The following is a 176124-nucleotide window of genomic DNA, read 5'->3' as shown; positions in this document are numbered from 1 at the left end:
ACTTACGGCACCCTGGTACTCAACGCCAACGGCACTTACACCTACACCCTGAACACCAGCGATGCCGACTTCAAGGCGTTGCACGGCGGTGGCAGCAGCACCGAATCCTTCACCTACACCATCACCGATTCGGACGGCGACAGCCGCACTGCCAACCTGGTGCTGAACGTCTACAACAACGACGATACGGTGACCCTCAACGGCCTCGACGTGTATGGCGGTGAGCTGACGGTTTACGAAACAAATCTGAGCGACGGCAGCAGCCCCAACACGTCGGCCCTGACGCAGAGCGGCACGTTCACCGTCACCGCCCTTGACGGTGTGACGACCCTGACCGTCGGCGACATTGCCGTAGTCACCGGAGGCGTGGCCGCCGGCTTCCCGCAATCGATCACCACGCCGCTGGGCAGCACCCTGACCATCACCGGGTTCAACGTAGCGACCGGGGTGATCAGCTACAGCTACACCCTCAACGATAACGAAGTACATCCAACCGGCAACAACGCCAACACCCTGCCTGAGCAGTTCGCCGTGACCGTGGTTGACGACAACGGCACCACCGCGACCGGTTCACTGGACGTCAACATCGTCGACGACCTGCCAAAAGGCATGGACGACAGCAACGCTTCAACGGCCTCGGAAACCCTGCTGACCCTCAACGGCAACGTGYTGAGCAACGACGTGCAAGGCGCCGACCRSGTGACGGTGGGCGAAAACACCGGACCGATCACCCCAGGCACTTTCACCGGGACTTACGGCACCCTGGTACTCAACGCCAACGGCACTTACACCTACACSCTGAACCCCAGCGATGYCGACTTCAAAGCCCTGCACGGCGGTGGCGACGGCAGCGAAACCTTCACCTACACCATCACCGATTCGGACGGCGACAGCCGCACTGCCAACCTGGTGCTGAACGTCTACAACAACGACAATACGGTGACCCTCAACGACCTCGACGTGTATGGCGGCGAGCTGACGGTTTACGAAAAAAACCTGAGCGACGGCAGCAGCCCCGACACGTCGGCCCTGACCCAGAACGGCACGTTCACCGTGACCGCGCTCGATGGCCTGCAGACCCTGACCGTCGGCGGCATCACGGTCGTCAGCGGTGGTGTGGTCGCTGGCTTCCCGCAAACCGCCGTCACGCCACTGGGCAGCACCCTGACCATCACCGGGTACGTCGCCGCCACCGGGGTGATCAGCTACAGCTACACGCTGAACGATAACGAAGCCCATCCAACGGCCAACGGCACCAACAGCCTCACCGAGAACTTCAACGTCGTGGCCACCGATACGGACGGCGACAGCGAGACCGGGCAGATCAACGTCAACATCGTCGATGACCTGCCGAGCGCCAAACCTGACTCGTCGTCGGTGACGGAGGGCGGCACCGTCAACATCAGTGTGCTGGGCAACGACATCAGCGGCGCCGATGGTCCGGCGACGGTGGTCGGCGTGCGCGCCGGTAGCAATACCTCAACGTCGGCCATCGGCGGGCTGGGCAACCAGATCAACGGTACCTATGGCTACCTGACCCTCGATGCCAACGGCAACGCGGTGTATCACAGCAACCAGAACTCGGTCGGCGATGCGGGGGCCACTGATACGTTCACCTATACCGTGCGCGATTCCGATGGCGATGAAAGCACCACCACCATCACCATCGACGTGGCCAACAGCATCATCAAGGCCAACCCCGATAGCGACGTGACGGTCTACGAAAAAGCCCTCGACCTGAGCATGGACGGCCAGGACCTGGTCGCCGGTACAGTCACCGGCAGCGACCCGGGCAACACTGGCGAAACCGCGTCCGGGACCCTGGTCGGTTCGGTCTCGGGTGGCAGCGGCGCGCTCACCTACACCCTGGTCGGCAGCGCCACCGGCACCTACGGGCAGATCCTGCTCAACCCAGACGGCAGCTACACCTACACCCTCACCTCGGCTCCGAAAACCTCTCCGAATGCCAACGACGGGCCGAACAGTCTGAGTGAAAGCTTTACCTATAAAGCCACCGATGCGCTGGGCAACAGCAGCACCAGTACCATCGTGGTCAACATTGTCGATGACGTGCCCAAGGTGGTGGCAACGGATCGCTCGGTGGCGGCGGTGGAGATCGATTCCAACCTGCTGATCGTACTCGACGTTTCCGGCAGCATGGACGACCCTTCCGGCGTGTCGGGCCTGTCGCGCCTGGATCTGGCCAAGCAGGCCATCAGTGCCTTGCTGGATAAATACGACGACCTCGGCGATGTGAAAGTCCAGCTCGTCACCTTCAGCAGCAGCGCCACCGACATGACCTCGGTGTGGGTCGATGTCGCGACCGCCAAGACACTGCTGGCCGGCCTCATCGCGAACGGCGGCACCAACTACGACGCGGCCGTGGTGACCATGCAGACCGCGTTCAACACCTCGGGCAAACTCACCGGGGCGCAAAACGTCGGCTACTTCTTCTCCGACGGCAAGCCCACCACCGGCCAGGAAATCGGCACCGCCGACGAGACCGCGCTGAAAGCCTTCCTCGATGCCAACGACATCAAGAACTACGCGATCGGCCTGGGCAGCGGCGTCAGCAACGCCAACCTCAATCCACTGGCCTATGACGGCAGCAGCCACACCGACACCGATGCAGTGGTGGTGACCGACCTCAACCAGCTCAACTCGGTGCTGTCCGGCACCGTGATCGGCGCACCGGTCACCGGTTCGCTGTTGGGCGAGGGCGGCACATTCGGCGCCGATGGCGGCTTCATCAAAACCATCACGGTGGACGGCACCACGTACACCTACGATCCGAGCGGCAACAGCAATCAGGGCTCGCTGAACTTCAGCGGCGGGCTCAACCACGGCACGTTCAACACCGCAGACAACACGTTGAGCATTGCCACCAACAACAGCGGTACCTTGCAGATCAATCTCGACAGCGGTGAATACGCCTACATTTCGCAGAAAACCACATCGGTGTTGATCACCGAAAACATCGCATTCACCGCCAGCGACAACGACGGCGACCTGGCCAGCGCCACCCTGACGGTCAAGGTCATACCGAACGCACCGCCAGTGGCCGTCGATGATAACGTCATCACCAACGTGCTCTCGGGCACCGTCGTGGTGCCGGGCGAACTGTTGCTGGCCAACGACACCGACCCCAATGGCGATCAACTCTCGGCGACACCGACCTCCTTCAACACCGGCTGGATAGCCAAGGGCGCGGACTTCACCGGCACCGGCGCGATCAGCTTCACCGGCACCAACAACAACCCTGCCAACCAGAGTCTGGCAGACGTGCGCAATGCCTTTGCGGCCAACACGGCGACCATGACGGCGCTGCTGGTGATCAGTGGCTATCTCGACAAAGCGAACAGCTCCAATGGCAACAATGAAGACCTCATCACGGTCAAGCTGAAACAAGGTGAGACGCTCAACCTCGATCACAACCTGGACCCCGGGCACGTCACGATGGAGTATTCGCTCAACGGTGGGGCGTTCGTCAGCATCGCCGATGGCGGCACCATCACCGCAAGCGCGGATGGCACTTACCAGATCCACATGACCAACATCACCGACCCCGGTAACGGCAATACGAATGCGGCGGAAGACTATCAGCTGACCATGACCGTCAACTACGCCGGGGCACACGACATCACCGCGGACTACCACGGCACCTACACCGCCAACGACAACCATGGCGGCAGCGACTCGGCCAACCTGACCATCAGCTATCAGGATGGCCACACCCTCACCGGCACCAGCGGGGATGACGTACTGGTAGCGGGCACGGGCAACAACATCATCAATGCCGGTGACGGCAACGATGTGCTCACTGCCGGCTCCGGCAACAACGAGATGCACGGCGGCGCCGGCAATGATTTGCTCTTCAGCGGCCCAGGCAATGACATCCTCGATGGCGGCACGGGCATCGACACGGCCAGTTACGCGCACGCCACGGCGGGCGTTACGGTCAATCTTGGCCTGCTCGGTGGGCAAAACACCCTGGGCGCGGGCACGGACACCCTGACCGGCATCGAAAATCTCACCGGGTCGAACTTCAACGACACCCTGACCGGTGACAACAACAGCAACGTGATCAACGGCGGCCTGGGCAACGACATCCTCAACGGTGGGGGCGGCGATGACTGGCTGATCGGCGGTCTGGGCAACAACACCCTGACCGGCGGGGCTGGGGCCGACACCTTCCAGTGGCTCAAGGGCAACAGTGGTCATGATTTGATCACCGACTTCACGCCTGGCACCGACAAGCTCGACCTGTCGCAACTGCTGCAAGGGGAAAAYGGCACCACGGCTTCGCTGGATGACTACCTGCATTTCACCGTCACCGGCAGCGGGCCGTCGACGGTGACCAGCATCGACGTCAGCGCCATGGCCGGCGCCGCGCCGAACCAGACCATCGACCTGGCAGGCGTCAACCTTGCCAGCCATTACGGTGTAACGCCGGGGGCGGGTGGGGTGATCGCGGGCGGGCATGACACGGCGACCATCATCAACGGCATGCTCAATGATCATTCGTTGAAGGTGGATACTGTGTGACCTGAAAGCCCACTAAAAAAACCGCCATCCCTGTGAAGGGGGGGCGGGTTTTTTGTTGCCGGGGTCAAAGGCCGATGTCCGATCAGCGGTTACAGAACCTCGATGTACCCATCATCACATCGGCTCTGGCGCCCCGATCAACCGCCCCATGGCCCCGAATACACCTAACTCCCTGATCACCTCCAGTTCCCCATGTGTCTCGACCATCTCGGCAATCAGCGGTAAGTCGATGCTATTGGTCGCGCGAAAGATCGCGTCGATGAACAGCCGTTTGTCAGGCTGCTCGTCGATGTTGCGAATGTAGGCACCATCGATTTTCAGGTACGCCAAGCCCAATTGGGTCAGGTTGCCGATCTGGCTGAAGCGCCCGCCAAAGTGTTGCAGGCCGATTCGACAACCGGTCTTGAGCAATGTACTGCTCAGGTTCTGCAGTACTTCGGGAGACGGTAGTTGGCGCTCGTCGATTTCCAGGGTCAGCAGCGGCGCCAGTTCCGGAAGGGAGTCGAGCAGGTCGAGGATTGTTCGCCATTGCACCGGGTCGCGGGGGGTGCTCCCGGACAGGCTCAGTGCCAGGGGCCTGCGGTTGAGCACCAGATCGTCCAGCGTGGCTTCGAGCATCGCCAGGTCGAACCGTGCCGACCAGCCAAGGCGCTCGATCCACGGCAGGAAATGCCCGGCGGCAATCGCCTCGCCCTGCGGGTCGAGCAGGCGTGCGAGCACTTTGTGATGCAGCATCTGGCGGGTATCGGCGCATTGCACAACGGGCTGAAAGTACAGCTGCATTTTGCCTTGAGTCAGGGCGTCGTCGATCCAGGTGCGCCAATCGTGTTGGGAGTGATTCGGCGCCGTGTCGCGGTGACTCAAGTGCACCCAGGGGCGCACGGGATGCTGTCGCGATTCAGTCAGCGCCTGATCTAGGCGCAAGAGTACGTTGCTGATCGGCTCACCGGGGCGGTAGGCGACAACGCCCAGATGGGCGACCGGCATGCAATCGCTGGCGCCGGTCAGGCGCAGGTTCTCCAGGCTGACGCTGACATCGGCGGCAAGACGCGCGGCACTTTGAGTGTCCAGACCCGGCGTCAACAGACTGAATTCGCCACCACGATTGCGTGCCGCCAGCCAGGTACGACGCTCCGGCAACTGAGTCAGGCGCTTGAGCAATTCGCCGACGGCAGTGATCAGCGCGTCAGTCCGTTGGCCGCCCAGTCGTTGGTTGAGCCCGTTCAGGTCGTTGATCCGCAACATCAGCAAATGACCATCGCGACTCTGTTCGCACACGCGTAAATGGTCGGCCAGTTGCTCGTCGAGCAGGCGCCGGTTGGCCAGGCCGGTGAGGCTGTCCAAGTAGGATTCGGCCCGCAGTTTTTCGCTGCGTGCAGCTTCTTCGGCGAACAGCGCCTTGAGCTTCTCGACCATCTGGTTCATCGCCAGCACCACCCGTTTCAGTTCCGGCGTGCGCGGCAGTTTCGGCAGGCTGAGAAACTCGCGTTTGCTGATGGCTTCAGCCTGTCGGACCATGCTGTCGAGTGGACGGAATTGCCGACGCAGCATCCATCCTCCAATCACCGCACTGAACAGCCCGCACAACAGCAACCAGATCAGGCTCCCGAGGGTGCTGTCCCAAAGCTTGGCCAGGGCGAATTGCGGATTGCTCAGCACTTCGACCCTTGCCAGTTGTTCCCAGCCGCGCATGATCAAGGCGTCGCCACCTTCCGGGCGCAGGTCCACCAGGTTGACGAACCAGTCAGGCACACCGTCGATTTTCGTCGGTGCGCCGCGTTCCACCAGGGTTTGCTGATCCTTGAGCCTGATGACGCGGATGCTGCTGAAATAGCCGCTGTCGAAAATCGCGCTGACCATCAGCTCCATCATGGCCGGGTCATCCACCTGTGCCGTCAGCGACAGCCCTAGCGCGGTGGCTGCGTCCTGGGCGTGGGCGCGCAGTTGACTGAGCGTTTGCTCGCGGGAGCTTTCCAGGCTGGCAAAAAAACTGCCGCTGAACGCCACCAACAGGAACAGGCAGATGGCCAGGAACAGCTGTTTACGCAGTGTCATACATCGCTCCTTGCCATGGTGGTTAGCCGTCGCCGATGTCGAACCCTTCGGCCTGCATTTTTTTCAACACGTCCTGCCAGCGCGACAGCTTTTTCGAGTCGCTGCTGCGCTGGCCGCCGTTCTTGCCCGGCAGGTACAGGCCTTCGGCGTTGAAGGCGTACACCGGTAGCAGGTCTTTGCGTTGGGACGCGGGGCGGATATCGCCGATCAGGTTGTCCAGTACCAGCGGGTCGGTCGAGGGGGTGCTGTAGAACGTCAGCACCATATGCGCCTGGTTCTGGCTCAGGGCCTTGACGTAGGTGATGCGCAGTTTTTCGCTGGGAATGCCGAGTCGGCGCAGGCTGAAGTATTTCGCCAGAGCGTAGTCCTCGCAATCGGCGGCGCCCTTGATCAAGGCTTCGACGGGCGTGGCCCAGTAATCGGTCTGCTGCCAGATGCGCGTGTCGTCCTGGAAGTTCAGCTGCTGATTGAAGAAGCGGTTCACCGCGTTGAGCTGCTCGCGTTCGGGCGCGCCGCGTGCGCTTTGCAGCATTTGACTCCACGCCTCGATCCGACCTCGCGCCGGTCCAAGCGGGCCGTAGCGTTTTTCGGCGGTTTGCAGAATCTGCGCAAAATCCCAGTCGGCCCGGACCCCGTTGAATACGGTCAGTAGCAAACCAGCCAGCAGCAACCAGCCGCCGAGCCGAAGTCGGAGCGCTGGCCATCCTGGACTACGCAGACTGCGGGCCATGTCTGGCTGCTCGAGTGTAGATGGGTGAAGTCTAGGTGGAGTTTTTGCCGGGGTAGGGCAGGTCGTCGGCCTGCAAAGTAAAAGATCGCAGCCGCGACCACTTGAATTTCAAGTCTTGCGTAGGGTTTTTTGTCTGAGGATGTAGATTGTCACCAGCATCGCACTGGTCAGCATGAAGCCCCGTGCCCAGGGTAGCGGCACCAGGTAGCAGGAGAACAGGATGCTCGCCCACATCAGGCCGATGGCGTAGACCTTGCCCTTGAGCGGAATACCGTTGCCATCGAGGTAATCGCGAATCCACGGGCCGAGCCGTGGATGTTCCACCAGCCATTGATAAAAGCGCGGCGAACTTCGGGCGAAGCAGGCGGCCGCCAGTAGCAGGAAAGGGGTGGTGGGCAATACCGGCAGGAAAATTCCGATCACCCCCAGCGCCACGCTCAGCCAGCCGATGGCCAGCAGCCCGTAGCGCAACATCAGGGGGCGGTTGCCTATGGGGTGGTCCATAGGCCGGATCTTAGTGGTGACGGGGCTTGAGAATCGCCGGTTTTTCGTCTGGCGCGTTGCACAGCAGGTACAGCGCGGTCAGGGCTTCCGGGATCTGCACGATCATGTCGTCCATCAGGTTGGCGTCGGCGGCAATGTCGGAGAACTCCGGTTGCTCGTCGAACAGGCCCGAACCGACCATGATCGGCAGCAGCATTTCGCTGACTTCGTCTTCGGCGGTTTCGAACCAGGCTTCTTCGCGCAGGAACACGCCCTCCATGAAACCGATGCACCAGCCGCGCAGTTCGGAATCGTCCGGGTCGTCGCCCAGGTCGAGGTCGCACGGCAGCTCGAACTCTTCGTCGGAGGCCAGTTGGCGGGCGATGTGGGCCTTGAGGCCGATCAGCGTGGCTTCGATCTCTTCACGCTGGGCTTCGCCACTGTAATGCGGCTCTTCGGCGAAGAGGGCGTCGATCCACTCACGGTCAGGAACGGTTTCGGAACAGATCGACAGCGCAGTGAGGTAGCCGTGGGCGGCCACGTAGTCCAGCGCCTCGTCATGCAGTTCATCAGCGTCGAGGAAGACTTGCAGGCGGGTTAGTTGCTCAGCGAAGGACATTAAAGGACTACCTTGGGGAATGTTCGATGCGGGAATTCTAGGCCTTCTTGAGCACTTGGGCCAGCCGCACGGCATATTTGCGCATCGATGTGTCTTATCGGCGGCACCCTTTGCCGGACGGGGCTCGGGTATACTCGCGCGTTTTGTGATGCCCTGCTGGCGTCACGGCTGAAATGTGAAGCGTCATGCAATGCGCACTTACGATTTGTCAGTGCAGCGTTGCGGGTTCTGAACCAGCCTTGCAGGGATGTTTCGGTGATTTTTGGAGTTTCTATGCTCGAACAGGCTCAACGCGTCCTCAAGGACATCTTCGGCTACGACAGTTTCCGTGGCCGCCAGGGTGCAATCATTGAGCGCGTGGCCAGCGGCGGCGATGCCCTGGTCCTGATGCCTACCGGTGGCGGCAAATCCCTGTGCTTCCAGGTCCCGGCACTGTTGCGCGAAGGCCTGGCGGTGGTGGTCTCGCCGCTGATCGCACTGATGGACGATCAGGTCGCTACCCTTGAAGAGCTGGGCGTGGCGGCCGCCGCATTGAACTCTACCCTCAGCGCCGAGCAGCAGCGCGACCTCGCTGCCCGCATCCGCCGCGGTGAAGTGAAAATGCTCTATCTGGCGCCGGAACGTCTGGTCCAGCCGCGCATGCTGTCATTTCTGCAGGGGCTGAACATCGCCCTGTTCGCCATCGACGAAGCACACTGCGTGTCGCAATGGGGGCATGACTTCCGCCCGGAATACCTGCAACTGGGCCAGTTGGCGGAAATGTTCCCCGACGTGCCGCGCATCGCCCTGACTGCCACGGCCGACAAGCGCACCCGGGAAGAAATCGTCACCCGTTTGCACCTGCAAGACGCCGAGCGCTTCCTGTCGAGCTTCGACCGGCCGAATATCTTTTATCGCATCGTGCCCAAGGAGCAGCCGCGCAAGCAGTTGCTGGCGTTCCTTGCCGAGCGCCGTAGCGATGCCGGCATCGTGTATTGCCTGTCGCGCAAGAAAGTCGAGGAAGTCGCCGCGTTTCTCAGCGAGCAAGGCTTCCCGGCGCTGCCGTACCACGCCGGCCTGCCCAACGATTTGCGCGCCTACCATCAGAAACGCTTCCTCAATGAGGAAGGCCTGATCATGGTCGCCACGGTGGCGTTCGGCATGGGCATCGACAAGCCCAACGTGCGTTTTGTCGCGCACCTCGATCTACCGAAATCCCTTGAAGCCTACTATCAGGAAACCGGTCGTGGCGGCCGTGACGGCCTGCCGGCGGATGCCTGGATGGCCTATGGCCTGCAAGACGTGGTGATGCTCAAGCAGATGCTGCAGAACTCCGAAGGCGACGAGCGTCACAAGCGCCTGGAGCAACACAAGCTTGACGCCATGCTCTCGCTCTGTGAAGAAACCCGCTGCCGCCGGCAAACGCTGCTGGCCTACTTCGACGAAGACATGCCCGAGCCTTGCGGTCATTGCGACAACTGCGTCGACGGCGTGCAGACCTGGGATGCCACCGAGCCTGCGCGTCAGGCGCTTTCGGCGATCTACCGCACCGGTCAGCGCTACGGCGTCGGACACCTGGTGGATGTGTTGCTGGGCAAGGACAACGAAAAGGTTCGCAGCTTCGGCCATCAGCACCTGTCGGTGTTCGGGGTCGGCAAGGCGAGGGCCGAAGGCGAGTGGCGCTCCCTGTTCCGCCAACTGGTGGCTCGTGGTCTGGCCGATGTTGACCATGAGGGCTATGGCGGTCTGCGTCTGAGTGACACGTGCCGGCCGCTGCTCAAGGGTGAAGTGACCCTGGAGCTGCGCCGCGATCTCAAGGCGCAAACCGTGGCGAAAAGCAGCAAGAGCCAGGCGAGCCAACTGGTCCGCGGCGAGGAGCGCGAACAGTGGGAAGCCTTGCGCGCCTTGCGGCGCAAGCTCGCCGAAGAACATGGCGTACCGCCGTACGTCATCTTTCCCGACTCGACCTTGCTGGAAATGCTGCGCAGCCAACCGACTTCGCTGGCGGAAATGGCCCGGGTCAGCGGCGTCGGTGCGCGCAAGCTGGAGCGGTATGGCGAGGCCTTCCTCGAGGTGCTCGGCGGCCAGGTCGAGGCGCCGAAAGTGGTGGCCGACGTACGTCACGAACTGATCACTCTGGCGCGGGCCGGGATGACGCCGGTACAGATCGCCGGTCAGTTGCAGTGCTCGGAAAAGAACGTCTACACCATGCTGGCCGAAGCGATCGGCAAGCAGCAGTTGTCGTTGGAGCAGGCGCTGGATCTGCCTGAGGATCTGATGGGGGAAGTCCAGGATGCCTTCCTCGACGGCGAAGGTGAGTTGCCGCCGGTTTCCGAGATCGCTGCGCTGTTCGCGGGCCGGGTACCGGAAGGGGTCTTGTACTGCGTTCGGGCTGCCTTGCAGTCGGAGTTCGAGATTTGAGACATCCGTAGTGCTGATTTAACGATTCACTACAGATCAAGCCTTGCCTCAAGACGAGGCTCATGCTTAGCTGACTAATAATTAGTTTTTATTTATTTCAGTCTAATCTTGAGTGTTTTATGCCGTTAACCGATCAACACCGCTTTGGCATGCAATTGGCCCAGATGTCCCGCGGCTGGCGTGCCGAACTGGACCGCCGGCTGGCGGGCATGGGCTTGTCCCAGGCGCGCTGGCTGGTGCTGTTGCACCTGGCGCGTTTCGATGAAGCTCCGACCCAGCGTGAGCTGGCACAAAGCGTCGGCGTCGAAGGCCCGACCCTGGCCCGTTTGCTCGACAGCCTGGAAAGCCAGGGCCTGGTGCAACGCCAAGCGGTGCTGGAAGACCGTCGGGCGAAGAAAATCGTGCTTTGCGCGCCGGCGCGTCCCCTGATCGAACAAATTGAAACCATTGCCACGCAGCTGCGTCACGAACTGTTCGAAGGCGTCGATGAGGCGGACTTGAAGGTGTGCATGCGGGTTCACGGGCATATCCTGGGCAACCTTGAAAAATCTTGAGGCATAACCGAACGCCAGGTTTTTGAGATAGCGCATTGGGCAAACTATAAGAACTACTCGGCAATATCGTGTTCGTAACGGATGTACGAACGCGTACGGGTAGTTTCTGTAGATCTCAAGGATGCTCATGCTCAAGTGTTGGCGATTGGTTTTACGCGGTTGTTTCCAGTGGTTGCTGGCCGGGGCCGCTGTCACTTATTCGACTTGGGCGCCAGCGCTGGGCCTGGGTGACATCACCCTGCATTCGGCGCTGAATCAGCCGCTGCGTGCCGATATCGCCCTGGTGGATGCGGCTGGCCTGGAGGAGAGTGAGCTGTCGGTCAGCCTGGCAGCGGCAGACGAATTCAGCCGTGCCGGGGTCGACCGGGTATTTTTCCTCAACAACCTGAAGTTCACCCCGGTCCTGCGCGGTAATCGCAGCGTGATCCAGGTGACGTCCAGCAAACCGGTCAGTGAACCCTTCCTGAATTTCCTCGTGCAGCTCAATCAGCCCAACGGTCGGTTACTGCGCGAATACACAGTACTGATCGATCCGCCGGGTACGCCAGGTGTTGTTCCCGCCGATGAGCCGGTATCCAGTTCCCCGGCGTCCGCATTCCCCAGTGTTCGACCGGTCGTGCCGTCACCCGTGGCAAAGACAAAGCCAGAATCTGACGTCCCCGTGGTTGATCCTGCTGTCGAACAACTGGCCGCCAGCGCCCTGCAAAACCACAGGTTGCAAACCACTGTCGATGAGCTCAACGCGAAGCTTCAAGGCCAGGATGAGCTGATCGCCGGCCAGAAAAAACAGCTGGCCGAGCTGCAAACCCAACTGGCGGAGCTAAAGAAGGTAAAGGCGCAACCCATAGTTTCTGACGCAGTGACGCCAGCCCCCGTCATTGCTGAAAACCCCGGGACTGGCTGGCTGCCGATTGCCGGCGTGTCGGCGCTGATGGCGTTGCTGGTGCTGGGCTGGTTTGTTCGCCACCGACGCCAGCAGCATCAGGCCACAGCTTCAGAGATGCTGTCGTCGCAGCATGAACCGTTGGTGGAGCTTTTTACCGAGCCTGTGACGTGGCCCTCCGTCAGGCAACCAGTCGCGGTGCCAGCCAACGATGAGCTTGAGCGGGTCGATAGCCATCGCTCCATCGCGGGCGCAGCTGCCGTGGCGATGGTTCCGGGTTTGGCGATATCCGGCGAGTCCGCCGCTGACGATGAGTACCGGCTCAACCTGGAGGAGCTGTCCATGGCGTCGAGTTGGGACGTGATCAGCCCAAACGAGAACAAGCAGTCGGCTGCTCTGGCCATGATCGAGCCTGCGTTCGAGTTAGAGGCGCAACCCGCTCCGCCGTCTCGGCAACCACCGGTGGGGCTATCATAGCGGCGTCGTCAAACTCTGGAGTTACGTCCCATCATGACCGTCAGCAAACCGGAAATCGTCATCACCTATTGCACGCAATGCCAATGGCTGTTGCGTGCGGCCTGGCTGGCCCAGGAACTGCTCAGCACCTTTGGTGATGACCTGGGCAAAGTCTCCCTGGTGCCGGGCACCGGCGGGGTCTTTCATATTTACTGTGACGCCGTGCAGATCTGGGAGCGCAAGGCGGACGGTGGCTTCCCTGAGGCCAAAGTGCTCAAGCAGCGGATCCGCGACCAGATCGACCCGGACCGCGACCTGGGGCACAACGACCGCACTCAGTGAGACGCGGCCTCGGCTGCAACGGCTTTCTTGCTTGTGCCACTTGAGAGCCGGCTGGACACCACAATCGCCACAATGATCAGCGCGCCCCCCAGCAACATGCGCACGGTCGGGTTTTCGTTGAACAGCAGCCAGGCGACGGTGATGCCGTAGACCGGCTCCAGGGCGAACACCACGGCGGCAGTGCGTGCCTTGATCACCGCGAGGCTGGCGACGAACAGGCTGTGGGCGACACCGGTACAGAGCACACCAAGCAGGCCGATCCACAGCCAGTCGATGGCGCGCACTTCGCTCAATTGAGGCGCCGCCACCGGCAGCAGGCACAGGGCAACCACCACGTTCTGGCATAGCGCCGCTTGTACCGGCGGGACGCGCCCGGAGCTGGCACGGTTGGTCAGTGACAGCAGGGCGAACAACAACCCGGAACCCACGGCCCACAGCAGACCGGTGGTGGCGCCGCTGGCCAAGTCAAAATCAGGCGTGACCAGCACCAGGCCGACACTCACCAGCAGCACCAGCACGATTTCATTGGCGCGAATGCGCTCGCGGAAGATCAGCCCTTCGAGGATCACGGTAAAGGCCGGGAAACTGGCGAAACCGAGTGTCGCAATCGCCACGCCAGCGACTTTCACCGCAATGAAGAAGCTCACCCAGTGCCCGGCCAGCAACAAGCCGCTGAGCAGCAGCCGACGCCAGTCCACGGCCTCGAGTTTCTGCCAGCGTGTCTGGCTGGCGAACCGTGCAAAAAATGCCAGCGCGAGTACGGCAAAGGCGGCGCGGCCGAATACGATGATCGCCGGTGACGCGGCAGCCAGTTTGCCGAACACACCGGTCAGGCCGAACATCAATGCGCCGATATGCAAGGCGCCAAGGGCGGTACGGGGAGTCATTGCAATCCTTAACGACAAACGAACAGAGGCATCATTGAAGCGCGTAATCGCCCATCAAGTCTGTCGGCAGACTATCGTCCTTTGTCGCCAGCCTCGCGCCGCAGTTTCCCGGGCGATGCCCCGAACTCGCGCAACACCGCTGCCGCAAAGGCACTCTGGGAGCTGTAGCCGACGCGGCTGGCAATCTCACCGATGGGCAGCGCCGAGTTGCGCAGCAAGCCCACCGCGATGTGCAGGCGTCGGCTGCGGATGTAGTCCATCGGCGTCTGCCCGCATTCGGCGATGAATCGAGCATGCAAACGGGCACTGGAGAGGCCGGCCACATGGGCCAGGTCTGCCACCTGCAGCGGGTACGCCGCGTACTGATCGATGTGTGCATTCAGCGCGGCATAGGGCAGGCGCCGACCGCCGACGGCGTCGGGCCTGGCGTTGTTGAGACTGGCCAGCAACAGCACCGCGCCTTGTTGTGCGATCAGCGGATCATCGACCGGACTGTTCGCCAGCCAACTGACCAATTGGCTTTGCCCGGCGTCCAGTGACAGACGGCCGGCGTTGTCGAGCAAACGTCGGCTGGACTCGGCGTGATCGCCCAACGACTGGGAGACCCATTGTTCGCTGGGCACATCCAGCACCAGGCAGCGGCTGCCATTGGGGCTGCCACACGCATGATGAGCGCCCGACGGTATCACCACGAAGCTCTGCTGCACCACCTGGCTGCCACGGCCGTCGACCTCGAAATCCAGCGCGCCCGAGAGCCCGAACACCAGTTGCGCGTGGTCGTGGCTGTGGACGATCAGGTCGTGGCTGTATTGGCGAAGCGTGAGGATCGGTCTCATCGCGGGTCTCCCGGTTCAGGGCGTCAGTCTACACCGAGCGGGCCTGCCAGCGCTGTCACAGGACTGACTTGACGCTGTCATGGACCATTAACCGGGCCGGGGCAGACTTGGCAAAACTTGCCTGAGGGTTGCCCATGACCAGCGCCGAGCTCGCCAAACCCACCCGTAAGCAACGCGTACGGACTTTATGGATTTCCGACGTGCATTTGGGCACCCGGGATTGCCAGGCTGAACACCTGTCGCAGTTTCTCAAGAGCTACCACTCGGACAGAATCTACCTGGTCGGCGACATCATCGATGGCTGGAAACTGCGCGGTGGCATGTACTGGCCGCAAGCGCACACCAACGTGATCCGCCGTCTGTTGACCATGAGCAAGCGTGGCACCGAGGTGATCTACGTCACCGGCAACCACGACGAATTCCTGCGCCGCTATTCGAAGCTGATTCTGGGCAATATCCAGTTGGTGGACGAAGCCGTGCACGTCACCGCCGACGGCCGGCATCTGCTGGTGATTCACGGCGACCAGTTCGATGTGATCACCCGTTACCATCGCTGGCTGGCGTTTCTCGGTGACTCGGCCTACGAATTCACCCTGACCCTCAACCGCTGGCTCAATCATTGGCGCGCGCGATATGGCTACGGCTACTGGTCGCTGTCGGCCTACCTCAAGCACAAGGTGAAAACCGCGGTCAGCTTCATCAGCGACTTCGAAGAAGCCATCGCCCATGAATGCGTCAAACGCGAGTTGCACGGCGTGGTGTGCGGGCATATTCACCATGCCGAGATTCGCAAGGTCGGCGAGGTGGACTACCTCAATTGCGGCGACTGGGTGGAATCGTGCACGGCGCTGATCGAGCATTGGGATGGTTCGATCGAGTTGTACCGGTTGGCGGATGCCCAGGCGCGTGAGGCGCAGTTGAAGGCGGCCAGGGTGGCGGAGTTGGCCCAATAATTACTATGCCCGTGCGGACCTCATCGCGAGCAGGCTCGCTCCTACAGTAGACTTGTAGTGAACACAGAATCTGTGGACGCCGCAAAACCTGTAGGAGCGAGCCTGCTCGCGATGGACCGCGAAGCGGTCCCGCTGGATCTGTCAGGCTGGCGATTGCTCTTCCATCGCCGCCTTGTAAATCGAGTTCCTGGGGTGCGCAAACAACCGCTCCATCATCGGCTCGAAAAAGCTCAGCGGCAGCGTGTGATACGCCGGGTCAAACGCCGCCGCATCGTATTTGGCGCAGAATTCGACGGTCGTCTGGTACTGCGGATGGTCCTGGAATTGTTCACGCAGATGCCGATCCATGCCCAGGTGATGGAAGAAGTAGTAGCCCTGGAAAATCCCGTGCTTTTCCACCATCCACAAGTTTTCGGCGCTGACGAACGGCTTGAGGATCGCCGCCGCGATGTCCGGGTGGTTGTAGGAGCCCAGGGTGTCGCCGATATCGTGGAGCAGGGCGCAGACCACGTACTCTTCGTCGCGGCCATCGCGCCAGGCGCGGGTGGCGGTTTGCAGGGAGTGGGTCAGGCGATCCACCGGGAACCCGCCAAAATCCCCCTCCAGCAACTTCAGGTGCGCCACAATCCGTGCAGGCAATTGTCGCGCGTAGGCACTGAAGTCCGCGGCGATGATCGCCCAGTCTTCCTGCGTACCGTCCTTCATGTGGGTGAAACGGGCATTGGCATTCATAGGCAACTCTCTTGTGACGGATGTCAGCTAGAACGGAACGCGCCCCAGAACCATGTCCCGGTACATGACAAAATCGCCGAGCAGGCTATAGAAAGGGTGTTGGAACGTTGCCGGGCGGTTCTTCTCGAAGAAGAAATGCCCGACCCAGGCAAAGCTGTAACCTGCCAGTGGCAGGGCCCACAACAGCATCCATGCTCCGCGACCAATGGTCAGCGTCAGAATCAAGATAACCAGCGTTGTGCCGATAAAGTGTAAACGGCGGCAGGTACTGTTGCTGTGCTCACTGAGGTAGTAAGGATAGAACTCAGCGAAGCTGTTGAACCGTTTGACGTTTTCCACGACAGCGATCTCTGTGGTTATTGTTCTTGCTGCAAGTTGTTCTGCGGGTAGCTTAATTGAGTCTAGAGTGATCAATGGCATCAGCCACTGACAATAGGCGCCACTTTAGTATCCTTCGGTCAATAGCCGTAGCATGCGGCCACCATGTAAGAAAACGTTATGAGCGAACGAACGACTTCTGCAAGCTGGGCGATGGGGATTGTCAAAGCGCTGGAGATGGACGGCCTGGATTGCCGGGCTCTGTTCAAGCAACTGGGGCTCGACTACGCGGCACTGGATGATCCGGACGCACGCTTCCCGCAAGATTCCATGACACGGCTGTGGCAGCGCGCGGTCGAGCTGTCCGGCAACCCGGCCATCGGCCTGAACATGGGCAAAGTGGTGCGACCGGCGCAGTTTCATGTGACGGGTTACGCCTTGATGTCCAGTCAGACCCTGGCCGAAGGCTTTCAGCGTCTGGTGCGCTATCAGCGGATCATCGCCGAAAGTGCCGACCTGAGTTTCAAGCTGCTGGAAGAAGGCTACGCGTTGATTCTGACGGTACATGGCGACCATCTGCCGCCGACCCGGCAAAGCGCCGAAGCTTCACTTGCCTGTGCCTTGGCGCTGTGCGGGTGGTTGACCGGGCGTACGTTGCAGCCACGCAAAGTGTTGTTGCAAGGCGCCGAGCCGGTCAACCTTGAACCCTATAAACAAGCCTTCCATGCACCGCTGCTGTTCAACGCGCCTTACGATGCGCTGATTTTCGAGCGTTCGGACATGGAAGCGCCACTGCCGACGGCCAACGAGGCGATGGCGTTGCTGCATGACCGCTTTGCCGGCGAGTACCTGGCGCGCTTTTCCGAAAGCCGGGTGACCCACCAGGCGCGGCAGGTGTTGTGTCGCCTGTTGCCCCAGGGCGAGCCCAAGCGCGACACCGTGGCGCAGACGCTGCATTTGTCCCAGCGCACCTTGCAACGGCGTTTGCAAGAAGAGGGCACGAGTTTTCAAGTGCTGCTGGACGATACCCGGCGTGAACTGGCCGAGCAGTACCTGGCGCAACCAACCATGACCTTGCTTGAGATCGCCTACTTGCTGGGTTTTGCCGATCCGAGCAACTTCTTCCGTGCTTTCCGCCGCTGGTTCGACGCCACACCCGGCGAGTACCGGATGCAGCTGATGCAATCATCTGAAGCGGTCAATGACGCCAAAATGCCGGAATACACAGCACAAACACCGTAATGATCTCCAGTCGGCCCAGCAGCATGCCGAACGACAGAATCCACTTGGCGGCATCCGGCAGGGTGGCGAAATTGCCCGCCGGGCCGATGGTTTCGCCGAGCCCCGGGCCGACACCGGACACGGTACTGGCCGCGCCGGTGAGGGCGGTCATCCAGTCCACGCCGAGCAGCGACAGCAGCAGCGCAATCACGCAGATGGTGATCGCAAAGAAGAACGAAAAGGTCAGGATCGAGCGCACGATTTCTTCGTCGAGGCGGTGACCGTTGTACTTCTGCTTGATCACCGCGCGCGGGTGAATCAGTTGATTAAGGTTGGCCTTGAGCAGGATGTAAGCCACCTGGAAGCGGAAAATCTTGATGCCGCCCGCGGTCGAGCCGGAGCAACCGCCGACAAACCCCAGATAGAAGAACAGCATCAGCGAGAAATTGCCCCACAAGCTGTAGTCCCCCAGTGCGAAACCGGTCGTCGTCACCACCGACGTCACGTTCAGTGCCACATGTCGCAGTGCCTCCAGCCAATGCAGCTGGGTAGTCCACCAATACCAGGTGCCGAGCACCAGCCAGGTTACCAGCAGCATGCCGAGCAGGCCTTGAACCTGTTCATCCTTGATCAGCGCCCGACGGTTACCACGCAACGTGGCGACATACAGGGTGAACGGCAGGGCACCGAGAATCATGATGACGATCGCGACCCAATGCACCGCTGGCTCCGGCCACTTGGCCAAAGACTGGTCGGAGGTGGAGAAGCCGCCGGTGGAAATCGCCGACATCGCGTGGTTGACTGCATCGAACGGGCTCATTCCGGCCCACCAGAACGCCAGGCTGCCGACAATGGTAATGCCGACGTAGGCCGCCACGATCAGCCGCGCCACCATGTGCGAGCGGGGCATGACTTTTTCCGAGCGGTCCGACGACTCGGTCTGGAACAGCCGCATGCCACCGATGCGCAGCAGCGGCAGAATCGCCACCGCCATGCCGATGAAACCGATGCCACCGAGCCAGTGCAGCAGGGAACGCCACATCAGGATGCCGGGGGACATGGTGTCCAGGCCGCTGAGTACGGTTGCGCCAGTGGCGGTGATGCCGGACATGCTTTCGAAGAAAGAGTCGGTGTAGCTGATGTGCTGGGTCAGCAGGAACGGCAGCGCGGCGAAGATGCACACCACCAGCCAACTGCTGACGGTCAGCAGGTACATGTCCCGGGGGCGCAGGTGAATGTGTTCGGGGCGCCCCGGAATCACCAGTGCCAGACCGGCGACAAAGGTGATCATGCTGGCCCAGAGGAACGACGGCAGATCGCTGGTGCGGTCGAAAATGACCAGCGTGGCCATGGGCACGACCATGGAGATAGCCAGCGTGATCAGGAAGATGCCGATGATGAAACCAATGATCCGTAAGGTCGGCAACGCCATGAGGTCCGCTCGGCTGATAGTGGAAAGGGCGCCATTCTACCCGCGAGGCAGGGCATGTAAACCGGCACTGCTGCGGCAGTTACCGCTAGAATAGCCGCACAAATTTTTCAGGAGGTGGCCGATGCAGGCTCTCGACGCTTTGCTCAACCGTGTTTCCGTTCCACGACTGATTGACCCTGCACCCACTGCGGAGCAGCGCGAGGTGCTGTTTGGCGCCGCCATGCGCGCCCCGGATCACGGTCACTTGCAGCCTTGGCGTTTCCTGACGGTGGAAGGCGCGGCGCGCGAGCAAATGGGCGAGTTGCTGGCCGAAGCGGCGAAGCTTTCGGACAGCGAAGTCAGCGAAGCGGCCATTGACAAGGCGCGCAATGGTCCACTGCGGGCACCGCTGGTGGTTGTAGTGATTGCTCGCGTGCAGGATCACGTCAAATATCCGAAGTCCGAGCAGTTGCTGGCGGCGGGCTGTGCGGCCCACGGGATTTTGCTGGCAGCGTATGCGCAGGGCATTGGTGCGGTGTGGCGTACCGGTGACCTGGCTTACTCACCGCATGTGGCCAAGGGTTTGGGCTTGACGGAAGGGGAAGAGGTGATTGCCTTTCTGTATCTGGGCACACCGCAGAAAGAACCGCGGGTGGCGGAGAAAGTCGATCTCGCCGAATTCGTCAGCGCCTGGCCGGGTAAAGCCTGACACTTCAAAACCTGTGGGAGCGAGCTTGCTCGCGAAGGCGGACTTTCTGCCCCATTGATGTTGGATGTGCCTACGCCATCGCGAGCAAGCTCGCTCCCACAGTAGATCTGTGTCATTCAGATAATTGGGGGATAACCTCAGGGTTGTACGACAGCCCCCGGCACTAACGGCAATTCCAGGCTGGCGATGAACCCGCCTTCCGGGTGATTGGCCAATACCAGGTTGCCGCCATGTCGCTCCGCTGCTCGCCGGGCAATGGCCAGGCCCAGGCCATGTCCGGCCGCAGTCTGCCCCGGCGCCCGATAGAACGGCTCACCGAGCTGGCTCAGGTATTCGGCACTGACTCCCGGCCCGTGATCGCGCACGCTCACGACGATCCGCTCACCCTGACGCAGCGCCTGCATTTCGATCGGCAGGCCGCCCACCGGATTGAAGCGCTGGGCATTGCGCAGCAAGTTGTCAACGGCCCGTTCGATCATGGTCGGCCAGCCCTTCAGATTCAGTTGCGCCTCGGCTTCGAGGTGGACGAGCTGCTCGGGTGAACCGAGTTGCGCGTCCTTTTGCAGTGTATTGAGCAAGGCGTTCAAATCCACCTCTTCGGCACTGGCGTTATCGGAGTCGACCCGCGCAAGTACCAGGATTTCGCTGATCAGCGCCTCAAGTCGGTCGCACTCACGGGTCAGGCGCGGCCAGAGCTGTTCCCGTTCTTGCGGGGTGGCCCGTTCGGCAAGCGCCAGTGCGATACGCAGGCGGGCGAGGGGCGAGCGCAGTTCGTGGGACACATCCCGCAGCAGTTGCCGCTGACTGCCAATCAGGCTTTGCAGGCGTGCGCCCATGCGGTTGAAGTCGTTGGCCAGCACGCCGAACTCATCGCGGCGGTTGGCCAGTTTCACCAGGCTGTTTTGTTGATAGGTGGTTTGGCCAAGGTCATGCACCGCGCCACGCAGACGACTGAGCGGGCGAGTGATGGAAAAGGTCACCAGCAGGCTGAACAGGGTCAGCACCACCAGGGCGATCCCCAGCGCACTCAGCGGCCAGAGCAGACTCTCGCGGTGCCAGGCGTCCAGTTCCGGGTGCGGAATGCGGTAGATGAACAGGTAGGTGTCACCGGTTTTTTCGCTGGTGAACTCATCGGTCAGACGCCGCCATGGCAGGCGCCGGTCCTCATTGTTCTGTCGCGCCTCAAAGGCCGCGGCACGTTTGGGAAAGGTGCCGCGCACCACCGGATCGCCGCTTTCGTTAAGCACCTGAACGTCGATGTGATATTGGCGTTTGCGTTGCTGGAGAATGTCCTGGGCGGCGTCTTCGCCCTGACTTTCGTAGGTTTGCGTCCACTGTTCGGCCAGCGTGTTGAGGCCCGGGTGACGGCTGAGAATCCAGGCGTCCTGGTTGAGCATGTGCCCGAGCAGGATGGAAAGCCCTGCAACCAGAGCGATGGCCAGCCAGAAGCTGGCCAGGATGCGCCAGAACAATGAACGCACAGGAAATCCTCAAGCAAACGCAACTAATGTGGGAGCGAGCTTGCTCGCGATTGCGTCGGCACATTCAACATCAATGTGTCTGAAAGAACGCCATCGCGAGCAAGCTCGCTCCCACAGTGATTGGTGTGGTGTCAGACACCAACGGTGTTTAGCCGTCGGGTCCCGGGTTAGCGCATTATTGCGCTTTTTGCGGTTGTTGCGCTTTCCAGGCTTTGAACTCGGCCCACTCGGCGCGACGTTCAGCCTGTTTTTTCTGGATCTCGTCGAATTTCTTCTGTTGATCCGGTTTCAGCAAGGCGCGCACGTCCGCTTCAGCTTTCTTGTGGTTAGCGGCCATCTCGTCCTTCATGGCTTTCTGGTCGGCTGGCGAGAGTTTCTCCAGGTACTTCTCGACCAGTTGCTTACGCTCGTGCATCTGCTCGCCCATGATCTTGCGGATCTGCTCGCGCTGTTCGCGGCTCAGGTCCAGTTCACTGTACGGGCCTTTGCCGTGCATGCCGTGCATCTGACCGCCGTGGCGCGAACCGTCCATCGGCCCATCCATGGGGCCGGTGCCTTCAGGCATGGCCATGGCAACGGTCGGCAGGGCAGCAGCGAACATCAGAGCGATAAGAGTCTTGCGCATGGTGTATCTCCTTGTCTCGTTCCCGGTACGTTCCGGATGAGTACAGATTACGCAGATCAAGGTCAGCGGCGGTCAGCGGAGGGTAAAGCTTTGGTAAACATGATTTTCGGCTGACCTGACAAACCCTACGGGGTTCAGAGGCTGTAGTAGTAACCGCGGCTGCGCAGGGCAACGATGCGCGGTCGGCCATCGGGGTGTGGGCCGATCTTCTTGCGCAGGTTGCTGACGTGCATGTCCAGGCTGCGGTCGTACAGGGTCAGCTTGCGGCCGAGGGCGATCTGCGCCAGTTCCTGTTTGTCGAGGGGCTCGCCGGGTTGCTTGAGCAGGGCTTCCAGCAGACGGCTTTCGGAGACGGTGAGGGTGAATTCCTGTTCGTCGATGCTGACCACCCCGCGCACCGGGCTGAAACACAGGTCGCCCAGTTCCATCTGGCTGGATACCGCTGCCGGGTGGCTACGACGCAAGACCGCGCGCAGGCGGGCGGTCAGTTCCCGTGGATCGCAGGGTTTGGCCAGGTAATCGTCGGCCCCGAGTTCCAGGCCGAGGATACGGTCCAGGGGCTCGCCCCGGGCCGAGAGCATCAGCACCGGCAGATCCGGGTGATCGCTGCGCAACTGCTTGAGCAGTTCCAGGCCGCTGCCATCGGGCAACATCACATCCAGCACCACGGCCGCCGGGGCGGTTTCGGCCAGCGCACGGCGTGCGCTCTGGCCGTCGTGACAGGCGCGTACCTGAAACCCTTCCTGGCTCAGCCAACTGCTCAGGAGCTCACACAGCTCCTGGTCATCATCAATAAGTAACAGCTCGCTCATGACTCACTCAATTTAGCCATTGTCGACGTTTTCGACTTGCTCCACTGGCGAAGATACCGCAGAGCAGAGCCAATAGCGCTACCCCGGCGCCAATGACAAACCATTGTTGCTGGTCGGTCAGCAGGCGCGGCAGCGGACTGCTGGCCTGGGCTTCCTTGAGTTGCAGCTTCAAGCGCTGGTTCTCCTGGCGCAACCGGGCCAGCAGCGGGCTTTCGCGTTCGCCATCGGCAGTTTGCAATTGTTTGTTCAGTTCTTCCCGTTGCCGCTCGCTTTCTTTCAAACGCTGCTGCAAATCGGTGATCTGGCTGCCGGCGCTCAAGGACAGAGGCGTCGAATTACCGCCCTCGACACTTTCCTCACCGTGGGCGGGCGCCCCGATCGACAACGTGACCAACATCAGACACAACGGACCCTTGCGCATCACGACTCCTGATTCCAATACGAGTATTGGGCAGTTTGTCGGCCGGCAAACGAGAACAATGAGCGATTGAGAACGCGATGAACCGATATGGTTCACCGCGTGGGGACAAGTTATGGCAGGACTTGCTTGAACGGCTTGACCAGAACGTTGGCGTAGACGCCTGCGGCAATGTACGGATCGGCGTCGGCCCAGGCCTGGGCGGCGCTCAGGGAGTCGAATTCGGCGACGATCAGGCTGCCGGTGAAGCCCGCCGCGCCCGGATCATTGCTGTCGACCGCCGGATTTGGGCCGGCCAGAACGATGCGGCCTTCGCCCTTGAGCACTTGCAGGCGCTCGAGGTGCGCAGGCCGTGCGGCCAGGCGGGCTTCCAGGGAATTGGCGACGTCTGTGGCAATGATTGCGTAAAGCATGTCAGTCCTCGGTTTTTGGCGTAGTGGTATCGGCATCGTGCAGATGGCGGGACAGGTAGATGCCCTGGCCGACCAGGAACAGCAAAGTCATGCCCAGGCTGCCGAAGACCTTGAAGTCGACCCAGTAGCTCTGGAAGGTGAACGCGACAAACAGGTTGGCGGCACCGCAAAACAGGAAGAAGGCGATCCAGGCAATGTTCAGGCGCGTCCAGACCGGTTCCGGCAAGGTCAGCGCGTGGCCCATGATGCGCTTGATCAGCAGGCTGTCACCGACGAAGTGGCTGCCAATGAACGCGAGGGCGAACAGCCAGTTGACCACCGGGGCTTTCCACTTCAGGAACGTCTCGCTGTGGAACGCCAGGGTCAGGCTGCCGAAGACCAGGCAGGCGATCAGGGTCAGCCACTGGCTCTTCTCCAGCTTGCGCTGCTTGATGAACAGTGTGCCGTAGACCACCAGGGAACTGACGATCAGCATCGCGGTGGCGCTGTAAATACCGCCTACAGTGATCTCATGACCGTCGATGTCGACGACCCGTGGATCGATTTTGAAGACGATGAAAAACAGCAGGAGCGGGATGAAATCGATGAATTGTTTCACAGTGGCAGCCAGAAGCAGGATGTGGCGGCATAATAACAAACATATGGGCGCGCGATAGCGCCAGCTGATTTGAGGTTACAAAGCCCTGTGAATGTTGATTTGCACTGCCATAGCACGGCCTCCGATGGCGCCCTGGCGCCTGCGGTTCTGGTGGCGCGGGCGTTCGAGAAAGGCGTGCGAGTCCTGGCCTTGACCGATCACGACACCCTCGAGGGCCTCGACGAGGCCCGGCACGCGGCTACCGCGCTGGGGATGCAACTGGTCAACGGCGTCGAATTGTCCTGCACCTGGGGCGGCGCGACCATTCATGTCCTGGGCTACGGATTTGACGTGAATGCCGCGCCGTTGGTCGAGGCCATCGCCAGATTGCATGATGGCCGCTGGCTACGCTCCGAGGAAATCAGCCGCAAACTGGCGCTCAAAGGCATGCCGGGGGCGCTGGATGGCGCTCGGGAGATCCAGCAGGAGCTGGGCGACAGCGGTAACGCGCCGGCCCGCCCGCATTTCGCCGACTGGATGGTGCGTGAAGGTTTCGTCAAGGACCGCGCCGAGGCGTTCCGCAAATGGCTGGGCGCCGGCAAGCTGGGCGACGTCAAGCAACACTGGCCGACCCTGGAAGAAACCGTCGAAACCCTGCGCGCAGCCAAGGCCTGGGTCAGCCTGGCACATCCCTGGCACTACGAATTCACCCGAAGCAAGCGTCGTCGGCTGATTGCCGACTATATTCATGCAGGGGGCCACGCCATCGAAGTGGTCAATGGTTACCAGCCTGCCGAGCAAGTGGGCAGTCTGGCCATTCTCGCTCGCGAATTCGGTCTGCTGGTCAGTGCCGGCAGTGATTTTCATGGCCCTGGAGGCTGGTCGGAGATCGGTGAATACCGGCCACTCCCGGAGGATCTGCCGCCGCTATGGTGTCGATTCAAACATGACCCAGTTATTGCCGCCGTCTGAACAGGTAGAGAATGTGAGTCAATTTTTCCAGATTCATCCGGAAAACCCGCAAGCGCGCCTGATCAAACAGGCAGTCGAAATCATCCGCAAGGGCGGGGTGGTGATTTATCCCACAGACTCTTCCTACGCCATTGGTTGCCAGATCGGCGACAAAGTGGCTGTGGAGCGCGTGCGACGTTTGCGCGGGCTGGATGAAAAGCACAATTTCGCGCTGATTTGCTGCGACCTGTCGCAACTGGGGCTGTTTGCCAAGATCGACACCGGCACTTTCCGCTTGCTCAAGGCCCACTTGCCGGGGCCGTACACCTTCATTCTCAACGCCACCCGCGAAGTGCCGCGACTGTTGCTGCACCCGAAAAAACGCACCATCGGTCTGCGGGTGCCAAGCCATCCGATTGCCCTGGCACTGTTGGAGCAGCTTGGCGAGCCATTGATGAGCGTGAGTCTGATCATGCCCGGTGAAACCGACCCGATGTATGACCCCTATGAAATGCGCCAACTGCTCGAACACCAGGTCGATCTGATCATCGACGGTGGTTTCGGCGGGATCAAGGCGTCCACCGTGATCAACCTCGCCGACGGCGAGCCGGAAGTCATTCGCGTTGGTTGCGGCGACCCTGCGCCGTTCATGGTCGAGGCCTAGATGTCCGCAGTAGAGCCCGTCGACAGTCAGGCCGGAGCCCAGCAGGAACTGCCCTTCGCCATGGTCTATGGCCAGGCGGTCATGGAAATGCCGCTGGACCTGTACATCCCGCCGGACGCCCTTGAAGTCTTCCTCGAAGCCTTCGAAGGGCCCCTCGACCTGCTGCTGTACCTGATCCGCAAACAGAACATCAACATCCTCGACATCCCCGTAGCGGAGATCACTCGCCAGTACATGGGCTACGTCGAGTTGATGCAGTCGGTGCGCCTGGAGCTGGCCGCCGAGTACCTGGTGATGGCCGCGATGCTGGCCGAGATCAAGTCGCGGATGCTGCTGCCACGGGCTGAAACCGTCGAAGACGAAGAGGAAGACCCGCGCGCCGAACTGATCCGCCGTTTGCAGGAGTACGAGCGTTTCAAGGCCGCCGCCGAAGGCATCGATGGCCTGAGCCGTGTCGGTCGCGACGTGGTGGTGCCCAAGCTCGACGCCCCCGAGGCCCGGGCACGCAAGCTGTTGCCGGATGTGCGCTTGTCAGAGCTGCTGTTGTCCATGGCCGAGGTGTTACGCCGTGGCGACATGTTCGAAAGCCATCAGGTCAGCCGCGAGGCGCTGTCGACCCGCGAGCGCATGAGCGATGTGCTGGAACGGCTCAAGGGCGGCGGTTTCGTGCCGTTTGTCGAGCTGTTCACCGCTGAAGAAGGGCGCCTGGGGGTGGTGGTGACCTTCATGGCGATCCTTGAATTGGTCAAGGAATCCCTGGTCGAGCTGGTGCAGAATGAGCCATTTGCCGCGATCCACGTGCGAGCCCGAGCCGAATAACGAGTCGAAACATGAACCTGACTGAACCCCGTGATCTGGCACCCTTGCTTGAAGCCTTTCTGTTGGCCTCGGGAAAACCGCAATCCCTGGAAAGCCTGTTCGAACTCTTCGAGGAAGGCGAGCGCCCGGAACCGCCGGTCTTCAAGAAGGCCCTGACGATTCTCGCGAAGTCCTGCGATGGCCGTGCGTTTGAACTCAAGGAAGTGGCCTCGGGGTATCGCCTGCAAATTCGCGAGAAATTTGCGCCGTGGGTTGGGCGTCTGTGGGAAGAGCGCCCGCAGCGTTACTCCCGGGCCATGTTGGAAACCATGGCGCTGATTGCCTATCGCCAGCCGATCACCCGCGGCGAAATCGAAGACGTGCGGGGCGTGGCGGTCAACAGCAATATCGTCAAGACCTTGATGGAGCGCGAGTGGATCCGCATCGTCGGTTACCGCGACGTGCCCGGTAAACCGGCGATGTTCGCCACCACCAAGGCGTTCCTCGATCACTTCAACCTGAAAAACCTCGACGACCTCCCGCCGCTGGCGGAACTGCGCGAGCTGGAACCGGATCCGGTGCTCGACTTCGACGACGCCCCCGTCCCCGCCGGGTTGCAAGAGCAGGCCGATGCCAGCGCCGAGCCGGAAGAGCCGAAAGAAGAAACCAGTTTTCACACGCTGCTGCTGGAACTGGACAGCATGGAGGAGGGGCTCAAGACCGACTTCGACGACTTGTTGCGTGATGGTGCGTCGCCTGAGTTCGATTCGGAACAGTCGGTTATCGAGCCAGAAGTTGAAGCGGCACAGCCCGAGCCTGAACCGGAAGGCGAGCCTGAGCCGGAAATTGAACCGGAGCAGGACGACGACATCCTCGGCGTTGCCGAAGCCCGGGAAAAACTTTTGGCTGCTGTAGCTGCGCTCGAACAGACGAAACCCGAGCCCGAACTGTCGGACGAAGAAGCCGAAGCCCAGGCCCTGGCCGAAGCCATCGAAGCGGAACGCCGCGAACTTGAAGATTGACACGTACCCTGTGGGAGCGAGCTTGCTCGCGATGACGGCAGTACATTCAATATCAAGGTGACTTATCCATCGCTATCGCGAGCAAGCTCGCTCCCACAGGGTTTTGTGCTCGCCGGAAGACTGCGGACCACCGGTCGGCGGAAAAACAAATAACCTTGCTTTGATCAGCTAGTCTCTGATGCGCAAACGCCCTCATGCGCGTATGATTCGCGACCCTTCGGCGATCCCTTCGCCCAAGTACCCAGTTTTCAGACCACACCGGGAGGTGCCCAGATGAGTATCAAAGACCAGCAAGACGACCAGCCAATCGGCCCAGCAGGCGAAAAACTGCAAAAAGTCCTCGCCCGTATCGGCGTCGGCTCGCGCCGTGACGTGGAAGCCTGGATCAGCCACGGCCGCATCAAGGTCAACGGCAAAGACGCCACCCTTGGCCAGCGCGTCGACATGCACGACGCCATCACCATCGATGGCAAGGTGATCAAGCGTGAAGAGGCCGCCGAGTCGGTGCGCCGCGTGATCATGTACAACAAGCCGGACGGCGAGATCTGCACCCGTGTCGACCCGGAAGGTCGCCCAACGGTGTTCGACAAGATGCCGCGCCCTAAAGAGGGACGCTGGATCAACATCGGTCGTCTGGACATCAACACCACCGGTCTGCTGATGTTCACCACCGACGGTGAGCTGGCCAACCGCCTGATGCACCCTTCCTACGAAATGGACCGTGAATACGCGGTGCGTGTGCGTGGCGAAGTCGATGACGAGATGATCGAGCGTCTGAAGGCTGGCGTTGTCCTTGAAGATGGCCCGGCCAAGTTCACCGACATCAAGCAGGCGCCAGGTGGCGAAGGTTTCAACCACTGGTACCACTGCGTGGTGATGGAAGGTCGTAACCGCGAAGTACGTCGTCTGTGGGAATCCCAGGGTCTGGTGGTCAGCCGTCTGAAGCGCGTGCGTTTCGGTCCGGTGTTCCTCAATTCCGACCTGCCGATGGGTCGCTGGCGCGAAATGAGCCAGTACGAAGTCGACATTCTGAGTGCCGAGGTCGGCCTGACGCCGGTCGCGATGCCGCAGATGAATGCCAAGAGTAAAGACAAGCTTGACCGGATGCAGCGCAAGTCTTCGCGTCCGATGGCCAAGACCGAGCGCGTGCGTACCCTGCGTCCGGCCACTGGCGCAGCCGCCGCACCTGCCGCACCTCGTGCCAGCCGCGAGCCGCAGATCGAAGGCGAGCGTCCAGGGCGCAAGCCTGCTGCCCGTCAGGACGGCGAGCGCGGTCCGCGCACACCTCGTCCGGCCAACGGCCGTACTGAGCGTGGCGAAGGTCGTGGTACGCCGGTAGCCGATCGCCCGGCCGATACCAAGCGCCCGGCCAAGCCTGCACCGAAGCGTCCGGGGATCAAACTGGTCGACGGCGATACGCCATCGGGCAAGCGCCGTGGTGCACCGGCCGGTTCCGGCCAGCGTCCGGGCTTTGGTCGTCGTAAGCCGGAGTAAGGCAGCGGTAAGTTTCGAGCTGCAAGTAAAAACGTCAGCCTTCGGGTTGGCGTTTTTTTTGGTCTGGCTTTAATTCTATGTTGTTTTTGAGGCCGCCATCGCGAGCAAGCTCGCTCCCACATTTTGATCGCGATTCTCCGAGCAAACTCATCTCCCTGTGGGAGCGAGCTTGCTCGCGATGGCGTCAGTCGCCGCACCGAGAGCTTCCATGTGGAAACACTGATTTACGACATGTAAAGAAAACCTGACAAAATCCACCGATTAACCCCGTGGATTCGCCACTTCCTGGATGCCGTAAGAAAACGCTTACGCATCAGCGCCTTCCTTCCTCATTCAAACCCTCTAGCCCGCTTGTTTCAACACTCCATGCAGGGTGTTATGCGCGCCATGCCTGTCGTGCAGGTGCATAACAAAAAGGAGGCGCAATGAACGCCGTATTCCATCTCCATCTCTCTGCGAGAGGCGGTTTTCCTGCCTTTCCCGTCGATGATCCGCAAGGATCTGACCCAATTTTTGCAGCCGCCCGAGCCTCTCGGGGCGGACACAGGCAATCCCGGCCATAGACACGCTTGTCCAGCGGGTCTGGCAGCAGGGGGTTACGGGTGTACAATGCGCCGCGTTTTACCTGTGACCTCCTGCGCATCTGCGCAAACCTCAAGGCTATCCGCCTTGTTCACTCCGTCGCGTCACGAGCGTGTCGGGTTCGATTTCGTCACAGATAAAAACAAACAGGTGACGCATGACCGTTGTAATTACGCTGAACTCCTGGTGCCTGCGCTGGGGTTTGATCGGTGCCGCTTAACGCCTTTCTTGAGCAGCAACGTCTACTGAACATCATCAAACCTTGCGTGAGACCCTTTTCATGAGTGGACAAAACCCGCAATCAGGCGAGCTGAAACGCGGCCTGAAAAATCGCCACATTCAACTGATCGCCCTCGGTGGCGCGATCGGAACCGGCTTGTTCCTCGGCTCGGCCGGGGTACTGAAATCCGCCGGCCCGTCAATGATCCTCGGCTACGCCATCTGCGGCTTCATCGCCTTCATGATCATGCGCCAACTGGGCGAAATGATTGTCGAAGATCCGGTGGCCGGCTCCTTCAGCCATTTTGCGCACAAGTACTGGGGCGGCTTTGCCGGCTTCCTGTCGGGCTGGAACTGCTGGATTCTGTACATTCTGGTGGGCATGTCGGAGCTGACCGCAGTCGGCAAATACATCCACTACTGGGCACCGGACATCCCGACCTGGGTCTCCGCAGCTGCCTTCTTCGTGCTGATCAACGCCATCAACCTGGCCAACGTCAAAGTGTTCGGCGAGGCCGAGTTCTGGTTCGCGATCATCAAGGTCGTGGCGATCGTCGGCATGATTGCTCTGGGTAGCTACCTGCTGGTCAGCGGCAATGGCGGCCCGCAAGCAGCGGTCAGCAACCTGTGGTCCCACGGTGGCTTCTTCCCGAACGGCGTCAGCGGCCTGGTGATGGCCATGGCTTTCATCATGTTTTCCTTCGGTGGTCTGGAAATGCTCGGTTTCACCGCTGCCGAAGCCGACAAACCGAAAACCGTGATCCCGAAAGCTATCAACCAGGTGATCTACCGGATCCTGATTTTCTACATCGGCGCCCTGGTCATCCTGCTGTCGTTGACCCCATGGGACAGCTTGCTGACCACCCTGAACGCCTCCGGTGATTCCTACAGCGGCAGCCCGTTCGTGCAAGTGTTCTCGATGCTGGGCAGCAACACCGCTGCGCACATCCTCAACTTCGTGGTCCTGACCGCGGCGTTGTCGGTGTACAACAGCGGCACCTACTGCAACAGCCGCATGCTGCTGGGCATGGCCGAGCAGGGTGACGCGCCGAAGGGTCTGGCGAAAATCGACAAGCGCGGCGTGCCAGTGCGTTCGATCCTGGCCTCGGCCGCCGTGACCCTGATCGCGGTGTTGCTGAACTACCTGATCCCGCAAAACGCGCTGGAACTGCTGATGTCGCTGGTGGTAGCCACCCTGGTGATCAACTGGGCGATGATCAGCTACTCGCACTTCAAGTTCCGCCAGCACATGAACAAGACCAAGCAGACGCCGCTGTTCAAGGCCCTGTGGTACCCGTACGGCAACTACATCTGCCTGGCGTTCGTGGTGTTCGTCCTGGGTGTGATGCTGTTGATTCCGGGGATTCAGACATCGGTGTATGCGATTCCGGTGTGGCTGGTGTTCATGTGGGTCTGCTACGGCATCAAGAACAAGCGCAGTGCGCAACATGCACTGCAGGTTGCCGGCTCTGCGGCGAAGTAAACGCAGAGCGCAGAAACAACAAACCCGGCCATGTGCCGGGTTTGTTGTTTTAGGGCATACACATTTCCCTGTGGGAGCGAGCTTGCTCGCGATGAGGCCGTGTCAGTCGCCATCATCGCTGCCTGACACACTGCTATCGCGAGCAAGCTCGCTCCCACATTTTTTCCTCGCATGCCTTATCCTGCACGTACTGAATACGGACGCTTTTCCATGCTGGTGATTTCCAACAATGTGCATCTGCCGGATGCCGAGATCGAGTTGACGGCCATTCGCGCCCAGGGCGCCGGTGGGCAGAACGTCAACAAGGTCTCCAGTGCCGTGCACCTGCGCTTCGACATTCCGGCGTCGTCCTTGCCCGAGTTCTACAAGGAACGGCTGCTGGCGCTGCGCGACAGCCGAATCACCGCCGACGGTGTGTTGATCATCAAGGCCCAGCAATACCGCACGCAGGAGCAGAACCGCGCCGATGCGCTGTTGCGGCTGACCGAGTTGATCCTCAGCGCCACCAAGGTCGAAAAGAAGCGCCGTCCGACCAAGCCGACCCTCGGCTCGAAGACCCGTCGCCTCGAGTCCAAGAGCAAGCGCGGCAACATCAAGGCCGGGCGCGGCAAGGTCGACTTCTAGCGGGCGTCCCGCGCCTCGCGTTGCTTCGGTGCCTGTCGGTACAAGTACAGGCTCAGTATCAATCCGCTCAAGGCGGCGAAGGCGGCGAACAGGAAGATCGAAGCGAACCCGAACCCGGCTGCAATTGCGCCGGCCAACGGCCCGGTGATCCCCAGCGACAAGTCGATGAACAGCGAATAGGCGCCGACGGCTGCGCCACGGCTGGACGCCGGTACCAGGTTGACCGCCTCCACTCCCAGTGCCGGAAACACCAGCGAAAAGCCAAAGCCGCTCAGCGCCGCCCCCGCCAGAGCCCAATGCGCATCCGGTGCCAGCCACAGCAACAGCAATCCCAGGGTTTCCACTGACAGGCAGGCAATGGCCACGCGAAAGCCGCCGAGGCGGTTGATCAGGTTGCCGAACAGCAAGCGCGCGCCAATGAAGCTGGCGCCGAACAGGCTCAGGCACAGCACCGCGTTGTCCCAGTGTTGGGTGGCGTAATACAGGGTGATGAAGGTGGCGATGGTGCCGAAACCGATGGAGCCCAGGGCCAGGCCGCAGCCGTGGGGGAAGACCCGCCCGAGCACGTGTATGAACGGCAGGCGCTCACCGGCAACGATCGGCGCGGCAGTTTTCGGCCAGGCCAGCAGCAGGCCGAGCACGGCCAGCAACACAATGCTCACACCCATGCTCCACAAGCCCAGTTGATGGACGAGCAACACGCCCAAGGGCGCGCCGACGGCCAATGCGCCGTAGCTGGCGATACCGTTCCACGAGATGACCTTGGCGGTGTTCGCCGCACCGACCCGGCCGATGCCCCAGCCAATCGAGCCCGAACCCACCAGGCTTTCCGCGCTGCCGAGCACCAGTCGGCCGATCAACAGGCTGATCAGGCTCAAGGCCGGCAGGCTCTGGGTCCAGGCTGAGATCAACATGAACACACCGCTCAAGCCGCAACCGGCCAGGCCATACATCACAGCCAGCTTGCTGCCCTTGTTGTCGATGATTTTCCCGGCATAGGGGCGGCTGAGCAGGGTGGCCAGGTATTGCACGCTGATCACCAGGCCCGCGATCACCGCGCCGAAGCCCAGGTCGCTGTGGACGTAACCGGGCAATACGGCCAGGGGGATGCCGATGTTCAGGTAGCCGATGAAGGTGAAAAGGACGATGGAAACAACTTGCAGCGTGACCGCCAGGGGGCGCTGGTTTTCAGGCATGGGTAAAGGTCCACGGTAAAGCAGGATAGATAGGCTGCTTATGATAGCGGTGTGGACGGTCGCAGGTTGTGAAAAAGTAAAACTATTTGCCGGGTGCTGTCATTCAGGTTTGACGGGAGCGACCAGCTGCGTGGTGACCAGGGCGGCCAGCGCATTTTCCTGGGTGCCGAAGCGGGCGAGCAACGAGGCTTGCTTCTCGGGGGAGAGGCGATTCCAGATTCCGATCATTTTCTCGGCGGTACCGATCAGGACGCTGGCCTGGGCTTCGCTGAATTCATCGGTCATGGGTAAAGGCTCTTTCAGGCAGTGTGGAAAGCGCATGTTAGCGCTTTCCACACGGTCTGTACGGCGGGTGTTTCAGTCTTCGCTGTCAGCCTGGCGGCTGCCAGTGGCTTCTTTCGGCTCGGGTTGTTGGGCTCCGGCTTGCTGCGTGGTCGTCTGCTCAGGTTCGTGCAGGCTTGGGAAGGGGAGATTAGGAATCTCGTGCATAGTCGCGCTCCTCGCTAAGTCTGTTGATAGATCTGGTAGATCCGCGCTTTTAAAAAGCCTGGGCAGGATACAGCACTGAAAATGACAAACGGACTTTTATATCCATTTGTTTCGACGGATGGGATTGTCTAGACATGACTGGAGGAGCGACACAAAACAAATGTGGGAGCGAGCTTGCTCGCGATGGCGGAGTGTCATTCAACGGTGATGTTGACTGATAGACCGCTATCGCGAGCAGGCTCGCTCCCACAGGGGGCTTGCAGTGCCTGATGGTTATTTGCAGACGCTGGCAATCGCCGCGGCCAGCAAATCCAAACGCGTAGCATCAATGCCGGCGACGTTGGCCCGACCCGAACTGACCATGTACACGCTGTGGTTGTCCCGCAGGTTCTTCACTTGCTCAGGCGACAGGCCGGTATAGGAGAACATCCCGCGTTGCACGCCAATGTGCGCAAAACGCTCGCGCAAACCGTGCGGCTCCAGCGCCTCCACCAGACCGCTGCGCAGTTGGGCGATACGCAGGCGCATGCCTTCCACTTCGTCAGCCCAGAGGTTTTTCAGCTCCGGATCGCCGAGGATGGTCGCGACCACCGCCGCACCGTGATCCGGTGGCGTTGACCACAGGTTGCGGGCGATGTTGGCCAGCTGACTGCGGATGTCGGTGAGCTTGTCAGCGGTTTTCGCGCAGACAATCAGCGCGCCAGTGCGGTCGCGGTACAGGCCGAAGTTCTTCGAGCAGGAACTGGTGATCAACAGTTCCGGCAACTCGGCGGCGAACAACCGGGTCGACCAGGCATCCTGTTCCAGGCCATCGCCGAATCCTTGATACGCGAAGTCGATCAGTGGCAGGAGTTCGCGCTTGCGTACTACCTCCAGCACCCTCTGCCAGTCATCCTGGGACAGGTCGAAACCGGTCGGGTTGTGGCAACAGGCGTGCAGCAAGACCACGTCACCCTTGGGCGCTTCATTGAGCGCCGCCAGCATGCCGTCGACATCCAGTCGGTTGTCACTGCCCACGTACGGGTAGTGGCTGACCTTGACCTTGGCTGTCGCAAAAATCGTTTCGTGGATCGGCCAGGTCGGGTTGCTCAACCACACGCCGCGCCCCGGCAGGCATTGGGCGATAAAGTCAGCGCTCAGACGCAAAGCCCCGGTGCCGCCCGGAGTCTGGGTGGCGCCGGCGCGTTGTGCGCTGATCAGCTTCGAGTCGGCACCCAACACCAGTTCATTGATCGCCTTGCCGAACGCCGGTTCGCCGTGACCACCGATGTAGGTCTTGGTGGACTGATGCTCCACCAGGCGTTGCTCGGCAAGTTTCACCGACTCGAGAATCGGCGTCAGGCCCTTGGCGTCTTTGTAGACACCCACGCCCAGATCGAACTTGCGCGGGTTCGGGTCCTGCGCGTAGGCCTCCATCAGGCCGAGGATCGGGTCGCCAGGCACTCGACCGATGGCGTCGAAATGCATTACTTGCGCCCCTCAGCGTCCTGCGCCACTTCGTCAGTGCGCGCGGCCATGATGAAGTCGTTGCGGTGCAGGCCCTTGATCGAGTGGCTCCACCAGGTCACGGTCACTTTGCCCCACTCGGTCAGCAGGCCCGGGTGGTGGCCTTCGGCCTCGGAGATTTCACCGACGGCGTTGGTGAACGCCAGGGCGTGCTTGAAGTTCTTGAACAGGAAGACCTTTTCCAGCTGCATGATGCTGTCACGTACTTCGATGTTCCAGTCCGGGATCTGCTTGATCAGGATCGGCAGTTCTTCGTCGCTGACTTGTGGGGCGTCGGCGCGGCAGGCTTCGCAATGGGCTTGAGTTAATGCGGTCATGATGTGTTCCTGAAATCGAATGTTGGGAAATCGGCCCTCAGTGCTACCACGCTAATCCAAAGCGATGGTTTCTGACAGGCTCACTTGATTCTAAAAGCGGCGGATCACGCGGCTTTTGGTTTTGGCGGAAATTTCGGTGCGTGCAGACCCATCTGCATCGCTTGCTTGACCATGCCCATGATGTCTTCGTGAGCGAGGTCGAACAGACGCTTGAGATTTGGCAACGCGAAGTACAGTGGCTGCAAGATGTCGATGCGGTAGGGCGTGCGCATGCATTCCAGCGGATCGAACGCCTGATGCTCAGGCTCGTCCGACAGGCAATACACGGTCTCTTTCGGAGAAGACAGAATGCCGCCGCCGTAGATGCGCTGGCCTTGCGGGGTGTCGACCAGGCCGAATTCGATGGTCATCCAGTACAGGCGCGCCAGGTACACGCGTTCTTCCTTGGAAGCCTTGAGGCCGAGTTTGCCGTAGGTGTGGGTGAATTCGGCAAACCACGGGTTGGTCAGCAGCGGGCAGTGACCGAAGATCTCGTGGAAAATGTCCGGCTCTTGCAGGTAATCCAGCTCTTCGCGGGTACGAATGAAGGTAGCCACTGGAAACTGCTTGCTGGCCAGCAATTCGAAAAAGGTCTGGAAAGGGATCAGCGCCGGTACGCGGGCTACCTGCCAGCCGGTGGTTTCACCGAGGACCTTGTTGATTTCGCCGAGTTGAGGAATGCGGTCGTGGGGCAGACCGAGTTTTTCGATACCGTCCAGGTACTCCTGGCACGCACGCCCTTCGATCACTTTCAGTTGACGAGTGATCAGCGTGTTCCACACCGCGTGTTCTTCGGCGGGGTAGTCGATAAAACCTTGCGCATCGGGCTCGCGAGCCACGTATTGCGTCTGCTTCATGCTGCTCTCCTGCTAGGGATTTCGTTCTTGTTATGTACTGCTATAGACCTAGAAATACCCCATGGATTGCACCGTTGCAGCAGGTGCTCGGCGTCAAGCGCAGAAAAATCCCTCGATAATCGTAAAGTTTTCGTTACGAGTGGCCGCTTGTTGCGTACTGGCTGAGATTTTCGGGTTTGAAAAGCGCCTTTCCTGTCACATAATCTTGACGACTATCTGAGCGCCCACGCAGAAAAATCCCTGCCATTGGCCTCGTCCTTCACTGTTTGGGCCTTTTTTATGCGTATCAAAGTCCACTGCCAGAACCGCATCGGCATCCTGCGCGACATTCTCAACCTGTTGGTGGAGTACGGGATCAACGTGGCCCGTGGTGAGGTGGGCGGTGAGCATGGCAACGCCATCTACCTGCATTGCCCGAACCTGATCAACATTCAGTTCCAGGCCTTGCGTCCGAAATTCGAAGCGATTGCCGGGGTTTTCGGCGTCAAGCGTGTAGGGCTGATGCCGAGCGAGCGTCGGCATATGGAGCTCAACGCACTGCTCGGTGCGCTGGAGTTTCCGGTGCTGTCGATCGACATGGGCGGTTCCATTGTCGCGGCCAACCGGGCAGCGGCGCAGTTGCTCGGGGTGCGGGTCGACGAGGTGCCGGGTATTCCCCTTTCGCGGTACGCCGAAGATTTCGATTTGCCGGAACTGGTGCGCGCCAACAAGTCGCGGATCAACGGGCTGCGGGTCAAGGTCAAGGGGGATGTGTTCCTGGCCGACATCGCGCCATTGCAGTCCGAGCACGACGACAGCGAGGCCATGGCCGGTGCGGTGTTGACATTGCATCGCGCCGACCGGGTGGGCGAGCGCATCTACAACGTGCGCAAGCAGGAACTGCGCGGGTTCGACAGCATCTTTCAGAGCTCGAAAGTGATGGCCGCGGTAGTGCGCGAGGCACGGCGTATGGCGCCACTGGATGCACCGCTATTGATAGAGGGCGAGACCGGTACCGGCAAAGAATTGTTGGCACGGGCCTGCCATCTGGCCAGTCCTCGTGGGCAGTCACCGTTAATGGCGCTCAATTGCGCCGGTTTGCCGGAGTCCATGGCCGAGACGGAATTGTTCGGTTATGGCCCCGGTGCCTTCGAAGGGGCGCGGGCCGAGGGCAAGCTCGGGCTGCTGGAGCTGACGGCGGGCGGTACGCTGTTTCTCGATGGCGTCGGCGAAATGAGCCCGCGCTTGCAGGTGAAATTGCTGCGCTTCCTGCAGGACGGTTGCTTCCGTCGTGTGGGCAGTGATGAAGAGGTCTACCTCGACGTGCGGGTGATCTGCGCGACCCAGGTCGACCTTTCCGAATTGTGCGCTCGCGGTGAGTTCCGCCAGGACCTCTATCACCGCTTGAATGTGTTGTCGCTGCACATCCCGCCGCTACGCGAATGCCTCGATGGTTTGACGCCGCTGGTGGAGCACTTCCTCGATCAGGCCAGCCGGCAGATCGGTTGCCCGTTGCCAAAACTGGCTCCGGCGGCCATGGAGCGGCTCAGTCATTACCATTGGCCGGGCAACGTGCGGCAACTGGAGAACGTGCTGTTCCAGGCGGTTTCCCTGTGCGACGGCGGCACGGTCAAGGCCGAGCACATTCGTTTGCCGGATTATGGCGTGCGTCAGCCCCTTGGCGATTTTTCGCTGGAGGGTGGGTTGGACGAGATCGTCGGGCGTTTCGAGAAGGCGGTGTTGGAGCGGCTGTACTCCGAGCATCCGAGCAGTCGGCAGTTGGGCAAGCGCCTGGGGGTTTCGCATACCACCATTGCCAACAAGTTCTCCTACGTCGAACCCTGTAGGAGCTGCCGAAGGCTGCGATCTTTTGATCCGTTGCCGCGAAGCGGCATGACACCGCCGGTTTTTCGTCTCTGATACAAATCCCCCATCCCCTCTGAATCCTCAAAGTCCCCTGTTTACCGGCCCCCGCGCCGCCAAAAACAAGTTGGTCTGCAAATTGCTTATGGCTCAGCAGTACAGCAGTGGACGGCAAACGTCCGGCAGGCAGAGGAACAATTGTGGACAAGTACCTTTATGTGGCAATGACCGGCGCCAGCCAGAATGCACTGGCGCAAAAGGCGCATGCCAACAACCTCGCGAACATCTCCACCAACGGCTTCCAGAAAGACCTGGAGCAGGCTCGTTCGATGCCGGTGTTCGGTGACAGCTTTCCGGCGCGTGCGTTTGCCATGTCCGAACGCCCGGCCACCGATTTCTCCCCGGGCTCACTGGTGGAAACCGGTCGCGACCTCGACGTTGCCGTGCAAGGTAACGGCTGGATTGCCGTACAGACTCCGGATGGCGGTGAAAGCTACGTGCGCACCGGCAGCCTGAACGTTGACGCCCTGGGCGTGCTGCGTGCCGGCAACGGCATGCCGGTCATGGGCAATGGCGGGCCGATTGCCGTGCCGCCGGAACAGCAGATCGAAGTCGGCGAGGACGGCACCATCAGCATCCGCGCAATGGGCGAAGGTCCCCGGGTGATGGCGGAAGTCGACCGCATCAAGCTGGTCAACCCGGACCTCAAGAACATGACCAAGGGCCTGGATGGTTCGATCCACACCAAGGATGGCCAGCCGGCGCAGGCCGATGCCAACGTCAAGCTGGTGTCCGGGTTCCTCGAGTCGAGCAACGTCAATGCCGTGGAAGAGATGACCTCGGTGCTGGCCTTGTCCAAGCAGTTCGAGCTGCACATCAAGATGATGAACACCGCCAAAGACGATGACCAGGCCATGGCTCGGGTCTTGCAGATCAGCTAATTACCAGAACGTCGCGCCGTAAAACAGGCGCACGAGGAGAATCGAATGCTTCCGGCTCTATGGGTTGCCAAGACAGGTCTGTCCGCCCAGGACACCAACCTGACCACCATTTCCAACAACCTGGCCAACGTGTCGACCACGGGTTTCAAACGTGACCGCGCCGAGTTCCAGGACCTGCTCTACCAGATCAAGCGTCAGCCAGGCGCCCAGTCGACCCAGGACAGCGAACTGCCATCGGGTCTGCAACTGGGTACCGGTGTGCGCATCGTCGGCACCCAGAAAAACTTCACCGCCGGCAGCCTGCAAACCACCGAGCAGCCACTGGACATGGCCATCGACGGTCGCGGTTTCTTCCAGATCCTGCAACCGGACGGCACCACGTCCTACACCCGTGACGGTACGTTCCACCTGGACTCCAACGGCCAGATCGTCAACGCCAGCGGCTTTGCCCTGGAGCCGGCCATTGTCATTCCGAACGACGCGCAGACCTTCACGGTCGGCCGCGACGGCACCGTGTCCATCACCGTTGCCGGCAACCCGGCTGCCCAGGTGATCGGCAACCTGCAAACCGCTGACTTCATCAACCCGGCGGGTCTGCAGGCGGTGGGCAACAACCTGTTCCTGGAAACCGCCGCCAGTGGCGCGCCGCAAGTCGGTACACCAGGCCTGAACGGTTTCGGCACCACGCTGCAGAACACCCTGGAAACGTCCAACGTCAGCACCGTTGAGGAGATGGTCAACATGATCACCACCCAGCGCGCCTACGAGATGAACTCCAAGGTGATCTCCACCGCCGACCAGATGCTCTCGTTCGTAACGCAGAATCTGTAATCAAGTCTATGTGGCGGCCATGAGGCTGCCTGCAACACCGTGAGGTAGGGTCATGAATCGCTTTGTATCTGTTCTGGCACTGAGTGGGATCACCGCGCTCGCAGGTTGCGTTCCTGCGACGCCCAAGCCTAATGATCCCTACTACGCTCCGGTGTTGCCGCGCACGCCGTTGCCGGCGGCCGCGAACAACGGCTCGATCTACCAGGCCGGTTTCGAACAGAACCTCTACAGCGACCGCAAGGCGTTCCGGATCGGTGACATCATCACCATCACCCTGAACGAAAGGACCCAGGCCAGCAAAAACGCCAATTCGCAAATTGGCAAGAACAGCAAGGCCAACATCGGCTTGACTTCGCTGTTCGGCAGCAGTGCCACCACCAACAACCCGTTCGGTGATGGCGACCTGAGCCTGAGCGCCAGCTACGAAGGCGACCGCGCGACCAAGGGCGACAGCAAGGCGGCCCAGGGCAACACCCTGACCGGCTCGATCACCGTGACCGTCGCCGATGTGTTGCCCAACGGCATTATCGCGGTGCGCGGCGAGAAGTGGATGACCCTCAACACCGGCGACGAGCTGGTGCGGATTGCCGGCCTGGTTCGCGCCGATGACATCTCTACCGACAACACCGTGTCGTCGACTCGTGTCGCCGATGCGCGCATCACCTACTCGGGCACCGGTTCGTTTGCCGATGCGAGTCAGCCAGGCTGGTTCGACCGTTTCTTCCTCAGCCCGCTGTTCCCTTTCTAGGTGGTCAGTTTGAATCTTAAACACCTCATGGTGGTCGCGTTGATGCTGTCCGCCGCGTTCAACGCGCAGGCCGAGCGCCTGAAGGACATCGCCAGCATTTCCGGTGTGCGTTCCAACCAATTGATCGGTTACGGCCTGGTGGTCGGGCTTAACGGCACCGGCGACCAGACGACGCAGACCCCGTTCACCCTGCAGACTTTCAACAACATGCTCTCGCAGTTCGGCATCAAGGTGCCGCCGGGCTCGGGCAACGTGCAGTTGAAGAACGTCGCGGCAGTGTCGATCAGTGCCGATTTGCCAGCGTTCGCCAAGCCGGGTCAGCAGGTCGACATCACCGTTTCCTCTATCGGCAACTCCAAGAGCTTGCGCGGCGGCACCTTGCTGCTGACACCGCTCAAGGGTATCGACGGTAATGTCTATGCAGTGGCCCAGGGCAACCTGGTGGTCGGTGGTTTCGATGCGGAAGGGCGAGACGGCTCGAAGATCACCGTCAACGTTCCGTCGGCCGGTCGCATCCCCGGTGGTGCGTCGGTGGAGCGTGCGGTACCGAGCGGTTTCAACCAGGGCAACAGCCTGACGCTGAACCTCAACCGTTCCGACTTCACCACGGCCAAGCGCATTGTCGACAAGATCAACGACATGCTTGGCCCAGGCGTGGCTCAGGCTATCGACGGTGGTTCGGTACGTGTCACGGCGCCGCTCGATCCGAGCCAGCGTGTCGACTATCTGTCGATCCTGGAAAACCTCGAAATCGATCCGGGTCAGGCGGTGGCGAAAGTCATCATCAACTCCCGTACCGGCACCATCGTGATCGGCCAGAACGTCAAGGTTTCCCCAGCCGCCGTTACCCACGGCAGCCTGACCGTGACCATCACTGAAGACCCGATCGTCAGCCAGCCCGGCCCTCTGTCCAATGGCACGACGGCGGTGGTACCGCGTTCGAAAGTCAACGCCCAGCAGGAAGCCAAGCCGATGTTCAAATTCGGCCCTGGCACCACCCTCGACGAGATCGTACGGGCGGTGAACCAGGTCGGCGCGGCACCGGGTGACTTGATGGCCATCCTCGAAGCGCTGAAGCAGGCCGGCGCCCTGCAAGCCGATCTGATCGTGATCTGAGGACGGCCATCGTGGATATGCGCAAGAGCGGTCTGGTCAGCAGCAGCGATTCGGGCTCCTATTCGGACCTCAATCGTCTGAATCAGCTCAAGGTCGGCGACAAGAACAGCGACGGCAACATGCGCAAGGTGGCGCAGGAGTTCGAATCGCTGTTCCTCGGTGAGATGCTCAAGTCCATGCGCTCGGCCACTGAAGCGCTGGGCCAGGACAATCCGATGAACACGCCGGCGGCCAAGCAATACCAGGAAATGTACGACCAGCAACTGGCGGTTTCCATGTCCCGCGAGGGCGGTGGTATCGGTCTGGCGGACGTGCTGATGCGCCAGATGTCGAAGAGCAAGCCCATGGCGCCGGGCGAGGCAGCGGCTGCGTCGCTGGCCAAGCAAGAGGCTGCCAAGGCGGTCGTGCAAACGCCGGTGGCGGCAGGCACGGTGGCAATCAATGGCCCGCTGTCGCGGGTCAATGGTCAGCGTCCGTTGTGGGCTTCGCGATCGGTCCATACACCGCAAGAAGCGGGTGAGGGTGGTCATCGCAATGACATGGCGTTGATCAATCAGCGACGTCTGGCATTGCCGCCGAAGCTGGCTGATCGTCTGTTGGCCGGGCTGGTGCCTTCTGCGACGACCGCTGCCACGACGATCAACAAGACACCATTACCTGAGCGCACGACGAACACGGGTTCGGGACCGCTGTACAACGGCGACTGGCTGGCGAACGCGCAACAATCCTCCACTGGCGGCATGCAGATCTACGGTCGCGCCATGGCGCAGATTCCTCTGGCACCGGCGAAGAAAGCCTTCAGTTCCGCCGACCAGTTCGTCAACACCATGTTGCCGATGGCCAAGGAAGCCGCCGCCCGCATTGGTGTCGATCCACGTTACCTGGTGGCCCAGGCGGCCCTGGAAACCGGTTGGGGCAAATCGGTCATGCGCCAGCAGGACGGCAGCAGCAGCCACAACCTCTTCGGCATCAAGGCCGGCAATAGTTGGCAGGGCAATTCGGCGCGGGCGATCACCAGCGAATTCAGAAACGGGCAGATGGTCAAGGAGACGGCCGAGTTCCGTTCCTACGACTCCTACAAGGACAGTTTCCATGACCTTGTGACTTTGCTGAAGACCAATAATCGCTATCAAGATGTCGTGAAGTCGGCCGATAACCCGGAACAGTTTGTACGCGAGTTGCAGAAGGCCGGTTACGCAACCGACCCGGACTACGCAAGCAAGATTTCGCAGATAGCCAGGCAGATGACGAGTTACCAGAACTACGCTGCGGCGGGCGTTTCCACCACGCCTTTATAGGCACAAGGTAAAAGGTTTGAACCATGAGTTTGCTCAATATCGGGATGTCGGGGCTGAACGCCAGTCAAGTGTCGTTGGCGACTGTCGGCAACAACATTGCCAACGCCAACACGGCCGGCTACTCACGTCAGCAAACCATTCAGGGCAGTAATTCCTCGCACCTGAGCGGTGGCGTGTTTATCGGTAGCGGTACGACCCTGGCCGATGTGCGTCGGGTCTATAACGCTTATCTCGATAACCAACTGCAAACCAGCACGTCGCTGAACAACGATGCCAATGCTTACCTTGATCAGGTGAACCCGCTCGACAAGCTCTTCTCCGACAAGATCACGGGTATTTCTGCGGTGTTGAGCAGCTTTTTCTCGTCGGTTCAGACGTCTGCCGGTACGCCGAGTGACACCGCTGCACGGCAGTTGTTGCTGACCAATGCGCAAACGCTGAGTAACCGGTTCAATGCTCTGGCCTCGCAGATGCAGCAACAGAATGAGGGAATCAATAGTCAGTTGACGACACTGACCGACAAGGTCAATCAACTGACGTCTTCGATTGCCTCGTTGAACCAGCAGATTTCCCAGGCCAGCACCTCGACAGGTAGCGGCCCGAGCAACTTGCTCGATGCGCGAAATGAAGCGGTTCGCTCACTCAATGAACTGGTCGGCGTCACGGTCCAGGAGCAAAACGGCAGTTACAACGTGTCCTTGGGCAACGGTCAGTCGTTGGTATTGGGCAGCACGACGAACACCCTCTCGACTGCACGAACCGGGATCGACAAAAGCCAGCTGACGATTGTGGTCAACTCGCCTTCTTCCGTCAGTGACGTGACCTCGGTTATCAGCGGCGGCAAGATCGGTGGTCTGCTGCGTTATCGCGACGACGTGCTGTTGCCGTCGATGAATGACCTGGGGCGCACAGCCCTGGTGGTTGCCGACAAAATCAATAGCCAGTTGGGTCAGGGGCTCGATGCCAATGGCGAGTTTGGTGCGTCGCTGTTCTCCAATATCAACAGTGCAACCGCGATCAGCCAGCGCAGCCTGGCATCGTCGAACAACAGCACCGGTTCGGGCAATCTTGACGTTACCATCACCAATTCCAGTGCGTTGACCACCTTCGATTATGCGGTGACGTTTACCGCGGCTGACAAGTACACGGTCAAGCGTTCCGACGGCAAGGATATGGGAACTTTCGACCTGGCCCCGCCGGCAGAAATCGATGGCTTCAAGCTTGATCTCAATGGTGGCGCTCTCCAGGCCGGTGACTCGTTCAAAGTGATCCCGACGCGCGGCGCGGCGAGCTCCATCACCACCCAAATGACCGACTCGAACAAGCTCGCCTTTGCCGGTCCACTGGTCGCGACCAGCAGTACCAGCAATGGCGGAACCGGTGCGTTGACTCCTCCGACGCTGTCCATTCCGATGGATATCTATGGCGGTGCGAATCTGGCCGACCTGCAAGCGGGCATCAAAAACTCCATGCCGGTGACCTTGGCCTTCTCGGACGCGGTGGGGGGGAGTCAATCCTACGAAGTGTTCAACTCGAAAGGGCAGAGCATCGGTACAGGCACCATCGTTCCTGGCCAAGGCAATGATCTGACTCTCAACGTACCGATGCTCGACGCATCTGGTGCGCCGATTGCCGGCCAGTCGTTTTCGTTCAACACCACGGTCAGTGGTTCGCCATCGAAGAATGACAAGTACGAAATTGCGTTCAACGTGGATGGCAAGAAAGACAATCGCAATGCCAACGAGCTGTTGGGGCTGCAAACCAAGGCAACGGTGGGCGTTTCGGGTGGCAATGCCGGCATGAGCATGACCACCGCCTACAGTCGCCTGGTCGAGCAGGTAGGCGCCAAAGCCAGTCAGGCCTTGGGCGACAGCACCGCCAGCGGGGCGATTCTGTCCCGGGCAAAATCCGAGGTCGCCTCGGTCTCCCAGGTCAACCTGGACGATGAGGCAGCCGACCTGGTCAAGTTCCAGCAGTACTACACCGCGTCGTCGCAGATCATCAAGGCCGCGCAAGAAACGTTCAGCACGCTGATCAACAGTCTTTAAGGGAGTCTTCGACGATGCGAATTTCTACAGCCCAGTACTTTGAGACAAGTGCGGCCAAGTACCAGAACAACTTCTCCTCGATTGTGAAGACTCAGGAGCAGATCACTTCCGGCGTGCGGATTCAGAGCGCGGGTGATGATCCGGTCGGGGCTGCGCAGTTGCTGATGTTGCAGCAGCAGAAAGCGATGTTGGGGCAGTACAGCGACAACATGGGCAGTATCAAGAATTCGCTGATGAACGAAGAGAGCGTGCTCGATAGCGTCAACACGGCGTTGCAGCGCGCCCGCGAGTTGGCCCTTAGCGCCGGTGATGGCAGCAAGAGCGACGCTGACCGCAAGTCCATTGCTGAAGAGCTGGGCGAGATTGAAGCCAACGTATTGAGCCTGCTCAACAGCAAGGACTCGGCTGGCAACTACATGTTTTCCGGTTCGAAGACCTCGACTCCGGCCTATGTGCGCAACAACGACGGAACCTACAGCTATCAGGGCGACGACACGCAGTTGAGCTTGCAAGTGTCGGAAACCTTGTCCATCGCCACCAATGACACCGGCAAAAGTGTTCTTGAAGCGGCGACCAACTCGGGACGCACCCAGGCTGTTCAAGATCCGTCGAAAGCGGTTGATGGTACTGTTTCCGTGTCCGCCGGATTGTTGAAGTCGAGCGCTGCTTACACGAAGAACTTCGCAGCGGGCGAGCCGTACGAACTGAAGTTTGTCGACAGTACGCACTACACCATTGCGGACAAGGACGGCAACGATATCACCGCAGAGGTGAGTGGCAACGGCACCTTCGATGCGAAGAAAGAAGGGGGGGCGACCATCAACCTGCGTGGCGTGGAATTCGATATCACCTTGCGCCTCAAGGCGCCGGTTGATCCGGTGACCAACCTGCCCATGACCCCTGACGAAGAGGTCAAGGACCACCTCTTCACCCTGGGCACCAAGCCCGACAGTTTCAATGCCTCGCGAACGCCGAGCAATGCCTCGACGGCGCAGATTACCGGCTCTGGTGTAACGGACCAGGCTGCATATGTGAGTGGATTCCCCAACAGTGGCGTGGTCATCAAATTTACCGATGCTAACAATTACAAAGTCTACGCCCAGCCAATGAGTGCAGACAGCAAGTCGATTGCTAGTGGTCTATATGCAGGCGGTTCGATTACGGTAGCGGGCGTGAAGCTTGATTTCACCGGTGCTCCCGGGCCGGACGATCAATTCGTCGTGGGTGCCAGCAGCCATCAGACTCAGAGTGCTCTGGACACGTTGAGCCAGTTGCGTCAAACACTGGAAACGCCGTCAGATGGTAATGACCTGGCGCAGATCAAGCTCAAGGATGCGTTGAACTCGGCCGTAAGCAATCTGGCCAATGCCAGCGAGCAAGTGTTGACGGTGCGCGGAGCTATCGGTGCGCGTCTGAACTCGGTTGATATTCAGACGTCTGAAAACATCAGTCTTGACCTGTCGAACAACAGCACCCAAGCGGCTATCGGTAACACCGATGTGGCAACTGCCTCGATCGATTTGGCGTTCCAGCAATCTCTGTTGCAAGCCTCGCAACTGGCATTCGTGAAAATTGCTCAGTTGAGCCTGTTCAACAAGCTCTGATCCCTCCTCGATTGCCGGCATCCGCGATGCCGGCAATGTCTCGTTTGTCTATTGCTCCAGTTTTTGACTTGCTCAATCGACGTTTTTCCGTCTACCAATGAGCGGTGGATCGCAGGTTTGTGGCTGGATGTTTGCCATAAGCCACGCATAATGCGTGACCTGTGAGTCAAAAAGCGCATCTTCACTGTATTGTGTCAAAAAGGATGGGCAGGGGGGTGACCCTTGTCGGGCGTGTTTTCAGGGTTTCTGGAGCGTCTGTGCCGTATTTTTTTCGCTCGGTGAAATCCAGTATTGTCGTACCTCTCGGTCTTGCGAGCGGTGATCTCCAGCTATTTAGTATTGGGAAGCCACAATGATTGGCATAAAAAGCATTGCCAGCTACGTGCCAGCGAGCGGGCTGGATAACTATGCTCAGGGCGCGAAGTTCGAGAAGGATGAAGAGTTCATCCTCGGGAAAATCGGTTCGGCGTTCCTGCCGCGCAAGGATGCTACTCAGGAAACCTCGGATCTGTGTGTAGAAGCGGCCAATGCGCTGTTCGCCAACAACCCTCAGCTCGACCGTCAATCCATCGACGTGTTGATCGTCGTCACCCAGAACGGCGACGAAGAGGGCTTGCCGCACACCTCGGCCATCGTCCAGGACAAGCTCGGCCTGTCGACCAACGTCGCCGCTTTTGACATCTCCCTGGGTTGTTCCGGTTACGTTTACGGTATTTATGCGATCAAAGGCTTCATGGAGGCGACAGGGCTAAAAAATGGCCTGCTGATCACCGCAGACCCCTATTCGAAAATAGTCGACCCGGAAGACCGCAATACCACCATGTTGTTCGGTGATGCCGCCACGGCTACCTGGATGGGTGAGGACGCTGTCTGGCAACTGGGCAAGGCCAAATTCGGCACTGACGGTTCTGGCGCGCCGCACTTGAAGGTGACCGATGGTGTGTTTTTCATGAACGGGCGCCAGGTGTTCAACTTTGCCTTGCTCAAAGTACCAGCCCATTTGCACGAATTGCTCGATGAGTCCGGCCTCAAGTCCGAGGATATCGATGCCTTCTGCATCCACCAGGGCAGCGCGGCTATCGTCGATGCCGTGGCACGACGTTTCGAAGGCGAACCGGAGAAGTTCATCAAGGACATGGTCGAGACCGGTAACACCGTGTCGTCGAGCATTCCGTTGCTGCTGGAAAAACACATGTTCGACTCCAGCTGGAAGCGTGTGGCAATCAGTGGATTCGGTGTGGGCCTGTCCTGGGGCTCGGCACTGATCCATCGTCCCTGACGCGCCAGTTTAATAACGCCAAAAAAACGCCCATGACCGCAAGGTCATGGGCGTTTTTGCATTCTGGGGTGGTGAACTAAAACCTTGAAATTCAAGGGGTGGCACGGTGCTAGTAAAAAAAAACAAAAAAGTGCTCAAGCAACCTGCTTTCACGACGATAACCATTACGAAGGTTCTCTAGGCCATACCCGGCGGTTGCCAGGGCCGGAAGCCGCAGCACCCAACCAACGAGGAATTCGTCATGGCTTTATCTGTTAATACCAACATCACCTCCCTGGGCGTTCAGAAAAACCTGAACAAGGCTTCCGATGCCCTGAGCAACTCGATGAACCGTCTGTCTTCCGGCCTGAAAATCAACAGCGCCAAAGACGACGCTGCTGGCATGCAGATCGCCAACCGTCTGGGCAACCAGGTTAAAGGCTTGAACGTTGCAATCGCCAACGCCAACAACGGTGTATCGATCGCGCAGACCGCTGAAGGCGCGATGCAAGAATCCACCAACCTGCTGCAACGTCTGCGTGAACTCGCCCTGCAGTCTGCGAACGGTGATAAAAGCGACGCTGACCGTACTTCCCTGCAGCAGGAATTCACCGCCAAGGTGGGTGAGCTGACCCGTATCTCCAACACCACCACTTTCGGTGGTCGTAACCTGCTGGACGGTTCGTTCAGCAACGTAGGCTTCCAGATCGGTGCCAGCGCCAACGAAACCATTTCGTTCGGCATGACCGACATCAGCGCCACTGGCCTGAAAGGTAACTTCAGCGAAGCAACCGTTAACAGCACTGCGCTGAAGGGCTTGGCTGCTACTGCAACCGGTTCGGTTTTGACTGACAAGGCAACTGTAGTCGGTACTGCAGCGGCCACTGCGACCTTGGCTACCGATGCGTTCACTATTAACGGCACAGAAATCACGCTTTCTGCTGTTGCTGGTGCGGGTGTTCCGGCTGCTACTTCTGCAGTTGCTGCGATCAACGCCAAATCGGATGTTACCGGCGTTACTGCAAGTGCTGACGCTGCCGGCGTAGTGAGCTTGTCGTCGAAGAGCGATATCGTTCTTGCCGCCTCCGCTACTGGTGGTGCCACTCCTGGTCTGGCTAGCCTTGGTCTGACGGCTGCGACGACTAACCCATCGAGTAACTTGGGTGCTGCCGGTTCCATCTCTGTAAATGGTAACGCTGTGACTTGGGCAGCAGATGACACCATGGCGAGCGTACTCGCCCAGCTCACCACCGCTGCGGGCGGCGCGGCCGCTGGCGCATCGGCCACCTTCACTGACGGTCGCGTCAAGGTGACCTCGGGTGACGGCGCAGACATCAAGCTGGCCAACACTTCCAGCGGTTCGCTGTCGCAGTTGGGCCTGTCGGCTGGTACTTCCCAGGCCAAATTGACTGCTGATACCTCCATCGACGTGAACGGCGTTGAAGTCAAGTTCAAGAAGGGCGATACCACTGACGCGATCGTTGCCTCGATCAACAGCGCCAGCACCGGTGTAAACGCCAGCAAAAACACTGACGGCACTCTGAGCCTGTTCGCTGACAAAGACATCACCGTCAAGGACGGCAGTGCAGGTACTGGTCTGGCCGCGTTGGGTCTGACCGCTGTTGCCGCTGCCGGTACCAAGACCGCAGTTACCATGGAAACCACCGTTTCCGACCTGAGCATCCTGTCCGCAGCAACCTCGCAGCAAGCAGTTCAGGCTCTCGACGGTGCCCTGCAGCAGATCGACAGCCAGCGTTCGCAGCTGGGTGCTGTACAAAACCGTTTCGCCAGCACCGTGGCCAACCTGCAGAGCATTTCGCAGAACTCCACTGCTGCTAAAGGCCGTGTAGAAGACGCCGACTTCGCTTCCGAAGCCGCTGAACTGACCAAGCAACAAACCCTGCAACAGGCCTCCACCGCGATCCTGTCCCAGGCTAACCAACTGCCATCCGCTGTTCTGAAGCTGCTTCAGTAATCTCGGTATCGGTTGATTAACGGAAGGGCGCGTTTACGTGCCCTTTCGTTTTTTTCAGTTTGGAGGTGATGACATGGATATGAGCATTAAGCTGAACGCGCATTACCCTGCTGGCACAACCCAGGCCGGCAACTCTTCTACACCTCAGGCGCAGCCCCCGGTCGAGCAAGAACCGGCTGTGGCTGACGAGTCCCAACGAGTAGCGCTGGAAAAGGCGGTAACCGATATTCGCGAGTTCGTTCAATCGACTCAACGCAACCTCGATTTTTCCATCGATGACTCGACCGGCAGGGTGGTGGTCAAGGTGGTTGCCACGGAAAGTGGCGAAGTGATTCGACAGATTCCATCAGAGACGGCGCTCAAGCTTGCGCAAAACCTGAGTGATGCCAGCAGCCTGTTGTTCGATTCCAAGGCCTGAGCTGGCATGAAATGTGTTTCTGACTGCAGCCAAGGCAATACTCGCCAATAAAACGGCAGCCACAGGACAAGGAGAATACCCATGGCGAGTTCAACGATTTCCGGTCCGGGTTCGGGCTACGACACCCAAGCCATCGTCAAGGCATTGGTAGGGGCTGAAAAGGCGCCTAAACAAGCCCAGATCACCAGTCAGCAAAAAGACACGACCATCCAGTTGTCGGGCGTCGGTTCGGTGAAAAGTGCGCTGGAAACCTACCGGGCGGCAATCGCGAAATTGAACAACGTGGCCTCGTTCAACGGTCTGGCCGCTACCTCCTCCGAAGAAAAGAACGTCAAGGTCACCCTGGGCGATGGCGCCTCCAGCGGCAAGTACGTGGTGGTGGTCAACGAGCTGGCGACGTCGTCGAAAGTTACCAGCAAGGTGTTCGAGGGCGGGGCTTCGGGGTCGGCCAACTCCAGCGATGAAGCCCAGACCTTGACCATCACCCAGTCGGGCAAGAGCTACGACGTACTGGTGCCTGGCGGCGCGACCCTGCAGGAAGTGCGTGAGTCGATCAATACCCAGCTGTCGGCCCAGGGCATCAGCGCCAACGTCTTGAGCGATGCGAACGGTGCGCGTCTGGTGGTCGGCTCAAATACCACGGGCGTGGATACTGATATCACCCTCAGTGGTGACTCGGAACTGGCCCAGGGTTATGACAAGGGGACGCCAGCACAAAATGCCAAATACACCATCGACGGTATCGCGATGGAGTCCACCAGCAACAAGGTCACTTCCGCCATCAGTGGCGTGTCGCTGGAGCTGTTGGCCAAGGACAAGGACAAGCCGGTCACCGTCAATGTGGCGAGCAACACCGACACGCTGAAAACGTCAGTCCAGTCCTTCGTCACGGCCTACAACGCGTTGATGACCAGTATCAATACCCAGACCAAGGTTACCGCCACCGGCGACTCCTCGACCACCACGGCGGGCGCTTTGACCGGTGACGCATCGATGCGTCAGCTGGTCAACAATCTGCGTAGCGAGTTGGTCAACAGTTCAGGGTCAAGCGCAATGAGCAGCCTGGCACAGATGGGCATTACCACCGACCAGAAAACCGGCCTGCTGAGTCTTGATGACAAACAGTGGGACAAGGCTGTAGTCAAGGGTGCGGCTGATATCGCCAAGTTGTTTACCGGCGACACTGGCCTGGTGACGCGCATGACCAAGGCGACTGCCTCCTATGTTGGCACCACTGGATCGCTGGCTAGCCGGGTAACAGACCTCAACACCAAGTTGACCGACCTCACCACCCAGCAGGCAGAGCTGGATCGGCGCATGGAGAGCCTGCAGACGTCCTTGACCGCCAAGTACACGGCCATGGATACCCTGATCGCCCAGCTCAACGCCAGCAGCTCCAGCATCATGACCACCCTCAACTCGCTGAATAATCCGAAATCGGATTGATGGCATCGCCCCGTATCGGGTGGTGACATGTTTTGGGCCTGCGGGCACGGATTAAAGTTTTACGTGACGCAGTCGACAAACTTGATAGAGAGAAATGTCCGACTGCGGCCAGTAACGAGGTAGTAACATGAATCCAATGAAAGCCCTTCGTGCGTACCAGAAGGTCAATTCCCACGCTCAGATCTCCGAAGCCAGTCCTCACCGTCTGATCCAGATGCTGTTCGAGGGTGGCCTCGATCGCCTGGCACAAGCCAAAGGTGCATTGTCTCGTGGCGATATCGCGCAAAAGTGCCTGTTCATCACCAAGTCCATCGACATCATCACTGGACTGCGTCAGGGTTTGAATGAGGAGAAGGCGGAAGACCCTGCTACCATCCAGCAGCTGGACAGCCTGTATGAGTATATGAACTCGCAGTTGCTTAAGGCCAACGTCAACAACGATCCGGAAATCATCGACGAAGTCGCCCGCCTGCTGACTACTTTGAAAAGTGGCTGGGATGCGATTGCGGCGCAAGAGATCGCGCAATAAGCCCACCAGCCTGAGGATGACGCCATGAGTCAAGCCCTGCAGCGGATTGAACAAACCCGTGAAGCACTTATCGATGCGCTGGCTGAGCGTAACTGGGATGCGATCGGTGAGCTCGATGTGGCTTGTCGTTCGTGTGTCGACGATTTGCTCAGTGAGGCACCAATCGACGAAGAGGCGCTGCGTACCAATCTGGAGAGCTTGCTGGAGGTGTACAAGGAATTACTGACAGCAACGATGGGCGAGCGCCAGGCGATAGTCGAAGAGATGTCGCAGATCAATCAAGCGAAGAGTGCCGCAAAGGTTTACCATCTGTTTGGTTAATTGACGCCAGTTAATCCAGACATAGTGCGCCATAAATTTGACTGTGCACGGTTTTTTGACTTAACTAGTGGCTGGTTCCAGATTTCAGTCGTCTTCAGGCATAACCTGCCTGCAAGCGTTTAGCTTGCCCCAGCATTTTGGGCATTGAGTTGACTAGGGAAGTTGCTATTGCATGTGGCGTGAAACCAAAATTCTGCTGATTGATGACGATAGCGTCCGCCGCCGCGATCTGGCGGTGATTTTAAATTTTCTCGGCGAAGAAAATTTACCCTGTGGTAGCCATGACTGGCAGCAAGCTGTCGGCTCTTTGTCGTCAAGTCGTGAAGTAATCTGTGTCCTCATCGGGACGGTCAATGCTCCTGGTGCACTTCTGGGCTTGTTAAAGACACTCTCGACCTGGGATGAGTTCCTTCCGGTTTTGTTAATGGGCGATAATTCTTCCATTGACCTGCCGGAAGACCAGCGTCGTCGAGTGCTTTCGACCCTCGAAATGCCACCCAGCTACAGCAAATTGCTCGATTCGCTGCACCGTGCCCAGGTCTATCGCGAGATGTACGACCAGGCCCGCGAACGCGGTCGTCATCGCGAACCCAATCTTTTCCGCAGTCTTGTCGGCACCAGCCGGGCGATTCAACACGTCCGTCAGATGATGCAGCAAGTTGCCGATACCGATGCCAGCGTGCTGATCCTCGGTGAGTCCGGCACCGGCAAGGAAGTGGTTGCGCGCAACCTGCATTACCATTCCAAGCGCCGCGAAGCGCCGTTCGTGCCGGTCAACTGCGGGGCGATCCCGGCCGAGTTGCTGGAAAGCGAATTGTTCGGTCATGAGAAGGGTGCCTTCACCGGGGCGATCACCAGCCGCGCCGGTCGATTCGAACTGGCCAACGGCGGCACCCTGTTCCTCGATGAAATCGGCGACATGCCGCTGCCGATGCAGGTCAAGCTGCTGCGCGTGTTGCAGGAGCGCACCTTCGAACGCGTGGGCAGCAACAAGACCCAGAGCGTCGACGTGCGCATCATTGCGGCGACCCACAAGAATCTCGAAAGCATGATCGAGATCGGCACCTTCCGCGAAGACTTGTACTACCGCCTGAATGTGTTCCCGATCGAGATGGCGCCGCTGCGTGAGCGCGTCGAAGACATTCCGCTGCTGATGAACGAGTTGATCTCGCGCATGGAGCACGAGAAGCGCGGTTCGATCCGATTCAACTCGGCAGCGATCATGTCGCTGTGCCGGCATGGCTGGCCGGGCAACGTCCGCGAGCTGGCCAACCTGGTGGAGCGCATGGCGATCATGCATCCATACGGCGTGATCGGTGTGGTCGAACTGCCGAAGAAATTCCGCTACGTCGACGATGAAGACGAGCAGATGGTCGACAGCCTGCGCAGTGATCTGGAGGAGCGCGTGGCCATCAACGGTCATACGCCGGACTTCACGGCCAACGCCATGTTGCCGCCGGAGGGCCTGGATCTGAAGGACTACCTCGGTGGTCTGGAGCAAGGCTTGATTCAGCAGGCGCTGGATGACGCCAATGGCATTGTGGCGCGCGCGGCTGAGCGGCTGCGTATTCGTCGTACCACGCTGGTGGAAAAAATGCGCAAGTACGGCATGAGCCGTCGTGATGGAGATGAACAGGCGGATGATTGACGCCTGTTTTTCAAATCATTCATTTATAAGAAGTTTTTTTTAGGCACGGGTATTGCTACGTCCCTCGCAACGTTCCGTTTCACTGACGGTCAGCCAAGCGAGAGAGCACAATGCCCCAAGCCGCCCAGATGTCTTCTGTCCCTGATGCATCGGGACAATCATCGTCCGTAGAGCAGGCGAGTCGGCTTGGCCTTGAGCAGGCATTCGCGCTGTTCAATCAGATGTCCAGTCAGTTGACCAATTCCTACAGCATGCTTGAAGCCCGGGTCACCGAGCTCAAGGGTGAGCTGGCGGTGGTCAGCGCCCAGCGCATGCAAGAGCTGGCGGAAAAAGAACGCCTGGCCAACCGCCTGCAAAACCTCCTTGATCTGTTACCCGGCGGTGTCATCGTCATTGACGCCCAGGGCATCGTGCGCGAAGCCAATCCGGCGGCGTGCGAGTTGCTGGGTCTGCCGCTGGAAGGTGAACTGTGGCGCCACGTCATTGCTCGCTGTTTTGCGCCGCGCGAAGACGATGGTCATGAAGTCTCCCTCAAGGATGGCCGGCGTCTGTCGATCGCCACGCGCTCGCTGGATGCCGAGCCTGGCCAGTTGGTGTTGCTCAACGACCTGACTGAAACCCGCCATCTGCAGGATCAACTGGCCCGTCATGAGCGTCTGTCGTCGCTGGGGCGCATGGTCGCTTCGTTGGCTCATCAGATACGTACGCCGTTGTCCGCCGCGCTGCTGTATGCCAGTCATTTGGCCGAGCAAGAATTGCCGGTCGCTACCCAGCAGCGCTTTGCCGGGCGTCTCAAGGAGCGCCTGCACGAGCTGGAGCATCAGGTGCGCGACATGCTGGTGTTCGCCCGAGGCGAGTTGCCGCTGACCGACCGCGTGACGCCCGGCCAATTGATGCAGGCGCTGCAAGCGGCTGCGCTGACCCACGTGCAGGATCTGCCGATCCGCTGGCAGTGCGACAGTCACTTGGGGGAGTTGCTGTGCAATCGCGACACCCTGGTCGGCGCGATCCTCAATCTGATCGAGAACGCCATTCAGGCCAGTGCCGGTCAATTGCGCCTCAAGATTCACCTCTACACCCGCGGCAACAACCTGCGCCTGTGCGTCAGTGACAGTGGCAGCGGTATCGATGCCGCCGTACTGGCGCGATTGGGCGAGCCCTTTTTTACCACCAAGACCACAGGCACGGGGCTTGGCCTGACCGTGGTCAAGGCAGTGGTGCGTGCTCATCAGGGACAATTGCAGTTGCGTTCGCGGCTCGGTCGCGGCACCTGCGCGCAGGTGATCCTGCCGTTGTTCAGCAGCGCTCAAAGAACGGAGTGACACAGATGGGTATCAAGGTTCTGCTGGTCGAGGACGACCGCGCGTTGCGCGAGGCGCTGGCCGATACGCTATTGCTCGCGGGGCACGATTTCAAGGCGGTGGGTTCGGCAGAGGAGGCGTTGCTTGCTGTCGGCGGCGAGGCCTTCAGCCTGGTGATCAGCGACGTCAACATGCCGGGCATGGACGGCCATCAGTTGCTTGGCATGCTGCGAGCGCGGCAGCCGCAGTTGCCGGTGTTATTGATGACGGCTCACGGTGCGGTCGAGCGTGCGGTCGATGCGATGCGCCAAGGGGCGGCGGACTATCTGGTCAAGCCATTCGAGCCCAAGGCGTTGCTCGATCTGGTGGCGCGTCATGCCCTGGGCAGTCTCGGCCTGACCGAAGGCGAAGGGCCGGTAGCGTTCGAGCCGGCGAGCGCGCAGTTACTCGAGTTGGCGGCGCGGGTCGCACGCAGCGATTCCACGGTGTTGATCTCGGGCGAGTCGGGCACGGGCAAGGAAGTGCTGGCGCGTTACATCCATCAGCATTCTCTTCGCGCCAGCCAGCCGTTCATTGCGATCAACTGCGCGGCGATCCCGGACAACATGCTCGAAGCGACCTTGTTCGGTCACGAGAAGGGCTCCTTCACCGGCGCCATTGCCGCGCAAGCCGGCAAGTTCGAACAGGCCGACGGCGGCACCATTTTGCTCGACGAAATTTCCGAAATGCCTCTGGGGCTCCAGGCCAAATTGCTGCGAGTGCTGCAGGAGCGCGAGGTCGAAAGGGTAGGCGCGCGCAAACCGATCACGCTGGATATTCGTGTGGTTGCGACCACCAATCGCGACCTGGCGGGTGAAGTGGTGGCGGGGCGCTTTCGCGAGGATCTTTATTATCGCCTGTCGGTGTTTCCCTTGGCCTGGCGTCCGTTGCGCGAGCGCACCGCCGACATCCTGCCGCTGGCCGAGCGTCTGCTGGCCAGGCACGTCAATAAAATGAAGCATTCGGCTGCCCGATTGTCGCCCGAGGCCCAGGCGTGTCTGATCGGTTATCCATGGCCGGGCAACGTGCGTGAACTGGACAACGCGATTCAGCGTGCGCTGATTCTGCAGCAGGGTGGCTTGATCCAGCCGCAGGATTTCTGCCTGGCCGGGTCGGTGACGTGTGCTCCATTGCCGGCATTGACTCCGGCGCCGATGCGTCCTGTGGAAGTCGAATTCGAGTCGGCCGGTGCGCTGGGTGATGACCTGCGTCGTCGTGAATTCCAGATGATCATCGATACCTTGCGCGCCGAGCGCGGTCGTCGCAAAGAGGCGGCCGAGCGCCTGGGCATCAGCCCGCGAACCCTGCGCTACAAGCTGGCGCAGATGCGCGATGCCGGAATGGATGTGGAAGCCTTTTTGTTTGCCACCTGACCCTGTACCTGTAGGAGCGAGCTTGCTCACGATGGTCGTTAACGATAACGCGGGAATTCAGAATAAATACGTTGTTCTTGGGTTCATCGTCGGAACGCCGCCCGGAGCAAGCTCGCTCCTACAGATGAGGCGCCGGGAAAGCTGGCACCCTTGTTGCTAACACCTCATTACCCGCCGAGTGAGTGTCAAAAAAATGCGGGTCGCCAAAGAGAGAAACCATGAGCCAAGGTATTGAATTCAATCGGTTGATGCTGGACATGCGCGCCATGCAAATGGACGCCATGTCTGTGCCGAAATCGACTGCCGTCCCTGAATTGTCGGGCAGCAGCTTTTCCGACATGTTCGGTCAGGCTATCAATAAAGTGAACGACACCCAGCAGGCTTCCACTCAGTTGGCCAGCGCTTTCGAAATCGGCAAAAGCGGCGTCGACCTGACCGATGTGATGATTTCTTCGCAGAAGGCCAGCGTGTCATTCCAGGCGTTGACCCAAGTGCGCAACAAAGTAGTTCAGGCCTACCAAGACATCATGCAGATGCCGGTTTAAAGGACGAGATTGAGTCATGGCAGAAGCAGTCGCCAATAACGTTCCGGCCAAGGCCACTCCAATAGACGGCAAGCCGCCGCTGTTCGGGTTGTCCTTCCTGGAAAACCTCTCCGAGATGACCATGTTGCGTCAGGTGGGCCTGTTGGTTGGCCTGGCTGCGAGCGTGGCGATTGGCTTTGCCGTGGTGTTGTGGTCCCAGCAACCGGACTACCGGCCTCTGTACGGCAGCCTTGCCGGCATGGACGCCAAGCAGGTCATGGATACCCTGGCCTCCGCCGATATTCCCTACACCGTCGAACCCAACTCCGGTGCCTTGCTGGTCAAGGCCGATGACCTGTCCCGTGCGCGGCTCAAACTCGCGGCCGCTGGTGTCACTCCCAGCGACGGCAACATCGGTTTTGAAATCCTCGACAAGGATCAGGGGCTCGGTACCAGCCAGTTCATGGAAGCGACCCGCTATCGTCGTGGCCTCGAAGGCGAACTGGCCCGCACCATTTCCAGCCTGAACAACGTCAAGGGTGCCCGCGTGCACCTGGCGATTCCGAAAAGCTCGGTGTTCGTGCGCGACGAACGCAAGCCTAGCGCTTCGGTTCTGGTTGAACTCTATTCCGGTCGCTCACTCGAACCCGGCCAGGTCGTGGCCATCATCAACCTGGTGGCGACCAGCGTTCCCGAACTCAGCAAGTCGCAGATCACTGTCGTCGACCAGAAGGGCACCCTGCTCTCGGATCAGGCGGAAAACTCCGAACTGACCATGGCCGGCAAGCAATTCGACTACAGCCGTCGCATGGAAAGCATGCTCACCCAGCGTGTGCACAACATCCTGCAACCGGTGCTGGGCAATGACCGTTACAAGGCCGAAGTCTCGGCCGACGTGGATTTCAGTGCGGTCGAGTCGACCTCCGAGCAGTTCAATCCGGACCAGCCTGCACTGCGCAGCGAACAGTCAGTCAACGAACAACGTACTGCCAGCAACGGCCCGCAAGGTGTGCCGGGTGCCTTGAGCAACCAGCCGCCGTCGCCGGCCTCCGCGCCGCAAACCACCGGTGGCGCCACCGCTTCGGCCGGCATGGTGCAGCCAGGCCAGCCGCTGATTGACGCCAACGGCCAGCAAATCATGGACCCGGCCACCGGTCAGCCGATGCTCGCGCCGTATCCGGCGGACAAGCGTCAACAATCGACCAAGAACTTCGAACTCGACCGTTCCATCAGCCATACCAAGCAGCAGCAGGGCCGATTGAATCGCCTGTCGGTGTCGGTTGTCGTTGATGATCAGGTCAAAATCAACCCGGCCAATGGCGAAACCACTCGTGCGCCATGGAGCGCCGACGAATTGGCACGCTTCACTCGCCTGGTTCAGGACGCGGTCGGTTTCGATGCCAGCCGTGGTGACAGCGTCAGTGTGATCAACATGCCGTTCTCCGCCGAGCGCGGTGAAGTGATTGCCGATATTCCGTTCTACTCCCAGCCGTGGTTCTGGGACATCGTCAAGCAAATGCTGGGTGTGCTGTTCATTCTGGTGCTGGTGTTCGGTGTGCTGCGTCCGGTGCTCAACAACATCACCGGTGGTGGCACAGGCAAGCAGTTGGCTGGTATCGGCAGCGACGTCGAGTTGGGTGGCATGGGTGGTCTGGATGGCGAGTTGGCCAACGACCGCATCAGTCTTGGCGGCCCGCAAAGCATTCTGCTGCCGAGCCCGAGCGAAGGCTATGACGCTCAGTTGAACGCAATCAAGAGTCTGGTGGCAGAAGATCCGGGTCGGGTGGCCCAGGTCGTGAAAGAGTGGATTAACGCAGATGAGTGATAACCGAGCCATTGCCGCCAAACTGTCCAAGGTCGACAAGGCCGCCATCCTGTTGCTGTCCCTGGGCTCCACCGACGCTGCCCAGGTGCTGCGCCACATGGGCCCCAAAGAGGTTCAGCGCGTGGGTGTGGCCATGGCCCAGATGGGTAATGTGCACCGCGAGCAGGTCGAGCAGGTGATGAGCGAGTTCATCGACATCGTCGGCGACCAGACCGGCCTGGGCGTCGGCTCCGACGACTATGTGCGCAAAATGCTCACCCAGGCCCTGGGCGAAGACAAGGCCAACGGCCTGATCGACCGCATCCTGCTCGGTGGCAACACCAGCGGCCTCGACAGCCTGAAGTGGATGGAGCCGCGCGCCGTCGCCGACGTGATTCGCTACGAACACCCGCAGATCCAGGCGATCGTGGTGGCATACCTCGACCCGGACCAGGCCGGTGAAGTGCTCGGCAACTTCGACCACAAGGTGCGACTGGACATCATCCTGCGGGTGTCCTCGCTGAACACCGTACAGCCAGCGGCCCTGAAAGAACTCAACCAGATTCTCGAGAAGCAGTTCTCCGGCAACTCGAATGCCTCGCGCACGAACCTGGGTGGCATCAAGCGCGCGGCGGACATCATGAACTTCCTCGACAGCTCGATCGAAGGCCAGTTGATGGACTCGATCCGCGAAGTCGACGAAGACCTGTCCGGTCAGATCGAAGACCTCATGTTCGTCTTCAACAACCTGGCCGATGTCGATGACCGCGGGATCCAGGCGCTGCTCCGCGAGGTGTCCTCCGATGTGCTGGTGCTGGCCCTCAAGGGGTCGGACGAAGGCGTCAAGGAGAAGATCTTCAAGAACATGTCCAAGCGTGCGGCGGAACTGTTGCGCGACGACCTGGAAGCCAAGGGCCCGGTGCGCGTCAGCGACGTGGAAACCGCGCAGAAGGAAATCCTCACCATCGCCCGCCGTATGGCCGAAGCCGGAGAAATCGTTCTCGGCGGCAAGGGCGGCGAGGAAATGATCTAACACCATGGTCAAGAATGATGATGCACCCACTGACCTGATCCGGGCCAGGGATGTCAGTGGCTTCGAGTCCTGGGCTCTGCCCAGCTTCGACCCGCCGGAGCCCGAACCTGAACCGGAACCTGAGCCCGAACCGCCGGAAATGGAGGAAGTGCCGCTGGAGGAAGTCCAGCCACTGACCCTCGAAGAGCTCGAAAGCATTCGCCAGGAAGCCTACAACGAAGGTTTCGCGGTGGGTGAGAAGGAAGGTTTCCACAGCGCCACGCTCAAGGTCCGCCAGGAAGCCGAAGTGGCCCTGACCGCCAAGATTGCGGCGCTGGGACAATTGATGACCCATCTGTTCGAGCCCATCGCCGAGCAGGACACCCAGATTGAACAGTCCCTGGTCGACCTCGTGCAACACATCACCAAACAGGTGATCCAGCGAGAACTGGCCATCGACTCGACACAAATCGAACACGTCATGCGCGACGCCCTCAAGCTGTTGCCGTTGGGCGTGGGCAATGTGCGGCTGTACATCAATCCGCAGGATTTCGAACAGGTCAAAGCCCTGCGCGAACGCCATGAAGAAACCTGGCGCATCGTCGAGGACGAATCATTGTTGCCCGGCGGTTGCCGGGTCGAAACGGAGCACAGCCGCATCGACGCCACGGTCGAGACCCGCATCGCGCGGGTAATGGACAAGCTGTTCGATCAGTTGCACGAACAATCCTTGCACCCGGCTGCGCCGGACTTGAGCCTGGAACTGCCGGTCGACAGCAAGCCTGTGACCGCGCTAAAAGGGGATGTGCCTGGTGCGCCTTGAACGCACCAGCTTCGCCAGGCGCCTGGGCAGTTACGCCGAGGCGACTACGCTTGCCGGTGCGCCGATCCTTGAGGGCCGCTTGCTGCGCATGGTCGGCCTGACCCTCGAAGCCGAAGGCCTGCGCGCCGCCATGGGTAGCCGCTGCATGGTGATCAACGACGACAGCTATCACCCGGTGCAGGTTGAAGCCGAAGTGATGGGTTTCTCCGGCAGTAAAGTCTTTCTGATGCCGGTCGGCAGCGTCGCCGGTATTGCGCCCGGCGCCCGTGTCGTTCCTCTGTCAGATAGCGGGCGTTTGCCAATGGGCATGAGTATGCTCGGGCGGGTGCTGGATGGCGCTGGTCGTGCATTGGACGGCAAGGGCGGGATGAGGGCCGAAGACTGGGTGCCAATGGACGGCCCGACCATCAACCCGCTCAAGCGCGAACCGATCAGCGAACCGCTGGACGTGGGTATCCGTTGCATCAACGGCATGTTGACGGTTGGTCGCGGCCAGCGGCTCGGCCTGTTTGCCGGCACCGGTGTCGGTAAATCGGTATTGTTGGGGATGATGACGCGCTTTACCGAGGCCGACATTATCGTCGTCGGGCTGATCGGTGAGCGAGGTCGTGAAGTTAAAGAATTCATCGAGCACATCCTCGGTGAAGAAGGGCTCAAGCGTTCAGTGGTGGTGGCGTCCCCGGCGGACGATGCGCCGCTGATGCGCCTGCGCGCCGCCATGTATTGCACGCGCATCGCCGAGTATTTCCGCGACAAGGGCAAGAACGTCCTGTTGCTGATGGATTCCCTGACCCGTTTTGCCCAGGCCCAGCGGGAAATCGCCCTGGCTATTGGCGAGCCGCCGGCGACCAAGGGCTATCCGCCATCGGTATTCGCCAAGCTGCCGAAGCTGGTGGAGCGGGCCGGCAACGCGGAGAAGGGCGGAGGTTCAATCACCGCGTTCTACACCGTGCTGTCCGAAGGCGACGACCAGCAGGACCCGATTGCCGACTCGGCGCGGGGCGTGCTCGACGGGCACATCGTGCTGTCCCGGCGACTGGCCGAGGAAGGGCATTACCCGGCCATCGATATCGAGGCGTCCATCAGCCGGGTGATGCCGGCGGTGGTGTCGCCGGAACACATGACCCGTGCGCAGTATTTCAAGCAGTTGTGGTCGCGTTATCAGCAGAGCCGGGACCTGATTAGCGTCGGTGCCTACGTCGCCGGCGGTGACCGTGAGACCGATCTGGCGATTTCCCTGCAGCCGCAATTGGTCAAATACTTGCGTCAGGGCCTCAACGACAGCATTAGCCTGGGCGAAAGCGAAGCGTATCTCGCCTCGATCTTCGCGCCCGCGGCAGGCGGTTAAGCGGTTATGGCCCAGAGTCGGGCAGGAAGGCTGGCGCCGGTGGTGGAAATGGCCGAAAAGGCCGAGAAAACCGCGGTCCAGCGTCTGGGGCACTTTCAAGGGCAGGTTCGCCTGGCGGAAAGTAAACTCGCCGACCTCGAAGCCTTCCGTCTCGACTATCAGGAACAATGGATCGTACGCGGCAGCGGCGGCGTCTCGGGTCAATGGTTGCTGGGCTATCAGGGCTTTCTCGCGCAACTGGGCACGGCCATCGACCAGCAGCGGCAAAGCCTGGCCTGGCATCAAAACAATCTGAACAAGGCCCGGGAAACCTGGCAGCAGGCGTTTGCCCGGGTCGAAGGTTTGCGCAAGCTGGTTCAGCGCTATGCCGATGAGGCGCGGGCGCTTGAAGACCGGCGCGAACAGAAACTGCTGGATGAATTGTCCCAGCGCTTGCCGCGCGAAAACCCGTATTGAGCGCGCTTTCGAAAAACAGGCTGGCTTGCCCCCATCCACAGCTGGTGCTAAACCTTCTAAACGTTCTCCAACGACAAGGAAGCCATTGAATGTCAGTCGTTACCGAAGTGTCCCCTGATGGGCAAAAGTTGACGATATCGGTCAAAGGACGATTCGATTTCGCCAAGCATCAGGAATTTCGTCAGTCCTACGAAGATAAACAGCTATCGGCGGTTGTGGTCGACCTGAAAGACGCCACTTACCTCGACAGCTCGGCCCTGGGCATGCTGCTTTTGCTGCGCGATCACGCCGGTGGCGACGACTCCGATGTGCGCGTCGTCAACAGCAGTACCGACGTGCGCAAAATCCTCGCCATCTCCAACTTCGACAAGCTGTTCGACATCAGTTGATTGCCATGCAACCACTGGAGCCGCTGACGATCCTGATAGCCGAGGACAGCGCCGCCGATCGCCTGCTGTTGTCGAGCATCCTGCGCCGCCAGGGGCACGCAGTGCTGACGGCGGCCAACGGTGCCGAAGCGGTTGACGCGTTTCGCCAGCAACACCCGCACCTGGTGTTGATGGACGCGATGATGCCGGTGATGGACGGCTTCGAGGCAGCCCGGCAAATCAAGGCCCTGGCCGGGGAAACCCTGGTGCCGATCATCTTCCTCACATCGTTGTCCGAAAGCGAAGCCCTGGCCCGTTGCCTGGAAGTCGGCGGTGACGACTTTCTGGCGAAACCCTATAACCAGGTGATTCTCGCTGCCAAGATCAAGGCGATGGATCGCTTGCGGCGCTTGCAGGACACCGTGCTGCACCAACGTGACCAGATCGCCCGGCACCACGACTACCTGCTCAATGAGCAGCGCGTGGCCAAGGCGGTTTTCGACAAGGTGGCGCACTCCGGCTGCCTGAATGCCGCTCCGAATATCCGTTATCTGCAATCGCCCTATGCGCTGTTCAACGGCGACCTGTTGCTGGCCGCGTTCACCCCGGCCGGAGACATGCATGTGCTGTTGGGCGACTTCACCGGCCACGGTCTGCCAGCGGCAGTGGGCGCCATGCCCCTGGCCGAAGTCTTTTACGGGATGACCGCCAAGGGCTATAGCCTGGCGGAAACCCTGCGCGAGATGAATGCCAAGCTCAAGCGCATCCTGCCGGTGGACATGTTCTGCTGCGCCACGTTGCTGTGCCTGAGTTTTCAGCGTCGTTCGGTGGAAGTCTGGAACGGCGGAATGCCGGACGGTTACCTGCATTGCATTGCCAGTGGCGAGCGAACGCCTCTGCCAGCGCGACACCTGCCTTTGGGTGTGCTGAGCCCGGAATCCTTCGATGAGCGTACCGAGGTGTTCCCCATGGCGCTCGGGGATCGGGTGTTTCTCTTGTCCGATGGCGTGATTGACACCTGTGACGCCAATGACCAGTTGTTTGGCGTGCAGCGATTGCAGCAGGTGTTTGCCGCCAATCGGCAGCCGGAAGAGCTGTTCGAAGAGATCGAGCAGGCGCTGCGACAGTTTGGCGGAGAAGCGCGCGACGATGTCAGCATGGTCGAAATCAGCCTGCTGGAGCCGGCGCAGATCACGCCGCCGGCATTGGTCTACTCCGACAGCGGCCAGTCCTGCCCGCTGGACTGGTCGGTGAGTTTCGAGTTTCGCGCCGCCACGCTCAAGCGCTTCAATCCGTTACCCTATCTGTTGCAGTTGCTGCTTGAGGTCCATGGCCTTCGGGCTCAGAGCGGTGCGCTCTACAGTGTTTTGGCGGAGCTCTATTCCAATGCGCTGGAGCATGGCGTGCTGGGGCTGGATTCGAGCCTCAAGCGCGATGCCTCGGGGTTTGCTCGGTATTATCAAGAGCGCAATACCCGGCTGGACGGGCTGCAGGAAGGCTATGTACGGTTACATTTGCAGGTGGCGCCAACAGACGATGGCGGCTGCCTGACCATTCACATCGAAGACAGCGGCAAGGGTTTCGATGTCGAGCGGGTGATGGCAAGACCTGTGGATGACATCCGCCTGTCGGGACGTGGGGTCAGTCTGATCCGCCAGTTGGGGCGTAATGCCCACTGGACCGACAATGGTCGAAGTGCACGCGTGGAGTTTATCTGGGAGCCTCTGGCATAATCCGCGCATTCTTGATCAAGGAGTGAGCAAGTGGACGACACACATGTGGATCGTGGCGTACTGAGTGCATTGCAGGAAGTGATGGAGGAGGGCTATCCGGACTTGCTGGATATCTTTCTTGCGGACTCCGAAGAGCGCCTGAACGTCTTGAGAACGGCCGACAGTACCGCAGTGCTCGTTGAGACCGCCCATAGTTTCAAAGGCAGCAGCAGCAATATGGGCGCGCTCAGGCTGACCGAGCTGTGCCATCAACTTGAGCAGCAGGCCAGAAGTTTGCCATGCGCCGCCGTTCAGGAACTGGTCGGCGAAATCGACCGCGAGTTCGCCGGTATCCGGCCTCTTTACGAAGCTGAACGACAGCGTTGCCCGGCGAAAATCTGAGCATGCGCTGCATTTGGTCTCCTTCGAGTGAAACTGGCTCGACCTTTGCAGTTACTTATCCAACTGTACTTACGAGCCCCGTGCAGCGGAGACCGTTTCATGCCCGTTACCCCCAATATTCTGCTTCAGGCCTCCAGGCAGGCCAAGACTCAGGCCGCCTCCGCCAATCCTCCGGCGCTGACCGCTGAGCCCGGGGACAAGGCCGCAAGCTTCGCTCACGTCTACGCCAATCAGGCCCAGAACAAGCCCAATGCGTTGGCGGATGCCTCGGTCAAGTCGAGTCGCGACAAAGCCTGCGATGTCGCCGGAAAAAAAGACGCTGGCGACGACAAGTCTGCCGCCGGGGAACCGGTGGTTGCCGATGGCGGCAAATCCTTGCCTGCCGACACGCCGGTGCAGGCTGACGACAAGACCGCCAGCGATGATGCGTCAGATGCCGACCAGGCTCCGGTCGTCAATGCCGCACCGCTCGATCCGGCGCTTGATCCTTCATTGCAACCCGTCGTACCGGCACCGGTAGCCCCCGCCGTGGTCGACACCGTGCAATCTGGCGCTGAAGCGCCGGTAGCTGCCGCGGCTACAGATGCAATCGCTCCAGCGCTGGCCGCTGCCGGCGGTGTTTTCGATCCCTCGACCGATCCGCTCGACGCATTGCCGGCGGTGCGCCTGGCGATGGAACAGAGCGGTCACGTATCGGCTTCCAGCCAGGCGCAGCCCAAGGCTGCACCGACACAGGCGCAAGCCCAGGCTGACGGAGAGCTGACGTCGGCGCAAAACTTTGCCGCCGGCATGGCGACCATGCTCGATGTTCAGGGCGACAAGAGCAGCACCAGCCAAGGCGACGACAAGGCTTTCAGTGGCTTGATCGATGATGGTCTGAAGGATCTCAAGTCCGCCAGCAGCGACACCCGTGTCGATGATTTCGCCAGCCGTCTGGCAGCGCTGACCCAGGCGGCCACACCGAAGACAACCAATGCCTTGCCGGTGAACCAGCCGATCGCCATGCACCAGAGCGGTTGGACCGAAGAGGTGGTGAACCGGGTCATGTACCTGTCCAGCGCCAACCTCAAGGCGGCGGACATTCAGTTGCAGCCCGCGGAGCTCGGGCGTCTGGACATTCGGGTGAACATGGTTCCCGATCAACAGACCCAGGTCACGTTCATGAGTGCGCATCCGGGGGTGCGTGAGGCGCTGGATGGCCAGGTCCATCGCTTGCGCGACATGTTCGCGCAGCAGGGCATGGGGCAGGTCGATGTCAACGTTTCGGACCAGTCCCGTGGTTCGCAGCAAGGGCAGGAACAAGCCCGGCAAAGCCAGGCCGGGCGGACCAGCGCCAGCGGCGGTCGCCTCGATTCGATGGATGACGACGTGGCCCCGGGCATTGCTGAAATGGCTGCCAATACCACCAGCGTGATCGGCTCCAGCGCGGTCGATTACTACGCCTGACCAAACCAACACCTGACCCTGTGGTTTTGCAGTGTTGCTCGGATTGCTGGCAGTCCGTCGCTCCATCTCCCACCACACTTCTGGCATAACACTTGCTCTTGCCTTGCCGTGCGACTGTGAAAACCCGATTAGTGACGGATTATTGGCATGGCGAAGAGCGACGCAGCAGTAAAAGACCCCACAACCAAAGGCAAACTCAAGCTGATTATCTTGATCGTGGTGGCCCTGCTGCTGGCGATCGGTGTGTCCGTGGGGGCGACCTGGTACTTCATGCACAGCGCTCAGAGCAAGCCTGCCGCGGTCGAGGCGCAGACCGCTCCTGTCGGCAAGCAGCCAGCGATTTTCGAGTCGATGGCACCGGCTTTCGTGGCCAACTTCAACCAGAACGGTCGCCAGCGCTACATGCAAGTGAGCATCACCATGCTCGCGCGCAACCAGGCGGATCTGGATGCGCTCAAGGTTCACATGCCGGTGATCCGCAATAACCTGGTCATGCTGTTCTCCGGGCAGGACTTCGCGACCCTCGCCTCGCCGGTCGGCCAGGAAATGCTGCGGCAGAAAGCCACCGCCAGCGTGCAGGAAGTGGCGCAGAAAGAGCTCGGCAAAGTGGTGATCGAACAGTTGCTTTTCACTAATTTCGTACTGCAGTAGGAACACGACATGGCCGTGCAGGACCTGCTGTCCCAGGATGAGATCGACGCGCTGTTGCATGGCGTCGACGATGGTCTGGTACAGACCGATAACGCTGCCGACCCCGGCACTGTCAAAAGCTATGACCTGACCAGCCAGGATCGTATCGTCCGTGGACGCATGCCGACCCTGGAAATGATCAACGAGCGTTTCGCCCGCTATACCCGCATCAGCATGTTCAACATGCTGCGTCGCTCGGCAGACGTTGCGGTCGGCGGCGTGCAGGTGATGAAGTTCGGCGAATACGTGCACTCGCTGTACGTGCCGACCAGTCTCAATCTGGTCAAGATCAAACCTCTGCGCGGCACCGCGCTATTCATCCTCGACGCCAAGCTGGTGTTCAAGCTGGTGGACAACTTCTTCGGCGGCGACGGCCGGCACGCCAAGATCGAAGGGCGTGAATTCACGCCGACCGAACTGCGTGTGGTGCGCATGGTGCTGGAGCAGGCGTTTGTCGATCTGAAGGAAGCCTGGCAGGCGATCATGGAAGTCAACTTCGAGTACATCAACTCCGAAGTGAACCCGGCCATGGCCAACATCGTAGGCCCGAGCGAAGCCATTGTGGTGTCGACCTTCCACATCGAACTCGATGGCGGTGGTGGCGACCTGCACGTGACCATGCCGTACTCGATGATCGAGCCAGTGCGCGAAATGCTCGATGCCGGCTTCCAGTCGGACCTCGACGACCAGGACGAACGCTGGGTCAACGCCTTGCGCCAGGACGTGCTGGACGTCGACGTGCCGATCGGTGCGACGGTGGCTCGTCGTCAGTTGCGCCTGCGCGACATCCTGCACATGCAGCCGGGGGATGTGATCCCGGTCGACATGCCGGAAGAAATGATCATGCGCGCCAACGGCGTGCCGGCCTTCAAGGTCAAGATGGGCTCGCACAAGGGCAACCTGGCGTTGCAAGTGATCGAGCCGATCGTGCGCCGTTGACCGGCGCTCCTGCTCATTCGCGATTAACCGAATTCTGAATTTTTGCTCGCCGAGGACACTGACAATATGAACATACAGGACGACCAGGCTCTGGCCGATGAGTGGGCGGCAGCCCTGGAAGAAACCGGTGATGCCGGGCAGGCTGACATCGACGCCTTGCTGGCAGCCGATTCCGGCAATTCCGCGTCCAACCGCCTGCCAATGGAAGAGTTCGGCAGCGTGCCGAAAAACAACGATCCGGTCAGCCTCGAAGGGCCGAACCTGGACGTGATCCTCGATATCCCGGTGTCGATTTCCATGGAAGTGGGCAGCACCGAGATCAACATCCGCAACCTGCTGCAACTGAACCAGGGGTCGGTGATCGAGCTTGATCGCCTGGCCGGCGAGCCGCTGGATGTACTGGTCAATGGCACGCTCATCGCCCACGGCGAAGTGGTGGTGGTCAACGAGAAGTTCGGCATCCGCCTGACGGACGTGATCAGCCCAAGCGAACGCATCAAGAAGCTGCGCTGAGTGAAAAAGGTTCTGGGGTTTGTGCTGGCGATGCCGTTCAGCGTGCTGGCGGCCGAACCGGTCGCAACGGCGACCACGGCTGCTGCACCGGCGGTGAGCAGCGGTGTGGCTGGCCAGCTGACACAACTGGTGTTCGGCTTGCTGCTGGTGCTGGGGCTGATCTTTCTTCTCGCCTGGTTGCTGCGTCGGGTCCAGCAGGCCGGTCCGGCCGGCAAGGGGCAGGTGATCGAGATTGTCGGCTCCCGCGCGCTGGGTCCTCGCGACCGCCTGATGCTGGTGCAGGTCGGCAACGAGCAGATTCTGTTGGGCCTGAGCCCGGGAAGCATCACTGCGCTGCACGTCCTCAAGGAGCCGGTGCAAGTGCCGAGTACCGAAAAGCCGACGCCGGAATTTGCCCAGCGCCTGCTGGAGATGCTGGGTAAAGATCAGAAGGATAAGAAGTAATGGGTGCGCTACGCATCGTCTTGACGCTGACCCTGATGCTGGTCGCGCCGCTGGCTTTCGCCGCCGACCCGCTGTCGATTCCGGCAATCACCCTGGGCACCAACGCGCAGGGTGCGCAGGAATACTCGGTCAGCCTGCAAATCCTGCTGATCATGACCGCGCTGAGTTTTATCCCGGCGTTTGTCATGCTGATGACCAGTTTCACCCGGATCATCATTGTCTTCTCGATCCTGCGCCAGGCCCTGGGCCTGCAACAGACACCGTCGAACCAGATCCTCACCGGCATGGCGCTGTTCCTGACCCTGTTCATCATGGCGCCGGTGTTCGACCGCGTGAACCAGGACGCCTTGCAGCCGTATCTGGCGGAAAAACTGACGGCCCAGGACGCGGTCGCCAAGGCGCAGGTACCGATCAAGGATTTCATGCTCGCCCAGACCCGCACCAGTGATCTGGAGCTGTTCATGCGTCTGTCCAAGCGCACTGACATCGCGACGCCGGATCAGGCGCCGTTGACCATCCTGGTGCCGGCCTTCGTGACCTCCGAGCTGAAAACGGCGTTCCAGATCGGCTTCATGATCTTCATTCCGTTCCTGATCATCGACCTGGTCGTGGCCAGCGTGCTGATGGCCATGGGTATGATGATGCTCTCGCCGCTAATCATTTCCCTGCCGTTCAAGATCATGTTGTTCGTGCTGGTGGATGGCTGGGCGCTGATCATCGGCACGCTGGCCAGCAGCTTCGGCGGTGTCTCGCCATGACGCCGGAAGTAGCGGTCGACATCTTTCGCGAAGCGCTGTGGCTGACCACCATGATGGTGGCGGTGCTGGTGATTCCGAGCCTGCTGGTCGGCCTGCTGGTGGCGATGTTCCAGGCCGCCACCCAGATCAACGAACAGACCCTGAGCTTTCTGCCGCGTCTGCTGGTGATGCTGGTGACCCTGATCGTGGCCGGTCCGTGGCTGGTGCAGACCTTCATGGAATACATCCTGCAGTTGTACGGCAGTATTCCGCAGGTCATCGGCTAAGCCATGTCGTCGCTACTGCAACTGACCGATACCCAGATCAGCACCTGGGTGGCGACGTTCATGTTGCCGCTGTTTCGCGTCGGCGCCTTGCTGATGGTTATGCCGGTATTCGGCACCTCACTGGTGCCTAAACGTATCCGCCTGTATTTCGCCCTCGCCATCACCGTGGTCATCGCCCCCAACCTGCCACCGATGCCGCCAGTGAATGCGCTGGATTTAAGCGGCCTGCTGCTGATTGCCGAACAGATCCTCGTCGGCGCAATCCTCGGTTTCTCTTTGCAGTTGTTCTTTCAGGCGTTCGTGGTGGCGGGGCAGATTGTCGCGATCCAGATGGGCATGGGTTTCGCCTCGATGGTCGACCCCACCAACGGCGTGTCGGTGGCGGTGATCGGGCAGTTCTTCACCATGCTGGTGACGCTGATGTTCCTGGCGATGAACGGCCATCTGGTGGTGTTCGAGGTGCTGACCGAGAGCTTCACCACGCTGCCGGTCGGCAGCGGCCTGATGGTCAATCATTACTGGGAGCTGGCCGGCAAGCTCGGCTGGGTGCTTGGCGCGGCGCTGCTGTTGGTGCTGCCGGCGATCACCGCGCTGCTGGTGGTCAACATCGCGTTTGGCGTGATGACCCGGGCGGCGCCGCAACTGAACATTTTCTCCATCGGCTTCCCGCTGACCCTGGTACTCGGCCTGTTTATCGTCTGGGTCGGGCTGGCGGACATTCTCAATCAGTATCAACCGCTGGCCACCGAGGCCTTGCAGTTTTTACGCGAACTGGCACAGGCGCGCTGAGTCATGGCTGAGAGCGAAAGCGGTCAGGACAAAACAGAAGACCCCACGGAGAAAAAGAAAAAGGACGCCCGTGAGAAGGGTGAGATTGCCCGTTCCAAGGAACTCAATACCCTGGCAATCATGCTCGCCGGAGCTGGCGCATTGCTGGTGTTCGGTGGGGCGCTGGCCCAGGAAATGATGGACCTGATGCGCCTGAACTTTTCCCTGTCGCGGGACGTGGTGCTGGACCAGCGCTCGATGGGCACCTACTTGCTGCACTCGGGACAGATTGCTTTGCTGGCGATTCAACCGGTGATGATCACCTTGCTGCTGGCCGCGTTGATCGGCCCGATTTCCCTTGGCGGCTGGCTGTTTTCTGCCGGCACCATGGCGCCCAAGTTCAGCCGGATGAACCCCGGCGCCGGGCTCAAGCGCATGTTCTCGGCCAAAGCCGTGGCCGAACTGCTCAAGGCTCTGGCGAAGTTTTTCATCGTGCTGTTCGTGGCCCTGCTGGTGTTGTCGGCGGACATCGACGACCTGTTGCGCATCGCCCACGAGCCGCTGGACCGGGCGATCACTCACAGCCTGCAAGTGGTCGGCTGGAGCACGTTATGGATGGCTTGCGGATTGATCATCATCGCTGCCGTGGACGTGCCGATCCAGCTCTGGGAAAGCATCAAGAAACTGAAAATGACCAAGCAGGAAGTGCGTGACGAGCACAAGGACCAGGAAGGCCGACCTGAGGTCAAACAACGCATTCGCCAGTTGCAGCGCGAAATGTCCCAGCGGCGGATGATGGCGGCGATCCCCGACGCCGACGTGGTCATCACCAACCCGACGCACTACGCCGTGGCCCTCAAGTACGACCCGGACAAGAGCGGCGCGCCGATGCTGATCGCCAAGGGCAGCGACTTCCTGGCCTTGAAGATCCGTGAAATCGCGGCGGCCAACGAGATTCTGCTGCTGGAATCGCCGGCGTTGGCGCGGTCGATCTATTACTCCACGGAGCTGGAGCAGGAAATCCCTGGCGGCCTGTACCTCGCCGTCGCCCAGGTACTGGCCTACGTCTACCAGATTCGCCAGTACCGCGCAGGCAAGGGCAAGCGGCCGGATCCGCTAAAAGATGACCTGCCGATCCCGCCGGACCTGCGCCGCGATTCCTGAGCCGGGCGCAGTTCCTTTGTGGGAGCGAGCTTGCTCGCGATAGCGCCTGCACAGGCACAATGTGTGTCGACTGACACACCGCCATCGCGAGCAAGCTCGCTCCCACAGAATCCTTCAAAACCCCTCTATTTCTTGCCTATGCAAAAGTTGGAAAGCTTCTTGCAGTAGCCGCCCCGAGCCTGCTTCAGGCGTCAAAAGTTTGCTTTAAAGGAACGGGGAAAACCGGTGGATCGCTCTCAGTTAATCAACAGTGCCCGCAGCAACATTGCCGACCTCAGTCGAGGCAATCTGGGCGTGCCGCTGTTGCTGCTGGTCATGCTGGCGATGATGATGTTGCCGGTGCCGCCGTTCCTGCTGGACGTGTTCTTCACCTTCAACATTGCGCTGTCCATCGTCGTGCTGCTGGTGTGCGTTTACGCCTTGCGGCCGCTGGATTTCGCGGTGTTCCCGACCATTTTGCTGGTGGCGACGCTATTGCGCCTGGCGTTGAACGTGGCCTCCACCCGGGTGGTGATGCTCCACGGTCAGGATGGCCATGCCGCCGCCGGCAAGGTGATCCAGGCCTTCGGTGAGGTGGTGATCGGCGGTAACTACGTGGTCGGTATCGTGGTCTTCGCGATCTTGATGATCATCAACTTCGTCGTGGTGACCAAGGGTGCGGGGCGGATTTCCGAGGTGAGCGCACGTTTCACCCTCGATGCGATGCCCGGCAAACAAATGGCGATCGACGCCGACCTCAACGCCGGCCTGATCGATCAGGCCCAGGCCAAGGCCCGTCGTTCGGAGGTTGCGCAGGAAGCCGAGTTCTACGGCTCCATGGACGGTGCCAGCAAGTTCGTCCGTGGTGATGCCATTGCCGGCCTGTTGATCCTGTTCATCAACCTGATCGGCGGCATGGCGGTCGGTATCTTCCAGCACGGCATGACCTTCGGCGACGCCGGCAAGGTGTATGCGCTGCTGACCATCGGTGACGGTTTGGTGGCGCAATTGCCATCACTGTTGTTATCGACAGCCGCGGCGATCATGGTGACCCGTGCTTCCGGTTCGGAGGACATGGGTAAGCAAATCAATCGCCAGATGTTCGCCTCGCCCAAGGCGCTGGCGGTAGCAGCCGGTTTGATGGCGGTCATGGGCCTGGTGCCCGGCATGCCGCACTTCTCGTTCCTGAGCATGGCGGCCCTGGCGGCCGGTGGCGCTTACCTGTTCTGGAAAAAGCAGAACGTCGCCAAAGTGCAGGCCCTGCAAGAGGTCAAGCGCCAGCAGGAGCTGCTGCCGTCGCCAGCCCGCGCCCAGGAAACCAAGGAACTTGGCTGGGATGACGTGACGCCAATCGACATGATCGGTCTGGAAGTGGGTTATCGCCTGATTCCGTTGGTGGACCGCAACCAGGGCGGCCAGTTGCTGGCGCGGATCAAGGGGGTGCGCAAGAAGCTGTCCCAGGATCTGGGCTTCTTGATGCCGACCGTGCATATCCGCGACAACCTCGACCTGGCGCCAAGCGCCTATCGTCTGACCCTCATGGGGGTGATCCTGGCCGAGGCGGAGATCTACCCGGATCGCGAGCTGGCGATCAATCCGGGGCAGGTCTACGGCACGCTCAACGGCATTACCGCCAAAGATCCGGCTTTCGGCCTGGAGGCGGTCTGGATCGAAGTCAGCCAGCGCGCCCAAGCGCAATCCCTCGGTTATACGGTGGTCGATGCCAGTACAGTAGTGGCTACCCACTTGAACCAGATACTCTACAAGCATTCCAGTGAACTGATCGGTCACGAAGAAGTGCAGCAACTCATGCAATTGCTGGCCAGAAGCTCGCCGAAACTGGCCGAGGAGCTGGTGCCGGGCGTGGTTTCGCTGTCGCAATTGCTCAAGGTGCTGCAAGCGCTGTTGGCCGAACAGGTGCCTGTGCGCGATATCCGCAGCATTGCCGAGGCGATCGCCAACAATGCCGCCAAGAGTCAAGATACCGCCGCGCTGGTGGCTGCCGTGCGGGTTGGCGTATCCCGTGCAATCGTCCAAAGCATTGTAGGCACTGAGTCGGAGCTGCCAGTTATCACGCTGGAGCCAAGGTTGGAACAGATATTGCTCAATAGTCTGCAAAAGGCAGGACAAGGCTCGGAAGAGGGCGTTCTGCTGGAGCCAAGCATGGCTGAGAAGCTGCAACGTTCGTTGATTGACGCGGCGCAGCGTCAGGAGATGCAAGGTCAGCCGGTGATTCTGCTGGTGGCCGGTCCGGTTCGCGCGATGCTCTCGCGATTTGGCCGGCTCGCAGTCCCGGGTTTGCATGTGTTGGCTTACCAGGAAATCCCTGACAACAAGCAAGTGACCATCGTTGCGACAGTAGGGCCCAACGGCTGAGGTAGTGGTTTATGCAAGTTAAGCGTTTTTTCGCCGCCGATATGCGTCAGGCCATGAAGCTGGTTCGCGATGAGCTGGGCGCTGATGCCGCCATTATTGGCAACCGCCGGATCGCCGGGGGGGTCGAACTGACGGCTGCGCTGGACTACAAGTTGTCGGCGCTGGCGCCACGGGTTCCGAACATGGAACTCGAAGACGAGCTGCGCAAGACTCAGTCGCGGATCGTCACTGCCCAGGCCGAATTGAGCCTGCGTAGCGATGGCGAGAGCGATGAGAGCACCAACCGTCAGTTGTTCGCCGGCTTGCCGTTGACCGCCGCCGAGCCGCTGATCGAGCCGACGTACGCCGAGCCCCTTCGCCCCGCACCGGCCGCTGCGCCAGCCTCCGGTGGTGTGGACCCGCGGGCGTTCGACTCGATGCGTTCCGAACTCAACAGCCTGCGCGAACTCATGGAAGTTCAACTCGGCTCCCTGGCCTGGAATCAGCTGCAAGGCAGCCGTCCGGACCAGGCCAACCTCTGGCGCCGCCTGCAACGCATCGGCCTGTCTGGCCCGCTGTCGCGCGACCTGCTGGCGCTGACTACCGAAATCGAAGAACCTCGTCAGGCCTGGCGCATGTTGCTGGCGCACCTGGCGCGCATGATCGTTACCCCGCAAGTCGAGCCGCTGGAAGAGGGCGGTGTGATCGCCATGGTCGGCCCTGCCGGCATGGGCAAGACCACCACCCTGGCCAAGCTGGCGGCCCGTTACGTGCTCAAGTACGGCGCGCAGAACATTGCGCTGGTGAGCATGGACAGCTTCCGCATCGGTGCCCAGGAGCAGCTCAAGACCCTGGGGCGCATTCTCAATGTGTCGGTGACCCACGTCGATCCGGGCCAGTCCCTGGTGCAAGCCCTGGAGCCATTGCTGCGCAAGCGTGTGGTGCTGATCGATACCGCCGGCCTGCAGGCCAGCGATCCGGCCCTGCGCATGCAGCTCGAAAGTCTGGCCGGTCGTGGCATTCGCTCGAAAAATTATCTGGTCCTGGCAACCACCAGCCAGAAACAGGTTCTAACCGCTGCTTATCACAGTTACAAGCGTTGTGGGCTCGCTGGCTGCATCCTGACTAAACTGGATGAAACGGCAAGTCTGGGCGAGGTGTTGAGCCTTGCCATCAGTCATGAACTGCCGGTGGCTTACCTGACCGATGGCCCGCGGATTCCGGATGATTTGCATCTGCCGCGTCGTCATCAGTTGGTCAGTCGCGCCGTGAGCGTGCAAATGCAGGAAGAACCCAGCGAAGAAGCCATGGCTGACATGTTCGCTGACATCTACCACAGCCCGACCAAGCAGGTTGGCTGAGGTAATAATGAACAGTTTTTGTACCTACATCGATGGTCTGCCATGCATTGTTCCGTTTGTGAACGCGCAGCCAGTAATGTGGCCTCCGTCTATGCAAGACAAGGTAAAGAAATAACATGGGCAGCATGCATCCCGTACAGGTGATCGCGGTGACCGGCGGCAAAGGTGGCGTCGGGAAAACTAATGTGTCAGTGAACTTGTCCCTGGCTCTGGCTGAGCTTGGCCGGCGCGTCATGCTGTTGGACGCCGACCTGGGACTGGCGAACGTCGACGTTCTGCTGGGCCTGACACCCAAACGAACCCTGGCCGACGTGATCGAAGGCCGCTGCGAACTGCGCGATGTACTGCTGCAGGGACCCGGCGGCATCCGTATCGTTCCGGCCGCATCCGGCACTCAGAGCATGGTGCATCTGAGTCCCGCGCAACACGCCGGCCTGATCCAGGCCTTCAGTGATATCGGCGACAACCTCGACGTATTGGTGATCGACACCGCTGCGGGCATTGGTGACTCGGTCGTCAGTTTCGTTCGCGCAGCCCAGGAAGTGCTGCTGGTGGTGTGCGACGAACCGACCTCGATTACCGACGCCTACGCGTTGATCAAGTTGCTCAATCGCGACTATGGCATGAACCGCTTCCGCGTCCTGGCCAACATGGCCCAGAGCCCGCAGGAAGGGCGCAATCTGTTCGCCAAGTTGACCAAGGTCACGGATCGCTTCCTCGACGTCGCCTTACAATACGTCGGCGCGGTGCCCTACGACGAAAGCGTGCGCAAGGCCGTGCAGAAACAGCGCGCCGTCTACGAGGCCTTCCCGCGTTCCAAGTGCTCGCTGGCGTTCAAGGCCATCGCACAAAAGGTTGATACCTGGCCGCTGCCTGCCAATCCGCGCGGGCACCTGGAGTTTTTCGTCGAGCGCCTCGTGCAACAAACAGCGGGACCTGTTCTATGACAGCCAGCGGCTACAACCTCTACAAGATATCGGCACGCGATGCGCAGTACGAGCTGATCGAGCGTTACGCGCCGCTGGTTAAACGCATTGCTTACCACTTGCTGGCGCGCTTGCCGGCCAGTGTCCAGGTCGAAGACCTGATCCAGGCCGGGATGATCGGCCTGCTTGAAGTGTCGACCAAATATGACGCCAGCAAAGGCGCCAGTTTCGAGACGTACGCGGGCATACGAATCCGCGGCGCCATGCTCGATGWAGTGCGCAAGGGGGACTGGGCGCCACGTTCGGTTCACCGCAATACGCGCATGGTCAGCGACGCCATTCGCTCGATTGAAGCGAAAACCGGTCGTGACGCTAAAGATCACGAAGTTGCGGCCGAACTCCAATTGAGTCTCGACGATTACTACGGAATTTTGAACGACACCCTGGGTAGCCGGTTATTCAGTTTCGACGATCTGTTGCAGGACGGCGAACACGAAGGGCTGCACGAGGATGGCGCGAGCGCTCATCTCGAGCCGTCACGCGATCTGGAAGATGAACGCTTCCAGGCTGCGCTGGCGGATGCGATTGCCAATTTGCCGGAGCGTGAGCGACTGGTGTTGGCGCTGTACTACGACGAAGAGTTGAACCTCAAGGAAATCGGTGAGGTCCTGGGGGTCAGCGAATCGCGGGTCAGCCAGTTACACAGCCAGTGCGCGGCCCGTTTGCGGGGGCGTTTGGGGGAGTGGCGAGCGCGCTGAAGGCAGTGTGGGGACACTGCGAACGAGGCCGGTGTGGTGTTGAACTGCGCCGGTCTCGATCTGTTGTGCTCCAGACAGTCATTGAGAGCTTTGCCGGATTGATTGAAATGGCGCGTCCAGGTGCTGGGCGCGTTTAAGACTGCTTGGAGGTCGAATTGGACAAGAACATGAAAATCCTCATCGTTGATGACTTCTCAACGATGCGGCGGATCATCAAGAACCTGCTGCGTGACCTTGGGTTCACCAACACCGTCGAGGCTGATGATGGCACTACCGCCATTCCGGTGCTCAACAGCGGAAGCATCGACTTTCTGGTAACGGACTGGAACATGCCTGGCATGACCGGTATCGATCTGCTGCGCCACGTGCGTGCCAATGAAAAGCTCAAGCACCTGCCGGTGCTGATGGTGACCGCTGAAGCCAAGCGTGAGCAGATCATCGAAGCGGCCCAGGCCGGCGTTAACGGCTATGTGGTCAAACCCTTCACGGCCCAGGCGTTGAAAGAAAAAATCGAGAAGATTTTCGAACGCATCGGTTGATGAGTGCGCCACGGGGGAGCTATGGGCAGTAACGAAACTTCATTGGGCGATTTTGAATCGACCCTGAAAAAACACGCCGTCGAATTGGTCGCGAGCCTTGAAAAAGGCAAGTTCGGCGATGCAGTGCAATTGATCCATGAGCTCAACCAGACCCGTGACCGCGGCCTGTATCAGGAAGTGGGCAAGCTCACTCGCGAACTGCATAGCGCGATCGTCAATTTCCATATTGACCCGCACATGCCGCAAGCCAAGGAAGTGTCCCAGATCACCGACGCCACCGAGCGTCTGGGGTATGTGGTCAAGCTGACCGAGGCCGCGGCCAACCGCACCATGGATCTGGTGGAAAGTGCCACGCCGCTGGTCAATAGCCTGGCGGATGAAGCCCAGGCCTTGAGCGCGGACTGGGGGCGCTTCATGCGTCGCGAAGTCGGCGCGCAAGAGTTTCGTGAGCTGGCCCGGCGGGTCGACGGGTTCCTGGCGCGCAGCGGCACGGACAATCGCGCGGTGTCGGGCAACCTCAACGACATCCTGCTCGCCCAGGATTACCAGGACCTCACGGGGCAAGTGATCAAGCGCGTGACCCAACTGGTCACCGAAGTAGAAAGCAACCTGCTCAAGCTCGTGCTCATGGCCAGTCAGGTGGACCGCTTTGCGGGCATCGAACATGACCGTGAAGCAATGCTTGCCGAAAAAGATCCACAAAAACATCTCTCTCAGGGTGAAGGTCCGCAGATTCATGCCGATAAAAGAGAAGACGTTGTGTCCGGTCAGGACGATGTGGACGATTTGTTATCCAGCCTGGGATTTTAGAGTTTTAGAATTTTAGGTTTTTTGGGTTTTTAGACCTGTAGGAGCACCCCCTTAATGAGCTTCGGCGCCGATGAAGAGATCCTTCAGGATTTCCTGGTTGAGGCCGGCGAGATTCTGGAGCAACTGTCCGAGCAACTGGTCGAGCTGGAAAGCCGTCCGGATGATGCGGATTTGCTCAATGCAATTTTTCGCGGTTTTCACACTGTAAAAGGGGGCGCCGGCTTCCTCCAGCTCAACGAACTGGTGGAGTGCTGCCACATCGCCGAGAACGTGTTCGACATCCTGCGCAAGGGTGAGCGGCGCGTCGACTCGGAACTGATGGACGTGGTTCTCGAAGCCCTGGACGCGGTGAACAGCATGTTCAGCGAAGTCCGCGAACGCAGCCCGATCACGGCCGCGACACCGGAACTGCTCGCGGCGCTGGCCCGTCTGGCCGAGCCGCAATCGGCTGACGAGGTGGCTGCTGCACCTGTCGCCGCCGTGGTCGAAGCGCCTGTGGCTGAAAGCGAGTCGGGCGATATCACCGACAACGAATTCGAACAACTGCTGGACTCGCTGAACGCCGTCAAGGCCCAGGCCGAGGCTCCGGCGGCTGCTCCAGCGCCCGCCAGCGATGCTACCGGCAGCGATGAAATCACCGATGCCGAGTTCGAGTCGTTGCTCGATCAGTTGCACGGCAAGGGCAAGTTCGCTGTTGACGCGGTGGTCTCGGCACCGGCTGTGCCAGAAGCACCGAAAGCTGCCGGCGACAGTTCCGATATTACTGATGACGAATTCGAAGCACTGCTCGACCAACTGCACGGCAAGGGTAACTTTGCTGTCGAGGCACTGGAGTCGGCCATCGCTTCGGTGCCTGCACCCGCGGCACCAATCGCAGCGGCGGCCGGCAGCGATCTGATTTCCGATCACGAGTTCGAAGCGCTGCTCGACGAATTGCACGGTAAAGGCAAGTTCAGTGACGTCGGCACCGCGACGGTGGCCAACGGTTCGAATGCTTCCGTTGCGGCACCGGCAGCCAAGGCTGCAGCGCCGAAACCTGTGGCCAAGGCCCCCGAGCCGAAAGCCGAAACACCGGCGCCTGCCGCCGCTGCACCGGCTGCGGCCCGTGCTCCGGCCGCGCCACCGGCGGAAAAACCGGCGAGCGAAGCCGAGACCACCGTGCGTGTCGATACCGCGCGTCTCGACGAGATCATGAACATGGTCGGCGAGTTGGTGCTGGTGCGTAACCGCCTGGTCCGCCTGGGCCTCAACAGCGGCGACGAAGCCATGTCCAAGGCCGTGTCGAACCTCGACGTGGTCACCGCCGACCTGCAAACCGCGGTCATGAAGACCCGGATGCAACCGATCAAGAAAGTCTTCGGACGCTTCCCGCGCCTGGTTCGCGACCTGGCTCGCCAGCTCAAGAAAGAGATCAACCTGGAACTGGTCGGCGAAGAAACCGACCTCGACAAGAACCTCGTCGAGGCCCTGGCCGACCCGCTGGTCCACTTGGTGCGCAATGCGGTCGACCACGGCATCGAGTCGCCGGAAGAACGCGAAGCCTCGGGCAAGGCCCGGGGCGGCAAGGTGATTCTTGCGGCCGAGCAGGAGGGCGATCACATCCTGCTGTCGATCTCCGATGACGGTAAAGGCATGGACCCGAATGTCCTGCGCTCCATCGCGGTTAAACGCGGCGTGATGGACAAGGATGCCGCCGATCGTCTGAGCGACACCGAATGCTACAACCTGATCTTTGCCCCGGGTTTCTCGACCAAGACCGAGATCTCCGACGTATCGGGTCGCGGCGTGGGCATGGACGTGGTGAAAACCAAGATTTCCCAGCTCAACGGTTCGATCAACATCTACTCGGCCAAGGGCCAGGGTTCGAAGATCGTCATCAAGGTGCCGCTGACCCTGGCGATCATGCCGACCCTGATGGTCATGCTCGGCAACCAGGCGTTTGCGTTCCCGCTGGTGAACGTCAACGAGATCTTCCACCTCGACCTGTCGACCACCAACGTCGTGGACGGCCAGGAAGTGGTGATCGTGCGGGACAAGGCGCTGCCATTGTTCTATCTCAAACGCTGGCTGGTCAGCTCCGCCGCTCACGAAGAGCAGCGCGAGGGCCATGTGGTGATCCTTTCGGTAGGCACGCAGCGGATCGGTTTTGTCGTCGATCAGCTGGTGGGCCAGGAAGAAGTGGTCATCAAGCCATTGGGCAAAATGCTCCAGGGAACACCGGGCATGTCCGGCGCCACCATCACTGGTGACGGCCGCATCGCGCTGATTCTCGATGTTCCGAGCATGCTCAAGCGTTACGCCACACGGCGTATTTGATTCTGGTGGAGCGGGGCGCCTGGCCTTGCTCCATCTAATGGAGTGTTTATGGCAGTCAAAGTCCTGGTGGTGGACGATTCGGGGTTTTTCCGCCGCCGCGTCTCGGAAATTCTTTCAGCGGATCCGAATATCCAGGTCGTCGGCACGGCGACCAACGGCAAAGAGGCGATTGATCAGGCGCTGGCCCTCAAGCCCGACGTGATCACCATGGACTACGAGATGCCGATGATGGACGGCATCACCGCCGTGCGGCACATCATGCAACGCTGCCCGACCCCGGTGTTGATGTTCTCCTCGCTGACCCACGAAGGCGCCCGGGTCACCCTCGATGCGCTGGATGCCGGCGCGGTGGACTTCCTGCCGAAGAATTTCGAAGACATCTCGCGCAACCCCGAGAAGGTCAAGCAACTGCTGTGCGAGAAGATCCTGAGCATTTCGCGTAGCAATCGTCGCGTCAGCACTTACAGCACTTACAGCACTTACAGCGCTCCGGCCCCTGTGGCCGCACCCGCTCCAACACCTGCGCCTTCGAGCGTCAGCGGTTACGGCAGCAGCGCGCCCGCGCGTCCGGCACCGGCACCGATCCCTGCGCGTACGCATGCGGCCACTGCGTCGTCGCCCGCGCCGAAACGCAAAGTCTACAAACTGGTGGCCATCGGTACGTCCACCGGCGGCCCGGTCGCCCTGCAGCGGGTCTTGACCCAATTGCCGGCCAACTTCCCGGCCCCGATCGTGCTGGTTCAACACATGCCGGCCGCCTTCACCAAGGCCTTCGCCGAGCGTCTGGACAAGCTCTGCCGCATCAGTGTCAAGGAAGCCGAGGATGGCGACATCCTGCGTCCGGGCCTGGCGCTGCTGGCACCGGGTGGCAAGCAGATGATGATCGACGGTCGCGGCGCGGTGAAAATCCTCCCGGGTGACGAGCGTTTGAATTACAAGCCGTGCGTGGACATCACGTTCGGTTCGGCAGCCAAGTCCTACGGCGACAAAGTGCTGGCGGTGGTCCTGACCGGCATGGGCGCCGACGGTCGTGAAGGCGCGCGCCTGCTCAAGCAGGGCGGCAGTTCGATCTGGGCACAGGACGAAGCCAGTTGCGTGATCTACGGCATGCCGATGGCCATCGTCAAAGCCGAGCTCGCCGACGCGGTGTACAGCCTCGACGACATTGGCAAGCACCTGGTCGAGGCCTGCATCTGATGGATGTTCTAAGCCTGATTGGCCTCATCATGGCCTTCGTCGCCATCATCGGCGGCAACTACCTCGAAGGCGGTCACCTCGGTGCATTGGCCAATGGTCCGGCGGCGTTGATCGTACTCGGCGGGACCATTGGTGCGGCGTTGCTGCAATCGCCGATGAGCGCCTTCAAGCGCGCCATGCAGATCCTCGCCTGGATCCTGTTCCCGCCTCGCGTCGACCTGGCCGGAGGCATCGACCGCGTGGTGAACTGGAGCCTGACCGCCCGCAAGGAAGGCCTGCTCGGCCTGGAAGGTATCGCCGACGCCGAGCCCGACAACTACGCGCGCAAAGGCCTGCAACTGTTGGTTGACGGCGCCGAGCCGGAAGCGATTCGCAGCATTCTGGAAGTGGATTTCTACACCCAGGAAAGCCGCGATGTCGAAGCTGCCAAGGTCTTCGAAAGCATGGGCGGTTACGCGCCGACCATCGGCATCATCGGTGCGGTCATGGGCCTGATTCATGTCATGGGCAACCTCGGTGATCCGTCGCAACTGGGTAACGGCATTGCTGTGGCCTTCGTCGCCACCATCTACGGCGTGGCCAGTGCCAACCTGGTGCTGCTGCCGATTGCCGCCAAACTCAAATCCATCGCGTTGCGCCAGTCGCGGTATCGCGAAATGCTGTTGGAAGGGCTGCTGTCGATTGCCGAAGGTGAAAACCCTCGTTCCATTGAGTTGAAGCTTCAGGGCTTCATGGATTGATGGGAGACATGGATCATGGCACGTCGTCGCCAGCATGAAGAACACGTCAACCACGAACGCTGGCTGGTGTCCTACGCGGACTTCATTACCTTGCTGTTTGCCTTTTTTGTGGTGATGTACTCGATTTCGTCGATCAACGAAGGCAAGTACAAGGTCATTTCCGAAGCGCTGATCGGCGTCTTTACCGATTCCGATCGTTCGCTCAAGCCGATCCCCATCGGTGACGAGCGGCCGAAGACCGTGACCCCGGCCAAGCCGCTGGTCAAGGACAGCGACCAGGTCGATGCCGGTGTCGCCGGCGCCAGCGATCCACTGAAAAGCATCGCCGACGACATCAGTGCGGCGTTCGGTGACCTGATCAGCTCCAACCAGATGACCGTGCGCGGCAACGAGTTGTGGGTCGAGATCGAGCTCAATTCCAGTCTGTTGTTCGGCAGCGGCGACGCCATGCCCAGCGACATCGCGTTCAACATCATCGACAAGGTTGCGGCGATCCTGAAGCCGTTCGACAACCCGATTCACGTCGAAGGCTTCACCGACGATCAACCGATCCGCACCGCGCAGTACCCGACCAACTGGGAGCTGTCCTCGGCCCGCTCGGCCAGCATCGTGCGCATGCTGGCGATGCAAGGGGTGAACCCTGGTCGCCTGGCGTCGGTGGGCTATGGAGAGTTTCAGCCGGTGGCCAACAACGCCACCGCCGAAGGCCGTGCACGCAATCGTCGCGTGGTGCTGGTGGTGTCACGCAACCTCGATGTGCGCCGCAGCCTGACCGGCACCGGAACCGCCCATGCGCAACCGGATGCCGCATTGAAGCGTGCTGGCACACAAACTGCACCGACCCCGGTCAAGTCGCCGGTACGAGAGAGCGCCGTCAATTCTCCGTCACCCGCATTAACACGTTGAGCTATTTCTCGGTCGATCCATTCGGCCGGGAGGAACAATCCGAATGAGAGTCTGGGCAGTCGCCAATCAAAAGGGTGGTGTCGGTAAAACCACTTCCTCCATCGCTTTAGCCGGTTTACTGGCGGAGGCGGGTAAGCGCGTGGTCGTGGTCGATCTCGACCCCCACGGCTCCATGACCAGCTACTTCGGCTACGATCCCGACGCCCTGGAGCACAGCAGCTACGACCTGTTCCTGCACAAGGGCAACGTGCCGCAAGGCCTGCCGGGTCAACTGCTGCTGTCGACCAGCGACGAACGCATTTCCCTGTTGCCCTCCAGCACCGCGCTGGCCACCCTTGAGCGCCAGTCGCCGGGACAGATTGGTTTGGGCCTGGTGATTGCCAAGAGCCTGGCGCAACTGTGGCAGGACTTCGATTACGCGGTGATCGACAGCCCGCCATTGCTCGGCGTGCTGATGGTCAATGCCTTGGCGGCGAGCCAGCAACTGGTGATCCCGGTGCAGACCGAACACCTGGCGGTCAAGGGCCTTGAGCGCATGGTCAACACCCTGGCGATGATCAACCGCTCGCGCAAGCAGGCGTTGCCGTTCACCATCGTGCCGACCCTGTTTGACCGACGGACCCAGGCGTCCCTCGGCACGTTGCGCGTGCTACGCGACAAATTCCCCGACGAAATCTGGCAGGGCTACATCCCGGTGGACACGCGCCTGCGCGATGCCAGCCGCGCCGGTCTGACACCTTCGCAATTCGACGGCAAGAGCCGAGGCGTTCTCGCTTACCGCGCGTTGCTCAAGCATCTGCTGGCGGCGCAACTTGTTGCGCAGGTGGCGTGACATGAGCCCAATTCCTACTGGGGGATGCCGATGAATCGGCCATTGAAGCTCACTTCGCGCCCGCAACTGGCGTTGCAGTCGTATCTGGACAGCCTGCTGCAAGACGCAACCGAGGACATGGCGCCGGAGATCGAGGTGCTGGCCGAAGTGGTCGAAGCGGTGAAAGTCATCGAAGAGCAAGCCGTGCTGGACGAGTTCCAGGCCGCGGTGCTCGAAGAACAGGCCCGGGATGCACAGAAAAGCGCGCCTTTGGTTGCGCCAGTAGCGCCGGTGGCCAAGTCTCCGGTTGCCGAGGTCGAAGCCCCTGAACCCGTACTGGCGCCGGTTTCGACCCTCGCGCCGCTGTTGCAAACCCTGGTGGGTCCGATTGAAGAGGCCGAAGCGCTGGAGACTCCCGTTATCGAGGAGCCTCAGGCGCTGGTGCCGCCAATCGTCGAAGTGCATCTGCCACCGAGTAACACGCCGCCACCGGTGGAAACCGACGGTCGTCCGTCCTGGGCTGCCGAGCCATTCGAGTGCCTGCTGTTCGATGTCGCCGGTTTGACCCTGGCAGTGCCGCTGGTGTGCCTGGGGTCGATTTATTCCCTGGCCGGTCACGAGCTGACGCCGTTGTTCGGCCAGCCGGAATGGTTCCTGGGGATCCTGCCGAGCCAGGCCGGCAACCTCAAGGTGCTCGATACCGCGCGTTGGGTTATGCCCGACCGTTACCGCGAGGATTTCAAGCAGGGCCTGCAATACGTGATTTCGGTCCAGGGCTACGAGTGGGGGCTGGCGGTGCATCAGGTCAGCCGCTCGTTGCGTCTGGACCCGAATGAAATCAAATGGAGAAGTCATCGAGGTCAGCGGCCATGGCTCGCCGGCACGGTGATTGAACACATGTGCGCCTTGCTCGACGTCGCCTCGTTGGCCGAGCTGATCGCCAGTGGCGGGGCAAAGCACATGTCCGGCAGCAAGCCGGGCCACAAACCGACATCAGTCAAATAAACAAAACAGGCGACGTCACTCTGATGATGTTGCACAGAACACACACCGCCAGGGCGGTTTCTTGAGGGGGCAGGGTATGAATGACAAGGCAACGGCGGCAAAGGGTTCCGAAGATCCGATCCTGCAATGGGTCACCTTCAAGCTGGATAACGAGACCTACGGCATCAACGTGATGCGCGTTCAGGAAGTCCTGCGTTACACCGAAATCGCCCCGGTCCCGGGTGCCCCGAGCTATGTGCTGGGCATCATCAACCTGCGCGGCAACGTCGTCACCGTGATCGACACTCGCCAGCGCTTCGGCCTGATGAATGCCGAAATCAGCGACAACACCCGTATCGTCATCATCGAAGCCGACAAGCAAGTGGTCGGGATCATGGTCGACAGCGTGGCCGAAGTGGTTTACCTGCGTCAGTCGGAAATCGAAACCGCGCCGAACGTGGGTAACGAAGAGTCCGCCAAGTTCATTCAAGGCGTGTGCAACAAGAACAACGAATTGCTCATCCTGGTCGAGCTCGACAAGATGATGAGCGAAGAAGAATGGTCGGAACTGGAGAGTATCTGATTGATTCTCGAGGTTGCGGTCATTGTCCTGTTCCTGTTTTGGGCAGGCACGCTGGCGATGTTCCTGGCGTACATTCGCGGTCAAAAGCAGATCGCCGCACAACAGGCCAAGGGTGATGCGCTGCGTGATCAGCGCATCAAGGACCTGGCCAAGCGCGTCGACGACTACCAGAACGGCAACGTGCGCATGGGCGAAGACCTGTATGAACTGCGGGCGATCGTTGCGCCGTTGCCGGACAAACTCGCCCAGCTGGAACAACGCGACCCCTCAAGCCTGTCGTTCGCCCAAGCGGCGCGGCTGGTCGGGATGGGCGCCAGCGTCAACGAACTGACCCAGTCCTGCGGCTTGACCCAGGCTGAGGCGGAGTTGATGAGCAAGCTGCACAAGAACTGACAGCTGTAGGAGCAGCCGGTCGACGCTCGATTGCTCGCGATGGACGTCAACGATGACGCGGGCCTCCTGAAGAAACGCGGCGCTCATACCTCCATCGCGAGCAGGCTCGCTCCTACAATGGTTCTATGTCGGACACAGAACATGTGTTCACCGCAGATCACCTGTGGGAGCGAGCTTGCTCGCGATGGCGTCCTCGAATGCGCAGCAATCTTCCCCGCGATCCGACGCATTCCTCTCTATCCTCAGACCGGGATTACGCTGCCGTAGTCTCCTGCCTATAGCGCTCTCAGATTCCACCGTCTTGTGATTGCAACCAGCGATCAGTAGTTTGATCTGCTCAAACGTACACAGTGCCAGGAAGGCTTATGATCGACATTCTGCGTGGTACACCGCTGTGGGTTTATGCGGTGTTTTTTATTCTGAGTTACTACGGTGTCATCGCCTGTTTCAGGAGCCATGTATCGAAGAGGTCATTGCAGATATCCCCCGTGATATTCGTGGCTTTGTCCCTCGCATCGCTCAATCCCTCCCAGGAAATTGCAATCCAGCTTTCTGCCTATACGCTGGGATTACTGGCCGGGTGGTTGCTGGCACTGCGTTTTTTCTCGTACAACAATGTGCAGTGCGAGGGGCAACATCTGGTTCTACCCGGCACGATCAAGGTACTGATTGTGTATTGGGGCTTTTTTGCCTGGCGTTATTACGAAGGTTACCAGGCGGCCATGTATCCGGAACTGGCCAATGAAATGTCGGCAGTTGCAGGGGCGGCGCTGGGAGCAGGGTTCATCAATGGTTTGATTGTCTGTCGCAGTTTCAAGCTATTGCGTTTTTTCAAGTTTGAACACGTGACGCCCCGGAGTTGATGAGCAAGTTGCGCAAGAACTGAGTTTTACAGTTCCTTGAGATTGCTATCGCGAGCAAGCTCGCTCCCACAGTAGTTGTATCTCGTACACAAAATACGTGTTCGCTGAAGATCAAATGTGGGAGCGAGCTTGCTCGCGATGGCGGCCTTAAAAACTCAGTAGTCTACCCCGCGCTCGGTCACATCCTTCTCCACCATCAGCCCATCCGGATCCTGCCCCGCCGGAAACTTCCCCTTCAAACTCCACGCAAACGCAATGATCTCGGCAATCGTCAGATAGAGCTCCTGCGGAATGCTGTCTCCCAGTTCCATCCGCGCCAGCAGTCTCACCAGTTCGGCGTTTTCGTAGATCGGCACTTCGCAGTCGCGGGCAATCCGCAGGATTTCTTCCGCCAGCGCTTCGTCGCCCTTGGCGGTGAGGGTGGGGGCGTGGGTGCCGTCGTATTTGAGGGCGATGGCCTGGCGTGGGGCGTTGGGGTTTTTCATGCGGTTTCGTCGACCCAGCGTTGTTCGAGGCGGGTTTGCGGGCCTTGGGGCGGTGTGCCGAGGTGGCAGTCCAGGTCGCCGACGTTCAGGCCGGCGGACAGTAAGCGCTCACGCAGCCCGGCCAGATTGCTTTCGATCAGGCTGGCGGTGTAAGGCCGTTCGGCCCAGAGCTGGCTGGAGAGGCTGCCCTTGATCAGTTGCGCCTGAATTTGCAGCGGCCCCAAAGGCTCCATGGCGAAGGCCAGCTCCACACGCCACAGCTGTTGTTTGGGTTCGCGTTCTTCGCGACGTTCCTTTGGCTGTTCTTTTTCGGGCGCATCCTCACGCTGGAACTTGAGCTGCAATGGCACGATGTCTTGCAGATTGCGCATCGGGATTTCCAGCTGCCAGGTGCTCATCAGCCGCCCGTCGGCGGTTACGCCGGTTTGTTCCAGACTCGACAGTTGATGGCTTTGCAGGCGCGAAACCGCGGCGGCGGCCAGGCGAAGCAGGTGTTCGAGGTCGTTTTCACCGTCTGCGCTTTGCTGCAGGCGCTCGGGCAGCGGGAAACCGCTCGGCGACGGTTTGGCGCTGACCTGACCGAGCATGCCCAGGGCATTGCGGACAAAGTTCGGCATGGCCTGGACCAGGGTGTTGGCGGCGATGATCGCGCCGAGGCTGGTGTTGGCCGGCAAGCCCTGACTCAATTGCGCAACCAGTTTGAGCAGGTCGCCCTTCATGTCCGGCGCGAGCGTCGGGTTTTGCCCGGTCAGCAGTTTGCTTTCGAGAAACACACCGCTGCTGGCCAAGGCCTGGGCCAGGCCCTTGGGGGTGCTCAACTGTTGAACGTCCGGCAGGCCGGCGAGCAACCGGGTAGCGGTGCTGCGCAATTCAACGGATGTCTGGTCCGAGGGCGCAAGGTTTTGCAGGAGTTTGAGCAAGCCATCCAGCGATCCCTGACGGCTTTGCTGGTCGACCAGTTGCCGGGTCACCGCCAGTTGTTCCTGACGGCTGCTCAGTGGCACGAATTTCACGGTCTGGGCGTCCTGCACCTGCGCGCTCAACAAGGTGCCGATGCGCAAGGGCTGCGGACTGTCGATGCTCAGGGTGCTGCCGCTCAGTGCGGTATTGAGCAGGCCCACCATCGAGCGAAACACCATGGGCTGGCCAGGCACCTGGGGCAGTACTTGCGAGGTCAGTACTTTGCCCTGCAGCAGGGTACCAACGGGCAGTTGTGCGGTGTCGAGGCGGGTGAGGGTGGCGACGCTGGATGCAATCGCCTGTTGCACCGTCACGGCCAGATTGCCGGCCGAGGGTTGGCTGACGAGCAGCGTGGTGCCCTGGGCCAGCGGTTGATTACTGGTGGTCTGGACCGTGGTCTGGCGGCCGCTGTCGAGGGTGACCTTGAGCAGCATCTGGAAAGTCTGATCCGCCTGCTTGAGCGACAACACTTCGGCCTGGACGGTTTGACCGACGCTGATCAGCCCCTCCACTGGCGTCAGCAACTTGAGCAACTCACCGCTGACCACCTGCGCACGCGAAGTCGCCAGGAGGGTTTGCGGTAGCGGGAGGATGTTCATTTCGCCTGTCATACGCGGTCACAACCTGAGGAAAATGCACTCTTTAGAGTAAGGCCTGGCATGTATAATGCCGCGCCGTTGTATCCAAAAATGGCGAAAACTTTGCAATTGTTTGACGCAGCTCTCTAGAACAAGACGTCATTGCATCTATGCTGCATCTCTTTAACGGCCGCGCCAGTGCCGACTTGAACCGAATAAGGCCCGTGAACCCTTGACCAGTCCTGTCCTGCAAACCGTTGCCCTTGCCTGTGAGCGAGACCTTCGGCTGCTCTTCGAAAATCTCGATTTGAGACTGGCCAGTGGCGAAATGATGCAAATCAGTGGCCCCAACGGCAGCGGCAAGACCAGCCTGTTGCGTCTGCTCTCGGGGCTGATGCAGCCGACCGCCGGTCAGGTGCTGCTCAACGGCCAGCCACTGAACGAGCAACGCGGTGAGCTGGCGCGCAACCTGCTGTGGATCGGCCACGCGGCCGGGATCAAGGATTTGCTGACGCCGGAAGAGAACCTGAGCTGGCTGTGTGCCTTGCATCATCCGGCGACCCATGAGGCGATCTGGCAGGCGCTGGCCGCGGTCGGGCTGCGTGGTTTCGAGGATGTTCCCTGTCATACGTTGTCCGCTGGTCAGCAGCGTCGCGTCGCCTTGGCGCGCCTGTATCTGGACAGTCCGCCGCTGTGGATCCTCGATGAACCCTTTACCGCACTCGACAAGCAGGGCGTGGCACAACTCGAGGAACACCTGGCTGGCCACTGCGAACGCGGCGGCATGGTGGTGTTGACCACTCACCACACGCTGAGCCGGATGCCGGCCGGTTATCGCGACATCGATCTGGGGAGCTGGGCCGTATGAGTGTTTTCGGCCTGCTGGTCGCCCGTGAGGCTCGTCTGCTGTTTCGCCGTCCGGCGGAACTGGCCAATCCGCTGGTGTTCTTCGCGATCGTCGTGTCCCTGTTCCCGTTGGCGGTCGGTCCTGAGTCTCAATTGTTGCAAACCTTGTCTCCGGGGCTGGTCTGGGTGGCAGCGCTTTTATCGGTCCTGCTCTCGCTGGACGGGCTTTTCCGCAGTGATTTCGAAGACGGATCCCTCGAACAGTGGGTCCTTTCGCCGCACCCCCTGGCTCTTCTGGTTTTGGCCAAGGTGCTGGCACACTGGGCTTTTTCCGGCCTGGCACTGGTTTTGCTCGCGCCCTTGCTGGCGCTGATGCTCGGTTTGCCTGCCGCCTGTCTGCCAGTGTTGCTGCTTTCGTTGCTGCTCGGTACACCGGTACTGAGCCTGCTCGGTGCGGTGGGCGCGGCGCTGACGGTCGGTTTGAAGCGCGGTGGCCTGTTGCTGGCACTGCTGATTCTGCCGTTGTACATCCCGGTGTTGATCCTTGGCAGTGGCGCCTTGCAGGCCGCCTTGCAGGGGATGCCGGCGACCGGTTATCTGTTGTGGCTTGGTAGCCTGACCGCCCTGGCGATAACCCTGACACCTTTTGCAATAGCTGCTGGCCTGAAGATCAGCGTCGGCGAATAATAATGAGGTCTGGTTAAAAATTAACCACTCTTTTTGAAAGAAAAGCAGACCCTGGCTCTTCACAGTAAAGAGCAACCGTGATGGAAACAGTATGAACTGGACGTGGTTTCACAAGCTCGGCTCGCCCAAATGGTTTTACGGCATCAGCGGCAAAATGCTGCCCTGGCTGAGCGTCGCGGCGTTGCTGCTGATCAGCGTTGGCGTGGTCTGGGGCCTGGCCTTCGCGCCGCCGGACTATCAGCAGGGCAACAGCTTTCGCATCATCTATATCCACGTCCCGGCCGCCATGCTGGCGCAGTCCATCTACGTGATGCTGGCCGTGTGCGGCATCGTCGGCCTCGTGTGGAAGATGAAACTGGCCGATGTCGCCCTGCAATGCGCGGCGCCTATCGGCGCGTGGATGACCGCGGTGGCGCTGGTCACCGGGGCGATCTGGGGCAAGCCGACCTGGGGCTCGTGGTGGGTCTGGGATGCACGCCTAACGTCCATGTTGATTCTGCTGTTCCTGTACTTCGGTCTCATTGCATTGGGCAACGCGATCAGCAATCGTGACAGCGCGGCCAAGGCCTGCGCGGTGCTGGCGATCGTCGGCGTGATCAACATCCCGATCATCAAATACTCGGTGGAGTGGTGGAACACCCTGCACCAGGGCGCGACCTTCACCCTCACCGAAAAACCGGCGATGCCCGCCGAAATGTGGCTGCCACTGCTGCTGACGGCGTTGGGTTTCTACTGTTTCTTCGGCGCGGTGCTGTTGCTGCGCATGCGTCTTGAAGTGCTCAAGCGTGAAGCCCGGGCCAGTTGGGTCAAAGTCGAAGTGGAAAACAGCCTGGAGGTCGCTCGATGAGTTTTGCTTCATTCGGCGACTTCATCGCCATGGGTCATCATGGCCTGTATGTCTGGTCAGCCTATGGCATCTGCCTGGCGGTATTGGCCCTCAACGTGGCGGCGCCGATCCTGGCCCGCAAGCGGTATCTGCAACAAGAGGCGCGTCGTTTGCGCCGGGAGAACGGCAAGTGAATCCGCTGCGCAAAAAGCGTCTTATCATCATTTTCGCGATCCTGGTCGGGGTCGGTGCTGCCGTCGGCCTGGCCCTGAGCGCCCTGCAGCAGAACATCAACCTGTTTTACACACCGACCCAAATCGCCAACGGCGAAGCCCCACAAGGCACGCGCATTCGCGCTGGCGGCATGGTCGAGAAGGGCTCGCTGGAGCGTTCCAGTGATTCCCTGGACGTGAAGTTCGTCGTCACCGACTTTAATAAATCCGTGACCATCACCTATCGCGGCATCCTTCCGGACCTGTTCCGTGAAGGGCAGGGCATCGTCGCCCTGGGCAAACTCAATGCCGATGGCGTGGTGGTGGCCGATGAAGTGCTGGCCAAGCACGACGAGAAGTACATGCCGCCGGAAGTGACCAAGGCGTTGAAAGACAGCGGTCAATCGGCTCCAACGCCCGCGAAGGAGGGTTGATTCCATGACGTCCGGCATCTTTATTCCCGAGTTGGGTCATTTGGCGATGATCCTCGCCCTGTGCTTCGCCCTGGCCCAGGCCGTGGTGCCGCTGTTCGGTGCCTGGCGCGGTGACCGCCTGTGGATGAGCCTGGCCCAGCCGGCCGCCTGGGGGCAATTCACCTTTCTGGTGTTCGCCTTCGGTTGCCTGACCTACGCCTTCATGGTCGATGATTTCTCCGTGGCCTACGTGGCCAACAACTCCAACAGCGCCTTGCCGTGGTACTACAAGTTCAGCGCCGTGTGGGGTGCCCACGAAGGTTCCCTGCTGTTGTGGGCCTTGATCCTCGGCGGCTGGACCTTCGCGGTGTCGGTATTCTCCCGGCAGTTGCCGCAGGTCATGCTGGCCCGCGTGCTGGCAGTGATGGGCATGATCAGTACCGGTTTCCTGCTGTTCCTGATCATGACCTCTAACCCGTTCAAGCGCATCCTGCCGCAAGTGCCCAGCGACGGTGCCGACCTCAACCCCTTGCTGCAAGACATCGGCCTGATCGTTCACCCGCCGATGCTGTACATGGGCTACGTCGGTTTCTCGGTGGCCTTCGCCTTCGCGATCGCGGCGCTGATGGGCGGTCGCCTGGATGCTGCGTGGGCGCGCTGGTCGCGTCCGTGGACCATCGTGGCCTGGGCCTTCCTCGGTATCGGTATCACCCTCGGTTCGTGGTGGGCTTACTACGAACTCGGCTGGGGCGGCTGGTGGTTCTGGGACCCGGTGGAAAACGCCTCGTTCATGCCATGGCTGGTGGGCACTGCACTGATTCACTCGTTGGCGGTCACGGAAAAACGTGGCGTGTTCAAGAGCTGGACCGTATTGCTGGCCATCGCCGCATTCTCCTTGAGCCTGCTGGGCACCTTCCTCGTGCGTTCCGGCGTGCTGACCTCGGTGCACGCCTTTGCGTCCGATCCGGAGCGCGGGGTGTTCATCCTGATTTTCCTGCTGTTCGTGGTTGGTGGTTCGCTGACGCTGTTCGCCCTGCGCGCACCGGTGGTCAAGAGCCAGGTGGGCTTCAACCTCTGGTCCCGGGAAACGTTGTTGCTGGGCAACAACCTGGTGCTGGTGGTGGCCGCGTCGATGATCCTGCTCGGTACCTTGTACCCGCTGATTCTGGACGCCATGACCGGCGCCAAGCTGTCGGTCGGCCCGCCGTACTTCAACGCGCTGTTCATTCCGTTGATGGCGTTGCTGATGATGGTGATGGCGGTCGGCGTGATCGTGCGCTGGAAAGACACCCCGGTGAAATGGCTGGTGAGCATGCTGACTCCGATTTTGCTGGGCAGTGCCGCCATGGCCGTGGTGGCCGGCGTCGCGTACGGCGATTTCAACTGGGCAGTGCTCGCGACCTTCATGCTCGCCGCCTGGGTGTTGCTGGCCGGTGTGCGTGACATCTTCGACAAGACCCGCCACAAAGGCTTGATCAAAGGCCTGCCAACCCTGACCCGCAGCTACTGGGGCATGCAGGTCGCGCACCTGGGCATCGCCGTGTGTGCGCTGGGTGTCGTGCTGTCGAGCCAGAACAGTGCCGAGCGTGACCTGCGCCTGGCACCGGGCGAATCCATGGACCTGGCCGGTTACCACTTCATCTTCGAAGGCGCCAAACACTTCGAAGGCCCGAACTTCACGTCCGACAAGGGCACCGTGCGGGTGATCCGTGACGGTAAGGAAGTCAGCGTGCTGCACCCGGAAAAACGCCTGTACACCGTGCAGAACTCGGTGATGACCGAAGCCGGTATCGACGCCGGATTCACCCGCGATATCTACGTTGCCCTCGGCGAACCGTTGGGTAACGGCGCCTGGGCTGTGCGCGTGCACGTCAAACCGTTCGTGCGCTGGATCTGGTTCGGCGGCTTGTTGACCGGCTTCGGCGGGTTACTGGCGGCGCTGGATCGGCGTTATCGGGTCAAGGTCAAAAGCCGCGTGCGCGAAGCACTGGGCATGTCGGGAGCCACTGCATGAAGCGTTGGTTGATGTTGTTGCCACTGGCGATTTTTCTGGTGGTCGCTGTATTCCTTTACCGTGGGCTGTACCTGGATCCGGCCGAGCTGCCTTCGGCCATGATCAACAAGCCATTCCCGGAGTTTTCCCTGCCGGCGGTGCAGGGCGACAAGACCCTGACCAAGGCTGACATTCTCGGCAAACCGGCGCTGGTCAACGTCTGGGGCACCTGGTGCATCTCCTGCCGGGTCGAGCACCCGGTGTTGAACAAGCTGGCCCAGCAGGGCGTGGTGATCTACGGCATCAACTACAAGGACACCAACGCCGATGCCTTGAAGTGGCTGACGGACTTCCACAATCCGTATGTGCTGGATATCCGTGACGACGAAGGCTCGCTGGGCCTGAACCTCGGCGTGTACGGCGCGCCGGAAACCTTCTTCATCGACGCCAGGGGCATCATCCGTGACAAATTCGTCGGGGTGATCGACGAGCAGGTCTGGCGCGAAAAACTGGCGGCCAAGTACCAGGCTCTGGTTGACGAGGCCAAGCCATGAAGCGCTGGATCGCTGCCGTTGTCCTGGGCTTGAGCCTGGCGGGCGTAGCCCACGCGGCCATCGACACCTACGAGTTCGCCAAGGAAGAAGATCGCGAGCGTTTCCGCGAACTGACCAAGGAGCTGCGTTGCCCCAAGTGCCAGAATCAGGACATCGCCGATTCCAACGCACCGATTGCCGCCGACCTGCGCAAAGAGATTTTTCGCATGCTCGGCGAGGGCAAGGACAACCAGCAGATCATCGACTTCATGGTCGACCGCTACGGTGATTTTGTCCGCTACAAGCCTGCGCTGAACGCCAAGACCGCCTTGCTCTGGTTCGGCCCCGCCGGCCTGCTGCTGGGCGGTGTGGTGATCATCGCAGTGATCGTCCGCCGTCGTCGCGTGCAACGCGCCGGCACCCCGGGCTCGCTTTCTGCCGAGGAGCGCTCGCGCCTCGACCACCTGTTGGATAAAACCAAGAATGATTGATTTCTGGCTCGCTGCAGGTCTGCTGCTTCTGGTGGCCCTGAGTTTTCTGTTGATCCCGGTGCTGCGCAGCCGTCGCGCCCAGCGTGAAGAGGATCGTACCGCCCTGAACGTCGCGCTTTATCAGGAACGCGTGGCTGAGTTGCAGACTCAGCAGGAAGAGGGCGTGCTCGATGCGGCGCAAATGGACGCCGGTCGCGCCGAAGCTGCCCGTGAGTTGCTGGCGGACACCGAGGGTGGCGAAGCGCCGCAGGTGTCGCGACTGGGCAAACCCTTGCCATTGCTGGCGGCCATTCTGGTGCCGGTGCTGGGCTTGGGCCTGTATCTGCATTTCGGTGCCAGCGACAAGGTCGAACTGACCCGCGAATTCGCCCAAGCGCCGCAGTCGATGGAAGAGATGACCAAACGCCTGGAGCGCGCGGTTGCCGCACAACCGGATTCAGCCGAAGGCATGTACTTCCTCGGTCGCACCTACATGGCTCAGGATCGCCCGGTGGACGCGGCGAAGATGTTCGAGCGCACGGTGAACCTGGCTGGTCGTCAGCCGGAGCTGCTTGGCCAATGGGCCCAGGCCCAGTACTTCGCCGATGGCAAAAAGTGGTCGGACAAGGTCCAGGCCCTGACCGACGAAGCGCTCAAGGCCGATCCGAAAGAAGTCACCAGCCTCGGCCTGCTCGGCATTGCCGCGTTTGAAGGCGAGCGCTATCAGGAGGCTATCGACTATTGGAATCGCCTGCTGGCGCAACTGCCGCCGGAAGACAGATCCCGCGAGGCGTTACAAGGCGGGATCACCCGGGCCACGGAGAAGCTGGTGGCCAGTGGCGGCAAGGTTGCGCAAGCACCGGCGGCCAAGGCCGCGGCGCTACTCAAGGTCAGCGTCGATCTGGCAGCGGATCTCAAGACCAAGGTCCAGCCTGGCGACAGCGTGTTCATTTTCGCCCGAGCGATCTCCGGTCCTCCGGCCCCGCTGGCGGTCAAGCGCATGACCGTGGCCGACCTGCCGGTGACCGTCGAACTGGGCGATGCCGACGCGATGATGCCGCAATTGAAACTGTCGAACTTCCCTGAAGTCCAACTGGTTGCGCGCATTTCCCGTGCCGGCAAACCCACCGCCGGCGAATGGATCGGTCGCAGCCAGCCCCTGGCCAGCAGCACCACCGCGCCGCAAACACTGACCATCGACAGCCCGGACAAATAACAGGAAAACGCAATCATGACCGCATTCGCTCGTATCACCCTGCTCAGCGTCGTTATGGGGTTAAGCGCTTGTGCGGTCCAGCAGCCAACGGAACATCAGGCACCACCACCGTTCCCGCCGTCGCAGCCCAGTCCCACGCCATCGACTTCGCCCACACCAGGTAAACCGAGTATTCCGGCGAAACCTGCCAAACCGTTGCCCCGCACATCGGCCAGCTTTGCGCCGCCTCCGGGGGGTAATAGTCATTGGGATCCGAAGCTTGGGGTCTATGTGCTCGATGATCAGCCCAATACCTTTTATCGCCAGCGTACCTATTACCGTTGGGATAATGGCTGGAGCCGGTCGATCAGTCCGAAGGGGCCGTGGGAGGAGACTGACATTCACGGTGTGCCGGGGGGGCTGGGGAGGCAATTCGGGCAGTAACGCAAAAAGGCGACCTTCGGGTCGCCTTTTTTGTGCCTGCAGAAATGTGATTTCCGGGCCACTGCTGAACCCTGTGGGAGCGGGCTTGCCCGCGATGGCGGCCTGACAGCCGACCGGGGTTTTATTGGCTGAGTACATATCCGTTGCTGCGGTAATGGCGACTTATGGTTTCGCCCTTACGGCGACTCACTTTTTTTACAAGCGCCTAAAAAAAGTAAGCAAAAAAACGCTCGCCCCGAACGTACGGCCCCTCGCTAAGGCTCGGGGTTCCTTCGCTCCGGTATCCATCCGGGGGCATTGCCCTCCGGTCTGCTTCGCGACGACCTACATGCAATGAGTTCGACTGCGTCGAACGGCGCTGCGCGCCAGTCCCCGGATGAACACCTCCACTCAGCCTCCCGAGGGGGCGGGTGGATCAAGATCAAGAGCTGCAGGCGAGCTAACGCTCGGCCTGTTGAGTGGTGAGAAGCGTGGGTGTACGCCGCTTTTTCTTTTGCTTTTCTGTGGGCGCGGCGGTGCGGCGATCCGACCTGCTCGCGAAGGCGGCCTGCCAGCCGATCTTGCTTTTGCGGATGTCCCCAATCCCTGTGGGAGCGAGCTTGCTCGCGATGGCGGCCTACCAGCCGACGAAGAGCATCACAGGCGAACGAACCCAACAAACAGGCCGGCCGGTAGGCCGCCTCGGACGCTGTTGCGGTACACGCCCCCTCGTGAGGCCGAGTGGAGGTTCTGCGCAGTGGGCAACCCGGCATGGATGCCGGGTTAGCCGCCGCCGGCCATGGATGGCCGATGGCGGCGGGCCCACGGAGCAGGACCGGAGCGAGGGGATGCCGAGCCACGGCGAGGCACCGAATGTCAGGGGCAAGAGCGTTTGGTTACTTTGCGCTTTTCAAAGTAACTCGCTGTAAGAGCGAAACCATAAGTGGCCGTTACCGCAGCAACGGATATGTACACCGATACAAAAACTCCGTTACCGAAGTAACCGATATGTACACCAGTACAAAACGCATCGCCCAACACGTAGCCATCCACAGCCTCCGACGCCGGGCTGACCCGCGCTGAACACCGTTTGCATTTGCGCTGCGAGCTGTGCCACCCGGACACCCTCAGCTTGTTCCGCGATCTGGTGGAAAACCCGCTGGTGCAACGGGCGTCGGTGATGGACCATTCGCCGGGCCAGCGCCAGTTCGTCCTCGAATCCAAGTACCGTAAGGACTACATGGGTAAGTACCACCTGACCGCCACGCAGATGGACGAATTCATCACGCTGCAAATGGCCAACTCGCGCACGTACAGCGACCGTTACCCACATTGAGGAGTCGGCGCGCTACGGCATGACCATCGCCGAGTTCCCGACCACCGTTGAGGCCGCGCGCACGGCATGAATGTGTTGATGGGCACACCGAACATCGTGCGCGGCGGATCGCACTCGGGTAACGTGGCCGCCGCAGATCTGGCCGCAGAGGGTTTGTCGGTGATCCAGCAAGTATGGCGACAAGCGAAGAGGGTGTTTTGATGGCGGGCAGGTTGATCTATCTCATCGGGCCTTCAGGTTCGGGCAAGGACAGCCTGCTGGATGCCGCGCGAACGCGGTTGGCCGAACGTGGCTGCCGTATCGTGCGGCGGGTCATTACCCGCTCGGCCGAAGCGGTGGGTGAAGCGGCACTGGGTGTCAGTGCGCAGCAATTCGCCGACATGGAAGCCCAGGGCGCGTTTGCCCTGAGCTGGCACGCCAATGGGTTGTCCTATGGCATCCCGCGGGAAATCGACGATTGGCTGGCCGCCGGACAGGACGTGCTGGTCAACGGCTCACGAGGGCATTTGCAGAACACCCGCCTGCTCTATCCGGATGTATTGGTGCTGTTGCTGACTGTGGACCAGGTGGTGTTGCGTCAACGATTGCTGGAGCGCGGGCGCGAGTCGCTGGTCGAGATCGATCAGCGCCTGGCGCGCAATGCCCGATTCAACGAGCAGCTGCTGGCGCAAGACTCGGCCGTGCACCTGCTCGACAACTCCGGGCCGCTGGAGTTTACGGTCGAACGTTTGCTGGCCTGCATCGACGAGCAAGCCCCATGCGCCTGACGTTGCTGGGCACCGGTGATGCCCGGCAAGTACCGGTCTACGGCTGCGAATGTGTTGCTTGCGATGCGGCCCGCCACGATCAGCGCTTGCAGCGTCGACCGTGCAGTGCGCTGATCGAGTGCGGTGATCAGCGCTGGTTGATCGACAGCGGCTTGCCTGACCTGTGCGAACGTTTCCCGCCGCGCAGTTTCAACGGCATTTTCCAGACTCACTATCACGCCGATCACGCCCAGGGCCTGTTGCATATGCGCTGGGGCCAGGGCCTGGTGATTCCGGTCCACGGTCCCGAGGACCCGGAAGGCTTGGCCGACCTCTACAAGCACCCTGGCATTCTCGATTTCAGCCAGCCGTTCGATAGCTTCGAAAACCGGCAGTTCGCTGCGCTCAGCGTCACTGCGCTGCCGCTGCAACACTCGAAACCGACCCTCGGTTATCTGCTGGAAGGAGAAGGGCGGCGAATCGCCTACCTGACCGACACCGTAGGCCTGCCGCCAGACATGTTGAGTTGGCTGCGGCGTGAGCCACTCGATGTGCTGGTGCAGGATTGCTCCATGCCGCCACAACCCCAGGCCCCGCGCAATCACAATGACCTGAACCTGGCCTTGCAGTGCATTGATGAGTTGCAGCCGAAGTCGGCGGTATTGACCCATGTCGGGCATAGCCTGGATGCCTGGTTGATGAAGCATCGGGGTGAATTGCCGGTGAATGTCAGGGTCGGGTTTGATGGGTGTGTGTTGTAGCGATCAGGCGTGGTGATTTTCAAAGCATTGCCCGGAAACTGTTCAATGCCTTGACCGACTGAACCAGGCCTTGACGTAACAAGAGATCGAGATAAGTGTCAGTGTTCATCGGTGGGGCCTTCAGTTGCTTGCGCTGTCGTTGTGCCGCGGCGACCACCGCTGCCGGGTCCAGGTCGAAAAGGTTATCGACGAACTCGTCGGGGTGCTGGGCCTCGATGCCATAAGGTTGCAGCGCGGTGCTGGGGAAGTCTTTCTGGTTGAAGGTGACAATGACGCTGGCGTTGCAACGAATGGCAGCCGCCAGGACATGTCGGTCATCCGCATCGGGCAGCGTCAGTCCTTGTATCAAAGCTTCGTACCCCGACACGCAGGCGTCGGGAATCGCCAGATCCATTAACTCGCAGGTGCGATTCAATTGCGCGGCGTTGAGATCCGGGCGGTTTCTTAGCAGATTGCGTTTCCATTCATCATGTATTGCCACTGACCATTTCGCCCTGAAAAGCCCGGAGAGCGCGAGCCACATCAGAAAATCTCTCAAGGGCGCGGGGTAAAGAACACAAGCGTCATATACAGCGGTAAATGAAGTGTGCCTCACTCGTATCCTGTCCTTAACGCCTGTGCCTGCTCGGCGAGAAGCATCATTGCCTGCTCGCTGGCGGTGTCGCGCCGGTTTTTATAGTCCATCAAATCGGCAAAGCGCACACGTCGGTGCTTGCCGGTTTTGTGGTAGGACAGTTCGCCGGATTCGAGCAGTTTGATCAGGTGTGGACGTGAGACATTGAGCAGGTCTGCCGCTTCTTGCGTAGTCAGTTCAGCGTGGACCGGGACTACTTTCACAGCGTTACCGGCTGCGAGCTCAGCCAGAATTTCGACTAGCAAACGGAGCGCCGAGGTGGGCAGTTCGATGTTATGCGCTTCGTTCTGCTCATCGAATATCTGGATGTGCTGAGTTTCGAACTGGGTGGCGAGATAGGCAGCCAGGGTGCGTTGCCCCTCGATTGCGGCCTGTATTTCGTGTTTCGCGGGCAAATTGATTGGCGGATGAATGACGATCGACATGACGGTTTCCAATATTCTGAATGATCGATGTCGGCAGGCTATTCGAATTAATCGAAAATCGCAATAAACGAAACGGACGGTTTTCAGACCGCTTTTGTCAACAACCCCTGTACATACTCCACAAACGCCCGAGCCTTGGCGCTGGCCATTCTTCCAGTGGGGAATACGGCCCACAGATCCAGGTTCGGCAATGTCCAGTCCTTCATCACTTCCCGGACTGAACCGTCAGCCAGTTCCGGCGCGAACATCCATTGCGATGCCATGGTCAGGCCTTGGTGGGCCAGCACGGCTTCACGCAAGCCTTCGGCGGCGTTGACACGGATCCGGCCGCTAATGATCACCGATTGCTCCTCGCCGGCCTTGTTGAACTGCCAGTTGGTGCCGCCGCCGAGGGTGTAGACGATTGCCTGATGCTTGCACAGGTCGGCGGGGCAGGTGGGTTCGCCGTGTTTTGCGAGGTACGCCGGCGTGCCCAGCACTATGCGCCGGCATTCGGCGATCTTGCGGGCGGTCAGGCCCGAGTCGCTCAGCACGCCCATGCGCAGGGCGATGTCGACGCCTTCTTCCACCAGATTGACGTTGCGATCATCGAGCATCAGGTCGATGTTCAGCTCCGGGTTTTGCTCCAGGAAGGGTCCCAGGTGCGGAACGATGTGCAGCCGGCCGAAGGTGACAGCCGCGCAGATGCGCAGGTTGCCACTCAGCCCGCTGGCGGAACCCCGTGCGGCGTTATCGGCTTCGTCGGCTTCTTCGATGGCACACTTGGCCCGTTCGAAAAAGGCCAGCCCGGCCTCGGTGGGCGTCAGGCCCCGGGTCGAACGCAGCAACAGCCGCACCGCCAACCGCGATTCGAGTTGCGCGATGGTTTTCGACACGGCCGGCTGACCGATGTTCAGGCGCCGGGCGGCAGCGGAAAACGAGCCGGTTTCCACCACGTAGACGAAGGTTTCCATTGCGGCGAGGCGGTCCATTGAAGGTCCTTGTGCAAAATCCGGAAGTTATCGGAAGTCCCCTGTGGGAGCGAGCTTGCTCGCGATGACGGCAGTACCTTCACCATTGATGTGGCTGACAGCCCGCTATCGTCGGAACGCCGCCCGGAGCAAGCTCGCTCCCACAAGGGATATTTGGCGGCAGCGGTACTTGAACTGAACGGGTCAGCCGCGTATCGCATCCAGCATCGCTTCAGGCTCCGGGCGCTGAGTGTAATCGGGGTTGACCTCGGCGTAACGGATCACGCCATCTTGGCCGATCACATAGCGCGCCGGCATCGGCAAGGTCCAGGACGGATCATCGTTGAACGTCGGCAGGTCATTGCGCAGGTTTTTATACAGCTCGATCAGGTAGTCGGGCAACGCGAAGCGCAGCCCGAAGGCGTCGGCCGCATCGTTATGGCGGTCGCTGAGGATCGGGAATTGCAGGCCGTTGGTGCGCATCGACTTGCGGCTGTTGGCGGCAATCTGCGGCGAGATGGCCACCAGGCTGGCGCCATTCTCCTGCAACGTCGGCAGGAAAGCCTGTAAGGCTTGCAGCTCCAGATTGCAGTACGGGCACCAGACGCCACGGTAGAACGTCAGCACCAAAGGACCTTTGGCCAGCAGATCAGCCGACGATACCGGATGCCCGTCGGGGTCTTTCAAGGTGAACAGCGGCGCCTTGTCGCCAACCTTCAGCGCTTTGTTCGCCGCGCCCGAGGCGATCAGTTCGGCCGTGGCCCGCTCCATGACCGGGTGGATATCGGCTGGTGCGTTGTACGGTGGTTTGCCGGCCTTGAAGTCGGCTTTGAAGGCATCGAGTTTTGCTTGCAGGGACATAATCGTAATCCTCATGGATGAAGCCGGTTTGGCTGGGATCAATGTTGACCTTGGGCAGGCGCGGGCGGAACGCAGGTGGGTGGCATAGGATTCATGCTTGGGGGGAATGGCGGGGCTTTCATCAGGGGCTTTCATCACACTCTGTAAAACAACCGGACGTCGCACTTCGGTTTTTTGTGCTTGAGTAAAGATAACTCTAGGGTTATTTTTGTTTTTGCCAAGCAAGGAGGCTGGTGGTGCAGAGCAGGCTATTGATCAAGGAGTTGGTGGAAGCGGGTTGGACCCTGGACCGGGTCACTGGCAGTCATCACATCTTCACGCACCCTTACAACCCGTACACCATTCCCGTCCCTCATCCCAAAAAGGATTTACCGATCGGGACGGTCAAGAGCATCAGGCGGCGGGCCGGGCTTTACTGCCCGCCAGCCAGTTACGCAGGAGATCCATAATGCAATATCCAATCTGTATCGAATGGGGCGACGAGAACACCGCCATCGGTATCCAGATCCCCGATATTCCAGGCGCGGTGACCGCCGGGGATACCTTTGAAGAGGCTTACAACGCCGCCGTCGAAATTGCCCACATCATGCTGCAAGAGATGGCGGCAGACGGCGATACGATTCCGATGCCGACTTCGGCGGCATTGCACCGCGGGAATCCGGAATTCGCCGACATGGGCTGGGGCATGCTGGAACTGGACATCTCGCCGTACATGGGCAAGACCGAGAAGGTCAATGTCACGCTGCCTGGCTATGTGATCCAGCGCATCGACCGCTATGTGCGTGAGCACAATGTCAAAAGCCGCTCCTCCTTTCTGGCGGATGCAGCGATGGAGAAGCTGGTTCGGCAATAAGTTGTCTCAGCTGGATCTCCTTCGCGGGCAAGTCGGATCGCCGCACCGCCGCTCCCACAGGGGTTGCAAGATACCTGTGGGAGCGGGCTTGCTCCGGGCGGCGATCCGACGAAGCTTTTAGCGATTTATGCCGTCGCCAACGAACCCTTCTGCGAAACACTCAAGAACCGCAACAACGCCAGCAGCGGAAACGCGCTGCCAACCATCACGATCCACAACCAGCCACCGTGCTCGTACACCGCGCTGGCCACCGAAGAGCCGAAGGCGCCGCCGATGAAGATGCTGGTCATGTACAGCGCATTCAGGCGGCTGCGGCTTTTGCCGTCGAGGGCGTAGACCGCACGCTGGCCGAGGACCATGTTCATCTGCACGCAGAAGTCGAGCACCACGCCGGTCACGGCCAGGCCGATGACGCTCCAGGCCGGATGGATAAACGCCGGCAGAAAACTCAGGCTGGCGAACAGCAGGGCCAGCAACGACGCGATGCGCGTGTGACCGGCATCGGCCAGGCGTCCGGCGATGGGGGCGGCAATGGCGCCGATGGCGCCCACCAAGGCGAAGATCGCGATCTCGCTTTGCGACAAACCGTGATTGCGCGCCAGTTCCAGCGGCACGGCGGTCCAGAACAGGCTGAAGGTGGCAAACATGCAACCCTGGTAAAACGCCCGCTGGCGCAGGACTGGTTGTTTGCGCAACAGCGTCCACAGCGAGCCCAGCAATTGGCCATAGGAAGCACTGTGATCAGGTTCACGCTTGGGAATGGTCACGGCCAGCACGATGCTGATGGCCGCCATCAACACCGCGGCAATCATAAACATCGCCCGCCAGCCGAAGTGATCGGCCACCACACTGGACACCGGCCGGGCCAACAGAATGCCGAGCAACAAACCGCCCATGATCCCGCCCACCACACGGCCACGGGTTTCTTCCGGCGCCAGGTGCGCGGCCAATGGAATCAGGATCTGCACCGAAACCGAACTGAACCCCACCAACAGCGAAATCAGCAAAAACACGTTCGGCTGATCGGTGAACGCCGCGCCCAGCAGGCTGACAATCGCCACCAGGGTGGTGATGATCATCAGCCGACGGTTCTCCAGCAAATCCCCCAACGGCACCAGGAAAAACAGCCCCAGCGCATAGCCGATCTGGGTCAGGGAGACGATCAGGCTGGCCATGGTATTGGTCAGGCCGATGTCCGGAGCGATCAGGCCGATGATCGGCTGGGCGTAGTAGATGTTGGCGACAATGGCACCGCAGCAGAAGGCGAACAGCAGCACCATGCCTCGGGTCATTGTCGCGGTGCCGTGGGACACCTGGGTCGCTGGTTTCATAACGGGTCTCGCTGTACGGAAAGGAATGCGCGCAGGCTAATGGGCTGCCGGAAACGGCGGAAGTGGGATTGGAGTGATAGCAATCATTCCATTGCGGAATGACTGACGGACGCGTGTGTCGAAGTACCTTGCGTCAGAACATCGAGGGTGAATGATACATTCACTTACATCTTGTTCGATAGCGTGCTTATGTTCTCACTCCACGTCCCGTCACCGGAGGGCCGCTCCATGAATGTGAAGTTTCGTCAGCTGATTCGCTGGGGTTCAGTCGTTACCTTGATCGGCGTATTCAGCGCTGGCCTGGTTCAGGCCGAGGACGCACCGGGCACGCGCATCGGGGTGCGCGGCGAGATCACCGGCGTCAGCCCGGACATTCTGAAAGTCCATGCCAACAGCGGCGACAACGTGGTGATCAATCTGACCAAAGACACCAGGGTCCGCGCCGTGACCCTGGCCAACATCGAAGACATCAAGCCCGGCAGCTACATTGGCTCTGCGGCTATTCCTCAGGAGGATGGCTCCCTCAAGGCCCTGGAGGTCCACGTTTTCCCGCCGGAGCTGGCCGGCAGTGGCGACGGTCATCGGCCCTTCGATCTGGTCAAGGGCAGCAGCATGACCAACGGCAGCGTCGGCGACCTGGTGGTGAGCAATGGTCGGGTGCTGACCGTCAACTACAAGGGCGGCCAACAGAAGATTTTGGTGCCGGAGGACGTACCCATCGTCAACCTGGTGCCGGCCGATCGCAGCCTGTTGAAGGTGGGCGTGAAGATCGTGACCTTTGTCACGCAGGGCGCTGACGGCACGCTCACCGCCCAATCCATCTCGGCGGGCAAGGATGGCGTGACGCCGCCGATGTAGCCGACACATGGCAACCGGCCATCCGAAGAAAAGCCCGCAGAGCCCCGGCAGCTAGAATCTACAGGGGGGATCACTTCAATGTGTCCTTACAAGCGGGAGTATCACGATGAAAATCGTATCTTCGCTGGCGTTAGTCGTAGCAGTCGGTGGGCTCTGTGCTTGTTCGACAGTGCCTGACAGGCAAGTCACCAACGTTCCCCTGAACGGCACCTCGGTCAATCCCGGGAATATCGGCCGGCCGATCATGATGCCCAACGGGCATGACACCGTGTTCTGGATTGCGGTCAGTGGCGAGCCTGTGGGCAGTGCGTTACCGGGCCGTCTGATGGCTTACATCTACCCGGGCAGTTGCGCGAACCTGGGTGCGAAACCGGCCTATGACATGAACGACGGACCCAATGCGCGGTTCTATTCTGCGGCGTCGCACCAGTATTTCTGGAAGAGCGCACCGGTCGCCATCGAAACCCTTCGAGCCGGCGGCTATGCCTTGGTGGTGCGTGAAAGCCCGGCCGATGGTCACCAGAATATTTTCTGCGGCAACCTGAGCTGAAAGTGGAAGCCACAAAAAAGGCGACCTGTGCTGGTCGCCTTTTTCGTTAACGCGCAGTCATCACTGACCGCTGTAGATCTGGTCGAAAACCCCGCCATCAATGAAGTGGGTCTTCTGCACGGTGCGCCAGTCGCCGAAGGTCTTCTCGACCGACAGGAAGTCCACTTTCGGGAAACGGTCGGTGTACTTGGCCAGCACGGCCGGGTCACGCGGCCGCAGGTAGTTCGCCGCCGCAATCTCCTGGCCTTGCGGCGACCACAAGTACTTCAGGTATTCCTCGGCCGCTGCGCGGGTGCCTTTCTTGTCGACGGTTTTGTCGACCACCGACACCGGTGGCTCTGCTTCGGCGGAAACGCTTGGGTAGATGACTTCGAACTGATCACGGCCGAACTCGCGGGCGATCATTTCCGCTTCGTTCTCGAAGGTCACCAGCACGTCGCCGATCTGGTTGGTCATGAAGGTGGTGGTAGCGGCACGGCCACCGGTGTCGAGTACCGGCGCTTGCTTGAACAGCTTGCCGACGAATTCCTTCGCTTTGTTCTCGTCACCGCCGTTTTTCAGCACGTAGCCCCAGGCCGAGAGATAGGTGTAGCGGCCGTTCCCCGAAGTTTTCGGGTTCGGGACGATGACCTGAACGCCATCCTTGAGCAGGTCCGGCCAGTCTTTCAGGGCTTTCGGGTTGCCCTTGCGCACGATGAACACGGTGGCCGAGGTGAACGGCGCGCTGTTGTTCGGCAGGCGCGTGACCCAGTTGTCCGGGACCAGTTTGCCGTTGTCCGCCAGGGCGTTGATGTCGGTGGCCATGTTCATGGTGATGACATCGGCCGGCAGGCCGTCGATGACCGAACGCGCCTGTTTGCTGGAACCGCCGAAGGACATCTGCAGGATGATGTTTTCGTTGTGCTCGGCTTGCCAGTGTTTCTGGAACGCAGTGTTGTAGTCCTTGTAGAAATCTCGCATCACGTCGTAGGAAACGTTGAGCAGGGTCGGTGCAGCCTGGGCGATGTTGCCCAGGGCCAGGCCAGCGGCGAGAAGTGAGGCGCCAAAGAGTTTTTTCACTGCGAATTCCTTTTGATGTAGGAGCTGCCGTAGGCTGCTCCTACGGGTTATTTATTAGTTATCAACGATGTGTCGACTATAGCCGGGCTCGTTTAGTCCTTTAAAGATTAAAAAGCTCTTTGCTTATTCCAGTTTTTTGAACAATGCATTGCCACAACGCGAGCAGAACGACGCCTCGGGTTCATGGCTGTCCTTGGCACACACCGGGCAGTCGCGATGCAACTGGCCGCCACGCATGGCCGTGGCCAGTTCGGCGGTGAAGATCCCGGTGGGCACGGCGATGATCGAGTAACCGGTGATCATCACCATCGACGAGATGACCTGGCCCAGTGCGGTCTTGGGCACGATGTCGCCGTAACCGACGGTGGTAAGGGTGACGATAGCCCAGTAAATGCCCTTGGGAATGCTGGTGAAGCCATGTTGCGGGCCTTCGACCACATACATCAGGGTGCCGAACACGATGACCAGCGTGCAGACGCTGAGCAGGAACACGAGGATTTTCTGCTTGCTGCCGCGCAAGGCATCGAGCAGGTAATGGGCTTGTTTGAGATAAGGACCGAGCTTGAGCACGCGGAAGATCCGCAGCATCCGGATCACCCGGATGATCAGCAGGTACTGGGCATCGCTGTAATACAGCGCGAGGATGCCGGGCACGATGGCCAGCAGATCCACCAGCCCATAGAAGCTGAACGCGTAGTGCAGCGGTTTTGGCGAGCAGTACAGGCGCAGGATGTACTCGCCGAGGAAGATCACCGTGAAGCCCCACTCGATGTACGCCAGCAGGCTGGCGTAATTCTGGTGGACGTCATCGATGCTGTCCAGAATCACCACCACCAGGCTGGCGAGGATGATCAGCAGCAGGGTGGAGTCGAAGCGTCGACCGGCGACGGTGTCGGTCTGGAAAATAATCACGTACAGGCGATTACGCCACGTGTCGTTGCTGTTCATGCACATCGCCTTGGCCGCAAATCAGCGCAGCCTAGGTTGATTCTCCCCGGGAGCGCAAGGCGCGCTGTCGACCGTGGCTTTGCCGAGCATTTGCACAACGCTGCGGATCAGCCAGCCGGCAAGAATGAACGGCGCGGTCAGCGTGGGCAGACCGATGGCGGCAAACACCGGAGTCAGCAGCAACGCCAGGCCGATGCCAATCAGCGGCAGCCACGGTTGGCGACGCTGCGAGCTGAAGGCGAGGGCGGCGAGTACGGCGTTATAGCCACCTAGGCCGAGCAGCGCGGTATAGAAGTCGTGGTGCAGCAGGCTCCAGCCCATGCCCGCGACAGACGCCAACAACGCCCAGCAGAATGCGCGGCGATCAGCGATCAGCAAACCGGCGGCAATCATCGCACCGGCCAGCGGATGACCGAGGAACATCACTTGGCCGAGGCCTTTGAGTGGCGCGGCGAGCATGTTCAGGGTGCTGACTTCGATCAAGTGCGGCTCAGTCGAGGGCGTGGCGAAGCACAGCAGCAACCAGCCCAGTCCGACGAAGGGCGCGGTGTAGGCCGGCAGGCATTGGCTGAACCGGACGCGCTTGAGCCACTGCTGGGTGATCATTGCACTCAGGCCACCGGCGGCCAGAATCAGTGGCGGCATCATCGCCGACCAGGGGAAATACAGGCTCAGTAACAGTCCGAGCAGGACGCCGTTGTAGCTGAACAACCCGGCCTGACGATCAGCCTTGGCATAGTTGCGACGTTGCGCGGTGAGCAGCCCGGCGACACCGCCGAGCAAGGCGCCGCCGAGCAAGGCGGGCGCAGTGAACAAAATGGCCAGGACGCACAGCAGGCCGCACAGCGGATTGCGCTGGAGAAAGATCTGGCTGAAGCCGTTGAGCAATGCTTCGGCCCAGTCGGGGCAGTGGGTGTTGAAGTGATTGGCAGGCATGGCAGTTCTGAAGGTCAGTGGGACCGAGTTGCCTGCATCGCGAGCAAGCTCGCTCCCACACTGAATCTTTGTTCAGTCTTGGTTCTGTGAACGACACAAAACCAATGTGGGAGCGAGCTTGCTCGCGATGAGGCCGGTATGGGCGCTAGATCAATGTCTCGATACGCAAAGAGTTAGTCGACCCCGGCTGCCCAAACGGCACACCGGCGGTGATCAATAACGTGTCGCCACGCTGCGCCATGCCCTGGGCCTGGGCGATCTCCAGCGCTGTGGAGCAGACTTCATCGACCTGACGCAGGCGATCGTTGACCACCGAGTGCACACCCCACGCCACGCTCAGGCGACGGGCGGTCTGCAGGTTCGGTGTCAGGTTGAGGATCGGCACCGTCGGCCGCTCCCGCGCCGCACGCAGGCTCGACGCGCCGGACTCGCTGTAATTGACGAGCACCGCCACCGGCAGCACGTTACTGATGCGGCGAATGGCGCAGCTGATCGCGTCGGAAACGGTGGCCTCGGCTTTCGGTCGGCTGACGTCGAGTTGAGTCTGATAGTCCGGACCGTTTTCCACCTGGCGGATGATCTTGCTCATCATCTGCACGGCTTCGAGCGGGTATTCGCCGGAGGCGGTTTCCGCCGACAGCATCACCGCGTCCGCACCTTCGGCCACGGCGTTGGCGACATCGGTGACTTCGGCGCGGGTTGGCGCCGGTGAGAAGCGCATCGACTCCAGCATCTGCGTCGCCACCACCACCGGTTTGCCGAGCTGGCGGCAGGTGCTGATGATGTTCTTCTGAATTTGCGGCACGCTTTCGGCCGGCACTTCCACGCCCAGGTCACCACGGGCGACCATGATCGCATCGCTCAGTTCGGCGATCTCGCGCAGTTGTTCGACGGCCGAGGGCTTCTCGATCTTGGCCATCAGGAACGCCTTGTCGCCGATCAGGGAGCGGGCTTCGCGGATGTCATCGGGACGTTGCACGAACGACAGCGCTACCCAGTCCACCCCAAGCTCCAGACCGAAGGTCAAGTCGCGGCGATCCTTGGCGGTCAGCGGGCTCAGGTCGAGCACCGCTTGTGGAACGTTCACGCCTTTGCGGTCTGACAGTTCGCCGCCATTGAGCACGGTGGTGTCGATGGCGTCGGCGTACTTGGTCACCACCCGCAGACGCAGCTTGCCGTCGTCCAGCAGCAGGTCCATGCCCGGCTCCAGCGCGGCGATGATTTCCGGGTGGGGCAGGTTGACCCGGCGCTCATCGCCCGGGGTGGCATCGAGGTCCAGGCGCAAAGCCTGGCCGCGTACCAGTTGCACCTTGCCTTCGGCGAACTTGCCGACCCGCAGTTTCGGGCCTTGCAGGTCCATCAGGATGCCCAATGGATAATTCAGCTGGCGCTCGACTTCACGGATCCACTGAAAACGCTGGGCGTGGTCGGCGTGATCGCCATGGCTGAAGTTCAGGCGGAAGATGTTGACCCCGGCCAGCACCAGCTCACGGATGGCGTCGATGCCATCGGTGGCCGGACCGAGGGTGGCGAGGATTTTGACCTTTTTGTCAGGCGTCATGTTTAGTGCTCTCAAGGATCAGAATGGCGCGGAAGTCGTTGACGTTGGTACGGGTCGGCTCGGTGACGATCAGCGCGTCGAGTGCCTCGAAGTAGCCGTAACCGTTGTTGTTGTCCAACTCGTCGCTGGCGCTCAGACCCAATGCGGCGGCGCGGGCGTAGCTGTCCGGGGTCATGATCGCGCCGGCGTTGTCTTCGGAACCGTCGATGCCATCGGTGTCGCCGGCCAGCGCGAACACGCCGGGCAGGCCCTTGAGGCTGTCGGTCAGGCTCAGCAGAAACTCGGCATTGCGCCCGCCACGGCCATTGCCGCGCACGGTGACGGTGGTTTCGCCGCCGGAGAGAATCACACAGGGCGCCGCCAGCGGCTGGCCGTGCAGGACGATCTGTCGTGCGATGCCGGCGTGGACTTTCGCCACCTCGCGGGATTCGCCTTCGAGGTCGCCGAGGATCAGCGGACTGAACCCGGCCTGACGGCATTTCACCGCCGCCGCTTCAAGGGATTGCTGCGGGCGGGCGATCAACTGGAAATGACTGCGGGCCAGGCTCGGGTCACCGGGTTTGACGGTTTCCGATTCGGGGCTTTGCAGCCAGGTGCGCACCGAAGCCGGAACCTCGATGGCGTAGCGTTTGAGGATCGCCAGCGCTTCGGCCGACGTGCTCGGGTCGGCCACGGTAGGGCCGGAGGCGATGACCGTGGCGAGGTCGCCCGGTACATCGGAAATCGCATAGGTGTAGACCGTGGCAGGCCAGCAGGCTTTGCCCAGGCGGCCGCCCTTGATCGCCGAGAGGTGCTTGCGTACGCAGTTCATCTCGCCAATGGTGGCGCCGGACTTGAGCAGGGCTTTGTTGATCGACTGCTTGTCGGCCAGGGTGATGCCTTCGGCCGGCAGTGCCAGCAGGGCAGAGCCACCACCGGAGAGCAGGAAGATCACGCGGTCGTTTTCACTCAGGTCGCTGACCAGTTCCAGCACACGCTTGGCCACGGCCAGACCTGCAGCGTCCGGTACCGGATGCGCGGCTTCGACCACTTCGATTTTTTCGCAAGGTGCGCCGTGACCGTAGCGGGTCACCACCAGGCCGGAGACTTCACCCTGCCAGCAGCGCTCGACCACCTGGGCCATGGCAGCGGCGGCTTTGCCGGCGCCGATGACGATCACGCGACCGCTGCGGTCGGCAGGCAAATGGGCTTCGAGGACTTGTTGCGGATGCGCCGCGTCGATGGCTGTGGCAAACAGCTCGCGCAGCAATTGTTGCGGATCGACCGACATGGCGGGCTCCCGGAATTCTTGTTATTGGGGGAACGCAACCTGCGGCAACTCTGGGTCGGTTACCCATTTGGTGGGATGAACCGGATCCTGTAGGAGCTGCCGCAGGCTGCGATCTTGTTGCGGATAACGCTGTATGCGGAGAGATGTCAGATCAAGATCAAAAGATCGCAGCCTTCGGCAGCTCCTACTTGCGAATCGAGAAGTTCGCCATGTGTTCCAGACCCTTGATCAGCGCCGAGTGGTCCCAGTTGCTGCCACCGATGGCCGCGCAGGTACTGAACACTTGCTGGGTGTTGGCGGTGTTCGGCAGGTTGATGTTCAGCTCCTTGGCGCCTTGCAGGGCCAGGTTCAGGTCCTTCTGGTGCAGGCTGATGCGGAAACCTGGATCGAAGGTGCCCTTGATCATGCGCTCGCCGTGCACTTCGAGGATCTTCGAGGACGCGAAACCGCCCATCAGTGCTTCACGCACCTTGGCCGGATCGGCACCGTTTTTCGAAGCGAACAGCAGGGCTTCAGCCACGGCCTGGATGTTCAGGGCCACGATGATCTGGTTGGCCACCTTGGCGGTTTGACCGTCGCCGTTGCCACCGACCAGGGTGATGTTCTTGCCCATGGCCTGGAACAGCGGCAGGGCGCGTTCGAAGGCGTCGGCATCGCCGCCGACCATGATGCTCAGGGTCGCAGCCTTGGCGCCGACTTCACCGCCAGATACCGGGGCGTCGAGGTATTGCGCGCCTTTTTCGTTGATTTTTGCCGCGAAAGCCTTGGTGGCGGTCGGCGAGATCGAGCTCATGTCGATGACGACTTTGCCCTTGCCCACGCCAGCAGCAATGCCGTCGGCGCGGAACAGCACGTCATCGACCTGCGGGGTATCCGGCACCATGACGATGATGAATTCAGCTTCCTGGGCGACTTCTTTCGGGTTCGCCAGGGCAACGGCGCCAGCGGCGACCAGGTCGGCAGGCGCAGGGTCGTGGTGGGCCGACAGGAACAGGCTGTGACCGGCTTTCTGCAGGTTCGCCGCCATTGGGTGGCCCATGATGCCGGTGCCGATAAATCCGATTTTAGCCATGAGAAAATCCTCTTGTTTTTATAAACAGCCGTAGGAGCTGCCGCAGGCTGCGATTTTTTGATTTTGCTTTTGAAGGTCAAGATCAAAAGATCGCAGCCTTCGGCAGCTCCTACAGGGTCATGTGTTTGTCAGATCGCGTTATGGGTTTTCAACCAGCCCAGGCCCGCTTCAGTGGTGGTCAGCGGCTTGTATTCGCAACCGACCCAACCCTGATAACCGATACGGTCCAGGTGTTCGAACAGGAAGCGGTAGTTGATTTCACCGGTACCTGGTTCGTTGCGCCCCGGGTTGTCCGCGAGCTGCACATGGTTGATCTCGCCCAGGTGCGATTGCAGGGTGCGGGCCAGATCGCCTTCCATGATTTGCATGTGGTAGATGTCGTACTGCAGGAACAGGTTGGCGCTGCCGACCTGCTCGCGAATCGACAGGGCTTGCGCCGTGTTGTTCAGGTAGAAACCTGGAATGTCACGGGTGTTGATCGCTTCCATCACCAGCTTGATACCCGCCGCTTGCAGCTTGTCGGCTGCGTACTTGAGGTTGGCGACGAAGGTTTTTTCCACGGTGGCATCGTCGACGCCTTGTGGGCGGATACCGGCCAGGCAGTTGACCTGGGTGTTGCCCAGTACTTGTGCGTAGGCGATGGCCAGGTCGACACCGGCGCGGAATTCTTCAACGCGGTCCGGCAGGCAGGCGATACCCCGCTCGCCTTTGGCCCAGTCACCGGCCGGCAGGTTGAACAGCACTTGGGTCAGACCGTTGGCGTCGAGCTGGGCCTTGATTTCGGCGGAGCTGAAGTCGTACGGGAACAGGTATTCGACACCACTGAAGCCGGCCTTGGCGGCCGCTTCGAAACGGGCGAGAAAGTCCTGTTCGGTGAACAGCATGGACAGGTTGGCTGCGAAACGCGGCATGGTGGTCTCCCGTTAAGGTTGTCGTTCCCGCACTCTGTGCGGGAACGATCGATAGCAGTTAATCCAGCAACGAAATCGCGGTCGGTGCGTCGTCGCCGACCAGCGCCAGGTCTTCGAATTCGTTGACGGCGTTGATCTCGGTACCCATGGAAATGTTGGTCACACGCTCCAGGATGATCTCGACAATCACTGGAACCTTGAACTCTTCGATCAGCTCCTGGGCCTTGCGCAGGGCAGGCTGGATCTGAGCCGGTTCGAACACACGCAGTGCCTTGCAACCGAGGCCTTCGGCAACTGCGACGTGGTCCACACCGTAACCGTTGAGTTCCGGGGCGTTCAGGTTGTCGAAGGACAGCTGCACGCAGTAGTCCATGTCGAACCCGCGCTGCGCCTGACGGATCAGACCCAGGTACGAGTTGTTCACCACGACGTGGATGTACGGCAGCTTGAACTGCGCCCCCACCGCCAATTCCTCGATCATGAACTGGAAGTCATAGTCCCCCGACAGGGCCACGACTTTACGGTTCGGATCAGCCTTGACCACGCCCAGCGCTGCCGGAATGGTCCAGCCCAACGGGCCTGCCTGACCGCAGTTGATCCAGTGGCGCGGCTTGTAGACGTGCAGGAACTGCGCGCCGGCAATCTGCGACAGACCGATGGTGCTGACGTAGCAGGTGTCTTTGCCGAACACCTGGTTCATCTCTTCGTAAACGCGCTGTGGTTTTACCGGCACATTGTCGAAGTGAGTCTTGCGCTGCAGGCTGGCTTTGCGCTGTTGGCAGTCTTGCAGCCAGGCGCTGCGGTTCTTCAGCTTGCCGGCGGCTTGCCATTCGCGAGCGACTTCGATGAACACGGTCAGCGCGGCAGCGGCGTCGGAAACGATGCCCAGGTCCGGGGTGAACACGCGGCCGATCTGGGTCGGTTCGATGTCGACGTGAATGAACTTGCGGCCTTCGGTGTACACGTCAACCGAACCGGTGTGACGGTTGGCCCAACGGTTGCCCACGCCCAGAACCACGTCGGACTTGAGCATGGTTGCGTTGCCGTAGCGGTGCGAAGTCTGCAAGCCAACCATGCCCACCATCAGCGGGTGATCGTCTGGAATGGTGCCCCAGCCCATCAAGGTCGGGATCACCGGAATGCCGGTCAGCTCGGCGAACTCCACCAGCAAGTCGCTGGCATCGGCGTTGATGATGCCGCCACCGGCCACCAGTAATGGACGCTCGGCCTGGTCCAGCATGGCCAGGGCTTTTTCAACCTGAACGCGGGTAGCGCTCGGCTTGGCCAATGGCAGCGGCTGGTAGGCGTCGATGTCGAATTCGATTTCAGCCATCTGCACGTCGAACGGCAGGTCGATCAGCACCGGGCCTGGACGGCCGGAGCGCATTTCATAGAAAGCCTTCTGGAACGCGTAAGGCACCTGGCCCGGTTCCATGACGGTGGTCGACCACTTGGTGACTGGCTTGACGATGGTGGTGATATCGACAGCCTGGAAGTCTTCCTTGTGCATACGGGCGCGGGGTGCTTGCCCTGTGATGCAGAGGATTGGAATCGAGTCGGCCGAGGCGCTGTAGAGCCCGGTGACCATGTCGGTGCCGGCAGGGCCGGAAGTACCGATGCACACGCCGATGTTGCCGGCCTTGGTGCGGGTGTAGCCCTCGGCCATGTGCGAGGCGCCTTCAACGTGGCGAGCGAGTACGTGATCGATGCCGCCGACCTTTTGCAGGGCGGAGTACAGCGGGTTGATGGCGGCACCCGGGATGCCAAAAGCGGTATCGACCCCTTCACGGCGCATCACCAGAACGGCGGCTTCGATTGCTCTCATTTTGCTCATGGTTTTGTGCCTCTTTACGTTTTGTAATTGTATACAAGTGGCTTTGCGCAGAGTGTATTCACGGCGGACGGCGCAGGTCAATCCATTTTCTCAAGCGCTTGTTTCATTCGTCGGAAGGCCAATCTACTGTGGCTTTTCGTCGCATGTGGCGCCTTTCGAGAATTATTGTATACAAAAAAATAATTCATTGTGTTCTATTTGTTGCATCGGGCCGCGCAACACAAAGCAGTCCAACGGCTTTCCCTATAACAAAATGAGGACGGCACCATGAGCGCTTTAACCTTGAAAGTCGCAGTCAACCTGGCCGATCAGGCCATCACCGCGGGGCGGGCGATCTCTGCCGCGCCATTGACCGTTGCAGTACTGGATGCCGGCGGGCACCTGATTACGCTGCAACGGGAAGACGGCGCCAGCCTGCTGCGCCCGCAGATCGCCATCGGCAAGGCCTGGGGCGCGATTGCCCTGGGCAAGGGCTCACGCCTGCTGGCACAGGACGCCCAGCAACGCCCGGCCTTCTTCGCTGCGCTGAATAGCCTGGGGCAGGGCAGCGTCGTCCCGGTGCCGGGCGGCGTATTGGTTCGGGATCAAGACGGGACTGTGTTGGGGGCGGTCGGTATCAGTGGAGATCTGTCTGATGTCGATGAGCAATGTGCGATCCGCGCGATCGAGGGGCAGGGGTTGAAGGCGGATGCGGGGGTGGCTGGTTGATCTTCGGCGTCTGATTTACCGCTTTCGCGGGCTTGCTCGCGAAAGCAATCTCCCAGACTCATCCAGCTAAAAGTCTGCGCCATTTCGCGCAGCCATTCGCGAACTACTTTCCTGCGCACTTTCGCCCCAGAACAGCTTTTTAGCTGCCTGCTTTTCCCGTTGAAATTTCCATCCGGTAAATTCCGATTTTTTAGAATTTTGTGCGAAACATTTGGGTGTTGCCGAATATTTTCGCAAGAATATTCACAGGTATCACTCGTATCATTCTCTCGGAACAAGCCGAGAGCTTTGCAATGAAAACAACACTATCGTGGTGGGATATCAGCCCGCCTTTGAGCACCGCTACACCTACCTGGCCGGGTGACACACCTTTTCAGGAAGAGCGCGTGTGGAGCTTCGGACCCGAGTGTCCGGTGAATGTCGGGCGTATCACCCTGTCGCCTCACACGGGTGCCCATGTCGACGCGCCGCTGCATTACAGCGCTGATGGCGCGGCCATTGGCGATGTGTCACTCGATGTCTATATGGGGCCTTGCCGTGTGCTGCATTGCCTGAACAGCGGCCGGCTGGTGCACCCCGGGCAGCTTGAAGGTCGCTTGCAAGACCTGCCTGAACGGGTGCTGCTGCGCACCTGGCGACAAGCGCCGTTGAGCTCCTGGGATCCGGATTTCACCGCAGTCGCCAAAGAAACCGTCGACCTGCTGGCGAGCCTCGGTGTGCGCTTGATCGGTATCGATACGCCGTCGCTGGACCCTCAGCAATCAAAAACCATGGATTCGCACAATGCCGTAGCCCGACATGGCATGGCCATCCTCGAGGGCATCGTGCTTGATGACGTCCCGGAAGGGGACTATGAATTGATCRCGCTGCCGCTGCGTTTTGCCCATCTGGACGCCAGTCCGGTCAGGGCGATTTTACGTCCACTGAATAAACCGCCACTTGAGGAGCCGACTCAATGAGCCAATGCCCCTATTCACCTGCAAACCAGACGGAAGAATGGCATAACGCCGAGCTGAATTTTTCCGAATCCATGAGCTACGGCGACTACCTGGATCTGGGGCGCATTCTCAGCGCACAGCACCCGTTATCTCCGGACCATAACGAGATGCTGTTCATCATCCAGCATCAGACGTCAGAGCTGTGGATGAAGCTGATGCTGCACGAGCTCAAAGCCGCCCGTGAACACATTCGATTGGGAGAGTTGCCGCCCGCTTTCAAGATGCTGGCGCGGGTCTCGCGGATTTTTGATCAACTGGTGCATGCCTGGACAGTGCTGGCCACCATGACACCCACCGAGTACCACGCGATACGGCCGTTTCTGGGGCAGTCATCGGGCTTCCAGTCGTTCCAGTACCGCGAGATCGAATTCATTCTGGGCAACAAAAGCGCGACCCTGTTGCGCCCCCATGCGCATCGGCCGGAACTGTTGCAGTCGCTTGAAAAGGCGATCGCCACACCGTCACTGTATGACGAGGCGATTCGCTTGATGGTCAGCGCGGGCTTGACCATTGACCCACAGCGATTCGAGCGCGATCCGACCAGTCCGACGGCGCATGACGCGTCGGTCGAAGCAGCCTGGCGCGAGGTCTACACCGACCCTTCGCGTTATTGGGATCTCTATCAGTTGGCGGAGAAACTCATCGACCTTGAGGATTCGTTCCGGCAATGGCGCTTCCGGCATGTGACCACGGTCGAGCGGATCATCGGCTTTCAACCAGGGACCGGTGGCACAGAAGGTGTCGGTTATCTGCGCAAGATGCTCGATACCGTGCTGTTCCCGGAGTTGTGGCGAGTGCGCTCAACTCTCTAATTTACCGAGAGTAATGTCTGAACGCTTAAACCGAGCGGCAATTGAATAAATTGATGCATTCAAACCATGCCTGACCATAACAATTAGAAGGTAATCAGATGGCGGATGAAATCTTGCGACAAGGCGAGCTCAAGCGAGGGCTGAAAAATCGTCATATTCAGCTGATCGCATTGGGCGGAGCGATAGGTACCGGGTTGTTTCTCGGCTCTGCCGGAGTACTCAAATCGGCCGGGCCGTCGATGATCCTCGGCTATGCGATTGCCGGGTTCATCGCCTTTCTGATCATGCGCCAGTTGGGCGAGATGATTGTCGAGGAACCGGTGGCCGGCTCCTTCAGTCATTTTGCCCACAAGTACTGGGGCGGCTATGCCGGCTTTCTGTCCGGCTGGAATTACTGGGTGCTGTATGTGCTGGTGGGCATGGCAGAGTTGACGGCTGTCGGCAAGTACGTGCAGTTCTGGTGGCCGGAAGTCCCCTCCTGGGTCAGCGCGGCGGTGTTCTTCGTCCTGGTCAATTTGATCAATATGATGAACGTCAAAGTCTTCGGCGAGATGGAGTTCTGGTTTGCAATCATCAAGGTCGTAGCGATCATTGGCATGATTGCCCTGGGCTGCTACATGTTGTTCAGCGGAACGGGCGGCCCGCAGGCCTCGGTCAGCAATCTGTGGAGTCACGGCGGCTTCTTTCCCAACGGCACCACCGGATTGCTGATGTCCATGGCGTTCATCATGTTCTCCTTCGGCGGTCTGGAGCTGGTCGGCATCACCGCCGCTGAAGCCAGCGAGCCGGGAAAAGTGATTCCCAAGGCGATCAACCAGGTGGTTTATCGCGTGCTGATCTTCTACGTCGGCGCACTCACCGTGTTGCTATCGCTGTATCCGTGGGATCAACTGCTACAGACACTGGGCGCTTCGGGCGATGCCTATGGCGGCAGCCCGTTCGTGCAGATCTTCTCCTTGATCGGCAGCGACACCGCAGCGCACATCCTCAATTTCGTGGTGCTCACCGCGGCGCTCTCTGTCTATAACAGTGGCGTCTACTGCAACAGCCGCATGCTCTATGGCCTGGCCGAACAGGGCAACGCGCCCAAGGCGCTGATGAAACTGAACAAGCAGGGCGTGCCTCTACTGGCGCTGGGCGTATCTGCGTTGATCACCATGCTGTCCGTGCTGGTTAACTACCTCGCCCCCCATGAAGCGCTTGAGTTGCTCTTTGCACTGGTGGTCGCATCGCTGATGATCAACTGGGCGATGATCAGCCTGACGCACCTGAAATTTCGCAAAATCATGGGCCAGCGAGGCATCGTGCCGGGCTTCAAGGCGTTCTGGTTTCCCTACAGCAATTACCTGTGCCTGGCCTTCATGGCCATGATCGTCTGCGTCATGCTGATGATTCCAGGGATACGCGCTTCAGTCTTCGCCATACCGGTGTGGGTGTTGATCATCTTCAGCTTTTACCGGATGCGTATGGCCAAGGATCGGGCCTTGCCGTTGGTTCAATAGCCTTCCCGCTGACAAAAGCCCCGACATTCAATGAGTGACGGGGCTTTTTAAACGGATAAAACAGCCGTTTTGTGGCGTGGAACCTGCTCTTTTCAAGCCTGATACGCGCTATCAGAGCGCGCTGAAAAATATTGCCGTGGGTGCGTCGTGATGAGTAGCAACGCTGATCCGCAGTTTCGCGACATTCGTATCGATCACTATGACCTCGAGGGTGCAAGGAACTGGATGTCTGGTATCTGCGGGCCGCACCGCCTCCAGACTTCGACGCCTGAGCGGATCCGCTTTCATCACAGCGCCAATGTGTTCAAGTCGATGGCCACGACCCTGGGCACTCTCTCATATGGCACCGACGTCACCATCGATATCGAAGACGCCGAACACTTCAGTAGCTACAGCCTGAGTTTGCCGTTGGTGGGCGCGGTGATGATCACCACCTACTTCACCGATGCCTTCACAATGACCTTGGTATTCGGTGTGCCTTTCCTGCTGATCCTCACGGTTGTCTACTGGATCTTCTTCAGAAAACCCGGGGCAGCCGTGGCGTTGAATCCGCTGCCGAAGGTTTAGAGGGCGCAAACATGCAATCCCGACCGGCAGTTTTCATGGACTGCCGAGTCGGCATTGATCCTGGGCCGCTATCAGTCCGGCTCACATCCCTTGAGCACCAACCGGATAATCGTCTGCGCTGCCGCTTCGTAATCTTCTTCATCCAGCCTGGCCTTGCCGGTGATGGCGGTGATCTGCCAGTCGAAGTCGGCGTAGGTCTGGGTCGCGGCCCAGATGCTGAACATCAGGTGGTTGGGGTCGATGGGGGCGATTTGCCCGCGGTCGATCCAGGTCTGGATGCACTCGATGTTGTGTTTGGCCTGGCCATTGAGCTGTTCGACCAGATCGCTGCTCAGGTGGGGGGCGCCGTGCATGATTTCGCTGGCGAACACCTTGGAGGCGAAGGGCAGGTCGCGGGAAATGCGGATTTTCGAGCGGATGTAGCCACTGAGCACTTCGCTGGGCACGCCGTCGGCGTTGAACGGCGTCGAGGCCTGCAGGATGGGCTCGATGATGCTTTCCAGGACCTCGCGGTAGAGGTTTTCCTTGGATTTGAAGTAGTAGTAGACGTTAGGCTTGGGCAGCCCGGCCTTGGCCGCGATGTCGCTGGTTTTGGTCGCAGCGAAGCCTTTGTCGGCGAATTCCTCACTGGCGGCACGCAGGATCAGTTGTTTGTTGCGCTCGCGGATAGTGCTCATAAACCGGGTGATTCCTTGCCTGTTCTGGCGGTTGCGCATGGTATCACCGGCCTCGCGCGGCGCTCAAGAATGCACCGCAGCCCGTGATGCCGCGCTATGCTGCTGCGCATTCATTGCAGAAGGAAACCCGATTCATGGCAGGAAGCAGTTTGCTGGTACTGATCGACGATATCGCGGCCGTGCTGGACGATGTGTCATTGATGACCCAAATGGCCGCCAAAAAAACGGCCGGCGTACTCGGTGACGACCTGGCACTCAACGCCCAGCAAGTCAGCGGCGTGCGTGCCGAACGGGAAATCCCGGTGGTCTGGGCGGTCGCCAAGGGTTCGTTCATCAATAAATTGATCCTGGTGCCGTCGGCGCTGGCCATCAGTGCGTTCACTCCGTGGCTGGTTACACCGCTGTTGATGGTCGGCGGTGCCTATCTGTGCTTCGAAGGCTTTGAAAAACTCGCCCACAAGTTCCTGCACAGCAAGGCTGAAGATGTCGCCGAGCATGCGCAGTTGGTCGAGGCTGTGGCCGACCCGGCCACCGACCTGGTGGCGTTCGAAAAGGACAAGATCAAAGGCGCGATCCGCACCGACTTCATTCTTTCGGCAGAAATCATCGCCATCACCCTCGGCACCGTGGCCGGCGCTCCATTGACCCAGCAAATCATCGTGCTTTCTGGCATTGCCATTGTTATGACTGTCGGCGTGTACGGATTGGTGGCGGGTATCGTCAAGCTCGACGACCTGGGCCTGTGGTTGACCCAAAAGCCCGGGCAGATGGCGAAAAGCATCGGCGGCGGGATTCTGCGTGCGGCACCGTACATGATGAAAAGCCTGTCGGTGATTGGTACGGCGGCGATGTTTCTGGTGGGCGGCGGGATCCTCACGCACGGTGTGCCGGTGGTGCATCACTGGATCGAAAGTGTTGGCGCGGCGGCGGGTAGTGGCGGATTTGTCGTGCCGGTGTTGCTCAATGGCGTGGCGGGGATTGTCGCAGGGGCGGCGGTGTTGGTTGGCGTCATGGCTGTCAGCAAGATCTGGAAAGCCCTGAAGGGTTGAATTCAGAACTCTTTCTACAAGCAATACATAACAAATGTGGGAGCGAGCTTGCTCGCGATGAGGCCATATCATTCAACATCTAAGTTGACTGAAACACCGCCATCGCGAGCAAGCTCGCTCCCACAGGTTTTTGTGTGGCCGAATTACTCGGCGATCTGCAACTTGCGCGCCTCGGTGTACACGTAACGCACTTTCTCGTACTCGAATGGCGAGTTCAACTGGCCATAACGGAAGGTGGTCTGGTGGCGCTTGTCGATGCTGCGCAGGATCCAGACTTCCGGATGGTTGGAGCTGACTTCGGCAACGTTGAGGAAGTTGATCGCATTCTCTGCCGTGTAATCCACCGCCAGGCCGCCGGTGTCACGCAGGTTGGACGGACCGAGGATCGGCAGGACGAAGTAAGCGCCGCCCGGCACGCCGTAGAAGCCCAATGTCTGGCCGAAGTCTTCGCTTTGGCGCGGCAGGCCCATGGCGGTGGCCGGATCCCACAGGCCGGCGATGCCGATGGTGGTATTGAGCAGCAGACGTCCGGTGGTTTCCAGTGAGCGCTGGCCCTTGAGTTGCAGCAGGCTGTTCAACAGGTTCGGCACGTCGCCGAGGTTGTTGAAGAAGTTGCTGACACCAGTGCGCAGGAAGCTCGGGGTGACGTAGCGGTAACCATTGACCACCGGCAGAAACACCCATTGGTCGAAGCGGTAGTTGAAGTGATAGACGCGCCGGTTCCACTCTTCCAGCGGATCGTAGACTGCCAGTGCGCTGAGCGTCGAACGCTCGAACTCGCGCTGGTCCAGGCCCGGGTTGAATTTGAGTTTGCTCAGCGGTTCCTTGAAGCCGTCACTGTCGACGACCACGGGGGTGTTGGCTTTGCTGTTGTCGGCATTGGCGACGCCTGCACAGAGTAACGCTGCGAAAAGCAGGAGATGTTTAGCCACGGAAGAACTCCAGCATGGCGTCGCTGTTGACGCGGTAGTTAATGTTGCCGCAGTGGCCGCCGTACGGGTAAACGGTCAGGCGATCACCGAAGGTCCTGCGCAGGAAGCCCAGGTCGCCAGGGCCGAGGATCACGTCATCGGCGTTGTGCATGACAGCGATTTTCGGGCTTTCGTGCAGGTAGTCCTTCAGCGCATACAGGCTCACCTGGTCAATCAGCTGCAGCAGGCTGCCGCCGTCGGTGCGGGCGCGCCACATCGGGATGACTTGTTCGGTGATGTAGCAGTCGAAGTCGCATTGCAGCGCACGCTTGAGGAATGGCGTGAGGCTGGTGCCCTCGGTGATCGGGAACTTGGGTGGGGTGATCAGGCCGCGACGGTTGATCAGGTCCGAAGTGAAGGCAATGTCGGCTGCCGAAAAGCGGAACGACGTCCCGATCAGCATGGCCATCTGTTCGTTGGTCAGGTGCTGTTTGGATTGCTGGAAATCGTAGAGCAGGGCGTCGTTGAGGTCGATGTAGCCCTTCTGCTGGAAGTAGCGGGTCAGTTTGTTCAGTACCAGTTCATAGAACGTGGTGCTGTTGTTGATGCCCTTGACCTCGGTCTGGACCAGCTTGTCGAGGTTGGTGATCGAGGTGTAGAGGTTGACCGGCGGGTTGAGCAGCAGGACTTTCTTGAAGTTGAAGCTGCGGCGGGTTTCGTCCAGGTGCGCGACGAATGCGGCATCCAGTGCGCCCAGGCTGTACCCGGTCAGGTAGTAATCGGTGACCGGCACTTTCGGGTTCTGTGCCCGCACGGCCTGCATCACCCGGTACATGTCTTCGGCGTCTTCCTTGGAAACGCCCGGCGTGGCGAAGCGTGAAGCGGAACTCATGAAGTCATAGCTGGTGGGCGATGACAACTGCACGACGTGGTAGCCGGCTTTGTAATAGAGCTTTTTCAGGTATTCATTCAGGCTGCTGTCATAACGTGCACCGGTGCCGGCGATCAGGAAAATCAGCGGCGCGGCGTGATCCTGCGTGGCAATGCGATAGTCGAGTTTCTTGACCGCCCAGAAATTGTCCGGCAATTCGAACGCCCGTTCCGGACGCAAGGTGACGCTGCGCACCGTCTGATCGATGTCATCGTCCAGCGGCAACTCCGGACGCAGGTCCGGCGGCGTGGTCGCGATGGTCGCCTCGAACGGGTTGGTCAGGGGGTAGCCATAACTGGCGGCGTCAATGTCGACCGCCAGTGCGGACGCACTCAATATAAGGCCGCCAAACAGGGCGACGAAGCGCAAGGAACGGAGCATGACTAAATCCCTTAGAAGAAGGTGCCGAATGAATTTCGCAGGCTATGACCACCGGATCTGCGCCAAAGTGCCAACCCTCGGCACCAAACAGGCTTAATTTCGAAGTAATAGTAGCCGGACGATACACTTTGCAGCGATTGAATGACCAGTTAACAGATGTTATCGCTTGCGAAACGCTTAAGGGCGATTAAGCTGGCCGCCGTTTTTCGCCAATTGGAGTGCTCCATGTCTCGCCGCCTGCCCGTGATTCTGCTGCTTGTTTTGCTGCCTGTATGGCTGGCCGCCAGTTATGGCGCGCGTTATGGCTTCATGGAGGATGCTCAGTGGGTCGGCATTTGTGTGGATGAGGCAAGCCGCTGGGAATGCCAGGTGCGTTCGAACCTGGGGCTGATGATCCACTTCGGCGTTCTGGGCTGGGCAGCGTTGGGCGCGGCGATCATCGGCTTTGTCGTGCCGGGGCGGGCAGGTTGGTGGCTGGCGGTGCTGGCGCTGGTGTTCGGCTTTCCGGCGCTGGCGTTGTACAACACCACGCTGGCGGTGTTGGCGGTGGTGATTGCGGGATTGCGGTTGGTCAGGGCTTCCCGGAGCGCCTGATAGTCCGTCATCGCGAGCAGGCTCGCTCCCACAATTGATCTTTGTCGCACGTAAACTTTGTGTTCACCGAAGGTCTACTGTGGGAGCGAGCTTGCTCGCGATGAGGCCATTCGGGTCGCTAAAGAGTTAAACCTTGCGAACCCGCAAGCAACGCCACAACGCAGCCACCATCAACACACTCACCAGCGTCCAACCCCAGGCCTGCTGGTTCTGCAAACCTTCACCGAACAATTGCGGCGCAATGCCGGCGCCGATGATGAAGGTCAGCAGTGCAATCTCCCGACGCGGCACGCTCACCGGACGGCACAGATAAACCAGCGCCGGCACGATGAACGCGACGCTCGGGAAGCTGCGATAGCGTGGATCGAACACCAGCTCCAGCATCATCACTGCCGCCGCGAAACCTGCCGTTGCCACCAGCCAACCAGCACGGCGCTCCAGCAAGTTGAAAGCCCGCCCACGCCATCCGCTGCGAGGGCTCAATGTCAGCGCAGCATGGGTCAGCACCAGAAAATTCAGAGCGGTCAGCAATCCGACCCACAACCACTCACTGGTAAAACGCGTGGTAACCCGTGCCAGATCGCCCCAGGCGCCAATCGAGCAGGCTGCCAATGCACCGAGCAGTGGCAGTACCAGCGCCGAGCGTGTCGTGCGGACCCGACCACCGAGCAGCAAGGTACCGAGGAAGATCAATCCGCCTAACGCCAGCCATTGCGACCAGTACGGTACGTTTGTCACTGGCCCGGCCAGCACGCCCTTGTCCTGGCGATCTGCATCGAACAGTCCCCAGTAACCACCGACAGCTCCTTCACTGGCGCGTTTCCATGGCTGGTCGAAGGCTTCGATCAGGTTGTAGTGCCAGCCTTGTTGCTCGGCCATGGCGACAAATCCACGAATGAACCTGGCTTCGTTGACCCGACTCGGCAGGGCCGTTTCGCGCTGGCGACCTTCGCTGGGCCAGCCGGTTTCGCCGATCAGTACATCCTTTGGCGCGAATTTGTTGCCGAACACTTGGCGCACTTCGGCCACATGTCGCAGGGCGGCGTCGATGTTCGACGGATCATCTTCCCAATACGGCAGCAAGTGGATGGTCAGGAAGTCCACGGCGGGGGCGATTTCCGGGTGCTTGAGCCAGAACTCCCAGACGTCGGCATAAGTGACAGGCTGTTTGACCTGGCTTTTGACCTTGTTGATCAGTGTCGCCAATTGTGCGCCGGTGACTTCCTTGCGCAGCAGGGTTTCGTTGCCGACGATCACCGCGCTCACCACATCCGGGTTGGCGTTGGCCGAGGCGATCAGCAGGTCGACTTCTTTCTCGGTGTCCACCGGGTTGCTGTTCACCCATGCGCCAATCATCATTTTCAAGCCGTGCTTGCGCGCCAACTCCGGCAGGGCCTCGAGGCCGGTCATGGAATAGGTGCGGATGCATTCGAAACGGGTCGCCAGCAGCGTGAGGTCGGCGTCCATGCGCTCGGGGCGCAAGTTGAATGGCACGTCGAACGGCGATTGATCCTTGTCGAACGGCGTGTAGGACGCGCATTGCAGCTTGTGCGTTGCGCTGGCCACGTCCGGCAATATCACCGGTTTACCGAGGCCGTACCAGAAGCCGCCCAGGGCAAACAGCCCGAGCAGGCAAGCGAATAGATAAGCAGCAAAAGGGAAGCGGGATGTCGCGGACATGGTCAGGCCGTGTGGGAGCAAAGCGGCGCATGTTACCTGCATTTACCGCGTGCTTGGTGGCCTGCATGATTTTGACATGCAAAGTTCGGGCGGATTGGCAGCGGGGGGTGTTGCGGTGAGGATTAATGGCTTTCTGATGTCGTTTCTCGATGCCTTGAGGTCGCTGGCAGAGCAGGTCGCGATGAGCGTCAGGTTGATGATCGGCGTGTCAGTACTCCGCTGATGTTCGGACGAGTTTGCGGTGAGGCGTGATGGGGGCGCTGGGCACCATAACAATACGTTTAAGCGACTCGGCATCCGTCGAGTGCAGCACTTTCGGGGAAGTAACGATGAAGATGCGACGACTCTTGGGCGCAGGTGCCGCTTTGGTGCTGGCGATCAGTTCTACCGTGGCCAGTGCCGCTGGGAAGGAAGTGACGATCGGTTATGTCGATGGCTGGTCGGACAGTGTCGCCACGACCAACGTGGCTGCCGAAGTGATCAGGCAGAAACTCGGTTATGACGTGAAGCTGCAAGCCGTTGCCACCGGGATCATGTGGCAGGGCGTGGCTACAGGCAAACTCGACGCCATGCTGTCGGCCTGGCTGCCGGTGACCCACGGCGAATACTGGACGAAGAACAAGGATCAGGTCGTCGATTACGGCCCGAACTTCAAGGACGCGAAAATCGGCCTGATCGTGCCGGAGTACGTTAAAGCCAAGTCCATCGAGGACCTGAAAACCGACGACAGCTTCAAGAATCGCATCGTCGGCATCGACGCCGGTTCAGGCGTGATGCTCAAGACCGATCAGGCCATCAAGGACTACGACCTGACCGGCTATCAACTCAAGGCCAGTTCCGGCGCCGGCATGATCGCCGAGCTGACCCGTGCCGAGAAGAAAAACGAATCCATCGCAGTGACCGGCTGGGTGCCGCACTGGATGTTCGCCAAGTGGAAACTGCGCTTCCTCGAAGACTCGAAAGGCGTGTACGGCGCGGCTGAAACCGTGAACAGCATCGGCAGCAAAGGCCTGGAGGCCAAGGCGCCGGAAGTGGCCAAGTTCCTGAAGAACTTCCAGTGGGCATCCAAGGATGAAATCGGTCAGGTGATGCTGGCGATTCAGGATGGTGCCAAGCCTGAAGCGGCGGCGAAGGATTGGATCGCCAAACACCCGGAGCGTGTGGCTGACTGGACTAAATAAACCTCGATCAAGCGCTTGTCGCGGATTAAAAGCTCGCCTGGAGCGATTGCCAGGCGGGCTTTGTTGTTTCTGGATTCTGCAAATTATTCGTGTGGCGAGGGAGCAAGCTCCCTCGCCACAGGGGTTCTAAGACTAAGGTCGTCTGGAACCTGCCCCGCAGCCGCATAGAGTGGATACCGTTCCAACTAAATCTGTGCTGCGAGGATAAAAACAATGAACGACAGCATTTACCTCTCGATTCAAAACAGCCCGCGCTTCAAGGAGCTGGTTAGCAAGAGGGAACGATTCGCCTGGATTCTTTCGGCGGTCATGCTAGGGCTTTACTCCGGATTCATCCTTCTGATTGCCTATGGGCCGCAGGTGCTGGGGGCGAAAATCAGCCCTGAGTCCTCGATTACCTGGGGCATACCGATCGGTGTCGGGCTGATTGTTTCGGCTTTCGTCCTGACCGGTATTTACGTGCGACGCGCCAACGGCGAATTCGACGACCTGAACAATGCGATTCTCAAGGAGGCTCAGCAATGATCCGCCGTCTAATGGCTCTTTTGAGCATCGCAGCTTTCGCGCCTGGCGCTTGGGCGGCAGACGCCCTGACCGGTGCCGTGCAGAAGCAACCGCTTAACGTGTCGGCGATCTTGATGTTTGTCGCCTTCGTTGGTGCCACCCTGTGCATCACCTACTGGGCTTCCAAGCGTAATAATTCGGCGGCCGACTACTACGCCGCTGGCGGCAAGATCACCGGTTTCCAGAACGGTCTGGCGATTGCCGGTGACTACATGTCGGCAGCGTCCTTCCTGGGTATTTCCGCGCTGGTGTTCACCTCCGGCTACGACGGCCTGATCTACTCGATCGGCTTCCTGGTGGGTTGGCCGATCATTCTGTTCCTGATCGCCGAGCGCCTGCGTAACCTGGGTAAATACACCTTTGCCGACGTGGCGTCCTATCGCCTGGGGCAAACCCAGATTCGCTCGCTGTCCGCTTGCGGTTCGCTGGTGGTGGTGGCGTTCTACCTGATCGCGCAAATGGTCGGTGCCGGCAAGCTGATCCAGTTGCTGTTCGGTCTCGATTACCACGTTGCGGTGATCCTGGTCGGTATTCTGATGTGCCTGTACGTGTTGTTCGGCGGCATGCTGGCGACCACCTGGGTGCAGATCATCAAGGCAGTCCTGCTGCTGTCCGGTGCTTCCTTCATGGCACTGATGGTGATGAAGCACGTCAACTTCGACTTCAATATGCTGTTCTCCGAGGCGATCAAGGTTCACCCGAAAGCTGAAGCGATCATGAGCCCGGGCGGCCTGGTGAAAGATCCGGTCTCGGCGTTCTCCCTTGGCCTGGCACTGATGTTCGGTACTGCTGGCCTGCCGCACATCCTGATGCGCTTCTTCACCGTGAGCGATGCAAAGGAAGCTCGCAAGAGCGTGTTGTACGCAACCGGCTTCATTGGCTACTTCTACATCCTGACCTTCATCATCGGCTTCGGCGCGATCCTGCTGGTCAGCACCAACCCGGCCTTTAAAGACGCTGCCGGCGCGCTGTTGGGCGGTAACAACATGGCGGCGGTGCACCTGGCCAACGCGGTTGGCGGCAGTATTTTCCTGGGCTTCATCTCGGCGGTGGCGTTCGCGACCATTCTGGCAGTGGTTGCCGGTCTGACCCTGGCCGGTGCTTCGGCGGTGTCCCACGACCTGTACGCCAGCGTTATCAAGAAGGGCAAGGCCAACGAGAAGGACGAGATCCGCGTCTCGAAAATCACCACCATCGCCTTGGCGGTGCTGGCAATTGGTCTGGGTATCCTGTTCGAGAGCCAGAACATTGCGTTCATGGTGGGCCTGGCGTTCTCCATCGCGGCAAGCTGCAACTTCCCGGTGCTGCTGCTTTCCATGTACTGGAAAAAGCTGACCACTCGCGGTGCGATGATCGGCGGCTGGATGGGGCTGGTCAGTGCCGTGGGCCTGATGGTGCTTGGTCCGACCATCTGGGTGCAGATCCTGCATCACGAGAAGGCCATCTTCCCGTATGAGTACCCGGCGCTGTTCTCGATGATGATTGCCTTTATCGGGATCTGGTTCTTCTCGGTTACCGACAAGTCCACTGCGGCTGACAATGAGCGGGCGCTGTTCTTTCCGCAGTTTGTTCGTTCTCAGACTGGCCTTGGGGCGAGCGGGGCGGTATCGCACTAAGGCTTGATGCATTTATATAGCTAGCGATGTTTTATGAAGTGCTCCGGTCGAGAGATCGGGGCACTTTTTTATTGTGCGTTAATCGACCTGAATTTTGCGGATGTACCCGATTTACTGTGGGAGCGAGCTTGCTCGCGATGGCGGCCTGTCAGCCGGCCTGTCTTTTGCTGACCGTGTACATATCCATTCCTGCGGTAACGGCCACCTACGGTTTCGCCCTTACGGCGACTCACTTTTTTTAACAAGCGCCTCAAAAAAAGTAAGCAAAAAAAGCGCTCGCCCCGAACGTACGGCCCCTCGCTAAGGCTCGGGGTTCCTTCGCTCCGGCATTCATCCGGGGGCATTGCCCTCCGGTCTGCTTCGCGACGACCTACATGCAATGAGTTCGACTGCGTCGAACGGCGCTGCGCGCCAATCCCCGGATGAACACCTCCGCTCAGCCTCCCGAGGGGGCGGGTGGATCAAGATCAAAAGCTGCAGGCGAGCTAACGCTCGGCCTGATGAGTGGTGAAGAGCAGAGGGTATGCCGAGCCTAGGCGAGGCACCGAATGTCAGGGGCAAGAGCCCTTGGTTACTTGGGGCTTTTCCAAGTGACCCGCTGTAAGAGCGGAATCCTAAGTGGCCGTTCCCGAAGAAACGGATATGCGCTCGATCAAAAAAAACGCGACAAAGCGCACAAACAAAAACGGCCTCCTGCTCTTTATATAAAAAGCAGAGGCCGTTCCCGGTACAACTCAACACCCTACAGCAAGACGGTGCTTACTTACGGTCTTCCAGCTTGGTGATATCACGCGACTCGTAGCCGGTGTACAGCTGGCGCGGACGGCCAATCTTGTACGGGCTGGAGAGCATTTCTTTCCAGTGGGAGATCCAGCCGACGGTACGCGCCAGGGCGAAGATCACGGTGAACATGCTGGTTGGAATGCCGATCGCCTTGAGGATGATCCCCGAGTAGAAGTCGACGTTCGGGTACAGCGAGCGCTCGATGAAGTAAGGGTCGGTCAGGGCGATCTCTTCCAGGCGCATGGCCAGTTCGAGTTGCGGATCGTTCTGGATGCCCAGTTCCTTCAACACTTCGTCGCAGGTCTGCTTCATTACTGTGGCGCGCGGATCGCGGTTTTTGTAAACGCGGTGACCGAAGCCCATCAGTTTGAACGGATCGTTCTTGTCCTTGGCCTTGGCGATGAACTTGTCGATGTTCGAGACATCGCCGATTTCATCGAGCATGGTCAGTACGGCTTCGTTGGCGCCGCCGTGGGCAGGGCCCCACAGTGCAGCGATACCGGCGGCGATACAGGCGAATGGGTTGGCGCCCGAAGAGCCCGCCAGGCGCACGGTGGAAGTCGACGCGTTCTGCTCGTGGTCGGCGTGGAGGATGAAGATCCGGTCCATGGCCTTGGCGAGTACCGGGCTGATCGGTTTGATCTCGCACGGGGTGTTGAACATCATGTGCAGGAAGTTTTCCGCGTACGACAGGTCGTTGCGCGGGTACATCATGGGTTGGCCCATGGAGTACTTGTAAACCATCGCGGCCAGGGTCGGCATCTTGGCAACCAGGCGGATCGCGGAAATTTCGCGATGCTGCGGGTTATTGATGTCCAGGGAGTCGTGGTAGAAGGCCGAGAGGGCGCCGACTACGCCGCACATGACGGCCATCGGGTGGGCGTCGCGACGGAAGCCGTTGAAGAAGGTCTTCAGCTGCTCGTGAACCATGGTGTGGTTCTTCACGGTGCTGACGAACTGGGCCTTCTGTTCTGCGGTCGGCAGTTCGCCGTTGAGCAGCAGATAGCAGGTCTCCAGGTAGTCCGACTTTTCAGCCAGCTGTTCGATCGGGTAGCCGCGGTGCAGCAGGATGCCGTTGTCGCCGTCGATATAGGTGATCTTCGACTCGCAGGAGGCGGTCGACATGAAGCCTGGGTCAAAGGTGAAACGGCCCGTGGCCGTCAGGCCCCGAACATCGATAACATCGGGACCAACGGTGCCGGTTAAAATGGGCAGCTCGACGGGGGCTGCGCCCTCGATGATCAACTGCGCTTTTTTGTCAGCCATGTGGCCTCCTATTTATGCTTGAAATCATCAGACAGACCCCCCACGCAGGGCCCGCACCACTATAGTGAGATAAATTCGAATGTCAATTTGCCTAAAGTCTTGCTCCAGAAGGCTTTAACCGGACTTTTTTCTCGAAATTGCCTGCCATTTACGCCTTTTATGTCAGTTGCGCAATCCGCTGTTTGGGTTAGGTCTTTGCGTTGTCATTAGTAGCCTAACTGTCTATACTCGGCCACCGACCGCCAAGGGCTTTTGGGCCTGCTTTATTGGGGGTCGCATCCCTGGGTGGTGGTTACCTGACCAGTGCACTCCCCAACAACTTTGCCCTGATTGTTAGGGGCTCTTCAGTGTGAAAAAAAAGCCGTGAAAAGCCAACGACCTGTAAACCTAGACCTAAGGACCATCAAACTCCCCATCACCGGCGTTACGTCGTTTCTTCACCGTGTTTCCGGCATCATTCTCTTCCTGGGCCTTGGCTTCATGCTTTATGCATTGGGCAAATCCCTGGGTTCCGAGGAAGGTTTTGTCGACGTGAAGACAACCTTGACCAGTCCTCTGGCCAAGTTCGTAGCATGGGGCCTCCTGTCCGCTCTGCTGTATCACTTGGTAGCCGGAGTGCGCCATCTGATCATGGATATGGGCATCGGCGAGACGCTGGAAGGCGGCCGCCTGGGCTCGAAAATTATCATCGCCGTTTCCGTGGTGCTGATCGTTCTGGCAGGAGTTTGGATATGGTAACCAGCGTTACGAACCTTTCGCGTTCCGGTCTTTATGACTGGATGGCGCAACGTGTGTCTGCGGTCGTTCTCGCGGCTTATTTCATTTTCCTGATCGGATACCTCGCTGCGAACCCTGGCATTGGCTATGACCAATGGCATGGCCTGTTCGCCCACAACGGGATGCGTATCTTCAGTCTGCTGGCCCTTGTGGCCCTGGGCGCTCACGCCTGGGTCGGCATGTGGACCATCGCGACCGACTACCTGACGCCAATGGCGCTGGGCAAGTCCGCGACTGCAGTGCGTTTCCTTTTCCAGGCGGTATGCGGCGTTGCGATGTTCGCTTACTTCGTCTGGGGTGTGCAGATTCTCTGGGGTATCTGATTCATGGCTAACATTCCAACGATTTCTTTCGACGCCATCATTATTGGTGGTGGCGGTGCCGGCATGCGCGCAGCGCTGCAACTGGCACAGGGCGGTCACAAGACTGCCGTGATCACCAAGGTTTTCCCGACCCGTTCGCACACTGTATCCGCCCAGGGCGGCATCACCTGCGCAATCGCGTCGGCTGACCCGAACGATGACTGGCGCTGGCACATGTACGATACCGTCAAGGGTTCCGACTACATCGGTGACCAGGACGCTATCGAATACATGTGTCAGGAAGGCCCGGCTGCCGTTTACGAGCTGGACCACATGGGTATGCCATTCTCGCGTACCGAGCAAGGCCGTATCTACCAGCGTCCGTTCGGTGGCCAGTCCAAGGACTACGGTAAAGGCGGCCAGGCTGCGCGTACTTGCGCTGCTTCCGACCGTACCGGTCACGCACTGCTGCACACCCTTTATCAGGGCAACCTGAAAGCCGGTACCGTGTTCCTGAACGAGTACTACGCGGTTGATCTGGTGAAGAACCAGGACGGCGCGTTCGTCGGCGTGATCGCCATCTGCATCGAAACCGGCGAAACCACCTACATCCGTGCCAAGGCCACCGTACTGGCTACCGGCGGTGCAGGTCGTATCTACGCTTCGACCACCAACGCCCTGATCAACACTGGTGACGGCGTTGGCATGGCGCTGCGTGCCGGCGTACCGGTGCAAGACATTGAAATGTGGCAGTTCCACCCGACCGGCATCGCCGGCGCCGGTGTACTGGTTACAGAAGGTTGCCGTGGTGAAGGTGGATACCTGATCAACAAGCACGGTGAGCGTTTCATGGAGCGTTATGCTCCGAACGCCAAAGACCTTGCCGGTCGTGACGTTGTTGCCCGTTCGATGGTTAAAGAGATCATCGCCGGCAACGGTTGCGGTCCGAACGGCGACCACGTGATGCTCAAACTCGACCACCTGGGCGAGGAAGTGCTGCACAGCCGTCTGCCAGGCATCTGCGAACTGTCGAAGACTTTCGCGCACGTTGACCCGGTTGTCGCTCCGGTTCCGGTTGTTCCGACCTGCCACTACATGATGGGCGGCGTTGCCACCAACATTCATGGCCAGGCGATGACCCAGAACGCCGAAGGCGTGGATCAGATCATTCCTGGTCTGTTCGCTGTAGGTGAAGTGGCTTGCGTATCGGTTCACGGTGCCAACCGTCTGGGCGGCAACTCGCTGCTCGACCTGGTGGTATTCGGCCGCGCTGCCGGCCTGCACCTGGAAAAAGCGTTGACCGACGGTATCGAATACGACGACGCCACCGACGCCGACATCAATGCAGCGTTGGCACGTCTGTCCGCTCTGAACGAGCGTACCGAAGGTGAAGACGTGGCTACCCTGCGTCGCGAGCTGCAAAACTGCATGCAGAACTACTTCGGTGTATTCCGTACCGGCGAATACATGCAGAAGGGTATTGCCCAGCTGGCTGACCTGCGCAAGCGCATCGCCAACGTGAAGATCAACGATAAGTCGCAGGCGTTCAACACTGCACGTATCGAAGCGCTGGAACTGCAGAACCTGCTGGAAGTGGCCGAAGCCACCGCCATCGCTGCAGAAGTACGTAAAGAGTCCCGTGGTGCTCACGCCCGTGAAGACTTCGAAGATCGTGACGACGAAAACTGGCTGTGCCACACCCTGTACTTCCCGGGTGACAAGCGCGTGACCAAGCGTGCCGTGAACTTCTCGCCGAAGACTGTTCCGACTTTTGAACCTAAGATTCGGACTTATTAAGGGTGGCCGCCATGTTGCAAGTCAGCGTTTATCGTTACAACCCTGATCAGGACGCCGCGCCGTTCATGCAGGAATTCCAGGTCGATACCGGTGGTAAAGACCTGATGGTGCTGGATGTGCTGGCCCTGATCAAAGAGCAGGACGAAGGTTTCTCCTATCGTCGCTCTTGCCGTGAAGGTGTTTGCGGTTCCGACGGCATGAACATCAACGGCAAAAACGGCCTGGCGTGCATCACGCCGCTGTCTGCCGTCGTAAAAGGTAACAAGTTGATCGTTCGTCCTCTGCCAGGTTTGCCGGTTATCCGTGACCTGGTCGTCGATATGAGCATCTTCTACAAGCAATACGAGAAGGTTAAGCCATACCTGCAGAACGACACGCCGGCTCCGGCCATCGAGCGTCTGCAGTCCCCTGAAGAACGTGAAAAGCTGGACGGTCTGTACGAGTGCATCCTGTGCGCTTGCTGCTCGACTTCCTGCCCGTCCTTCTGGTGGAACCCGGACAAGTTCCTGGGTCCAGCTGCTCTGCTGCAAGCGTACCGCTTCCTGGCAGACAGCCGTGACACCAAGACGTCCGAGCGTCTGGCTTCGCTGGATGACCCGTTCAGCGTATTCCGCTGCCGCGGGATCATGAACTGCGTCAACGTATGTCCGAAAGGCCTGAACCCGACTAAGGCCATCGGTCACATCCGTAACATGTTGCTCTCGAGCGGCGTGTGATTCAGCTGCTGTACCCGTAGGACCGCTGTAACCGTAGATGCTACGGCGCAGGCTTCAACCGGCGCCGTAGTTTTAACCTGGGCAGCAGCTTAAAAGGCTGCGGCTCTTATTTTGAAGAAATGAGACAAGCAGGGGCATCCGGGCTGGTACCCGGACTATCAGTGTGATCCTAGTGGCTTGTTTTGGTCGCTGCATTCGGACTTCTGCAAGTTTGCTCGGTGTCGACACCGGTGGTGTTCCCCTAACCGAGGGTGACCAAGCATGCAAGAAAGCGTGATGCAGCGCATGTGGAACAGTGCCTACCTATCCGGTAGTAACGCTGCCTATGTGGAAGAGCTTTACGAGCTCTACCTGCACGACCCTAACGCTGTGCCAGAAGAGTGGCGCACCTACTTCCAGAAGTTGCCTGCTGACGGCAACTCTGCCACCGATGTTTCGCACTCCACAATTCGCGATCATTTCGTCTTGCTGGCAAAGAACCAGCGCCGCGCCCAACCGGTTTCCGCCGGCAGCGTGAGCAGTGAGCACGAGAAGAAGCAAGTTGAAGTGCTGCGATTGATCCAGGCCTACCGTATGCGTGGCCACCAGGCAGCCCAGCTTGACCCGCTGGGACTGTGGCAGCGTCCTGCACCTGCAGACCTGTCGATCAATCATTACGGCTTGACCAATGCCGATCTTGATACGACCTTCCGTGCCGGCGACCTGTTCATCGGCAAAGAGGAAGCGAGCCTACGCGAAATTCACGAAGCGTTGCAGCAGACATATTGCCGCACCATCGGCGCTGAATTCACGCACATCACCGATTCCGAGCAGCGCCAGTGGTTCCAGCAGCGTCTGGAAAGCGTGCGCGGTCGTCCGACGTACTCCGCCGACATCAAGAGCCACCTGCTCGAGCGCGTGACCGCCGGCGAAGGCCTGGAAAAATACCTGGGCACCAAATACCCGGGTACCAAGCGTTTYGGTCTGGAAGGCGGCGAAAGCCTGATTCCGATGCTCGACGAGCTGATCCAGCGTTCCGGATCCTACGGCACCAAGGAAATCGTCATCGGCATGGCCCACCGTGGCCGTCTGAACGTGCTGGTCAACACATTCGGCAAGAACCCGCGCGAGCTGTTCGACGAGTTCGAAGGCAAGAAGAAGGTCGAGCTGGGTTCCGGTGACGTGAAATACCACCAGGGCTTCTCGTCCAACGTGATGACCACCGGCGGTGAGGTTCACCTGGCCATGGCGTTCAACCCGTCCCACCTGGAAATCGTTTCCCCGGTGGTCGAGGGTTCGGTTCGCGCCCGTCAGGATCGTCGCAACGACCCGACCGGTGAGAAGGTTCTGCCGATCTCCATCCACGGTGACGCTGCGTTCGCAGGTCAGGGCGTGGTCATGGAAACCTTCCAGATGTCGCAGACCCGCGGTTTCAAGACCGGCGGTACCGTGCACATCGTGATCAACAACCAGGTCGGTTTCACCATCAGCAACCCGCTGGACTCGCGTTCCACCGAGTACGCCACCGACGTCGCAAAAATGATCCAGGCGCCGATCCTCCATGTGAATGGTGATGATCCGGAAGCCGTATTGTTCGTGACCCAGCTGGCCATCGACTACCGCATGCAGTTCAAGCGTGACGTGGTAATCGACCTGGTCTGCTACCGTCGTCGCGGCCACAACGAGGCCGACGAGCCAAGCGGCACCCAGCCGATCATGTATCAGCAGATCACCAAGCAGCGCACCACCCGTGAGCTGTATGCCGATCGCCTGACCCAGGGCGGTGTGCTGGACGCAGAGCGTGTTCAGGCGAAAGTCGACGAATACCGCAACGCGCTGGACAACGGTCTGCACGTGGTGAAAAGCCTGGTCAAGGAACCGAACAAAGAGTTGTTCGTAGACTGGCGTCCATATCTGGGCCACGCCTGGACCGCGCGTCACGACACTCGCTTCGACCTCAAGACCTTGCAGGAACTGTCCGCCAAGCTGCTGGAAATCCCGGAAGGCTTCGTGGTTCAGCGCCAGGTTGCCAAGATCTACGAAGACCGCCAGAAGATGCAAGCCGGCGGCCTGCCGATCAACTGGGGTTACGCCGAAACCATGGCGTACGCGACCCTGGCGTTCGAAGGTCACCCGATTCGCATGACTGGCCAGGACATCGGTCGCGGTACGTTCTCGCACCGCCATGCTGTCCTGCACAACCAGAAAGACGCGGGCACCTACATCCCGCTGCAGAACCTGTACGACGGTCAGCCGCGTTTCGACCTGTACGACTCGTTCCTGTCCGAAGAAGCGGTATTGGCGTTCGAGTACGGTTACTCGACCACCACGCCGAATGCCCTGGTTATCTGGGAAGCCCAGTTCGGCGACTTCGCCAACGGCGCCCAGGTAGTTATCGACCAGTTCATCACCAGTGGCGAGCACAAGTGGGGCCGTCTGTGCGGTCTGACCATGCTGCTGCCGCATGGTTATGAAGGTCAGGGTCCGGAGCACTCCTCGGCTCGTCTGGAGCGTTACCTGCAGCTGTGCGCCGAGCACAACATTCAGGTGTGCATGCCGACGACGCCGGCTCAGATCTACCACTTGCTGCGCCGTCAGGTGATTCGCCCGCTGCGCAAGCCATTGGTAGTCCTGACTCCGAAGTCGCTGCTGCGCCACAAGCTGGCCATCTCGACGCTGGAAGATCTGGCCGAAGGTTCGTTCCAGACCGTTATCCCGGAAATCGATGCCCATGACCCGAAAAAGGTCGAGCGCGTTGTTCTGTGTAGCGGCAAGGTCTACTACGACCTGCTGGAAAAACGCCGTGCCGAAGGCCGTGACGACATCGCCATCGTGCGTATCGAGCAGCTGTACCCGTTCCCTGAGGACGACTTGAAAGAAGTCCTGGCTCCTTACACCAACGCCAAGCATGCCGTCTGGTGCCAGGAAGAGCCGATGAACCAGGGTGCCTGGTACTGCAGCCAACACCACTTGCGTCGCAGCGTCGGCAACCTCAACAAGTCTCTCGTACTCGAGTACGCGGGCCGTGAGGCTTCTGCTGCACCTGCATGCGGTTACGCATCGATGCACGCCGAGCAGCAGGAACAACTGCTGCAAGACGCCTTTACTGTTTAACGCCTTCGCGCACCTGAAACCGAATTTAAGGAACCACAGATAATGGCTATCGAGATCAAAGCCCCCACTTTCCCGGAATCGGTTGCCGATGGCACCGTTGCCACCTGGCACAAACAACCGGGCGACGCGGTCAAGCGCGACGAACTGATCGTCGACATTGAAACCGACAAAGTCGTACTGGAAGTGTTGGCTACTGCTGACGGCGTGCTGGGCGCTATCGTCAAGAACGAAGGCGACACCGTTCTGTCTGACGAAGTGCTGGGCTCCATCGAAGCTGGCGGCGCTGCTGCCGCTCCAGCCGCTGCCGCTGCTCCGACCGCTGCACAAGCTGCTGCTCCAGCTGCCGAAGGCGAAGACGATCCTGTTGCTGCACCGGCTGCTCGCAAGCTGGCTGAAGAGAACGGCATCAACATCGCTTCCGTTGCCGGCACCGGCAAAGGCGGTCGCGTGACCAAGGAAGACGTGGTTGCAGCCGTTGCTGCCAAGAAAGCTGCTCCGGCTGCCGCGCCTGCCAAGGCTGCTGCACCTGCCGCTGCTGCTCCGGTGTTCGCTGCTGGCGAGCGCATCGAGAAGCGCGTACCGATGACCCGCGTACGTGCCACCGTAGCCAAGCGTCTGGTTGAAGCTCAGTCGAACATGGCGATGCTGACCACTTTCAACGAAGTCGACATGACCGAAGTCATGGCGCTGCGTTCGAAGTACAAGGACCTGTTCGAGAAGTCCCACAACGGCGTACGCCTGGGCTTCATGTCGTTCTTCGTGAAAGCAGCTACTGAAGCGCTGAAACGCTTCCCGGCTGTCAACGCCTCGATCGACGGTGGCGACATTGTTTACCACGGCTACGCTGACGTCGGCGTTGCAGTTTCCAGCGATCGCGGCCTGGTTGTACCGGTTCTGCGTAACGCCGAACTGATGAGCCTGGCTGAAATCGAAGGCGGCATCGCCACCTTCGGCAAGAAAGCCCGCGACGGCAAACTGTCGATGGACGAAATGACCGGTGGTACTTTCACCATCACCAACGGTGGTACTTTCGGTTCGATGATGTCGACCCCGATCGTCAACCCGCCACAAGCCGCCATCCTGGGCATGCACAACATCATCCAGCGTCCTATGGCCATCAACGGTCAGGTCGTTATCCGTCCGATGATGTACCTGGCACTGTCCTACGATCACCGTCTGATCGATGGCAAAGAAGCTGTGACCTTCCTGGTGACCATCAAGAACCTGCTGGAAGATCCGGCTCGTCTGTTGCTGGATATCTGATAGAAGCAGCCATGAGCTGCAAGCTCGAGCTGTCGGAAAACCCGCAGCCTGGCTTGCCGCTCGCGGCTTGAAGCTTTTCGCTAAAGAGGATTTTTTGAATGTCGCAGAAATTTGACGTAGTAGTGATCGGCGCTGGCCCTGGCGGCTATGTGGCTGCCATCAAGGCCGCTCAGCTTGGTCTTTCGACCGCCTGCATCGAGAAGTACACCGACAAGGAAGGCAAACTGGCTCTGGGCGGTACTTGCCTGAACGTCGGCTGCATTCCATCCAAGGCCCTGCTGGACAGCTCGTGGAAATTCCACGAAGCCCAGGACGGTTTCGCGATCCACGGTATCAATCACGCTGGCGTGACCATGGACGTGCCAGCGATGGTCGGCCGTAAAGCCAACATCGTCAAAGGCCTGACCTCCGGCGTTGCGACCCTGTTCAAGGCCAACGGTGTGACCTCGATCCAGGGTCACGGCAAGCTGCTGGCCGGCAAGAAAGTCGAAGTCACCAAGCCTGACGGCTCGGTAGAAATCATCGAAGCCGAAAACGTCATCCTGGCTCCAGGTTCGCGTCCGATCGACATTCCGCCAGCTCCGGTTGACCAGAATGTGATCGTCGACTCGACTGGCGCCCTGGAATTCCAATCCGTTCCCAAGCGTCTGGGCGTGATCGGCGCTGGCGTGATCGGTCTGGAACTGGGTTCGGTCTGGTCGCGTCTGGGTGCAGAAGTGACTGTGCTGGAAGCCCTGGACACCTTCCTGATGGCAGCGGATGCCGCTGTTTCCAAGGAAGCGCTGAAAACCCTGACCAAACAGGGTCTGGACATCAAGCTGGGCGCTCGCGTAACCGGTTCCAAAGTGAACGGCGACGAAGTCGTTGTTAACTACACCGATGCCAAGGGCGAACAGAACATCACTTTCGACAAGCTGATCGTAGCCGTTGGTCGCCGTCCGGTGACCACTGATCTGCTGGCTGCCGACTGCGGCGTGACCCTGGACGAGCGCGGTTTCGTGCACGTTGACGATCACTGCGCCACCACCGTACCGGGCGTCTACGCCATCGGCGACGTGGTTCGCGGCATGATGCTGGCGCACAAGGCCTCGGAAGAGGGCATCATGGTTGTCGAGCGCATCAAGGGCCACAAGGCCCAGATGAACTATGACCTGATCCCTTCGGTTATTTATACTCACCCGGAAATCGCGTGGGTGGGTAAAACCGAGCAGGCCTTGAAAGCTGAAGGCGTTGAAGTTAACGTCGGCACCTTCCCGTTCGCAGCCTCTGGCCGTGCCATGGCTGCCAACGACACCGGTGGTTTCGTCAAGGTCATCGCAGATGCCAAGACAGACCGCGTACTGGGCGTCCACGTGATTGGCCCAAGCGCTGCAGAACTGGTTCAGCAGGGCGCGATCGGTATGGAGTTCGGCACCAGCGCTGAAGACCTGGGCATGATGGTTTTCTCCCATCCGACCCTGTCTGAAGCCTTGCACGAAGCTGCTCTGGCAGTGAATGGCGGCGCCATTCATATCGCCAACCGCAAGAAGCGTTAAGACATAATAAGAAACCACGGCGGTTTGGCCCGTCGTGAGCCTTGCATGCAAGACTCACCGCGGAATATCCGCTGGACGCAGTCTTGCATAGCTGCACCGGGTATCCGGAAAGGCTATGCAAGCAGCAGTCACAGGTGGTGCGGCACTTGAATGAGTGCAGCACCGAATGCGCAGTACCTAACGAAGACGGTAATAAGCATGAATCTTCACGAGTATCAGGGTAAGCAGCTGTTCGCTGAGTACGGCCTGCCAGTTTCCACCGGTTACGCGGTAGACACCCCGGAAGCAGCAGCAGAAGCTTGCGACAAAATCGGCGGCAGCGAGTGGGTTGTCAAAGCCCAGGTCCACGCCGGTGGTCGCGGTAAAGCGGGCGGCGTAAAGCTGGTTCGCAGCAAAGAAGACGCCAAAGCCTTCGCACAGCAGTGGCTGGGCAAGCGTCTGGTGACTTACCAGACTGACGCCAATGGTCAGCCAGTCACCAAGATCCTGGTTGAATCGTGCACTGATATCGCTAAAGAGCTGTACCTGGGCGCTGTCGTTGACCGTTCGAGCCGTCGCATCGTGTTCATGGCTTCCACCGAAGGTGGCGTGGACATCGAGAAAATCGCTCACGACACTCCAGAAAAAATTCTGAAAGCCACTATCGATCCACTGGTTGGCGCTCAGCCATTCCAGGGTCGCGAGCTGGCATTCCAGTTGGGTCTGGAAGGCAAGCAAGTTGCCCAGTTCGCCAAGATCTTCGTAGGTCTGGCCAAACTGTTCAAGGATCACGACCTGGCCCTGCTGGAAGTGAACCCGCTGGTGATCAAGGCTGACGGCGATCTGCACTGCCTGGACGCCAAGATCAACATCGACGCCAACGCCATGTACCGTCAGCCTAAGCTGAAGACTTTCCACGATCCGTCGCAAGACGATCCGCGCGAAGCGCACGCTGCCAAGTTCGAACTGAACTACGTAGCGCTGGAAGGCAACATCGGTTGCATGGTCAACGGTGCTGGCCTGGCCATGGGTACCATGGACATCGTCAACCTGCACGGCGGCAAACCAGCCAACTTCCTCGACGTGGGCGGCGGTGCTACCAAGGAACGCGTTACCGAAGCGTTCAAGATCATCCTGTCCGACACTAATGTCGCTGCAGTACTGGTCAACATCTTCGGCGGCATCGTTCGTTGCGACATGATTGCCGAAGGCATCATCGGCGCTGTGAAAGAAGTCGGCGTGAAAATCCCGGTTGTTGTTCGCCTTGAAGGCAACAACGCTGAGCTGGGCGCTAAAGTACTGGCAGAAAGCGGTTTGAACATCATCGCTGCTACCAGCCTGACCGACGCTGCTCAACAAGTTGTCAAAGCTGCGGAGGGCAAATAATGAGCGTCCTGATCAATAAAGACACCAAAGTTATCTGCCAGGGTATTACCGGTTCGCAAGGTAGTTTCCACACCCAGCAAGCCATCGAATACGGCACCAAGATGGTTGGTGGTGTAACTCCAGGCAAAGGCGGCACCGAGCACCTTGGCCTGCCAGTGTTCAACACCGTGAAAGACGCTGTAGCTGCCACTGGCGCCACCGCCAGCGTGATCTACGTTCCGGCTCCTTTCTGCAAGGACTCGATCCTGGAAGCTGCCTTCGGCGGCATCAAGCTGATCGTGTGCATCACCGAAGGCATTCCTACCCTGGACATGCTGGACGCTAAAGTTAAGTGCGACGAGCTGGGCGTAGTCCTGATCGGCCCTAACTGCCCAGGCGTGATCACTCCAGGCGAATGCAAGATCGGCATCATGCCAGGTCACATTCACTTGCCAGGCAAGGTCGGAATCGTTTCCCGTTCCGGCACCCTGACCTACGAAGCTGTGAAGCAGACTACTGACGCCGGTTTCGGTCAGTCGACTTGCGTCGGCATCGGTGGTGACCCGATCCCGGGTTCGAACTTCATCGACATCCTGAAGCTGTTCCAGGAAGACCCGAAGACCGAAGCGATCGTGATGATCGGTGAGATCGGCGGTTCGGCTGAAGAAGAAGCGGCTGCCTACATCAAGGCACACGTGACCAAGCCGGTTGTTTCCTACATCGCTGGTGTGACTGCTCCTCCGGGCAAGCGCATGGGCCATGCTGGCGCAATCATCTCTGGCGGCAAAGGCACTGCAGACGAGAAATTCGCTGCTCTGCAAGACGCAGGCGTTAAAACCGTGCGTTCGCTGGCAGACATCGGCAAGGCCCTGGCCGAGCTGACCGGTTGGGCTGTCAAATAAGCCTCGCGCTTAGCTGACGCTTCACCTAACAAAGGCCACCTTCGGGTGGCCTTTGTCGTTTTTGGCATTTGTGTTGGCTGTGCTGGCCCCTTCGCGGGCAAGCCCGCGAAGGCGGACTTATAGACGACAACCATTTATATGCAAAAACGCGACACGAAAATGTCGTAGATCGGAATGTTCGCCCTCTAACAGTGCGTTTCTGGTCCAAATTCGTTAGGCTACTCGCCATTTTTGCGTCCGCGGCCCACAAGGCAGCAACGCGCTAAAAGGGTCGGTCTTATACGGACTGACAGCATTTCCCTCACCCATAGGGAAATCCCTCTCTAAATTCCGATTCAGTAGTGTGGTATTTCCTTAATGAAAGTGTTGAAAGGCCAGGACATCCTGGCACTTGGTTTTATGACGTTCGCCCTGTTCGTCGGGGCTGGCAACATCATCTTCCCGCCTATCGTCGGTTTGCAGTCCGGGCCTAATGTCTGGATGGCGGCGCTGGGCTTCCTGGTCACCGCGGTCGGTCTGCCGGTGATCACCGTTGTGGCGCTGGCCAAGGTCGGCGGTGCAATGGATGCCTTGAGCAGCCCGATCGGTAAAGTGGCCGGTGGCCTGTTGGCGGCGGCGTGCTACCTCGCTGTTGGTCCGCTGTTCGCGACGCCACGTACCGCGACTGTATCCTTCGAAGTGGGCTTGGCGCCGCTGACCGGCGAGAGCCCGTTGGCGCTGTTCCTCTACAGTTCGGTGTACTTCCTGCTGGTGTTTTTCATCTCGCTGTATCCGGGCCGTTTGCTGGATACCGTAGGGCGCTTCCTCGCACCACTGAAGATCATCGCCCTGGCCGTGCTGGGCATTGCAGCATTCGCCTTGCCGGCCGGTGACATTGGACAAGCCACGCCTGAATACGTAGCGGCGCCGTTTTCCCAAGGTTTCATCAATGGTTACCTGACCATGGATACCCTGGGCGCCCTGGTGTTCGGCATCGTCATCGTCAACGCCATCCGTTCCCGCGGCGTCGAGTCGCCGGCACTGATCACTCGCTATGCGATTATCGCCGGCCTGATCGCCGGTGTCGGCTTGGCGCTGGTGTATGTCAGTCTGTTCCGCCTTGGTTCGGGCAGCCATGAAGTGGCCGCCGGCGCTACCAATGGCGCGGCGGTGTTGCACGCTTACGTGCAGCACACCTTCGGTTCGTTGGGCAGTGGTTTCCTGGCGGTGCTGATCTCGTTGGCCTGCCTGGTGACCGCGGTCGGCCTGACCTGTGCTTGCGCCGAGTACTTCAGCCGGGTGGTGCCGCTGTCTTACAAGACACTGGTGATCATCCTGGCTGCGTTCTCCCTGCTGGTGTCCAACCTGGGCCTGACCAAGCTGATTGCGTTCTCGATCCCGGTGCTCACCGCGATCTACCCGCCGTGCATCGTCCTGGTGGCGTTGAGCTTCTGCAAGGACTTCTGGCATGAGCAGGGTCGTATCCTCGGCCCGGTCATGCTGGTGTCGTTCATCTTCGGCCTGATCGACGCCCTCAAGGGGGCCGGTCTGGCGGACTGGATGCCGACGCAAATGGCGCACCTGCCGCTGAGCGAGCAGGGCCTGGCCTGGCTGGTGCCGTCGGTGATGACGCTGGCCGTCGCAGTCGTCTGTGATCGTCTGCTGGGCAAGCGCGCCGAAGCCTTGGCTTAAGTCGCTTCACGGCCCGCCACAAGCGGGTCTTGAGCAGAAACAGAAATGCCCCGTATCAATCGATACGGGGCATTTTTTTTGTGAGGGGTGCGGTGTCTTTTTCGTTGAGCTAACGTCGAAGCACTGCAACATCCTTTGTGGGAGCGAGCTTGCTCGCGATTGCGGCGGGTCAGTCGACAAACACGTTGAATGCAATGCCGCTATCGCGAGCAAGCTCGCTCCCACAGGGTCTGTGTAATCCGCATTTACGTCACAAGGACCTGCATGTCGTTCATCCAAGCCAACCTGATCCACATTCTTGCCGCGCTCTGGTTTGTTATCTGCTGGGGCGGGTACACCCGCTATGCCACATGGAAAGGCCGTGATACCGCGTGCCTGGCCAGTGTGCTGCACCTGTATCGCGAGGATTGGATGCGCCGCATGCTGCTGCGCGACAACCGTATCGCCGATGCCAGCGTGATTGGCAATCTGGAGCGTAATGCTTCGTTCTTCGCCTCCAGTACGTTGATTATCCTGGCCGGTATTCTCACGGTGTTGGGTGCTTCGGAGCGGGCGGTATCGCTGCTGGCGGATATCCCGATGGTGCAACAGGCGTCCCAGGGCATGTCGGAAATCAAGTTGCTGTGCCTGGCGCTGGTGTTTGTCTATGCGTTCTTCACGTTCAGTTGGTGTATGCGCCAGTACAACTTCGCCGCCATTCTGGTCGGCTCGGCGCCGATGGTCGGTGAACGCCATGTGTCCGAGCAGGAACGCAAAGCCTTCGCTGCCCGAGCGGCCCGTGTCATCTCCATGGCCGCCAACCAGTTCAACTTTGGCCTGCGCTCTTATTACTTCGGCATGACCATGCTGGCCTGGTTCGTCAGCCCATGGCTGTTCATGTTGATGAGCGCCGGTGTGGTGTTCGTATTGTATCGCCGCGAGTTTCACTCCGACGTTCTCGACGTGATGGTCTATACCCCAACAGAGGCGCCATTGGCCGAGGTGAGTAAAGAGGCAGCCTGAGCGGGTGCCCGCGCGCTGGCTATCCAGTGTGTTACTGGAAGGGTCTGGCTCGGCAGCGCAGTCTGGTTTGGCTGGTGGGATTAATCTGTTCTTTGTTGTTGATGATTAGTCCGATTTTTCGAGTCGTTTTTGCTCTAACAATGATCAGGCAAAAAATGCAGACAAAAGAAAACCCGCACTTGGCGGGTTTTCTTTTGTCACGCTAAAAACCGGATTAGTTCTTAGGCGCTTCCGGAGCGGTCGGAGCAGCCGGGGCGGCCGGAGCAGCCTGATCTTTGGCGGCTTCGGCGTTTTCTTTCGCCGCGTCGTTCACTTTATCCTGAGCTTCGTTCATTTTTTGCTGGGCTTGCTCAGCTTGTTGGTTAGCATCTTGAGCTTTGTCCTCGGATTTTTTATCGCAGGCAGCGAGACCGAGGGAAGCGGTCAACATCAAGGCAATAGCTAAAGTCTTACGCATGGGGTGTTTCTCCTGATGAAAAGCATCTACTGGCATTAAGAGCCTACGCATCAGGGTTAAGTTCCTTAATTCTTTCAGATATATAAGTTTGTTCTAGTGCGGAACTTTTACCCCGACCGCCACCGCACTGTACGGACATTAACAAGAGTTTTTATCACATGGCTGAAAATCCCGTTTTTGAGCGTGCGATGCGCTTTCTGTCGGCGCTGCGACATTGTCAGGTACTTGGACTAAGCGTTCACAGCGCCAGCAGCGAAGGGCTGACGATTGTGCTGCCGTACAGCCCGCAGATCGTCGGCAATCCCGAAACCGGGGTGATTCATGGCGGGGCGCTGACCTCGCTGATGGACACGGCCTGTGGCATGGCGACGCTCTGCGTACTCCCGGAATTCGAAGTCTGCCCGACCCTCGACCTGCGTATCGACTATATGCACGCCGCCGAGCCACATAAAGATGTCTACGGCTTTGCCCAGTGCTATCGGGTCACCACCGACGTGATTTTTGCCCGTGGCTTCGCCTATCAGGATGACCCCGGGCAGCCCATTGCCCATGTGATGGGCACTTTCATGCGCATGGGCAAGGGCATGAAAGGCACCAAGGGCTTTGGTGGCGCGGTTGCCGGAGGTGCGCAATGAGCGAGTCGCTGAAGGACCAATTGCAAAAGGCCCACGAGCAGGGCGATTACGCCTCGCTGCTGGATTTGATTCCCTATGCCCGACTGATCGGCGTCGAATGTTCACGGGTGGGAGATGAGTTGCTGTTCAAATTGCCAGCGAACAAGGACAACATTGGTAACCCTTTGTTGCCGGCAATTCATGGCGGCGTGATCGCCGGTTTCATGGAGTTGGCCGCGGCGCTGCACCTGTTGGTGTTTACCGGGTCGCCCGGGGTGCCGAAGATCATCGACTTCTCCCTTGATTACCTGCGAGCCGGGCAGTTTCGCGATACCTGGGCCCGATGCCAGGTTTGCCGCCAGGGTCGCCGGGTCGCCAACGTGGCGATTACCGCCTGGCAAAGCACTGAAGCCGAACCCATTGCCACGGCCCGCGCACATTTCAAACTCGAAGAGCCCTTGAAATCCTGAACTCAGCCCCCAACTCTGATGACAACCCGCCGCCGACCGCTCAAGGTCGCGGCCAATGCCATCTGATTGGAGTTTGATGACCATGAGTGTGGAAACTCAAAAGGAAACCCTGGGCTTCCAGACCGAGGTGAAGCAGCTGCTGCATCTCATGATCCATTCGCTGTATTCCAACAAGGAAATTTTCCTTCGCGAATTGATCTCGAACGCCTCTGACGCTGTCGACAAATTACGTTTCGAAGCCCTGGCCAAGCCAGAGCTGCTGGAAGGTGGCGCCGAACTGAAAATCCGTGTGAGCTTCGACAAGGACGCTAAAACCGTCACCCTCGAAGACAACGGTATCGGCATGAGCCGCGAAGACGCGATCACCCACCTGGGTACCATCGCCAAGTCCGGCACCGCCGATTTCATGAAGCATCTGACCGGCGACCAGAAGAAAGACTCGCACCTGATCGGCCAGTTCGGTGTCGGTTTCTACTCCGCATTCATCGTCGCTGACAAAGTCGATGTGTTCAGTCGTCGTGCCGGCAGCGCTGCCAGCGAAGGCGTGCACTGGTCGTCCAAGGGCGAAGGTGACTTCGAAGTTGCGACCATCGACAAAGCTGAGCGCGGCACTCGCATCGTCCTGCACCTGAAATCCGGTGAAGACGAGTTTGCAGACGGCTGGCGCCTGCGCAACATCATCAAGAAGTACTCCGACCACATCGCCTTGCCTATCGAGTTGCCGAAAGAAGTGGCAGCCGCCGAAGGCGAAGAGAAACCGGCCGTTGAGTGGGAAACCGTCAACCGCGCCAGCGCCCTGTGGACCCGTCCGCGTACCGAGATCAAGGACGAGGAATACCAGGAGTTCTACAAACACATCGCTCACGATTTCGAAAACCCGCTGAGCTGGAGTCACAACAAGGTCGAAGGCAAGCTCGAATACAGCTCGCTGCTGTACGTGCCGAGCCGTGCGCCGTTCGATCTGTACCAGCGTGAAGCGCCGAAAGGCCTGAAGCTGTACGTGCAGCGCGTGTTCGTCATGGATCAGGCCGAATCCTTCCTGCCACTGTACCTGCGCTTCATCAAAGGCGTGGTCGATTCCAACGACCTGTCGCTGAACGTGTCGCGGGAAATCCTGCAGAAAGACCCGATCATCGACTCCATGAAGTCGGCGCTGACCAAGCGCGTGCTCGACATGCTGGAAAAACTGGCGAAGAACGAGCCAGAGCAATACAAAGGCTTCTGGAAAAACTTCGGTCAGGTCATGAAAGAAGGCCCGGCAGAAGATTTCGCCAACAAGGAAAAAATCGCCGGTCTGCTGCGTTTCGCGTCGACCAATGGCGACGATGGCGAACAGGTTGTCGGCCTGGCCGAGTACCTGGCGCGCGCCAAGGAAGGTCAGGACAAGATCTACTACCTGACCGGCGAAACCTACGCGCAAGTCAAAAACAGCCCGCACCTGGAAGTCTTCCGCAAGAAAGGCATCGAAGTGCTGCTGTTGACCGACCGCATCGACGAGTGGCTGATGAGCTACCTCAGCGACTTCGACAGCAAGAGCTTTGTCGACGTGGCACGCGGTGACCTGGACCTGGGCAACCTGGACTCGGAAGAGGACAAGAAAGCCGCGGAAGAAGTCGCCAAGGCCAAAGAAGGTCTGGTCGAGCGTCTGAAGACTGCCTTGGGTGAATCCGTTGCGGAAGTGCGGGTGTCCCATCGCCTGACCGATTCGCCGGCTATCCTGGCCATCGGCGAGCAGGACCTGGGCTTGCAGATGCGCCAGATCCTGGAAGCCAGCGGCCAGAAGGTTCCGGATTCGAAGCCGATCTTCGAATTCAACCCGGCTCACCCGCTGATCGAGAAGCTCGACAACGAGCAGAGCGACGAGCGCTTCGGCGACCTGTCGCACATCCTCTTCGATCAGGCGGCCCTGGCGGCCGGCGACAGCTTGAAAGACCCGGCGGCCTATGTGCGCCGTCTGAACAAGCTGTTGGTCGAGCTATCGGCCTGACTGTGTTGTAGAAAAACCCGCTTCGGCGGGTTTTTTCATTCTGGTGTTCAATAATCAGGAGTCAGAAATGAGCCAAATCACTGTACGTTCCGTTGCCTATCAGATTGATGGCCAGGCTTACGAAAGCCGTTTGGCGTTCGATGCCGACCATAAAGGCCCGCGCCCGGGTTTGTTGATGGCGCCGAACTGGATGGGTGTCAGCGCCGGTGCCGAAGAGATCGCCAGGTCGGTGGCGTCCCAGGGTTATGTGGTGTTGATCGCAGACCTTTACGGTCAATCGGTTCGTCCGACGAACAATGACGAGGCCGGCGCGGCAATGATGCCGTTGAAGAATGACCGCCCGTTGCTGCGCAAGCGCATGCAGGTGGCGTTCGAACAGCTGCAAAGCCAGGGTGAAGTGGCTGTCGATACTTCGAAACTGGCCACTTTCGGTTTCTGCTTCGGCGGTTGCTGCGCCCTGGAGTTCACCCGTACCGGCGCGCCGGTGAAGGCCGCGGTGTCGTTCCACGGCACGTTGGACACACCGAATCCGGCCGATGCGAAAAACATCAAGGGTAAGGTGCTGGTACTGCACGGCGCTTCCGATCCATTGGTGCCGAAAGAGCAGTTGCCGGCGTTCGAAGACGAAATGAACGCGGCGGGTGTGGACTGGCAGTTGCTGAGCTACGGCGGTGCGTTCCACTCGTTCACCGACCCGCACGCCAACGTGCCGGGTATGATGATGTATGACGCCAAGGTGGCTGCCCGGGCCTTCACGTCGATGCATAACTTGCTGGATGAAGTGTTCAAAGGCTGATAGCTGTTTTCAGCCAGGATTCGGTCGGTGTCTTCGCCGGCCTCATCGTCGGAGCGCCGCCCGGAGCAAGCTCGCTCCCACAGGGGAAATGTGTCGTGTGCAATTCCTGTGACCGACGCGGTCAACTGTGGGAGCGAGCTTGCTCGCGATGGCGGCATAACTGGCGCTGAAAGTTTCAGGGCAATTCGATCCGCTCAACTTCCCCCGGCACCGTCGGCCAATCCCCAGCCGCCCAACGCCGGCGTGCCTCATCGATAGCAGCCGGATCGCTCGCGACAAAATTCCAGTTGATCCGCCGTGGCCCGTCCAGCGGTGCGCCGCCAAACAACACGGCGTGACTGTCGCTCTCAGCAAACAGGGTCATCTCTTCCCCTGCAGGCAATACCACCAGCGAGTACGGCTCTATCGGCTCGCCATCCAGTTGCACTTCGCCGCTCAACACATACAGCGCGCGTTCTTCATGCTCGGTGGGAATCAGCAATGTCGTCGCTGTTTGCAGGTGCAGTTCCGCGTACAGCGTAGGAGAAAGCACCGGCACGGGTGATTCCAGGCAAAAGCCCGCCCCGGCAATCATGCGAATCTTCACCCCCAGGTTTTCGCTGACCGGTAAAGTGGACGCCGGATGGTGGCTGTAATGCCCCGGACCTTGTTCCTTGTCCTTGGGTGAAGCCAGCCAGATCTGCAAGCCGTGCATCGTGAAACCACTCTCTTTCAGGGCCTCAGGCGTGCGTTCGACGTGGGCGATGGCGCTGCCGGCCGTCATCCAGCTGACATCGCCGGTCCCAACCACTTGATCGGAACCGAGGCTGTCCTTGTGCTGGATCTGCCCCTGGAACAAGTAGGTGAGGGTGGACAGGCCAATGTGCGGATGCTGGCGGATATTCATGCCTTTACCCGGAGGATAACGGGTTTCCAGCATGTGATCGAAAAACACGAATGGCCCGACACTGCGGCACTTGGCGGATGGTAGTGGACGCAGAATCGGCTGACCTTCGACATCTTCGGTGCGGGGGCGGATCACGAGCGGAGTGTTCATGGTGCGTTCCAGGCTGAGCGGGTGATGCGTTCGAGCATAACCCGCTTGCGCAGCCCTTGCCGCTATTGGCTGAACGCGCCTTCGGACAAATGCGTTTCGATGCTGACTTCATATGTGGTCATCAGCTTGTGGATCGGGCAGCGATCGGCCACGCGGTGCAGTTCATCGCGCTGGGCGTCGCTGAGTGCGCCCTTGAGGGTCAGTTTGACGTGCAGCGCGTATTGGCCTTTCTGTTCCAGGCTATTGTCGCGCTTAACCTCCACGCCGACACCGGTCAAAGGGATGTCTTTCTTCCTGGCATACAGCTTCAGGGTCAGGGCCTTGCAGGCGCCTAGCGCGGCATCGAAATAATCGTGCGGCTCCGGCGCCGAGCCTTCTCCGCCGGCCGTGACGGGCACGTCGGCGAAGAGCTCATGATCATCGATTTGTACACTGTGGCGAAAACCTTCGGCGGAGACGGTATTGACGGTAACAGTCATGGCAAACCTCGCAGGCGACAGGAAAACTCATTCGATCAAAAAAGACCTTGAAGGTATAGAGCCATCGCGCTTGTCGGGTGTTCCAATTTTCGGGCCCACAAAAAAGCCCCGCAATGGCGGGGCTTCATGGTATCGATCCGGATCAGCTGCCTTTGACTTCCTTGCCGTTGACCGTGCCGTTCAGGAGCATGATGTTGTACTCCTTGCCGTCAGTTTCGACTTGTTGCAGGCGGACCAGCAGGTAATCCCAGTCCTTGGCGAACCACATCACGGTAATGCGTTTGTTCTGTGTTGGGTCGCGTACACGTTCAACCTTGATTGCATCGATCTTGCCGGCCTTGGTGTCGACCTTTTCCGAGCCCAGCACGCGGAAGTCATAGGTGTCGACATCACTGCCATCGACCACCTGATAACTCATGCTTTTCTTGCCAGCGGCAACGTCGTTCTGCAAGGCCAGTTGGTAGGTGGATTTGTCGACCATGCCACGGTTCAGCGGAACCTTGACCGGATCACCGCGATCGGTGCCGGTGATCATCTTGGAGTTCCAGTCGAAATCCAGATCCGATTTCTTGGCCTTGCCCAAACCGCCACGTTCAAAGTGGTACGACTCTGGAAGAAGCGTGTCCTTGTCCAGGGTCAGGGTGCTTTCCTCGGACAGGCTGGCGATCATCATCGAGGCCTTGAAACTCAGTTTCCATTTGCCGTCGCTGGTTTTTTCGAGGCTGCGCTCGGCAGTGCCGCTCATGGGCAGCTGTTTCCAGTCGGCGGTGTAGCTGGCGGAGAAGGGTTGAAGTTCTACCGCCTGGGCGAAGGGCAAGGCGAGCAGAGCGCAAGCGAAGAGCAGGGCGCGACGCATAAAATCTCCTAGTTTCGAATCAAGTGGCCGCTGGCCGCGAGTAACTGTCCATCCAGTAAAGCACCTTGCTCGCTGAGGGCCAGACGACCTTCGGCAAACCAGCGTACGGCCATCGGGTAGATCAGGTGTTCCTGAACATGGACTCGCTGCGCCAGACTCTGCGGCGAATCCTGTAACTCTACCGGTATTACAGCCTGTACGACCAGTGGTCCGCCATCGAGTTCCTCGGTGACGAAGTGCACGGAACAGCCATGCTCGGTGTCGCTGGCCTCCAGTGCGCGCTGATGAGTGTGTAACCCTTTGTATTTGGGTAGCAACGACGGATGGATATTGAGCAGGCGACCCTGATAGTGGCGTACGAAGCCAGCGCTGAGAATGCGCATGAATCCGGCCAGTACCACGAGTTCGGGATTGAAGGCGTCGATCAGTTCGATCAGCGCGGCGTCGAAGGCCTCGCGACCTTCGAAAGCCTTGTGATCCAGGGTGCGGGTGTCGATACCCGCGTCCCTGGCACGTTGCAGGCCGTAGGCGTCGGCGCGGTTGGAAATCACCGCAGCGATGCGGGCCGGGCTGTCGCCGGTCCGCGTGCTATCGATCAGGGCCTGCAAGTTACTGCCGGTGCCGGACAACAGCACCACGACATCACAGGTCTTAGGCATCAGTGAGCCTTGAGGTTCTTCAGTTCAACCTGAGCCGCGCCTTCGACAGCGGTGGAGATCTGGCCGATGACCCAAGGCTGCTCGCCCGCTTCGCGCAGAACGTTCAGGGCCGCTTCAACGTGCTCCTGAGCCACGCAGATGACCATGCCCACGCCGCAGTTCAGCACGCGGTGCATTTCGTTCTCGTCAACGTTGCCTTTCTCTTGCAGCCAGTCGAACACTGCAGGACGGTTCCAGCTGGCCACGTCAACCACGGCTTGCGCGCCTTTTGGCAGTACGCGCGGGATGTTGTCCAGCAGGCCGCCACCGGTGATGTGGGCCATGGCTTTGACTGCGCCGGTTTCCTTGATCAGCTTGAGCAGCGGCTTCACGTAGATACGGGTCGGGGCCATCAGCAGGTCGGTCAGCGGCTTGCCGTCGAGCTGGGTGTTCTCGATGTCGGCGCCGGACACTTCGATGATCTTGCGGATCAGCGAGTAGCCGTTGGAGTGCGGGCCGGAAGACGGCAGGGCGAGCAGGGCATCGCCGGCAGCGACTTTGGAGCCGTCGATGATTTCGGATTTTTCCACGACGCCGACGCAGAAACCGGCCAGGTCGTAGTCTTCGCCTTCGTACATGCCCGGCATTTCAGCGGTTTCGCCGCCAACCAGCGAGCAACCCGACAATTCGCAGCCAGCGCCGATGCCGGTCACAACCTGGGCAGCGGTGTCGACGTTCAGTTTGCCGGTGGCATAGTAGTCGAGGAAGAACAGCGGCTCGGCGCCGCACACCACCAGGTCGTTGACGCACATGGCAACCAGGTCGATGCCGATGCTGTCGTGCTTGTTCAGGTTCAGTGCCAGGCGCAGCTTGGTGCCGACGCCGTCAGTACCGGAAACCAGCACAGGCTGCTTGTAGCCGGCCGGGATTTCGCAGAGGGCGCCGAAACCGCCCAGGCCGCCCATGACTTCCGGGCGCGCAGTGCGCTTGGCGACGCTCTTGATGCGTTCGACCAATGCTTCACCGGCGTCGATGTCTACACCGGCGTCCTTGTAGCTCAGGGAGGGTTGCTTGCTCATGATCCAGGCCTTTAGGGGGGGATTTCTGGGTAACGACCGAGTCCGTCGGGAGCGCCGAAACTGCGTAGGCGAGAACCATGCGCGCTATTCGGACACTACCCGGCTGTTGCCGGTCTGCGAAGGCGCGCGATTTTATCAGGCTTGAGCCGCAGCGGCCATCCTCAGGCCGACAGCAGGGCCATATCTGCTCAAAAAAAACCGGTAATGCGCGGTGTCGGTGGCATCCTGCATGGCTGTATAAGGTATCGCGATTAACCGTCTATCGTTATGACAGTGCGAAAACTTACCCGGGACGTGTGAATGTTTTGCGTCGGGCAATGGTCACAGCCTTGCTCGATCGTCTTCATGCGGTCTGTTCCAGCCGCTCTTGTCGTCAGGAATCTTCCATGCGTTTTTGTAAATTCTTGCTTGTGAGTTGTTTATCAGTGGTCAGTCTGGTCAGTCATGCCGAAACCGTCAAAGGCCTTTACCAGGTGCGCGAGCCGGTGAATGGCCAGTCGGCCGAGGAGCGCGATCAGGCGACTCAACGTGCGTTGGACACCTTGGTGTTGCGTCTGACCGGCGACCCCAAGGCCGCTCAAAGTCCGGGGCTGGCGGCAATTCGCAAAGACCCGCAACAGATCATCAGCCAATACGGCTTTGAGGCCGGGCCGCCGGAAGTCCTGAAAGTCGATTTCGATCCGGGCACCACCGAGCAGGCCCTGCGTCGTGCCGGCCTGGCCATGTGGGGGGCCAATCGGCCGTCGGTCCTCGGCTGGTGGTTGAATGATTCCACCGAAGGTTCAAGCCTGGTGGGCGACGGCCAGGCCAGCGCGGCACCGTTGCGTCGGGCTGCCCAGCACCGTGGCTTGCCGTTGCGCTTGCCGTTGGCGGATTTGAATGAGCAGATCGTCGCGACCGCGCCGAATCTGGAGGGCGCAGATCCCGCGCCTTTGCTTGCGGCATCGGAGCGCTACAACGCCGACGCCCTGCTCGCGGTACACGCCAAGGAAGAGGGCGGGCAGTGGCAAGCCAAGTGGCAATTGTGGCTGGGGGATAAAAAAGAGGCCGGCAGTGTGCAGGGCGCCGATCAGGCCGCCGTGGCCGATGCGGTGATGCTGGCGGTCAACGAGCGCCTGGCGCCACGGTTTGTCGCCAAACCCGGTGCGTCGAGCGAGCAATTGCTGGAAGTGCAAGGCATGAATCTTGAGCACTACGCGTCACTCGGGCGTTTGCTGGAGCCGTTTGGCGGGCGTGTGCAAAGTGTTGACGGCGACCGGATTCTCTATCGAGTCAATGGCAGCGCCGAACAACTGCGTGCACAACTGTCGCTGGCGCGGTTGCAGGAAACGCCGACGGGGCAAGCGCCGGCTCCGGCCGTGCCGGTTCAGCCTGCCGCTGGTGGTACGGTGCCTGCCCCAGCACTGGCCCCGACACCGCAACTGCGTTTTCGCTGGTAGTTTTTCTTTCTCTATATAGAAGCAATGGAGTGGTTCATGGCCGATACGCGGCGTTGGTTCTGGCTCGGTGGGGTGGTCCTGCTTTGTGCGTTTGTCTGGTTGTTGCATCCGATCCTGACGCCGTTCCTGGTGGCACTGCTGTTGGCCTACCTGTTTGACCCGCTGGTGGATCGACTGGAGAGAGCGGGTCTGTCTCGAACCTGGGGTGTCGTGGCGGTGTTTACCCTGTTTACATTGATCTTCACCGCGCTGCTGTTGGTATTGGTACCGCTGCTCGCCAGGCAGTTGTTTCGTCTGTATGAGCTGGCGCCGCAGATGCTCGACTGGCTACAGCACACGGCGTTGCCTTGGGCGCAGTCGAAGTTCGGCCTGTCGGAAGGTTTCTGGAAGTTCGACAAGCTAAAGGCCGCCATCAGCGAACATATGAGTCAGACAACTGATGTTGTCGGCGTGGTGCTGAGTCATGCCACGGCCTCGGGGCTGGCGTTGATCGGCTGGCTGGCGAATCTGGTGCTGATTCCGGTGGTGAGCTTCTACCTGTTGCGGGATTGGGATCTGATGATGGCCAAGGTCCGGGGCCTTCTGCCCCGTGATCGTGAAGCGCGCGCGGTATCGCTGGCAGGTGAATGCCATGAAGTGCTCGGAGCGTTCGTGCGCGGACAGTTGCTGGTAATGGTGGCCTTGGGTGTGATCTACGCGGCAGGCCTGATGCTCGTCGGGTTGGAATTGGGCTTGCTGATTGGCCTGATTGCCGGTTTGGCAGCGATCGTGCCATACATGGGGTTTATCATCGGCATTGGCGCGGCGCTGCTTGCGGGGCTGTTCCAGTTCGGTGGTGATCTTTACCCGATGCTCGGCATTGTCGCGGTGTTCATGGTCGGCCAGGCGCTGGAGGGTATGGTGCTGACGCCGTTGCTGGTCGGTGACCGGATTGGCCTGCACCCGGTGGCGGTGATTTTCTCGATTCTGGCCGGTGGTGAGCTGTTTGGCTTTACCGGTGTGCTACTGGCATTGCCGGTCGCGGCGGTGATCATGGTGCTGGTGCGCCATGTGCATGATTTGTATAAGGATTCTGAAATCTACGGGAGCGTCGACGAGCCTGAGTGTTAAGGGGCGTCGATGGGTGATGGCGGGTTGCCCGGGTTCGTGCCGGGTCGACCGGCTTGCATCGCGCAACTGTCACATGCACCGCCAAAGAAACTGTCACAAATCCGGTGCATTAACGCAAACCTTTGATTTTGCTTGTGGTCTGTCGCATTGTGCGGCCCGGCTCACGGGTATAAACTTCGCAAACTTTACATAGAGGCCACTAACGGTTCCTTTGGAACTGTTCAGTCAGCATGAAACCGATTCAGCTGCCCCTAGGTGTGCGTCTGCGTGACGACGCCACCTTTATCAACTACTACCCAGGCGCCAATGCCGCTGCACTCGGCTATGTCGAGCGGCTGTGCGAAGCCGACGCCGGCTGGACCGAAAGCCTGATCTACCTTTGGGGCAAGGACGGGGTAGGGCGTACGCACCTGTTGCAGGCCGCCTGCCTACGCTTTGAGCAATTGGGCGAGCCGGCGGTGTACCTGCCGTTGGCCGAACTGCTCGATCGCGGCATTGAAATCCTCGACAACCTGGAACAGTACGAACTGGTCTGCCTGGATGATTTGCAAGTGGTTGCCGGGCGAGCGGACTGGGAAGAGGCGCTGTTCCATCTGTTCAATCGCTTGCGCGACAGCGGCCGTCGGTTACTGATTGCCGCGTCGACATCCCCTCGTGAGTTGCCGGTGAAGCTGGCGGATCTCAAATCCCGCCTGACCCTGGCCTTGATCTTTCAGATGCGCCCGCTGTCCGATGAGGACAAATTGCGCGCCCTGCAATTGCGCGCATCCCGTCGCGGGCTACACCTGACCGACGAAGTCGGGCATTTTATTTTGACTCGCGGTACCCGCAGCATGAGTGCGCTGTTCGAGCTGCTCGAGCGTCTCGATCAGGCCTCCCTCCAGGCTCAGCGAAAGCTGACAATCCCGTTTTTGAAAGAAACCCTCGGCTGGTAAGCCAGCTGAAACCGGGGCTTTTAGTGGGATTCGGCATACTTCATGCGTCAGAAAGCCCGCTTTCCTGCACGGTTGCAGGCTGCGTGTATGTTTAAAATGGGCTTAAGCGCTTAGATGTAAACGAGAAACGGATAAGTCACAAAAAGATCGATTGAATTTGCAAATGAGGAAGATAGCGGGCATAGTCTCGGCTTCTTTACAACTTTCAGCCACGGTCGTGCCCATGCTAAATCGCTTCGCACCCCTCGTGCCTCTCGCACTCGTTACCCTGTTGTTCGGTTGCGCTGCCCACACCCCGGTGTCCCAGCAAGCCTCGCAACAACAGATTCAAAACTCCGTTACTGCCCAGTCTTCCGCTCTCTTTCAGGAAGAGCTGGCTACCGAAAAAGAACTCGCAGACTTCGCTGGCGGCAAGTCCTACCAGCTTCCGGTCCTGGCCGACAGCATCCTCGAACGTGGCATGTCCCTGATCGGTACCCGTTACCGTTTCGGCGGTACTTCTGAAGCCGGCTTCGATTGCAGTGGTTTCATCGGTTACCTGTTCCGCGAAGAAGCGGGCATGAACCTGCCACGCTCCACCCGCGAAATGATCAACGTGGACGCTCCGCTGGTCTCGCGCAGCAAGCTTGAGCCTGGCGACCTGCTGTTCTTCGCAACCAACGGCCGTCGCGGTCGTGTCAGTCACGCCGGGATCTACCTGGGTGACAACCAGTTCATTCACTCCAGCAGCCGCCGTAGCGGTGGTGTGCGGATCGATAGCCTGGGTGACAGCTACTGGAACAAGACCTTCATCGAAGCCAAGCGCGCCCTGGCGATGGCACCTAACGCGTCGCCAATCGTCACGGCACGTAAGTAAGCGGACAATTTGTAAGGCGAACTTAAAGTCTTACTTGAAGTTTGTCGCGTAGCCGCTAAAATCTTGATCTACGAATGATGGCAAACCGCCTGCGTCCCACGCAGGCGGTTTTCTTTTCTGCGCTCCCCGCAGAAAAAGCCGCAGCCAGATCAGGATGCTCTGCTTATGACGACGTCGGCCCGCCTCGCAATCATGTTCTTCGCAGCGCTGCTCAGTGCCTGCGCCAGCCGCACACCGCCACCAGCGCCGGTGGTTCGCGCTCCCATCGTATTTGGCTCCTCACAAGCTTTTTCGCCCGAGGCTGAAGACGTGCTGTTTCGCGCGCTTGGCCTGGTGGGTACACCTTATCGCTGGGGTGGCAACACGCCGGATTCCGGGTTTGATTGCAGCGGTTTGATCGCTTACGTGTACCGCGATGTCGCCGGCATTGCCTTGCCGCGCACCACTCGCGAGATGATCTCCATGCAAGCGGCGAATGTGGGCAAGGAAGGTCTGCAAACCGGTGACCTGATTTTCTTCGCCACCAATGGCGGCTCCCAGGTCAGTCATGCCGGCATCTACGTGGGAGAAGGGCGCTTCGTCCACGCGCCGGCCACCGGCGGCACCGTGAAGCTCGACAGCTTGTCCAAGGCCTATTGGCAAAAGGCTTATCTGAGCGCAAAACGTGTTCTGCAGCCTGAACATTTGGCGCGCAATCCGTAACTTCCGGAGCTGCTGGTCATGACTGCTCGCACGCTTAATCTTGACGACGCCCTGTACCAATACCTGCTCGATGTTTCTCTGCGTGAAACGCCATTGCTCAAGCGCTTGCGCGATGAGACCCAGGCGCTGCCGATGGCGCGTTGGCAGGTGGCGCCGGAACAGGGGCAGTTTCTCACTTTGCTGGTGAAACTGACCGGGGCCAGGCGCTTGCTCGAAGTCGGCACTTTCACCGGTTACAGCGCCCTCTGCATGGCGTCGGCATTACCGGCGGACGGTTCGCTGATTTGCTGTGATATCCCCGGCGACTACAACGCCATCGCGCGGCGGTACTGGCAGGAAGCGGGGCTCGCCGGGCGGATTGACCTGCGACTGGCTCCGGCACTGGAAACCCTCGCCGAGCTTGAGCGACAAGGGCAGGGCGAGCAGTTCGACCTGGTGTTCATCGATGCCGACAAGGCCAACTACCCGGCTTATCTGGAACACGCCCTGGGATTGCTGCGGGTCGGTGGGCTGGCGGTGTTCGATAACACCTTGTGGAGCGGGCGCGTGCTTGAGACCAGTCCCGAGAGCGCAGACACCCGGGCGATCCAGGCACTCAACCTGGCGTTGAAGGACGATGTGCGGGTGGATCTGTCGTTGTTGCCGTTGGGTGATGGGCTCACACTCTGTCGCAAACGCTGAACCCTGTGGGAATATGTTGGCAGTTAGAGTTTATTTTACTGCCGAAACCCGCCACACCTTGTTCCCCACATCATCGGCCACCAACAAGTCACCCTGCCGGTCGATCACCACGCCCACCGGGCGGCCCATGGCTTGTTCCTTGTCGTTGAGAAAACCTGTGAGCACTTCAACGGGCTTTCCGACAGGTTTGCCTGCGCTGAACGGTACGAAAATCACTTTGTAGCCACTGTGGGGGTTGCGGTTCCATGAGCCGTGCTGCCCGATGAATGCCCCTTGGGTGAAGGGCGGCGGCAGCTTGCTGTTTTCGGCGAAGGTCAGGCCCAGTGATGCCGTGTGCGGGCCGACGGCGTAGTCCGGGGCGATAGCCTTGGCCACCAGGTTCGGGTTTTGCGGCTCGACGCGAATATCGACATGCTGGCCGAAGTAACTGTACGGCCAGCCATAGAATGCGCCGTCCTTCACCGAAGTGATGTAGTCCGGTACCAGGTCACTGCCGATTTCATCCCGTTCGTTGACCGCGGTCCACAGCGCGCCACTGTGCGGTTCCCAGGCCATGCCGTTGGGGTTGCGCAGGCCGGAGGCGAAGATCCGCTGTTGGCCGGTGGCGCGATCCACTTCCCAGATCGCCGCGCGACCTTCTTCCTTGTCCATGCCGTTTTCGGCGACGTTGCTGTTGGAACCCACGGAGACGTAGAGCTTGCTGCCGTCCTTGCTGGCGATGACGTTTTTGGTCCAGTGGTGGTTCAGCGGGCCGCCCGGCAGGTCGACCACTTTCACTGGCGGTGACTTGATCTGTGTATCGCCACTTTCATAGTGGAAGCGCAGCAGGCGATCAGTATCGGCCACATACAGGTCATTGCCGACCAGGGTCATGCCGAAGGGCGAATTGAGGTTTTGCAGAAACACCGTGCGGGTTTCCGCGACGCCGTCGTGGTCCTTGTCGCGCAGCAAGGTGATGCGGTTGGCGCTGGGCACCCTGGCTCCGGCACGGCCCATGACTTTCTTCATCACCCAGCCGCGAATGCCTTTACCGTCTTCGGGTTTGGGTGGCGCGGCGGTTTCCGCCACCAGTACGTCGCCATTGGGCAGCACATAAAGCCAGCGCGGGTGATCCAGGTCTTCGGCAAAAGCGGCCACTTGAGTGCCCGTGGCGGCGACGGGTTTCGCACCCTGCGGCCAGCCGATGGCCGGGGCGATGTTCACGGTCGGAACCAGTGTCTTGTTCGGTTCTGGTAGCTGAGGTGACGGGCCGGTGCCGTCGGAGACTTGCAGGCGGGAGGTCTCGCCACAAGCGGCGAGCCCTCCGCAGAGCGCGATAACGAGAACGAGCGGGGGAGTGCGCATGCTGGTCTTCCCTATAAATGCCTTGTTCTAATCATAGAGAAGGGTTGTCGTCCGATGGTTCAACCCTCAGCCACGTGCTTCCTTGAACAGCACCGCAATACCAGGGTGATAGTTGCCGGCTTCGTTGCGCAACTTGCGATAGGCGTAGGGGAAATACCAGGCGACCGCGCAGGTGTGTTCCTTTTGCAGGTCGTCGACCATGTCCTGGAGTTCCTCCGGCGTGGCGCCGTGCTGGGCTTTTTGCGGGGCGACGAACAGGCAGCCGATTTTCAGGTCGCTGGCATGGCTCACGCGCTTCGCGTCGCTGGCGATATCGAGCAGGGCCTGGGTCAGGTTGAGGCTGTTGACCCGTGGCCAGCGCTGGCTGGTCTGGATGTAGGCGCGGGTTTCGGGCGAGGCGAGGAACAGGTCGGCGCGACTGTTGCGTTCCCCCTCTTCGGTCTGTTTGCGGGTTGGCGTCTGTTGCAGCGTGACCATCTCGGCCATCCAGGCGGCGGCAGACAGCAGTCCGATATTGGCCTTTTCGTCGTGCCAGTACGGTGTGTCGCCATCACCGCGGACGGCGTTGTAACGGTCGATGCATTCGAACCAGCGCTCGAGCACCGGGCGCAGGAATTCCAGCTTTGGATTGCTGATGATCATGCCTTGCATGGGCTCATCCTTGTTGTTGTGTTGTGAGGTTGTGGCTCTTTGATATCATTGCTGGGAGCGTGGCACAAGATTGACGTCAGTTTATTGATTGATGGCAGTTATTCGGTCGATGGCCTCCCGGCTTTAATTGACGCTCCACCCCCAACCCTCTAACCTTCGCGGCTTGTTTCAGGTGCTCTGTGGCTTGTGTCGACAGAGTGAAACAGGGAAGCCGGTGAGTGAGTCCTTCTGTTGGTCGGAGGCCCGCAATTCCGGCGCTGCCCCCGCAACGGTAAATGAGTGAAAACTGTGTGTGATGCCACTGTGTCGAATCGATGCGGGAAGGCGCACAGTCTGGCCCTGCGCCACTCATGAGCCCGGAGACCGGCCTGATTCATCCAGCGGCATCACGGTGGGCGATGCCAGGCTTTTTGCCTTCTATTCTTGTGCCTGCCCGCCGTTATTCCTGCCTCAACGGAGAGCTCCCCCATGACTGATACCCCCGATCGTGACGAACGCCACCTGGCGCGCATGCAGCGCAAAAAAGCCGTGATCGACGAGCGCATCGCCAATTCCCCGAACGAGTGTGGCCTGCTGCTGGTGCTGACCGGCAATGGCAAGGGCAAGAGCAGTTCGGCCTTCGGCATGCTCGCCCGCGCCATGGGGCACGGCATGCAGTGCGGCGTGGTGCAGTTCATCAAGGGCCGCAACAGCACGGGCGAAGAGCTGTTCTTCCGGCGCTTTCCCGAGCAGGTGCGTTTTCATGTGATGGGCGAAGGCTTTACCTGGGAAACCCAGGACCGCCAGCGCGACATCGCCGCCGCCGAAGCCGCCTGGGCGGTGTCGCGGGAATTGTTGCGCGATCCGTCCATCGGTCTGGTGGTACTGGATGAGCTGAACATCGCCCTCAAGCACGGCTACCTCGATCTCGATCAGGTGCTCAGCGACTTGCAGGCCCGGCCACCGATGCAACACGTGGTGGTCACCGGTCGTGCCGCGAAGCCGGAAATGATCGAGATGGCTGACACCGTCACCGAAATGGGCGTGATCAAACACGCCTTTCAGGCCGGGATCAAAGCGCAGAAAGGCGTCGAATTGTGAGTCAGCCTCGGCACTGTCCGGCGGTACTGATTGCCGCGCCGGCTTCCGGCCAGGGCAAGACCACCGTCACCGCGGCGCTGGCCCGATTGCATCGCAATCAGGGGCGCAAGGTCCGTGTGTTCAAGTGCGGCCCCGACTTTCTCGATCCGATGATCCTCGAACGCGCCAGCGGTGCGCCGGTGTATCAGCTGGACATGTGGATGGTCGGTGAGCAGGAGAGTCGCCGGTTGCTGTGGGAAGCCGCCGCTGAAGCCGACCTGATCCTGATCGAAGGCGTCATGGGGTTGTTCGACGGTACGCCGTCGAGCGCCGATCTGGCGCGGCATTTCGGTGTGCCGGTGCTGGGTGTGATCGATGGCACCGCCATGGCCCAGACCTTCGGCGCATTGGCCCTGGGGCTGGCGCGTTATCAGCCGGACTTGCCGTTCGCCGGCGTACTGGCCAATCGTGTCGGCACGCTGCGCCACGCGCAACTGCTCGAAGGCAGCCTGACTGAAGGTTTGCGCTGGTACGGCGCGCTGTCCCGGGAAACCGGGATCGAATTGCCGAGCCGGCACCTGGGGCTGGTACAGGCCAGTGAGTTGAACGATCTCGACCTGCGTCTCGATGCGGCAGCCGATGCCCTGGCCAGCAGTTGCGAGGTCGCGCTGCCTCCGGCGGTCGAGTTCGCCGCCCCTGATGTCATCGCAGCCGAACCGCTGCTGGCCGGTGTGCGCATTGCCGTCGCCCGCGATGAAGCTTTTGCGTTCACCTACGGTGCGAGCCTGGATTTGCTGCGGGCGATGGGCGCCGAGTTGTCGTTCTTCTCGCCGATCCGCGACCGTGCGTTGCCGGAGGCCGACAGCCTGTATCTGCCGGGTGGTTACCCGGAGCTGCACCATGTCGCGCTGGCGCAAAACACCGCGATGCTCGACGCGATCCGCGCCCACCACCGGGCAGGCAAACCGTTGCTCGCCGAGTGTGGCGGCATGCTGTATCTGCTCGATTCCCTGACCGATGTCGAGGGCACTCGCGCCGAACTGGTTGGCTTGCTGGCCGGGGATGCGGTCATGCAAAAGCGTCTGGCAGCGCTGGCATTGCAAGCGGTGGAACTGCCGGAAGGTTCGCTGCGCGGGCACACCTATCACCATTCGCTGACCACCACTGAACTGGCGCCGATTGCCCGAGGCGTGAGCCCGAATGGCGGGCGCGGAGCGGAGGCGGTTTACCGTGAAGGGCGAATGACCGCCTCGTATGTGCACTTTTATTTTCCGTCGAACCCCTCGGCGATTGCCGCGTTGTTTGCGCCGGACCAAAACCCTGTGGGAGCGAGCCTGCTCGCGAAGCGGCCATGACGGACAACGCATTCTCCGAAGCCGAACGCGCAGCGGTCTATCGCGCCATCGCCGAACGCCGCGACATGCGCCACTTCAGTGGCGGCACCGTCGAGCCCGAATTGCTGCGGCGCCTGCTCGAGGCCGCACATCAGGCACCGAGTGTCGGCCTGATGCAGCCTTGGCGCTTCATCCGCATCAGTGTTCGCGCCTTGCGTGGGCAAATCCAGGCCCTGGTGGAAGAAGAACGCGTCCGCACCGCCGAAGCCCTCGGCGAGCGTAGCGATGAATTCATGAAGCTCAAGGTGGAAGGCATCAGCGATTGCGCCGAGGTACTGGTCGCCGCACTGATGGACGACCGCGAGCAGCATATTTTCGGCCGCCGCACCATACCGGAAATGGACATGGCCTCATTGTCCTGTGCCATCCAGAACCTGTGGCTGGCGTCCCGCGCCGAAGGGCTGGGCATGGGCTGGGTGTCGCTGTTCGAACCCCAGGCACTGGCGGACCTGTTGAGGCTGCCACCGGGAGCCAAACCTCTGGCGGTGTTGTGCCTGGGGCCGGTCAAGGAGTTCTACCCGGCGCCGATGCTGGTGCTCGAAGGCTGGGCGCAGGCGCGTCCGCTACATGAATTGCTGTATGAAAATTATTGGGGAGTGAGTCAATGAGTGTGGCGTTGTTGAGTGTCGCCGCGGTTGCGCTGGATGCGCTGCTGGGTGAACCCAAACGCTGGCATCCGCTGGTGGCGTTCGGCCGTTTTGCCGAACGCATCGAGCAACGATTCAACGGCGGTGGTCGCGGCTGGCGCAGCCATGGCGTCACCGCGTGGGTGATCGCCGTGTTGCCGCTGGTGCTGTTGATCACGGCATTCTCCTGGGCGCCTTATGTCGGCTGGATCGTCGAGATTCTCGCGCTCTATTGCGCCCTCGGCATGCGCAGCCTCGGTGAGCACGTCACGCCTGTGGCCAAGGCCTTGCGCAGCGATGATCTTGATGAAGCACGTAAACGCGTGAGTTATCTGGTCAGCCGTAAAACCAGTGATCTGGATAAAACCGAAGTCGCCCGCGCCGCTACCGAGTCGGTACTGGAAAACGGCAGCGATGCGGTATTCGCGGCGTTGTTCTGGTTTGCCGTGGCGGGCGCGCCGGGCGTGGTGCTCTACCGCCTGAGCAATACGCTGGATGCGATGTGGGGCTATCGCAATGAGCGCTTCGAACGGTTCGGCTGGGCGGCAGCGAAGGTCGACGATGTGCTCAATTACATTCCTGCGCGCCTGGTGGCACTGACTTACGCGCTGCTGGGCAAAACCCGGCTGGCGTTGAAATGCTGGCGTACCCAGGGCCCGACCTGGGACAGCCCGAACGCCGGCCCGGTGATGGCGGCAGGGGCGGGTGCCCTTGGCGTCGAATTGGGCGGGGCGGCGATTTATCACGGCGAACTGCATCAGCGTCCGCAGTTGGGCGAAGGTGTGTCGGCGGATGCCGACTCCATTGACCGGGGCTGGCAACTGGTCCAGCGCGGGGTATGGTTATGGCTGCTGATTCTCTGCCTGGGGGCCGAATTTTATGCTTGAGCACGGTGGGCGATTGCGTAAGGCCGCGCTCGAATACGGCATAGATGAAGCTGACTGGCTGGATCTGTCCACGGGCCTCGCGCCCTGGCCGTTCCCGGTGCCGGATATTCCGCTGCGGGCCTGGGCCCGTTTGCCGGAGGCGGACGACGGTCTGGAGCAAGCCGCCTGTGATTACTACGGCGCCTTGCAGGCATTGCCGGTGGCCGGCTCGCAAATGGCGATTCAACTGCTGCCGCGATTGCGTCGGGCGGGCAAGGTCGGCGTGCTGTCGCCGTGTTATGCCGAGCACGCCGAAGCATGGCGTCGCAACGGCTACATCGTGCGTGAAGTGCTGGAGCAGGAAGTCGACTTCTTTATCGACAGTTTCGACGTGCTGGTGGTGGTCAATCCGAATAACCCCACAGGCCTGAGCCTGACGCCCAGTCGCCTGCTCGACTGGCACGCGCGACTGGCCCAGCGCGGTGGCTGGCTGGTGGTGGACGAAGCGTTCATGGATAACACCCCGCAACTGAGCCTGGCGCCGTTTGCCCATCAAGTCGGGTTGATCGTCTTGCGCTCCTTCGGCAAGTTTTTTGGCCTGGCCGGTGTGCGCCTGGGTTTTGTGCTGGCCGAGCGCAAGTTGCTCAAGTTGCTCGCTGAACAAGTGGGGCCGTGGGCTGTGAGCGGGGCAACCCGGGTAGTGGGCCAGGCCTGCCTGCGCGATACAGCGGGGCAGACGCGGCAGCGGGTGCGCGCCGAAGAAGCCAGCGAGCGCCTGGCGTCGTTGCTGGAGCAACACGGCTTCGAGCCCCAGGGCGGCTGTGCGCTGTTCCAGTGGCTGATCACCGAGCGCGCCGAAGAACTGCATGAGTTCATGGCCCGGTGCGGCATTCTCCTGCGGTTGTTCACGCACAACAGCAGCCTGCGATTCGGCTTGCCCGGTGACGAAATCGCCTGGGTACGACTGGCGCAGGCGTTCGACGATTTCGCCAAGGAAAACCAATGACCACGCTGATGGTGCAGGGCACCACATCGGATGCCGGTAAAAGCACGCTGGTGACTGCGTTGTGCCGTTGGGCCACGCGCCAGGGCGTCAGGGTGGTGCCGTTCAAGCCGCAGAACATGGCACTCAACAGTGCGGTGACCGCCGACGGCGGCGAGATTGGCCGTGCCCAAGCGGTACAGGCGCAGGCCGCGCACCTTGAACCGCACACCGACATGAATCCGGTGTTGCTCAAGCCCAACAGTGACACCGGTGCCCAGGTGATCATCCATGGCCGCGCCGTCACCACCATGAATGCCGTCGCCTATCACGACTACAAAACCATCGCCATGCAAGCAGTGCTGGCCTCCCACGAGCGCTTGAGCGCGGCGTACCCGCTGGTGATGGTCGAAGGCGCAGGCTCGCCGGCGGAAATCAATCTGCGCGCCGGCGACATCGCCAATATGGGCTTCGCCGAAGCGGTGGATTGCCCGGTGGTGCTGATCGCCGATATCAATCGCGGCGGAGTATTTGCCCATCTGGTGGGCACCCTCGAACTGCTGTCGCCGAGCGAGCAGGCACGGGTGAAAGGCTTCGTCATCAATCGTTTTCGTGGCGACATCGCGTTGCTGCAACCCGGTCTCGACTGGCTCGAAGAGCGCACCGGCAAACCGGTGATCGGCGTGCTGCCGTACGTGATGGACCTGCACCTGGAGGCCGAGGACGGCATCGATCAGCGTCAGACCGACAAGGCTGAGCAAGTGCTGAGAGTGCTGGTGCCGGTGCTGCCGCGCATCAGCAATCACACCGATTTCGATCCGCTGCGCCTGCATCCGCAAGTGGACCTGCAATTCATCGGCCCCGGCCAGGCGATTCCGCCTGCCGACCTGATCATTCTTCCTGGCTCGAAAAGTGTGCGCAGCGACCTCGCGTACCTGCGGGCCAGCGGCTGGGAAACCGCCATCGCCCGGCATCTGCGTTACGGCGGGAAACTGCTGGGGATTTGTGGCGGCCTGCAGATGCTCGGTGAGCAGGTGCATGACCCGCTGGGCCTTGAAGGGGCGCCGGGTTCCAGTGCCGGTTTGGGGCTGCTGGCGTTCCAGACTCTGCTCGAACAAGAGAAGCAGTTGCGCAATGTGCGTGGTCGCCTGGCGCTGGAAGATGCGCCGGTGGCGGGTTATGAAATTCATGCCGGCGTGACCACCGGACCGGCGCTGGAAAATGCCGCCGTGCAACTGGATGACGGCCGCTGTGATGGTGCGCAGAGTGTTGACGGGCAGATTTTCGGCACCTATTTGCACGGGCTGTTCGAATCACCAGCGGCGTGCAGTGCGCTGTTGCGCTGGGCCGGATTACAGGATGTGCAGACTGTGGATTACCACGCCTTGCGCGAGCGTGATATCGAGCGGCTGGCGGATCTGGTGGAGAAGCATTTGGATACTTCTCTACTGCGTCAGCTCTGTGGGTTCTGAGGTGGCTGTTGCGGCCCCATCGTCGGAACGCCGCCCGGAGCAAGCTCGCTCCCACAGGTTACGAGGTGTATTCAAAATTTATGTTCAGCCTGGATCAATTGTGGGAGCGAGCTTGCTCGCGATGAGGGCCGTCGCCTCCCCGAAGATTTTAAGGAATAAGCAATGCTCCAACTGATCCTCGGCGGCGCCCGCTCCGGCAAGAGTCGCCTGGCTGAAAAACTCGCCATCGACAGCGCCCTGGCCGTGACCTACATCGCCACCAGCCAGCCACTGGATGGAGAAATGAGCGAACGGGTGGCCCATCACCGCGCCCGTCGTCCTGCCGAATGGGCATTGATCGAAGAGCCTGTGCAGCTGGCCCGGGTGCTGCGTGAAACCGCCCGTGTCGACCGTTGCCTGCTGGTGGATTGCCTGACCCTGTGGCTGACCAATCTGCTGATGCTCGACGATGCCGAGCGCTTGCAAACCGAGCGTGATGCCCTGCTGGACTGCCTGGCGTCACTGCCGGGTGAAATCATTTTTGTCAGCAACGAGACCGGAATGGGTGTCGTGCCGCTGGGCGAATTGACTCGCCGCTATGTCGATGAAGCCGGTTGGCTGCATCAAGCTCTGGCTGAGCGTTGTCAGCGCGTTGTCCTGACCGTCGCCGGCCTGCCCCTGACTCTGAAAGGAACTGCGTTATGACTCAATCCTGGTGGCTGAACCCCTGCAAGCCGGTCGATACCCAAGCGGTCGAACAGGCGCAGGCGCGGCAACAGCAACTGACCAAACCGGCCGGCTCCCTCGGTCAGCTGGAAGCGGTGGCGGTGCAACTGGCGGGATTGCAGGGGCGGGTCAAGCCGAGTCTGGAGCAGGTGTGGATCGCGATTTTTGCCGGTGACCATGGCGTGGTCGCCGAGGGCGTGTCGGCGTTTCCCCAGGAAGTCACCGGGCAGATGCTGCACAACTTCGTCAGCGGTGGTGCAGCGATCAGCGTATTGGCGCGGCAACTGGGCGCTTCCCTTGAGGTGGTGGACCTTGGCACGGTGACGCCGTCGCTGAACCTGCCGAGTGTACGGCACCTGAATGTCGGCCCGGGCACGGCGAATTTTGTACAGGGCCCGGCCATGACCGAGGCCCAGGGGCAACTCGCCTTGCAGGCCGGTCGTGACAGCGTGCAGCGGGCAATTGCCAGCGGTGCGCAGTTGTTTATCGGTGGCGAAATGGGCATCGGCAACACCACCGCTGCCAGCGCCCTGGCGTGCGCGCTGCTCGATTGCCCGGTGGTGCATTTGACCGGGCCTGGCACCGGGCTCAACGCCGAAGGTGTCAGCCACAAAGCCCAAGTGATCGAGCGCGCCCTGGCATTGCATGGCGCGCAGCGTGGCGATGCCTTGCAGACCCTGTTCAACCTCGGCGGTTTTGAGATTGCTGCGCTGGTCGGTGCCTATCTCGCCTGTGCCCAGGAGGGTGTCGCGGTGTTGGTGGACGGCTTCATTTGCAGCGTCGCAGCGCTGGTCGCGGTGCGCTTGAATCCTGAATGTCGTGAATGGCTGTTGTTCGGGCATCGAGGCGCCGAGCCGGGGCACCGTCATGTGCTGGAAACCCTGAATGCGCAACCGTTGCTCGATCTTGGTCTGCGGCTTGGCGAAGGCAGTGGCGCGGCATTGGCTGTGCCGCTGCTGCGTCTGGCTTGCGACCTGCACGGGCAGATGGCGACCTTCGCCGAAGCCGCCGTGGCAGATCGCCCGGTATGACCTTGCGCCTGGACCTGTTGCGTCACGGTGAAACCGAATTCGGCGGTGGGTTGCGCGGCAGTATCGATGACGCGTTGACCGATTTGGGCTGGGCGCAGATGCGCGCCGCCGTGGTCGGGCAAGGGCCGTGGGATCGGCTGGTCAGTTCACCGTTGCAGCGTTGTGCGCGGTTTGCCGAGGAACTCGGTGCGCAATCGGGTGTGCCGGTGCAATTGGAAAAAGACCTGCAAGAGTTGCATTTCGGCACCTGGGAAGGGCAGAGCGCGGCGGCGTTGATGGAAACTGACGCGCAGGCGCTGGGTTTGTTCTGGGCCGATCCTTATTCGTTTACACCGCCTCAGGGCGAGCCGGTGGCTGACTTTTCGGCACGGGTGCTGGCAGCAGTAGAGCGTTTGCATGCGAGCTTTGCCGGTGAGCGCATTTTGCTGATCAGCCATGGCGGTGTGATGCGTTTGTTGCTGGCACAAGCGCGCGGGCTGCCGCGGGAGCAACTGCTCAACGTTGAGGTCGGGCACGGCGCGCTGTTTTCGCTGACGGTGGATCCTGCGGGCTTGTTGAAGGAAGTGCTCTGACCATGCTGCCATTCTGGATCGCCCTGCAATTTCTCAGCAGCCTGCCGATTCGCCTGCCCGGTATGCCTGAGCCCCGGGAACTGGGGCGGTCGCTGCTGTTTTATCCGCTGGTGGGATTGCTGTTTGGCGCGATTCTGTGGGCAGTCAACTGGCTGTTGCTCGGCACGCCGACCTTGTTGCATGCGGCGCTGTTGCTGAGCCTTTGGGTGCTGCTCAGCGGCGGCTTGCATCTGGATGGCCTGGCGGACAGCGCTGATGCCTGGCTTGGTGGTTTTGGCGACCGTGAGCGCACGCTGACCATCATGAAAGATCCGCGCAGCGGGCCGATCGCCGTGGTGACGCTGGTGCTGGTGTTGTTGCTTAAGTTCACCGCGCTGCTGGCGTTGATCGAGCAGCAACATTCGCTTGCTTTGATTATCGTGCCGTTGATAGGTCGTAGCGCGTTGCTTGGCTTGTTCCTGACCACGCCCTATGTGCGCGCCGGTGGCCTGGGCCAGGCGCTGGCCGATCACCTTCCGCGTTCGGCGGGCAAGCAGGTGTTGGCAGTCAGCGCGCTGGCCTGTGTGTTGATCGCCGGTTTGAGTGGTGTGTTGGCGGTGCTGCTGGCCGCTCTTGGATTTGCCTGGTTGCGGCAGGTGATGCTGCGGCGGCTCGGTGGAACGACGGGCGATACGGCAGGGGCAATGCTGGAGTTGCTGGAAGTTGCAGTGCTGGTAGGCTTGGCGCTGGCCTGATTGGGTTGCATTGATTTTTCCGGCCTCATCGCGAGCAAGCTCGCTCCCACATTGGAACGCGATCAACTGTGGGAGCGAGCTTGCTCCGGGCGGCGTTCCGACGATGGCGATTTACCAAGCGCCGCCCAGTCACAGAACAAAACCCATGTAACTTGATTTAACCGACTCGCGGGTATATACACGCACCATGCTCGATTCCCAATGTTTATGCATCAACCTGCGTCGCGCCGCCCGTGGCGTCAGCAGGCATTACGACGGCGCTCTCGACGGCTTCGGGATCAACGTTGCGCAGTATTCTTTGCTGTGTAACCTGCAGCGTCTGGATCAGCCGAGCATCTCGACCCTGGCCGAGGCCATGGGTCTGGATCGCAGCACCCTGGGGCGCAATTTGCGGGTGCTGGAGGGTGACGGCCTGGTGTCGCTGGTCGAGGGTGAGGACATGCGCAACCGCATCGTAATGCTGACCGAGGCCGGGGCAGAGCGCCTGAAGGCTGCCTTGCCGGCCTGGGAAGCCGCGCAGCAGCGTTTGATCGATCGCTTGGGCGCCGAGAAGCGCGAAACCTTATTGAAGCTGCTGGACGAACTGGCATGATGCCGGTTTTTTCGATTTTAAGCGGGTATATACCCGTTACTGGAGAATAACAATGACATCGATGTGGCGTACATGCGGTTGGGTGCTATTGGGGAGTGCGCTGATCCTTGCGTTGTCTCTGGGTGTTCGACATGGCTTCGGGCTGTTTCTGGCGCCGATGAGCGCCGAGTTCGGCTGGGGCCGTGAAGTCTTTGCCTTCGCCATCGCCTTGCAGAACCTGATCTGGGGCCTCGCTCAGCCATTCACTGGCGCACTGGCCGACCGCTTCGGCGCGGCGAAAGTGGTGCTGATCGGTGGTGTCCTGTACGCGGCCGGGCTGATTTGCATGGGGCTCTCCGACTCGGCGGTGACGTTGTCCCTGAGCGCCGGTCTGCTGATCGGCATCGGACTGTCCGGTACGTCGTTCTCGGTGATTCTGGGGGTGGTCGGCCGTGCAGTACCGCCGGAAAAACGCAGTATGGGCATGGGGATCGCCAGTGCTGCCGGCTCGTTCGGCCAGTTCGCGATGTTGCCCGGCACACTCGGTTTGATCGGATGGCTTGGCTGGTCCGCGGCGCTGCTGGCGCTGGGCTTGCTGGTGGCATTGATCGTGCCGCTGGTGACCATGCTCAAGGACAAACCGCTGCCCGTTCTGGGCCACGAACAGACCCTTGGCGAAGCGCTGCGCGAAGCCTGCTCCCATTCCGGATTCTGGCTGCTGGCATTCGGCTTTTTTGTGTGCGGATTCCAGGTGGTGTTCATCGGTGTGCATTTGCCGGCCTATCTGGTGGATCAACACCTTCCGGCGACGGTCGGCACCACGGTGCTGGCGCTGATCGGCCTGTTCAACATTTTCGGCACCTATACCGCTGGATGGCTCGGCGGGCGCATGTCCAAGCCGCGTTTGCTCACTGGTTTGTACTTGCTGCGGGCGGTGGTCATTGCGTTGTTCCTGTGGGCGCCGGTGACGACCACCACGGCTTACCTGTTCGGCATGGCCATGGGCTTCCTGTGGCTGTCGACGGTGCCGTTGACCAACGGCACGGTGGCGACCTTGTTTGGTGTGCGAAACCTGTCCATGCTCGGCGGGATTGTTTTCCTGTTTCACCAGCTCGGTTCGTTCCTGGGCGGCTGGTTGGGTGGCGTGGTGTACGACCGTACCGGTAGCTATGACTTGATCTGGCAGGTCGCGATTCTCTTGAGCCTGTTGGCCGCCGCCCTGAACTGGCCGGTGCGTGAACGGCCGGTGGCGCGCCTGCAAACACAAATGAGTGCGACATGAACAGTCTCTGGCCTCGTATCACGATTTTCGCTGTCTGCGCCTTGCTGCTTGCCCTGACGTGGTGGGGCTGGCATCAGGGCGGGCTGGCGCTTTTGCAGTTGGGCATGGGGACTTGCTAGCGCGATAGTGGGGCGGTAACGTCGAACCCTGACGACTCTTCTCAAGGGTGTTCCCCACATGCTGATGCGCTGGCTTGCAGTTCCCGCGTTACTGGTCGCGTTTACCGGGTTGGCTCACGCGGCGGATTGCCCGGATCTTTTGCAAGGCTCGTTGCCCAAGTTGCATGCCAAGGAATCCATCGATTTGTGCCAGCGCTTCGCTGGTAAGCCGTTGGTGGTGGTCAATACCGCAAGCTTCTGTGGCTTTGCTCCGCAGTTCAAAGGCCTTGAGGCGCTGAACCAGCGCTTCAAGGATCAAGGGCTGGAGGTGATTGGCGTTCCGTCCAATGACTTCAAGCAGGAGTCAAAGGATGGCGCCGAGACCGCCAAGGTCTGCTACGTCAACTATGGCGTAACCTTCACCATGACCGAGCCGCAAAAGGTTCGGGGCGACGATGCGACGCATTTGTTCAAAGTCCTGGCCAGTCAAACCAGCGCACCAAAGTGGAATTTCTACAAGTATGTGGTGGATCGCCAAGGCAATGTGATCGCCAGTTTCTCCAGCCTGACCAAGCCGGATGATCCCGAGTTCATCGCCTCGGTGGAAAAAGCCCTGGCTTCGCCACCGCTCGTTTCGACCCCCTGATCGCCCTCTGATCGACGCCCACTAAAAAGCCCCGCCTCTGTGAAGAGCGCGGGGCTTTTTTGATTCGGATGGCGAGCGGTTCAGGCTCGCCGGGAATCATCAGAAGCGGTAGGTCGCACCGAGACCGAAACCGTTCGCGTAGTTTTCATACTCGGCGTTGTAGCTCTGGCCACGGTTGTTGCTGTTGTTGACCTTGACCGACTCTTCGCGCAGGTACGAATACGCCAGGTCGATGGTCAGGTCGTCGGTCGGGCTCCAGCCGGCACCCACGCTGAAAATCTTGCGATCGCCAGTCGGGATGCGTGGGGAACGGTTGACGTTGTTGGTCGGTGCCTGGTCAACGGACAGACCGGTACGCAGTACCCATTGCTTGTTCAACTGGTAGGACGCGCCAATGGCGTGAGCCCAGGTGTCGTGCCAGT

At 60.1% G+C, this 176124-nt stretch carries 176 protein-coding genes, 2 pseudogenes and 1 riboswitch (1 of these 179 only partly in view); of the genes and pseudogenes, 128 read left to right on the top strand and 50 right to left on the bottom strand.

From position 1 onward, the window contains the following. Positions 1-4545: beta strand repeat-containing protein (locus AC1D1M_RS12170; protein WP_477775820.1), on the top strand; the 4545-nt coding region annotated here is incomplete at its 5' end. A 114-nt stretch (positions 4546-4659) separates the two neighbouring features. Here AC1D1M_RS12170 and lapD read toward each other — a convergent pair. The 4 genes from lapD to AC1D1M_RS12150 all read right to left on the bottom strand — a co-directional run bounded on the left by lapD (position 4660) and on the right by AC1D1M_RS12150 (position 8432). Further along, positions 4660-6600 carry a cyclic di-GMP receptor LapD gene (lapD, locus tag AC1D1M_RS12165; protein ID WP_477775819.1) on the bottom strand — a complete coding sequence of 647 codons (1941 nt, stop codon included), beginning with the start codon at positions 6598-6600 and terminating at the stop codon, positions 4660-4662. Between the two features lie 22 nt (positions 6601-6622). After that, positions 6623-7330 (bottom strand): cysteine protease LapG, encoded by a 708-nt coding sequence (gene lapG, locus AC1D1M_RS12160; protein ID WP_477775818.1) that lies wholly within the window; start codon positions 7328-7330, stop codon positions 6623-6625. A gap of 108 nt (positions 7331-7438) precedes the next feature. Next, entirely contained in the window at positions 7439-7834 is a 396-nt protein-coding gene (locus tag AC1D1M_RS12155) for a YbaN family protein (RefSeq protein WP_477775817.1), read from the bottom strand. Between the two features lie 10 nt (positions 7835-7844). Then, entirely contained in the window at positions 7845-8432 is a 588-nt protein-coding gene (locus AC1D1M_RS12150) for a UPF0149 family protein (protein ID WP_046816855.1), read from the bottom strand. Positions 8433-8705: 273 nt separating this feature from the next. Here AC1D1M_RS12150 and recQ point away from each other — a divergent pair, with 273 nt between their 5' ends. From recQ to AC1D1M_RS12130, 4 genes are all read left to right on the top strand, one after another. Beyond that, positions 8706-10832, top strand: a complete 2127-nt coding sequence (gene recQ, locus AC1D1M_RS12145) for a DNA helicase RecQ (protein WP_477775816.1) — start codon at positions 8706-8708, stop codon at positions 10830-10832. Between the two features lie 119 nt (positions 10833-10951). After that, positions 10952-11386 (top strand): MarR family transcriptional regulator, encoded by a 435-nt coding sequence (locus AC1D1M_RS12140; RefSeq protein ID WP_150724407.1) that lies wholly within the window; start codon positions 10952-10954, stop codon positions 11384-11386. 127 nt (positions 11387-11513) lie between these two features. Further along, positions 11514-12746 (top strand): type IV pilus assembly protein FimV, encoded by a 1233-nt coding sequence (locus AC1D1M_RS12135; RefSeq protein WP_477775815.1) that lies wholly within the window; start codon positions 11514-11516, stop codon positions 12744-12746. Positions 12747-12779: 33 nt separating this feature from the next. Next, on the top strand, positions 12780-13067 hold the full coding sequence (locus AC1D1M_RS12130; protein ID WP_477775814.1) for an Rdx family protein: 288 nt from the start codon (positions 12780-12782) through the stop codon (positions 13065-13067). On the opposite strand, the gene AC1D1M_RS12125 is transcribed toward AC1D1M_RS12130, so the two are convergent. Beyond that, positions 13061-13954, bottom strand: a complete 894-nt coding sequence (locus tag AC1D1M_RS12125) for a DMT family transporter (RefSeq protein ID WP_477775813.1) — start codon at positions 13952-13954, stop codon at positions 13061-13063. The genes AC1D1M_RS12130 and AC1D1M_RS12125 overlap by 7 nt on opposite strands. A gap of 71 nt (positions 13955-14025) precedes the next feature. Then, a complete protein-coding gene (locus AC1D1M_RS12120; protein ID WP_477775812.1) occupies positions 14026-14790 on the bottom strand; it encodes an AraC family transcriptional regulator in 765 nt (254 codons plus the stop codon). Between the two features lie 134 nt (positions 14791-14924). Between AC1D1M_RS12120 and AC1D1M_RS12115 the strand changes: the two genes are divergently transcribed. Continuing rightward, positions 14925-15743 (top strand): UDP-2,3-diacylglucosamine diphosphatase, encoded by an 819-nt coding sequence (locus AC1D1M_RS12115; RefSeq protein WP_477775811.1) that lies wholly within the window; start codon positions 14925-14927, stop codon positions 15741-15743. 141 nt (positions 15744-15884) lie between these two features. Here the strand turns inward: AC1D1M_RS12115 and AC1D1M_RS12110 are convergent, their stop codons facing one another. Both AC1D1M_RS12110 and AC1D1M_RS12105 read right to left on the bottom strand, forming a co-directional pair. After that, positions 15885-16475, bottom strand: coding sequence for an HD domain-containing protein (locus tag AC1D1M_RS12110; RefSeq protein WP_477775810.1), 591 nt, complete (start codon positions 16473-16475; stop codon positions 15885-15887). A gap of 27 nt (positions 16476-16502) precedes the next feature. After that, complete coding sequence (locus tag AC1D1M_RS12105) at positions 16503-16814, bottom strand: Mpo1-like protein (protein WP_008051185.1); 312 nt, start codon at positions 16812-16814, stop codon at positions 16503-16505. Between the two features lie 159 nt (positions 16815-16973). Here AC1D1M_RS12105 and AC1D1M_RS12100 point away from each other — a divergent pair, with 159 nt between their 5' ends. Continuing rightward, positions 16974-18035 (top strand): AraC family transcriptional regulator, encoded by a 1062-nt coding sequence (locus AC1D1M_RS12100; protein WP_477775809.1) that lies wholly within the window; start codon positions 16974-16976, stop codon positions 18033-18035. On the opposite strand, the gene AC1D1M_RS12095 is transcribed toward AC1D1M_RS12100, so the two are convergent. Continuing rightward, positions 17992-19446, bottom strand: a complete 1455-nt coding sequence (locus tag AC1D1M_RS12095; RefSeq protein WP_477775808.1) for a TrkH family potassium uptake protein — start codon at positions 19444-19446, stop codon at positions 17992-17994. The genes AC1D1M_RS12100 and AC1D1M_RS12095 overlap by 44 nt on opposite strands. A 121-nt stretch (positions 19447-19567) precedes the next feature. On the opposite strand from AC1D1M_RS12095, the gene AC1D1M_RS12090 reads away from it, so the two are divergent. Next, positions 19568-20134, top strand: coding sequence for an NAD(P)H nitroreductase (locus tag AC1D1M_RS12090; protein WP_477775807.1), 567 nt, complete (start codon positions 19568-19570; stop codon positions 20132-20134). Positions 20135-20271: 137 nt separating this feature from the next. Here the strand turns inward: AC1D1M_RS12090 and AC1D1M_RS12085 are convergent, their stop codons facing one another. The 6 genes from AC1D1M_RS12085 to AC1D1M_RS12060 form a co-directional block, all read right to left on the bottom strand. Next, positions 20272-21615, bottom strand: coding sequence for a sensor histidine kinase (locus tag AC1D1M_RS12085; protein WP_477775806.1), 1344 nt, complete (start codon positions 21613-21615; stop codon positions 20272-20274). A gap of 175 nt (positions 21616-21790) precedes the next feature. After that, on the bottom strand, positions 21791-22240 hold the full coding sequence (locus AC1D1M_RS12080) for a Spy/CpxP family protein refolding chaperone (RefSeq protein ID WP_477775805.1): 450 nt from the start codon (positions 22238-22240) through the stop codon (positions 21791-21793). Positions 22241-22374: 134 nt separating this feature from the next. Next, entirely contained in the window at positions 22375-23052 is a 678-nt protein-coding gene (locus tag AC1D1M_RS12075) for a response regulator transcription factor (RefSeq protein ID WP_007984138.1), read from the bottom strand. A 7-nt stretch (positions 23053-23059) separates the two neighbouring features. Continuing rightward, entirely contained in the window at positions 23060-23473 is a 414-nt protein-coding gene (locus tag AC1D1M_RS12070; protein WP_477775804.1) for an SH3 domain-containing protein, read from the bottom strand. Between the two features lie 110 nt (positions 23474-23583). After that, on the bottom strand, positions 23584-23883 hold the full coding sequence (locus AC1D1M_RS12065; protein ID WP_108218598.1) for a YciI family protein: 300 nt from the start codon (positions 23881-23883) through the stop codon (positions 23584-23586). Position 23884: 1 nt separating this feature from the next. Beyond that, positions 23885-24481, bottom strand: a complete 597-nt coding sequence (locus AC1D1M_RS12060) for a septation protein A (protein WP_477775803.1) — start codon at positions 24479-24481, stop codon at positions 23885-23887. Positions 24482-24568: 87 nt separating this feature from the next. Between AC1D1M_RS12060 and AC1D1M_RS12055 the strand changes: the two genes are divergently transcribed. The 7 genes from AC1D1M_RS12055 (at position 24569) to arfB (ending at position 32297) form a co-directional block, all read left to right on the top strand. Further along, the gene (locus AC1D1M_RS12055; protein ID WP_477775802.1) at positions 24569-25432 is read left to right on the top strand and encodes a PHP domain-containing protein; all 864 of its coding nucleotides are present in this window, start codon (positions 24569-24571) and stop codon (positions 25430-25432) included. Positions 25433-25445: 13 nt separating this feature from the next. Further along, positions 25446-26075 carry an L-threonylcarbamoyladenylate synthase gene (locus tag AC1D1M_RS12050; RefSeq protein WP_204932476.1) on the top strand — a complete coding sequence of 210 codons (630 nt, stop codon included), beginning with the start codon at positions 25446-25448 and terminating at the stop codon, positions 26073-26075. 60 nt (positions 26076-26135) lie between these two features. Then, on the top strand, positions 26136-26894 hold the full coding sequence (locus AC1D1M_RS12045; RefSeq protein WP_172435389.1) for a segregation and condensation protein A: 759 nt from the start codon (positions 26136-26138) through the stop codon (positions 26892-26894). Positions 26895-26905: 11 nt separating this feature from the next. Continuing rightward, positions 26906-27895, top strand: a complete 990-nt coding sequence (gene scpB / locus AC1D1M_RS12040; protein WP_477775801.1) for an SMC-Scp complex subunit ScpB — start codon at positions 26906-26908, stop codon at positions 27893-27895. Positions 27896-28168: 273 nt separating this feature from the next. Then, on the top strand, positions 28169-29389 hold the full coding sequence (rluB, locus tag AC1D1M_RS12035; RefSeq protein WP_057715929.1) for a 23S rRNA pseudouridine(2605) synthase RluB: 1221 nt from the start codon (positions 28169-28171) through the stop codon (positions 29387-29389). An 862-nt stretch (positions 29390-30251) separates the two neighbouring features. Next, complete coding sequence (locus tag AC1D1M_RS12030) at positions 30252-31673, top strand: amino acid permease (RefSeq protein ID WP_477775800.1); 1422 nt, start codon at positions 30252-30254, stop codon at positions 31671-31673. Between the two features lie 210 nt (positions 31674-31883). Next, complete coding sequence (arfB, locus tag AC1D1M_RS12025) at positions 31884-32297, top strand: alternative ribosome rescue aminoacyl-tRNA hydrolase ArfB (RefSeq protein WP_477775799.1); 414 nt, start codon at positions 31884-31886, stop codon at positions 32295-32297. On the opposite strand, the gene AC1D1M_RS12020 is transcribed toward arfB, so the two are convergent. The 6 genes from AC1D1M_RS12020 to phhA all read right to left on the bottom strand — a co-directional run bounded on the left by AC1D1M_RS12020 (position 32294) and on the right by phhA (position 36701). Beyond that, the gene (locus AC1D1M_RS12020) at positions 32294-33493 is read right to left on the bottom strand and encodes an MFS transporter (protein ID WP_477775798.1); all 1200 of its coding nucleotides are present in this window, start codon (positions 33491-33493) and stop codon (positions 32294-32296) included. The genes arfB and AC1D1M_RS12020 overlap by 4 nt on opposite strands. Before the next feature lie 99 nt (positions 33494-33592). Further along, positions 33593-33778, bottom strand: a complete 186-nt coding sequence (locus AC1D1M_RS12015; RefSeq protein ID WP_477775797.1) for a hypothetical protein — start codon at positions 33776-33778, stop codon at positions 33593-33595. 72 nt (positions 33779-33850) lie between these two features. Continuing rightward, on the bottom strand, positions 33851-33982 hold the full coding sequence (locus AC1D1M_RS12010; RefSeq protein WP_256590294.1) for a hypothetical protein: 132 nt from the start codon (positions 33980-33982) through the stop codon (positions 33851-33853). Between the two features lie 273 nt (positions 33983-34255). Then, on the bottom strand, positions 34256-35449 hold the full coding sequence (locus AC1D1M_RS12005; RefSeq protein ID WP_477775796.1) for an amino acid aminotransferase: 1194 nt from the start codon (positions 35447-35449) through the stop codon (positions 34256-34258). After that, complete coding sequence (locus AC1D1M_RS12000) at positions 35449-35805, bottom strand: 4a-hydroxytetrahydrobiopterin dehydratase (protein WP_477775795.1); 357 nt, start codon at positions 35803-35805, stop codon at positions 35449-35451. Before AC1D1M_RS12000 ends, AC1D1M_RS12005 begins: the two co-directional genes overlap by 1 nt. Positions 35806-35909: 104 nt before the next feature. Further along, on the bottom strand, positions 35910-36701 hold the full coding sequence (phhA, locus tag AC1D1M_RS11995) for a phenylalanine 4-monooxygenase (RefSeq protein WP_108218607.1): 792 nt from the start codon (positions 36699-36701) through the stop codon (positions 35910-35912). Between the two features lie 279 nt (positions 36702-36980). Between phhA and AC1D1M_RS11990 the strand changes: the two genes are divergently transcribed. From AC1D1M_RS11990 to AC1D1M_RS11745, 50 genes are all read left to right on the top strand, one after another. Further along, positions 36981-38600, top strand: a complete 1620-nt coding sequence (locus AC1D1M_RS11990; RefSeq protein WP_477775794.1) for a sigma-54-dependent transcriptional regulator — start codon at positions 36981-36983, stop codon at positions 38598-38600. Positions 38601-38743: 143 nt separating this feature from the next. Next, positions 38744-39484, top strand: a complete 741-nt coding sequence (locus AC1D1M_RS11985; protein ID WP_477775793.1) for a flagellar basal body rod protein FlgF — start codon at positions 38744-38746, stop codon at positions 39482-39484. A gap of 45 nt (positions 39485-39529) precedes the next feature. Continuing rightward, entirely contained in the window at positions 39530-40315 is a 786-nt protein-coding gene (gene flgG / locus AC1D1M_RS11980) for a flagellar basal-body rod protein FlgG (RefSeq protein ID WP_007975316.1), read from the top strand. A gap of 52 nt (positions 40316-40367) precedes the next feature. Then, positions 40368-41063: a flagellar basal body L-ring protein FlgH gene (gene flgH, locus AC1D1M_RS11975; protein WP_477775792.1), complete on the top strand. Its 696-nt coding sequence runs from the start codon at positions 40368-40370 to the stop codon at positions 41061-41063. Between the two features lie 27 nt (positions 41064-41090). Then, on the top strand, positions 41091-42179 hold the full coding sequence (locus AC1D1M_RS11970) for a flagellar basal body P-ring protein FlgI (protein ID WP_477775824.1): 1089 nt from the start codon (positions 41091-41093) through the stop codon (positions 42177-42179). 11 nt (positions 42180-42190) lie between these two features. Beyond that, positions 42191-43477 (top strand): flagellar assembly peptidoglycan hydrolase FlgJ, encoded by a 1287-nt coding sequence (flgJ, locus tag AC1D1M_RS11965; protein ID WP_477775791.1) that lies wholly within the window; start codon positions 42191-42193, stop codon positions 43475-43477. A 23-nt stretch (positions 43478-43500) separates the two neighbouring features. Beyond that, positions 43501-45525, top strand: coding sequence for a flagellar hook-associated protein FlgK (flgK, locus tag AC1D1M_RS11960; protein ID WP_477775790.1), 2025 nt, complete (start codon positions 43501-43503; stop codon positions 45523-45525). 14 nt (positions 45526-45539) lie between these two features. Further along, positions 45540-47129, top strand: a complete 1590-nt coding sequence (locus tag AC1D1M_RS11955) for a flagellar hook-associated protein 3 (protein WP_477775789.1) — start codon at positions 45540-45542, stop codon at positions 47127-47129. Positions 47130-47481: 352 nt separating this feature from the next. Beyond that, the gene (locus tag AC1D1M_RS11950) at positions 47482-48408 is read left to right on the top strand and encodes a ketoacyl-ACP synthase III (protein ID WP_477775788.1); all 927 of its coding nucleotides are present in this window, start codon (positions 47482-47484) and stop codon (positions 48406-48408) included. Positions 48409-48649: 241 nt separating this feature from the next. After that, the gene (locus AC1D1M_RS11945; RefSeq protein ID WP_477775787.1) at positions 48650-50362 is read left to right on the top strand and encodes a flagellin N-terminal helical domain-containing protein; all 1713 of its coding nucleotides are present in this window, start codon (positions 48650-48652) and stop codon (positions 50360-50362) included. Positions 50363-50435: 73 nt separating this feature from the next. After that, positions 50436-50780, top strand: coding sequence for a flagellar protein FlaG (locus AC1D1M_RS11940; protein WP_477775786.1), 345 nt, complete (start codon positions 50436-50438; stop codon positions 50778-50780). 81 nt (positions 50781-50861) lie between these two features. Continuing rightward, positions 50862-52226, top strand: a complete 1365-nt coding sequence (fliD, locus tag AC1D1M_RS11935; RefSeq protein WP_477775785.1) for a flagellar filament capping protein FliD — start codon at positions 50862-50864, stop codon at positions 52224-52226. 127 nt (positions 52227-52353) lie between these two features. Then, positions 52354-52755, top strand: coding sequence for a flagellar export chaperone FliS (gene fliS / locus AC1D1M_RS11930; protein ID WP_477775784.1), 402 nt, complete (start codon positions 52354-52356; stop codon positions 52753-52755). A 24-nt stretch (positions 52756-52779) separates the two neighbouring features. Continuing rightward, complete coding sequence (gene fliT / locus AC1D1M_RS11925; protein ID WP_477775783.1) at positions 52780-53076, top strand: flagellar protein FliT; 297 nt, start codon at positions 52780-52782, stop codon at positions 53074-53076. 172 nt (positions 53077-53248) lie between these two features. Then, on the top strand, positions 53249-54724 hold the full coding sequence (locus AC1D1M_RS11920; protein ID WP_077045767.1) for a sigma-54 dependent transcriptional regulator: 1476 nt from the start codon (positions 53249-53251) through the stop codon (positions 54722-54724). A gap of 128 nt (positions 54725-54852) precedes the next feature. Continuing rightward, positions 54853-56046 (top strand): sensor histidine kinase, encoded by a 1194-nt coding sequence (locus tag AC1D1M_RS11915; RefSeq protein WP_477775823.1) that lies wholly within the window; start codon positions 54853-54855, stop codon positions 56044-56046. Between the two features lie 5 nt (positions 56047-56051). Next, a complete protein-coding gene (gene fleR / locus AC1D1M_RS11910; protein WP_477775782.1) occupies positions 56052-57437 on the top strand; it encodes a sigma-54-dependent response regulator transcription factor FleR in 1386 nt (461 codons plus the stop codon). 218 nt (positions 57438-57655) lie between these two features. Continuing rightward, complete coding sequence (gene fliE / locus AC1D1M_RS11905; RefSeq protein WP_477775781.1) at positions 57656-57982, top strand: flagellar hook-basal body complex protein FliE; 327 nt, start codon at positions 57656-57658, stop codon at positions 57980-57982. A 16-nt stretch (positions 57983-57998) separates the two neighbouring features. Further along, the gene (gene fliF / locus AC1D1M_RS11900) at positions 57999-59786 is read left to right on the top strand and encodes a flagellar basal-body MS-ring/collar protein FliF (RefSeq protein WP_477775780.1); all 1788 of its coding nucleotides are present in this window, start codon (positions 57999-58001) and stop codon (positions 59784-59786) included. After that, the gene (gene fliG / locus AC1D1M_RS11895; protein WP_150753432.1) at positions 59779-60798 is read left to right on the top strand and encodes a flagellar motor switch protein FliG; all 1020 of its coding nucleotides are present in this window, start codon (positions 59779-59781) and stop codon (positions 60796-60798) included. Before fliF ends, fliG begins: the two co-directional genes overlap by 8 nt. A gap of 4 nt (positions 60799-60802) precedes the next feature. Beyond that, positions 60803-61600 (top strand): flagellar assembly protein FliH, encoded by a 798-nt coding sequence (gene fliH / locus AC1D1M_RS11890; RefSeq protein ID WP_477775779.1) that lies wholly within the window; start codon positions 60803-60805, stop codon positions 61598-61600. Then, entirely contained in the window at positions 61590-62948 is a 1359-nt protein-coding gene (gene fliI, locus AC1D1M_RS11885) for a flagellar protein export ATPase FliI (RefSeq protein WP_477775778.1), read from the top strand. Before fliH ends, fliI begins: the two co-directional genes overlap by 11 nt. A gap of 6 nt (positions 62949-62954) precedes the next feature. Further along, a complete protein-coding gene (fliJ, locus tag AC1D1M_RS11880; RefSeq protein ID WP_477775777.1) occupies positions 62955-63404 on the top strand; it encodes a flagellar export protein FliJ in 450 nt (149 codons plus the stop codon). An 89-nt stretch (positions 63405-63493) separates the two neighbouring features. Further along, the gene (locus AC1D1M_RS11875; RefSeq protein WP_223441148.1) at positions 63494-63793 is read left to right on the top strand and encodes an STAS domain-containing protein; all 300 of its coding nucleotides are present in this window, start codon (positions 63494-63496) and stop codon (positions 63791-63793) included. A gap of 5 nt (positions 63794-63798) precedes the next feature. Beyond that, the gene (locus tag AC1D1M_RS11870) at positions 63799-65505 is read left to right on the top strand and encodes an ATP-binding SpoIIE family protein phosphatase (RefSeq protein ID WP_477775776.1); all 1707 of its coding nucleotides are present in this window, start codon (positions 63799-63801) and stop codon (positions 65503-65505) included. Positions 65506-65535: 30 nt separating this feature from the next. Then, positions 65536-65886 carry an Hpt domain-containing protein gene (locus AC1D1M_RS11865; protein ID WP_477775775.1) on the top strand — a complete coding sequence of 117 codons (351 nt, stop codon included), beginning with the start codon at positions 65536-65538 and terminating at the stop codon, positions 65884-65886. A gap of 99 nt (positions 65887-65985) precedes the next feature. After that, a complete protein-coding gene (locus AC1D1M_RS11860) occupies positions 65986-67332 on the top strand; it encodes a flagellar hook-length control protein FliK (protein WP_477775774.1) in 1347 nt (448 codons plus the stop codon). Between the two features lie 147 nt (positions 67333-67479). Beyond that, the gene (gene fliL / locus AC1D1M_RS11855; protein WP_477775773.1) at positions 67480-67983 is read left to right on the top strand and encodes a flagellar basal body-associated protein FliL; all 504 of its coding nucleotides are present in this window, start codon (positions 67480-67482) and stop codon (positions 67981-67983) included. Between the two features lie 9 nt (positions 67984-67992). Next, entirely contained in the window at positions 67993-68961 is a 969-nt protein-coding gene (gene fliM, locus AC1D1M_RS11850) for a flagellar motor switch protein FliM (RefSeq protein WP_477775772.1), read from the top strand. Between the two features lie 66 nt (positions 68962-69027). After that, positions 69028-69474 (top strand): flagellar motor switch protein FliN, encoded by a 447-nt coding sequence (gene fliN / locus AC1D1M_RS11845; protein WP_477775771.1) that lies wholly within the window; start codon positions 69028-69030, stop codon positions 69472-69474. Positions 69475-69504: 30 nt separating this feature from the next. Next, positions 69505-69918, top strand: a complete 414-nt coding sequence (gene fliO, locus AC1D1M_RS11840; RefSeq protein WP_477775822.1) for a flagellar biosynthetic protein FliO — start codon at positions 69505-69507, stop codon at positions 69916-69918. Continuing rightward, positions 69918-70676, top strand: coding sequence for a flagellar type III secretion system pore protein FliP (gene fliP / locus AC1D1M_RS11835; protein ID WP_442096854.1), 759 nt, complete (start codon positions 69918-69920; stop codon positions 70674-70676). Before fliO ends, fliP begins: the two co-directional genes overlap by 1 nt. Beyond that, positions 70673-70942: a flagellar biosynthesis protein FliQ gene (gene fliQ, locus AC1D1M_RS11830; protein ID WP_007948918.1), complete on the top strand. Its 270-nt coding sequence runs from the start codon at positions 70673-70675 to the stop codon at positions 70940-70942. The genes fliP and fliQ overlap by 4 nt, the downstream gene beginning before the upstream one ends. A 3-nt stretch (positions 70943-70945) precedes the next feature. Continuing rightward, complete coding sequence (gene fliR / locus AC1D1M_RS11825; protein WP_150734894.1) at positions 70946-71731, top strand: flagellar biosynthetic protein FliR; 786 nt, start codon at positions 70946-70948, stop codon at positions 71729-71731. A 3-nt stretch (positions 71732-71734) separates the two neighbouring features. Next, positions 71735-72874, top strand: a complete 1140-nt coding sequence (gene flhB / locus AC1D1M_RS11820) for a flagellar biosynthesis protein FlhB (RefSeq protein WP_477775770.1) — start codon at positions 71735-71737, stop codon at positions 72872-72874. A gap of 225 nt (positions 72875-73099) precedes the next feature. Then, the gene (flhA, locus tag AC1D1M_RS11815; RefSeq protein WP_477775769.1) at positions 73100-75229 is read left to right on the top strand and encodes a flagellar biosynthesis protein FlhA; all 2130 of its coding nucleotides are present in this window, start codon (positions 73100-73102) and stop codon (positions 75227-75229) included. Positions 75230-75240: 11 nt separating this feature from the next. Next, complete coding sequence (gene flhF, locus AC1D1M_RS11810) at positions 75241-76569, top strand: flagellar biosynthesis protein FlhF (protein ID WP_477775768.1); 1329 nt, start codon at positions 75241-75243, stop codon at positions 76567-76569. A gap of 116 nt (positions 76570-76685) precedes the next feature. Then, positions 76686-77516, top strand: coding sequence for a flagellar synthesis regulator FleN (gene fleN / locus AC1D1M_RS11805; protein ID WP_008001746.1), 831 nt, complete (start codon positions 76686-76688; stop codon positions 77514-77516). After that, positions 77513-78253: an RNA polymerase sigma factor FliA gene (gene fliA, locus AC1D1M_RS11800; RefSeq protein ID WP_477775767.1), complete on the top strand. Its 741-nt coding sequence runs from the start codon at positions 77513-77515 to the stop codon at positions 78251-78253. The genes fleN and fliA overlap by 4 nt, the downstream gene beginning before the upstream one ends. Before the next feature lie 167 nt (positions 78254-78420). After that, positions 78421-78792 (top strand): chemotaxis response regulator CheY, encoded by a 372-nt coding sequence (locus AC1D1M_RS11795; RefSeq protein ID WP_339547398.1) that lies wholly within the window; start codon positions 78421-78423, stop codon positions 78790-78792. Positions 78793-78813: 21 nt separating this feature from the next. Further along, positions 78814-79602, top strand: coding sequence for a protein phosphatase CheZ (locus tag AC1D1M_RS11790; protein WP_477775766.1), 789 nt, complete (start codon positions 78814-78816; stop codon positions 79600-79602). Positions 79603-79656: 54 nt separating this feature from the next. Beyond that, entirely contained in the window at positions 79657-81918 is a 2262-nt protein-coding gene (locus tag AC1D1M_RS11785) for a chemotaxis protein CheA (RefSeq protein WP_477775765.1), read from the top strand. 48 nt (positions 81919-81966) lie between these two features. Further along, a complete protein-coding gene (locus tag AC1D1M_RS11780; RefSeq protein ID WP_477775764.1) occupies positions 81967-83115 on the top strand; it encodes a protein-glutamate methylesterase/protein-glutamine glutaminase in 1149 nt (382 codons plus the stop codon). Then, complete coding sequence (locus AC1D1M_RS11775) at positions 83115-83855, top strand: flagellar motor protein (RefSeq protein ID WP_223529798.1); 741 nt, start codon at positions 83115-83117, stop codon at positions 83853-83855. Before AC1D1M_RS11780 ends, AC1D1M_RS11775 begins: the two co-directional genes overlap by 1 nt. A gap of 15 nt (positions 83856-83870) precedes the next feature. Further along, the gene (gene motD, locus AC1D1M_RS11770; RefSeq protein ID WP_085716991.1) at positions 83871-84761 is read left to right on the top strand and encodes a flagellar motor protein MotD; all 891 of its coding nucleotides are present in this window, start codon (positions 83871-83873) and stop codon (positions 84759-84761) included. A gap of 43 nt (positions 84762-84804) precedes the next feature. Then, a complete protein-coding gene (locus AC1D1M_RS11765; RefSeq protein ID WP_477775763.1) occupies positions 84805-85593 on the top strand; it encodes a ParA family protein in 789 nt (262 codons plus the stop codon). 30 nt (positions 85594-85623) lie between these two features. Further along, on the top strand, positions 85624-86577 hold the full coding sequence (locus tag AC1D1M_RS11760) for a CheW domain-containing protein (RefSeq protein WP_477775762.1): 954 nt from the start codon (positions 85624-85626) through the stop codon (positions 86575-86577). Between the two features lie 76 nt (positions 86578-86653). Next, on the top strand, positions 86654-87139 hold the full coding sequence (locus AC1D1M_RS11755; RefSeq protein ID WP_007980742.1) for a chemotaxis protein CheW: 486 nt from the start codon (positions 86654-86656) through the stop codon (positions 87137-87139). Next, complete coding sequence (locus tag AC1D1M_RS11750; protein ID WP_477775761.1) at positions 87140-87532, top strand: DUF2802 domain-containing protein; 393 nt, start codon at positions 87140-87142, stop codon at positions 87530-87532. 365 nt (positions 87533-87897) lie between these two features. Continuing rightward, entirely contained in the window at positions 87898-88395 is a 498-nt protein-coding gene (locus AC1D1M_RS11745) for a hypothetical protein (protein ID WP_477775760.1), read from the top strand. 155 nt (positions 88396-88550) lie between these two features. Here AC1D1M_RS11745 and AC1D1M_RS11740 read toward each other — a convergent pair whose 3' ends face one another. Both AC1D1M_RS11740 and fliK read right to left on the bottom strand, forming a co-directional pair. Further along, complete coding sequence (locus AC1D1M_RS11740; protein WP_477775759.1) at positions 88551-88880, bottom strand: EscU/YscU/HrcU family type III secretion system export apparatus switch protein; 330 nt, start codon at positions 88878-88880, stop codon at positions 88551-88553. Further along, a complete protein-coding gene (gene fliK, locus AC1D1M_RS11735) occupies positions 88877-90451 on the bottom strand; it encodes a flagellar hook-length control protein FliK (protein WP_477775758.1) in 1575 nt (524 codons plus the stop codon). Before fliK ends, AC1D1M_RS11740 begins: the two co-directional genes overlap by 4 nt. A 199-nt stretch (positions 90452-90650) precedes the next feature. Here fliK and ccmA point away from each other — a divergent pair, with 199 nt between their 5' ends. From ccmA to phnP, 13 genes and pseudogenes are all read left to right on the top strand, one after another. Then, positions 90651-91286 (top strand): cytochrome c biogenesis heme-transporting ATPase CcmA, encoded by a 636-nt coding sequence (gene ccmA, locus AC1D1M_RS11730; RefSeq protein WP_095944048.1) that lies wholly within the window; start codon positions 90651-90653, stop codon positions 91284-91286. Then, positions 91283-91951, top strand: a complete 669-nt coding sequence (gene ccmB / locus AC1D1M_RS11725) for a heme exporter protein CcmB (protein ID WP_007980754.1) — start codon at positions 91283-91285, stop codon at positions 91949-91951. The genes ccmA and ccmB overlap by 4 nt, the downstream gene beginning before the upstream one ends. 91 nt (positions 91952-92042) lie before the next feature. Beyond that, positions 92043-92798, top strand: coding sequence for a heme ABC transporter permease (locus tag AC1D1M_RS11720; RefSeq protein ID WP_223544314.1), 756 nt, complete (start codon positions 92043-92045; stop codon positions 92796-92798). Beyond that, positions 92795-92971, top strand: a complete 177-nt coding sequence (ccmD, locus tag AC1D1M_RS11715) for a heme exporter protein CcmD (protein ID WP_007980758.1) — start codon at positions 92795-92797, stop codon at positions 92969-92971. The genes AC1D1M_RS11720 and ccmD overlap by 4 nt, the downstream gene beginning before the upstream one ends. Next, positions 92968-93423 (top strand): cytochrome c maturation protein CcmE, encoded by a 456-nt coding sequence (ccmE, locus tag AC1D1M_RS11710; RefSeq protein WP_477775757.1) that lies wholly within the window; start codon positions 92968-92970, stop codon positions 93421-93423. Before ccmD ends, ccmE begins: the two co-directional genes overlap by 4 nt. 4 nt (positions 93424-93427) lie before the next feature. After that, positions 93428-95416: a heme lyase CcmF/NrfE family subunit gene (locus AC1D1M_RS11705; RefSeq protein ID WP_477775756.1), complete on the top strand. Its 1989-nt coding sequence runs from the start codon at positions 93428-93430 to the stop codon at positions 95414-95416. Beyond that, on the top strand, positions 95413-95949 hold the full coding sequence (locus tag AC1D1M_RS11700; RefSeq protein ID WP_477775755.1) for a DsbE family thiol:disulfide interchange protein: 537 nt from the start codon (positions 95413-95415) through the stop codon (positions 95947-95949). The genes AC1D1M_RS11705 and AC1D1M_RS11700 overlap by 4 nt, the downstream gene beginning before the upstream one ends. Further along, positions 95946-96419 carry a cytochrome c-type biogenesis protein gene (locus AC1D1M_RS11695; RefSeq protein ID WP_477775754.1) on the top strand — a complete coding sequence of 158 codons (474 nt, stop codon included), beginning with the start codon at positions 95946-95948 and terminating at the stop codon, positions 96417-96419. The genes AC1D1M_RS11700 and AC1D1M_RS11695 overlap by 4 nt, the downstream gene beginning before the upstream one ends. Further along, on the top strand, positions 96412-97614 hold the full coding sequence (gene ccmI / locus AC1D1M_RS11690) for a c-type cytochrome biogenesis protein CcmI (protein WP_477775753.1): 1203 nt from the start codon (positions 96412-96414) through the stop codon (positions 97612-97614). Before AC1D1M_RS11695 ends, ccmI begins: the two co-directional genes overlap by 8 nt. A gap of 15 nt (positions 97615-97629) precedes the next feature. Further along, positions 97630-98037 (top strand): hypothetical protein, encoded by a 408-nt coding sequence (locus AC1D1M_RS11685; protein ID WP_477775752.1) that lies wholly within the window; start codon positions 97630-97632, stop codon positions 98035-98037. 1033 nt (positions 98038-99070) lie between these two features. Next, positions 99071-99508 (top strand): annotated as a pseudogene (locus AC1D1M_RS11680) (amidohydrolase family protein); the annotation flags it as partial. 44 nt (positions 99509-99552) lie between these two features. Further along, positions 99553-100119, top strand: a complete 567-nt coding sequence (gene phnN, locus AC1D1M_RS11675; RefSeq protein ID WP_477775751.1) for a phosphonate metabolism protein/1,5-bisphosphokinase (PRPP-forming) PhnN — start codon at positions 99553-99555, stop codon at positions 100117-100119. Then, positions 100110-100859: a phosphonate metabolism protein PhnP gene (gene phnP, locus AC1D1M_RS11670; RefSeq protein ID WP_477775750.1), complete on the top strand. Its 750-nt coding sequence runs from the start codon at positions 100110-100112 to the stop codon at positions 100857-100859. Before phnN ends, phnP begins: the two co-directional genes overlap by 10 nt. Positions 100860-100878: 19 nt before the next feature. Here phnP and AC1D1M_RS11665 read toward each other — a convergent pair whose 3' ends face one another. The 4 genes from AC1D1M_RS11665 to AC1D1M_RS11650 all read right to left on the bottom strand — a co-directional run bounded on the left by AC1D1M_RS11665 (position 100879) and on the right by AC1D1M_RS11650 (position 103729). Continuing rightward, the gene (locus AC1D1M_RS11665; protein WP_477775749.1) at positions 100879-101454 is read right to left on the bottom strand and encodes a VapC50 family PIN domain-containing toxin; all 576 of its coding nucleotides are present in this window, start codon (positions 101452-101454) and stop codon (positions 100879-100881) included. Beyond that, entirely contained in the window at positions 101451-101918 is a 468-nt protein-coding gene (locus AC1D1M_RS11660) for a helix-turn-helix domain-containing protein (protein ID WP_477775748.1), read from the bottom strand. Before AC1D1M_RS11660 ends, AC1D1M_RS11665 begins: the two co-directional genes overlap by 4 nt. Positions 101919-102001: 83 nt before the next feature. Then, positions 102002-102889, bottom strand: coding sequence for a LysR family transcriptional regulator (locus AC1D1M_RS11655; protein WP_477775747.1), 888 nt, complete (start codon positions 102887-102889; stop codon positions 102002-102004). A 183-nt stretch (positions 102890-103072) separates the two neighbouring features. Further along, a complete protein-coding gene (locus AC1D1M_RS11650) occupies positions 103073-103729 on the bottom strand; it encodes a peroxiredoxin-like family protein (RefSeq protein ID WP_477775746.1) in 657 nt (218 codons plus the stop codon). Between the two features lie 236 nt (positions 103730-103965). Here AC1D1M_RS11650 and AC1D1M_RS11645 point away from each other — a divergent pair, with 236 nt between their 5' ends. Then, positions 103966-104178 (top strand): type II toxin-antitoxin system HicA family toxin, encoded by a 213-nt coding sequence (locus tag AC1D1M_RS11645; protein WP_223447966.1) that lies wholly within the window; start codon positions 103966-103968, stop codon positions 104176-104178. Further along, positions 104178-104582, top strand: coding sequence for a type II toxin-antitoxin system HicB family antitoxin (locus AC1D1M_RS11640; protein WP_007983297.1), 405 nt, complete (start codon positions 104178-104180; stop codon positions 104580-104582). Before AC1D1M_RS11645 ends, AC1D1M_RS11640 begins: the two co-directional genes overlap by 1 nt. 125 nt (positions 104583-104707) lie before the next feature. On the opposite strand, the gene AC1D1M_RS11635 is transcribed toward AC1D1M_RS11640, so the two are convergent. Continuing rightward, the gene (locus AC1D1M_RS11635; protein WP_477775745.1) at positions 104708-105913 is read right to left on the bottom strand and encodes an MFS transporter; all 1206 of its coding nucleotides are present in this window, start codon (positions 105911-105913) and stop codon (positions 104708-104710) included. A 228-nt stretch (positions 105914-106141) separates the two neighbouring features. On the opposite strand from AC1D1M_RS11635, the gene AC1D1M_RS11630 reads away from it, so the two are divergent. Further along, a complete protein-coding gene (locus AC1D1M_RS11630; protein ID WP_477775744.1) occupies positions 106142-106771 on the top strand; it encodes a hypothetical protein in 630 nt (209 codons plus the stop codon). 106 nt (positions 106772-106877) lie between these two features. Continuing rightward, a complete protein-coding gene (locus tag AC1D1M_RS11625) occupies positions 106878-107321 on the top strand; it encodes a hypothetical protein (protein ID WP_477775743.1) in 444 nt (147 codons plus the stop codon). A gap of 60 nt (positions 107322-107381) precedes the next feature. On the opposite strand, the gene AC1D1M_RS11620 is transcribed toward AC1D1M_RS11625, so the two are convergent. From AC1D1M_RS11620 to gcl, 8 genes are all read right to left on the bottom strand, one after another. Further along, positions 107382-108380, bottom strand: a complete 999-nt coding sequence (locus tag AC1D1M_RS11620; RefSeq protein WP_477775742.1) for a sulfate ABC transporter substrate-binding protein — start codon at positions 108378-108380, stop codon at positions 107382-107384. 123 nt (positions 108381-108503) lie between these two features. After that, positions 108504-109328, bottom strand: a complete 825-nt coding sequence (locus AC1D1M_RS11615; protein WP_046037669.1) for an ion transporter — start codon at positions 109326-109328, stop codon at positions 108504-108506. A 21-nt stretch (positions 109329-109349) separates the two neighbouring features. Continuing rightward, on the bottom strand, positions 109350-110264 hold the full coding sequence (locus AC1D1M_RS11610) for an urea transporter (protein ID WP_477775741.1): 915 nt from the start codon (positions 110262-110264) through the stop codon (positions 109350-109352). 145 nt (positions 110265-110409) lie between these two features. Continuing rightward, entirely contained in the window at positions 110410-111825 is a 1416-nt protein-coding gene (gene pyk / locus AC1D1M_RS11605; RefSeq protein ID WP_150716449.1) for a pyruvate kinase, read from the bottom strand. Next, positions 111815-113095: a glycerate kinase type-2 family protein gene (locus tag AC1D1M_RS11600; RefSeq protein ID WP_046037666.1), complete on the bottom strand. Its 1281-nt coding sequence runs from the start codon at positions 113093-113095 to the stop codon at positions 111815-111817. Before AC1D1M_RS11600 ends, pyk begins: the two co-directional genes overlap by 11 nt. Positions 113096-113279: 184 nt before the next feature. Next, positions 113280-114167 (bottom strand): 2-hydroxy-3-oxopropionate reductase, encoded by an 888-nt coding sequence (locus AC1D1M_RS11595; protein WP_477775740.1) that lies wholly within the window; start codon positions 114165-114167, stop codon positions 113280-113282. 128 nt (positions 114168-114295) lie between these two features. Further along, positions 114296-115078: a hydroxypyruvate isomerase gene (gene hyi, locus AC1D1M_RS11590; RefSeq protein WP_477775739.1), complete on the bottom strand. Its 783-nt coding sequence runs from the start codon at positions 115076-115078 to the stop codon at positions 114296-114298. A 58-nt stretch (positions 115079-115136) separates the two neighbouring features. Further along, positions 115137-116912 carry a glyoxylate carboligase gene (gene gcl / locus AC1D1M_RS11585; RefSeq protein ID WP_108218690.1) on the bottom strand — a complete coding sequence of 592 codons (1776 nt, stop codon included), beginning with the start codon at positions 116910-116912 and terminating at the stop codon, positions 115137-115139. Between the two features lie 267 nt (positions 116913-117179). On the opposite strand from gcl, the gene AC1D1M_RS11580 reads away from it, so the two are divergent. The 5 genes from AC1D1M_RS11580 to AC1D1M_RS11560 all read left to right on the top strand — a co-directional run bounded on the left by AC1D1M_RS11580 (position 117180) and on the right by AC1D1M_RS11560 (position 121499). Continuing rightward, positions 117180-117620: a GlcG/HbpS family heme-binding protein gene (locus tag AC1D1M_RS11580; protein ID WP_007939170.1), complete on the top strand. Its 441-nt coding sequence runs from the start codon at positions 117180-117182 to the stop codon at positions 117618-117620. A gap of 293 nt (positions 117621-117913) precedes the next feature. Beyond that, on the top strand, positions 117914-118579 hold the full coding sequence (kynB, locus tag AC1D1M_RS11575; RefSeq protein ID WP_477775738.1) for an arylformamidase: 666 nt from the start codon (positions 117914-117916) through the stop codon (positions 118577-118579). Continuing rightward, positions 118576-119430, top strand: a complete 855-nt coding sequence (kynA, locus tag AC1D1M_RS11570) for a tryptophan 2,3-dioxygenase (RefSeq protein ID WP_477775737.1) — start codon at positions 118576-118578, stop codon at positions 119428-119430. The genes kynB and kynA overlap by 4 nt, the downstream gene beginning before the upstream one ends. A 98-nt stretch (positions 119431-119528) precedes the next feature. Further along, a complete protein-coding gene (locus AC1D1M_RS11565) occupies positions 119529-120932 on the top strand; it encodes an amino acid permease (RefSeq protein WP_477775736.1) in 1404 nt (467 codons plus the stop codon). Between the two features lie 150 nt (positions 120933-121082). Next, positions 121083-121499, top strand: a complete 417-nt coding sequence (locus tag AC1D1M_RS11560; RefSeq protein WP_477775735.1) for an AraC-like ligand-binding domain-containing protein — start codon at positions 121083-121085, stop codon at positions 121497-121499. A 71-nt stretch (positions 121500-121570) separates the two neighbouring features. Here AC1D1M_RS11560 and AC1D1M_RS11555 read toward each other — a convergent pair whose 3' ends face one another. Further along, positions 121571-122176 carry a TetR/AcrR family transcriptional regulator gene (locus tag AC1D1M_RS11555; RefSeq protein ID WP_477775734.1) on the bottom strand — a complete coding sequence of 202 codons (606 nt, stop codon included), beginning with the start codon at positions 122174-122176 and terminating at the stop codon, positions 121571-121573. Between the two features lie 134 nt (positions 122177-122310). On the opposite strand from AC1D1M_RS11555, the gene AC1D1M_RS11550 reads away from it, so the two are divergent. Then, the gene (locus AC1D1M_RS11550) at positions 122311-123225 is read left to right on the top strand and encodes a DUF808 domain-containing protein (protein WP_477775733.1); all 915 of its coding nucleotides are present in this window, start codon (positions 122311-122313) and stop codon (positions 123223-123225) included. Between the two features lie 143 nt (positions 123226-123368). On the opposite strand, the gene AC1D1M_RS11545 is transcribed toward AC1D1M_RS11550, so the two are convergent. Together AC1D1M_RS11545 and AC1D1M_RS11540 are read right to left on the bottom strand one after the other, a co-directional pair. After that, positions 123369-124157 (bottom strand): MlaA family lipoprotein, encoded by a 789-nt coding sequence (locus AC1D1M_RS11545; protein ID WP_477775732.1) that lies wholly within the window; start codon positions 124155-124157, stop codon positions 123369-123371. Further along, on the bottom strand, positions 124150-125448 hold the full coding sequence (locus AC1D1M_RS11540) for a serine/threonine protein kinase (protein WP_477775731.1): 1299 nt from the start codon (positions 125446-125448) through the stop codon (positions 124150-124152). Before AC1D1M_RS11540 ends, AC1D1M_RS11545 begins: the two co-directional genes overlap by 8 nt. Before the next feature lie 225 nt (positions 125449-125673). On the opposite strand from AC1D1M_RS11540, the gene AC1D1M_RS11535 reads away from it, so the two are divergent. Beyond that, a complete protein-coding gene (locus tag AC1D1M_RS11535) occupies positions 125674-126042 on the top strand; it encodes a hypothetical protein (protein ID WP_477775730.1) in 369 nt (122 codons plus the stop codon). Between the two features lie 126 nt (positions 126043-126168). On the opposite strand, the gene AC1D1M_RS11530 is transcribed toward AC1D1M_RS11535, so the two are convergent. Then, complete coding sequence (locus AC1D1M_RS11530; protein ID WP_477775729.1) at positions 126169-127764, bottom strand: glycoside hydrolase family 17 protein; 1596 nt, start codon at positions 127762-127764, stop codon at positions 126169-126171. Between the two features lie 287 nt (positions 127765-128051). Between AC1D1M_RS11530 and AC1D1M_RS11525 the strand changes: the two genes are divergently transcribed. The 3 genes from AC1D1M_RS11525 (at position 128052) to AC1D1M_RS11515 (ending at position 131083) form a co-directional block, all read left to right on the top strand. Next, complete coding sequence (locus tag AC1D1M_RS11525) at positions 128052-128903, top strand: glycine betaine ABC transporter substrate-binding protein (RefSeq protein ID WP_477775728.1); 852 nt, start codon at positions 128052-128054, stop codon at positions 128901-128903. 213 nt (positions 128904-129116) lie between these two features. After that, positions 129117-129428 (top strand): DUF485 domain-containing protein, encoded by a 312-nt coding sequence (locus tag AC1D1M_RS11520; protein WP_477775727.1) that lies wholly within the window; start codon positions 129117-129119, stop codon positions 129426-129428. Further along, complete coding sequence (locus AC1D1M_RS11515) at positions 129425-131083, top strand: cation acetate symporter (RefSeq protein ID WP_477775726.1); 1659 nt, start codon at positions 129425-129427, stop codon at positions 131081-131083. Before AC1D1M_RS11520 ends, AC1D1M_RS11515 begins: the two co-directional genes overlap by 4 nt. Before the next feature lie 759 nt (positions 131084-131842). On the opposite strand, the gene gltA is transcribed toward AC1D1M_RS11515, so the two are convergent. Then, on the bottom strand, positions 131843-133132 hold the full coding sequence (gltA, locus tag AC1D1M_RS11510; protein ID WP_007977501.1) for a citrate synthase: 1290 nt from the start codon (positions 133130-133132) through the stop codon (positions 131843-131845). Positions 133133-133495: 363 nt separating this feature from the next. On the opposite strand from gltA, the gene sdhC reads away from it, so the two are divergent. From sdhC to AC1D1M_RS11450, 12 genes and pseudogenes are all read left to right on the top strand, one after another. Continuing rightward, positions 133496-133870, top strand: a complete 375-nt coding sequence (gene sdhC, locus AC1D1M_RS11505; RefSeq protein WP_477775725.1) for a succinate dehydrogenase, cytochrome b556 subunit — start codon at positions 133496-133498, stop codon at positions 133868-133870. Beyond that, complete coding sequence (sdhD, locus tag AC1D1M_RS11500; RefSeq protein WP_007977503.1) at positions 133864-134232, top strand: succinate dehydrogenase, hydrophobic membrane anchor protein; 369 nt, start codon at positions 133864-133866, stop codon at positions 134230-134232. The genes sdhC and sdhD overlap by 7 nt, the downstream gene beginning before the upstream one ends. 3 nt (positions 134233-134235) lie before the next feature. After that, positions 134236-136008, top strand: a complete 1773-nt coding sequence (gene sdhA / locus AC1D1M_RS11495; RefSeq protein ID WP_477775724.1) for a succinate dehydrogenase flavoprotein subunit — start codon at positions 134236-134238, stop codon at positions 136006-136008. An 11-nt stretch (positions 136009-136019) separates the two neighbouring features. Further along, on the top strand, positions 136020-136724 hold the full coding sequence (locus tag AC1D1M_RS11490; RefSeq protein WP_003223007.1) for a succinate dehydrogenase iron-sulfur subunit: 705 nt from the start codon (positions 136020-136022) through the stop codon (positions 136722-136724). Between the two features lie 261 nt (positions 136725-136985). Next, entirely contained in the window at positions 136986-139817 is a 2832-nt protein-coding gene (locus AC1D1M_RS11485) for a 2-oxoglutarate dehydrogenase E1 component (RefSeq protein ID WP_477775723.1), read from the top strand. 42 nt (positions 139818-139859) lie between these two features. Next, entirely contained in the window at positions 139860-141080 is a 1221-nt protein-coding gene (gene odhB, locus AC1D1M_RS11480; RefSeq protein ID WP_477775722.1) for a 2-oxoglutarate dehydrogenase complex dihydrolipoyllysine-residue succinyltransferase, read from the top strand. 98 nt (positions 141081-141178) lie between these two features. After that, the gene (gene lpdA, locus AC1D1M_RS11475) at positions 141179-142615 is read left to right on the top strand and encodes a dihydrolipoyl dehydrogenase (protein WP_053156817.1); all 1437 of its coding nucleotides are present in this window, start codon (positions 141179-141181) and stop codon (positions 142613-142615) included. 198 nt (positions 142616-142813) lie between these two features. Further along, complete coding sequence (sucC, locus tag AC1D1M_RS11470; RefSeq protein WP_007919879.1) at positions 142814-143980, top strand: ADP-forming succinate--CoA ligase subunit beta; 1167 nt, start codon at positions 142814-142816, stop codon at positions 143978-143980. Then, positions 143980-144861 (top strand): succinate--CoA ligase subunit alpha, encoded by an 882-nt coding sequence (gene sucD, locus AC1D1M_RS11465; RefSeq protein ID WP_007919877.1) that lies wholly within the window; start codon positions 143980-143982, stop codon positions 144859-144861. Before sucC ends, sucD begins: the two co-directional genes overlap by 1 nt. A 357-nt stretch (positions 144862-145218) precedes the next feature. After that, entirely contained in the window at positions 145219-146532 is a 1314-nt protein-coding gene (brnQ, locus tag AC1D1M_RS11460; protein WP_477775721.1) for a branched-chain amino acid transport system II carrier protein, read from the top strand. Between the two features lie 264 nt (positions 146533-146796). Beyond that, positions 146797-147534, top strand: coding sequence for a DUF599 domain-containing protein (locus AC1D1M_RS11455; protein ID WP_477775720.1), 738 nt, complete (start codon positions 146797-146799; stop codon positions 147532-147534). 20 nt (positions 147535-147554) lie between these two features. After that, positions 147555-147662: pseudogene (locus tag AC1D1M_RS11450) on the top strand (MAPEG family protein); the annotation flags it as partial. 86 nt (positions 147663-147748) lie between these two features. Here AC1D1M_RS11450 and AC1D1M_RS11445 read toward each other — a convergent pair. Continuing rightward, positions 147749-147991, bottom strand: coding sequence for a hypothetical protein (locus AC1D1M_RS11445; protein WP_477775719.1), 243 nt, complete (start codon positions 147989-147991; stop codon positions 147749-147751). A gap of 158 nt (positions 147992-148149) precedes the next feature. Here AC1D1M_RS11445 and AC1D1M_RS11440 point away from each other — a divergent pair, with 158 nt between their 5' ends. From AC1D1M_RS11440 to AC1D1M_RS11425, 4 genes are all read left to right on the top strand, one after another. Further along, positions 148150-148626, top strand: coding sequence for a PaaI family thioesterase (locus AC1D1M_RS11440; RefSeq protein WP_477775718.1), 477 nt, complete (start codon positions 148150-148152; stop codon positions 148624-148626). After that, complete coding sequence (locus AC1D1M_RS11435; RefSeq protein ID WP_477775717.1) at positions 148623-149075, top strand: PaaI family thioesterase; 453 nt, start codon at positions 148623-148625, stop codon at positions 149073-149075. Before AC1D1M_RS11440 ends, AC1D1M_RS11435 begins: the two co-directional genes overlap by 4 nt. A gap of 82 nt (positions 149076-149157) precedes the next feature. Further along, positions 149158-151062 (top strand): molecular chaperone HtpG, encoded by a 1905-nt coding sequence (gene htpG / locus AC1D1M_RS11430; protein ID WP_477775716.1) that lies wholly within the window; start codon positions 149158-149160, stop codon positions 151060-151062. Positions 151063-151129: 67 nt separating this feature from the next. Beyond that, the gene (locus AC1D1M_RS11425; protein WP_477775715.1) at positions 151130-151858 is read left to right on the top strand and encodes a dienelactone hydrolase family protein; all 729 of its coding nucleotides are present in this window, start codon (positions 151130-151132) and stop codon (positions 151856-151858) included. Positions 151859-152033: 175 nt separating this feature from the next. On the opposite strand, the gene AC1D1M_RS11420 is transcribed toward AC1D1M_RS11425, so the two are convergent. The 5 genes from AC1D1M_RS11420 to purM all read right to left on the bottom strand — a co-directional run bounded on the left by AC1D1M_RS11420 (position 152034) and on the right by purM (position 155946). Beyond that, complete coding sequence (locus tag AC1D1M_RS11420; protein WP_477775714.1) at positions 152034-152894, bottom strand: pirin family protein; 861 nt, start codon at positions 152892-152894, stop codon at positions 152034-152036. A 62-nt stretch (positions 152895-152956) separates the two neighbouring features. Then, positions 152957-153373 (bottom strand): OsmC family protein, encoded by a 417-nt coding sequence (locus AC1D1M_RS11415; RefSeq protein WP_477775713.1) that lies wholly within the window; start codon positions 153371-153373, stop codon positions 152957-152959. 142 nt (positions 153374-153515) lie between these two features. Beyond that, positions 153516-154229, bottom strand: coding sequence for a DUF3108 domain-containing protein (locus AC1D1M_RS11410; protein ID WP_477775712.1), 714 nt, complete (start codon positions 154227-154229; stop codon positions 153516-153518). An 8-nt stretch (positions 154230-154237) separates the two neighbouring features. Further along, complete coding sequence (gene purN / locus AC1D1M_RS11405) at positions 154238-154888, bottom strand: phosphoribosylglycinamide formyltransferase (protein WP_477775711.1); 651 nt, start codon at positions 154886-154888, stop codon at positions 154238-154240. Beyond that, positions 154888-155946 (bottom strand): phosphoribosylformylglycinamidine cyclo-ligase, encoded by a 1059-nt coding sequence (purM, locus tag AC1D1M_RS11400; protein WP_477775710.1) that lies wholly within the window; start codon positions 155944-155946, stop codon positions 154888-154890. Before purM ends, purN begins: the two co-directional genes overlap by 1 nt. A gap of 386 nt (positions 155947-156332) precedes the next feature. Between purM and AC1D1M_RS11395 the strand changes: the two genes are divergently transcribed. The 6 genes from AC1D1M_RS11395 (at position 156333) to AC1D1M_RS11370 (ending at position 161669) form a co-directional block, all read left to right on the top strand. Next, entirely contained in the window at positions 156333-157385 is a 1053-nt protein-coding gene (locus AC1D1M_RS11395) for a DUF2066 domain-containing protein (protein WP_477775709.1), read from the top strand. Positions 157386-157421: 36 nt separating this feature from the next. Next, a complete protein-coding gene (locus tag AC1D1M_RS11390) occupies positions 157422-158495 on the top strand; it encodes an AI-2E family transporter (protein ID WP_477775708.1) in 1074 nt (357 codons plus the stop codon). A 230-nt stretch (positions 158496-158725) separates the two neighbouring features. Then, the gene (hda, locus tag AC1D1M_RS11385; protein ID WP_007984552.1) at positions 158726-159430 is read left to right on the top strand and encodes a DnaA regulatory inactivator Hda; all 705 of its coding nucleotides are present in this window, start codon (positions 158726-158728) and stop codon (positions 159428-159430) included. 223 nt (positions 159431-159653) lie between these two features. Then, on the top strand, positions 159654-160286 hold the full coding sequence (locus tag AC1D1M_RS11380) for a C40 family peptidase (RefSeq protein WP_477775707.1): 633 nt from the start codon (positions 159654-159656) through the stop codon (positions 160284-160286). A gap of 165 nt (positions 160287-160451) precedes the next feature. Continuing rightward, the gene (locus tag AC1D1M_RS11375) at positions 160452-160988 is read left to right on the top strand and encodes a C40 family peptidase (RefSeq protein ID WP_223447824.1); all 537 of its coding nucleotides are present in this window, start codon (positions 160452-160454) and stop codon (positions 160986-160988) included. An 18-nt stretch (positions 160989-161006) separates the two neighbouring features. Continuing rightward, on the top strand, positions 161007-161669 hold the full coding sequence (locus AC1D1M_RS11370) for a class I SAM-dependent methyltransferase (protein ID WP_477775706.1): 663 nt from the start codon (positions 161007-161009) through the stop codon (positions 161667-161669). A gap of 30 nt (positions 161670-161699) precedes the next feature. Here the strand turns inward: AC1D1M_RS11370 and AC1D1M_RS11365 are convergent, their stop codons facing one another. After that, complete coding sequence (locus tag AC1D1M_RS11365; RefSeq protein ID WP_477775705.1) at positions 161700-163013, bottom strand: PQQ-dependent sugar dehydrogenase; 1314 nt, start codon at positions 163011-163013, stop codon at positions 161700-161702. 66 nt (positions 163014-163079) lie between these two features. After that, positions 163080-163664: a hypothetical protein gene (locus AC1D1M_RS11360; RefSeq protein ID WP_477775704.1), complete on the bottom strand. Its 585-nt coding sequence runs from the start codon at positions 163662-163664 to the stop codon at positions 163080-163082. A 153-nt stretch (positions 163665-163817) separates the two neighbouring features. Continuing rightward, a riboswitch (cobalamin riboswitch) is annotated at positions 163818-164050 on the top strand. A gap of 82 nt (positions 164051-164132) precedes the next feature. Here AC1D1M_RS11360 and cobO point away from each other — a divergent pair. The 14 genes from cobO to AC1D1M_RS11290 all read left to right on the top strand — a co-directional run bounded on the left by cobO (position 164133) and on the right by AC1D1M_RS11290 (position 175702). Next, positions 164133-164744: a cob(I)yrinic acid a,c-diamide adenosyltransferase gene (gene cobO, locus AC1D1M_RS11355; protein ID WP_008049722.1), complete on the top strand. Its 612-nt coding sequence runs from the start codon at positions 164133-164135 to the stop codon at positions 164742-164744. Beyond that, on the top strand, positions 164741-166078 hold the full coding sequence (locus AC1D1M_RS11350; protein WP_477775703.1) for a cobyrinate a,c-diamide synthase: 1338 nt from the start codon (positions 164741-164743) through the stop codon (positions 166076-166078). Before cobO ends, AC1D1M_RS11350 begins: the two co-directional genes overlap by 4 nt. Further along, positions 166075-166725, top strand: a complete 651-nt coding sequence (bluB, locus tag AC1D1M_RS11345; protein WP_477775702.1) for a 5,6-dimethylbenzimidazole synthase — start codon at positions 166075-166077, stop codon at positions 166723-166725. The genes AC1D1M_RS11350 and bluB overlap by 4 nt, the downstream gene beginning before the upstream one ends. Next, entirely contained in the window at positions 166722-167630 is a 909-nt protein-coding gene (cbiB, locus tag AC1D1M_RS11340) for an adenosylcobinamide-phosphate synthase CbiB (RefSeq protein WP_477775701.1), read from the top strand. Before bluB ends, cbiB begins: the two co-directional genes overlap by 4 nt. Next, positions 167623-168615, top strand: coding sequence for a threonine-phosphate decarboxylase CobD (gene cobD / locus AC1D1M_RS11335; RefSeq protein ID WP_477775700.1), 993 nt, complete (start codon positions 167623-167625; stop codon positions 168613-168615). Before cbiB ends, cobD begins: the two co-directional genes overlap by 8 nt. After that, positions 168612-170063, top strand: a complete 1452-nt coding sequence (locus AC1D1M_RS11330; RefSeq protein WP_477775699.1) for a cobyric acid synthase — start codon at positions 168612-168614, stop codon at positions 170061-170063. The genes cobD and AC1D1M_RS11330 overlap by 4 nt, the downstream gene beginning before the upstream one ends. Positions 170064-170225: 162 nt before the next feature. Continuing rightward, positions 170226-170747, top strand: coding sequence for a bifunctional adenosylcobinamide kinase/adenosylcobinamide-phosphate guanylyltransferase (gene cobU / locus AC1D1M_RS11325; RefSeq protein ID WP_477775698.1), 522 nt, complete (start codon positions 170226-170228; stop codon positions 170745-170747). After that, positions 170744-171799, top strand: a complete 1056-nt coding sequence (cobT, locus tag AC1D1M_RS11320) for a nicotinate-nucleotide--dimethylbenzimidazole phosphoribosyltransferase (protein ID WP_477775697.1) — start codon at positions 170744-170746, stop codon at positions 171797-171799. Before cobU ends, cobT begins: the two co-directional genes overlap by 4 nt. Beyond that, positions 171796-172371, top strand: coding sequence for an alpha-ribazole phosphatase family protein (gene cobC / locus AC1D1M_RS11315; protein WP_477775696.1), 576 nt, complete (start codon positions 171796-171798; stop codon positions 172369-172371). Before cobT ends, cobC begins: the two co-directional genes overlap by 4 nt. 2 nt (positions 172372-172373) lie before the next feature. Next, positions 172374-173105 (top strand): adenosylcobinamide-GDP ribazoletransferase, encoded by a 732-nt coding sequence (locus tag AC1D1M_RS11310; protein WP_477775695.1) that lies wholly within the window; start codon positions 172374-172376, stop codon positions 173103-173105. 187 nt (positions 173106-173292) lie between these two features. Then, positions 173293-173697, top strand: a complete 405-nt coding sequence (locus tag AC1D1M_RS11305; RefSeq protein WP_477775694.1) for a MarR family winged helix-turn-helix transcriptional regulator — start codon at positions 173293-173295, stop codon at positions 173695-173697. Between the two features lie 52 nt (positions 173698-173749). Beyond that, positions 173750-174958, top strand: coding sequence for an MFS transporter (locus AC1D1M_RS11300; protein ID WP_477775693.1), 1209 nt, complete (start codon positions 173750-173752; stop codon positions 174956-174958). After that, positions 174955-175077, top strand: a complete 123-nt coding sequence (locus AC1D1M_RS11295; RefSeq protein ID WP_256357327.1) for a hypothetical protein — start codon at positions 174955-174957, stop codon at positions 175075-175077. The genes AC1D1M_RS11300 and AC1D1M_RS11295 overlap by 4 nt, the downstream gene beginning before the upstream one ends. A 58-nt stretch (positions 175078-175135) precedes the next feature. Beyond that, positions 175136-175702, top strand: coding sequence for a glutathione peroxidase (locus tag AC1D1M_RS11290; RefSeq protein WP_477775692.1), 567 nt, complete (start codon positions 175136-175138; stop codon positions 175700-175702). A gap of 99 nt (positions 175703-175801) precedes the next feature. On the opposite strand, the gene AC1D1M_RS11285 is transcribed toward AC1D1M_RS11290, so the two are convergent. Further along, a protein-coding gene (locus tag AC1D1M_RS11285) for an OmpP1/FadL family transporter (protein ID WP_477775691.1) crosses the window boundary here: on the bottom strand, positions 175802-176124 show its 3' portion. 949 nt of this gene lie beyond the right edge of the window; the window shows 323 of its 1272 coding nt (coding positions 950-1272); its start codon lies off the right edge, out of view; its stop codon occupies positions 175802-175804.

This window comes from Pseudomonas sp. P1_F7 (assembly GCF_056405655.1).
Note: the sequence above shows the minus strand (reverse complement) of the source record. Positions and strands in the feature narration are given on the sequence as shown.

Coding starts and splice junctions, on each gene's coding strand:
- fliE (WP_477775781.1), top strand. CDS start 57,656: ATGAGCCAAGGTATTGAATTCAATCGGTTGATGCTGGACATGCGCGCC.
- AC1D1M_RS11310 (WP_477775695.1), top strand. CDS start 172,374: ATGCTGCCATTCTGGATCGCCCTGCAATTTCTCAGCAGCCTGCCGATT.
- AC1D1M_RS11695 (WP_477775754.1), top strand. CDS start 95,946: ATGAAGCGCTGGATCGCTGCCGTTGTCCTGGGCTTGAGCCTGGCGGGC.
- fliH (WP_477775779.1), top strand. CDS start 60,803: ATGGTCAAGAATGATGATGCACCCACTGACCTGATCCGGGCCAGGGAT.
- AC1D1M_RS11515 (WP_477775726.1), top strand. CDS start 129,425: ATGATCCGCCGTCTAATGGCTCTTTTGAGCATCGCAGCTTTCGCGCCT.
- AC1D1M_RS12125 (WP_477775813.1), bottom strand. CDS start 13,954: ATGACTCCCCGTACCGCCCTTGGCGCCTTGCATATCGGCGCATTGATG.
- AC1D1M_RS11920 (WP_077045767.1), top strand. CDS start 53,249: ATGTGGCGTGAAACCAAAATTCTGCTGATTGATGACGATAGCGTCCGC.
- AC1D1M_RS11650 (WP_477775746.1), bottom strand. CDS start 103,729: ATGTCCCTGCAAGCAAAACTCGATGCCTTCAAAGCCGACTTCAAGGCC.
- AC1D1M_RS12005 (WP_477775796.1), bottom strand. CDS start 35,449: ATGCATTTCGACGCCATCGGTCGAGTGCCTGGCGACCCGATCCTCGGC.
- fliS (WP_477775784.1), top strand. CDS start 52,354: ATGAATCCAATGAAAGCCCTTCGTGCGTACCAGAAGGTCAATTCCCAC.
- AC1D1M_RS11550 (WP_477775733.1), top strand. CDS start 122,311: ATGGCAGGAAGCAGTTTGCTGGTACTGATCGACGATATCGCGGCCGTG.
- lapD (WP_477775819.1), bottom strand. CDS start 6,600: ATGACACTGCGTAAACAGCTGTTCCTGGCCATCTGCCTGTTCCTGTTG.
- AC1D1M_RS11595 (WP_477775740.1), bottom strand. CDS start 114,167: ATGGCTAAAATCGGATTTATCGGCACCGGCATCATGGGCCACCCAATG.
- AC1D1M_RS11455 (WP_477775720.1), top strand. CDS start 146,797: ATGTCGTTCATCCAAGCCAACCTGATCCACATTCTTGCCGCGCTCTGG.
- AC1D1M_RS11705 (WP_477775756.1), top strand. CDS start 93,428: ATGACGTCCGGCATCTTTATTCCCGAGTTGGGTCATTTGGCGATGATC.
- AC1D1M_RS11290 (WP_477775692.1), top strand. CDS start 175,136: ATGCTGATGCGCTGGCTTGCAGTTCCCGCGTTACTGGTCGCGTTTACC.
- purN (WP_477775711.1), bottom strand. CDS start 154,888: ATGCCTAAGACCTGTGATGTCGTGGTGCTGTTGTCCGGCACCGGCAGT.
- AC1D1M_RS11660 (WP_477775748.1), bottom strand. CDS start 101,918: ATGTCGATCGTCATTCATCCGCCAATCAATTTGCCCGCGAAACACGAA.
- AC1D1M_RS12130 (WP_477775814.1), top strand. CDS start 12,780: ATGACCGTCAGCAAACCGGAAATCGTCATCACCTATTGCACGCAATGC.
- AC1D1M_RS11490 (WP_003223007.1), top strand. CDS start 136,020: ATGTTGCAAGTCAGCGTTTATCGTTACAACCCTGATCAGGACGCCGCG.
- fliN (WP_477775771.1), top strand. CDS start 69,028: ATGAACATACAGGACGACCAGGCTCTGGCCGATGAGTGGGCGGCAGCC.
- fliP (WP_442096854.1), top strand. CDS start 69,918: ATGGGTGCGCTACGCATCGTCTTGACGCTGACCCTGATGCTGGTCGCG.
- AC1D1M_RS11395 (WP_477775709.1), top strand. CDS start 156,333: ATGCGTTTTTGTAAATTCTTGCTTGTGAGTTGTTTATCAGTGGTCAGT.
- AC1D1M_RS11970 (WP_477775824.1), top strand. CDS start 41,091: ATGGTGGTCGCGTTGATGCTGTCCGCCGCGTTCAACGCGCAGGCCGAG.
- AC1D1M_RS11940 (WP_477775786.1), top strand. CDS start 50,436: ATGGATATGAGCATTAAGCTGAACGCGCATTACCCTGCTGGCACAACC.
- AC1D1M_RS11375 (WP_223447824.1), top strand. CDS start 160,452: ATGACGACGTCGGCCCGCCTCGCAATCATGTTCTTCGCAGCGCTGCTC.
- AC1D1M_RS11390 (WP_477775708.1), top strand. CDS start 157,422: ATGGCCGATACGCGGCGTTGGTTCTGGCTCGGTGGGGTGGTCCTGCTT.
- AC1D1M_RS11435 (WP_477775717.1), top strand. CDS start 148,623: ATGAGCGAGTCGCTGAAGGACCAATTGCAAAAGGCCCACGAGCAGGGC.
- ccmI (WP_477775753.1), top strand. CDS start 96,412: ATGATTGATTTCTGGCTCGCTGCAGGTCTGCTGCTTCTGGTGGCCCTG.
- cobU (WP_477775698.1), top strand. CDS start 170,226: ATGCTCCAACTGATCCTCGGCGGCGCCCGCTCCGGCAAGAGTCGCCTG.
- AC1D1M_RS11780 (WP_477775764.1), top strand. CDS start 81,967: ATGGCAGTCAAAGTCCTGGTGGTGGACGATTCGGGGTTTTTCCGCCGC.
- sucD (WP_007919877.1), top strand. CDS start 143,980: ATGAGCGTCCTGATCAATAAAGACACCAAAGTTATCTGCCAGGGTATT.
- AC1D1M_RS12120 (WP_477775812.1), bottom strand. CDS start 14,790: ATGAGACCGATCCTCACGCTTCGCCAATACAGCCACGACCTGATCGTC.
- AC1D1M_RS11360 (WP_477775704.1), bottom strand. CDS start 163,664: ATGCAAGGCATGATCATCAGCAATCCAAAGCTGGAATTCCTGCGCCCG.
- odhB (WP_477775722.1), top strand. CDS start 139,860: ATGGCTATCGAGATCAAAGCCCCCACTTTCCCGGAATCGGTTGCCGAT.
- purM (WP_477775710.1), bottom strand. CDS start 155,946: ATGAGCAAGCAACCCTCCCTGAGCTACAAGGACGCCGGTGTAGACATC.
- AC1D1M_RS12135 (WP_477775815.1), top strand. CDS start 11,514: ATGCTCAAGTGTTGGCGATTGGTTTTACGCGGTTGTTTCCAGTGGTTG.
- fliQ (WP_007948918.1), top strand. CDS start 70,673: ATGACGCCGGAAGTAGCGGTCGACATCTTTCGCGAAGCGCTGTGGCTG.
- cobO (WP_008049722.1), top strand. CDS start 164,133: ATGACTGATACCCCCGATCGTGACGAACGCCACCTGGCGCGCATGCAG.
- AC1D1M_RS12110 (WP_477775810.1), bottom strand. CDS start 16,475: ATGAATGCCAATGCCCGTTTCACCCACATGAAGGACGGTACGCAGGAA.
- brnQ (WP_477775721.1), top strand. CDS start 145,219: ATGAAAGTGTTGAAAGGCCAGGACATCCTGGCACTTGGTTTTATGACG.
- AC1D1M_RS11990 (WP_477775794.1), top strand. CDS start 36,981: ATGCGTATCAAAGTCCACTGCCAGAACCGCATCGGCATCCTGCGCGAC.
- cbiB (WP_477775701.1), top strand. CDS start 166,722: ATGAGTGTGGCGTTGTTGAGTGTCGCCGCGGTTGCGCTGGATGCGCTG.
- AC1D1M_RS11410 (WP_477775712.1), bottom strand. CDS start 154,229: ATGCGTCGCGCCCTGCTCTTCGCTTGCGCTCTGCTCGCCTTGCCCTTC.
- AC1D1M_RS11560 (WP_477775735.1), top strand. CDS start 121,083: ATGAGTAGCAACGCTGATCCGCAGTTTCGCGACATTCGTATCGATCAC.
- AC1D1M_RS11765 (WP_477775763.1), top strand. CDS start 84,805: ATGAGAGTCTGGGCAGTCGCCAATCAAAAGGGTGGTGTCGGTAAAACC.
- cobC (WP_477775696.1), top strand. CDS start 171,796: ATGACCTTGCGCCTGGACCTGTTGCGTCACGGTGAAACCGAATTCGGC.
- cobT (WP_477775697.1), top strand. CDS start 170,744: ATGACTCAATCCTGGTGGCTGAACCCCTGCAAGCCGGTCGATACCCAA.
- AC1D1M_RS11685 (WP_477775752.1), top strand. CDS start 97,630: ATGACCGCATTCGCTCGTATCACCCTGCTCAGCGTCGTTATGGGGTTA.
- AC1D1M_RS11740 (WP_477775759.1), bottom strand. CDS start 88,880: ATGAAAAACCCCAACGCCCCACGCCAGGCCATCGCCCTCAAATACGAC.
- AC1D1M_RS12070 (WP_477775804.1), bottom strand. CDS start 23,473: ATGCGCAAGGGTCCGTTGTGTCTGATGTTGGTCACGTTGTCGATCGGG.
- fliG (WP_150753432.1), top strand. CDS start 59,779: ATGAGTGATAACCGAGCCATTGCCGCCAAACTGTCCAAGGTCGACAAG.
- AC1D1M_RS11755 (WP_007980742.1), top strand. CDS start 86,654: ATGAATGACAAGGCAACGGCGGCAAAGGGTTCCGAAGATCCGATCCTG.
- AC1D1M_RS12095 (WP_477775808.1), bottom strand. CDS start 19,446: ATGGCGTTGCCGACCTTACGGATCATTGGTTTCATCATCGGCATCTTC.
- gltA (WP_007977501.1), bottom strand. CDS start 133,132: ATGGCTGACAAAAAAGCGCAGTTGATCATCGAGGGCGCAGCCCCCGTC.
- AC1D1M_RS11745 (WP_477775760.1), top strand. CDS start 87,898: ATGATCGACATTCTGCGTGGTACACCGCTGTGGGTTTATGCGGTGTTT.
- AC1D1M_RS11875 (WP_223441148.1), top strand. CDS start 63,494: ATGTCAGTCGTTACCGAAGTGTCCCCTGATGGGCAAAAGTTGACGATA.
- AC1D1M_RS11950 (WP_477775788.1), top strand. CDS start 47,482: ATGATTGGCATAAAAAGCATTGCCAGCTACGTGCCAGCGAGCGGGCTG.
- phnN (WP_477775751.1), top strand. CDS start 99,553: ATGGCGGGCAGGTTGATCTATCTCATCGGGCCTTCAGGTTCGGGCAAG.
- AC1D1M_RS11365 (WP_477775705.1), bottom strand. CDS start 163,013: ATGCGCACTCCCCCGCTCGTTCTCGTTATCGCGCTCTGCGGAGGGCTC.
- AC1D1M_RS11330 (WP_477775699.1), top strand. CDS start 168,612: ATGACCACGCTGATGGTGCAGGGCACCACATCGGATGCCGGTAAAAGC.
- AC1D1M_RS11520 (WP_477775727.1), top strand. CDS start 129,117: ATGAACGACAGCATTTACCTCTCGATTCAAAACAGCCCGCGCTTCAAG.
- kynA (WP_477775737.1), top strand. CDS start 118,576: ATGAGCCAATGCCCCTATTCACCTGCAAACCAGACGGAAGAATGGCAT.
- AC1D1M_RS11955 (WP_477775789.1), top strand. CDS start 45,540: ATGCGAATTTCTACAGCCCAGTACTTTGAGACAAGTGCGGCCAAGTAC.
- AC1D1M_RS12000 (WP_477775795.1), bottom strand. CDS start 35,805: ATGACCGCATTAACTCAAGCCCATTGCGAAGCCTGCCGCGCCGACGCC.
- AC1D1M_RS11600 (WP_046037666.1), bottom strand. CDS start 113,095: ATGTCGGTCGATCCGCAACAATTGCTGCGCGAGCTGTTTGCCACAGCC.
- AC1D1M_RS11610 (WP_477775741.1), bottom strand. CDS start 110,264: ATGCCTGCCAATCACTTCAACACCCACTGCCCCGACTGGGCCGAAGCA.
- flhF (WP_477775768.1), top strand. CDS start 75,241: ATGCAAGTTAAGCGTTTTTTCGCCGCCGATATGCGTCAGGCCATGAAG.
- AC1D1M_RS11915 (WP_477775823.1), top strand. CDS start 54,853: ATGTCTTCTGTCCCTGATGCATCGGGACAATCATCGTCCGTAGAGCAG.
- htpG (WP_477775716.1), top strand. CDS start 149,158: ATGAGTGTGGAAACTCAAAAGGAAACCCTGGGCTTCCAGACCGAGGTG.
- AC1D1M_RS11785 (WP_477775765.1), top strand. CDS start 79,657: ATGAGCTTCGGCGCCGATGAAGAGATCCTTCAGGATTTCCTGGTTGAG.
- arfB (WP_477775799.1), top strand. CDS start 31,884: ATGCTGGTGATTTCCAACAATGTGCATCTGCCGGATGCCGAGATCGAG.
- AC1D1M_RS12030 (WP_477775800.1), top strand. CDS start 30,252: ATGAGTGGACAAAACCCGCAATCAGGCGAGCTGAAACGCGGCCTGAAA.
- AC1D1M_RS11760 (WP_477775762.1), top strand. CDS start 85,624: ATGAATCGGCCATTGAAGCTCACTTCGCGCCCGCAACTGGCGTTGCAG.
- AC1D1M_RS11860 (WP_477775774.1), top strand. CDS start 65,986: ATGCCCGTTACCCCCAATATTCTGCTTCAGGCCTCCAGGCAGGCCAAG.
- hyi (WP_477775739.1), bottom strand. CDS start 115,078: ATGCCGCGTTTCGCAGCCAACCTGTCCATGCTGTTCACCGAACAGGAC.
- AC1D1M_RS12065 (WP_108218598.1), bottom strand. CDS start 23,883: ATGCTTTACGCAATCATTGCCACAGACGTCGCCAATTCCCTGGAAGCC.
- AC1D1M_RS11720 (WP_223544314.1), top strand. CDS start 92,043: ATGAACTGGACGTGGTTTCACAAGCTCGGCTCGCCCAAATGGTTTTAC.
- phhA (WP_108218607.1), bottom strand. CDS start 36,701: ATGAAGCAGACGCAATACGTGGCTCGCGAGCCCGATGCGCAAGGTTTT.
- AC1D1M_RS11565 (WP_477775736.1), top strand. CDS start 119,529: ATGGCGGATGAAATCTTGCGACAAGGCGAGCTCAAGCGAGGGCTGAAA.
- fleN (WP_008001746.1), top strand. CDS start 76,686: ATGGGCAGCATGCATCCCGTACAGGTGATCGCGGTGACCGGCGGCAAA.
- AC1D1M_RS11415 (WP_477775713.1), bottom strand. CDS start 153,373: ATGACTGTTACCGTCAATACCGTCTCCGCCGAAGGTTTTCGCCACAGT.
- fliM (WP_477775772.1), top strand. CDS start 67,993: ATGGCCGTGCAGGACCTGCTGTCCCAGGATGAGATCGACGCGCTGTTG.
- AC1D1M_RS12100 (WP_477775809.1), top strand. CDS start 16,974: ATGAGCGAACGAACGACTTCTGCAAGCTGGGCGATGGGGATTGTCAAA.
- AC1D1M_RS11630 (WP_477775744.1), top strand. CDS start 106,142: ATGAATGTGAAGTTTCGTCAGCTGATTCGCTGGGGTTCAGTCGTTACC.
- fliF (WP_477775780.1), top strand. CDS start 57,999: ATGGCAGAAGCAGTCGCCAATAACGTTCCGGCCAAGGCCACTCCAATA.
- AC1D1M_RS12010 (WP_256590294.1), bottom strand. CDS start 33,982: ATGCACGAGATTCCTAATCTCCCCTTCCCAAGCCTGCACGAACCTGAG.
- AC1D1M_RS11945 (WP_477775787.1), top strand. CDS start 48,650: ATGGCTTTATCTGTTAATACCAACATCACCTCCCTGGGCGTTCAGAAA.
- AC1D1M_RS11655 (WP_477775747.1), bottom strand. CDS start 102,889: ATGGACCGCCTCGCCGCAATGGAAACCTTCGTCTACGTGGTGGAAACC.
- AC1D1M_RS12150 (WP_046816855.1), bottom strand. CDS start 8,432: ATGTCCTTCGCTGAGCAACTAACCCGCCTGCAAGTCTTCCTCGACGCT.
- AC1D1M_RS12090 (WP_477775807.1), top strand. CDS start 19,568: ATGCAGGCTCTCGACGCTTTGCTCAACCGTGTTTCCGTTCCACGACTG.
- AC1D1M_RS11305 (WP_477775694.1), top strand. CDS start 173,293: ATGCTCGATTCCCAATGTTTATGCATCAACCTGCGTCGCGCCGCCCGT.
- fleR (WP_477775782.1), top strand. CDS start 56,052: ATGGGTATCAAGGTTCTGCTGGTCGAGGACGACCGCGCGTTGCGCGAG.
- fliT (WP_477775783.1), top strand. CDS start 52,780: ATGAGTCAAGCCCTGCAGCGGATTGAACAAACCCGTGAAGCACTTATC.
- lapG (WP_477775818.1), bottom strand. CDS start 7,330: ATGGCCCGCAGTCTGCGTAGTCCAGGATGGCCAGCGCTCCGACTTCGG.
- AC1D1M_RS11555 (WP_477775734.1), bottom strand. CDS start 122,176: ATGAGCACTATCCGCGAGCGCAACAAACAACTGATCCTGCGTGCCGCC.
- AC1D1M_RS12115 (WP_477775811.1), top strand. CDS start 14,925: ATGACCAGCGCCGAGCTCGCCAAACCCACCCGTAAGCAACGCGTACGG.
- bluB (WP_477775702.1), top strand. CDS start 166,075: ATGACGGACAACGCATTCTCCGAAGCCGAACGCGCAGCGGTCTATCGC.
- AC1D1M_RS12020 (WP_477775798.1), bottom strand. CDS start 33,493: ATGCCTGAAAACCAGCGCCCCCTGGCGGTCACGCTGCAAGTTGTTTCC.
- AC1D1M_RS11535 (WP_477775730.1), top strand. CDS start 125,674: ATGTCTCGCCGCCTGCCCGTGATTCTGCTGCTTGTTTTGCTGCCTGTA.
- ccmB (WP_007980754.1), top strand. CDS start 91,283: ATGAGTGTTTTCGGCCTGCTGGTCGCCCGTGAGGCTCGTCTGCTGTTT.
- AC1D1M_RS11635 (WP_477775745.1), bottom strand. CDS start 105,913: ATGAAACCAGCGACCCAGGTGTCCCACGGCACCGCGACAATGACCCGA.
- rluB (WP_057715929.1), top strand. CDS start 28,169: ATGAGTATCAAAGACCAGCAAGACGACCAGCCAATCGGCCCAGCAGGC.
- AC1D1M_RS11370 (WP_477775706.1), top strand. CDS start 161,007: ATGACTGCTCGCACGCTTAATCTTGACGACGCCCTGTACCAATACCTG.
- AC1D1M_RS12140 (WP_150724407.1), top strand. CDS start 10,952: ATGCCGTTAACCGATCAACACCGCTTTGGCATGCAATTGGCCCAGATG.
- AC1D1M_RS11420 (WP_477775714.1), bottom strand. CDS start 152,894: ATGAACACTCCGCTCGTGATCCGCCCCCGCACCGAAGATGTCGAAGGT.
- AC1D1M_RS11380 (WP_477775707.1), top strand. CDS start 159,654: ATGCTAAATCGCTTCGCACCCCTCGTGCCTCTCGCACTCGTTACCCTG.
- AC1D1M_RS11615 (WP_046037669.1), bottom strand. CDS start 109,328: ATGAACAGCAACGACACGTGGCGTAATCGCCTGTACGTGATTATTTTC.
- AC1D1M_RS12155 (WP_477775817.1), bottom strand. CDS start 7,834: ATGGACCACCCCATAGGCAACCGCCCCCTGATGTTGCGCTACGGGCTG.
- AC1D1M_RS11795 (WP_339547398.1), top strand. CDS start 78,421: ATGAAAATCCTCATCGTTGATGACTTCTCAACGATGCGGCGGATCATC.
- AC1D1M_RS11440 (WP_477775718.1), top strand. CDS start 148,150: ATGGCTGAAAATCCCGTTTTTGAGCGTGCGATGCGCTTTCTGTCGGCG.
- AC1D1M_RS11870 (WP_477775776.1), top strand. CDS start 63,799: ATGCAACCACTGGAGCCGCTGACGATCCTGATAGCCGAGGACAGCGCC.
- pyk (WP_150716449.1), bottom strand. CDS start 111,825: ATGACGCCTGACAAAAAGGTCAAAATCCTCGCCACCCTCGGTCCGGCC.
- phnP (WP_477775750.1), top strand. CDS start 100,110: ATGCGCCTGACGTTGCTGGGCACCGGTGATGCCCGGCAAGTACCGGTC.
- AC1D1M_RS11445 (WP_477775719.1), bottom strand. CDS start 147,991: ATGCGTAAGACTTTAGCTATTGCCTTGATGTTGACCGCTTCCCTCGGT.
- sucC (WP_007919879.1), top strand. CDS start 142,814: ATGAATCTTCACGAGTATCAGGGTAAGCAGCTGTTCGCTGAGTACGGC.
- AC1D1M_RS11540 (WP_477775731.1), bottom strand. CDS start 125,448: ATGCTCCGTTCCTTGCGCTTCGTCGCCCTGTTTGGCGGCCTTATATTG.
- cobD (WP_477775700.1), top strand. CDS start 167,623: ATGCTTGAGCACGGTGGGCGATTGCGTAAGGCCGCGCTCGAATACGGC.
- ccmD (WP_007980758.1), top strand. CDS start 92,795: ATGAGTTTTGCTTCATTCGGCGACTTCATCGCCATGGGTCATCATGGC.
- sdhD (WP_007977503.1), top strand. CDS start 133,864: ATGGTAACCAGCGTTACGAACCTTTCGCGTTCCGGTCTTTATGACTGG.
- flgG (WP_007975316.1), top strand. CDS start 39,530: ATGCTTCCGGCTCTATGGGTTGCCAAGACAGGTCTGTCCGCCCAGGAC.
- fliL (WP_477775773.1), top strand. CDS start 67,480: ATGGCGAAGAGCGACGCAGCAGTAAAAGACCCCACAACCAAAGGCAAA.
- fliJ (WP_477775777.1), top strand. CDS start 62,955: ATGGCCCAGAGTCGGGCAGGAAGGCTGGCGCCGGTGGTGGAAATGGCC.
- AC1D1M_RS11775 (WP_223529798.1), top strand. CDS start 83,115: ATGGATGTTCTAAGCCTGATTGGCCTCATCATGGCCTTCGTCGCCATC.
- flgH (WP_477775792.1), top strand. CDS start 40,368: ATGAATCGCTTTGTATCTGTTCTGGCACTGAGTGGGATCACCGCGCTC.
- AC1D1M_RS11640 (WP_007983297.1), top strand. CDS start 104,178: ATGCAATATCCAATCTGTATCGAATGGGGCGACGAGAACACCGCCATC.
- recQ (WP_477775816.1), top strand. CDS start 8,706: ATGCTCGAACAGGCTCAACGCGTCCTCAAGGACATCTTCGGCTACGAC.
- AC1D1M_RS11700 (WP_477775755.1), top strand. CDS start 95,413: ATGAAGCGTTGGTTGATGTTGTTGCCACTGGCGATTTTTCTGGTGGTC.
- gcl (WP_108218690.1), bottom strand. CDS start 116,912: ATGAGCAAAATGAGAGCAATCGAAGCCGCCGTTCTGGTGATGCGCCGT.
- fliD (WP_477775785.1), top strand. CDS start 50,862: ATGGCGAGTTCAACGATTTCCGGTCCGGGTTCGGGCTACGACACCCAA.
- fliO (WP_477775822.1), top strand. CDS start 69,505: ATGCCGTTCAGCGTGCTGGCGGCCGAACCGGTCGCAACGGCGACCACG.
- AC1D1M_RS11625 (WP_477775743.1), top strand. CDS start 106,878: ATGAAAATCGTATCTTCGCTGGCGTTAGTCGTAGCAGTCGGTGGGCTC.
- motD (WP_085716991.1), top strand. CDS start 83,871: ATGGCACGTCGTCGCCAGCATGAAGAACACGTCAACCACGAACGCTGG.
- fliK (WP_477775758.1), bottom strand. CDS start 90,451: ATGACAGGCGAAATGAACATCCTCCCGCTACCGCAAACCCTCCTGGCG.
- AC1D1M_RS12075 (WP_007984138.1), bottom strand. CDS start 23,052: ATGAGCGAGCTGTTACTTATTGATGATGACCAGGAGCTGTGTGAGCTC.
- flhB (WP_477775770.1), top strand. CDS start 71,735: ATGGCTGAGAGCGAAAGCGGTCAGGACAAAACAGAAGACCCCACGGAG.
- AC1D1M_RS11790 (WP_477775766.1), top strand. CDS start 78,814: ATGGGCAGTAACGAAACTTCATTGGGCGATTTTGAATCGACCCTGAAA.
- AC1D1M_RS11580 (WP_007939170.1), top strand. CDS start 117,180: ATGAGCGCTTTAACCTTGAAAGTCGCAGTCAACCTGGCCGATCAGGCC.
- AC1D1M_RS11300 (WP_477775693.1), top strand. CDS start 173,750: ATGACATCGATGTGGCGTACATGCGGTTGGGTGCTATTGGGGAGTGCG.
- fliR (WP_150734894.1), top strand. CDS start 70,946: ATGTCGTCGCTACTGCAACTGACCGATACCCAGATCAGCACCTGGGTG.
- AC1D1M_RS12080 (WP_477775805.1), bottom strand. CDS start 22,240: ATGCGCAAGACTCTTATCGCTCTGATGTTCGCTGCTGCCCTGCCGACC.
- AC1D1M_RS11295 (WP_256357327.1), top strand. CDS start 174,955: ATGAACAGTCTCTGGCCTCGTATCACGATTTTCGCTGTCTGCGCCTTG.
- flgK (WP_477775790.1), top strand. CDS start 43,501: ATGAGTTTGCTCAATATCGGGATGTCGGGGCTGAACGCCAGTCAAGTG.
- AC1D1M_RS12045 (WP_172435389.1), top strand. CDS start 26,136: ATGGTCTATGGCCAGGCGGTCATGGAAATGCCGCTGGACCTGTACATC.
- AC1D1M_RS11425 (WP_477775715.1), top strand. CDS start 151,130: ATGAGCCAAATCACTGTACGTTCCGTTGCCTATCAGATTGATGGCCAG.
- lpdA (WP_053156817.1), top strand. CDS start 141,179: ATGTCGCAGAAATTTGACGTAGTAGTGATCGGCGCTGGCCCTGGCGGC.
- sdhA (WP_477775724.1), top strand. CDS start 134,236: ATGGCTAACATTCCAACGATTTCTTTCGACGCCATCATTATTGGTGGT.
- hda (WP_007984552.1), top strand. CDS start 158,726: ATGAAACCGATTCAGCTGCCCCTAGGTGTGCGTCTGCGTGACGACGCC.
- scpB (WP_477775801.1), top strand. CDS start 26,906: ATGAACCTGACTGAACCCCGTGATCTGGCACCCTTGCTTGAAGCCTTT.
- AC1D1M_RS11530 (WP_477775729.1), bottom strand. CDS start 127,764: ATGCAGGTAACATGCGCCGCTTTGCTCCCACACGGCCTGACCATGTCC.
- AC1D1M_RS11525 (WP_477775728.1), top strand. CDS start 128,052: ATGAAGATGCGACGACTCTTGGGCGCAGGTGCCGCTTTGGTGCTGGCG.
- AC1D1M_RS12015 (WP_477775797.1), bottom strand. CDS start 33,778: ATGACCGATGAATTCAGCGAAGCCCAGGCCAGCGTCCTGATCGGTACC.